Here is a 230686-nt window from a genome sequence, read left to right as displayed (position 1 = left end):
ACTGGTGCGTTAATGCAGTGCAGCGACCAGATACAAAAGAAGAAGCAAGGCTACTTCACTTTATGCATGAAATGGCAGACGGCGAATTCGCTTGGCTCGTGTTGCTTACCAAAGACGATCACTTAGAAGAAGAAACGCTACACGTTCTTGATACCACCAAACATTATCTAAACATTACGTCTCGTTACCAGAACAAAAAAACTGAGCTCACCAGTCGGCAAATAGAATTGAGTTCGGTTAAAAAAGACAGAGACTTTCTAGAAGAAAGGCTGGTTAGTGCAGACAAGATGGCGATGTTGGGGCAACTTGCTGCGGGTATAGCACACGAAATCAATAACCCTATCGGTTATGTTCGAAGCAATACGGTGGTTGCAAAAGAAATTTTTAGCGATTATCAACACGCGTTAGAAGAAATAGGCAAGCTTTGTCGCACTGCTGGTGGAGAGGTAGAGTCGCAGTTCGAGGCGCTGGAAAAACGCTTTTCACTACAAGAAAGTGCGAGCGAAATTACAGAGATGTTCAATGAATCTCACGAGGGCATTGAACGTATTATTGAAATTGTAAAAGCGCTGCGAAGTTTTTCGTATCCTGGTTCAGGAAAGCATACACAAATTAGTGCCATTGACGCCATGAACACGGTGATCAAGCTAACGAACAACCTGCACAGGTACAAAAACAAACTTAATGTAGAAGTACCCGATAAGGATGTCTATTTCCTTGGTAATGCAGGACAGATTCAGCAGGTGTTGGTTAACTTTGTGACCAATGCTATTTATGCAACACCAGAAGGGAAGTCCATAACACTAAAAGTGCAGCAAGATGACGAAAGCGCCATGCTTATCGTAGAAGACGAGGGTATTGGTATGTCGAAAGAAACACTGGATAGAATATTCACGCCCTTTTTTACAACTAAACCACCCGGCGAGGGAACAGGGTTGGGAATGTCTATTTCCATGACTATTGTTGAAGAGCACAACGGAAAGATAAATATCACTAGCGAAGAAGGAAAGGGTACGCGCGTTGCCGTTTTGTTACCTCTAGCCTAAAGTATAAAGTGCTTTCCTAAATAGCTGATAGAATATAGAATTTCTCTAATTTTTTCTTCCTGCTAGACAGAATTTGTTTATGTTCTAGTCTTAGGAGGTAAGCAACATTTCCTACGATTAACGGATGATTGCTTTGCTACATGGAGAAAGCACCCAATGAGAAATAATCAGCCAGTTACCCAGAAAGAGTACAAGTTTCCCGCACATCATCGTCTTATTTCATCTACCGATAAGCGCGGTGTAATCCAGCATTGTAATAGCGCATTTGTAGAAGCAAGTGGCTTCAGTCGTGAAGAACTCATGGGTAAAAATCACAACATTATCCGTCATCCAGATATGCCTGCTCCTGTGTTCAAAGAAATGTGGCGTACTTTGGAATCAGGGCAAAGCTGGATTGGGTTAGTTAAAAACAGAAGAAAAAATGGCGATCACTATTGGGTTTCGGCGTTTGTGACTCCCGTTTATGAAGGTAAATCAGTAGTAGGCTACGAATCTGTTCGAGTGCCGGCGTTAAATGACGAAATAGCACGCGCATCTAGTGTTTACGCCAGAATGCAGGAAGGAAAATCTGCGGTATCACCGATGTCGCGACTGGGGCAAGGGCTAATGCACATGGCGCCAGCAATATTGTTAAGCGCCCTACTTGTTTTAGTACTCGCGTTTACCCATGGTTGGGCAGCGGCAGGTATTGCGCTGCTTGGAGCTATAGTTTTAATGATTGCTCAAGAAGCCAAGACAAGAAAAGACTGGGGCGCGCTGCTTTCTCTTAGCCCAGAAAGCTACGCTAATGAAACGGTGGCACAAACCTACTTCCCAGACCCCCCTCACATAAGCCAAGCCAAACTTGCACTGGGGTGTGAACTTGCCAGAAATCGCACGGCATTAACCCGAATTAAAGATGCGTCAGCGGGGCTCGAATCAATTGCTAACACCACGCATCAACAAGCAGAAAGCACCAGTGCCGCGGTTGTTCAGCAAAATCAAGCTACACAGCAAATTGCGTCTGCGGTAACGCAAATGAGTCAAGCGATTCAAGAAGTTGCCGAACGAGTAGAAAGTAACGCAAAGAGCGCAAGGACAGCGGCATCTAATGTAGAGACAGGCAACCAAAAAGCAGAACAAGCCATGCAGGCGATTGTCGCCTTACGCGAGGCGGTTGAGTCTATCTCTACCACAGTGACAGAGTTGGCTCAGTCAACCAGCGATATTGGCGAAGCGGCCAATATCATCTCGACCATCGCTGAGCAAACTAACCTGTTAGCGCTTAATGCTGCGATCGAAGCTGCAAGGGCTGGCGAACAAGGAAGAGGTTTTGCGGTTGTTGCCGATGAGGTTCGTACTTTAGCTTCGAAAACTCGCGAATCGACCGATAAAATCCACAACATCATTAATGAATTGGCTGAGCGTTCTGATCGAGCTGTAAGGGTATCGACGGAAGGGCTAGCTTCAGCTGAGCACGGCAGCGCTATAGTAGAAGAAACCCGAGGTGCATTGTTTGAAATTAACAATGCAGTGAAAGGTATCGCTGATGCCACGGTAGAGATGTCTTCAGCGGTAGAAGAACAAAGCACGGTGGCAGAGCATATTAACCAGCAGTTAGTAGAAGTCGCTGACGGCGCGTCTGAAACCCAGCGTTCATCTGAAGCATCGCTTGCAGCAAGCCACGATTTGCGCGCAACGGTTAATCAGGTTCACGAGCTAATATTGCGTTTCAGTACAGATAAGCGAGTGGGAGAGTAATACTCTCTCCAGCTCGCTCCATTAAAAGACCTATTGCCTATTGGCGCACAGATGTGGGGCTAAATAGAATACTTAATACCCGAAATAACGCTATAGGCGTGGGTATTTATGAGTTCGCGTTTAGTCCCGCGTGTAGGCCGCGTCTGTAGGCCGCCACAGCGGGGAATAGTGAAACCAAGTATGTGCACCCCAGTATCAGTAAAATGATAATGACACTGCTTTGTCCAAACAGCGGGCTGCTCAAAAACAATCCATAGGTACTGCTTAACCAAGGTTTTAGTGCGCTCATAAGCCCAGCTACCAAGCCTAAACTCAGTGCGGCACTCACAATCGTAAGCAGCATCGCTTCAATCTGTATGAGTAGCAGTAAGGTAAACGGTCCTGCGCCTATAGTTCGTAAAACGGCGATTTCTTGATAACGCTCTCTCATCGTTGCCAGCAGCATAGTCGCAAGCCCAATTAGCGCGCAGATGACGATAAGACCGGAAAGGCCAAGCAATAGCGATTCAACATTTCCCATAATTTGCCAAAGTTCTGCGAGTGCCATGCCCGGTAGAATAGCCATTAGCGGCTCTTTTTTACTTTGATTAATTTGATACTGAAGCTGCAGTGCAGTTACCCGATGTTTAAGCCCCAGCATCACCACGGATACTGACTCAGGCGTAAACGCTTCGCTATTGTAAACTGCATGTTCTTTTGTATGCTCGTCATGCTCATGCTCATGCTCATGCTCATGCTCATGCTCTTGCGCCTTGTCAGCAGATTTACGGCCTAACATTGAGGTGGGGGAATGTTTAGGTCCTGTGTGGGCTTCTTCAAGTCCCTGTAGGGTAACGTATACGGCTTTATCTACGGGCGTACCGGTTTTCTTAACTATGCCTGAGATAGTGAAAGGGTGATCATCATGGTTGTTGAACGATACGCTACCCAGACCATGGGAAATAATAATCTTATCCCCTACCTTGTACCCCAATGATTTGGCGATATCTGCGCCAACAACGGTAGACAGTGGCTGCGTAAATGCCGAGCCTGCTGCCATTTCAAGTGATTGCATATCACCGTATTTAAAGTGGTCGAAAAAGCTGTTGGTCGTACCTACTACTCTAAAACCTCTGTGGGTATCACCCAAAGATAGTGGGATAAGCCACGATACCTGCTTGTTAGATTGAAGCGCCGCAATACTTTTATATTCAATACCTTTGGTGGGAGTGCCTATATTAAACACTGATGACAGGAGTAAATTAAGCTGTCCACTTGGTGCGCCAACAATAAGATCAACACCAGAAACGGTGCGCGTAAAACTGGTTTTAACTTGGGTGCGAATAATGTCCACGCACAAAAGTAAACTAATGCTGATGGTGATGCTTAAAAGTGTGAGGATTGCCGTTGTTTTCCTGCGCTTTAAGCTTTCAATAGCAATGGTACTTAGCATTACGCACGCTCCTGTGCTTTTGGGGCTTCATCGCCTCGCGTTTTTATGTGGTTTGTACTTGGGCTTAATTCACTCATGCTGCAGTGGCGGTCAAAATAACTCTCCATGGCTTTATCGTGACTAACAAAAATCATGGTGCTTTCACCTGCAACGTCTTTTAGCAGCGACATAAAACTATCTCTGGCATCGGTATCTAGGGCAGAGGTAGGTTCATCGACAATTAATAATTGTGGGTCGTTAATCAGTGCTCTGGCAATGGCAACGCGCTGCTGCTGACCAATACTCAATGCGTCAGCTTTCGCATGCAGCACGTGAGAAGGCAGCTGTAGCTTGTCCAGTAAATGACGAAGCTTTGCGTCTGATACTGTCTTGCTGACGTTTGTACTTGCAAAATACACCGCCGCATTAATGTTCTGTGCCACAGAAAGGTAGGGAATAAGATTAAATTGTTGAAAAACAACGCCGATATTGCGTGCTCTAAACTTGTCCCGCTGTCGGTTCGATAATGCGGAGAAAGGCTGCGCTAATAAGGCAATGTCGCCCTGAGTTGGAGTTAATGTTCCGCACAGCAAATTGAGCAATGTGCTCTTTCCGCTACCCGAAGGCCCTGAGAGAAAAACGTGCTCACCTTGCGAAACTTGCCACGCTTTAATGTCAATGATGGGGGGGCTTTCTTTGGTGTACGAAAACTGTAAATTGCTAACTTCAATCGCTGTATTGCGCTCTTTATTCACTGCGTTGTGCCCTTCAGACACTGCGTTGCGCTGGGAGTGAGTGCTATTTTTTTTATTGGTGGTATTCACGCTAAGCCCGACCTGTATTTACGTCTTATGTTCACATTAGCAAAAGCGACACGTCTGTTCACCCAGTTAAAAACCAGAGAAAACACATTGCCGCGTTGAGGTAATGTTATCAAATAACATTTTTGCGTATAGCTATGCTATCAGATCTCATCAGCCTAAAGCGGCAATTGCTCTTATTAATTGCTCATCATAACGACGCAAAAGAGAGGCGCGCCTAAATTATCAGCCGTTAGCTTGTAGCTTTACCACTTCTGCGCTTTCATCTTCTAATACGCTTTCTGCGGTAGCGCCTTTGAAAATCTTACTGATTTTATCTTTGTTTTTAGACAGCATGATGGTGAGCTCTTCCACTACGCTATCGTCTAGCTTGATGCCCTTCGCATGAATGTAGTCAGCAAGGTTATCTGCTGCATCGAGCATTTTGTCATACTGATCGGCTTCTTTTTTGTCGGTAGTTACCAATTTTTCTACCCCTTTGTGCGTAACAACATACTGTGTGGTAATGGCCATGGTAGGTCCCCTGTTTATTAAAGACACAAAAACTGTACAGTATTTTACTGTATAAATAAACAGTATTTTGATTAAATGTCTGAGCGTAGTGTTTGGGGAAAGGGCAAATGATTGTTCTAAAGGTGATTAATGCTTGTGCAATTAGTAACTGCTGCGTATAATGCGCGCCCTTACAGCCATCCCAATTCGTTCCTTGTCTCCATACAGTCGGCTGTACTGTCGAGGCTACAACCGTAAGGAGCTATAATGCGTCATTACGAAATCGTATTTATGGTTCACCCTGATCAGAGTGAACAAGTACCTGGTATGATCGAGCGTTATACCACAATCCTAAAGCAAGACGGTGGTCAGATTCATCGTTTAGAAGATTGGGGCCGTCGTCAACTGGCTTACCCAATTGAAAAGCTGCACAAAGCCCACTACGTACTAATCAATGCTGAAGCGTCTGCAGAAGCTGTTGATGAATTGGAAAATGCTTTCCGTTTCAACGACGTGATCCTACGTAACATGGTTATGCGCACTAAGACTGCTGTGACTGAGCCTTCTCCAATGATGAAAGAAGAGCCTCGTCGTGAGCGTCGTGACGATTCTGCTCCTCGCCAAGATCGCGCGGAAAAGAAAACTGAAACCACTGAAGACAACGCTTAAGGAGATCACCCATGGCTCGTTTTTTCAGACGTCGTAAGTTCTGCCGTTTCACTGCAGAAGGTGTGACTGAGATTGATTACAAAGATATCGCTACTCTTAAGAACTACATCACTGAGAGCGGTAAAATTGTCCCTAGCCGTATTACTGGTACAAGCGCAAAATATCAGCGTCAGCTGTCTTCTGCGATCAAGCGCGCACGTTTCCTTGCGTTGCTTCCGTACACTGATTCACACAAGTAATTTGGCGAATATAAGGGTTAGCTAAGATGAATATCATCCTACTAGATAAAATCGCCAACCTTGGCGGCCTGGGCGACCAAGTGACTGTTAAGTCTGGTTACGCTCGTAACTTCCTTTTCCCACAGGGTAAAGCGGTTCCTGCAACTAAAGACAACGTTGAAAAGTTCGAAGCACGTCGTGCTGAACTTGAAGCGAAAATTGCTGAGCAACTAGCTGCTGCTAACGCACGCGCTGAAAAAGTTGCTGAGCTTGCTGAAGTTACAATCGCAGCTCCTGCTGGTGACGAAGGTAAACTATTTGGCTCTGTTGGTACTCGTGACATCGCTGATGCAATCACTGCAGCTGGCGTTGAAGTACAAAAAGCAGAAGTTAAACTACCTACTGGTACTCTTCGTGAAACTGGTGAGTATGACATCGACTTACAACTTCACTCTGACGTTATCACTTCAATCAAAGTGATCATCATTGCTGAAGCGTAATCGCTGACGTATTTGAAAAAAGCCGCTCCTAGAGCGGCTTTTTTTTTGCTCTAAATTTTTGTTCGATACTTAAAGAACAATACCAATCCGCATAGATGATTGCCCACCCAGAAGGTGCTGGTAAGTTTCCTAGCAAAGCGTGGGAATGTAGGAATGGCCGTTGCTTTTTAAATTCCCATAGTGATGCTTGCCAAACCTTCCCGAAGGGCGAGTTAAAAATATCCCTACCCTCACTCCACGTCGCGACGCCTAATTAACGGTGGGTGTAAGCAAATATGTCCAGCGCCGACAAATGGCGTATTTTTGAGGTCCACTCATCTGCGATAAATAACGTTTTTTAAACGGCATTTAAACAAAATGTTAATAATCGCTGAAATTCTTAGTGTCATGGCTTTAAACTTTTTCTGTCATTCCTGCGACCTATAGTAAACCAAACAATAAAAAGCATAAGTGCCATATTATGGACATCACTAAGCAAGCAATAAAAAACGCGACTGGGGTAGGTATAGGAATAACACTGCTGGTGTTTTTAGGTCTATATAGCCTGTTTAATTTACCGGTACAGCTGTTTCCTGACATTGAACGACCGAATATTAATATCCAGACCTCGTGGCGCGCTGCGTCGCCCCAAGAAATTGAGTCGGAGATCATTGAACCTCAAGAGGAAGTGCTGCAAGGGATCCCTGGCCTTGAGTCGATGAATGCATGGGCAAACCAAGGTAATGCGTGGATTAATCTAGAGTTTGGTTTAGATACGGACATGCAGAAAACGCTCATTGAAGTGATTAGCCGCATGAATCGCGTACCGCCACTACCTCGCGATGCCTTGTCCCCTAATATTATGCTTGCTGGAAGTGGGGGAGACGCCCCCGCTTTGACCTACTTTTTTCTTCAGCGCCTTCCGGGCAATCCAAACGAAATTAATACCTATGTAACCTTCTTTACCGATGTCATTAAACCTCAGCTTGAATCCATCCCGGGCGTTGCAAGGGCGCGAATGGAAAGCGGTGTTGGCGGCGTTGAGGAGTTTCAAATTGTTTTCGATCCGTTTAAAGCGGCGCAGTTAGGCATTGACCTAACGGCAGTTGCCAACGAGTTGGGGCGTGCGAATGATATTTCAGGCGGCTTTGTCGATGTGGGCAGAAGACGCTATACCCTGCGTTTTGAAGGTCGCTACGAGCCTACGCAAATGGGTGAAATGATCCTTGAATGGCGAGACGGCAGCCCTATCACTCTAAATGACATTGCCGAAATTAAAATCACCCGCGCTGACGGTGCAAACTACAGTGTGCAAAACGGCAATCCGGCTATATCTATTCGCGTAGACAGACAAAACAACGCCAATGTTTTAGCTACCTTAGAAGCCGTAAAAGCAAAAGTTGCACAAATAAACGAACAGGACTTGGCCCCTGAACAGTTAGTAATGACGCAAAGCTTCGATGCCTCAGTGTTTATCTATAGAGCGGTGCAGCTAGTTACCAGCAATTTATTTATAGGCGTGCTGCTTGCCATTGCCGTGCTTTGGCTCTTTATGCGTCAGCTGCGGGCAACGCTCATTGTGGCATTGGCCATTCCTATCTCACTACTTAGCACTTTTGTGGTGCTTCAACTTACCGGTCGCTCGCTCAATATCATTTCACTGGCAGGACTCGCCTTTGCGGTAGGTATGGTGCTAGATGCCGCTATTGTCGTGCTGGAAAACATTGTAAGAACGCGCAAGAGCGCCGAAGCCGAAATCGAAAATAGAGACCCAAATTCACAAACGCACATGGAGGATTGTGCCCATCGGGGAACGAAAGAAGTGTTTGGTGCCCTCATGGCGTCAACAGCCACCACCGTTGCTATTTTTATTCCCGTCATGTTTTTGGAAGATGTTGAAGGGCAATTGTTTGCTGACCTCGCTCTTACCATTGCCATTGCAGTGTGTATGTCGCTAGTGGTTGCGGTAACGGTATTGCCTGTTGTTGCCGCTAGATACCTTAATGGCAATATGCCAGCTGATAGCTTACAGCGGGTATGGGCTAAGATAACCCGCGCTATTATGTCGCTATCAAGTACGCCGCTTCGCCGCCTTTTATTAGTCATAACACTCATGGGCGTGCCTATTACAGGTAGTGTTTTGCTTATGCCTTCCATGGATTATTTGCCGCCCGTAAAACGCGATGCTGTTGACGCCTTCTTAAGTTTGCCTGCGGGTGCCAGTGAAAACTTTATTAGTGAAGAAGTGATGCCAATTATCGTTGAGCGACTGCAGCCCTATATGGACGGAGAAAAGCAGCCAGCGCTGAAAAACTACTACATTATCACATGGCCAAATGGCGGCAATTTGGGTGTGCGCGCTAAAGATCAGTCTAAGGTCAAAGAGTTAGAAGCCATTGTTCGCGATGAAATTTTAAAGGATTTGCCGGATACACAGACCTTTTCACAACAAGGCAATTTGTTCGGCGGCTTTGGAAACGGTCGCTCAATCGACATTCATCTTCAAGGTACCGACCAAGCCATGCTCGGCATCGCTGCGCAAGCAGGTTTAGATAAATTGAGAGAAGTTTTCCCTAACGCTAATGCGCGTTCGAATCCTCCTCTAGAGCAAGCCGAACCAGAGCTACGCTTTTACCCTAATGACAGCCGAATGATGGAAGTCGGGTTAAATCGGGGCAGTATGGGGAACCTGGTACGTGCCATGGGTGATGGTATGTATGTGGGGGAGTACTTCGATGGCACCAAACGCATGAATATTATCTTTCGCTCAGCACCCTGGTTTACACCCGAAGACTTAAATAGCACGCCAGTCATGACGCCATCAGGCGAGGTGGTGCAATTAGGCGAACTGGTAGGTATTGAAAGAGCCGTAGGGCCAAGTCGTATTCAGCGCATTGATGGTCGAAGAACCCTTACGCTAAACGTAAATCCGCCAGAGGGTATGAGTTTAGAAGAAGCCATGAAAGTGATTACCTCTGAGGTTGAACCTGCCATTATGGCCATGATGCCTACCGATGGCGCTATTAATTATGGTGGTAGCGCGGATAGCTTAAAAGGCGCTATTGCCTCGATGGCTGATAACTTTCTTTTTGCCATGGTGTTGCTACTGCTGTTAATGGCGGGGTTGTTTAAATCGTTAAAAGACAGCGTGCTGGTAGTACTTTCTATTCCGCTAGCCACGGTGGGCGGGGTGATTGCTATTCGTATCATGAACATCTTTACCTTCCAGCCCATGGACCTGTTAACCATGATTGGCTTCATTATTTTGCTAGGGCTTGTGGTGAACAATGCCATTTTACTCGTGCATCAGACTCGTATAGGAGAGCAAGAAGGGCTGACCCGTGATGACGCGGTAGAACAAGCCATCAAACTACGTTTACGGCCTATCTTTATGAGCACGCTGACTTCAATCTTTGGCATGCTGCCCCTGCTGTTGCTACCAGGTGCAGGCAGCGTTATTTACCGAGGTCTTGCGGCTGTTATTGTGGGAGGAATGACGGTGAGTACCATATTCACCTTGCTATTACTGCCTACCTTGCTGCGTATGACGGCTTCAAAGTCACCTGTAAATATACTCAAACCCCTGGCCGAGTGCATAGAGAGCACTGGCGCTTCGCCGACTACCTCATCCACCGCAAAACAAAATAAATACAACGATCATGTGTAAGGAAAAGACAACCATGAAAGCAACGACTTCTACTCTCGCCCTTAGTTTGTTTACCTTATTTGCAAGCTGTGTATCGTTGAGCGCACAAGCACAGGATAGCAATCAACCACCGCCGGTGCTGGTACAAATAGATGAAGCCAGAGAGCAAGCGATTTCACAACTTACCTGGGTTCCTGGAACGGTACTTAGCGTTATCGATGCGAACCTAGCCTCTGAGGTAGACGGTCGCATTACTTGGATGGCAGATGTAGGTGATGTGGTAAAAGCGGGGGAGCCTTTAGTTAAAGTCGACGATACTCGCTTAAGTATTACCCGCAATCAAAATGCCTCAAATATTGCCAGATGGCAGTCGCAGGTTGAACTGTTTACCAAACGTCTCGCGAGGTACAAAAACCTTCAGGCCAGTCAAAACACGTCCAGAGGTGAGTTAGAGGAAGTGGAAGCTGACTTAGAAAATGCTAAGCAGGAGTTAGCGCAAGCCAAATTGGATTTAGAATTCACCGAGTATCAGATAGCACAAAGCAGTATTCGTGCTCCCTTTACGGCTTTGGTGGTTGAAAGGCTGCAGTCGCCGGGCGAATACACTGGGGTAGGGCAAACCCTGCTTCGCGTGGTAAACCCTGATAGCGTTGAAGTTCAGGTGCGCGCACCGCTCAACGTATTACCCTATATTGCTAACGGCATGAGCGTTAGCGTTCACAATAACGTGAACCAAGTAGAAGAATCTATTCGTGCCATTGTACCGGTAGGCAACAGTACATCGCGCATGATGGAGCTACGAATTGCCATCAACCCCGGTGACTTTCCTATAGGCAGTGCAGTGCGCGTGGCGTTGCCTAGCAGCGATACTCATGATGGTGTCACCATACCCCGCGATGCACTGGTACTAAGAAAGTCGGGAACCTTTATCTATCAGCTCAATGAAAATAATGAAGCGGAGCAGGTTAAGGTGACAACCGGGGTGGGCATGGGCGATAGAATTGAAGTGTTTGGCGATGTGAACCCGAAGCGCTCGGTCGTGGTGAGAGGAGCTGAACGTCTGCGTGCAGGCCAGAAAGTACGTTACAACAATGAGCGTGAGTCTTTGACAGCGAAGAACTGAGAGAATTGTAACAAATGTAAAAGTGCTATCCATTTAGACTAAAGTTAATGAGAATGTTTCTTATTTGTAATTGTTGATTATCAAATGGAGACATCCTTGAAAAAGTTAGTTTTAGCCAGTGCAGTATGCACGCTATCCAGTCCGGTAGTATTTGCGCAATCCCTAGAAAACCAGAATGAAGAAACCAAGTCTATAGAGCGAGTTGCTGTGGTAGGCGCAGCAACTAACTTGAGCATTACTGCCGAGGATATTGAGCAGTTTCAGGCAAACGATTTAGCTGATGTTTTTAGAGAGTCTCCGTCGGTCAGCGTTGGCGGTTCAGTAGGTGTAGCGCAGAAAATCTTTATCCGTGGACTAGAAGATGCCTACCTGAATGTAACCGTAGATGGCGCGCAACAAACCTCAACCCTATTTCACCACATTGGCCGCGTAACGCTAGATCCCGATCTTTTGAAGCAAATCGATGTGCAGGCTGGTGCAGGTGAAGCAACCAGTGGCCCAGGTGCCATTGGTGGTTCAATCCGCTTTAAAACCAAAGATGCGCAAGATTTATTGAGAGGCGACGAACAATTTGGTGGTCGAGTAAAAGCGAGTTATTTCTCAAACGAAGGCACCCGATATAGCGGCAGCCTTTATGGAAAGCTAAGTGATTCATGGGGCTTGCTAGGTTATTACAGCACGGTTGACAGAGATAACTTTGAAGATGGCGACGGCAACGAAGTGCTGGGTACTGCCGCAGATCAAGATCTCATGTTCCTTAAAGCCAGTGGTTACATTGCGGATAATCAATACCTTTCAATAAGTGCAGAGCAGCGCGATGAAGAGGGTCAGTTTTCGGCAAGACCTAACTGGGTAGTACTAGAAGGTGCTCCACTTTATCCTAGTGAAGCAGAGCGTGATACCTACGTAGCGAACTACCGCTTTGACCACAGTGCATTGGTCTTCTTAGAAGCCACGGCATACCAAACTTCATCATCGTTCCGCGGCGGCCGTTTCGATTTCTTGTCTGATATCGATACCTATGGTTTTGATATTAGAAACACCACCGACATTTCAAACCACGTATTCACCTACGGTATCGACTATCGTAAAGATGAGGTAGAAAGTGGTCCTGGCGTAGGTCCTGTGCAGAACGCAGAAGAAGGCAGCGTAATGGGTATTTACGCGCAAGCTCATAGCAATATCACTCCAGAGTTGTTGTTGAGCTACGGTGTTCGTTATGACGACTTTGATTTTCAGCAACAAATCTTGATCGATGACTATTACGGCACACCCGTTACTGATGAGCCATCTGGACTAGACGACAATGAACTTAGCTTTAACGTCGGTCTTGAATATCAGCTTACCGAAGCTTGGACCCTTGGTCTTGGTTACGCAGAAGCGGCGCGCGGTAAGCAAATTGGTGATGGTTTCACGCTTGACGAATACTTATATGATGGTGAGGACGTTCCCGTTGTTGCCAGTGACGTGGTGCCTGAAACTGTCACTAATATTGAAGCGTCAATCGAATACAGCGCGAATAACCTTAATGCACGCCTTAGCGCCTATGAATCTACTATTGATGATGTGCTATTTAGCGGTTATCAAGGAAACTCGGTATTTAATAATATCGGCGACCTAGAATCATCTGGCGTAGAGTTTAACCTTGCGTATCGCTGGGACTCTGTTGACGTGTACTTTGGGTTTTCAAGCGTAGATGTTGAATTGATGCCTCGTGAAGATCTGTACAGCGTACCCTATAACAGCATCGATATTAACGGATACGAGTTTGTTGGCTTAGGTAATAGTCGCGGTGATACGTGGGTACTTGGTGCAGATTACACGGTTACTGCTGACATTAGCGTTGGCTTTAACATCACTATGGTTGACGACATCAACATAGATACACTACATCAGGCCTTGGAAAACGGTTGGACCGACTCGCTTTATTCACTTAACAAAGCAGACTATACCCTAGTGGATATTTATGGCGAGTGGGAAGTCACAAACGACCTTCGCTTAAATCTGGTGGTAACGAACTTGTTTGATGAAGCGTATATCGACCATTCAAGTGTGGGTGACTACAGCGAAGTATTCCCAAGCGTTATTGGTCCGCAAGAAGCTGGACGAGATATTCGTTTGTCTGTGACTTACGATTTCTAAGCAACGCCTTTAGATGAACTTTTCCACGTTTAAAAGGTGGGTCTTTTGGGCCCACCTCTTTGCTGGCTTATTGGCCAGCATTGTCGTTTTCACTATGGCTTTTACCGGTGTATTACTCACTTACGAGCGCCAGTTCAAAGAGCTAAGTGAAATGGCTTATGCACAAACGATTGATATCGAAAAGTCGGTAATCTCGACTGAGCGGGTTGTATCACTACTTCGTGAAAAGCATCCTAACGAAGCGCATATTTTTGTTCGATGGGTCAATAGCGAGGGAGCGGCAATTCCCGCATGGGCCGGCGAACACAGCTATCTTATTCACCCCTATACCGGAGATATATTAAGAGAAGGAGAAGGGGTCGTTGAAGAAGCGTTTCATGTCATAACTGACCTGCATCGATATCTTTTAATGGAAGGGGATTACCAATTAATTGGCAAAACCATAACGGCTTATAGCAATCTTATTTTTATTTTTTTGCTGTTATCGGGAGTCATCATATGGTTGCCCAAACACATATCGAAAAAATCCTTAAAGCAGCAAATGTGGTTACGGCAAAAGTACACTAATAAACAGCACCGTCGCCGACATTGGCATTTTGTTTTTGGTATGTGGTCACTGCCTTTTTTAGTTGTGATTGGACTAACGGCTACCCTGTTTTATTTTGAGTGGGCAAACAAAGCATTGTATGGAATGTACGGTGAACAAGTCCCTACTCGCGAAAAGAAAGCTATGCCTGAGACGCTAGACGCCGACGTTGTCAGTTACGACACGCTATTTACCAAAGCTCAGCAACACGCCAATGAAAATGGCTATCAGGATTGGTATTCCATGTGGATGGATATTGGCAAAAGTGAGGGTGTTGCACGGTTTTATATCGATAAAAGTATAGGGCACCGGCAAGAGTTAGCGTATTCACTGTATTTCGACACGGGAACCGGTGACATCACTAGGACACTGTACAAAACCGATTGGCCCAAAGGGAGTCAGGCTTGGGGTACTTCCCGCTTTTTGCACACGGGAGAATACTTTGGCTTTATAGGGCAGACCATTGCAGGGCTGGTAAGCTTGCTTTGCTGTATCTTAGTTTATACTGGCACACTACTTGGAGTGCAAAGACTTCTCAATTTGCGAAAGCAGCATTAAAAGACTTAGGCAGGGTAATGGTAACGACTAGCCCTGTTTGCTTAGTACTAGCGTCTCTATGTAATGCAGCGTCTTTGATTAGTGCAGCGCGATTTATCGCTGATATGTCGCCGCCCACAGCGGCAACTTGACGTTTCGCCAGTGCAAGCCCAAGACCAAAGCCAGAGCGCTTTGCGGCATGTACGTAGTTTTTGGCTGCCCGTGCCTTGTCTACCCTGAAAAAAGGTTCGAATATGGCGTCTAGCATTGATTCAGGGACGCCGGTGCCTTCGTCTGTAACCGTGATAACATAGTTATTATTATCGCTGGTCAGCGTTAAACTCACTTTGCTTTGCTCAGGGGTATGACGCAAAGCATTACGAATAATATTTTCTAACGCCTGCCCCAAAGCAAGCTGGCTGCTCTTTTCAATATTCGCGCATTCAGGTGTGTCGACATGCAAGGTTCTATCAGGGTATTCAAACCGCGCATCTTCACAAATAACATTGATAAGTTCTACCAAGTCAAAGTCATCGCTGTTCAATTGTGGCGATTCTGTATTTAGCCATGCAAAGGTTAGGGTATCTTCAACAAGCTCTCTCATCGTACTTGCTTCATAACGCAGGCGTGAAAGTGCTTGTTCACGATTAATGTCTTGCTCTACAAAGTCTATTGCCATATCAATGCGGGCAAGAGGCGTGCGAAGCTCGTGAGAGAGATCAGCAAGCAAACTTCTTTGATTATAAATGAGACTGCTGGTTCTTTGGGCCATCTTGTCGAACGTCTGGGCAAGCCCAGTAAGTTCGTCATTTCGCTTGGGCATTGCAGCCATTGCACGGGCTTCTAAATTGCCATTTGCGAAATCTTTTGTGGCATTTTCTAATTGCTTTAGTGGCGTCATTAGGTGTCGATACAGCATAAAACTCAACAGACTTAATATCACTAGAGGTAATGCAATTTGAAGCGTTAAGCGTGTGGCGAGCAATAACGAACCTGGGCGCATACGCTGTGGAAGTTGAATTAAAAAGTGCGTATTGTCATCGACGAAGGGGACTTCCATCACAGGGTTTTCAGAAAAGTATAAATGTATTTTCCATTCGGGGCTGCGGCCTATTTGAAATCGGTCAACAAACTCATCTAACATTTGGGTGTCAGCGAATGTGGTCATTTGGGAGTTAACTACGGCAAGCCATGTGTCCTCTTTTGTCTTCACTTCTTGCAAAAAAGCAGCTAACGCTTGTTCTCCATCCTCCAGGTAGATTTTCTCCGCTTCTTGACCATAGGAATAAAGGGTTTCTTGATGAGCTTTATCGATAAAACTCATGCTGGTCTCGGTATGATTGGTAAGCCACGCGATGGCCCAAAATAACAGAACAGTACCAACGGCAATAAATGCGCACAGTCGCCATAGCAGTTTATTTTTCACGAAAAGCGATATCCTTGGCCGTGGACAGTGGCAAGGCGTTCAGGGGGCATGCCAGTCTCAACGAGCTTTTTGCGTACTCTAGACAAATGCATATCTAAGCTTCGGTCGTACCTCGAAAAGGGTTTGTTAAGCACACTGTGATAAAGAAATGCTTTGCTCAACGTTTCCCCTTTGTTATCTACTAACATCCAAAGAAGCTTAAATTGTATTGGCGTGAATTCGAGTAGTCTTGAGTGGTATTTGGTAACTTGCTGAATGCGATTTAAATAAAGCACATCAACAATGATTTCCGACTTTTGCGTGCCTGAGTCGTTTAGTGTTTTGCTGCGTCGCAACAGTGCGTCGATGCGAAGCATCATTTCAGTAAAATTGAAGGGCTTGGGTAAGTAGTCATCTGCGCCCTTACGGTAGCCTTCAATCCTTTCTTGCTCGGCACCTGACGCGGTGATCATCATCACCGGGGTTTGCTTTATTTGCCTTAATTGGTTTAACAGCGACAAGCCGTTTAAAGAGGGAAGGCGTATGTCGAGTAACACAAGGTCAAAGTTCTCCTCAAGCACAGCTTGTAATCCAGCATTACCGTCACTTTCGTGGCGAGTGTCAAATCCTCGAGACTGCAACAGCTGTGTGATTTGTTCACTTAACGTCGCGTCATCTTCAACAATGAGTATTTGGGTTTTACGCATAATGGCTTCAGGAAAGAATTTTAAACATACTATTAATAATAGTTATCATTTGCAACTAATCGGTTTGTGACGATAAATGCGGCCGCTAACGCGCGCTTTTATATTGTTACAAATTTACTGTGGTGCTGATGGTTTCTCGCTTTACAATAACGGTTAACAGCTATCTTAGTGCTTGCGCTAAACTGCGGTTCTCTTGATGTCTGCACAATTGAGTAAATAAAGCATAGACGCAGCAGTCAACTAAGCGCTTTGCCTGCTAGGTTGGAGCTACAAGGACACGATCTTAAAAATGGTAATGAGTTTAAAGAAGTTAACGACGTTGTTGGCGTCGCTAGTAGTAGCAGGAAGTGTCGTGACTGGTTGCGCCAGCTCTAATCATGTTACTCAGATAGAAGGTGAAAATGCTGTAATCAAGCACACCAATGAGCCTGGGTATGAGGACAGATTCAGCAATATTTACGACGGTTTTAAAGCATACCCCGTCACGTGCACTAATGATTGCTACCCAGCGTCTGCCGATATTGAATGTGAAAGTGACATGCAAAATTGTCAGTTCGTTGGCAACAACCCGACAGTGAACTCGCACACCGGCTTCAATGTCACTTGGTTAGGGCACGCAAGTTTTTTACTTAACACCGCAAGTGGTGAGCAAATACTTATTGACCCTGTGTTTGGGCAGTTTGATTGGCCCGTTAATTGGGCTTTTCGATTGGCGGAGGGGTTCAGCCGCAACGAACCCGCTGAGGTAGGTGAAGACAAACTCGCACAAACCGATGCTGTGGTTTATTCCCATATTCACTATGATCATTTCAATAAAGCCGATATTGCCGAATTAGGCACAAAGCCCGAATATCTTGTTCCGTTAGGTTTCGCAGAGCACTTCCCTAATAGAGGCTACACCATTAAAGAAATGGCGTGGTATACCAGCAAAAACGTAGGCAAAACCTCTATTCACTTCGTGCCTGCCCATCATTTCAGTAACCGAATTTGGGTGCCTTATTTGTACGAGGACGACAATGCGACACTGTGGGGTGGTTGGGTATTTGAGAGTGAAGGCAAAACATTGTTCTTTGCGGGGGATACGGGATATTCACCGCACTTCAAGGATATTAAAGCGCGCTTTGGTGAAATAGATGTTTGCCTGTTACCCATAGCGTCTTATTTCAGCGAAACCTCACCTAAATGGTATCGCAAGGTACATACTACGCCAGAAGATGCCATTGTTGCGGCCCAAGACCTAGGCTGTAAAGCCGTAGTGCCTTGGGGCTATGGAAATGCCAGCTGGATGATGGGTGACAAGACGTCACATTCTGCGCTATTTCGTCTTATGAAAATGAAGAAGCAGATAAACCCTGCAATGCCTTGGATTATTTTGAATGAAGGTGAGCAGGCGTCTTTTTAATTTAAGCTACGGATAAATGGCCTATTTATCCGTAATCTTATCCGCAATTTTTTGGCATTTTCCGCGCCATTCGTCATCAAGCGCCTCAAGTTTCGCTAGCTTTTGGGCCAGGGCTTTGTCTGCTTTGGTATGGGCGCATTGCATTAGGGTGTGAACATTAACGGTATCGTCCTCACGGTGCAGTAGTGTTACTTCGTCGCCAACACTGATGGTTCCTGTTTTAACAACCCGGTAATACCAGCCAGTGATACCTCGTTCTCCGACAAATCTATCTAAATTGGGCACTTCGAAGCGTTGCGAGATTTTATTGCAAGGGGCACGGGGTGCACTTACTTGCAGTTCTACCTCGCCGAACTTCCATATATCGCCGATATAAACGGTAGCATCGTCCATGCCCTCTATACTGATGTTTTCGCCAATGCTGCCCAGCGAAAATTCGCCTTCAGGAAAATGCTTTCTCAATGTCAGATAGTTGGTCGGGTTGAACTGATGCAGCACTTTCTCCGGTCCACCGTGAAGACGTTTGTTGGCCTGTTCGTCTTCATCGGTTCTGTCCCTATGTACCGTTAACGCGTCGACGGGGGCTTTAACAATACTGCTTGGTGCCCCACGAGGGCCTAGCGGCTGAGGTTTTCCAGCAAACAGAGCGTTAACAGAAAATGAGGTAGACATGGCATCTCCAAAAAATATTTTTGTGCATTTAAACCTTTCTACTATAGGGTACGACTAACCTTATAACACTAACAAGTGCTAATGCTAATCGGCACCACAAATAACAAAGAGAAAAGAATGGAACACACACAACAACGTGTTGTACACGCCAATGTGGTGTTTGGTAATAAAAGCGAAAATGAGCTGATATCTAAAGCGAAAAAGGGCGATAAGCAGGCATTTCGGTCCCTTTACGATGAACATATTGGGCGAGTCTACGCGCTTTGTTACCGGCTTACAGGTGAAAAGGGAATGGCAGAAGATGCTTCGCAAGAAGTCTTTATTCAGCTATGGAAAAAATTGGGTAATTTTGATGGGCAAAGCCAATTTTCCACGTGGTTACACAGCGTTACGGCAAACATTACCATCTCTTATATGCGTAAGCAGAAAGGGTGGGTGCAGCGGATGTTTAACTTGGAAAACAGCGGCATTAACGAGATGCCGGCTGAAGAAAACAGCACCGATGTGGATTTAGAAGCATTAGTTATTCGCTTACCCGAGCGAGCCAGAATGGTTTTTGTCCTCCATGCAATTGAAGGTTACAGACACGAAGACATTGCCAGCATGTTGAACATGGCAGTGGGCTCAAGCAAAGCACAATTTTTCCGTGCCAAGCAATTATTGAAAGATTTTATGGGAGTCGATGATGAGTAATTTTGACGACAAGCTTGCTCAGCATATTTCTGGGATATCGAAAGAGAAGCAGCCAGAACGAGATTTGTGGCGAGGTATTGAACTCGGCATAACATCGCAGCAAGGCGACGCTTCACAAGACGACGCTTCATCATCTACGGTTACATCAAAACAGTGGATGGCAATAGCCGCAAGCGTTTGTTTAGTTACTGTATTGTGGTTCGCGGCTCCTTTTGCGTTTAAAGCTGATGAAAGTCGAAGCGATGGCTATGCCCTGATTGACGCAATGAGTATGCAGCAGCAACAACAAGTGAATAGTCTTCTTGCTAGTTATGAAAGTACCACGGCGCTAACTGAAGATTGGCAAGAGCAATTAAAAGAATTGGACGATGCTGCAGATGTTATTAAAGCGGCATTAAAGGACGATCCAGACAACTCAGCATTAATCAAAATGCTGCATCACGTATATCAACAGCAGATTGCCTTAATTGAGCGAGTGCACGCGCCAAAGTGGCAGCAAATTTAATAAGGGTTTAAAGATGAATATAAATACGAAAAGCACATTTTTGCACACGTTCATGGCACCTTTGGGGGCCAAGATATTACTTACTACTGCGCTGCTAAGTATCGCTACTGCGGCGTTTGCAGGAGAAAAAGTAGATAAGACCATCGACACATCGTCTTCGCCGAAAGTGGACATTGAACACATCAACGGAAAAGCAGACATCCGAGTTTGGGATAAGTCTCAGGTTCGTGTCACCGGTGAACTGGGCGATCAAACTGAAGAGTTTATCTTTGAAAGACGTGGAGATGTCGTGGTTATACACGTTGAAGTCGAGCGCCACTCAAAGAGCTGGTTTAATAAAGGTAAAGATGGCGACGACCTTGTTATCTATATACCTTCAGCAAGCGACCTTCACTATACCGCGGTCAATGCTGATCTTATTGCAGAAGGTATAACAAAAGCAGTAGATGTTGAGGTGGTAAACGGCGACGTAACCCTTAAAAACATAGGTGAGCGGGTTGAAGTTGAGTCGGTTAATGGCGATATCGTGCTTGAGAATGTGAGAGGCCGTTTAGAGGCGGAAACAGTGAATGGCGAAATTGAAGCGTCACACTCAGGAAACACGCCAGTGAGCTTTGCGTCAGTTAATGGCAAGCTCGACATCACTTCCGATAGCCCAGACGTATCAGTAGAAACCGTCAACGGTCGAATCGATGTGTCTCTTCAAGCGGTGGACGTACTGCAAATCAATACGGTTAATGGAAGGACTTACGCAAGTTTAGGTCTTAATAAGAACGGTAGCGTAAAAGCGAATTCTGTAGGCGGTGCAATGGAATTTGTCTTTCAAGATGGCGTATCGGCACAATTTGATATTGAGACGCACGCTGGCGGCAACATTGTAAACAATATCAGTGATGAAAAGTCGCAAAAGCCTAAGTATGGCCCAGGTAGCTGGCTACGCTTTATCCACAACGGTGGGGCTGCAAATGTAGACATCTCTACGGTACACGGGCGAATTGAAATAGACCAAAAGTGAATAAGCTATAGGCAACACAATTGAAACTTTAGGTTGAAAAAATGAATTTAGTCCACATTTATTAATCAGACATGTGGTGATTAATGAAAAGCTGCGAGTGATCGCAGCTTTTTTTGTTTGGTCGCTAAAAATGTGTAGCTGAGCGTTTGTAAGTAACAAAAGTGCGTTTTAATGGCTCTTAGTTACAAGTTAGCGGACCTGCACGCTTCACCCACATCATCACATGGTTTGTTATTTTTTGATTGGAGGTTAAATTGAGTATTGTTGGACACGTCAAAAGGTTTTGGCGATTTCATAGTCTAATTATTGGTGCGTTTGGAATATGCGCATTTACGCTAGGCTGTGCTGTTCAGGAACCCGCTTATTACGAAGGTACTTGGGTGGTGACTAAGGCCTATAATGTAGGTGTTTCAGCTCACTCATCAATAGAGTCAGAAAAGTTCTTGGGTCGCTCGGTAACCTATGCTTCAGACTCGGCTAAACTCGATCAGGCATTCTGTGAGTCACCGGTGTATTCAACGAAAAATATCAGTAATCAAGATTTTTATGCTGCTTTTAAAGCCTCTCCATCATCGCTCGGCTTTAGCGACGACAAGATTACTGAAGTAAGTTTGTCGTGCCTTGATAATTCAGCAATCATGGGTTCTACACTCATTTTTCAGGAAGGTGGCAGCGCCTACACCTTGGTTGACGGTACGTTTTTAAAGCTGGAGAAAACGCTTTAAACGATGTTGTCTTTTTGCGCTTTCGCAACAAAATGACGACTTCCTTTGTTGAGTGATGGACGTTAAAAGCGCATAATATCCAACTGACTTTTGTGCATTGGAATAGGTTTCACTCGTGGCGTCTGCGTCTAAAAACGATAAGAATGTTGAAAAATTGAAGGTTCCACCTCATAGCATTGAGGCTGAGCAATCTGTTTTGGGCAGCATGCTTATTGACCCTGAAAGCTGGGACAAAGTCGCGGAGCTTGTTACCGATAACGATTTCTACAATCGCTCACACCAAATTATCTTTCGTGCTATCACTCGACTACTAAACAGTAGCCAGCCAATAGATCTTATAACAGTATCAGAAGAGCTGGAAAAGCATGATGAACTGGAAGATGCTGGTGGTTTTGCCTACTTAGGTGAACTTGCCAAAAACACGCCAAGTTCTGCGAACGTTGTGTCTTATGCGCAAATTATTAGTGAGCGCGCGATAACCCGAGAGCTTATTGGCGTGGCGCATGAAATAGCGGAAGTTGGGTACAACCCCGAAGGCCGTGACAGTGCAGACATTCTTGACCTGGCCGAAAGTAAAGTATTTGAAATTGCCGAACGAAGAACTGGTGAAAACGAAGGTCCTCGCGATGTCGAGTCTATCTTAGGGAAGACCATTGACCGTCTAGAAGAATTGGTGAAAACCAATAAAGATGTTACCGGTGTTACTACCGGCTTTACCGACCTAGACAAAATGACCAGTGGTATGCAGCCCTCTGACCTTATTATCGTGGCGGCTCGTCCATCGATGGGTAAGACCACCTTCGCCATGAACTTGATTGAAAACGCCATGATGGCAGAAGATAAACCTGTACTTGTTTTCAGTCTTGAGATGCCCTCAGAACAAATCATGATGCGTATGTTGGCGTCATTAAGCCGCGTTGACCAAACCAAAATTCGTACTGCACAGCTGGATGATGAAGATTGGGCACGTATCTCCAACACCATGGCTATGCTCAAAGACAAAGATTGTTTGTTTGTTGATGATTCATCAGGCCTTACACCAATGGACGTGCGAAGTCGCGCAAGAAAACTCGCTCGCGAACGCGGTGGAATCAGTCTAATCATGGTGGATTATCTTCAGTTGATGCGCGTACCTTCTCTTAGTGATAACCGAACATTGGAAATTGCAGAGATCTCTCGCTCATTGAAAGCATTGGCTAAAGAGCTTGAAGTGCCGGTAGTTGCCCTTTCACAGCTTAACCGTACGCTAGAACAACGCGCCGATAAACGTCCTGTAAACTCTGACCTTCGTGAGTCTGGCTCAATCGAGCAGGATGCCGACCTTATTATGTTTATTTATCGTGATGAGGTTTATCACGAAAACAGTGAGTATAAGGGCATTGCAGAGATTATTATTGGTAAACAGCGTAACGGCCCAATTGGTACCTGTCGACTTACGTTCCAAGGCCAATTCTCACGATTTGACAACTATGCAGGCCCTGCCATAGCCGACGAATATTAGCCCCTCTTATAGCGACTAAAGGCTTCGACTGCGGCCACGGTCTACATTTTAAGGGTTAACAAGTTAAAGTATTTCAGACACAAAAAAGGCGCCGTAAGGCGCCTTTTTCAATTCATATACAATGAATTACTTTTCTTCAGCTACTTTCACTGTGTCTTTAACTGTCACTGAAATGCGACGGTTAACACGGTGTGCTTCAGCATTCTTACCATTGTCTAGAAGCTGAGTTTCGCCGTAACCGATAGTCTCTAAACGAGAACCTTCGATACCGTACATGTCTACCATTACTTCTTTGAAGTTCGCAGCACGACGCTTAGAAAGGTCCATGTTGTAAGCTTCACTACCTGGTGCAGAAGTGTGACCTTCAATTACCGCAGTTGTTGAAGGATACTGCTTCATGAACTCAGCAAATTCAGAGATTTCTGGATCTTTTGGCATTTTAACTACAGCACTTTCGTTGTCGAATAGAACGCGTAGTGTGATTTCTACTGTCTCTTCGTCAAATACTGTACAACCTTTTGCATCAACTTTTACGCCAGCTGGTGTATCAGGGCACATATCTTTGCTGTCTACAACGCCGTCGTTGTCCGAATCTTTAATTGCACAGCCAGTTGCATCTACTTTAGTGCCAGCTGGAGTGTTAGGACACTGGTCAACGTTGTTTAGAACGCCATCGTTATCATCATCGATGCTACAACCATTTGCGTCAACACGAACACCCGCTGGTGTCATTGGGCACTGGTCTTTGCTGTCTACAACGCCATCGTTGTCGCTGTCTTTAGGCGCGGCAGGAGTGCCTTTACCAAATGGGATCGCGATACCAACTTTAACACTGTAGTCATTGTAATCTTCACCGAAGTCGTGATAAGCGGCGATTTCAGTAACAAGTTTAACATCTTCGTGGATGTCCCAGTGTTTACCGATACCGATGTTACCAAGCGTAGTTGATTCGCCTACTGCTTGACGCTTAACACCACCAAAAACGAACCATGCATCATTTGGCATGAAGTATAGTGCGTCAACACCAACCATTTCACCGCTTTCATCACCGCCGCCTGCATAATCAAGGTCTAGGGCTGTAAATTCAACACGAGCTGCCCAGCTTTGAGTAAAACGGAAACCGTATTCAAAAGCTACGCCACGACCATCGTCGTAAAGGCCGCCGTCAGTTAGATCTAACGGACGTGAGTCGTCAGTGTTGTAATACATGCCAGACAAACCAAACCAGTTTTTGTACTCTGGCTCAGAAGAGTCTTGTGCAAATGCATTAGTCGAAGAAATTACAGCAAGAGATAGCGCTGCCATTTTAAAGTGTTGTTTCATAGTCACATCCTGTTTAACGTTGAGTGATTATCGATTTTTGATAATTTTGTGTTGTGCTTAACGTTTAACGCTAGCACAAATTGTGCCATTTATAATATGGGTTAGGCTGCGATCCCTTGTAATGTGGCAATAATTGTTCGTCTTCCACCATGATCTCGGTGTTCGCCGAGCATGATACCCTGCCACGTGCCAAGTGCAAGCTTGCCTTGTTGGACAGGTATAGTAAGTTGACACCCTAGTATACTCGATTTTAAGTGAGCAGGCATATCATCTTTACCTTCATAAGTATGCCTGAAAAAAGAAAGCTCTTCTTTTACACTATGGTTGAAGAACGCTTCCATATCATGCCTCACTGTAGGGTCGGCATTTTCATTGATTGTCAAACTAGCACTTGTATGCTGAAGCCATAGGTGCAAAAGGCCGACTTCAACATGACGAATACTGGGTATTGCAGATTCCACCTGCTGTGTTATCAGGTGAAATCCTCTCGGGTAGCTGTCGAGTGTAATTTTTTCAGACTGCCAGAAATTATTTGTCAAAACAGATTTCCAAATGCGCTAATCCTTCGTCGCACATGAAAGGAAGAATAATTTTAGCACCATCAACCTGGTGACTAATCGTATGTTGCTTTCCTGATACAACGATGGGTGTTGCCATTCCAAACTCGTAACCCCGCTCAGCAAGGTCTCGTTTTGCGTTACCGCAAATCATGTTGGTAACTTCGCCAACCATGTCGCCTACTTCTGCATCAAGCTTCTCAGGGCGCTCGCCAACCATTCTCTCCATTATGGTCAGGGCCAAAGACTCGTCAAAAGTAATAGACATCGAGCCGCGAACGTCAGGGCCCACCATGCCAATTAGCCCCGATACATCGCCTTTGGCGATATCACTTTGTTTGCGCTTGGGCTTGCCAGGGGTCAATTTAGTTTGAGCCATGGTTTCAAGCACGTTCAAAAGACCAGCAATAAACGGGTTCACAAAATCAGCATTCATGTACACTCTCCTGGGCAGCGTGATCTTCCGTTTGTTGACAATCGGCACATAATCCATGGGCCTCTATAGTTTGTTTCGATACTTTGAATCCGTGTTGCTTTGCTTGGCTATCAAGGGTCTCTTGAAGACCTTCAGATTGAATTTCAGCAACATCACCACAGCTGTCACAAATTAGAAACTGAACAGGGTGGTTACAACCAAAATGATAGCAGGCCACAAACGCATTGGTAGACTCTAAACGGTGAATAAACCCAAAATCGAGAAGAAAATCAAGGGCGCGATAGACTGTCGCAGGTTTGGCACTAGACTCTGTTTCTTTCAGTGAGTCGAGTAGTTCATAAGCACCCATAGGGCCGTGCTTTGAAACAAGAATTTCGTACACCTTTTCTCTAAGCGGTGTGAATCTGGCGCCGCGTTGCTCGCAATAAGCCCGTGCCTTATGAATAAGTGTGGTTTTGTTCATTGATGATAACCGTAAACTCGACTTTCATTGTTATATTAAAGCGTCACTTCTGGATCACGTTTTTTAGTGTGTACATGAGCTATTAACTCATCTTCCAAGGAGAAACGCTCTTCTAATGTCTCACCAAGCTTGGCTAGCGCTGAGTCAAATTCAGCTGCCTGCTCGGGCGTTACTGCTTGTGCAAACGTATCATTAAATGCGAGTGCTGCGTCAGTGGTTTTTGTCAATCTGGGGTAAAGTTTATCTCGTAGTGCAAGGCCTTCATTGTCGTTTTCAACCAACATATCGAAAACCTCAAAGTGTCCTACCGACAAATAATCGAGTAATGCGCTGCAAAAGTTGTCTATTTCATCTGGGTCAGGTAAACACTCGCTTCGCTTGTTAATACCTGCTAGTTCACAGAAAGAAACTAACAGTGCCTGTCTGTCCATTAACCAGCGGTCAATAACCTGGCTTTTCCCGCCCCATTTTGATTTAACGCTTTCTAACTGTTGCAACATTTTGATGTGTTACCCGTTTAGCGACAATAAGTTTCAGTATAACACTGTGCACTAGCGACACAAATTTTGCGCGAAAAAGTTCGTTTCAAAATGTATGGTGGCGATCTATACGCTCAGTATTTAGTGTAGTATGAAGCATTAAAGAACAGGAGTGATGTGCAATGATGATAAAGTTGGATGAGGCGAAACTAGCTGCTCAGCAAGCCCTGTGGGTAGTTTTTAGTCGCGGCAAAATTGTAGTACAAGAATCGTCTGAGTCTATCCCCATTGCTTATCTGAGTGATATTCCATTTTTAGCATCTTATGTCGATGAAATTCATCAACTTCCGCCGCTCAATGAGACGGCGCATAGAGACCTGCCCGTATACGTCGTTGATTTGGGCGCTGAGCATGTTGAGGAACCCGGTTGGGAACGGGTATCGCTTAGACAGCTTCTTTTTGCCGAATACGATATAGCCTTTTCCGTTATTGGGCGAGCCTGGCAATACATCCTTTTCTTGCGTACTCATCAATTTTGCGGGCAATGTGGAGCCAAGACTGAACGCGTAGATTGGGAAATGGCAATGCATTGTCACCGCTGCCAACATCGCAGTTATCCAAGAGTGTCTCCCTGTATCATTGTTTCTATACACGACAGCGAAAAAATACTTTTGGCCAAAGGCGTTCGCCATCGAGAATCTAATATGTATTCAACTCTTGCTGGCTTTGTAGAAAGTGGTGAAAGTCTGGAGCAAGCGGTCCACAGAGAAGTTTTCGAAGAAGTTGGCGTTAAGGTTAAAAACTTGCGCTATTACAATAGTCAGCCATGGCCATTTCCACATTCCTTAATGGTCGGGTTTATTGCCGAGTATGACGAAGGGGAAATTCGTTGTCAGGAGAACGAGATAGATGATGCGCAATGGTTTGATATAGATGCGCTGCCGACTATTCCACCGAAAGTGTCTATTGCGGGACAATTAATTGCTGAAACGGTGTCTCTGATCGGCGACAAATAAAAAACCCTGCCGAGGCAGGGTTTCAATAAGTTTAGCACGGTCCCATGTAGGGCTTCTTTTCTTTAACGGTTATAGTAATAGCAAACACTCACTTTAAGTGCAAGCGTCTTTTTAAAGTAATGTTCAAGTATTGTTTGTCTTTAATAATCGACACTACACCGATTTGTCGTTAAAACATTGATTTTTTAATACAGGTTTTAGCACACCTTAGTTAAGAATACTGGTATACTTTCGCGCTCAAATATCTTCAGTAATTTAGGTGAGTTATATGTCGCAAAATTTCCCCAGTGTTGATAAGCCCGCGTTAAAGAACGATCGTTACTTACGTGCGTTACTTAAGCAGCCGGTTGATGTCACACCTGTATGGATGATGCGACAAGCCGGGCGCTACCTCCCAGAGTACAAAGCGACTCGTGCAGTAGCAGGCGATTTTATGTCGTTGTGCAAGAATGCAGAACTTGCATGTGAGGTGACGCTACAACCTTTACGTCGTTTTCCTCTCGACGCTGCAATTCTCTTTTCGGATATTTTGACCATTCCAGATGCGATGGGCCTCGGTCTTTACTTTGAAACAGGTGAAGGCCCTCGCTTTAAAAATCCAATCACGTGTAAAGCGGATGTGGATAAAATCGGCCTTCCTGATCCAGAAGGTGAACTACAGTACGTAATGAATGCCGTTCGTACTATTCGCCGTGAGCTTAAAGGTGAAGTGCCATTAATTGGTTTTTCTGGAAGCCCTTGGACACTCGCGACTTACATGATTGAAGGTGGTTCAAGTAAAGCCTTTACCAAAATCAAGAAAATGGCATTTGCTGAGCCAGCAACGCTTCATGCGTTACTAGCAAAACTGGCTGATTCTGTTACTGAGTATTTAAATGCTCAAATCGCTGCGGGCGCGCAGTCAGTCATGGTATTTGATACTTGGGGTGGCGTGTTATCTCCTCGTGACTACAAAGAATTCTCGCTTCAGTACATGGAGCGCATTGTAAGTGGGCTGACCCGTGAAAATGAAGGCCGTAAAGTACCTGTTACCTTGTTCACCAAAAACGGTGGCATGTGGCTAGAATCGATTGCGGCGACAGGCTGCGACGCAGTAGGTTTAGACTGGACTATCGACATTAAAGAAGCGCGTGCGCGCATTGGCGATAAAGTTGCACTTCAAGGTAATATGGATCCATCAATGCTGTATGCTCAACCGCAAAGAATTGAGCAAGAAGTGGCGTCCATTCTAGAAGGTTACGGTGAAGGTAGCGGTCACGTATTTAATTTAGGTCACGGTATCCATCTAGACGTACCACCTGAAAATGCAGGTGTGTTCGTTAATGCGGTACATGAACTTAGTAAGCAATATCACAAGTAAGCGACTTCGATAAAGGAAGTAAAATGAAAACGTGGCTTGTGTTGTTGCTGATAGCGTTTGCATTGATAGCAGGGTATAAATTTTCTGGCTATCAACACCAACTCAGTGAATCCAATGCAGATAAAGAGCGACTAACCAATGTGTTAGCGCGCTCTCGTGCCACCGAAACGAGTGAGCTGAAAGTTATTAAGCCCGCCGCCAAGTTGGTTTCAAATGAAACAGGTGCGGTGCTCTTGGATACAAGCGTTACGAAAAACGGCGAGATGAATGTTGCCCCCGTTGCTGAGAATGTCCAAATCATGGCGCCAGAGGTTTTCTACACTAAAACCGAAGGCTCACTCAATACGTTTTTTGCGCTGCCGCCTAACAACGAGCGCTTTGTTTTAGACTCGGTAAAATGTGAGAACGGACATTGCGAAATAACGGGTGAGTATGACGGTTCTGAAACTGAGCTGTCGCGAGTTATTGAAGCATTGGAACAGGAACCGTGGTGGGAATTCGGCTCGCCTATCATAACCACGCAAGTGGCACAGCGAGGCCTCAAACTTAACGTTTCTTTCGCCGCATCCCATTCGCCAAATGCTCGTGTGCGTTATCGGAATAGCACTCAGGCCGATTTAAACAGTCAGCTTGCCTCAGCGGGTTAACCCCAAAACATGTATATCGCCAATTGAATTCGCGGTATGCCTTATTCAAACGTGTACTGGCGTTAGGCGTCTCTTGGTAAACCTTTTTCAATTACGCGAATAAGCCGCGCTTGCTGCCTGTTTTTTGCATCAGACGCTTGTTGCTTCTCTTGCTGCCGCTTAAGAGCCCAATCAATATGTCTGTCCACCAAGTCACTCACGCTCCCTCGTCTTTCTTTCAAAAGCAGAGTGCTTTGTTCATCATACGGAGCGTTTCCTAACGCAACGGCAATATTACGCTGCCACTTCTCAAAGCCAATCCGCCTGATGGGAGAGCCTTCCGTATTGCGCAAGAAGGTTTCTTCAGACCAGCCGAAAAGCGCATTGAGACTTTGGCCGTGTAGCACTTGTCGCGGGTGGAAATCTTCTTCACTGGTAACATCGGCAAAGCGATTCCAAGGGCAAACAAGTTGGCAATCGTCACAGCCATAAATGCGATTGCCCATCATGGGGCGCAAATCTTCGGGAATATCTTTGTCTGATTCAATGGTGAGATAGGAAATACAGCGACGGGCATCTACTTTATAAGGCGCAACAATTGCATTGGTCGGGCAGATGGTTAGACACGCCGTGCAGGTGCCGCAACCCTCTTCAATTGGTGAGTCAGTAGGTAATGGCAAATTGATGAACAGCTCACCTAAGAAGAACCAAGAGCCGGCTTCTTTGTTGAGTGTCAGGCTGTGTTTCCCCGTCCAGCCAATACCCGCTTTTTCAGCAATAGCGTGTTCCAACACGGGGGCTGAGTCTACAAACGGGCGATATTGGGTATGCGCCAAGGATGCGGTGATTTTCTCTCCCAATTGCTTCAGACGTTTGCGCAGCACTTTGTGGTAGTCACGGCCCAATGCATAGCGGCTGATGTATCCTATTTCTGGCTTTTTTAAATGCTTAGCAAACGAGGCGTCAGGAGGTAAGTAGTTCATGCGAACGCTGATAACCCGTAATGTCCCTGGGACCAACTCATCAGGCCGGGCACGCTTCATCCCATGACTCTCCATAAAGGCCATGTCACCGTGATACCCATTGTCTAACCATTCTTGAAGGTGTGCCTCGTGCTGATGTAGATCAATATCGCTGATGCCAACCTGCTGAAAGCCTAGCGCTGTACCCCAAGCCTTGATATTGTTGGTTAATTCAACAAGGTCGATAGAACTAAATTCGGACATGTGCTCATGCTAGATACTCAATTAACGTCAAGTTTATCATACAAATTATTTCGGGCCGATCAGGTTAGGGAAAATGAGGGACAAGCCGCCGCGGATTCGGGCTGCGATATGTTCACATTGATGCAACGAGCTGGCGATGTGGTATTTAAGCAGTGTCTTGAGCTTATGCCAAACTCAGATGTTTACTTAGTGCTGGTGGGCCAAGGTAACAATGCGGGTGACGGCTACATTGCAGCAATAAACGCAAAACTTGCGGGTAAACAAGTGCATTTATGTGCGGTTGAGCCTGAACGTACGCTGGAAGGTGATGCTGGCAAAGCACAGCAGCGCTGGCTCGATTCAGGAGGCAGTATCAATGGGTTTGACGCTGCGCTCCTCGAGAAGTCCGACGTAGTGATTGATGCGCTTCTTGGTACAGGTATTAATAGCTATATTCGCAATGAGTTTGCAGACATCATTGATGCGGTGAATGCGTCATCAACACCGGTAGTAAGCGTTGATGTGCCGTCAGGGCTTGATGCAAATACAGGACAGAGCCTGGGACGATGTGTTCAGGCTGATATCACCGTTACTTTTGTAGGCATTAAGCCGGGGCTTGTTACTGGTGCGGGTAAACAATCGTGCGGTAAGTTAGTGTATGCGGATTTGGGTATCGGCAAAGCGTTCCAAGCATTAGCCAAAGCGAGCGCGACCATGCTAAATATCGACCACTTTAAAGGTATGGGGCCACGGGAGATTAACAGTCATAAAGGGACTTATGGTCGACTGTTGTGCATTGGCGGTAACCGCGGAACAGCAGGTGCCATTCGACTCGCCAGTGAAGCCGCCCTGAGAGGCGGTGCGGGCATGGTACGCGTGTATACCCATGAGTCGTCAGTCGTTCAGGTCAGTGCAGGCAGACCTGAACTCATGGTCACCGACTTTAATTTGGAAGATGCATTAGCTTGGGCAACCTGTGTGGTTATTGGACCGGGTCTTGGGCAAGATGAATGGGCAGAAAGCGCATTTGAAACCACCATGAAGCACTGTCAAAGCCAAAATAAGCCTGTGGTCATTGATGCTGACGCGCTAAATCTGTTGTGTCAGCAGTCAACCGCGTACACCTTGTCTGACAGTATTTTAACCCCTCACGCGGGCGAAGCTGCGCGTTTACTCGGTGTTTCTATTGATGATGTAGAAAGCGACCGTTTTAACTACGCAAGGCAGTGCTCACAGCGATACCATGCGGTCTGTGTACTAAAAGGGGCGGGCACGCTTATCGACAATGAAAAGAAAACCTGGGTTTGCCGTCACGGTAATCCAGGTATGGCTACCGCAGGAAGCGGTGATGTATTAAGCGGAATATTGGGCGCGTTGCTCGCGCAAGGCGTAGAAACAGATATTGCAGCGAAATATGGTGTAGTGCTTCATGCTAAGGCTGGCGATGATATTGCCCAACTGTATGGTCAACGTGGTATGATAGCGAGCGATTTGTTTGACGCAGTACGTGCGCTTATAAACCACTAGTTAGCGTGGTTTTGTCTTGAACGGGCAGGCATCTACTGTGTTATTCGGCTTTCTATTACTGTGGAATATTGTTGATGTCTTACCCGCATACCTCTTTTTTTGCTAATGAAGTAGATGATACTGCGCAGCTTGCCAGAGATTTAGCGCAGGCTGTTTCGAGTCAACTACCTACCGATGCTGTTATTTATTTAAACGGCGACTTAGGTGCAGGGAAAACGACATTTAGCCGATATTTCATTCAATCTTTAGGTCATTCAGGTAGCGTTAAAAGTCCAACCTATACATTGGTTGAACCTTATGAGTTGGATGGCGTCAATATCTATCACTTCGACCTGTATCGCTTAGCCGACCCAGAAGAGTTAGAGTTCATGGGAATTCGCGATTACTTTGGTTCGGGCGCTATCGCGCTTATTGAATGGTCGGAAAAAGGGGGCGAATACTTGGCATCCCCAGACTTAGTGATTAGTATAAATATTACGCCATCGGGTAGGCAGTTTAATTTGGAAGCAAAAAGTGCCCACGGTGCGAAATTGCTTCAGCAATGCAAGCGCGTTTAGCGCAAATGCGAAATGAAAGAAAAACTGAATAAATAGCCGCTCCGGAGTTGACGAGAGCAGCATAACAATAACAGAAAGGCTAATTATGGTGCGCAGTATAGTTTCGGTATTATTATTGTGTTTCGTCGTGCAATTCGCACACGGTGCGCAAAATAACATCGACGGGGTTAGGATATGGCCGTCGCCGGACAATACGCGCGTTGTTTTCGATATGAAATCAGCGCCAGAGTTCACCTATTTTACACTTAAAAATCCGCTTCGGCTTGTCATCGATCTTAACAACACCAGCGACACCGCTAAGCTTTCTGGCATTGAAAACAGCGGTGATTTGATTAAAAAGCTGCGCTACTCCACACCGAAAAACAAATCATCTGCCAGAGTGGTTGTTGAGCTCAATAGAAATACCAAGCCTTCGTTATTTGCAGTAACCCCCGATGGTGCTTACGGACACAGGCTGGTTGTCGATTTACCAGATAGCGCGCCGAAGCCGTCGCCAACGTTATCAGCGTCGGCATCAACTGGCTCTGTCGTTATTGATGATTCTACCAGTGCCCGAGACCGAGACATTATCGTCGCCATCGACGCCGGGCATGGTGGACATGACCCAGGTTCAATCGGTCCGGCTGGTACCTATGAAAAGCACATCACCCTGAGTATCGCCAAAAAACTGGAAGACATGATAAACCGGGAGCGAGGTATGCGCGCCATCATGACTCGTGGCGATGATTATTATGTTTCTCCTAATCGACGTCCTGAAATTGCGCGCGAGAAAAAAGCCGATTTGCTTATTTCCATCCACGCCGATGCGTTTAGTCAGCCTCAACCGCGAGGTGGTTCGGTGTGGGTACTATCCATGCGAAGAGCAGACACTGAATTAGGCCGCTGGCTAGAGAAATCTGAACGTCACTCTGAATTACTCGGTGGTGCAGCTGAAGTGATCAATGATAAATCAAGCGAGCGATATCTTACTGAAACCATACTGGGTTTATCGATGGATCACAGCATGGCGACCAGCCACGATTTAGGTAATAAAGTGGTTGAAGAGCTAAAGCAGGTGACCAGTCTGCATAAAAGAAAACCACAAGCCGCCAGTTTTGCAGTTTTGACCGCGCCTGACATCCCCTCTATTTTGGTCGAAGTCGGTTTCATTTCTAATCCGCAAGAAGAGAAGAATCTGAACTGGTCTAAACATCGCGAACGCTTAGCGAATGCCATGTTTAATGCGACTAAGCGTTACTTCAAGCAAGTTCCCCCTGATGGTACACTGTGGGCACAAGAAAGGGCGAACAACCGAACGCACAAAGTAAGAAGCGGCGAGTCGCTCTCGTTATTAGCACAGCGTTACAATGTAAAAGTAAGCAGCATCAAAGCAGCGAATGATCTTTCAAGTGATGTTGTACGCGTAGGGCAGGTCCTAAATATTCCGAGAACATAAACCAAGGTTTTGTTTCATCGGCTTTTTCAGCACTCATAGCACTTACATATCGTATCGCCACGAATCCATATAGTTAATATCATAGGGTAGTCCTTTGCCTATACAGCTTTTATCTCCCCAACTTGCAAACCAGATTGCCGCTGGTGAAGTGGTTGAGCGCCCCGCGTCTGTGGTTAAAGAATTACTAGAAAACAGCCTTGATGCTGGTGCCACCAAAATAGAAGTCGATATTGAAAAAGGTGGCCACAAACGCATTCGAATAAAAGACAATGGGTCAGGCATTGTCAAAAGTGAACTGCAGCTGGCATTAAGTCGCCATGCAACCAGCAAAATCACCACTCTGGATGACTTAGAACAAATTCTCTCTCTTGGCTTTCGTGGCGAAGCGCTGGCCAGTATTAGCTCGGTAAGCCGGTTAACACTGACATCGCGCACTGAGTCTCAAGGTGAGGCGTGGCAGGCCTATTGTGAGGGTAGGGAAATGGCGGTAAATATCCAGCCAGCGGCCCACCCTGTTGGCACCACAATTGACGTGGCAGATCTGTTTTACAACACGCCAGCAAGACGTAAGTTTTTACGCACCGAAAAAACCGAATTTCAGCATATTGAAGAAGTCATAAAACGCATAGCACTGAGCTATCCCAAGGTTTCATTTGTTTTAAAACACAACGATAAAGTAGCAAAGCGCTTTATCGCCGACAAAGCAGGCAGTTTAGCCACCCGAATTGGCGCTGTGGTTGGACAAAAGTTTGTTCAAAACGCCGTACATATTAGTACTGAGTATGAAGGTCTTCACATTGATGCTTGGCTAGGTAATGAGGCCATGCTTCGCAGCAGTAATGATTGCCAGTTCAGTTTTGTTAACGGCAGAGGCATGCGAGATAAGCTTATTATGCACGCTATTCGCCAAGCGTACGAAAGCGTTTGGGGTGTGGTGGAGCAACCAAGCTTTGTGGTGTACTTAACGGTTAACCCTAAAGATGTGGATGTAAATGTTCATCCCGCCAAGCATGAGGTGAGGTTTCAACAAGGCAGATTGGTACACGACTTTATCTGTAAAACCGTGAGTGATGCGCTGCATGCCATGACCGACGAACAGCCTTTATCAGGAATGGACGCAAGCCGTCCTTCGGGCTCAGATTTCATGTCTTCTCAGGTAGAACACGATTACATTAGGCCTTTACAGAATCAAACGTCGGATAATGCACAGGCGTTCAACGAGTCTTCTCGTTACTCGACGGGGGGAATCTCGCAAGGCGCGCCACAGTCTTATGGGCAATTTACAGGCAGTCCAAGAAATACATCCTCGGGAAGTGCCAGTGGTGGACGAAGTGGTGGCGCTGCACATAAGCAAAGTCGAGGGCCAAGTGCGGCATATCAGTCAAATTACAATGCGTTAATGACGCCAAATAGCGACATTATTAACAACAATGCAGACCCGATGCCCGTTGCAGAGCACGTTAATCTAACTTCCCAGTGTAGAATTTACCCAAAATCAGAAAAAATTTACCTTCTTTGTGCAACTAAAGTTGCAAGTATCTGGTTAAGCGAACTATTTTTAAAAGCGCAGCATGGACAACCGTTGTTAATGCCCGTTGCTGTTTCGCTCAATAATGTCAATGAGCAACTGGTTACACTGCTAAACGACGCGCATTTTGAAGTGAATAAAGTGGCTGGCAAATATCGGCTGCAACAGGTGCCGGCCGGCACCAGGCACTTGCCGTGGCTCAAGTGGTTTGAATACTTCTTATTAGTTGAACTAAATGATGAAGTAAATTCACTTGATGATGCCGTAAAATCATTGGTTTTGCCTGAACATGTTTTAGATGAAGAGACATCAAATGCGCTGTGGTACTGGTTGGATCAGCAGAGCGAAGTGAAACAATGGGAAATTATTGAGCAATTTGCTAAAGTGCGCCCCTTAAATTCAGTGCTAGATGTATGGGGAGAATAAGGTGTCCAATGGCATAAATTCTGCATTGCCAGTAATAGCAATTATGGGCCCCACGGCATCAGGCAAGACAGGCTTGGCGCTTGATATAGCGGCCAAGGTTGAAAGCGAAGTAATTAGTGTTGATTCAGCCCTTGTTTATAAAGGTATGGACATCGGCACTGCGAAGCCAACGCAGGAAGAGCAAGCAGGTGTAGTACATCATCTAATTGATATTATCGACCCTGCACAAAGCTATTCGGTGTCGCAATTTGTAAACGACACTAATGCGCTAATTGGCGATATTTTAGCGCGTGGCAAGGTGCCAATTTTGGCTGGAGGTACAATGATGTACTTTAATGCCTTGATAAATGGAATTTCGCCACTACCTAAGTCAGATGAAAAGATACGGGACGAAATAACACAGCAGGCACAACGCTTGGGTTGGTCTAAATTACACGATGAATTACGTGGTGTAGACCCAATTAGTGGTGAGAGAATTCACCCCAACGACCCACAGCGAATTACCCGTGCGCTGGAAGTGTATAGAAGTACCGGCAAGACGTTGACACATTGGCAACAACAAGAGGGTGAAAAGTGCCCTTATAACATTGCACAATTTGCCATAGCGCCCGCAGACAGGGCAGTGTTGCACGAACGTATAGCGACCCGCTTTGATTTGATGTTGGAGCAAGGGTTTGAGAATGAAGTAGTAAAGCTCTACGAACGCAGTGATCTTCATGAAGATTTGCCTTCTATTCGTTCGGTAGGGTACAGACAGATGTGGCAGTACCTAGACGGCCAATTGAGTTACGCAGAAATGCGTGAAAGAGGCATTATCGCTACAAGGCAGCTCGCCAAGCGTCAGCTCACGTGGTTACGGGGCTGGGAGCAGGTTACATGGCTAGACACATTTGCTAACGATAATTTGACTAAAATTACAGCGAAAGTCACACTTTAAATGTTTGAGTGTGGTATATATTAGACGTGCAGTGATAGTGAAATTCCTATCACGAATAATAAAAACTAAGGATATCAAATGGCTAAAGGGCAATCTTTACAAGACCCATTCTTGAACGCTTTGCGTAAGGAACGTATTCCAGTATCAATTTATCTGGTAAACGGTATTAAACTTCAGGGACAGGTTGAATCTTTCGACCAGTTCGTAATTTTACTGAAGAACACAGTAAGCCAAATGGTGTATAAGCACGCGATTTCTACTGTTGTTCCAGCACGCGCTATCACAATGCCTAGCGCAGGAGATTCTGAAAATACTAAAGGTGAATAATTTAAAAGGTAACGCGCTTGTTTGACCGTTATGAAGCCGGTGAACAGGCTGTACTTGTTCATGTTAATTTTTCCGACGAGAACAGTAAAGAAGACTTAAGTGAGCTTGAATTGCTTGTGTCTTCAGCAGGGGTTAATGCGGTAGAAGTTATTACGACTTCGCGCAGTGCGCCTCATGCTAAGTTTTTTGTTGGTTCAGGTAAGGCAGAGGAAATAGCAGCGGCAGTGAAAGCACACGATGCCAACGTTGTTATTTTCAACCACGCGCTTTCTCCTTCTCAGGAGCGTAATTTAGAAGCGGTGTGTAAATGCCGGGTGTTAGATAGAACGGGGCTAATTCTCGATATTTTTGCGCAGCGCGCAAGAACACATGAGGGTAAGCTTCAGGTCGAACTAGCCCAGTTGAGGCATATCTCAACTCGTCTCATCAGAGGATGGACCCACCTTGAGCGTCAAAAAGGTGGTATTGGTCTTCGCGGTCCAGGTGAGACACAGCTAGAAACTGACCGTCGACTACTTCGTGGTCGTATTAAAGCCATTCTTCGTCGTTTGGAAAAAGTGCAAAAGCAACGCGAGCAGGGTCGCCGCTCGCGCAAACGCGCTGAAATTCCAACGGTATCCTTAGTTGGCTATACGAATGCGGGAAAATCGACGCTGTTTAACACCATTACCGACTCACACGTTTACGCTGCCGATCAGCTGTTTGCAACGCTAGATCCCACGTTACGCAAAATCGATTTAAAAGACGTAGGGCCGGCTATTTTAGCCGACACGGTAGGTTTTATTCGTCATCTTCCCCACGACCTCGTTGCTGCGTTTAAAGCGACACTTCAAGAGACTCAAGAAGCAGATTTACTGCTCCATGTGGTTGATATTGCTGATGCAAAATATCGCGAAACTATGGATGAAGTTAATGATGTACTTGAAGAAATTGAAGCTGGAGAGATTCAACAATTACTAATCTGTAATAAGATTGATAAACTAGACGACGTTCAACCGCGTATAGAAAGAAACGACGAAGGCGTGCCTGTTAGAGTGTGGCTATCTGCACAAACAGGCGAAGGAACGGAATTATTGAGCCAGGCTTTAACCGAATGTTTAGGTAAAAGCATGGTGAATTACACATTAAAGATTCCGCCTGCACAAAGTCGATTGCGCGGCGTGTTGTACGAACTAAACTGTATTGCTAGTGAAGAATACGACAGTCAGGGAGACTGGGTAGTTGATGTGAGAATGCCCGCCGCTGACTGGAACAGACTTGAAAAACGTCTGGAAAACGGAATATCAGAGTATGTTGTGCGACATTAGTCAGTGCTAGTCACTGCATTGAGCATGCGAAATTCAAAAATATAACAGTAATCTATGGAGTATCAGCATGGCTTGGAATGAGCCGGGTGGCAATAATAACGACCCGTGGAAGAATCGCGGTGGGAAAGAGCAAGGTCCCCCAGATTTGGACGATGTTTTTAAGAACTTATTTGGTAAGTTTGGAAAGTCAGGTGGCAACGGTGGCGGCTCAGGCAAAAGCCTAGGTGGTATCGGCGCTGGTATTCTTGTAGGTTTACTTGTCGTAATTTGGTTCATTAGTGGTTTTTACACTATTCGTGAAGCAGAGCGTGGCGTAGTGCTTCGCTTCGGTGAGTATCACGAGCAGGTTGAGCCGGGTCTTCGTTGGGCGCCAACGTTCATTGACTCAGTAATCCCAGTTGATGTTCAGTCAATTCGCGACCAGTCATCTTCAGGCTCTATGCTTACAGAAGACGAAAACGTGGTAAGCGTTCAAATGGAAATGCAATTTCGCGTTGTAGACCCATATCGTTGGACGTTTGCCGTTGAAAGCCCTGAGCAGAGTTTAAGTCAGTCTCTTGATAGCGCTATTCGCTACGTAGTTGGCCACTCTAAAATGGACGACGTACTTACCGACGGCCGTGAAGTAACGCGTCAGCGTGTATGGGAAGAGCTTCAAGCGATCATTGAACCCTACAACATGGGTGTTTCCATTATCGATATGAACTTCCGTGATGCCCGCCCACCAGAGCAAGTTAAAGATGCTTTTGATGATGCGATTGCTGCACAGGAAGATGAACAACGTTTTATTCGTGAAGCTGAAGCTTATGCGAGAGAGATTGAGCCACGTGCACGTGGTCAAGTAAATCGTATGAATGAAGAAGCGCAAGCCTATAAAGAGCGTGTAACGTTGGAAGCGCAGGGTGAAGTGGCACGTTTTGAAGAGCTGCTTCCACAATATGAGCGCGCACCTCAGGTTACTCGCGAACGTATCTATCTTGAAACCATGGAAGAAGTGTTGGGTAACACCAGTAAAATCATGGTTGATAGCAAAGGCGGAAACAACATGATGTACCTGCCTCTGGATAAAATTATGGAGCGTCAGCAGTCGTCGTCTAACGATCGCTCACGCAACACGCTAGAAAGCTTACAAACACCTGTAACTGATACTTCAGGCAGAAGCCGTAATTCGTCGCCAACCTCTGGTTTACGCGGTGACAGCTACAGAGAAGGGAGATAAGCATAATGAAGAATTTATTAATAGCAGCATTCGTTCTTCTTGTTTTGCTTGCATCAGGTTCTCTGTTTGCAGTTAAAGAGGGTGAGCGTGCCATTGTTATTCAATTTGGTAAGGTTCAGCGCGATGACGCGACCGGTGAAACTCGAGTTTTTGAGCCAGGTTTACACTTTAAACTTCCGTTTATTGACTCGGTACGCCATCTAGATGCGCGTATTCAAACGTTGGATGGAACGCCTGATCGCTTTGTAACAAGCGAGAAGAAAGACCTGATTGTTGACTCTTATGTTAAGTGGCGCATAGAAGACTTTGCACGTTACTACCTATCAACGGGTGGCAACAAGCTGCAAGCAGAAGCGCTACTGAAGCAAAAAGTAAACAACGGCCTACGTTCTGAGTTTGGTACTCGTACTATTGCACAAATCGTTTCTGGTGAGCGTTCAGCGCTTATGAACCAAGCAATGGAACAAGCTTCTACATCGTCTGACGAGCTTGGTATTGAAATTGTAGACGTACGCGTTAAGCAGATTAACTTACCTACTGAGGTGAGCAACTCGATCTTCCAGCGTATGCGCGCAGAGCGTGCCGCCGTAGCTCGTGAGCATCGTTCAGAAGGTCAAGAGCAAGCCGAAGTCATTAAGGCAAACATCGATGCTAAGGTAACGGTAATGCTTGCTGATGCTGAGCGTAATGCACGTCAACTTCGCGGTGAAGGTGATGCAATTGCGGCACAAATTTACGCTGACGCTTACTCAAAGAATGCTGATTTTTACAGCTTCCTGCGCAGTATGGACGCGTATAAGCAAAGCTTTAACAGCAAACAAGATGTCATGGTTATTGCACCAGACAGCGACTTCTTCAAGTATATGAACAAGTCAAACGGTAACTAAATAGCCGTAATTTTAAGCTTTAAAAGCCAGTCTTTTTAGACTGGTTTTTTTACGCCTTTTGAAAGGCTAACGGTATGATATAGCGGGTTATATTTAATCTGCGTAGCCGGGCAATTTAGGAAAATGTACACTGACTTAACCCTTCATTTACCCTATCCACTGCCAAAATTTCACTAAATCGGGTAAAATACCGTCTGAATACTATTAAAACACGTCACTATTTATGTACAACGTTGATGCCTTCCCAGCATTAACCTTGGTGTGGTAGACGTCAATAAACGACAGAGGGAAGATTTTGACAACGGAAAATACAAATACAGTGTCTGCCGATGATAGGGGCGGACAAGGTGGGTTATTCTCGCGATTTCTCACCACGGTGGAATGGTTAGGAAACCTGCTCCCACATCCAGTAACGCTGTTCGCTCTGCTTTCACTTTTCATTGTGTTACTTAGTGGGATACTTGGTTACTTTGACATTGCTGTAGCTGACCCTCGCCCAATAGGTGCAAAGGGGCGTGAAGAAGACGGTATGATTGAAGTCATATCGCTGATGAGCGCAGAAGGTTTGCAGCGAATAGTGACAGGCTTGGTTACCAATTTCACAGGCTTTGCGCCACTGGGTACCGTACTTGTTGCGCTTCTTGGTGTATCGGTAGCAGAACATTCTGGCCTGTTATCAGCAGCAATGCGCGCGTTGGTGATGAATGCCTCTAAACGTGCCGTGACCTTTGCTATCGTCTTCGCAGGTATCATTTCAAACACAGCATCAGAGCTTGGCTACGTGGTACTTATTCCACTGGCAGCGATGATTTTCCACTCGTTAGGTCGTCACCCGTTAGCGGGTCTGGCCGCCGCGTTTGCAGGTGTATCGGCTGGCTATAGCGCCAACCTACTGCTTGGAACCGTCGACCCACTGTTGTCGGGTATCACGGAAGCCGCTGCTCACATGATTGACCCCGACTATATGGTAGGCCCAGAAGTAAACTGGTACTTCATGTTCATCAGTACCTTCGTTGTAGCCACAATGGGCGCGTTGGTCACCGAAAAGGTTGTTGAGCCGAGACTCGGTAAATTTGACCCTGCTGATGCTTCCATAGATTTAGGCAAGCAATCAATGGACGCGCCTACGGATTTAGAAAAGAAAGGCCTGCGTTGGGCCGGTATATCGTTTGTTATTGTGTGCGCGATACTAGCGCTAACGGTAGTGCCAGAAAACGGTATATTGCGTCATCCAGAAACAGGTGAAGTAGCGGGCTCTCCGTTCCTTAAAGGTATTGTTGCATTCATATTTATCACCTTTGCTATTCCTGGCTTTGTTTACGGTAAAGTTACCAAGTCGATGAAGAACGACAAAGATGTTATTGATGCCATGTCTAAAAGCATGGGGGCAATGGGTCTTTACATTACGCTAGTATTCTTTGCTGCGCAGTTTGTTGCGTTTTTCAAATGGACAAACCTAGGCACAGTATTAGCCGTTAAAGGTGCTGCGTTGTTACAAGCGGCAGGGTTAGATGGCCCAGCGGTGTTTATTCTGTTTATTTTGATGTGTGGTGTAGTGAACCTGTCGCTAGGGAGTGCATCAGCGCAATGGGCGGTAACAGCACCTATTTTTGTGCCAATGCTCATGCTCATAGGCTACGCGCCTGAAGTGATTCAAGCTGCATACCGTATTGGTGATTCAGTCACAAACGTTATCGCACCTATGATGAGCTATTTCGGACTAATCTTGGCCATGGCTGCAAGGTACAAGAAAGACTTGGGAATGGGCACGCTCATTGCCATGATGCTGCCTTACTCAATGGTGTTTATCGTAGGTTGGACAATTTTGTTCTACATTTGGGTGTTCCTACTCGGTATGCCGGTAGGCCCGGGCGCAGCGACTTACTATCAGCCTTAAATAGATAGCTTTACGAGCTGCCTCACGCATAATGCGGCAGCAAACTAAGAAAGCGGCATGTGTTTTTGAAAAGTATTTTCGAACACCTGTCGCTTTTTTAATGTCCAAAATCTATTAACGCAATCGCACTTTTTTGGCGTTATAGCAGATCATAATCTAAGGTAATTCAGTATAATACGGATATAGCGCAGTACTTCTCGGACTATGAATACATGAAATACAAATCGAACAAAGGTTTTACTCACGGGCAACCAGATAAAATTGGCGTACTGGTAACGAATTTGGGGACACCGGAAGCGCCAACTAAGCAGGCGTTACGCCCTTATTTGAAAGAGTTTCTTTCTGACCCGCGGGTTGTGGAAGTGCCTAAAGCGATTTGGTGGTTTGTATTAAATGGTATTATTCTAAACTTTCGCCCCAAGCGCTCGGCAGAGGCTTATTCCACCGTATGGACGGAAGAAGGCTCTCCACTTATGGCTATTACTAAAGCGCAAGCATCAGCTATTGCTGAACGCTGTAAAGCCCAATATGGCGATGACGTAATTGTTGATTTTGCCATGCGCTACGGCAAGCCCGCCATTGGTGATACCATCGAGTCCATGTTGGAAAAAGGCGTACGCAAACTCGTCGTTTTACCGCTTTACCCTCAATACAGCGCGTCGACAACTGGCTCTACATTTGATGCTATCGCTAAGGATTTCACCTCTCGCCGTTGGCTCCCAGAACTTCGCTTCGTGAATCACTATCACGACCGCGATAATTTCATTACCGCGCTGGCGAACAAAGTAAAAGCGCATTGGGAAACCCATGGAAGGGCGGACAAGCTTATTTTGTCTTACCACGGTATTCCTAAGCGCTATTTAATGAATGGTGACCCCTATCACTGCGAGTGCCACAAAACGTCGCGCTTGCTTGCCGAGAAACTTGGCCTTTCACACGACGAATATATGACAACCTTCCAATCTCGTTTTGGTCGAGAAGAGTGGTTGAAACCGTATACAGATGAAACGTTAAAGTCTTTACCTGAAAAAGGGGTGAAATCCATTCAGGTTATGTGCCCTGGCTTCTCAGCCGATTGCTTGGAAACTATTGAAGAAATTGGTGAAGAGAATCGCGAGTACTTTATGGAAGCTGGTGGTGAGCGCTATGAATACATCGCGGCACTTAACAGTGACAAAGAACATATAGACGTGCTTTTTGACATAGTGCAAGAAAACCTGCATGGGTGGACAGTACAGTCGGACAACGGTTTGCGCGCAGGCTTAGCAAGAGCGTTAGGCGCTGAAAAGTAGCGTTTGAAAAGCTGACAGTAAACGTTTCGAGGAAAACCAATAGGGAAATCACCCTTGGTGGCGCATTTATTATATTGAAAGGGAGATAAGGTCGTGGAAGGCAAAGCACCAAAGGCACTACTTAAAGCGCAAAAACTGGCGAACTTGCTGGATACTGCTGTAAAGCTCCCTTTTATCCCAATAAGAATAGGCTTGGATTCAATCGTGGGCCTTATCCCAGGAGCCGGTGACGCGCTGATGCTCTTCGTTTCACTTCGAATAGTTTGGCTGGGAAAATCATTGGGTATGCCCAAAGCGCTAATAGCTCAAATGGTAAAAAACTCAGCAATCGACTTTGGCTTAGGTTTTATTCCATTTGTTGGCGACATTGTGGATATATTCTATAAAGCCAATCAGAAAAATGTCCGTATTATGGAGCGCTGGTGGATAAGCGAAAATAAACATAAGGTAGATAAAGTAACACAGAAGGCGCTATCCGAATGGAGTGCTGAATAACCTAGGTTTAGTTACCCAAATACCTGCGCTTTTTTCACTTTGCTTATTTACTGTGTAAAGCTACGTAAAGCTTGAGTAAATAAGAGAACCTTGCCCTTTAGCTAAATGTCCTTTTTGCAAAGACAACCAAGGGCAACGTACGATGACATCAAAAAAATTAACGGAAGAGCCGTTAAAGCGACGCCGCTTTATGAAAACAGCGGTGGGACTTACATTGGCTCCTATTGCTATCGGATTGTGGGGGTGTGGAGGTTCCAATTCCGCCTCTGACAGTTCCACAACATCTAACTCCTCATCTTCCAATAACAACACCGATTCAAATGCCGAACCTGAAGAAGATTTTGACGGTTGGGCAAGCGGTGGCACGTCAGCTATGACATCAGATTTTCCAGACGATAGTTTATTTGACACTGCTTCTGTATGCAGTGTGGCTCTCACAGGTTCTCAAACGGAAGGCCCGTGCTATTTTCAAAGTGACTATCTTGACGACATCTCATATGAGCAAACAGGTTTGCCGATGATGTTGTGTCTTCAGTTAATTGATGAAGCGTGTAATCCCCTATCGGGTTATGAAATTGAAGTATGGCATTGCGATGTAGATGGCGTTTATTCAGGAGATACCAGTGATAGTGTCGATGCCAGCGGATTTAATTCGGCATTTTGCACGGGAAATGAAGCGGATGCATTAAGTGCGAAGTGGTTCAGAGGTATTTCGGTGACAGATGCTAGCGGAAGAATAAACCTAAAAAGCTGTTTTCCCGGCTGGTACAGCAGCCGAGCTATCCACATCCATTTTCGTATACGTCGCAACAATACTGATCAATTGGTTTCTCAATTTGGCTTTTCCGATAGCTTTTGCCAAGACATTTGTACCAATCATCCCGACTACAGTCACCGGGGTGAGCCAGACACGTTGCTGGGGCAAGATACAGTGTTTGGCAGTGACTACAATGAATATACATTTAGTGTGTCACAAAACGAAGATGGTTCTTTGCTCGCATACAAGCGCATAATAATCAGTGATTAGACTTCCTTTTTCTCTCCTATACACTATTTTTTAACATGCCCGTTAGCAACGGGCATTTTATTACGCACAGTAAACCCATTCGCAGCATTGTTTCGTAGCACAACTAATAAGAACTTTATTTTCTGCTCAAATTACAAGGAGCGTGCAGCACATGAAAGCGTCCGATTTATTTGTTAAAGCGTTAGAAGCAGAAGGCGTGGAATACGTCTTTGGTATCCCAGGTGAAGAAAACCTCGACTTACTTGAGTCGTTGCGCGAGTCCTCTATTAAACTGGTGCTGACGCGTCACGAGCAAGGCGCTGGTTTTATGGCTGCTACATACGGCAGGCTTACCGGAAAAGTGGGAGTGTGCCTTTCGACCTTAGGACCTGGGGCCACTAATCTAGTTACTCCCGCGGCTTATGCTCAACTTGGTGCTATGCCAATGTTGATGATTACTGGGCAAAAGCCGATCAAAACCAGCAAACAAGGTCGATTTCAAGTTATCGACATCGTTGACATGATGCGGCCGATCACTAAATTCACCAACCAGATTGTGAGTGGCGATAGAATTCCTTCTACTGTGCGAGAGGCATTTCGTCTAGCCCATGAAGAGCGCCCGGGCGCTGTACACATTGAACTGCCAGAAGACATTGCCGCAGAACAAACCAGTGCCCAAATACTAACACCTAGCATGGCCCGTCGACCTATCGCCGAATACAAAGCAATTGCTGCTGCGGTTACTATGATTGAAGAAGCCCAGTCACCTTTGTTATTGATTGGCGCCGGAGCAAACAGAAAGCTAACAGCGAAAATGCTCAGGGAGTTTGTTGATAAAACCTGCATTCCATTTGTTACCACCCAAATGGGCAAAGGGGTACTAAACGAAAGCGACCCGCGCTTTGCAGGGAATACTGCTCTGTCTGACGGTGACTTTGTACACAGGGCAATAGAGCGTGCCGATCTTATTATCAACGTAGGCCACGATGTGGTAGAAAAGCCACCGTTCTTCATGCATCACAACGATAAAAAAGTGATTCATGTCAACTTTGATTCGGCTGCCGTAGACCCTGTTTACTTCCCGCAACTCGAAGTCGTTGGAGATATTGCTAACAGCATCTGGCAAATAAAAGAAGGCATTACTCCCCAAGACAGTTGGAAACTCGACTTCTACAAAGATGTGCATCAAGCCTATGTAGACCACCGTGCTGAAGCAGAAGACGATAATCGATTCCCTATCTTACCAGAACGTCTTGTACGCGATATTCGTAAAGTTATGCCTGATAACGGCATTGTTACGTTAGACAACGGCGTATATAAAATATGGTTTGCCCGAAATTACCCCGCATATCATCCGAATACCCTGCTTTTAGACAACGCATTGGCTTCAATGGGAGCCGGTTTGCCATCAGCTATAGCTGCCAAACTAGTGAAGCCTGATGTCCCTGTGGTAAGCGTATGCGGCGATGGCGGCTTTATGATGAATAGCCAAGAAATTGAGACTGCCGTTAGGCTTAAGCTTGACCTTGTGGTGATCATCTTGCGCGACGATGCGTACGGAATGATCAAGTGGAAACAAGCAAACATGCAGTTCGATGAGTTTGGTTTAGATTATGGCAACCCCAACTTTGTTAAATACGCACAAAGTTACGGCGCACAGGGCTGGAGAGTTGACGATGCGGATGTACTTATTCACTTAGTTGATAAGTGTTTGAACACAAAAGGCGTACATATTATCGATTGTCCAGTTGATTACAGTATGAATGACAAAACACTAAATCATACGATTAAAGAGCTTAGCGCCAAGCTTTAAGCCAAACGTAACAGAAAGGTAAGGAGTAAAAAATGTTGAAGGAAAGCTATCCCTATTATTTAGCGAGTGAGCCACATTATGCCAATACCGACTTGGACGTGACTAATAAATACACCGGAGAGGTAGCAACCAAGGTGGCGATGGCCGATGCGGATACCATCGATAAGGCCATTGCTGCAGCAGAAGAAGCGCAGCCTGCGATGGCCGCCATGGCTCCTTTCGAAAGACAAGCGGTGCTAGAGCACTGTGTGAAGCGCTTTACCGAAAGAGCCGATGAGTTGGCACAAGCGCTTTGTATAGAGGCTGGTAAGCCAATCAAAGACGCTAAGGGCGAAGTCAGCCGCCTTATCGATACCTTCAAAATAGCGGCAGAAGAATCAGTGCGTATTAACGGCGAGGTGGTGAATTTAGAAATCTCGGCGCGTGCCAAAGGTTATCAGGGCATGACCAAGAAGGTCCCTATAGGTCCATGTTCATTTATATCGCCGTTTAATTTTCCTCTGAATTTGGCTGCGCACAAGGTGGCTCCTGCAATCGCAGCAGGCTGTACCTTTGTACTTAAGCCTGCCTCGCGAACCCCTATTGGTGCGCTTATTATTGGTGAGGTATTAGCTGAAACCGACTTACCCAATGGCGCATTTTCTATTCTACCTTGTAGCCGCGACGGCGCTGACTTATTCACTACTGATGAAAGACTAAAGCTGCTTAGCTTCACAGGTTCACCTGATGTGGGCTGGGCGCTTAAAGCAAAAGCAGGAAAGAAGCCGGTGGTATTGGAGCTTGGCGGTAACGCCGCATGCGTAGTTGATGAAGATGCCGATATTGAAGACGCCATCGACCGGGTAATTGTCGGAGCTTATTATCAATCAGGGCAAAGTTGTATAAGTGTTCAGCGCCTTTTAGTGCATAGCAAAATATACGATGAGTTTAAGTCGCGCTATGTGGAAAAAGTGAAAGCGTTAGTGTCTGGCGACCCGTCTAATGAAGACACCTTTATTGGCCCTATGATCTCAGAAGGCGAAGCAGAGCGCCTTCACGGCTGGATTGAAGAAGCAAAAGAGAAAGGTGCCACCATTCTATGCGGCGGAACACGAGACGGCGCCATGCTTGAGGCTACGGTAATGGAAAATGTACCAAAGGATTGTGATGCCAGTGCCGAAGAAGCGTTTGGCCCTCTATCTATTCTGGTGCCATTCGATGACTATGACGAAGCGCTTGAAGAAGTAAATAACAGCCGCTACGGACTTCAAGCAGGTGTGTTTACCCGCGATATATACAAAGCGCACAAAGCATGGGACGTGCTTGACGTTGGTGGTGTGGTCATTGGAGATGTACCTAGCTGGCGGGTGGACAACATGCCCTATGGTGGCGTGAAGGACTCAGGTCTAGGGCGCGAAGGTATTCGCTATGCGATTGAAGATATGTCTGAGACTCGCCTTATGGTAATTCGTACTCCTCAGTAGTAGATTGAACTTCACTGCTCAATCAAGCAATGTTCGCGCAATAGTGCGAATATAAGCATTCGAGGGCGAGGCGGCAGGTTTAGATTAATCTGCCGCGTACTCTTCTAGCAGTGAAAGTGGAATAATATCTAACGCTTTTTCATGTGTGGCTTCCAAGCGTACTTTCGGCGCTACACCTGCCTCATAGGCTTGTAGCCAGCGAGCGGCACACAAACACCATCTGTCGCCTGCTAACAGGCCAGGAAATGTCATACTAGGCCACGGCGTGATGAGGTCGTTGCCTTGTCGTAGCGAAAATTGAAGAAATTCGTCAGTGACAACCGCGCATACGCTGTGATTACCCACATCAGCGTCTGGTACATAGCAAAATCCTTCTCGAGTAAATCCAGTATTTCCACAGCATAGCTGGAGTGGGCGTCCATAAACATTTTTTGCGTTCGCCAAAATCAGAACCCTCTTTTACAACGTATGGTTTAATAGGTATGTCTTATTCAAATCGCCAAGTAGCGAATTTAGGATGAATAGAACCTTATCTATCCACCTTATGACCCTGCTCGACAAGGGTCAACAATAAGCGCTACGGTAACTACGTTTTAAGGTAAAAAATCGTGCTCGATAAAAGCAAAAAAACAGGCGACAGTAACTTTTCTGAACAAGAGATTGCGCGCTTCGATGCGCTGGCTGACTCTTGGTGGGACCCAGAAGGCAAATACAAAACCGCGCTGGATTTTAATCGGGCAAGACTAAACGTTATAAAAGCACAAATAGAAAATCATTTCGGTCAGGGCAACTTGCCTCCCGATTATTCCGCCTTATCGGTGATAGATATTGGCAGTGGCGGTGGGCTAATAAGCGAACCGCTAGCAAAATTAGGCGCTCAAGTTACGGGAATAGATGCCAGTGCGGTGAGCGTAGAAGTGGCAAAGCGCCATGCTCAAAATACAGGAGTAAAGGTAGACTATCAGCATAAACTCTCAAGCGAGGTAGTAGAAGAAGGTCGGCAATATGATGTGGTAATTAACGCCGAAGTTGTTGAGCACGTGCCTGACCAGCAGCAGCTTATGCGCGAGTGCGCAAGTTTGGTTAAGCCGGGTGGCCTGCTGATTTTGGCGACGCTGAACCGCACGCTGAAAAGTTATGTTGTTGCCATAGTGGGAGCGGAATACGTAATGCGCTACTTACCAATAGGAACCCATGACTGGAAGAAATTTGTTAAGCCCGGCGAATTAAAACGCTGGATTGGAAATGAGTTTACCCTTAAGTATCAGGTCGGTATGAGGCTAAACCCACTTAAAGGAGAGTGGCTAACCACTTCGAGCCTGGCCGTAAACTACATTCAAGCATATTCCAAACATAAATAAGCGACTATAAGTGTTATTTATGTCCTGTATGTCTAGTGCAAATGGTATGGGTTAACATACTTCATACCTGACGCTATCTTTCTGAATTAACTGACTAATAGTAACTAACTCCGTCGAAAATTTACCTATACATAGTAAAAGCCTTTATTAAAGATTTCACACAAAGGTTGATCTTTACATAGTGTTTACATAATTATAACAAAGGTCTGACCACAGACCACATATAACCATAATTATGGGACACACTCGATGACACTATATAACCACTTTCGCTCTATAAGAATACGCTCTACAAAAACATGGCTCGGTAAATTCGCCGTGATATTAGCTTTGTTCAGTATGACATTAGGCTTGTCTGGCCAAGCCTACGCTGGCACCTACGCAAAAACCAAGCACCCTATTGTGTTAGTTCACGGTCTGTTTGGGTTCGAAGATATCTTATTTGTTGATTATTTCTATAAGGTACCGCACAAACTTAGCCGAAACGGCGCTGTTGTCTATATCGCAGAGGTCTCACCAGCAAACTCGACCGAAGTCCGCGGTGAACAGTTACTCGATTACATTGATGAAGTTCTGGCGCTATCAGGAGCTGACAAAGTGAATTTAATTGGACACAGTCACGGTGGTCCAACGGCACGTTACGCCGCAAGCGTTGCCCCAGATAAGGTTGCTTCGGTAAGTTCAGTTGCCGGCGTAAACTGGGGAAGCAAAGTGGCAGATGAACTACGAGACGCTTTTTCTGAAGGTTCAGTGGGCGAGGGTGCTGCGGGCGTTGTAGTTAATGCGTTCGCCAATATCATCGAGATTGCCTCTGGGTCAGATCCGCGAGACAAACCTACAGATTCAATCGCTGCGCTTAATTCATTGTCTACGTCTGGCTCTGTTGCTTTCAATCAAAAATATCCAGAAGGGATGCCTACTGCCTACTGCCGCAACGATGGAAAAATGTTGGCTGAAAATGGCGTGTACTATTTCTCGTGGAGCGGAGGCAGAACTTACACCAATGCACTTGATGTAGTTGATCCATTCTTAGCTATTACTGGCACCGCATTCAAAGAGCCAAACGATGGGCTAGTATCGACCTGTAGTTCTCATTTAGGCAAAGTACTTAAAGACAACTATAAAATGAACCACCTTGATGAAGTCAACCAGAGCTTTGGCATAACGCACTGGTTTGAAACCGACCCAGTTGACGTGTTTGTTCGTCAGGCTAACCGACTGAAAGGCTTAGGACTGTAGTGGAGAAGCGTCAATTACGCCGTGTTTTTCCAATACTAGGAGGGCTGCTCGCCCTCTTAGTATTCGGTGCTATTCTTTACAACCAGTTAGCGTCTGAATCCCAAATTTCTAATTCAGAAATTTTCAGTCAACGCTCATCCTTAGGTGAACAAGCGAAAGCCGGAGAATATGAGTTAGAAGGAGGCGGTGCAGTACATCAAGTAACTGATGTAGGTAGTCATCGGGATAGTGACACTGATATTGCAGCTGATCTCATTCCCTTTGAACTCAATTACTCGACCAAAGACGCTTTCGATCGCTTCGTATTTGCACGCACCTCAGAAGTGCCGCAAGCAGTGAAACTTGCCTACACAACCCATGCTCATGAAGTATTCACACTCAGCACGCAAGGTGACGCAATCGACTTATTTGCCCGGTATGTCGATTACAAAGTAGCGCTGTCTTTGGTTGAATTGGACGTCGACCTTGCCAGTCACAGCTTGCAGGATGTGTCGTTTAAGCTAGATGAGCGAGAGGAAATTAGGCGAACTTACTTTAATAATACTGAATACCACTATCTGTTTAGTCAAGAAGCGCAGGTAGATGAGGCGGCGCTAGCACGTTTAAGTGTTGCCCAAGAAAACACCTTGTCCAGAGACGAAAGAAAGGCCCTTATCGTCGAGTCAATTAAAGCGGGAAACTCCGCCGAACGTGAAGCCTTCCAGCCCACGCTTAATATGCATCGAATAAACGAAATAAAAAACAACCACAGCACTATTAACGATCGCTATAACGCAGTGGCGGCTGAATTTGGTAGCGAAGTTGCAGAACGCTTTTCCAAAACATGGGCACAACAAGCTCAGTGGCAAAACAGAATTGCCGAATACAAAACATTCCGCGATAACTTGGTTCAGCAATCTCTTGATTCAAACGCAATAGAAAAAGCACTGCAAGAGTATCAATCTGCCCATTTTACTGACAATGAAATAAAGCGTCTTAAAGTACTCACAGCGCTGTAGCAGCATCTAGATAGAGCTGGTTCAAGACCTGCAACTGGTTAATTATCTGCGAAAAATAGAGAGGTATAACCATAAAGGCGCTGAATAGTATGAGTCATATACAGAGTGATTTGAAAGCGTACTGCACAGTTACTAATCTTGGGTTATTACAATTCCTGACTAATCACCATAAGGCACGTAATCATCATTATGAAAATCTACGAAACGAAGACTGCGCCCAACCCACGTCGAGTACGAATGTTTTTGGCTGAGAAGGGCATTGACGTTGACTACGTTCAGGTCGACATTCAAAAGGGTGAAAATCTAACTGCGGAAATGCGCGCGAAGAACCCGCTGGGAAAGATACCTATTTTAGAGCTTGATGACGGCACCTGTATTGCCGAAACCGATGCCATTTGTACGTATTTTGAAGCACTGCAGCCAGAGCCACCGCTAATGGGAACAACGCCCGTTGAAAAAGCGACTATTTCTATGTGGCAACGACAAGTAGAGTTCGCGTTTATGATGCAAATTGGTATGTGTTTTCAACATACTACAGGCTACTTTAAAGATCGTATGACGCCAGTTCCTGAATTTGGTAAGGAAGCGGGTATCAATGCGTCGAAATATTTGAACATTTTAGAGCGTCGACTTGGTGTTAAAGAGTTTATTGCTGGTGACACCTTTTCTATTGCTGATATAACCGCGTTATGCGCTATGGATTTCGCCCGTGTGGTAAAAATTCGTATGACTGACGAGCATGTCAATCTGGCGCGCTGGTATGAGGCGGTAAGTAACAGAGAGAGTGCAAAAGCCTAATGATAGATTTATACACCGCAGCCACACCGAACGGTTGGAAAGCGTCGGTAGCGCTTGAAGAAATGGGGCTTGAATACACCGCCCATGCCGTAAACCTGATGAAGGGAGAGCAGAAAACTCCTGAATTTTTGGCAATGAACCCCAATGGCCGCATTCCTGTAATTGTGGATAGAGAAGCCGACGGTCACATCGTGTTTGAGTCTGGCGCTATCATGATTTATCTCGCAGAAAAAAGCGGTATGTTTTTACCCTCCGACGCAAAGCGAAAAAGCCAGGTTTTACAGTGGGTCATGTTTCAGATGGGAGGCATAGGCCCAATGATGGGCCAAGCTAATGTGTTCCACCGCTACCTAGAAGAAAAAATTCCAGTGGCGATAGCACGTTATCAGAACGAAGTACGCCGCCTATTTACTGTGCTTGATGGGAGGCTAGAAAATCGAGAGTATTTGGTCGACGACTACAGTATTGCTGACATGGCGAACTGGTGTTGGGTGCGTACCTATGAATGGTCTGGTGTAAGCATAGAAGGGTTAGACAACTTAACCCGTTGGAAAAACAGTATTGAAGCGAGGCCAGCCGCACGGCGTGGAGTGGAAGTCCCTAATAAAATTGACAGAGAAGCACTGATCAAAGGGGCTAAAAATGTTGTTACGAAATAGCGCTTTTAACTGAGTCGACAAACCGGTTGAGCCATCCCGATGCCATGCTAGGTTTGTAAACAAGTTCGAAGTGCTCCGTATGATAAAAGTCATAACCTAATACATCGACGCTAGTAAGGTTATGGCTTTTTGCTATGAAGTCAGGCACGTAGGCCAAGGCCAGTCCTTGTCGAACAATGGATATCAGCGTGCCAAAATCATTACATCGATAGCGAATTGAGCGGGGCACTTTGTCGTCTCTCCATCCATCAGAACCGATGCCGCGTTTTATTCCACAAAAGGGCGAAACATCAGGGCAGGCGAATGCGTAACCGTACAAACTTTGACTTGTTAATGCGCCGTTGTTTGCTTCGGTTACCGCAGCATGGTTTGTCGCTGCTGCGACCACATATATAGACGAACCTAACGATATATGATGAAGAGAAGGGTCTTTCTCTCGTTCTTCCATCGCAAAAGAGGTGGCAATAGCGAGATCGCTTCCCCCTTTTGACACACTATCCAGCGCTTTACCTTCCCAACAAGCATTAACATTTACGTGAAAGTGAGTTTGTACAAAAGAGGGCTTGGAAAGCAACGTAGGTAAGTAGTATTGAAGCAATAGCGATGGGCCAGCAACAGTAACGTTGTATACCGCAGTACTTCCTCTAAACTCACTGAGCGCTTGATCGGCTTCGTGCACAAGATGAGTGGCATAAAGCAGAAATTTGTTACCCCGTTGGTTGAGTCGAATATGTTTACCTACTCGGTCAAATACTTGCACCTCCAATTTATGCTCTATGCGCTTTACTACTTTAGACAACGCGCCCGTGGTCACTGATAAATGCTGGGACGCCTTGTTCAAGTTCTCATATTGCGCAACAACAATAAATTTTCTTAAGTCTTCAATATCCATGAGTGCATCGCTAAATTGCTTCCAATTGGGAATTAATTGAATCTTAATTGTAGCTTAACTGTATGTAAATTGAATGTCAGTATTGCCACAGTAGCCTTTCAAACATACTTGCCGCCTTATGAAATATTTCTATCTCACTGCTTTATATATATTCGCGACTTTCATTAATACACCCGCCTCCAGTGCGAATGTCGTCGGCCGCGAGTTAGCGCCAGTTGCCACGACACACGCTAATCACGATAAAGTTGGATCTCACGGAATGGTAGTGTTTTCCGATGGTACCGATCTCTACGCTAGTCATCTGCCGCTATACTACTCGCCACACGATTATCAACTTATCTACAAGATAGACAGTTCATATAAAGCGCTAGTTCTTGAGTCTTTAGATCTGGATCACGCTGGCGCTTTTTCTCAGAGCAGCATGGTTACATTGTTGCCGGCTATTTTTGATTTAAATAAGCTCATTAATGGAGAGCAATTTTCTATTCCTGCGGAATTCTTTAAGGGGCACTTTGAACGAGGCGGTAATCAGTGGCTAAGTGAATCGAAACTGACATTCGTTGAGTTGCTGTTTAAACGCCGAGTGTCAAAACAGTATAAACGGCAACACGTCGATGTAGATGCCCCTAATGATCCGAGCGCTAATTCATGGTCAATCATTGAGCTTGGCGATAGTCAACTGTACGTTCATAGTATTGGTACACGCCCTTCTTATGATGCGTTAATACTCGTAAAAGGATGTAGCGAACCAGCGATAAAACCAACGGAAACGCATGTGCCTAGTGTGGAACAGCTCAATGCGGCGTTTGCAGTATGCGACTTATACTCATTATTGTATTTCGAAACACAGGACTTTGCGCTGTAAAGTTAGCCACGTCTATTTAGTACTTTTCTTGACCAAAAACGTCGCTAATGGCTTTAATATGTTCAGGGCCGATACCACAGCAGCCCCCGATGATAGTTGCGCCAGCAGCTACCCAAGTCTTAACGTATTCAACATAGCGGGCGGGGGTTATATCGTCACGTATTTCGGAAAGTAGCGCGTTGGCCGCGTGTGTACGTTTTCTCTCAGAAAAGCTATTTGCATAAGCGCCAATATTAATCGAAGTATCTAAACTTCGCGTTATTGAAATAGCGTCTTCCATCTCTTCCGGCTGCGAGCAATTGAAAAGTACGCTTTGTACTTCGCTCAATATTGGCGCTATCTCACTTAGCGGCTCACCAGAGCGCAATGTCACAGGCTCGTTAGATGTTTCTCGATTACTCACGGAGAATGACAGCCATAAAGGCAGTGAAGAGTACTGTTTTATAAGTGATACCACGGCTTCAGCTTCTTCTACCGAACTTGCAGTTTCAATCAACCAAACATCAACATAGGGCTCCTGCGCTTTAATAAGCGGTGTGAGAATGTCGGCTACACGGGTTGCATCAAATAAATCTGGGCGGTAAGAACCAAAAGCCGGAGGAACGCTACCCGCGACAAATCGCTTATTGTCACCATCGCTCTTTAGTGCGTTTACTGCGCCTCGAGCGAGTTCGGCCGCATTCTGAGCGAGAGTAAAAGCCTGCTCCCTAAATGTATTTTCCCCAATATGAAAAGGTACAAGCGCATAGGCGTTAGTGGTAATAACGCAGGCACCAGCTTCAAGAAAACGTTTGTGCACATCACTTACTAATTCAGGTGTTTGCATTAGTGCCAGTGCTGACCACTCTGGCTGCTTAAAGGGCGCACCTGTCTTTTTCAGCTCTCGCCCCATGCCGCCATCTAAAATTAAAATGTCATGCATTCCTTCTTTCATGCTGCCCAAAGCCAAACCTTTTGAGATGTTAGATGATTAGTAATAATTTGCCTGAAGGGCTAGGTTTGCACTTCCAATGGATTGCGCTTTTCTGCCTACAAGACCTTCGCTTATGTGTACCTGAGCAAGGCCACGCATATCAAGCGTCTCCATCGCGCTTTGCGTATGCGCGACCAATGCGTTTTTGACATCATCAGGAATTGCGCCATCTATGATTACGCCGTCTAGGTCTAACAAGCTCATTGCACATTGAGTCGCAAAGGCCAATCCTCTGGCGGTTTCGCTTAACCAGTCTTCTATTGAGCGCGTGTCACAAGACCAGTGGGATGGCGATTCATAAATATGCTGACCGTTGTGCCCAGCGTCGTTTAGCTTTCTTTCCAGTAAATAAAGGGAAGACTGGGTTATTAGCTGGCTTTGTGTACTGCCATTGTAAAAGGGTAAAGAGCCAATGGCCCCAGCGTTGCCTGTTTTTCCATTAACTAACTGGTTATTGAGTACCAGGCCACCGCCTAAGAATGTGCCAACAAAGATGTAAAGAAAACTATTGTAGTTTTGGGAATTACCGAAAGACATCTCTGCGCTGCACGCTGCTCCAGCATCATTTTTTATAAAAACAGGCAGTGATAATAAATCTTCCAACGCCGCCTGTGGATTAAACTCTCTCCACTCTTCCAATTCATTTTTTGGGGCTCCGGCTTCTTCTGCCCAACTCCAAATTTCGAAGGGCATAGCAACGCCTAAACCTCGGATTAGGCGCTGTTGGTCGGTATCCAAATTTTTAATGAGTACATTGAAAGCACGTTTTGCAAAGGTAAGCAGATTGCTTACGGTCGGGTAGGCAAACTTCTCGTGAAGTGTTGCTCTTACATTGCCTTTCAAGTCGAGTAACGTCATATCGAAACTTCGTCGACCTACTTTCAGCCCTATACCAAACGCGCCGTTTTCATTGAGACCAAACGGCACCTTGGGCTGGCCTACTCCGCCTTTGATTGGCTTTAGTCGCCTTACCAGGCCGTCAGCCTCTAGTTTTTTAATGATCACTGTCGCTGATTGTGCAGACAGCCCCGTTAACTGTGCTATTTCAGCTTTAGGCAATGAAGAACGTTGGCGAATTAGGGTAAGGATATCCCGTTCATTCGCTGAGCGGCTATCAAGCAATGTAGGTGCTTTTTGTGATGGCAGGTGAAAGGCCGATTCAGTATTCAATGTATTTACAATCTATCGTTTTAAGAAGCTAGAGTGTAATAACAACCTAGCCGTGTATCAAATTTAAGAAATGGTGTAGGTACTTGTTCAGACATAACTTTATTCGACAGTACTAGGTCAACCCTATCACACCCATTGATTTTTGCGCAAAAGGTTAAATCAATTAGGTTGATTTAATTGATTCTTTCGACAATACTATGCCCCAATTAATTAACGATTCGTTAACCTTGCGCGACCTGTGCGTAGGTAAGCTGCAATTTTTAAATTCTGTTAAGTGAGGCTGGTATGAAGATTTTATGTTTAGGTGAAGTGCTAATTGATATGTTAAGCCAAGGTGCTGCGCCCAAAGATGGCAACATACCAGCAATGAAACCTTTCCAGCCCTACGCGGGTGGTGCACCTGCTAATGTGGCAGTCGCTGTAGCTCAGCTAGGTGGTGAGAGTGCGATGGTCTCGAAGGTAGGTGACGATACTTTTGGCGCGTTTCTTAAAGAAATGCTAGAGCATTACAAAGTAAACACTGACTTCGTGTGGACTACACAAGAAGGTAATACGGCTCTGGCATTTGTAAACTTGGATGCAGACGGCGAACGCTCTTTTGATTTTTATGTTGATAATGCCGCGCATAAACACATTTCAGAGCAAGATTTGTCGACGATAGATTGTGATAAAAATACAGTGCTTCATTTTTGCTCAGGTTCTATTTCAGGCCCTGAACTTATTCCTGGTACCGAGTTTATTCTGAACAAGGCGAAGGAAAACGGCATGATGGTTTGTTTGGATATTAACTATCGCCCAGCGTTTTGGGATGACACAGCGAATGCGCCGTCACGTATAGATGAAGCTGCAAAGAAAGTGTCTGTTTTAAAGGCTAGCCGAGAAGAACTCGCAGAGCTATATGGCGAAGAAAATGCTGATACAAAGGTTCAGCAGTGGTTAGATAGTGGCGTTAAAGTGGTGCTAGTCACCGATGGTGGTGAGCCCATTCACTATATTACCAAGTCCTTCAGCGGCACGTTAGCGTCACCTAAAATGGATGTAAAAGACACGACGGCAGCGGGTGACTCTTTTATTGGTGGCTTCTTATATTTCCTATCTACAAAAGTGAAAAGCGCTGATGACTTCGACGCGTGGGCGGAGAACTTCGAGAATGTAAGCGAAGCTACGGAATTTGCTATCCGCTGTGGTGCTTACACGGTAACGCAGTATGGTGCATTTAGCGCATTACCAACGCAGGCTAATATCGCTAAATAAGTATCGATTATCTTAAGATAAACAAAAGGGTTCAAAATGAACCCTTTTTTCTTCAATCGCTGCGCACCGGCAAAGGTGGCGTCAGCTGATGTATTGGTTGCTTAGTGCTTATCCGCTCTACTTTGGAACTTGCGTTCCTCGGTGTTCACCTTAATCCATTCGCCAGTGCTGATGTATTCAGGCACCTGTACAACCAGTCCGGTTGAAAGCGTTGCAGGCTTGGTTCGAGACGTAGCAGAGGCGCCTTTAATAGATGGGTCTGTCTCAACAACTTCAAGCTCTACGCTCATTGGCAAATCTAACGCTACTGGCACTTCACTTACAATAACCACCTGAATACCGTCGGTGTCTTCATTAATGAATAGCGCCTCATTTTCAATACTTTCTTTGTTCAAGTGATAAGGCGTGTAGTCTTCCTTATCCATGAAAATGTATTCGTCACCATCAACATAAGAAAACATTGCCGGACGACGAATTAAATCAGCCATATCTAATGTGTCTGAGTCTTTAAATGTTTCGTCGTACTTCGCACCTGTGACTACGTCATACATACGCATGCGATAAATGCTGCCACCTGCACGACCTTGGGGTACAGAACGTTCTATGTCTCTAACTATGCAGGTCTTACCGTCAAATACCACGGTGTTATTCTTTTTGATTTCACTAGCCTTAGGCATGGCGATTTCCTATTTTTGTTCTCTTCAGGCAATCCGCCCGAGGTCATCTGTAAAACTTCATTTTCAGCGATTTTTTCTTACTTAGGAAGTATTTTTACGTGGTTAGTTTTCGATTAACGCTTTAACGTTGGTTAGCGTGTCAGCTTCGACGGCGGGTTTATCCCAACGAATACGGTGAATGCGAGGGAAGCGCAGCGCTACCCCCGATTTATGTCTTGAGGAAGGATGAACCGCGTCGAAAGCCACTTCTAACACCAGATCTTTCTTTACCTCCCGCACAGGGCCAAAGCGTCCAACTGCATTGCGCCGTACCCAGTTGTCTAGCTTCTTAAGTTCTTCGTCGGTAAATCCAGAATATGCTTTTCCTATTGGCAGAAGCTGGTCGTCTTCCCATGCACCGAACGTGTAATCGGAATAGAAGCTCGATCGTTTCCCGTGCCCTCGCTGCGCGTACATCATTACCGCATCAACCACCAGCGGGTCGCGCTTCCACTTGAACCATTGCCCTTTGGGACGGCCGGGGATGTACTTGCTATCTAAGCGCTTTATCATCAACCCTTCCACCGCGCGATTTTGACAAACGTGAGCGTGAAGTTCACGAAGGCTTTTAGGAGAGCTCGCAGAAAGGGTTTCCGATAAAAACAAGCGCTCGCTTTTGTTATGGTTAAACCATTCGTGGAGCGCCTGGCGACGTTCCTTCAACGTTTTCTCAGTTAAATCTTTGCCATCTAGCACCAAGGCATCGTAGACAATAAGTCCAACAGGTGAAGACGCTTGCAGTGCTTTACTTGGCTTTTTCTTGTTGAGGCGTTGCTGAAGTGCATTGAATGTGTCGACATTCGGCTGTGAAGCCATAGCGTCATAAGCGTCGCCTTTTACGTTATGAATAACCAGTAGTTCGCCGTCTAACACCATATTTCCTTTTACCGTTTCAAGTAGGTCGGGAAAAGAATGGCTAATGTCATCTCCTGTGCGTGAGAAAAGCGCCTTATCCGGCGTCTCTTCATCTATTGTTTGCCCTTTTTTGTTATCGTTCTGGTCTTTTCTTGTGGCGCATTTACTGGCAATAGGCTCCGATTTAACAGCAAGCTGAACGCGAATACCGTCGTACTTGTTTTCAATTTGCCACGTGTTTTCCGTAAAAGCATCAATATCGCTGTCCTCAATAGGGTGGGAGAGCATCACGGGGTGGAAAGTAACTGCATTTTCAATGTCAGGTTTGTCAGCTTTGCCTTCTAGCCAAGCAAGCATGTCGGTGTAGGGTGGTGTAACCGCGTGCCACAGCGTTTCAATTTCTTTGATATCTTTATTGCCATAATCGGCCAGTATTTGTTTAATGGAGCGAGCCGACACGCCTATGCGCAATCCGCGGGTGCCAAGTTTCAATAAAGCCCAGCGCTGTGCAGGGGTCATTATCGTCAGGTAGTTGGCTAGCGTTTCCGACACCTTCTGTTTACTCACAGACGCAAAGGTTTCTACGACTTCAGTAAGACTTGGAAGATTATCCGTAGGTTCACTGTAAGGCCATAAATGCGCCACGGTTTCGCTAACCTCTCCCACATAATCGTAGCTCATTGCAAAAAGCGCAGAGTCAGTGTGTTCGGTAATGAGCTTTTTCACAGTGTTACGTTTAAAAAAATCGAATCGCAACGTACCGGCCATAGCGGCTATAGCCCAGCCACGATCAGGGTCAGGTGTGTTGGCAATGTAATCAGCAATGAGTTGCGCTTTGGCTTTGTTTCCCGACGTGTAATAAAGTTGCTCAAGCAAATTACTAAATGCTTTCATTAGTCGCCTCCTTGCTCTTCTTCATCGTAGCCGACAAGCGATAATGCCCTAGCTTTGAACCCCATTTTTTCAGCTTGATACATTAACGCGTCCTCTCTACCGTGGGTCACCCATACTTCTTTGGGATTCACTTCTTCAATGGTTTGTAATAATTCTGGCCAATCGCAGTGATCGGAAATAATAAGCGGTAGTTCGGCATTTCTTTGCTTCGCACGGGCGCGAATTTGCATCCAGCCAGACGCCATAACAGGGCGCACATTGGGTAAGCTTCTCGACCACCTGTCGGCCAATGCCGAGGGGGGCGCTAATACAATCTCACCTGCCAGTGCTTTTTTATCTGCGACGTCGGATACAGGAATTAAAGCGCCTAGACTTATTCCAAGCTGTTCATATAAATCGCATAGCTTTAGCTGCGCACCATGTAAGTAGATGGGCTTTTCGTACCCCGCTTCACGTAGCGCTAAAATAACCCTCTGGCATTTCCCTAGGGCATACGCACCAACAAGGTGGCATCGTTCGGGAAAAACACGTAATGAGTGAAGGAGCTTATCTATTTCGTGCTCTATAGGTGGATGTTTAAATACAGGAAGGCCAAAAGTGGCCTCGGTAATCAATACATCGCAAGGGACAACTTCAAACGGCGGGCAGGTAGGATCGTGGCGACGTTTGTAGTCGCCGGAAACTACAACGCGATAACCTGCATATTCGATAAGAATTTGAGTAGAGCCTAAGATGTGTCCGGCGGGGAAAAAGGTTACCTTAACATCATTAAATGTTACTGACTCACCCAGCGTAACAGCGTGGTGTTGTGAGGCCATATCATCGCCATAGCGGGTTTTCATAATAGCTAGCGTCTCTGCGCTGGCATAGACACTGTGGTGGCCGGCGCGCGCATGGTCGGCGTGGCCGTGAGTAACAAGTGCGGTTGACACTTCATTCATAGGGTCGATATAAAACTGGCCTGGCTCGCAATACAGGCCAGTGTCGTCAGCTTTTAGCCACGTTGATGGATGCACTACGCATAATTTCCACGAAATAAACAATGCTCTTACTACGTAGTGAGTACCTAAAATCGACCATTTGATATTCGTTCGTTGAGGATTTTTGCGAACTGTAAAGCGCTTAAGCACTTTGTTTGTCTCAGTAGATATGGACTTGGATACAGCTTCAGAAGAGGCACTTTAAAAGTCTCTCACTTTACATGTGCGGTTGAATCAATGGAGTACTTTCCTTGATGAGAAGTAACACTGATAAGGATGCTGTAGTCTTATAACGTGCTATTCGAGCTACCTATTGTACAACCTCAAGTTGTTGGGCTTCTGATGCTGTTGCCTTTAGCGTCGCTTCGGAGAGGTGTGGATTATTAAGTTTAATTACGGTTCTCTCTGAAAGCTTCAGCGCTTTTTCAATATCTTTAAAACTAATGTATTTTTCAAATAACGCGGCGAAGCTTCCGTCTTGTCGAGCAATATTTAATCCCCGTTCTATGCGCTGCGCTAATTCAGGTTTCGATTGTGAAACGAAGAAGAACATGTAAGACGGGTAATACAATAAAACTGAAGGCTCTATGATAATGTCTGGGTCGTTTAGTGATTTCGCCTCTACCACCGCCTCATGAGCCGCACGTGGAAAGTAATCAATTCTACCAGCCTTTAAAAGCTCAATGATAATGTCGTAATTACTGGTTCCTAACGTAGTAAATCCGTTGTGCTCTAGAATCTGAAAATCGGGCCAGTCGTGACCTTGACCTGCAACAAACCGCTTTAGGTCAGGCGCGCTACGAACATTGTTAAACTCACGTAAAGTATTTTGGCGGATCAAAGAGACGCGATAGCCCATGATTCCGTTCAATAGAGGAACCCGCACCGGAATGGCTTGCTGTTCACGTAGTTTTGACGTCACTGTCCAAAAAACGTCAATTCCCCCTTCTTGGTTTAGTTGGCGCAGAACGCGTTCTTGAACCAAGTTACCGCTACTCTCTACGAGATATGTTGGTTTAATAGGATTTTCTGTTTTGCTGAGCGCTAATTTAAGCAATGCAGAGTAATAGGCATGAGAGGCATAGTCGAGCTCACTACTTTCGACTATCTTAACTTCGTAACTGCTAGGGGCGAGCTGTGATGTTTGCGCACTGTCCAACACACTTCCAAAAGCTTGTTGACAGAAAAGGTGCCAAATTATCATCACCGCTACTATTGAAAATAGTCCTACTCGACGTCGATTTTGTATCATGCCTATTTACCTCAATGGCTAAGGAAAAGCCATTGGGCCTGCTAACCTTTAACATTGAGTAAAGCTTAGCAGGCCTACTTATTTAGGTTACGTTTACCGTTCAGTATAGACACAATTTTCAAGATGCAAGCGATATGGCGTTAGGTGAGCTGCTCTATTTCGTCCTGTTTCAATTTTTGCTTTTTGTGAAAACTGCGCAAATACATTTTTCGCCATAGGGCTTCAAAGGGACCTTGGTTGAAGTGTTTAGTAATGCCGTTCGCCAAAATAACTTGTACTGCGGTGAAGGCGATGGTGACAAGAAGCAAATCAAGCAACGTTACGCTGTAAATAAAGTTTGGAAAATAAGCGGGCATGACGATGCGAAATAGCACAGCGAGTGCTATTGATTGGGTTAAGTAGAGGGTGAACGCAACTTTGCCGCAGTTTATAAGCGACTGATACCACCACGCCGCAGTATGTCTTATATTTATCAATAGGTGAGCGTATACCAAAGCACAGAAAATGGCTGGAATGCTAGTGAACATGGGAATCACATCTAATGTTACCTGTTCGAATAAAAATTGCGGAAGTGCAGTAATGATGGATGTGACGATAGCAACCAATACTAACTTCTTAAATAGTAGTGACGAGAAGCCGTGATTGAAAAAGCCTGCTCTATACAAATAAGCGCCAAACATCATAAGCCCCATAGACTGCCACAGCATAGTGAATGGCGCGACAATAACCGTAGACAGCATAAACGATGCTTGAATACCAAGTTGCGTTAAGTAGCCGCTTTGCCACAAGGCCACTTCTTCGTTAAATGTTTCATTGGGTCGCGTTGGCAGTTCAGCCCCCATGTCGAACACAAACGCCATGACGAGCCCACCAACTAACATAATTGCGCTTCCCACAATAAGGTAATGAATACTTTTCTTTTTGAGTTCATCTTGAGGGAGCGTGAAGTGTTTTAAAATAAAAAATGCGCACAGGCTGTAATAAAGCAAGATGTCGCCGCTGAAAATAAATACGCCATGCAGTAGCCCAAATACAAACAGCCACTTGAGTCTGGCTTGTGAGAAATCTAAAAAATGGTGTCCGCGCTTTTCACAGGCCTCAAATTGAATTGCCAGACCTGCACCAAACAACAAGCAGAACAGAGAGCGAAATCGTCCATCCAAAAACAGCGTGTTAAAAAGTGAAATAACCGTGTCTGATAATAGCGGCTCTTCAAAAAATGCATAGTTAGCGTAACCGTTTTGGTGAAACGTAATGTTCATGAATAAGATGCCAAGAATGGCTAAACCTCTAACGGCGTCTATTGAATGAATTCGCATGTACGGTCCTTGTAAGAAAATCGCTAATTCGTGAAGCTTAAGAAGGTCAAAAACTCTGCGCTGAAGTTTACGCTAAGAAAATGCATAAGGTCGAAGTGAAAAGTGTATCTAAACATTAAACGCGCTGAGGATGATTACATTGTGCATCTATCGTAAGGCGTGACAAGTAAACCTAACCAAGGTTTTGCCGTATAAGTGCTAAAAGTATTAACAAGAACCATCAATGACTCCACTTCCTTCAGTCTTTGCCCATTGGTTTGAACAAAAAGGCTGGCAACTACGCGATTATCAACACACCATGCTTGTGGAGAAAGACCAGCATGACTGTACATTATTGATTGCGCCAACCGGCGCTGGCAAAACCCTGTCGGGCTTTTTGCCTAGCCTAGTCGAACTTGCAGAGACATTTGGTATGAGCGAGCTTGCTGAGGCATTCGGTACGAGTGAACTTGCAGAGATGTCGGAAAATGGGGAGCTTGTTAAGAAGACCGGAACCAGTGAACAAGCCGAAACAAAAGCAATAAACAAACAGGCAACAAAAGGAAAAGAAAAGGATGGGTTCAACGGCCTACATACCCTTTACATATCGCCGCTGAAAGCCCTCACGCAAGATATTCATCGTAATTTGTTACAGCCCATTGAAGAGATGGCGCTGCCTATAACGGCAGAAACACGCACAGGCGATACGCCCTCACACAAGCGCCAGCGTCAACGTAAAAAGCCGCCAAACATCCTGCTTACCACACCAGAATCGCTCATGCTGATGTTGAGCTACGCCGATGCCGACAAGCTTTTTGGCAAGCTTAAACGCGTGATCATCGACGAAACGCACAGTTTAATGGCCAACAAGCGCGGAGACTTTCTTTCACTCGCCCTCGCGCGGTTAAGCGTTCTATCACCGCATTGTAAGCGTATTGGCTTATCAGCCACCGTCGCTTTTCCCGAAACGCTAGGTGCGTGGCTGGCTGGCAGTGACGGTGTAGCTAATATTGTAAAAGTGAAAGCGGGTGAAAAACCTAAGGTGGAAATGCTGCACTCTAAAGCGCGCATGCCTTTTGGCGGCTTTATGGCTCGCTACGCCATCGATGATATTTATCAGGCTATTGAAAACGCCAAAACCACGCTGGTTTTTGTGAATACGCGAGCTCAGTCAGAGCTGTTGTTTCAAATGTTGTGGGAGGCAAACAAGGCTGCGCTGCCCATTGCGCTTTATCACGGCAGCTTAAGCAAAGAACAGCGTCGTAAGACCGAAGCCATGATGGCAAGCGGCATGCTGCGGGCAATTGTATGTACGTCGGCCTTGGAGTTAGGTATTGACTGGGGGGACGTGGATAAGGTTATTCAAGTTGGCGCACCAAAAGGCGTGAGCCGATTACTGCAGCGCATAGGGCGGGCAAACCACAGGCTCGACGAGCCAAGTGAAGCGTTGCTCGTACCGGCAAACCGCTTTGAGGCGCTGGAATGCCAGGCGGCGATCACCGCTATTGAAAAAGGGGAGCTAGACGGGGAAAGTCCACAGCCAGGGGCACTGGACATTATCCCGCAATTCATACTGAACTGCTTGTGTAGTAGGGCCGATAGCTCAGATACCTTGTATCAAGAGATACTTACCGCCACGCCATACCAAGGGCTCGATAGAGATGATTTCGCAAAACTGTGGCAGTTTACTCAAGACGGCGGCAGTGCGCTTAATGCGTATGAGAGATATCAGCGTCTGACGAAAAACGGCGATGGCACTTACTCGCCAGCGAATCGGCGTGTTATTCAACGGCACAGACAAAATATCGGCACTATCGTTGAAGCGGGGCGGCTTAAAGTAAAGCGTATTCGAAGAGGAAATCAGGGCAAGATAATTGGTGAAGTAGAAGAGTATTTCGCTCAGCAGTTAACGCCCGGAGACACCTTCTATTTTGCAGGAGAAGTATTGCGTTTTGAGGCTATTCGCGACATGCAGCTACACGCTAAGCCTGCAAAAGCAAAAGAGCCGAAAATACCAAGCTACGCGGGTGGTCAAATGCCGCTATCTACTTACTTGGCGGAAGGGGTACGGGCAATTTTGGCTACTCAGAAATCATGGAGAGCACTGCCTGCACAGGTACAAGAGTGGCTTAAACTTCAACAGGCGTTTTCTCAATTGCCTAGTCCTGACAACGTGCTTGTAGAACAATTTCCGTTTAGACATGCGCACTATACCTTGTACTACACCTTCGACGGACGCAAAGCGAACCAAACCTTAGGTATGTTGCTAACGCGACGAATGGAAAAAATGGGCATTAAGCCTTTAAGCTTCAGCGTGACCGATTACGGATTATCGGTAGCATCAGTAAACGCCATCACACAAGGGCAGCTGCAGCACCTATTTCAGCCGGATATTTTAGGGGACGAGTTAGAAAACTGGATGTTACAGGCACCTATGCTTAAGCGCTCGTTCAGGCAAGTGGCGGTGGTGAGTGGGCTCACTGAACAGCGCTATCACGCCAGCCAAAAAACCATGAAGCAGGTCACGTTCTCCACGGACCTTATTTACGATACGTTGCGTGAACACGACCGCGACCATATCTTACTTAAAGTAGCTAGGGCCGATGCAGAACGTGAGCTACTTGATTTACGGCGACTCGCTAATTTACTTATTCGCTATGTAGATTCAGCGATATTAGTGAATCTTGAAAAGCCGTCGCCCATGGCCATTCCAATAGTGCTGGATGTGCGTAGTGAACAAGTGAAAGGCGCTGGCGCACAGGCGATCATCGAGCAAGCTAATTTATATGCAGAAGCTGAAACCATGTTAGATGAAGTTCGTGCATTGTTATCGGGCTCATCTGTTGAATAATATTAGATAAAAGCAAAGACGAAAAGAATAAGAGGGCAATTTGGCAATAACTGACGCGTGGCTAACCGAAAAAGTAAGCCAGCGCCACATCACTATCACAAAATATGCAGACTATTTGTGGCTGCTAGATGCGCGCGGTGTGGCGTATTTACCCGCATGCGATTGGCTTATAGTGTCTGATCTGCACTTAGAAAAAGGCAGTTATTTACGCAGTTATGCGAACCCATTGCCGAGTTTAGATTCCACTGCCACGTTAACGCGGTTAGAAAGTATCATCGAAGATTACAAGCCACTGCGAGTAATCAGCTTAGGTGACAGCTTTCACGACAAACACAGCATGTCGCGCATGACCACTGAGGACCGTCAGCACTTATGTAGGCTTGTTGACAATGTGAACGAGTGGATGTGGGTAGAAGGTAATCATGACCCAGATTTACCCGACGGCATACCGGGTACGCCGTGTTTTGAAATAGTGCTAGATAATATGGTATTTAGACACGAAGTAGAAACGAGTGAAAATCGTGCTCAGGTTATTGGCCATTATCATCCCAAAAAGCGCACAACCATTACCCGCCGCCGATACTCAGGCAAATGCTTTACTAACAACGAAAATGTATTTGTGATGCCAGCCTTTGGTCAGTTCACTGGTGGGCTGGATATAGATGAAGAGGTAATGCTAACGCTTCTGCCTAAACGCTCACGACAGGTATTCATGCTCTACGACAAGGTTATATTTAAAGTATGAACCACCGAAATGGGGTCAGAGTACATTTCCACCGCGGCAGAATTAAAAAAGGGGTCAGAGTACATTTTGTGACATAGATTTGTCTTGGAAAATGTACTCTGACCCCATTGTTTCAAATAATGTACTCTGACCCCATTATTTAACCCCATTATTTGGGTTAGTCGCGCCAGCGCTTGGTTAGCTCGTCGTAGGCGTCTATGCGGCGATCGCGGAAGTAAGGCCAAATGCGCTTCACTTTCTCGGTGCGTTCCATATCAAGCTCTACGGTTAGCGTGGTTTCACCTTCAGCTTCGGCTTTGGCCAAAATCTCACCTTGCGGGCCTGCTACAAAGCTTTGTCCCCAGAACTGAATACCTGGATCACCTTCAACAGGTGACGCTTCAAATCCAGTGCGGTTTGCCACTATAACCGGTACTGAGTTTGCCACAGCGTGAGAGCGCTGAATGGTTTCCCATGCACCATGCTGACGGGTACGTTCTTCTTCTGTGTCAGTTAAATCCCAGCCGATTGCGGTAGGGTAGAACAACAAGTCCGCACCTGCCATCGCCATCAGGCGCGCCGCTTCTGGATACCACTGGTCCCAACACACCAATACGCCAAGTTTACCTACGCTGGTTTCAATAGGCGTGAAGCCCATATCGCCCGGTGTGAAGTAAAACTTCTCGTAAAAGCCTGGGTCATCAGGAATATGCATTTTACGATATTTGCCCGCAATTTCTTTACTGCGGTCGAACACGACTGCGGTGTTGTGATACAAACCTGAACCGCGCTTTTCAAATAAAGATGTCACCAACACGATATTGTGTTTTTCGGCTAGTTCACCAAAAAATTCTGTCGCAGGTCCAGGAATTGGTTCAGCCAAATCAAAGGCGTCAGTATCTTCTTGCTGGCAAAAATACAGGGTGCTGTGTAGTTCTTGAAGCAAAATACACTCGCATCCTTCAGCGGCTAATTTGGCAATTTGCTCGGCACTTTTATTCCAGTTCGTTGCTTTATCGTTATCGGCAACGGCCTGTTGTACCAGACCCACTTTTAGCTTAGCTGGGCGCATGTAATGACACTCCTTTCTTTAAGGTGGTGATAATCGAATCTTTTAATGTATTTGTGGGAACCTGCATGGAAATGCAATGCAAGCTGCCGTATTGTCTTACGAGTACACTGCAATCGATTGGTTCAACAATATGATTGGGATGTGCTCTTTGTACAGTCTCAATGGCTTCTGCGTCTTCCTCTTCACCGTAAACAGGCAATAATATTGCGTTGTTACAAATTAAGTAATTTGCGTACGATGCCGGCAGGCGATCCCCTTCGTCATTTACAATATTAGGCAGCGGCAGATGAAACTGTTCATGCTCAGGCAGCTCAAGGGCGCACTCGTCGCACAACGCTTTCAACCCTTCAAAGTGACTGTCATTAGGACGGTTGTTACACGCCTGGATAACTAGGCCTTTGTTCGGTGTGAAACGCACTAATGTGTCGATGTGACCGTCAGTATCATCGCCTTCTAAATGACCATGCTGCAAAATAGTAACTTTGCTGCAGCCTAGCATATCTTTAAATGCATCTTCGTAAGCGCTTAGCGACATATCACCATTACGCTCAGGGTTAAGTAAACACTGGGCAGTACTTAATAGGTGTCCGTCTTCATCAATTTCCAGCGCGCCACCTTCTGCCACAATTGGGCTGCTGCGAAGTACAGATTTACACATACTGGCAAGATAACGCTGATTCGCCAGATTATCTTCAGCGGCGTTAAACTTATTGCCCCAACCGTTAAAGCGAAATTCTACCGGCGAGCCATTGCCTTCACTGTCTTTACAAGTGATGAAGCCGTAGTCGCGCATCCATGTGTCGTTAAATGAGGCCGGAATAATAAGCACTCGAGCGTTCTCTGGTAAACGAGAATTAAGATCGTCTACGTCACTCGGCGCACATAATAAAATCACACCCGCATCGTTGCGGTTTACTGCAGCAATCACGTTCAGATACGTCGCTCTCGCGTCTTCTAACCATGGAGCCCAGTCGGTTTGCGCATGAGGCCACGCTAACATAACAGCATCAATGTTATGCCATTCAGGCGCCATAGTACGGTTGCCTTGCATAGTAAAATTCCAAATAGCTACGAAATAGGGTTCGGATTATAGCCATGCCTCAGCATGAGACCAAGGCAAATGGCGATGAAATTAATTGGCGGTGACGATTACTTTAAGCCATAAGGAAAACTGAAATGACAGAAAAAAGGGGCAGTCTTTATCTTAAATGCCGCCCACCGTTAAGATGAAGGGTTTGCCCTGTCACGTAGTCACTATCAAATAAATAGTTCACGGCTTTCACGGCCTCTTGCGCCCCCGGTACTATCTCTAACAGTGATTTTCCTATCGCTTTTTGCTTATAAGCTTCGTCATCACCCTCATTGAACATAAGCAAAGCTGGGGCAATGCTATTTACTTTTACCTTTGGTGCTAGCTTCTTAGCAAATGATAGGGTCAGGTTGTGCAGGGCTGCCTTACTTGCCGCATAAGCCATGTGTTTCTCGCTGCCTGTTTCTTGAACGTAGTCAGTCATATGAATAATGTCAGACTGAACGTCGCAATCACAAAGAGCCTTTTCAAGTTCCAAGTTTATGCGGTAAGGGGCAACAGCATGGACCAACATCATTCGTTCAATCAAGCTATGCTTGTCATGGTTATCTTTTTCTTGCGCCCAATCTGACGCGTTGTGGATCACCGCTCGATAGGTTTTACTGATTGCCTTAATCTCATCAATTGCTCGATCAATAGCCGCCTCAGTGCTAAAATCCGCCTGTAAGACTGTAGCACCTTTATCCTCAAGCATTGAAATACTTGGACGAAGTGTTCGATAAGTCACGACAACGTGGTGGCCCTGGTCAAGTAAACTATTGGCCATAGCTAAGCCTAATCGTTGACTTGCGCCTGTAATTAACACAGGTGAATTCAAGATGATGTCCTTCTTTCGTAAAAGGTAACGGTTTTATTATTCTGTGCCAAATGCACAGTCGGTAGCAATGACATTAAATAAAAGTCATGTTGCCAAGTAATCGATCTGTAACGAACTCATGCTCGTACAAGATCAAAAAAGAAGTAACTACGGATAAAGTAATGTTAGCAAAAGAAGCGGTAATTGTGCGCGACGCACTAGACCCCTCTATTTCAGAGCCAGCACAACGTGTACGAGAAGCATTAGAAGCCAAAGGTTTAGAAACACCTATGGTGGCTAATGGTCTTACTGACGAGCAAAAGCGCAAACGAATTGAAAGTGCTATGCGTGACGTAATGGACACGCTTGGCCTTGATCTAACTGACGACAGTTTGTGTGATACGCCCACGCGAATCGCTAAAATGTATGTTAATGAAATCTTCGGTGGATTGGACTACCGCAAATTTCCTAAGATTACTGCCATTGAAAACAAGATGCAGATTGACCAGCCTGTACAGGTATCTGATATAAGCCTGACCAGCACCTGCGAACACCACTTTGTTACTATTGATGGCACGGCAACCGTTTCTTATATTCCAAAAGATACAGTAATCGGCCTTTCAAAGATTAACCGTCTTGTGGGTTTCTTTGCTCAACGTCCACAGGTACAAGAGCGTTTAACTCAACAAGTGTTAGTTGCGTTGCAGACGTTGACCAATACTGAAGACGTAGCGGTGAGCATTAACGCCACGCACTATTGCGTTAAGGCGAGAGGGATCCGTGATACTAATTCATATACGAAAACGTCTGCGCTCGGCGGCCGTTTCCTTACTGATAATGAATTGAAACGAGAGTTCTTTCGGTAGTTAATGGTTGTTTGTTTCGCAACTTTACTTAAGAACTTTAAAAGCCGCTCATGAAGCGGCTTTTTGTTTGCTAACATTTTGCTACGCTTTCCAATGCGCTTTATTTGATAACAAGCTCTGCATCCAGTGAATCGACAATCAAATTGATACGGCCACCAATACCATCGGCCGCCGTTAAACTGAGTACTTTATTGCAGCACCCACAAGATTCATGCTGTTCGTGATACATGTCGCGAACTGTTTCTAACTGGAAGTCATTTATTGCGCCGCAATACGGGCACATGTATTCCAAAGCACTATCACTTTGCATCGTTTTATCCGTTACCATGTTAAACATATCCATATGACATAAGTCGAATCCCGCTGTGTAATACTTCTGCGTGAAGCAAGAAACAAACCACACACAACAAGAAGAGTGCTACTTCCGCGTCAATCAGTTTGAGACCCAGTCAAACACAGGCCAAGCTACCAAAGTTATGCGGAAGCTACGTGAACTATCTATTCACTATAAAAAGTATAGTGGGTATTTATTGGTGTGCCTGTGAAAAAATGACTTATTCGATAAGTCACTGGCAGTAAAGATAATTAATTTGGCGACTAAGCCGCGGATAACTTGCTAACCACTTTTCAAACAGCAATTAGCAAGATATGGCGAAAGCTCGAACTTTAATCAGCAAGAAGCCACATTTGTTGAAAAGGCTCAAGCAATAGTGGTGAAGCATTCATTTCGACAGTTTCATCAGTTAGCAAATCTCGGCTTGATGCGCCCTTTAGTGTTGCCAAAAGGCTACGCTGAATGGTCTGAGGGTGCTCACTGAAGTTACATATCACAAGCAGCTTGTGACCCTGTGTATTTTCCCGAAGAAAAGCAAAGCAATGATGGTTATCGGCATCTAAAATTTGGGTGCTAGACTGCCCGAAAATCGCATTCTGCTTTCTAATTGCTATCATTTTGCGCAATCCGTTAAACACGCGAAGGCTCGCAGTCTCTGTAGGGTTGGCTGGCGACGTGTTTCCTAGCGCCAATTCCGTATCTGCGCGGGTAACGGCAATTCGGTTTACCCATCTGTCGTCGTGCTTTTTGGTGTCATCAAATCGATAGCTGTAGTCATTAAGCTTGCCTACTTCATCACTTGAGTAAAGTAACGGAATACCTCCAATGCTAAAGGTGATACCGTAAAGCAGCATCATTCGCTTCACAGCGTCATCAATGCCTTTTGAATCGTTGGATTTAAGCGCGCCTTCTAGCCCACATAAAGAGGCCAGTGAACCACACACACGACAATCGCCGTTAGAAGGGTTTTCAGCAAAAGGCACGCCGTTGGCAAAACTTCCTTCAAAACGACCGGTATAAAATTGGTTAAGAAAATGGCGGTGATCGAATGCGTTAATACCCAGTTCGTTGGCTACCGCGTCGTCGAAGGTCCATCCGATATCGTCGTGGCATCGCACGTAGTTCACCCATGTGCAGTTCTCAGAAATAGAGAAGCTCTTTTTCATTGAGCGCGTAAGCAAACGGGTTTTACGCGTGGCTAACGAATTCCATAGCAGTGCCATTAGCAAAGGGTTGTAGGATAGCTGACACTCATCTTTGTCGATGTACTTAAGTACTTCGTCAGGGTGCACGATGGCTTCTGACTTAAAGACCACGGCAGGCGCTACAATTTGTAAGCAACAGTTGAACGCTTGTATAAGAACATGGGCCTTTTCCTGATTTTCGCAGTTAGTACCAAGCTCTTTCCAAATAAAGGCCAACGCATCTAAACGCAGTGCAGCGCTACCTATATTGGCCAGAAACAACATTTCAGACGTGATAGCGTTAAACACCTCAGGATTACTGTAGTTTAAATCCCATTGAAAGCTGTTAAATGTCGTCCATACCCATTTTTCTATCTGTTCATTAAAGGTAAAGCTACCTCTTCTTACCTGGGGAAATATTTCTCTTAAAGTATGTTCGTACTGATCGGGAATGGTTCTGTCATCGAAAAGGTAGTAGTAGTCTTGAAACTGCTTCTCACCTGCCAGTGCAGCTTTCGCCCAAGCGTGCTCGTCAGAGGTATGATTGAACACAAAGTCGAGAACAAGATTTATTCCCTCTTTCTGAAGTGCTGAAGCAAGCTTTTCTAGGTCTTTAACTGTGCCTAGCGTTGGATTAACCTTGCGATAATCCGACACAGCATATCCTCCATCGCTATCCCCTTTGGGCGCATCGTATAAAGGCATTAAGTGCACATAGGTAACGCCTAAAGACTTAAAGTAGGGAATTTTGTCATGCAAGTCATTCAAAGTGGGGCCCATCAGGTCAACATAGCAGGCCATGCCGACTTGCTGTTCATCGCGATACCAAAGCGGGTTTTTTAACCTTTCATTATCAAGCTTTTTGAGGGCTGGTTTACGGTTTTTTAAACCGTCTCTTAATATTTCAACCAGTTTTTGTAAATGAAAGTAGCAGTCATACAGGTGCCCATAAACGTAGGTATATTTGTCAAAAAGACGAGGAAAATGTTCCTTCAAGCGACGCGTAAAAGTTGTTGCATCTTTCTTACTTAGGCCAGATAAATCGGTTGATGCCAAGATTCGGTCTAAACATACACCACTGTCAGCAGCATAGCTCATAGAAAACTCCAAAGTGCGACGCTTAGGTGCGTCATACAACCTATCCTAATTAACGGGTTTACAGGCTTTTTAAATTCTGTTAACTTTTATCTTAAACGATTAAGCTCATTTATCAAGTTTATTACATCGTTATTTTTGACCTACTGAATGCGTGCAATGATCAACGTGTTTTTGTGAAGTTTAGAAGGGCTGAACAAGGCCTTTCATACCGTGCTTGTGAGACAGACTATGCCCAATCATGATCCTAGTAGCAGAATTATCAGATGGCTAACCTACCTAATGTTTATGATGTTTGCGATGACGTCAGACTCGGTAGGCGAGATAATCAAAGAAGTGAAAGTGGCGTTCTCTGTCACCAATGCTCAAGCAAGCTTAATGCATTCACTCCCCATGTTAGGTATTGCCTTATCGGGTCTTTTCCTAGGTTTTTTGGCTGATAAGTTAGGCCGCAAGCCTACCATTATCATTGGTTTAGCGTTGTTTGGCCTTGCATGCTACAGCTTTTTAATTGCTAACGACTTTGTGTTGATTGTTAGTTTAATGAGCTTATCTGGCGTTGCCGTGGGCATCTTTAAAACAGGTGCGCTGGCGCTCATCGGTGATATTTCAACATCGACCAAACAGCACACAGCTACTATGAATGGGGCAGAAGCCTTCTTTGGCGTTGGCGCAATTATCGGGCCTCTTATTGTCGCTTATCTCATTCATCAAGGCGTTGCATGGCAGTGGCTTTATGTAATCGCCGGTGGTGTTTGTACGCTACTTATAATCGGTGCTTTGCTGGTGAAATACCCCGCTTACACTCGCGATACAGCCTCAGGTGAAAAGGAAGTATCGATAGCGCAGAGCTTAAGTTTAGTGAAAAACCCCTATGCTTTAGGATTTTCAGTAGGCGCGTTTTTATATGTCGCCGCAGAAAGCGCCATTTATGTGTGGATGCCGAGTTATTTAGTGTGCGACGCGACTACGCTTAAAGCGACCTATGATTGTTATACTGAAGGCTTCTCTCAGACCCTTGCAATATACTCGGTAACGGCATTCTTTATCCTTCGTGCTGCAGGGCGTTTCGTAGGCATCTGGATGATGTCTCACTTCAACTGGGCATTGGTTCTCATGGTGTTCACTGGTGCTATTGTACTGTGTTTCGGTCTTGGTCTGTGGGGCGGAAAACAGCTTGCGTTGTTTCTATTCCCGCTAACGGGCACTTTTATGTCAGTAATTTATCCTACCTTTAACTCAAAAGGCATAAGCTGTTTCCCAAAACATCAACACGGAAGCGTAGCCGGAGTAATCTTGTTCTTCACCGCAGCAGGTGCGGCTGCAGGGCCTTTCATCATGGGCCTGGTGAGCGACGCCAACGGTGGCGACGCCAAGTATGGCTTTATGGTAGCCACGGGTTTTGCTGCCGTGCTCTTTGTTGGCTTGGTGTATAACTACATTAAGAACCCTACCAAAGAACGTTTAGCGGAAATTGAGGCAAGCGAATACGCCAACTAAATGCAATGCTCGCTCTTTATTCCTTAAAACCGTAACGTGCCGGGCTTGCTCTCGGCACTGGTTTTTCCTCACGTTGTTGTTTAAGCTTCGGTTATTCCTATCAGTTTCTAGTCTAATCACGTTCCATGGATGAGTTAAAACAAGCGCAAGCCCTTTACGACACTCTTGTAGAATTTGCAGTGACCTACAGTTTCCAAATTGTAGGCGCCATCATTATTTTTCTGCTTGGCTGGTGGGTGGCCAATAAAATAGGCCACATGGTTGAAAACCTGATGGTCAGCAGAAATATCGATATTACGCTGAGCCGCTTTACCGGCGGTGCCAGCAAGCTAGTGGTATTGGGTATCGTAATGATTATAGCATTAGGTAATGTGGGCATTAGCGTAACCCCACTTATAGCCGCCGTAGGTGCTGTAGGTTTAGGTGCAGGTTTAGCTATTCAAGGTATGTTGGCCAATTATGCCGCTGGCTTTACCATAATTATTACCCGTCCTTTCGTTGTTGGCGACACTATCCGCGTGCGTGGTGTTGCAGGGGTGGTCGATCAAGTCATGTTGCCCTATACCATTCTTATTGACGAAGACAATGTTCACATCCAAATACCCAACAAACTGATAGTCGGTGAAATCTTGCATAATTCTGCAGAGAACATGTTGATTGAACTTGAAATTGGCGTTGCCTATTCCAGTAAGGTCGATGAGGTAATCGATGTGATTCGCAAGGCTGTTGAAACGGTAGATGGAGTCAGCGAAGAAAAGTCACCCGCCATTGGTGTAGATAATTTTGGCGACAGCAGTATTAACTTTGGTATTCGGGTTTGGGCGCCAGCTGTAAGGCATTTCGAAGTGCGCTATGCACTAAACCAAGCCATTTTCAATGCCCTTCAGCAGCATGATATTGAAATACCATTCCCGCAGCGGGAAGTCAGGATGCTCGACCAATAAAAGTTTGTATCGCTATTGATAAAAATGCCGACTTAGAGACCCCTTATTCGGCATTTTTCTATTACGGCTTCGCGATTTTTAGATTTCGTATAGCTCTAGGGGTAAACCGTCAGGATCTTGGAAAAATGTAAAGCGTTTGCCGGTGTATTCATCGGTTCTCACTGGCTCGCATTCAACTCGCTTATTCGTTAGGTGGTTGATCATTTCATCAAGGTTGTCCACCTTGAACGCTAAGTGCCTAAGTCCTTGCGCTTCTGGGCGCGACGGTCTTTGCGGTGCCCCCGGAAACGAAAAAAGCTCAATCTGACTGCCATCAGGTAACGCGAGGTCACATTTGTAAGAGTCTCTGGCTTCACGGTAGTTTTCATCAATAATCGAGAAGCCCAACACGTCCGTGTAAAACGTCTTTGAGCGAGGGTAGTCACTACAAATGATAGCAACGTGGTGAAAGCCTTTCAGCATCTTAATTTCCTTAATATTTATGCTTACGGCATCTCTTGACCGCGAGCAGCCTCAAATAACTTGTACCAGTGCTCTCGACTTAAATGAACATCTTCAGCCTTTTGGCTTGCTTTAATTCTGTCAATATTGGTACTGCCCAAAACGGGCGCAATGTTGGCAGGATGTCGCATCAACCAGGCCAAAACAATCGCTTCAGGCGTAGTTTGATATTCACCTGCAAGTTGAGCCACTAAGTCTGCTGTTGCACGGTCATTACTATTTTCAACTTTTGCACCTGTGTATCTACCTTGTGCCAAGCTTCCCCATGCCTGAAGTTGCACGTTGTTCATCATGCAGTATTCAAGTGTGCCGGGCGCATAACCTGTATCGCGATTAGCAGCACTGTTGGTAGTAATGCCGTCTTCTAACCAGTCTCTAAAGCCAAGGCTCATTTCAAGTTGGTTGGCAACAATAGGTGTGGAAAGTGCAGACTGCAGGTAATTAATTTGGTAACCATGCATGTTTGAAACGCCAACATGCTTTATTTTACCTTGCTGCTGAAGCAGCTTCAGTGTACCGGCGACTTCGTCTAGCTCCATAAGTGGATCTGGACGATGCAGCAGCAGTATATCAAGCTGTTCTATTCCTAATCTAGAGAGAATGCCTTCAACCGACGTGTGAATGTGATTTGCTGAAAAGTCGTAACGCTTTGGTCCTAAATCATCCTCAAATCGTATTGCACATTTAGATTGGATAATCATTTTGTCTTTTAATTCGGGCGCTTGCTTGAGCGCTTCACCAAAAACCGTTTCGGCTTTGCCGAACGTATAAATATCAGCATGATCAAACACATTAATATCTAAACTCAGTACAGTATCGATGATGCTTCTTGCTTGGCTTATATCGGCTTTGGTTGCCGGTTTGTCGTTCCAACCGCCACCTAAGCCCATGCATCCATATATTAAGCGGCTTGCGTGTGGAAAGTGTGCATTCATGTCATTTTCTCCCTGTTTGAGAATATCGAGTGGGCAGGGCCTGTATTAGCTCAAGGCTTGTTTTAAAAGCACTGTAATATGGTCCAAGCGATAAGAAAAGTCTGATTAGGCGAGCGTATTTTTACTGTCGACCGTTAGCCTAGCTTGAAGGTTTATGGTGTTGCAGCACCGATAAAGATCATTTTTGCGATGTAGGCGTGTATTTAAATTAATCAGTGGGCTTTTTAAAAGCTGAGTTCAAGGAAAAGAGGGCATATGTTTAAGCAGTTAGTTTCAATGATTATGGCGGGTATGGTGTGTGTGGGCTTGTCTGGCTGTACTGGCGTACCTGACAAGGTAGTGCCGGTTGAAGGCTTTGAGCTTCCTCGTTATTTAGGGAAGTGGTATGAAATAGCGCGCTTTGACCATAGCTTCGAAGAAGGATTAAGCGAAGTTACGGCAACCTATAGCATGCGCGATGACGGAGGGGTTAAGGTAATTAATCGCGGTTTTTCAGTAGAAGAAAATGCATGGGATGAAGCCGAGGGCAAAGCGTATTTTGTAGAGTCTGAAACGACAGGGCATCTGAAAGTATCGTTCTTTGGCCCATTTTACGCTAGCTATGTAATTATGGAGCTAGATAAAGAAGGTTATCAATATGCTTTGATAACAGGCCCAGATAAAGACTACCTTTGGATTTTAGCGCGAACACCTTCTATTTCAGATGAAGTCCGCACCCGTTTACTAGAAAAAGCGACATCGGCTGGGTACGACGTTAGCAAGCTTATTTGGGTAGAGCACGGCGAAGAGAATTCATAGCCACTTTCGAGCGAGTTGTTCTGCGCGCAAAATGGGAATTGTGCTATTATTGCGCGCATCTTCCCCTCTGTTTGAATAAGTACTAAGAGAGACAAGGCATGCAAACGCTCACCATTACTACGCCAGACGATTGGCACCTTCACTTTCGCGATAACGAAATGCTAGCTGAAACAGTGCCTGCTACCGCACGTTGTTTCCAGCGCGCTATTGTTATGCCAAACCTTGTACCACCGGTGGTTAATGCTGAAATGGCCATGGCGTACAAAGGGCGAATTGAAGCTGCGCGACCTAAAGGTAGTAGCTTTGAGCCATTAATGACCTTATTCCTTACTAATCAAACTACACCTCAAGACATTATCGATGCAAAACAAGCGGGCGTAACTGCGTGTAAGCTATATCCTGCAGGGGCCACTACTAATTCAGACGCCGCAGTAAAAGGCATTCAGGCTTTATACCCCGTATTCCAAGCCATGCAAGAGCAAGGCTTATTGTTGCTAATTCATGGTGAAGTGACCGAACATCACATTGATATTTTTGACCGTGAAAAAGTGTTCATTGATACCCATTTAGGGCCTATCGTTGACGCATTCCCTAAGCTGAAAGTGGTGTTTGAGCATATTACAACAGCAGATGCCGCAAGCTTCGTAGCGGGCGCCAGCGAATTTGTTGGAGCCACCATTACCCCTCAGCACTTATTGTTAAACCGCAACGATTTACTGGTTGGCGGCGTACGCCCTCATAACTATTGCTTGCCAGTACTAAAACGTAACACGCATCAAAAAGCGTTGCGCGATATGGTGGCAAGCGGCAACAAAAAATTCTTCCTAGGTACCGACTCGGCACCTCATGCAAAACATAAAAAAGAAAATGCTTGCGGCTGCGCGGGTTGTTATAGCGCATGGTCTGCAATTGAGCTTTATGCCGAAGTGTTCGAGCAGCTAGGCGCAATAGATAAGCTCGAAGGATTTGCTAGCCATTACGGTGCAGATTTTTATGGTTTACCACGAAATACGACTACAATGACATTAGTGAAAGAGTCGTGGACGGTGCCAGAACAAGTAACCCTAGCTGATGGCACCGATATGGTTCCATTTTATGCGGGGCAAACGTTGCAGTGGAAATTAGAAAAGGCATTTCAAGCGTAGTTTTTGTTGTTATTGTCTGTTTATGTGCCCTGTGGAGTTCATCCACTTGGGCACAAGCATTCTCTTACTCTCACGCCCCCGATTTACCAAGTACCCTTTCTCCCTCTGAGAAGCAGAGTATTCAATCTTACTCACTCACAGTGTTTAAAAATGCCTTATCAAAAAATGGCATTGATTTAACGCCTGCTACTAACACTTTATCGAATAGTGCCGACGTCCTTATCAATTTGATCAGAGATGAAAATAACGAAGATAGTTATTATTGGATCACGCCGCTATTTGCCTTTGAATGTGGAAATAATGTTCGTTGTACGCCTAATGCGGGCAGTCAGGCAACGACAATAGCAGTGAGCTATATCGCACTGAGCAAAAGTGAAGGTTCTGCCGATATTGCAGAGCGGATGAGCGAGCTGATTGCTCAATACAAAGGTTCAGACAACTTCACATTGCTTGCTAGCGCTATACGGGATGAACTGAAAGCATCTTTCCCGGCCACAATACTTACTTTTGGAACACTAAGCTTAGCAGGTGAGCTGCATGCTAATACCGACAATCTTTGGGTCATCGCCGACATTGTGCCACTTTTTTCAGAGGTGGGAGAGCGAGGAAAGCTTAAAGGTATTGCTGCAGACTTGGTCAGAGACATATTAGATGAGATGACGCTAAAGCAGAATATCCTTTCCGCGCCATGGGAACGTATTGCAAAGGAAGCAATGACCAAGTCTAACGTATTGGTATTCTCAGTAATTCGCACGAGTGAAAGAGAAAGCGTGTTTCACTGGGTAACGCCGGTATCAAGAAACCTTCATGGACTGTACGGCATCGATAAGCCCTATTTTGAATCCTTTGCCAACGTACCAAAGAACTTTAGGGTTGGTACCTTATTGGAAGACTATCGCTATAACGTTGCAATAGAGCATGGCTTCAAAGTAAAAGCCTATGATTCGTGGCAGGCATTAGTGGATGCACTGATCAACAACGAAATTGATACTATTTTCGGTTCTCAGGGGGCAATTGACTTTGGATGTAACCCAAAACAATTTAAATGTGAGACAATAACCCTATCGAGTAAGTACGACATTTCAACGGCCTACCTAGCACTGTCAAAGAAAGACACCTGTGTTTTGGTTTTAGAGAAGCTCAAGTTAGCGGCGGCCGGTGTGAAAATGAGTGACAAGTTTAATGAGCAGCTTTCTTCCTGGAGTGACATGGTGTCCCAAGAATACGGCATAGCTCATCATACCGAACATGGTGTAGTGCACCTTTGGAACCCAAATTAATGACAGTTGAAACAGTTAAGCATTTAGATATAAACCCTGCCATCACCAAGGCGCTAGACTCACAAGGCATTTACCAACTTTCCCCTATACAGGCACAATCGCTCCCTGAGGCGTTGCAGGGGAAAGATGTGATAGGCCAAGCGCAGACGGGCAGCGGCAAGACTCTGTGCTTTGTAATTCCTGCCTTGCAGCACGTAGAAGTGAATGATTTTACCACGCAGGCTATCATACTTTGTCCTACCCGAGAGCTTGCTGATCAAGTGGCTCAGCAGTGCCGTTCGGCGGCTAAGAACATCGGTAATATTAAAGTGACCACGTTATGTGGTGGCCAGCCTATGGGGCCGCAGATTCAGTCACTGAAACATAGCCCTCACATCATTGTGGGCACGCCGGGTCGCGTAATGGACCATGTGGAAAAGCGTCGAATTGACCTAAGTAACGTAAAGTTGCGTGTCCTCGATGAAGCCGATCGCATGTTAGATATGGGCTTTGAAGACGATTTACGCATTATTTTCGGTCAAACGCCAAAACAAGTGCAAACCCTATTGTTTTCTGCAACCTTTACGGAACAAATTGAGCGTGTAGCCAAGCAGTACCTGCACAACCCGGTAACCTGTAAAGTTGAGTCTCAAGACAGTAAACCCGCTATCACCCAATTGGGCTACAACGTGCTCCCGCACACACGCACTCAGGCGCTTAAAGCGGTACTTACCCACTACCAACCTAAAAATGCCATTGTATTTTGTAACCGCAAGGTTCAGGTAAATGAAGTGGTTGAGGAGCTTATCGAAGATGGCTTTAGCGCAGCTGGACTTCAGGGGGACTTGGAACAGCATCAACGCACATCGGTGCTAATGCAGTTCGCCAGCGATGCGCTACAAGTACTTGTTGCCACCGATGTAGCTGCGCGAGGGCTGGATATTGATGATGTTGCCTGCGTAATTAATTATACGGTAAGTGAAGAGCCGGAAACCCATATTCACCGCATTGGTCGCACGGCGCGAGCAGGCGCACAGGGCATGGCGGTAACGCTAGTCAGCGATGACGAAGAGCACTTCTTGCGAAAAATAGAAGTATTGCAAGAAAGCGATATTCCACTTAAAGGCGCACAAAGCCTGCGTTTTCATAAAAATAAAATTACTCAGCCTGAATTTACCTGTATTTCACTAAGCGCGGGTAAAAAAGAAAAGCTTCGCCCAGGTGATCTGGTGGGTGCACTTACCAAAGATGCGGGCATTCCTGGCGATGACTTGGGCAAAATTAAAGTGCAAAACAGCATGAGTTTTGTCGCAGTGAAAACGCGAAGCGTGAAAAAAGCCATGGCGCACTTTAGAGAAGGTAAGATCAAAGGAAAGCGTATTAGAGCCCGAAAACTTTAATAAGAGCTTCAATAAATAAGTATTGACGTTATACAAAGGAAGGTTGAGTGTGGTCGCTGAAACTGACTTGGGCGTGTTACTGAAAAATCTGAATCCTGTGGCGAGTCGTGAAAATTACGTTTTTACTACCTTGCCTGCTGACAGATTAACTAGTGCGTTAATTTCAGTAGCTAAGGGGATGTTTCAAGAACGCGAGGGCACCACCCTTATTCTTCCGGTTGCCGCAGCCGAGAAAGCTAATCTGCAATTTGAAGGTTATTACCGCTGTATAACCTGTGAAGTGCATTCTAGTTTGGAAGCGGTAGGCATGACTGCAGCTATGTCCACCGCGCTGGGTAAGGCAGGAATTAGCGCCAACGTGGTGGCCGCTTATTATCACGACCATATTTTCGTGCCAGCTGAAAAAGCCGACTTGGCGATAGACGTTTTAACGTCGTTGTCTAACTAGGTCTGACCAATCTCTTCCTGCCTATTCTCTTTTCTCAAAAAACCATCAACCAGCCCCATGGTTAAGCAATATTGGGCACCATAGTAAGTTGTCATTACCCAAATGGTAGACAGTGGAAGCGGGGTTTTGAAAACCGACTGGGCGAGAATGGCATCTGATATCACAAAAAATAACGCACCGGTTACGATCAGCTTAGTTTGAGCCAACCACACTGCGGTTAAACCCATCAGTGTGATTACGCTAATATAGGCGACTACAGGGTAAAATAAGGCTTTCGACGCTGGCAGAATGTGCACTGCCATCATTACGGCAAAGCTAATCATAATAATACTAATGAACCACTTTGGTTTGCGTGAAATGATATGGTCGCCGGGCGTTTCTTGTAGGCGGCGATGCAGCAACGCAAAACACATAGCATACGTTAAATGGGCAACAAAAAAGCACGCCAAGCCGGTAATAAAACTATCAGCAAAGGGCAAGGCCAGACTAACATCTCCGGCAAGACTAAAAAGTAACGCCGCCAACACCATGTATCGCGGCATGGCGCTAAGTTTTGTATAGGCGAAAACTGCCAGTACCACAATAGGTAGGGCTTTGGGTAAGAATTGCGCCACGTAGGGGGTAAGCGGCAGCGTCGCCAGGTAAATCAACGCTAAGCTGCTAAAGACAATAGTTGTTCTTACATTCATATTTAGCCTTTTTGAAACTGCTCGGTCATACACTTCAACACGACAAAAAAAGCCCCAGTTTGGTGAAGCAAACATGGGGCTTTAGCTATCGAATTTTATATGCGCTATTCAATGTGCGCGAATTACCAAATTTTTACGCGTTCTTCTGGTGGTAAATACAACGCATCTTCTTCGGTCACGTTAAACGCTTCGTAGAATTCAGGTACGTTGCGAACAGCACCGTTAGTGCGGAACTTCGTAGGTGAATGGGTATCGGTTTGTACTTGGCTGCGCAACGCCTCTTCGCGATATTTGCTTGCCCAAACCTGGCCGTAACCAATGAATACACGCTGATCGCCAGTGAAACCGTCTAGTTCAGGGGCTTCTTCACCATCAAGAGACAGGTGGTAAGCTTTAAGTGCGATGCTGATGCCGCCAAGGTCGCCGATGTTTTCACCTAGGGTATATTCACCGTTCACGTGCAAGTCAGGCAGAACCTCAAACTGGTTATACTGTTCAATCAAGTTTGCAGTGCGTGCTTCAAACTCGCCGCGATCTTCGTCAGTCCACCAGTTTCGCAGAACGCCGTCACCGTCAAAGGTTGACCCTGAATCATCAAAACCATGGCCAATTTCATGACCAATTACCGCGCCAATGCCACCGTAGTTAACCGCATCTTCGGCGTTCATGTCAAAGAACGGAGGTTGAAGGATAGCCGCAGGGAATACAATTTCGTTTAGCGGAGGGTTGTAGTAAGCATTAACAGTTTGTGGTGTCATGCCCCATTCATGGGTCCACACTGGGCCGCCTTGTTTCTTAAGCATTTCTTCGTACAGCACGTCCGAAGAACGCTTTAGGTTTCCAAACAGGTCACTGGCATTAACTGTCAGCGCTGAATAGTCTCTCCACTGGTCTGGGTAACCAATTTTCACGGTAAACTTAGATAGCTTGTCTAGTGCTTGTGCACGGGTTTCATCTGTCATCCAATCAAGATTTTCGATACTTTCTTTGTAAGCTAACAACAGGTTATTAACCATTTCCATCATGCGATCTTTCGCTTCAGGCGGGAAGTGCTGTTTTACATAAACCTTACCGATTAGCTCGCCTACATGAGCATTTGAAAGGCTTACTGCACGACGCCATTGTGGCTGTTGCTCTTCAACACCGCGAAGCACTTTGCTGTAGAAATTGAAGTTTGCTTCATCAAGCTCAGCATTTAAGCGACTGGCTGAAGCATTTAGCAAGCCCCACTTAAGGAACGTTTTCCAATCTTCCAGTGAAGTATCTGCAATAACGCCATCAATGTTTTGCATGTAGTCTTTTTGCAGGATGCCTAGCGAAGGAATGTCGCTAATGTCTGCTTCAGTAAGATAAGCGTCCCAGTCGAACTTAGGCATTAACGCTTTAAGTTCTTCAATTGTCAGTTTGTTATAGTTGGCAGCAAAGTTACGGGCCTGCTCTTTTTTCATATGTAGCTGAGCAATTTTAGTCTCAAGTGCGAACAGCATATCCGCACTTTCTTTAGGCGCGTCGAAACCCGCCAGCTCAAACATGGTTTGAATATGTTTAACGTAGGCATCGCGAATGGTTTGTGATGTTTCGTCGTCCTTGAAGTAGTACTCGCGCTCAGGAAGGCCTAAGCCCGACTGCCACGTGTACATCAAATATTCTTTTGGCGACTTAAGGTCAGGGTATTGAGTTAGGCTGAACGGCGCACCGTAGCCATAGCGAGCTGCATAAGCGAAATACTCAGCAAGGTCGGTGTAGTCTTCAATGGCATCAATCTTAGTTAACTCAGGCTTTAGCGGCGTCGTACCAAGTTCGTTGCGGGTTTCCATGTCCATATAGGCACGGTAAAAATCACCGACTTTTTGCTCGTCGCTGCCCGCTTTAAAGTCGCCTTCGGCAGACGATTTTATAATATCCATAACGTGATCTTGTGCTTCATCGCGAAGGATCACGAAAGAACCGTAGCTCGATTTATCTGCCGGTATTTCAAAATTATCAAACCACTTGCCGTTTACGTAGCGGAAAAAGTCATCACCTGGGTCAACAGACAGATCCATATTTTCTTTAATGACACCTGAAGAAAGCTGTTGCTGAGCTTCTTCGGTAGCCGCGCTCTGTGTCTGTTGTTCTGTGGATGAATTTTGTGGGCTACAAGCCGTGAGGGCCAGTGCCACGCTTAAGCTTAAAACGCTACGTAACATGTCGAGTTTTCCTTTTCATTTTATTGGGCGACATTTGGGCTTGTCGCTTATTGTTTTTAGTGCGTTGCGAAACCTGTGCATCCCTTCGAAAGAATGGTGTGGCGTATTGCGTGCACGCTTTTTACTAATTTTTAGCATGGTGGGGGGGATAGAAAAAGTGTTTATAGTGAAAATACACAGCTTGTAACAACTTGTAGGGCTAATTTCGCTATAGTGTTTTTTTTCACACACTACAACATTCAAGGAACGGCGATGGACTTACACAATACCCCTTTCGATAGCGTATCACCTTGTGAGTACGCCGATGCGCTGCCAAGAGAGCAGTTCATGCACTATGCGATAAAACCATTGTGGGAAGGCATGCCACGCATTGCGGGTCCAGCATTTACCGTTAAGTGTGAGCCGGGAGACCATCTTATGCTGCATGCGGCTATATATCGCGCAAGCCCCGGTGACATTATTGTTGTGGAAGCCGATGATGAATTCGCTGTCGCGGGCGGTAACGTCTGCGCGATAGCCCAGTCGCGCGGCATAAAAGGTTTCGTGATTGATGGTGTTATACGAGATCTTGCAGAAACCCGTGACAACAAGTTTCCGGTATTTGCCAGAGGCGTTATACCCAAGCCAGGCGCCAAAAAGTGCATATCGCCGCTAAATGAGCCGATTACCTGTGCAGGTGTAACTGTTCACGCCGGAGACATTATTGTTGCAGACGAAGAGGGGATTGCAGTAATCCCAAAAGATGAGGCGTTAGCAGCCTATGATATTGCTCAAAAACGTGCCCGGAAAGACGGCTCTATGTCACTTGGGCAGTGGCAGGCTGAACACGCTGAAAAAGTAGAAAGCATACTGGCTAAACTGGGCTTTGCAGAGTGAAAGCTGACAGAAAACTCGCTTATAGTTGGGTTGTTTTATGTTAGCTCTTCTCCAAATAATAATTTTCGCCAAGTATCAGTCTGTGCCAAATATTAACTAATGTTAAACGAGCTTTGCGGTAAAAAAGCACCGCAAAGTTCAACACACTTTCAGTTATCGTGTAGAATTGTGACCCAGCATTTTGGGGCATACGTAAACGTGCTCTGTCACTGAATAACTAACGAGTTCTACATGTTTTCATTTTTTGAAAAGCTGACCCAGCCTTTCCCTGACACGCCGCCTACCCAACCGCCAACAGGTATCGTTGCATTTTGTAAGTACTATACAAAAGGCATGTGGGGCGTAATCCTTACTGTTTCCGTGTTAAGTGCCATTGTTGCCATGTTAGAAGTGGCGCTGTTCGGCTTTTTAGGGCAGTTAGTTGACTGGTTCTCTGATCAAAACCGCGACACGTTTTTAGCAGACCAAAAATTTACCCTTATCGGCATGGGACTAACTGTTCTCGTGTTTATTCCGCTGTTTATTTTGTTGCGCTCGTTGTTTTCACGCCAGTCCCTGATGGGGAACTACCCTATGCGCATTAGATGGCAAGCGCACCGCTACTTGCTTGGTCAGAGCTTAACTTTTTTTCACGATGAGTTTGCCGGCCGTGTCGCTACCAAGGTGATGCAGACTGCGCTATCGGTAAGAGAGACCGTAACCAAGGTTCTCGATTTATTGGTGTACATCAGCGTTTATTTCATCTCTATGGTCGTGCTTATTTTCAGTACAGACTGGCGCTTAGCCATGCCGCTTATCGTGTGGTTCTTTGTATACATTGGCATTTTGAAAGTGCTGGTGCCTAAACTAAAAGAAGTTTCGCAAAAGCAAGCCGACGCGCGCTCATTAATGACCGGACGTATTGTTGATAGCTATACCAATATCACCACTGTGAAGTTGTTTTCACACAGTCGCCGCGAAGCGGATTACGCTAAAGAAAGCATGGATGGTTTTCTTAAAACGGTTTACCCGCAAATGCGTTTGGTCACCGTGTTGGAATTCTGTGTGGAAATGGCTAACGCCATTCTTATTTTCACCATTGGTGCGCTATCTGTGTATTTGTGGATGGAAAACATTGCGAGCCCTGGCGATATCGCCATAGCTATTAGTCTGTGTTTGCGACTAAACGGTATGTCGCACTGGGTTATGTGGGAAGTATCAGGTTTGTTCGAAAACTTAGGCACGGTGCAGGACGGCATGAATACACTAGCGCAGCCTATTGCAGTAAAAGACAAGCCAAAAGCCGATGCGTTAAAGGTAAATGGCGGCGGGATTAATTTCGATAACGTGCATTTTTCCTATTCAGGTGCAGACAACAAACCTATTGATGTGTTCACTAACTTGGATTTAGCCATTAAGCCTGGAGAAAAAGTGGGCTTAGTGGGGCGCTCTGGTGCGGGTAAATCGACGCTGGTCAATTTGCTCATGCGTTTCTACGATACCCAGAGTGGTCGTATTGTTATTGACGGCCAAGATATTACTGAAGTAGGCCAAGAGACGCTTCGTGCTAAAATCAGCATGGTGACTCAAGATACCTCTCTGATGCATCGCTCGGTACGCGATAACATTCTTTACGGACGCACGGATGCGACAGAAGAAGATATGATCCGTGCAGCCAAACAGGCCGAAGCGCACGACTTTATTCTTACGCTTACCGATAGTCACGGTAGAACAGGGTACGACGCGCATGTAGGAGAGCGAGGCGTTAAGCTTTCAGGCGGTCAGCGCCAGCGAATTGCCATAGCTCGCGTATTGTTAAAAGACGCGCCTGTATTAGTGCTGGACGAAGCCACATCAGCGCTAGATTCAGAAGTTGAAGCGGCAATTCAAGCCTGTCTGGATAAAGTGATGGAAGGCAAAACCGTGCTGGCTATTGCGCATCGACTGTCGACCATTGCGCAAATGGACAGGTTACTTGTTCTGGATAAGGGCAACATTGTAGAGCAGGGAACCCATACCGAGCTTATTGCGCACAATGGCATATATGCCAAGCTTTGGGCGCACCAAACGGGCGGATTTATAGGCGTTGAATAGGCAAGGCGCGAATTAGCGTTCAATCGCAGATGGGATGGATAAACCGCTTGTATCTTGAAAGTGGTTAAGTATAATACGCGTCCCTCCCTTGCGATACCGCACTTTCCTTAGAAAAGACGCACAACTCACAAGGGCAGTGTAAGTAAATTTTGTCTTATCGACACCACAGGGGTGTAGTTCGAATTGGTAGAACAGCGGTCTCCAAAACCGATGGTTGGGGGTTCGAGTCCCTCCACCCCTGCCAAATTTACTTAAACTAAGAATTTTTAAGTTGCGCATTTTTTAGATGCGTAAAACAACGACGCTGTAGTGCTAGGATCGTAACATGAGCGAAAAGACGGAAAATCAGTCCAATGCATTGGACATGTTTAAATGGGTAGTGGTTTTTGCACTACTTGCCGGTTTAGTAACCGCTAATACAATGTACGGTGAGATCTCGGTACTATACCGTGCCATCGCAATTGTTGTAGTTGTTGGTATAGCTGGTTTCATCGCGGCAACTACCGAAAAAGGTAGCACCTTCTTGAGCTTTGCTAAAGAGTCTCGCACAGAAGTTCGCAAGGTTGTGTGGCCAACTCGCCAAGAGGCGAACCAAACTACACTTATCGTGCTTGCAGCGACGTTAATTATGGCACTAATTTTATGGGGACTAGACGGCATCATCGTTCGTGTAGTTGGCTTTATTACAGGAATAGGAGCATAACCGTATGTCTGAAGAAGAAGCAGTAAAGAAAAGATGGTACGTAGTTCAAGCCTATTCACAATACGAGTCTCGCGTTAAGAAGACCCTGCTTGAATACATCAAAATGCACAATATGGAAGACTACTTCGGTCAGGTACTAGTACCAACAGAAGAAGTAGTAGAAATGCGTGCGGGTCAAAAGCGTAAATCTGAGCGTAAGTTCTACCCTGGTTACGTATTGGTAGAAATGGCGATGACAGAAGAGTCATGGCACTTAGTGAAAAGCGTACCTCGCGTACTTGGTTTCATCGGCGGCACATCTGACCGTCCTATGCCAATCACGCAGAAAGAAGCTGACGCTATCTTAAATCGTCTTGAAGAAAACGTTGATAAGCCAAGACCAAAGACGCTGTTCGAGCCAGGCGAAGTTATTCGCGTTATCGATGGCCCATTTGCAGACTTCAACGGTGTGGTAGAAGAAGTAGACTACGAAAAGAGCCGCGTAAAAGTATCGGTGCTTATCTTCGGGCGTTCTACTCCAGTAGATCTAGAATTTGGTCAGGTAGAAAAAGGCTAAGCCTATTCAAGCTACCGTATAGTATTTTTAAAAAGCCCCGTTTGACGGGGCTTTTTTGTATAAGGTCTCCGGTTAAACGGCGAGAGCGTAAAAATACTGACCTTTCGATGGTTTTTTATTCTAAATAGCCCTTGCATAGTAATTAATCACCTTATATAATGCGCGCCCTTTTAAACGGAAACGGGAAGCCGATTGAGCAAATAATCTCTGTATTTGCGAGGCGTTAGACCCAAACAAGAGAGCATGTAAAATGGCTAAAAAAGTAAGCGGTATTATCAAGCTTCAGGTTGCAGCAGGCGCTGCTAACCCAAGTCCACCAGTTGGTCCTGCACTAGGTCAACACGGTGTAAACATCATGGAATTCTGTAAGGCTTTCAACGCGAAAACAGAAAGCCTTGAGAAAGGCGCTCCAGTACCAGTAGAAATTACTGTATACGAAGATCGCTCTTTCACATTCGAAACTAAGACTCCTCCTGCGTCTTACCTGCTTAAGAAAGCAGCGGGCATCAAGAGTGGTTCTGGCCGTCCTAACACTGAAAAAGTGGGTAAAGTTACTCGCGCTCAGTTGGAAGAGATTGCTAAAACTAAAGAGCCAGACCTTACTGCAGCTGATCTAGATGCAGCGGTACGCACTATCGCGGGTTCTGCTCGCTCAATGGGCTTGAACGTAGAGGACTAATCGAATGGCTAAATTAACTAAACGCGCTCGCCTAATCCGCGACAAAGTTGACTCTACTAAAGAGTACGAAATCAACGAAGCAGTAGCGCTTCTTAAAGAACTAGCAACAGCTAAGTTCGCAGAAAGCGTAGACGTATCTGTTAACCTTGGTATCGATGCGAAGAAATCTGACCAAAACGTTCGTGGTGCAACTGTACTACCTAACGGTACTGGTAAAGACGTTCGCGTTGCAGTATTCACTCAAGGTGCAAATGCTGAAGCAGCTAAAGAAGCTGGTGCAGACATCGTTGGTATGGATGACCTAGCTGAGCAAGTTAAGAAAGGCGAAATGAACTTTGACGTAGTAGTTGCTAGCCCAGACGCAATGCGTGTTGTTGGTCAACTAGGTCAAATCTTAGGTCCACGTGGCCTTATGCCTAACCCAAAAACTGGCACTGTAACGCCTGACGTTGCAACGGCAGTTAAGAACGCTAAAGCTGGTCAGGTACGCTACCGTAACGATAAGAACGGTATCATCCACGCTAGCATCGGTAAGATCGCGTTCGAAGCGAACCAAATTCAAGAAAACCTTGAAGCGCTACTTGAAGCACTTAAGAAAGCTAAGCCTTCTTCTGCTAAAGGTACATACATCAAGAAGATCAGCTTAAGCACTACAATGGGTGCTGGTGTTGCTCTTGATAAGGCTTCTGTAGGTCTTTAATTTCGCTGAGCTTAGGCTTATCGAAATCTCTTAAAGGTTATGGGTTGGAGCTGTGACAATTAGCAGTGCTAATAAGCAGCTCCCGTCCTAGACCGCAGGTGCGGTGTGGTGAAAGAGGTAAGAGAACTTTCACAGTCAACACACTGCTTAATACAACAACCTGCGCAGACGGTGGTTTGACTCAGACTCTCTGGGGTAACAAACACCGTAGAGCGGTATCAACCATGAGGGTTGGTATCAATCTGTGAACCCTGACGGCGTAAGCGGGTAACCGCAAACAAAGTCAGATACAAAGAGGTGAACTCAGTGGCACTAGGTTTAGCAGCAAAAAAAGAGATCGTAGCAGAAGTTTCTGAAGTTGCGTCTCGCGCTCTATCCGTAGCCGTTGCTGAATACCGTGGGATGGAAGTTGCAGAACTGACTGACCTACGTGTTAAAGCTCGTGAGCAAGGCGTATACCTAAAGGTTGTACGTAATACTCTTGCAAAGCGTGCTCTAGCAGACAGTCAATTTGCAGACTTAGACAGCGCCTTAACTGGTCCGCTTATCTATGGTTTCTCTATCGACGCACCAGGCGGTGCGGCACGTCTTTTCAAAGACTTCGGTAAGACTAACGATAAGCTAAAAGTTACAGCACTATCTATTGGTAGCGGTCTTCTTGGTCCAGAGAAATTGGACGCAGTTGCAGCACTACCTACCCGCGACGAAGCGCTTGCGAAACTACTTGCAACCTTCAAAGCACCAGTTGGGAAATTCGTTCAAACAATCAACGAAGTTCCTGGCAAGTTTGTGCGCGTATTGGCGGCGGTCAAAGACACCAAGTAATTGGCGTTTTTGGCATATTGATTTTTTTAACATTTTATACCCAGGAGTTTAGAGAACATGGCTCTAACTAAAGAAGATATCTTAAACGCAATCGCTGAAATGCCAGTAATGGAACTGGTTGAACTAATCGAAGCGGCTGAAGAAAAATTCAACGTATCTGCTGCAGCTGCTGTTGCTGTTGCTGGTCCAGCTGCTGGCGGTGACGCTGCTGCTGCAGAAGAAAAGACTGAATTCGACGTTGTAATGACTTCATTCGGTGGCAACAAAGTTGCAGTTATCAAAGCAGTTCGCGGCGCGACTGGCCTAGGTCTTAAAGAAGCTAAAGAAGTAGTTGAGTCTGCTCCTAAAGCTATCAAAGAAGGCGTAAGCAAAGATGAAGCTGAAGCACTTAAGAAAGAGCTTGAAGAAGCTGGTGCAGAAGTAGAAATCAAGTAATCTGACATAGTCAGATTATTGCCTGAGACGGCAAGGCTGGTGGTTTTTTAAACCACCAGCCTTTTTGCGCTGTATAGTGTGTAGAATCTAACCCTTGGTTACACTACTTAAAGCGCCATTCGGAAATACCCATAAAAAGCATAAAAATCCAACAAGTTAACTAATAATTGGTTAAATTTTGTTGTATGCTGGTGTATCTGCCCGAAAAAGGGTTGTGGAAGTTTGTTGCTTAGTGCGCCATTTGAAACGTAGCTTTTAGCCCATAGCACGCGTTTTAAAGCATTTTGCAGCAGGTTGGGTCATAAATCAGCAGGCTGAGGAACCCATGGTTTACTCTTATAGCGAAAAGAAACGTATCCGTAAGGATTTTGGCAAACGCCCACAGGTATTGGAAATTCCATACCTTCTTTCAATTCAGCTTGATTCTTTCAAAAAGTTTATTGAGATCGATGCAGATGCTCAATACGGTTTGGAAGCAGCATTTCGTTCCGTTTTTCCAATTAAAAGCTACTCAGGTAGTTCAGAGCTTCAGTATGTAAGCTACCGCCTGGGAGAGCCCGTTTTCGACGTTAAAGAATGTCAAATTCGCGGCGTAACTTTCTCTGCTCCGTTAAGAGTAAAACTACGGTTAGTGTTGTTCGATAAAGACGCTGCGCCAGGTACCGTAAAAGATATTAAAGAACAAGAAGTGTACATGGGCGAGATCCCGTTGATGACTGAGAACGGTACGTTCGTTATCAATGGTACAGAGCGTGTTATCGTGTCACAGCTACACCGTTCACCTGGTGTATTCTTTGATCACGACAAAGGTAAAACCCACTCGTCAGGTAAAGTGCTTTATAACGCACGTGTAATTCCTTACCGTGGTTCGTGGTTAGACTTCGAGTTTGACCCGAAAGATAACCTATTCGTACGTATCGACCGTCGTCGTAAGTTGCCTGCAACGATTATCTTACGCGCACTTGAAATGACGTCTGAAGAAATCCTAGATACTTTCTTCGACAAAGTAAGCGTACGTATCGACAAAGACAAACTAATGATGGAAGTGGTTCCAGATCGCCTACGTGGTGAGACGGCTGCTTTTGACATCATTGACGGTGAAGGCAACGTTGTTGTTGAAACGGGTCGTCGTATTTCTGCGCGCCACACGCGTGCACTAGAAAAAGCCGGTCTTACAGAACTTGAAGTTCCAGCCGATTACCTAATTGGCCGTGTTTACGCAGCTACTTATGTAAACGAAGACACAGGCGAAGTGATTGTAAGCGCGAACGACGAACTAACCCTTGAAAACCTAGCGGCACTTAGCCAAGCGGGCATCAAAGAGTTCGAAACGCTTTACATCAACGAGCTAGATCACGGTTCATACATTTCAGATACGCTACGTATCGATTCTTCAACTAACCGCCTTGAAGCACTAGTTGAAATTTACCGTATGATGCGTCCTGGTGAGCCACCAACAAAAGATGCAGCTGAAACCTTGTTCGATAACCTGTTCTTCTCTGATGAACGTTACGACTTGTCTTCTGTTGGCCGCATGAAGTTCAACCGCCGTCTTGGCCGTGAAGAACTTATTGGTGCTGGTACACTAGATAAAGAAGACATTATTTCTGTAATGAAGCAGCTAATAATGATTCGTGACGGTAAAGACGAAGTAGATGACATCGATCACCTAGGTAACCGTCGTATCCGTTCTGTAGGTGAAATGGCAGAGAACCAATTCCGCGTTGGTCTTGTACGTGTTGAGCGTGCAGTTAAAGAGCGTCTAAGCTTAGGCGACCTAGACAACGTGATGCCACAAGATCTTATTAACGCTAAGCCTATCTCGGCTGCGGTTAAAGAGTTCTTCGGTTCATCTCAGCTTTCTCAGTTCATGGACCAAAACAATCCGCTATCAGAAGTAACGCATAAGCGTCGTATTTCTGCATTAGGCCCGGGTGGTCTTACACGTGAACGTGCAGGCTTCGAAGTTCGAGACGTACACCCGACTCACTACGGTCGTCTATGTCCAATCGAAACGCCGGAAGGCCTGAACTTCGGTCTAATTAACTCATTGGCAAGCTTCGCGCGTACCAATGACTTCGGTTTCCTAGAAACGCCGTTCCGTCGCATTGTAGACGGTGTGGTAACAGACGAAATCGATTACTTATCTGCAATTGAAGAAGGTCAATTCGCAATCGCTCAGGCAAACATCGCGTTGACTGAAGCAGGCGAGTTGGTTGACGACCTAATTCCATGTCGTCACCGTGGTGAAACTACCTTGATGCCGAAAGAAGACATCAAGTACATGGACGTTTCACCTCAGCAAATCGTTTCAATTGCTGCAAGCATTATCCCATTCCTAGAGCACGATGATGCGAACCGTGCACTTATGGGTGCGAACATGCAACGTCAGGCAGTACCTACACTACGCGCTGATAAGCCGCTAGTTGGTACCGGTATGGAAAGAACTATCGCGGTTGACTCAGGTGTTACTGTAGTTGCTAAGCGCGGTGGTGTGGTTGATTACGTAGATGCCAGCCGTATCGTTATTAAAGTAGACGAAGATGAAATGCTTCCAGGTGAAGCAGGTATCGATATCTACAACCTGACTAAGTACACTCGTTCTAACCAAAACACGTGTATCAATCAGAAGCCTACTTGTAGTGTTGGTGACCCGATTGTTGCAGGCGACGTGCTAGCTGATGGTCCTTCAACAGACCTAGGTGACCTTGCACTTGGTCAGAACATGCGTATCGCGTTCATGCCGTGGAATGGTTACAACTTTGAGGATTCAATCCTTATTTCTGAGCGTGTAGCGCAGGAAGACCGTTTTACTACTATCCACATTCAAGAGCTTAGCTGTATCGCTCGTGATACTAAGCTTGGGCCAGAAGAAATTTCTTCTGATATCCCGAACGTGGGTGAATCTGCACTAAGCAAGCTTGATGAATCAGGTGTTGTTTACATTGGTGCGGAAGTGAAAGGCGGTGACATCCTTGTAGGTAAAGTAACGCCTAAAGGTGAAACGCAGCTTACGCCAGAAGAAAAACTACTACGTGCAATCTTCGGTGAGAAAGCGTCTGACGTTAAAGATACGTCTCTACGTGTACCTAACTCTGTTCACGGTACGGTAATCGACGTTCAAGTATTTACCCGTGACGGTGTAGAAAAAGACAAGCGTGCGCTAGAAATTGAAGATATGCAGCTACGTCAGGTTAAGAAAGACCTTACTGACGAGTTCGAAATTCTTGCAGACGGTATCTTTGCACGTGCACAAACTGCACTTCTACGTGCTGGTGTTGACCAAGCTAAGCTTGACAGCCTGCCGCGTGAAAAGTGGTTTGAAATCGCACTTAACAGTGAAGATGCACAGCTAGAGCTAGACCAAATCGCTGATCAGCATGCTGAAATCAAACTTGATTTCGATAAGAAGTTTGAAGGTAAGCGTCGCAAGATTACTCAAGGCGATGACCTAGCACCTGGCGTGCTTAAGATCGTTAAGGTTTACCTTGCGGTTAAACGTCACATCCAACCGGGTGATAAAATGGCCGGTCGTCACGGTAACAAAGGTGTTATCTCGACTATCCAGCCTGTAGAAGACATGCCATACGATGCTAACGGTACGCCGGTAGATATCGTTCTTAACCCACTAGGTGTACCGTCTCGTATGAACATCGGTCAGATCCTAGAAACGCACTTGGGTATGGCTGCACACGGTCTTGGTGTGAAGATTGATCGTATGATTAAAGAGCAGCGCGAGCTGGCTGAACTACGTGACTTCTTGAAGAAGGTGTACGAGCTTGGTGAGAATCACCAAGAAGTAGACATCGATAGCTTCACAGACCACGAAGTTCGTCGTCTAGCGGAAAACCTTCGTAAGGGTGTTCCAGTAGCAACACCTGTATTCGACGGTGCTCGTGAATCTGAAATCAAAGAAATGCTGAAGCTTGCTGATATTCCAGAAAGCGGTCAGATTGCTTTGTTTGACGGTCGTACCGGTCGCGAATTTGAGCGTCCAGTTACGGTTGGTTACATGTACATGCTGAAACTGAACCACTTAGTAGACGACAAAATGCACGCGCGTTCTACTGGTTCTTACAGCCTTGTTACACAGCAGCCTCTTGGTGGTAAAGCACAGTTCGGTGGTCAGCGCTTCGGTGAGATGGAAGTGTGGGCACTTGAAGCATACGGTGCAGCATATACCCTTCAAGAAATGCTTACCGTTAAGTCGGATGACGTTAACGGCCGTACCAAGATGTACAAGAACATCGTCGATGGCGACCATAGAATGGAACCTGGCATGCCAGAGTCATTCAACGTACTACTTAAAGAAATTCGCTCGTTGGGTATCAACATCGAGCTTGAAGAAAAGTAATACGGCGTTAGCCACGTAATGTTATGAGATGGCCCGGCGCTTGCGCCGGGCTCTAGAGACTGACTCCGCTGGGAGAGTAATGTGAAAGACTTATTAAAGTTTCTAAAGCAACAAAACAAGACTGAAGAATTCGATAATATTCGAATCGGTCTGTCTTCACCTGACATGATCCGTTCATGGTCATTCGGTGAAGTTAAAAAGCCTGAAACAATTAACTACCGTACGTTCAAGCCTGAGCGTGACGGTCTGTTCTGTGCGCGTATCTTTGGTCCGGTTAAAGACTACGAGTGTCTTTGCGGTAAGTACAAGCGCCTTAAGCACCGTGGTGTTATCTGTGAGAAGTGTGGCGTTGAAGTTACACTGACTAAAGTACGTCGTGAGCGTATGGGTCACATCGAGCTAGCTAGCCCGGTAGCACACATCTGGTTCCTGAAATCACTTCCGTCTCGTATCGGCCTAATGCTAGATATGACACTTCGTGATATTGAACGTGTACTTTACTTTGAATCATACGTGGTTACAGAGCCAGGTATGACTACGCTTGAGCGCAGCCAACTTCTTAACGAAGAAGAATACTTGGATGCACTTGAAGAGCACGGTGATGAGTTTGAAGCGAAGATGGGTGCTGAAGCAGTATTCGATCTTCTTACAGCACTAGACGTAGACGCAGACGTTGCGGCTATGCGTGAAGAGCTGCCTTCAATCAACTCTGAAACTAAGCGTAAGAAAATTACTAAGCGTCTTAAGTTGCTTGAGTCATTCCAACAGTCTGGTAACAAGCCAGAGTGGATGATCATGACGGTTCTTCCGGTACTTCCACCAGATTTACGTCCTCTAGTACCACTAGATGGCGGCCGTTTTGCAACGTCTGACCTTAACGACCTATACCGTCGTGTTATTAACCGTAACAACCGTCTTAAGCGTCTTCTAGACCTAGCTGCTCCAGACATCATCGTACGCAACGAAAAGCGTATGCTTCAAGAGTCTGTAGATGCGCTTCTAGATAACGGACGTCGTGGTCGTGCGATTACCGGTTCTAACAAGCGTCCACTTAAGTCGCTTGCAGACATGATCAAAGGTAAGCAAGGTCGTTTCCGTCAAAACCTTCTTGGTAAGCGTGTTGACTACTCAGGCCGTTCTGTAATTACCGTTGGTCCTACGCTACGTCTTCACCAGTGTGGTCTTCCTAAGAAGATGGCACTTGAGCTATTTAAGCCGTTTATCTACGGTAAGCTTGAAGGTCGTGGTCTTGCGACAACAATTAAAGCAGCTAAGAAGCTTGTAGAGCGCGAAGCACCAGAGGTTTGGGACGTACTAGACGACGTTATCCGCGAACACCCGGTACTACTTAACCGTGCACCTACACTTCACCGTTTGGGTATCCAAGCATTCGAACCAACACTAATCGAAGGTAAAGCGATTCAGCTTCACCCGCTAGTGTGTGCGGCGTACAACGCCGACTTCGATGGTGACCAAATGGCGGTACACGTTCCGTTGACAATCGAAGCACAGCTAGAAGCACGTGCACTTATGATGTCAACGAACAACATTCTGTCACCTGCGAATGGTGAGCCAATCATCGTACCTTCACAGGACGTTGTATTGGGTCTTTATTACCTAACGCGTGACAAAGTAAACGGCTTAGGCGAAGGCATGGTATTCACCAGCCCGAATGAAGCAGAAAAAGCATACCGTACAGGTAATGCTGAGCTTCACTCTCGCGTTAAAGTACGTATTACTGAATATGACATCGATGAAGATGGCAACAAAACTGAGAAAGTAACGCTAACTGACACTACGGTTGGTCGTGCGATTTTCTCACTGATCCTTCCAAAGGGTCTGCCGTTTGAAATCATCAACCAAGCGATGGGCAAGAAGCAAATTTCAAGACTATTGAATGCTTGTTACCGTACGCTAGGTCTGAAAGATACAGTAATTGCTGCTGACCAAATCATGTATACCGGGTTCCACTACGCGATGATCGCGGGTGCGTCTGTTGGTATCGACGATATGGTTATCCCTGCTGCTAAGAAAGACATCATCGACGCAGCAGAAGCAGAAGTTATCGAAATTCAGGAACAGTTCCAAAACGGTCTTGTTACCGCGGGTGAGCGTTACAACAAAGTTATCGATATCTGGTCAAATGCCAACGAAAAAGTTGCTAAGGCCATGATGGATAACCTTAAGACTGACATCGTAATTAACCGCGATGGCGAAGAAGAAGAGCAATCATCATTTAACTCTGTTTACATGATGGCCGACTCGGGTGCTCGTGGTAGTGCCGCTCAGATTCGTCAGCTAGCTGGTATGCGTGGTCTGATGGCTAAGCCAGATGGCTCAATCATCGAAACCCCAATTACGGCGAACTTCCGTGAAGGTCTGAACGTACTACAGTACTTCATCTCAACTCACGGTGCTCGTAAAGGTCTTGGGGATACCGCACTTAAGACAGCGAACTCGGGTTACCTAACGCGTCGTCTAGTAGACGTTGCACAAGACTTGGTAATCACTAACGACGACTGTGGCACATTCGAAGGTGTTCAAATGACACCACTAATCGAAGGTGGTGACGTTGTTGAGCCACTACGCGAGCGTGTACTAGGCCGTGTGGTAGCAGAAGATGTACTTAAGCCAGGTACTAACGAAGTACTAGTTGAGCGGAACGTTCTTCTAGACGAAGCGTTAGTAGACATGCTTGAAGCTAACTCAGTTGACCAAATCATGGTTCGCTCGGTAATCACTTGTGACAACGACTTCGGTGTTTGTGCTAAGTGTTACGGTCGTGACCTTGCACGTGGTCACATGGTGGGTAGCGGTGAATCGGTTGGTGTTATTGCAGCACAGTCAATCGGTGAGCCAGGTACACAGCTTACCATGCGTACGTTCCACATCGGTGGTGCGGCATCAAGAGCATCTGCTGAGAACAGCGTACAAGTTAAGACTGCGGGTAGCCTTAAGCTACACAACGCGAAGTTCGTACGTAACTCTGACGGCAAAGTGGTTATCGTTTCTCGTTCAACAGAACTTACTGTTATCGACGAGCAAGGCCGTGAGAAAGAGCGCTATAAAGTACCTTACGGTGCTGTACTTAGCGTGGATGACGGTGCAACTATTGCAGCTGGCGACGTTGTTGCTAACTGGGATCCGCATAGTCACCCAATCATCACTGAACGTGCAGCTAAGATTAGCTTCGCTGACATTGATGACTCTAACACCGAAATGCAGCAAGACGAGCTTACTGGTCTAACCCGTATCGTTGTTAAAGACCTTGCGAAAGTAAACTCTAAAGAGCCTAAGCTAATTCTTGAAAGCGACGAGTTCGGTCTTCAAGAAATTCGTCTTCCAAGCTTCACAACCATCGAAGCGAAAGAAGGCAAAGTGGCTAACGAAGGTGACGTGCTAGCACGTATTCCTCAGGAAAGCTCGAAGACTCGTGATATCACGGGTGGTCTACCGCGCGTTGCGGACCTATTTGAAGCACGTAAGCCTAAAGAGCCTGCTATCCTTGCAGAAATCTCAGGTACTATCGGCTTCGGTAAAGAGACCAAAGGTAAGAAGCGTCTTGTAATTACACCTGCTGAGGGTGACGCGTACGAAGAGATGATTCCTAAGTGGCGTCAGCTTAACGTGTTCGAAGGTGAGAAAGTGGAAAAAGGCGAAGTTATCGCTGATGGTCCAGAGTCTCCACACGATATCCTACGTCTACGTGGTATCTCAGCTGTAGCAAACTACATCGTGAACGAAGTTCAGGAAGTTTACCGCCTACAGGGTGTTAAGATTAACGATAAGCACATTGAAGTAGTTATCCGTCAGATGCTACGCAAGTGCATTATCACTAATCCAGGCGATACGCAGTTCCTTGAAGGCGAACAGGTTGAAGTATCGAACGTTAAAGTGGCTAACCGTGAAATTGAAAAACACGGCAAGATCCCAGCGCAGTACGAAACACAGCTGCTTGGTATCACTAAAGCGTCACTGTCTACTGAGTCATTTATCTCAGCGGCATCGTTCCAAGAAACAACACGTGTTCTAACTGAAGCTGCGGTTCAAGGTAAAGAAGATGACCTACGCGGTCTGAAAGAAAACGTAATCGTTGGTCGACTAATTCCAGCGGGTACAGGTTTCGCTTACCACGAACGCCGTGCACAACGTCGCAAAGAGCAAATCGAAGAAATGTCAGTTTCTGCTGCTGAAGCAGAACAGGCACTAACCGAAGCGCTTAATGCTGGTGCAGACGAAGATACTGCCGAATAAGGCAAGATCATAGGAGTACGTTAACGTACTCCTAACAATTTGGCAGTCATGTTGTACAGATTGCAGATAAATTAACTGCTTAACCTTTGTACACCTTGACAGTCAGAGCGATGATCTTTAATATTCCGCGACCCGATTTTGGATAGCCAATAAGTGGCTCGATAAACGGTCGCGGTTTTTTGTATCAGAGCTCAGTGAATGTTGACGAGCACAATGTTCACAAACAAGAGCGATTAAGCAATTAATCGTATTAATATGGACCCAATCACAGTGATTGGGTTTTCGTAGTTTTTAATCAGGAGCTAGTTAATGGCAACAGTTAACCAGTTAGTGCGCAAGCCGCGTAGAAAGCCCGTTGAAAAAAGCAACGTAGCTGCTCTACAAGCTTGTCCACAAAGACGTGGTGTATGTACTCGTGTATATACTACTACGCCTAAGAAACCAAACTCTGCACTACGTAAAGTATGTCGTGTACGTCTAACTAACGGTTTTGAAGTTTCTTCATACATCGGTGGTGAAGGTCACAACCTACAAGAGCACAGTGTAGTACTTATCCGTGGTGGTCGTGTTAAAGATCTACCAGGTGTTCGTTATCACACAGTTCGCGGTACTCTTGACTGCGCAGGTGTAAACGATCGTAAACAAGCCCGTTCTAAGTACGGCGCGAAGAAGCCTAAGTCATAACGGTTCTCCGTTAGTAAGGCCAAACTGAAGTTTAAGAGTTTTGGGTTTTCCCTGAATTCATACGGAGAATAGAAAATGCCAAGAAGAAGAGTCGTAGGTCAACGTAAAATCCTACCAGAGCCAAAATTTGGTTCACAACTGCTTGCGAAATTCATGAATGTCGTAATGCTCGACGGCAAAAAGTCAGTCGCTGAAAAAATCGTTTACGGTGCGCTTGATATTGTTGCTGAAAAAACCGGCAAAGCACACCTAGATATCTTCGAGGAAGCGCTTGATAACATCCGCCCAACAGTAGAGGTTAAGTCTCGTCGTGTTGGTGGTTCAACTTATCAGGTTCCAGTTGAAGTACGTCCAGTTCGTCGTAACGCGCTAGGTATGCGTTGGATGGTTGAAGCTGCACGTAAACGTGGCGAAAAGTCTATGGCACAACGCCTAGCGGCTGAAATGCTAGACGCAGCAGATAATAAAGGTTCAGCGGTTAAGAAACGTGAAGACGTTCACCGTATGGCCGAAGCAAACAAAGCGTTTGCTCACTACCGTTGGTAATCAACGTTATTTAACTGAGAGAGATTTATGCCTCGTAAGACCTCGATTGAGCGTTATCGCAATATTGGTATTGTGGCTCACGTGGACGCGGGTAAAACCACGACCACAGAGCGTGTTCTGTTTTATACAGGACTGTCTCACAAAATCGGTGAAGTGCACGATGGTGCTGCTACCATGGACTGGATGGAGCAAGAGCAGGAGCGTGGTATTACTATCACGTCTGCTGCAACGACTTGTTTCTGGTCTGGTATGGAGCAACAGTTCGATCAACACAGGATCAACATCATCGACACCCCTGGACACGTTGACTTTACTATCGAAGTAGAGCGTTCATTGCGTGTACTAGACGGTGCAGTTGTTGTTTTCTGTGGGTCTTCTGGGGTAGAACCTCAATCAGAGACAGTCTGGCGACAGGCTGACAAATATCAAGTGCCACGCCTTGTGTTCGTTAATAAGATGGACCGGGCTGGCGCTGATTTTGAACGTGTTGTGGGTCAAATCCGCAAGCGTTTAGGCGCAAACTGTGTTCCGATTCAAATCAACATGGGCGCTGAAGAGAATTTCCATGGCGTCATCGACCTTGTGAAGATGAAAGCCATCAACTGGAATGAAGAAGACATGGGTATGACATTTACCTATGAAGACATTCCGGCTGAATATTTAGATACCGCTGAGCAGTACCGTACCGAAATGATCGAAGCGGCTGCAGAAGCATCTGATGAGCTAATGAATAAATACTTGGAAGGTGAAGAGCTTTCTGAGGAAGAAATTCGTTCAGGCCTTCGTCAGCGTACGCTGAACAACGAAATTGTTCTTGCCACCTGTGGCAGTGCCTTCAAAAACAAAGGTGTTCAGGCAGTACTAGACTCTGTTATTCATTATCTTCCGTCTCCAACAGAAGTTAAGGCCATCACTGGTGTACTTGACGACAAAGACGAGACAGAAGCAGAGCGTCATTCAAGTGACGATGAGCCGTTCTCAGCGCTAGCATTTAAAATAGCGACCGACCCATTTGTGGGTACGCTAACCTTCTTCCGTTGTTACTCTGGTGTAGTAAACACGGGTGATACGGTTTACAACCCTGTTAAGGGCAAGCGTGAGCGCTTTGGTCGTATTGTGCAAATGCACGCGAAAGACCGTGAAGAAATTAAAGAAGTACGCGCAGGTGACATCGCTGCGGCCATTGGCCTTAAAGATGTAACAACCGGTGATACGCTTTGTGACCCTAACCATGTTATTACGCTAGAGCGTATGGAGTTCCCAGAGCCGGTAATTTCAATTGCGGTTGAGCCTAAGTCGCAAGCTGACCAAGAGAAAATGGGCATAGCCCTAAGCAAGCTTGCAGCTGAAGATCCGTCATTCAAAGTGAAAACTGACGACGAGACAGGCCAGACGATTATCTCAGGTATGGGTGAACTTCACCTTGATATCATTGTCGACCGCATGAAGCGCGAATTTAAAGTTGAATGTAACGTAGGTAACCCTCAGGTTGCTTATCGTGAAACCCTTCGTAAATCTGTTGAAGTTGAAGGGAAGTTCGTTCGTCAGTCAGGCGGCCGCGGCCAATTTGGTCATGTATGGCTGCGCATTGAGCCTCAAGAAGAAGGTTCAGGCTACGAATTTGTGAACGAAATCGTCGGTGGTGTGGTACCAAAAGAGTTCATTCCAGCGGTCGATAAAGGAATTCAGGAGCAGATGCGAAGTGGTGTTCTTGCAGGGTATCCAGTACTTGATGTAAAGGTTACGCTGTTTGACGGTTCATACCACGATGTTGACTCTTCTGAAATGGCGTTTAAGATCGCCGGCTCTATGGGTTTCAAAAAAGGCGCCGCAGAAGCAAATCCGGTGTTACTTGAACCCACAATGAAAGTTGAAGTGACTACTCCAGAAGACTGGATGGGTGATGTAGTTGGTGACATTAATCGTCGCCGCGGCATGATCGAAGGTATGGAAGATGGCGTCGCAGGTGTTAAAATAATACGTGCTAAAGTGCCGCTTTCAGAAATGTTTGGCTACGCAACTGACTTGCGTTCACAAACACAAGGTCGTGCTTCATACTCAATGGAGTTCTTCAATTATTCTGAGGCGCCGAACAATGTGGCGCAGGCTATTATTGAATCTAGAATTTAATCTAAATGAAGGTTCGGTCCGGTCTATTGGTGGGTCGGACTTTTAACTTAGGAAACGAGAAAAATGGCAAAAGAAAAGTTTGAACGTACGAAACCCCACGTAAACGTGGGTACAATCGGCCACGTTGACCACGGTAAAACTACGCTAACTGCAGCAATCACTACAGTTCTTTCAAAGACTTACGGTGGTAACGCACAGGCTTTCGATCAAATCGATAACGCGCCTGAAGAAAAAGCACGTGGTATCACCATCTCTACTTCACACGTAGAATACGATACCTGCGATTTAGTTCGTGATTGTTGTGCCCTCTGAAACACGCCGTAAAGCCATCCTTGCTTTTATGTAAGAGCTCCGACACCGCATCCCTGCGGTGTCAGGTTGAGAGAGCGATTTCCCGCTGTAATAGACATAAAAAAGCTAGGACTATGCCTAGCTTTGATATTTAGGTCGGTAGCAACAAGGGGGTTACATTTGCTCGACTTTGTAGCCTTTCGCTTTTAATAAGGCGATAACACTGTCATCGCCAACTAGGTGGCCAGCACCGACTAAGACAAATTCTTGGTCATCATCGCCAAACATGGCTTCGATTTGAGGTAGCCAGTTTTGGTTGCGCTTAGTAAAAACATCGTCGTACGAAGCGGGAGATTCACGTTTGAATGTGTCTACCACCAGTTCATCGATTTTCTGAGTATTCCCTTCTCTCCATGCTTTTATGGTGCTTTTAAGCATGTCTTTTAGCTCTGGTAGCGTTTCCAAAGTTTCAGAAATGAGGCGGTCTTCTTCACCGGCTCCCATATTGGCAAGCATACTGATTTGAAAATCTAACGATTCCAGATATTCACTGGCTTTTCCGTCGCGAGCAGCTAACTGCATGAAGTAGGCATCTACACCTTGTCCAGCTAACTGAGAGCGTTGTGCTTCCATAGCTACCAGCATTGATGCAACCATGCCTGGCTTAAACTGCGCTAACTGATCGGCTGTTGCGCCAAAGTTGGCTAAATAAACATTGAGAGCCTGATAGGTCTCTTCTGATACATCATCTTTAAGCGACTTACCGTCTTTGTAAGCAAGCCCAGCCATCATTTTTTGCTGACCTTCAATATCCGTTGGGGCAGGCATTTTTACTTCAAAAACTAAAGTGTCACTTTTTTCATAGGTTTCAGTGAAAGTAGCGGGCAATGGAAATTCAGAGATTGGCAGAATATGTATTGTACCACCTACATAAACCGCAACATCGCCTTTCGACACTTTCCAAACCGAGGTCTGGTCGTGCTCTACATTTCCTGCAAAGGCTGTTGCCGAAATAGCGAAACTTGCCGCCATTGCCCATTTACGAAGGGGTATTCTTTTCATTGTATATATCCTTATTAACTATTCTACCAAGATGTCTTAGAGTGTATTGGCTACATGCAGCTTAATTCTTCCTGTCTGCCCCCAAAACACACTGCGCTCGACTAGTATTTCCAATCATATCAGATGCTCAACCAAGTAAGGACTGATCTTCAATACAGATTTTATTACTCTTTGTTGTGTCACTTTGATGTCGAACCACTATACCTGCGGTAACACGCCGCGGTCGCGAACATTTCAACTCTCGCTGAGTGAGTAATTATCTCTGCGGACTGGTATAAACTATATGTTAAAGCTTCGGGCGAGTTAATACGTTACGCTATGCACTCCATATTCGGTGTAGGCTGGTAGGATTCATACATTCTTGGCACCAACTCGCTGTTTATTAACTTTAACACTTCAAAAATAATGTCAAAACCTAACGAACCAAAAACACAGACCGTTAGTGATGCTCTTAAGCATGCTATCGAAAAATTTCCGACGACACCTATCGCAGAGGTTAAGGCAACGGTACCTCAAGATGCTGCTAGTTGGCGGGAACTCGTGCAGCAACGAAATGCGCAGCAAAAGAAAAAAGTAAAGAACATGCGCAAGCAATTAGATGTCAGTGTGGAATTACTGGAAATAGCAGGCGTAACAGTTCGTAAGCTCACGCCGAAAGAGGTGTCACCGCATTTTGAAAACCATGTTTATATAGACGTGCATGGGGGCGCCTATGTATTTTTTGGCGGCTTGCCGAGTATTGAAGAAGGGTTATTGATTGCATCACGGTTAGGAATAACCGTATTGAGTGTAGATTACGCTATGCCGCCAAATGCCCCAGCACCTGCCGCGCTTTGTGATTTAAAAGCTGTATACCTAGCGCTTTTAGATAGCGTTGAGAGTCGTCGCATCCTCGTTGGAGGGACATCTGCAGGCGCAGGGCTGGTTCTTGCGCTTATACAATCACTGGCCGCCGAGAGTATAAGCCTTCCTTGCGCTATCTATACAGGCACACCATGGGTAGATTTAACGCAGGCAGGGGATAGTCGACAAGTTAATGAAGGTGCTGATCGTGTGCTGGTTACCTACGAAGGACTACTACAATCTGCGGCAGCGCTTTACGCTGGAACTATCGACTTATCACACCCTAGTGTTTCGCCTATTTATGGTGACTTTACTTCGTTTCCGCCTGTTTTCATCGTGGCAGGAACACGCGATCTATTTTTAAGCGATGCAGTCCGTCTGCATAGAAAAATTCGCGATTTCAACGGTACGAGTCAACTTGAGATTGTGGAGGGACTGTCTCATGCGGAATACCTCATTGCCCATGAAACTCCAGAGTCTTATATGACTTATGATGAACTAAGGGCATTTTTCTTACAGAATCTCTAGCTCAATTCTACAAAACCATACTGTTACAAAACACCTTTAGCCAATGAAAAAGAAAGCCATATAAGCTTGTGCTTATTCTTAATCAACCCGCGTTTTATCAGTTCTGACTGTCAGTTCAGTGTAAATTTGTAAAAGCATATGCAAATAATAATAATTTGCATTTAGTTTAATCTCTCTGTATTTTACTCGGTGCCAAAATTCAACTCGGTACATTTAGGCATTTAATCACACACTTAAAAGCACTAAAGGGACTTCTTTTTCATGAAGAAAATGAATACAAAAAAAAGCGCACTAGCGCTGACAGTCACCGCAGCAATACCATTTGGAACCGCACTCGCTCAACAAGAGAATACCGCAGTTCAAGAGTTAGAAACCACTAAGGTTCAAGCTACCGAAGAAGCGGGTTATAAAGTTGACGAAACCTCTTCAGTAAAGCTAACGCAACCCATCGCGAATACCCCTCGTTCGATCAACGTGATTTCAGAACGCCTTCTTGAAGATCAGGGGATTACCAACTTAAACGATGCGCTTCGAAACGTTGCAGGCGTATCAACGTTTGGTGGTGGTGAAGGTGGTGGCGGTGTCGTGTCTGCCAGCGACAAGGTCACCATTCGTGGTTTTGATGCACGCTCAAATATCTATGTAGACGGTATTCGCGATATAGCTGGTTACAGCCGCGATACTTTCAACTACGAAGCTGTAGAAGTTATCAAGGGCGGAAGCGGCTCGTTAGACGGTCGCTCTACCGGTGGTGGTAGCGTTAACCTGGCAACTAAACGTGCGCGACTTGAAGATTTTGGTGCAGTGTCAGGTCGCTATGACTCTTTCGAAAACGCACGTGTAACACTGGATTACAATAAGAAGCTTTCTGAGAATGTTGCGGGCCGTTTAAACCTGTTATACAGCGATGGCGGTGACTTCTTTGACAATGGCGTTGAGGAATACCAAACCACTGGTGTGGCGGGCTCATTACTTTATAAAGTGAATGAAGCAACAGACATAAACCTTGATGTATTTGTGATGGAGCAGGATAACGTTCCGGTGCTTGGTCTTCCCTTCCTAACTTCAGCGGCTGCAGAAGCTACAGGTCAGCCCGAAGGACCGATAGATTCGGGTTTATGGGACGAATATTACAGTGTGCCGGGCCGCGACTTCGAAGAAGTGTCGACACAAATGTACACCTTAGTTATCAATCACAAAGTAAACGACGTGGTAACGCTTCGTAGCCAAACCCGTTTTGGTAGCAACGAAAAAGAGTCAGTAATTGGTCGTCCGTGGTGGAATTCAGGTGAAGAAGCTAACCTATTGAATGCTGAGCGCTTGCAAGCATTGGACGAAGAGACTGATTTATTTGTATCACAACTAGACGCAATTCTTTCGCTTGAATCTGGGGCTTTGAAGCATCGAGTTGTGCTGGGTGCAGAAGTAGCAGAAGAAGAGCGTACCAGTTTTGGTGTGACAGCAAATTACACCTATGTCGATGGGCAAGGCAATGTGTTGGAAGCTCCCACCATTAACCCTTTCGACTTGCAAAACAACGTGTTTGTAACAGGTGGTACAACGCATAGCGGCAATGACACTTCGGGTGATGCGAGCACGGTAGCCTTATATCTTCTAGATACCATCAAAGTCGGTGAGCACCTTCAAGTAGACATAAACGCGCGTTATGACGATTTTGATATCTCCGGTTCTGCGTGTGGTCGACGTAGCGGTTGTTTCGATGGGCTCGACGCTCAAGACAGCTACTTTAGCTACGGTGCAGCGGTGAGCTATATGCCTACAGAGAACGGTAATATTTACCTAAGTCACAGTAATTCTAAGCAGCCGCCCGGCGTAGCGTTAGCGCTATCAACCAACGCCGCGCAAAATGCGGTAAGGCCTGAAAATGCAGTAACCACTGAACTTGGTGTGAAATGGCAGTTCTTTAACGACCAGCTACTTGTTAGCGGTGCTGTGTTTGAAACTACGAAAGACGTGGTCGATTCACAAAATATTGAGGACGGTGTCACAGTGTATTCGCTAGCGGGTGAGCAAGAGTCTATAGGCTATGAAGTCAGCGTTACAGGTATGCTTACTGATTCACTGTCAATCTCTGCAAACTATGCGAGTTTAGATACTGAAGTTACCCAGGACACGACAGCGGATTCTATCGGTAACGGTCTACAAGCGTCGCCAGATGATACGGCTAACATTTGGGTTAACTATGCTGCAATGGATAACAAACTGAATGTGGGCGGTGGTATCTATTACAACTCTGGTGAAACCTACTGGCGCAGAAATACGGCTTATTTCACGGTTGATTCTTACACTACGCTTTTCCTAATGGCATCTTATCAAGTGACAGAGGATCTAAAGCTTCAGTTAAACGTTGATAACTTAACAGATGAAGAGTACGTGGTAGATTACAGCGCTAAAGGGCACTTCCGTCCAGGGAACCCTCGAAGTGTAGCTGTCTTTGCTAACTATACTTTCTAATTGAGTATTCGTTATTATAAAACCAGCCTTAGGTAAAAAGACCTCTGGCTGGTTTTTTATATTTTACTCGCTTTGCCACAATGGGAACATCATGCTGGTTAGAATTGAGAACTTCCTTACCAAACAAGAAGTCACCGATGCGGTGTCGCTTCTTGAGAAAGCCGATTGGGTTGATGGCGCTGTAACAGCGGGGCATTTAGCGTTACATGCCAAGAAAAACCTGCAGTTGCCTGAAGATTCTCCCACGGCACGCCAGCTAGGGGATTTCATTTTGAGCTTAATGGGTCAGTCGCAGCACATATTAGCGGCAGGGCTACCTAATAAAATATACCCTCCCATGTTCAACTGCTATCAGAGCGAAGGAGAATTTGGCGATCATATCGATAATACCATTAGGCGGGTGGCAGGAACTGCTGTAAAGGTTCGTACGGATATCTCAATGACGGTTTTTCTCAGTGAGCCCGAAGAATACGAAGGGGGAGAGCTCGTGATCCAAGATACTTATGGAGAGCAGCGTGTGAAATTCGCGGCGGGCGATATGGTAATGTACCCATCAACCAGTTTACATAGAGTGACACCTGTTACAAAGGGCCGTCGACTCGCATCGTTTTTTTGGATGCAAAGTTTAGTGAGAAGTGCTGAACAACGCCGTATTCTGTACGACTTAGATATGAGTATTCAGGCACTTAGCGCCGAGACGCCTAATAACGCTGAAATTGTAAGGCTTTCGGGTGTGTATCACAATCTGTTAAGACAGTGGAGTGAAACCTAAGCTTAAAGACCTGCAAGTAATGCGTGTTTGCGCGGTGAAATTTTCTAAGAAATTGACTAAGCTGTGGGCCATAAACAGTGCTTATTTATTTCTTCTATGGAGCCTACGCCGCAAAGCGCCATTGTCATTTCAAGCTCGTCTCTCAACAATCGAATAGTGTGAGCAACACCTAATGCCCCCGCCGTGGCTAATCCGTACATCAGAGGCCGACCAATAAGCACGGCGTTAGCACCCAGTGCCATGAGCTTTACCACATCAGCGCCTCTGCGCACACCGCTGTCGGCCAGTACCATCATTTCATCACCAACCGTTTGGCGAATAATAGGAAGCATTTCTACCGGTGAAGGCACGCTGTCCAAAGCACGGCCGCCGTGATTCGACACTACAATACCCGCTACGCCAAGTTCCGCTGCTTTTTGAGCGTCCAGTGGATTAAGAATACCTTTCAACACAATGGGCAATGACGTGTGTTGCTGGATAAAAGCAATATCGTCCCATGTAGGAGCCTGTGCCATAAGCCCTTGAAATACCACGCTCTTGCCTTCTCCAGGGGGTGCTAAGGGAGGAGGCGTATCTATATTGACCGCGCGCACATTTGGAGGGAGCGAAAATTCAGCTCTCTGCTCACGGTTTCGCAAGCCGTTAATTGGCGCATCGATGGTGATTACCAATGCTGAAAACTGAAAGTGCTCTGCTTTTTGTATGAGTTCTAGAGTTTGTGAACGGGTAGGTTGAACATAGAGTTGAAACCAGCGGGGGCTTTCCACCTGATTAGATATATCTTCAAAGGAGCGACTGGCTAACGTGCTCATTACCCACAAGCCGCCTTGAGCTTGTGTTGCCATCGCCGTCGCAATCTCACCATCGGGATGCGCTAACGCTTGATAAGCAACAGGCCCTGAAATTATAGGGTGTTCAAACTGCTGCCCTAACAAGGTGGTTTTAGTTCCCCCCAGTTTGACATCTTTCAAAGCGCGGGGAAGTAAACACAGGTCGTCTAGTTTTTCTCGATTTCTTCGCATCGACAATTCATCTGCAGAGCCACCGGCAATATACGCCCACGATTGTGGAGTTAGTCGCTCCCGAGCCAGGTTCTCGTAATCAGACAGTGCTGCAAGGGTTTTAGGAATTGTATTTAGCGGTGTTTTAAGCATATTCGTCAGTTTTATGTAAAGAAAGTAAAAAGCCTTTCAATATTAATTAAATTGCAAATGATAATAATTGTCATTAAGATGCAGTGCGATTTGAGCACGATTAGCCACTTCTTGCAAATAAGAAGAGAAATAAAGCGATGAAAATTCCCTATGACAGACAGGGGATGCAAGTTTCTACGGATAGTCTCACTTTTGGGCATTCTTTCTTGGAATAACAATAATCACACCAATTGCCCTAACTCAAATAGTTAGTGCTTTGCTCATGTTTGGCGTTAGAGCCATTTATGAAGTTAAGCCGCGCGTAACAAGACACAACATTTTGAAATGGCGAGCCACTGGCTGGCCAACACTCAACACATTAAGGATTATCAAATGCCTGTAAATGGTAAGCGCATTATTTTGTTAGGAACCCTGTTTCCCATGTTGTCAGCGGGTGTGCTGGCGCAAAGCGAAGAGATAGAAACGCTCGACACCACCGTTGTGCAATCTGCGTCTGAAGAGCTGAAGCAAGCCCAAGGCGTGTCTATCATTACGGAAGAAGATTTCAAACGTCGTCCTGTCACTAACGATATCGCTGAAATTGTAAGAACCATGCCGGGTATCAACCTTACAGGTAACTCAAGCTCAGGACAGTATGGCAACAAACGTCAAATCGACATTCGCGGAATGGGTCCAGAAAATACGCTTATTTTAATTGACGGCAAGCCAGTGTTGTCGCGTAACTCTGTAAAAATGGGCCGTTCAGGCGAGCGAAACACACAGGGCGACAGCAACTGGGTTCCAGCTGAAGCGATTGAGAGCATTGAAGTTATTCGTGGTCCAGCAGCGGCTCGCTATGGCTCTGGCGCATCAGGTGGTGTTATCAATATTATCACTAAGTCTCCTGATGAAGCTTCTACCTCTATCACCGCTCAGACCGAGCTTTCTTCAAATAAATACGAAGGCGACAACCGTCGTTTTAACCTAGTAACAAGTGCGCCTTTATCTGAGCGCTTCTCTCACCGCACTATTGTTAACTACAACGAACAGGACGCTGACGACCCACGCGTAAATTTAGACGCAACAGACGTAACAACGGGCCGCGGCGGTACAGCAAAAGCGGTAGGTGCAGGACGTGAAGGTGTTGAAAACATCGACGTGCGTACTCTTGTTCGCTTCGACCAAGATGATATTAATCGCTGGGACTTTGAAGCAGCCTATAGCCGCCAAGGCAACCGCTATGCCGGTGACAATGCATTTCAAGGCGTAAGCTACCCCGTTGATGAAAATGGCAACGTCATCATACCTGAACCTGAAGACCTGGCAGAAACCGATCCTCAGAGCTTAATTGGTGAAGAAACACTAGTAATGCACCGTCGTACGTTCGGCGTAACACACAATGGTGAGTATGACTTCGGCGATTCATTTAGCTATATCCAATACGAAAGCACGTCTAACAGCCGTTTAGGTGAAGGCTCTGCAGGTGGTGGTGAAGGTCGCATTAATAGCCTTGAGATGACCACCATCAAATTAGAGAACATTACGGCAAAGACCGAGTGGAATGTGCCTTTAACGTTAGGCGGCTTCAATCAAACCGCAACGTTTGGTGCGGAATACCGCAAAGAGACCCTAGACGATTCAGTTAGCAATCAGCTTTCTCTGAATGTGGTTGATGACGGCACTATTCCTGGTGTAGAGACTGACCCAGAAAATCGTCCATCTGAAACCGACGCCACGCTTGTAGGTGTGTATGTTGAAGACAACATCATGCTAACTGATTCAATCACGCTTACGCCTGGACTGCGTTTTGATGATCACAGCAAAGCGGGTACAAACCTTAGCCCGAGCTTGAATGCATCATGGCAGGCATCGCCTAATATTGTGGTTCAAGGTGGTATTAGCCGTGCTTTTAAAGCTCCAAATCTCTACCAATTAAACCCTAACTACGTGTACTACACCCGAGGTAATGGTTGCCCAGTTGACTTCTCTAACCTAGGTGGCGGGTGTCACATTCTAGGAAACCCTGACCTAGAGCACGAAACCTCAGTAAACAAAGAAATTGGTGTTAACTACACCAACGAAGAGGGTTTGAACGCGGGTATTACTTACTTCCACAACGACTATAAAGACAAAATTGGCACCGGTAATGTACCGCCAGAGTATGTGTTACCTGGCGAAGAAGGTGGCGAGGCAAACGTTCAGGTATTCCAGTGGTTTAACGTTCCTGAAGCGGTTATTTCTGGCCTTGAAGGTAACTTGTTGTTCCCTGTAACCAGCACTATTGAGTGGTCGACCAACTTTACCGTGATGCTTGAGTCAGAAGATAAATCTACTGGCCAGCCATTATCTATCGTTCCTGACTACACAGTGAACTCGCTAATAAGCTGGCAAGCAACCGATGCACTTGAGCTTGTGCTTAGCGCTCAACACTACGGTGAGACAGAAAGCCCTACGGCCAGCGTTAATTCGGGCGCCGTTATCGAAGCTGATGATCGCGAAGCCTATACCATCACCAACATTAACGCCATTTACGCGTTCGACGAAAACTTAAGCTTCAACGTGTCGGTTAAGAACTTGTTTAACGAAAGCGTTAAGCGTGAAGGTACACAAGCATCTAACGCAGGGGCGAATACTTTCAATGAACCAGAAAGAAGCTTCTTGTTGTCTGCTACTTACCAGTTCTAATACTTAGCAAGCAGTGACAAGACATTAAAAATGCCGGCCTCGATAGCGATATCGACGTGCCGGCAATCTCATTAATTCAGCCAAGAGATGTAAGGGATTTGAATGAAAGTTAAAAGAAGTGCAGCGCTTTCTTTTGTACTGGTATCACTTGCCGTGGCCTCATCAGGTATTGTGATGGCAGCAACAAAAGCCAGCGATATCGACGGGCTCACTGAAAAGTGGATTAGCATTGAGCGCCAGACGCAAAAGCTAGAAAACGAGTGGCGTGAATCAGAGCCTGCATTGCGTCAGCGTATTCAACTGCTTAAAGCTGAACGTACTCAGCTGCAGAGTATGATTGACGAAAGTAAGGCTGCAACCACCGACGTAGAAGCCCAGCGAGAAGCACTGCTTTCTGAGCAAAGTGAGCTTGAAGCACAACAGGGTGGGGTAGAGCGTGCATTGACTGGAGTAATAGGTCAAGTAGACAGCCTTTACTCGTCGCTGCCTGAAATTATTCGCCAGACGTGGGATAAAGAGCAAGCCGAATTAGCGGCTGACGCCGACACGTCAAATAAGCTTCAGGTCACCCTTGCAAAACTTTCATCCCTTGCGCAATTCAATAGCAAACTTCTGGTTAACGAAACCGTAATGCGTGCTCCCGATGACAAAGATGTATTAGTTAAGCAGTTCTTTGTTGGCAGCAGCTATGCGTGGTTTACCAACGCCGATGGTCAATATCAGGGGGCCGGTCACGTTAAAAATGGCGAGTGGCAGTGGCAATTTAGTGACAATGTCGATAGCGAATCGGTAGCGCTTGCCGTCGCTATTTTTGAGAAAAAGCATGAACCTGATTTTGTTTCTTTACCACTTACGCTGGCTAAAGGAGAAAGCGAATGAAATGCTTATCTCACGTTCTCACAGCATTTAATCCAATGTTGAGATCCTCTCTCATCGCAGCATGTGTTGCTTTGTGTGCTGCTGTGGTTTGTGTACCGGCAGTGGCAGCGCCTGAAGATAGCATGCTGGCCAATATTAAAGAGGCGAAAGCGCGTCTGGATCGCACCGAAAGCAAAATTAGTAAAGAGCGGGTAGCGCTGGCTAATGAATTGCGTGCGCTTGAACAGCAGGTAATGAAACTACGCAATGAAACCACGATAGCCCGCCGTAAAATGGACGAAAGAACCCTTAGTCTTTCACAGTTAGAAAATCGCCTATCGAGCTGGAGCGAGCAACAAGAGTTCCAACAAAATTTGTTGAGCCGTTTCCTGCTTCAAACTGGTGTAGACAGTCTGTCATTAAGCGAAATGAGCTTGTCTGACAAAGTCCAGAAAGTGGGTGAAAAAGCGAAAGAGTTTGCCAATCAACAAACCCCTAATTTCAGTGCAGGAAAGGTTGTACTGGCGAATGGCGAAGTGACCCAAGCAAAAGTGCTTACTCTTGGCCCGGTGACGTGGTATCTGGCGCAAGCACAAAACGTTGCGGGTACGGCAGAGCGTAAGCAAGACCTGTTTACCTCTACGTCCACTTTTTCAGATACGGATACCAAGAGCCTTGCAAGCTTGGCAAGCAGCGGCAATGGCAGCATTAAAATAGATCCTACCCTTGGCCGCGCAGCAACGCGCGAGCAAGCGTCAGAAGGGGTAATTGAACATGTTGTGAAAGGCGGAGTGTGGGTGATCCCTATCGTTTTGTTTGCCCTTCTCGCTACGCTTATCGCACTGTTTAAAGTTATTCAGCTATGGCGCTTGCCGAAGGTTAAGCAAGTAGCATCAGGCAAAGCTCTGGTGAACATGGTGGGCAGTTCAGGTGTGGGCTTCTTTGATGGCATGCAGCGCGAGCTGTATGACATAACTAAGCGTGCAAGCACGCCAACTGAACGCGACGACGAACTGTTTTCTGCACTCCAGCAAGACAAAATCAAGCTAGAAAAATACAACGGCACCATTGCTGTAACTGCTGCCGTTGCACCCTTGCTAGGTCTTCTAGGTACGGTAAGCGGCATGATTGAAACCTTTAGAATGATGACGGCATTTGGCTCAAGCGACCCCGAAGTTATTTCTGGCGGGATCGCTAAAGCCTTGGTTACGACAGAGTTAGGCTTAGTTGTGGCCATACCGGCATTAATTCTAAATGCCGTACTCTCTCGCAAAGCGCGACATTACTACGAAGAGCTCGAAAGTTTCGCGCTTGTACTTAGCAATGACGAGCCTGACGTTGCTGAGAAAAGCGACCAAAAGAGTGATGGTCAAAAGCAAGCGAGCGCAAGCTAATGATTGAACAGCTAGCGGGGAATGCATTGTGTTGGTTAATGCTGCTGGTGGCATGGTTTGCTTACCAGCAAATCTTTGTGTTGTTTACTACACGCAAAGAGATAGCCCAAGTGCGTGATGGAGAGAAAGAGCTAACAAAGCGAGAAATGGTACCTGCCGTACTGGTTAGTGCCCTTCCCTTGATGGGCCTGCTAGGAACAATTGCAGGCCTACAAGTGAGTTTCACCGGAATGATGTCGTTAGGTGTCGATAGTCAAGTCGTCACTGGTGGCATTGCCGATGCACTTTTTACCACTCAGCTTGGCTTAACCTTGGCTATTCCTGGCTGGCTTTTGTTGATGTTTGTTAATGGTGCGGTAAAGCGCGCCGTAGCAAGGGAGGCGTAAACATGGCAAGTCGATTACAGCGACGCCTTGAAAACCAGCAAGCGCAAGGCATTGATATGTCTCCGCTACTAGACGTGGTTTTTATACTTTTAATTTTCTTTATCGTTTCAACAGTGTTTGTAAAAGAGACTGGGGTAGAGGTAGATAAACCACAGGCAATATCAGCACAAAAGCTCGATCAAATGGCCATTATGCTGGCAATTACCCGAACCGGTGAAGTGGTGTATGACAGTGCCAATATCGGTGTGAGCGGTGTGCGTTCTACCGTTGAGCAATTGTTGATGAAAGAACAACGCCCAGTAGTCATTCAGGTAGATAAAGCCGTTCGCTCTGAATTACTGGTAGAAGTCATAGATGAAGCCAAACTGGCGGGTGCCGACACGGTAAACATCGCCACTTTGAAGCCATAGCGAACGAGGCAAAATTCAATGAAATACAATCTTCAACCTTCTCTACTTAGCGGTGCGGTGCTCGTTAGTGCGCTTGGCGTTATGTGGCTAGGGCACTTTTTGTCTAATCTGCAGCCCGACACTATGGTTGTGCGCAAGTTAGACATTGCGGTAACACCTCCACCGCCGCCGCCCCCTAAAACGCAAAATGTAGTGGAAGAGACTGAACTTGTTATGCAGGTAGAGGGCAGTGGCGCAGCCATGACCATGGCGGATTTAAGTGTTGAGCCAGATATTCAAGTGCCAAAGCCCGACATGCCAAATGTCAAAGTGATTCAAACCCAATGGGATATGCCTGATATTGAATTGGACGCCTTTGGGCTAAGCGAACTGGATTCAAAGCCTACCTTGCTGACTCCGGTCAAAATACGTTTCCCCAAGCGACTTAAAAAGCAAGGTATCAAGCGGGTGATTGTAAAGCTCGACGTCATTATTGACGAACACGGCAACGTAAAGCTGATGGATATTGTCGAGAACCCGCATCACGAGCTCAATAAAGAAATAATGCGTTTTGTTAAAGCCAGCAAATTTACATCGCCCTACAAAGAGGATGAAGCGGTGAAGGCGCGTTTTATTTGGCCCGTAGTTATAGAGGCCTAATAGAAGCCTATTAAAGGCCTAGTTTAGCGCAATAAAGCGAAATAGAAGCTAAAGAATTTAGAGGTTGATTGAGACAATGTTAAACAAGATTACAGCCGTAACTGTCCTCAGCTGTGTAGTGAGCGCGCTGGCTTTTGTTAAGCCAGTAAGTGCGAAAATAACGGTGGAATTGGAAGAACCCGATTGGCAGTTTGTCATGCGTCAGCATCATAGAGATGATCATCGTGAACGTATATCCCGTGAAGAAGGTGAGTTTATCGGGCGCATTCAGGCCGACTTGCAAGCAGGCAATTATTCAAACGTTGCCAGCGCATTTGCAACCCAGGATATTTCTCAGTTTAGTCCACGCTTGCGTGAGCTTTACGGACAAGTGCTATTGAATGAGAAAAACTACTCACTTGCCGAAAAAGTGCTGTTAGACGTTATCGATGCTATGCCAAACCTTCCATCGGCGCACAGAAGTTTGAGCATGGCGTATTTAATGACAGATAAATTGGCCAAAGCACGCACTCATTTAACGAAAAGCGTAGAGCTAGGTATTCAAGATGCCCAACTTTTCGGGCAGCTAGCCTATACCAATGTTCAGCTTGGCAAACCTGTCACCGCTATTGGTGCTTATCAAAATGCGTTAATGCTCGAACCTGAAAACAAGCAATGGTATCAAGGCTTATTGTTCGCGCTTATTGAAAGTAATGCACTTGCACAGGCGGAAAGCTTGCTAAGCGAAATGTTGGTAGATGATGAAAGTAATCAGCAGCTTTGGCTCCAACGGGGACAAATAGCGTTAAAGCAGGGTGACATGGTAAAGGCGCTGAGCAGCTTAGAGACTGCCCTTTCTTTAGGTGACCGCTCGCTGTCGAACTTGATTTCAGTGGCTAAATTGCACGTTTCTGACGGCAGTCCGCGGCGCGCAGCAGACATACTGGCTACCCATGCGAAGACTTTCATTACCGACAAAGATGGGGAAGGCTTTGACGCTTACTCCAAAATAGCGGCTTACTTAGCGGCTAATGAGCAGTGGTCTGATTTAGGTAAATTAACGCAAGCTGCCGACAACAATGTGAAAAAGCTCACGACCTCTCAAGCAGCTACGCTTAATGTACTTAAAGCTCAGTTGGCTATGGGCAAAGGGCAGAGCAAAACGGCAATTTCCCTTTTAACCAAAGCCATTGCTGACGCCCCTGACAATGGTGAGGCGCTGTTGTCTCTTGCTTCACTTTATCGTCAACAGAACAACGTCGAACGTGCCAAAATGACCTATCTACGAGCTGAGTCACTCGCCGACGTTAAACAGCGCGCCATGCTCGGGCGTGCGCAAATTGCCATAGATCAGCGTCAGTACCAAGATGCACTTACGCTTTTACGACAAGTCTATAAATCGTACCCATCCCGTTCTGATTTACTTGGCAATATCCAGTCACTAGAAAACCTGGTGAAGAACACAATATGAAAAGCCAAACGGTAAACCGCGTCGCCATAAATCGTGAACGATTGGATGTCGCACTTAGAACGCTGATTGCTGTGGCACTGGGCTACGCTTTTTCAGCGTGGCTAAGCAGTGCTATCGCCAATTTTATAGGGGCTGACGGACGAGAGCACGAAGTGCTGGTAAGAATGCTGTTCTTTTGTGTTTACTGCACCTTCATCCTTTTTACGTTCATCTTTGATACGACGAAAAAGGCGTCCATCGTAATGACAGCGCTCTCTGCGTTAGCCTTATGTCTTTATTCAATCAGTACAGGGCTTTAGCATGAAAGGGAATGTTAGAAAGTCTATGACGTGGCTTCATACTTGGAGCTCGATACTTGTTGGTTGGTTACTCTTTACGATTTTTTTTACCGGTACGCTGTCGTTTTTTAGAACCGAAATAACCTATTGGATGCAGCCAGAACAACACGCCGCAGTACCCAGCGAAAAGGCGCTAGAGCACGGTTTACGTTATCTTGCGATCAATGCGCCCAATGCAAGTGAATGGCAACTCTCACTACCAGATGCGCGCTCGAATACACTCGACTTGTCGTGGCGCGACGCTAATGCAGGTAACGAGCGTCGTCGAGGTCCACGGGTCATGTTGAACCCGTCCACGGGTGAAGAGATAAAAGTAAGGGAAACGGCCGGTGGCAACTTCCTTTATCGTTTTCATTTCGAGTTATACGGCATAGACAGAACCGTTGGACGCTGGATAGTAGGCGTAGTCAGTATGATGATGTTTGTTGCTATTATCAGCGGCGTCATCATGCACAGAAAAATCTTTGCCGATTTCTTTATGTTCAGGCCAAAGAAGAAGCTGCTGAGCTGGATAGATGGGCACGCCATAAGTGCGGTATTAGCACTACCATTTCATATCATGATCACCTTTTCTGGTTTGATTCTATTAGGCGCCACGCTATTGCCTTTTAACAGCGAGGAGCGCGTGCGGCACCGTCCTCAAGGTACAGAAGTACGCCAGAATGCGCAGCAGCAAAATCTAGCTTCACCAGACATTAATGCCTTATTGGCCTTACCCATCTCTTCGATGATTGCTCACGCTGAGCGCACATGGCAGGTGCCGGTTGAAAGCCTATCTATTACTCACCCGGGTAAAGCTAACGCTCAGTTTACGCTAAGTGGGAACAACAGAACGCAGTTAAGTGCGGGGCGTGGAGGAAGTAGTGCGCTGGTATTTAACGCACAAGGCGAAGTCATTAACGAGCGCCCAGCCTCAGTAGCCGCTAACGCCAGCCAGGCGACGTATAACTATTTGGATATGCTACATCAAGCGCGCTTCGCCGATACCCTTACTCGCTGGTTACTATTTTTTGCCGGTATTCTGGGTACCATTATGGTGGGAACGGGCTCTGTTTTGTGGGTAGTGAAACGGGCAAAGCAGCAGCTTGGAGAGTTTGGTTTTGAATTGGTCAGAGGCAGTAATATAGGCAGCATTGCAGGATTAATGTGTGCGACCGGTGGCTACTTTTGGGTAAATAGACTACTTCCTGCTGATCTAACGTCTCGAAGCTTATGGGAAATTAAGGTGTTTTTCGCAATATGGCTGGTATGTGTGGTTGCAGGGTTTATTTGGCGAGACAAAAAAGGGTGGGTAGTTCAACTTGGCTTTGCAGCAGTGTTGTTTGCGCTTGTCCCTTTGCTTGACCACCTCACCTCAGCAACAGGCTTAGATTTCGCGGTTGCAAATGGTGATAGCCTGAGAGTGGGTTTTGACCTTATGTGCATAACACTTGCGGCAGTACTTGGCTATGCTGCTTACCACGTCACAAAAGCCAAAGCCGTGAAAGCAAAACGGGTAAACAGCGCACCTTCACCAAAGCGAAAAGACACAGCTCGCCAAAATAAGCCGCAAGGTGACAACAGCGAGGCATTAATATGAGTATCATTCTGGATGTGGTGTTCGCATTTGTGCTTACTTATTTGAGTTTCTTACTACTCTCGCTTGGCAACAAGAAGCATGCCGGTATCACTCGACTAACCAGCACACCTTCACCACTACTTTTAATTGTACTTCATAGTTTAGCGTATTTGCTTATGGCAATAAGCCTCATGAACTGCATAGACGTGTGGAAGACCGAAATTGGCGTGGTGGTATGGATAGGGCTTTTACAGCTTGCAAGCGTGATGGTTTCAGCAACGTTTACCTATTTACCTACCCTTTACACCGTGGTGTGTAATTACCTATTGCTTGTCGCTTTTTGGGGGCCTCGTTTACGCGAAAAGTGAAGCAATACTTAAAGGTTGTTGAGCAAAAAATACAATAATGAGAATAAATCTCATTTACATTGAAAAGGGTGGAAATATCTGTATTATCTAGCCCGTTGAATTAATCAATATCACCGAGTAGTACAGAGAGTTAGCAACGAAATTATGAGTTTTTCTTTAGGCGGCATCCGCCAATGGCACTGGATTAGTGGCGCAGTCTGTCTGGTCGGGATGATGTTATTTGCCCTAACGGGGATTACGCTAAATCACGCTGCAGACATTCCAGCGAACAGAACTGTAACGTCAGCTGAATCAAGCCTACCACCGTTGGTTGTCGAACAATTGGTTTCTCTGGACACCGGTGACATAGCCATTCCAAGCGAACTCGTCGCGTTTATGCAGTCGCAAGAGGGTATTTCACTACCTTCATCGGTGACGGGAGAGTGGGATGGTATTGAATTTTATGCCGCTTGGCCTGGACCCGGTGCTGACAGTTGGATAGCAGTAGATGCTGAACTTGGCACAGTAACTTATGAAAACGTTGATAGAGGATGGATATCTTATTTCAATGACCTGCATAAAGGGCGGAACACGGGAAATGCCTGGCGCTGGTTTATCGATATCTTCGCTGTTGCCTGCATTATTTTTAGCGTAACTGGGCTGCAACTATTAATGCGTCACTCGAAACACGCGCGTCTACTTGGCCCATTACTACGCTCGGTGTGCTCATCCCGTTTGTCATTATTTTACTGTTTGTGCACTAGCGCGACGCTAGTGGCACTTACCTACACAATTTTAAGGAGTGTTTACATGAAAATGCGAAAAGGCGCAGTTATCGCATCGACTTTATTAAGTATGACATTTGCCTCTGGCGCTATTCACGCTGCAAGCCAAGCCAAACTTGACGTGGCCTTACCGCAACTTGATGTGGCTGAATATCACAAACCTTATCTTGCCGTGTGGATTGAAGACAGTAAACGCAAGGCTACTCAAGTCGCCGTATGGTACGACGTTGAAATGCGTGAAGACAAAGGGAAAGAGTGGCTTAAAGACTTGCGCCAATGGTGGCGTCGTGGTGGGCGAAGCCTTGATTTGCCTTATGACGGACTTACCAGTGCAACAAAAGGCCCAGGCGATTACAGTCTTGATTCGCAGCTAAATAAAGCGTTAGCAGAACTGCCAGAGGGCGATTACACGCTTCGCGTTGAGGCATCACGAGAAGTAGGCGGAAGAGAAGTACTGTCTCTGCCATTTTCATTACCGCTATCTGCTGCGTCACTACCGGTAGAGGTGAAAGGAAATTCAGAACTTGGGCGTGTAGTACTGCGTCTGGAAGACTAATCTGCTGAGGCGCTAATTCAACGCTCACTCAGTAGAGATCCAATAAGAGGACATTATGAAAAAACTATCAGTAAAAGCTTCAGCCATTGCGCTAGCAGCAACACTTGCCGTGTCATTTTCAGCCAGTGCGCATCGCGCGTGGTTACTTCCTAGCTCTACCGTACTATCAGGTGAAGAAGCTTACGTGACGTTTGATGCTGCTATTTCAAATACTATTTTTCACCCTGACCACTTTGCAATGAACGCCAGTAACTTAGTGGTTCAATCGCCAGAAGGTGAAGCCGTAGACGTAGAAAATATGGCACGCGGTAAGTACCGAACCACGTTTGATTTGAAATTAAACAAAGAAGGTACATACAAACTGACGTCTGCCAGCAATGGTATTCGCGCATTTTGGCGAGATGAAGAAGGCAAGCGCAAGATGTGGCCCGGCCGTGGTGAAGAATATAAGCCGGAAGAGTTCGCAACAGCCGTGCCTAAGAAAGCAAAAGATCTTCGCGTAATGCAAAGCTCTCGCCGCGTAGAAACGTTTGTTACTCTTGGTGCGCCATCGAACAAGGTGTTCACGCCTGATAACGTGGGTTTGGAGCTAGTGCCAGTGACTCACCCTAATGATTTATTCGCCACCGAAACGGCAACGTTCAAGTTACTTATTGACGGTGAGCCTGCGGTTGGCGCCGAGGTGGAAGTTGTGCGCGGTGGTATGCGCTACAGAAATGATCAGGAAACGATTAAAGTCACGTCTGACAAAAATGGTCAGATTGAAATTACATGGCCGCAAGCCGGTATGTACTTTGTAGAAATTGGCTATGAAGACGATAAAGCGCAAAAGCCTGCAACGTCTCGTAACGGTAGCTACTCAGGCACATTTGAAGTACTTCCGCTGTAATAACCGTACGTTATTGCGCAGCTAGGGGCTGTAAACGTTCTTTGAATACTCACAGAGCAACAGCCTCTTATGTCTCTAGCCATTTCAATACAACGGTATAAAAGTTAAGCACATGACAGAAACACACCGTCTACTCATAGCAATAGTAAGCATTGGCCTGTATATGCTGTGGGTAGCGGTGTTATTTTTTAAACATCGAAAGAAAAACAACTATGCAGTATCAGGCGAGGAGACCCTTGTCGTATACGCAAGCCAAACCGGTACGGCCGAAAAAATTGCCCGCGCAAAGGCCGCGGCGCTATCACAGCAAGAGCAAACGTCGGTAGTGTCCATGGCATCTTTGAAACTCAACACGTTAAGTAGTGTGTCGAAAGTCATTTTTGTTGTGAGTACCTACGGTGAAGGCGAACCCCCTGATGCGGGTAGAACCTTTAGTAAAGCGCTAAAAAAAGCGTCGTCGAATCAATCTGATTACCTGTCCCACCTGTCTTTTGAAGTGGTGGGGTTAGGCGATAAGCAATACGCCGCGTTTTGCCAATTCGCAGTCACGTTGTTTGATAATATCAGTGCACTAGGCGCACGTGCGCTTTCTCCGCTAACGACATTAGATTCAGGGAAAGGTGAGCATTTGTCTTTGCTTGGTTCGTTGCCACAGGATGAACAGCACCCCACCCATGCTTTCACACTGAAAAATCGGGTTCAATTAAATGAAATAAGTCTAGCTTCTGGCGAGGCTTCAAAGGAACCCTCTGACCACTCTGAGGGCAAACCTTCAAACCCAGCGTCGCCAGGCCTGTTCGGCTTGTCTTTGAACGTTGACCATTCTAATCATACACAAGAGTTACATGAACAATGGGAAGCGGGAGACGTGTTGGAAGTCCTTATTCCTCAGCAAGGGCAGTCACCGATTGTAAGCCGAAGCTACACCATTGCGTCGGTACCACAAGAACACGACGTAAAGCTTGTAGTTCGACAGCTGGTTAAAGACAATGGACAACTTGGGCTAGGTTCTGGATTACTTACCCGTTCTTTACCTGTATCTCAGTCAGTACAGGCCTACATTCGGAAAAATACCAGCGCTATTATTACTAATACTCAGTGCCCATTGTTATTAATTGCTGCGGGTAGCGGCATTGCGGGGGTACGAGCTCAGCTTGCAAAACGCGCATTGCTTGAGAACGCTGGGCCAGTTTGGATATTTTTTGGCGAACGTCATCCCATGCAAGATGATGTGCTTGATAAAACGCTATCGCCTTTCCAGAATAGTGACTGCATTTTTAAAAAGTCAGTGATTTTCTCCCGACAAAAAGGTGGTGGCTATGTTCAACAGCGTCTTGTTGAGCAGCGAGATGAGGTTAAATCCTTCTTAGGCGATACCGGACAAGTATACGTATGTGGGCATTTTGAGGGAATGGGCCAAGGCGTTGACATGGCTTTGCAGTCCATACTTGAAGCGCAAGCCTACAATGCGTTAGCTGACGAAGGACGTTATCACCGCGACCTATACTAATGTGGAGAACAGCAGGCAATAAATGTCTGTTTTGCGCTTTCCTGTTTCACCGCTGAATCATCGCTAATAAACCTCAAAAGCCTTACAGCTAAATCCCAAACTTTAAGTTAGACTTTAGTCTAATGTGTCAGGCCCTTGCCTTGTCGCATGTTTAAATATGCGCAACAGTACGTTGGGCATACCTTAAATAGGTGTTTTCTTATTCAGGTATGACCTTTCGCCACCGATAATTGGTGTAATGTTTGAACTGAAAATAAGAAAATCAACAGGCTAGAGGCTGCTGACCTTTGTTGTACGTTTAAACCAAAATTCGTACACCAAAGAACAATAGGCCCTAGGGCCTGTCGATAAAACAAATTAGGACGACAGTATGCAGTCTATTGCCATTGTTATACTGGGCATCATCGGAATGTTGCTCGGCTGGTTCGTATATTCGAAGTTTATTGCGAGCCGTATATTTAAGTTGGATGATAGTTTTGTAACACCAGCCCATACAATGAAAGATGGGGTGGACTATGTTCCCACCAATAAAGTTGTATTGTGGGGGCACCATTTCACTTCCGTGGCGGGGGCAGCACCCATCGTAGGTCCAGCGATTGCTGTCTACTGGGGATGGGTTCCTGCGGTACTTTGGGTTGTGTTCGGTACGATATTGTTTGCCGGTGTGCACGATATGGGCGCCTTATGGGCCAGCGCTCGCCACAAAGGCAAATCAATGGGCGCGCTGTCTGAGACCGTCATCGGAAAACGCTCTCGTTCACTATTTATGATAGTGATCTTCCTAGTACTCTTAATGGTTAACGCGGTATTTGGCGTGGTTATCGCGAACTCTTTTGTCTCCCAACCCAATGCGGTATTCCCAGCTTGGATGGCAATCGCAGTTGCATTAGTCATAGGTCAATTGCTTAAACGTAATTTCAGCCTCATACCCTTGTGTATTGTGGGGATTATTGTGCTTTACGCATCGGTGTATGCGGGCAGCTATATCCCACTAAGTCTGCCGGAAACCATGTTTGGTTTAGCAGATAAAGCAAACTGGATCATTATCTTATTTATTTACGCCGCTATTGCATCGCTGTTACCAGTTTGGATGCTGTTACAGCCTCGTGATTTCATTAACGGTATGCAGTTACTTGTTGGCTTGTTCCTGCTTTATGGTGCTGTGTTCTTTGCTATGCCGGATATCACGGCGCCAGCGTTTAACGCTCAAACCGCTGTCGATTCTCCAAGTCTTATCCCGCTGTTGTTCGTTACTATAGCGTGTGGCGCTGTTTCTGGTTTTCACGGTATTGTGTCTTCAGGTACCAGCTCTAAGCAGCTAGACAAAGAGACCGATGCACGCTTTGTTGGTTACCTAGGCGCGGTCGGTGAAGGTTCACTGGCACTTATTACCATTGTTGCTGTGAGCGGCGTTGCGTTTGCAGCTTCTCCCGAAGAATGGCACGAAGTATACAGCCACTTGGGTGCGGGTAGCGTGGGTGCATTTATCACTGGTGGTGCGAACCTAATTCAGCAGGGTTGGGGGTTGCCGGTAGATTTCTCGTCAACGATCCTTGCGGTAATGGTTGTTCTATTTGCTGGCACCACCATGGATTCGGGCGTGCGTCTGCAGCGCTACATAATCCAAGAATGGGGCGATATCTATTCAATTGGTGCACTTAAGAACGGCGTGGTTGCAACGCTCGTAGCTGTTGGATGTTGTTTATTGCTGGCCTTCGGTGCAGGTGGTGCGTCAGGCAGTGGCGGTATGATTATTTGGCCGTTATTCGGTTCTACTAACCAGATACTAGCCAGTTTAACCCTGTTAGTAATCTCGGTTATGCTGATTAAATTAGGTCGACCAGCGAAATATACGCTGATTCCAATGGTGTTTGTACTGATTATGGCCTTCTTTGCTGGGCTTATTAAACTTAAAGAATACTACGTTGAAGGTAACTATCTATTGGTATTCTTAGACGCAGTAGTACTTATTGTGTCTGTGCTTGTTATGCTTGAAGCTTTTTCTGTGGTGTCAAAACTCAAAAAGGAATCGAAGCTTAAAAAAGAGCAAGCCAACGGATAAGTCACTAGCGACAAAAACTTTCATGGTTGACCTCGTGGTTTAAAATTACACTTTCGAGACAGTCAACATTCGGCCAGTGCATTTGTACTGGCCATTTTTCTTTCCTTTAAAAGCAAAACGCACTCGCATAAATCAGGTTAATCAGTTTTGCTGATTTTCTGTCATACAGCATATCTGTTATTATACTTACCGTTCTAAAACACCGTTATTTTTGTTGTCAAAAGCCGCGTTCTTCAACGTGACCTTTCAACAAAATAACCTGTGAGGCTTTGTGTCAGATATCATTTTACTTGGACAAAATTTCCTAGCACTTTTCGTTGAATCCGCGCCTTGGTTACTTCTCGGTTTGCTGGTGGCGGGTATCATGCACGAATTGGTACCCGTTTCGTTTTTGGAAAAGCACATGGGAAGCTCATCGTTTGGCTCAATTACAAAGGCCGCGGTTATTGGTGCGCCTTTACCTCTGTGCTCTTGCGGCGTTATCCCAGCGGCACTTGGGCTTAGGCGTAGCGGTGCATCTAAATCTTCCACTATCTCGTTTTTAGTGTCTACGCCCGAGACTGGCGTAGACAGTGTTTCTGTGTCCTACGCATTGCTTGGACCGTTGTATGCCATTGTTAGACCCATCGCGGCCATTACAAGCGCTATTTATGCTGGATTGATGGTGCGTTTTTTCGCAGAAGCAGAAGAGGCTCAACAACGACAATCTGACGTGACGCAGTCATCGTGCTGTGGTTCAAAGCAAGCACCTAAATCAGAGCCGCAAATACAGGCCAGCACGTCCTGTTGTGCAAGCGAAAAAACACATGCTCATAACCACGAAAGCACAGACAAGCCCAAACACGAGTCTTCGCCTTCGAAAATCACAAGCGTGCTTTCATATGCCAGTGGCAAGTTACTTGAAGACATTGTGATATGGTTATTAATTGGATTAGCACTTGCCGCGGCAATTAAAACGTGGGTACCCACCGACTTTTTAACGCAATGGGGTGATGGCGTGGTCGCCATGCTAGTGATGGCGCTAATCGGCATTCCTATGTACATATGTGCTACAGCATCAACGCCACTCGCGGTTGGGTTTCTTGCGGCGGGGCTATCGCCCGGTGCTGTTTTAGTGTTTTTAATGGCGGGACCCGCCACTAACGTATCAACGATGGGAATGATCAAACAAGAAATGGGTACGCGAACGTTAGTGCTTTACCTTTTCAGTGTTATCTCTGCGAGTATTGGTTTTGGTTACGCACTGAACTACCTAGTATCTTCGCTTTCGTTAGACTCCATGATCAAAACCCAAAGCCGTGTTCATGAGCACGGTGCAGACGTTCAGGTGATTTATGGGCTATGCGCGATTTTATTGGCGGGGTTGATGTTAAGGCTGGGTCTGAAAAAGCTGCAGCAACACCGTCATAACCAAGAGCAACATTCGGCGTGCTGCGGCTAACAGTAGCCCAGCGGATGCCTTTCATAATAAAGCGCTCAAATGATATTCATAGAGCGCTTGTATATCCCGCTCTATTATCCATAATAGTCGTTCAACTTATTAAAATTAAAACGCGTTTAAACCTACAAGGACGCTTGGAATAACTACATGCTTTTACTTATTGTGTACGTCTTCATTGCACTGGGCTTTTCTTTTTTGTGCTCCATTGCAGAGGCTGTGATTCTGAGTGTTTCGTCCGCTTATATCTCTGTGTTAGAGAAAGAGGGCAAAGCCAGTGGTGCGCTACTACGTAAGCAAACCGATAATATAAATACGCCTTTATCAGCAATATTAACGCTGAACACTATTGCTCATACAATGGGGGCTGCCGGGGCAGGTGCGCAAGCGGCAGCAGTATTTGGTGACGCCTATCTAGGCGTTATTTCAGCAGTCCTTACACTCCTTATTCTTATTTTTTCTGAGATTATCCCTAAAACACTTGGTGCAACCTATTGGCGAACACTAGCGCCAGTAACCGCATATTTTCTTAAATACCTTTCAATTGTACTTATGCCGTTCGTTAAAATGTCTGAGCTAATGACGAAAGGCTTTAAAGAAGACAGCCCACTTCGCGGGTTAAGCCGCAGTGAGCTACACGCCATGGCAGAGTTGTCGGGGCAAGAAGGTCAGCTAGCGAATCACGAAGCGGCGTTTCTGCAAAGCTTGTTAAGTTTGCACGAGCTGAAAGTGAAAGATGCGATTACCCACCGCACGGCGCTATTTAAAGTGTCGGAGTCGATGACGGTAGAAGGCTTTTTCCACAAGCACGCCAATATAGAATTTTCTCGTATCCCTGTGTTTGAAGACAGCGACTCAGAAAACATTACCGGCTTTGTGATGCGTTCTGATTTATTGGTGGCACAAGCCAGAGGTAACACTGATAAGCCGCTTTCTGAATACGCAAAAGATATGGTTACCGTGTTAAACACTATGCCGCTGTCAGTCACCTTCGAGCACTTCATCAATAAGCACGTGCATATGTTGCTGGTGGTTGACGAGTACGGCGGTTTAGAAGGGGTGCTTACGCTAGAAGACCTGCTCGAACGCTTGTTAGGTGTCGATATCGTAGATGAAAAAGACACCACGGTGAGCATGCGTAGGCTTGCCAAGATGATGATGAAACGCAAAGAACAAATGATGATCAAAAACGTACCCGATGCGTCGCTTGAGAGTTCGTCTAAAAAGTAGAATTAGCGCTAATTCGCTCGTAATGTTTAGCCATTATTAAGGATGATGAATATGAAACAGGATTTATGGAAAAAGCAGTAAGAACAGAATATTCAGCCCAGGAAGGCATTGTTAAGCGAATCCAACCGTCGCTCGTTTTAGCGGCTTTGCTCGCTACAGGTTTCACGGCAAGTGCAGCTGCACAGGAACTGAGTATCCCATGTGATGATCTTGAAGAAAAAGCGCTCGCTGAATCGAAAGCTGATGAAGTAGAGCGCATAAGCGCATTTACACCAGCGACGCCTTTGAAACGTGTCGATCCTAGATACCCATCTCAAGCCATTAGAAAAGGCCGAGAAGGTTGGGTTAGGCTAAGCTACGTTATCGACGAAGAAGGCAGAGTGAAAGACCCTGTTGTAGAAGACTTCTTTGGAAGCCCTTCGTTCAAACGCAGTGCACTGTCAGCGGTTAAGAAATGGCAGTATAACCCCGCGATCAAAGATGGCGAACCTACCCAGCAGTGTCATCAAGCAGTCCAAATGGATTTCGCTATAAGCGGAAAAAGCGGTGCCACACGCAAATTTATTAAAGCTTATAAAGACGCAGAAGAGCGCTTTAATGCGGGTGATGTTGACGCGGCTGATGAAGCACTTAAAGAGCTTCTAGGCTGGGATACGCTAAACCGCTATGAAAATACGTGGTTGCTAAACTTGGAGTCTCATATAGCGAGCAAACAAGGCGACGTAGAGAGGGAAGCGCAAAGCCTAACGCGATTACTTGCCAGCAACGGTAGTAAGCGCTTCAATAACATGGTGTTTAATGAAGATTATGTGGCATACGCCCTTCAGAGAAAAATCATACTCGATGCTCAGCGTGGGTATTATGCAGAAGCATTAAAATCCTACACCACACTTCAAGACATGGAAGCGCAAGAAACGCGTATTGGCGAGATCGCGCCGCTAATTAGTCAGATTGAAGAATCTATTGCATCTGAGCAAAACTTAACCGTGCCCGTAACGATAGGAAGTGATGGGAATTGGTTCCACACTCTTGTGCGAAGTAAGTTTGCTTTTGGCAACATCCTAGGCGAACTTGATACCGTTGAAGTCCGTTGTGATACTCATCGAGAAAAATTCACGGTTGCCGAAGCGCATGTTTGGCAAATTCCAAGCTCTTGGGGACAGTGTCAGGTGATGGTGAAAGGTGACAGCGAAACAAAATTTGATTTAATTGAAGTGGCGAAAGGGTAGGACTGAACAACAGTCGCGTCGCTACAGAGTTACAGTGAATGCCAGTTGAAATAGTTGCTCTCTATAGTCCTCGTCGGATTGGAAAAAACGCAAATTCTCCTGATGCCCTGAATTTAATTGCCATTCTGTGCTAACGGATAAATAAGAGGTAATGTCGTACCTTACGCTAACGGTAAAGGCGTTACCTCTGCTTCCATTCGGGTCATACATAACATCATCGTTATCTACCACCTGATACCAGTCCCCACGCATGGCTAAAGTTAAATCTTCCCAGCCCAATTGCTTTAGGTTGTATGCCGCACCGATATACGCACTGGAAAAATCGTTGTCTACGATATGCTCCCCCATCAAAGTGTCACCTAGTAGCACTTGAGAAAACACCGTTAACTCAGGTCGTGGTAAGTATCGGAGTGTTAATGAATGAAAGCGCGTATGCCAGGCATAAATACGGTCAGGGTCAACAATGTTCGGGTCTGCATTATTGTCGTAATAGTAATAACGCAACTCGGCCTTTCTAGCATAGGCTAAGTGAACTCCTACGTAGTACCCAAACCGATTGTCAATTTCCCTGAAGGGTTCAGTCCATGCCGGTGCGTTTAACTTATCTTCATCGACGACGCCGGGAATGGGGAGGAAGTTTACGCGATCATTATAAACGGACTGCCTGTCGTGAAGGGCAAACCCTCGCCAAGAAAGCAGAGTGCCGGTGGAATCATTACCTTTGAACACGCTGCCTAATACTTTCCATGACCAGTGGCTTCTTATTTGCCTGCCATTTTGTCGTAGACTTACTTCGATACCGCCCGTTCTTAGTTCTTCACCCACCCAACTATTAATTGCTGAGTTACTCAGAAAATGAGGCGATAACCAACCCGCGTCGGTATTTTCCGCTGAGAGTGCGGGAAAAAATGCCCCTATTTTTACTTCAGGCTTTATGCTGGATGCGACTAACGGGCGATATTTTAGATAAAGTTCGGAAAATCCAACCTTTTGTTCCCCATCGCTATAACCATTGATGACGCCAACTGCCGACCAACTATCCGCTAACATAAAGTCAGCTATTACTACAGCATGAGAGAGCTGTATACCGTTACTTTCATAACGCTGATGGCCGGCTCCCATTTGCTGAAAGCTCCGCGAATCATCTTTTGCCACAAAGCTTGTTCTTACTAGGGCCTTGGTTTCTCCGTGAACCTGAAGTGGCAAACTCGTGCAAAGCAAACAGACGGTTAAGGCAAAGACATTACGCATTAATAATCGCCAAATCCTTCGTCGAAGTCATCGTCACTGAAAACTGCATCAAGAACAAATTTGTATTCTTGTGAGTTGGTGATATGCAATGTTGCGCTGTTAAATAGTTTCACATCAGGTTGCTGCGGGTGCCAGGTCATAACACTGTACTCGCCCACCGGAAGTGAAACATTCATTACGCCTTCTTCATCGGTTTTTGCGAAAAATGGACTGTCGGTTACCACAATATAGCCCAGCATCCAGTCGTGAATATTGCAGCCAATATCTACAATACCAGCTTGCTCAAAGCGAAGCGGTTCAGCGGTAAACTCTTTATAGAGTTTTAGCTCAAACTGTTTTGTAGGCGAAAAAGAATACACGTGATGAAAAAGATTATCTGCGTTTGGAAACGAAATATCTGTGCCTGATTGAACAACAAGCACGTGAGGCGCAAATTGTTTATCGATTTGATTCATTATGGCGGGCTCTTCTTCACGCTGTGGTGTTGATGCAAGCGTAAAGTTAGGCGTTAGGGTTAACACCATATCTTTCACAGGCTCCCCATTGGCGTCGCTAACGTATATCGAAATGCTTGGCGTTGCTGATAAGGATGTATCAGCGGCATGTGCCCATGAAAGGGTAACGCCGGCTAGTAAGAGAGCGCTCGATGTGAATGTACCTGTGATAAAACTGGTTATGTTGAACGTGCTCGCCCTTCGATGAGAAGTAAAGAAAATAGAAAGCGCAAATGACATGGATTTAATCAATAACGTGTTGTTTTTTTGCATTGTAATTCATTCTTTATAATGGCTTTAGCCTTAGACAGAAAGGCAAAGCGCTATGCGTCCTTTGTTGACGCGAAAGCATATGACTACGTATAGCCTATTCAATACCAATCCGTTTAGATAATAACCTATGCGGACTGGTATGAAGTATGTGCTCGGCTTTCGCTATCTATGTAGCAAAGTTTGTTAGACTTTAACTATAGACCGAGTTGGACGTTTTTTTCATTCATTTACATCAAAGGAAAGCGCGCGCTGACGACTACACCTGTACTATCCTTCCGATTGAATAAAGATAACTGACCTCTGTGGAAGGTCATTATGATGTTGGCAATGTAAAGCCCTAGCCCCAAGTGCGGTGAAGAGGCATTTTGCACATCGTTTTCTTTTCTCACCGACACCATAGACTGAAGCAACTGAGACCTCATTCCTTCAGGAAGAAGCGGCCCGGTATTACTAATGGTTAGCTCAGCTTGCTTGTCCTTAACCGTGATACTGACTTGGATTTCACTTTCTTTTTCACTGAAATCTACGGCGTTAGCGATAATTTTATCGAACATTTGAGCCGTAAGTTCAGGGGAACCAAGTATGCGCGCAGTATCAGTATTGTGGGTAAAACTAAAGCGTCGATGGCTATAGGCATGTTCGTAACCAGCAATACACCCAGATATCACCTTAACTAAGTCGAATGGTTCTAAATCTTCTTGTTGAATGGCCTGCTCTAATCGGGTGGCTTCACTCATACTGTTTAATATTGTGCTTAGGCGGTTCACCCCTGATTGCGCCCTTTCAACAAAAACGGCTTGTTGGTCGGCGTCATTAACCTGAGTCAGCATATCCAGCGACGATTTTACCACGGCAATGGGCGTTCTAAGTTCGTGAGACAAGCGGGACGCCATGTTTTCTAAATAGGAGTTGTACTGCTGTAACCGCGAAAGCACATCCGCAAATGAACGGGATAAGTCACCAATTTCATCACGCTGATTTGAAACCGGAAGGGTGCCAATGATTTTGCCATTATCATCTATCACCGCTTCGGTGTTATCGCGAAGGGAGCGAATGCGGTTTGAAATTCGCGTAGCGAACAGCAGTAACCCTAAAGTACCCATGGTCATCACTGCTAAAATCACGTGAAAGAGCTGTTCCAACGCCCGGTTCCGCAACGTACGAATACCATTGGTGGTTTGCTCTACAATAACCGCCCCCATTACGTTGCCTTCAATAAAAATAGGGTAGGCAGCGGAAAGTACTATGGCTTTGTTATCGGGTGACAAACGCCATAGTGAATCGGGTTGGCCATTCAGCGCAGTGCCTAAATCCTGCCCTACCAATGCATAAGCATCGTCTAGCTCGTCAATAAAGTCGGCCGGTGGCCGTGTAAGAATTTGATAATAAAGTGGAAGTAACCACTCACTTTCAACCCAGTGCCAAATTGCATTTGAAGAGGTTTCTTTTTCATCTACTTCAATACCAGTGGCCGATTGAATGTCACCAGCGCGGGCGAGTACCCGCTTGTGCTTATCTACAACCCAAACCCGTGAATCGGCATATTTTAAACCTGCCAGAATGCGCTCAATTTCAGGGGAAGGAGTGATAACAGTACCTAATTCAGCGAGCTCTTTTGTATTCGCCGTACCTAACGCGTACTGCTTCAATCGACTTGCCCTGTCGTCCACATCGACAATTGAAAATGCTAAGCCGCCTGTGGTCATTGATAGCGGAAAGCGCAGTTCAATGTTGTAGCCCGTGGCAGTCTCTTGCCATCGGCCTTGAATAGAGAGCGCGTTCTCTACCGCCCGAGTTGTCGTTGTGTTATCTGCGAGCTTGTACGCATTTACCCAGCCACTTTCATAAGGGGCGACAACATACCTTGCTAATTCTCCCTGTGGAGTTTCCATGCCCACAAGTAAGTGGTCGCCAGTCTCCACGCTTAAACTATTGGGTTGTCGCCACAGCAGCACGTCATCACTGACTTCAAACATGGCATACAGAAATTGACCGTAGCGCCCCACCATATGCTTAAACGATAAGCTAGTGGGTTCTCCCGCGTAGCCATTGTAGTACTCAATAACTTCGCCACTGCCATACTCACTCATTAACTCGCTGACTTGCTGCCAGTCGTTAAGTTCGCCATCCAGTCGAATGGGGGACGGGATAGGTGGCGCGTAAAGATCTGTTCCGGGGCGCACGTCTTGAAGATACGCTGATTGGCTATCAAATAAAGCGGGACGCTCGTGAAGGGCAGTGGCAACAGCTCGTGCCGTGCCAATCATGGTTTGTTCTTGACCGTTTCGCAGATACTGCTCAAGCTCCCACACATAGTTATAACCTAAGTAGGGTATGGTGAATAAGAACAGCGACAGCACCATAAGCTGAAGGCGTATTGAAAAGCGAAATCCCATGTTTTTAGTCGGTTGCCCTTATCTTTTAATCAGACGAAACGCAGTTTTAGTCGAAAGCCCGCTACAGCTGCCAGCGATATCCCATGCCGTACACGGTGTCGATATGATCGAAGTTAGGGTCAAGCTGCACAAACTTTTTACGCATACGTTTGATATGCGAAGTAATGGTGGTGTCGTCTACCACCATTCTGGACTCATCCATTAGCTGTTGGCGGCTTTTCACATGACCAGGGCGCTTAATGAGCGCATGCAGCATCCAAAACTCTGTTACCGTTAACAAAACGGGCTGGTTCTGCCAGCTTACCGTCATTCTGGACACGTCTACTTTTAAGTCGCCCACTTTTAGCTCATCTTTTTGCTCTGTTGGAGCGGCAAGTAAATCTGTACGCCTGAACAAGGCTGCAATTCGCGCAAGCAGGTGAGCCATGCTGATATCTTTAGTCAGGTAATCGTCCGCGCCCATTCTAAGGCCGCTGATAGTATCTACATCGTTATCTCGTGCAGTAAAAAAGATGATAGGTAGGGTTTGTGATAGGCCTCGCAGTTGCTGACACAGCATAAAGCCCCCTTCAATTTCATCTTTCAAACCAATATCGATAATGGCTAAGTCGGGTAAGGTGTGGTTAAACGCTTCAGCAGCAGAAGGCCTGTCCTCATAGGCATTCACGCTATAGCCCTGCGCTTTAAGCGCCATAATGTAATTTTCGCGAATGGCCGCGTCATCTTCCACTAATGCAATTGTCTTTGGCATACATTAACCCGCAAATATAATTCTGATAGAGCGCACACTATACCTATGAATGACAGCTATTGCCTAAGTTCGGCATAAAATCCTCAAGCCTGCCTCATTTACGCCATATTTGAGGGGCTTAGCGTGAACTTTATCTTTGGCGGCAGCCCCACACAAGCGTCCCCAAGCGCGGATTAATAAAACGCTTGGCGTGCAGCTTCACGTGCTAAATCTATAGGTAAGCTAAATCACCACCACATTTCCACAATTACGCGCTTTTTTTGCCATTAATAACGGGTTTAATAGTATTTGTCCGTCGAGTTTAGCGCACTACTTTTTTTAAGTGCCAGGCAAGCGAGGCGGATTGCACTGTAGAAGCCTCTTCAAAGACTAGGAGAGGGGAAAACAGTGCCGTGGAAGCGGTAAGGCTGAACTTCTACGTAAAAGTCTCAATTATCTATTCAGACTGGTATTAAGCTACCCTTTGCGCTGCGTACTACCCCAACGGTACGCGGCGCTTTTTTATTGGGGTTGAAAAAAGGCGTTTTCGCTCTCATTTAGAAGACGAAAGCTTAAACTGTTTAAAGCAACCACTAAACGCGAGTGTATTCATTTACTAGCATGAACTAGGTTACACTTCGTTGGTTGTAAGTTGTTAGCGACAGATAACTGCATCTCACTAAAGTTAATTAGGGCGTGCTGACCTTTGGTTTGCATCAAAGGTCAATACGTCTTAGTGATCACACTCTCACTACGGGCAAATCATGAAAGCGTTGGACATTAAAGGGTTAACCAAAACCTACAAAGGTGGCGTACAGGCACTAAAAGGCGTCGACCTTACAGTACAAGAAGGAGACTTCTTTGCATTACTTGGCCCAAATGGGGCGGGTAAATCTACCACTATTGGTATTATCAGTTCACTTGTAAACCAAACCAATGGCAGTGTGTCGGTGTTTGGTTATGACCTCACAACGCAAAAAGAGCAAGCCAAAGCCTGCATTGGTCTGGTGCCACAAGAGTTCAATTTCAACCAATTTGAAACTGTACTGCAAATTGTATTGAATCAGGCAGGTTACTACGGCGTACCGCGCAGTATTGCGAAAGAGCGTGCTAAAAAATACCTTGCTCAGCTCGACCTGTGGGAAAAACGCGATGCCCGCGCGCGTGAGCTATCGGGTGGTATGAAGCGAAGACTGATGATTGCTCGAGCACTCATGCATGAGCCGAAATTGCTTATTTTAGATGAGCCAACCGCGGGCGTAGATATTGAAATTCGCCGCTCTATGTGGGGTTTCTTAGAAGAGATTAACCGTCAGGGGATCACGATTATCCTCACTACCCACTATCTTGAAGAAGCAGAAATGCTGTGTCGCAATATCGCCATTATTAACAAGGGCACCATTGTCGAGAACACCAGCATGAAAGCTTTATTGTCTAAACTAAGCCTAGAAACCTTTGTGTTGGATATCAAAATTCCAGATGGCATGACGACGACAGATGACCTACTAACGGGCTTTGAACACCGTTTGATTGACGACCATACCCTTGAAGTTGATGTTGAGAAAACGGAAGGATTGAACCCGGTTTTCACCCAGCTAAGTGAAAAGGGTATTCAAGTAATGAGCATGCGCAATAAATCAAATCGCCTTGAAGAGCTATTTGTGCGTTTAGTTGAATCAGCGAAGCAAGCTGGCTAAACCCACAGCAGGTAAAGGTGAAAAACATGAAAACTGAAAGTACACAAATGAACACAGAAGAAAACGTGGGTTGGTTTAAGCAAAACTATGTGGCGCTAACCACTATTTGGATAAAAGAATGTACGCGCTTTTTGCGCATATGGGTACAAACCCTTGTGCCGCCAGCTATTACAATGAGTTTGTACTTCGTGATATTCGGTAGCCTCATCGGCAACCGTATTGGCGAAATGGGCGGCTTTACTTACATGGAGTTTATTGTGCCCGGCCTTATTATGATGTCGGTGATCACAAACTCCTACGCCAACGTGTCCTCTTCATTTTTTAGTGCTAAATTTCAGCGCAATATTGAAGAGCTGTTGGTGTCACCAGTACCCACTTCGGTCATCATTCTTGGGTATGTGGGCGGCGGCGTGGCCCGCGCCATACTGATAGGTATTATCGTTACCTTAGTGTCGCTGTTTTTCGTTGATGTTCAAATACACAATTTGGGCATTATTGCGCTCACGTTGTTACTCACTTCTACCTTGTTTGCGACTGCGGGTTTAATTAATGCGGTATTTGCGAAGACCTTTGATGATATTAGCGTGGTTCCAACGTTTGTATTAACACCGTTAACTTACTTAGGTGGTGTGTTTTATTCACTTACCCTATTGCCTGAATTCTGGCAGTGGGTGAGTAAGGCGAACCCTGTTGTGTATATGGTCAACGGGTTTCGTTATGGATTCTTAGGGGTCTCTGACGTAAATGTAACCTTGTCGCTTGCCTTGTTAGTGGGCTTTAATGCACTGCTATTTGGTGTGGCGTACTACCTACTTAAAACGGGTAAAGGTATTCGTAGCTAATGGCCAGCGGTAATTCTAGAGAAATCACAACATCGCAGGTAGGTATTCACGATAAGTTAGACGACTTAGTGAAAAAGTACCAAGCGAGTGAAAATAAGCGACCGATTAGCGACCATACACAAGCTGCGTTTGATGATGTCAGCGCGTGGCTTGATGGCTTTAGCGGCGAGATCATTTTAGATTCATGCTGCGGCGTTGGCGAAAGTACGGCGAATATTGCAAGAGCAAACCCCGATGCGCGTGTTATCGGTATCGATAAGTCGGCGCTGCGGGTGGATAAACATGAACATTACAGCGCACAGCAAGACAACTATCGGGTTATTCGTGCCGATGTGAACGACTTTTGGCGCTTAGTAAAGCAGTCTAATTGGAACGTGACTCAGCACTTTCTGCTGTATCCCAACCCCTATCCTAAAAAGACACAAGTTCAAAAGCGCTGGCACGGTAGTGCGGCCATGGTGGACCTGATGGCGATCACTCCAAATATTGAAGTGCGTAGCAACTGGCTTATTTATCTAATGGAATTTGCGCAAGCGGCTAAACATTACGGCATGGTATCTGATTTATCTGAAGTTACTGGCGATGATCACATGACGCCGTTTGAGCGAAAGTACCGAGGGAGCGGTCAATCGTGCTGGCAGCTTAACTGCCGTAGCGAAGAAGGCTGAGTCTGCTATAGCAGCAAGAAATACTGAAAGCTGATAAAAGTGGGGTGAGATGAAAATCTCGCCCCGTTTGTTATTCAAATTCGTATAATTCGCTTGTTAATGGCGCGCAGTGGCACTTCGCACATTCGCCATAGGCGGACTAAACACATATCCCTGTGCATAACGAATGGGCAGGCGTTTTACGCGTTCTAGATGCGCCTCATCTTCTACGTGCTCGGCAATAGTGCTTACTCCATGGCGTTCACATAGCGACAGCAGATAGTCTACATATTCCCTCACTGCCTCTTGTTCGTCATAGTGTTTAATTAGCCCGCCAGCGAGCTTAATCCCCCGAACCGGCAAGTTCATAAGCGCTCGTATGTTACCTGGGCATGATCCAACGTTGTCGATGAAAACGCCCAGCCCCACATGCATGCTTTTTTCGATAAATGCGGTAAGGCTTTTCGGATTGGATAGGGCAGTAGAAGCACTCACTTCTATACTTACACGCTCCGGGGTGGGATAGCTTGCTAAATGGGTGATGAGGGTATTAGTAAGCTCTACATTGTGAAGGTCATTGGCAGTTATATTGATGTTCCAAGGGATATTAACGTCGTGAAAATAGCTGGCACATTGCACAAACATGCTCGCTGCAAGCGTATTTACGTGTTGTTCGCGCTCTATAAGGTAGAGAAATTCGCTAGGTAAAAAAGTCTTATCACCTCGGGTTATCAAGCGTGCCAGGCACTCGTAGCGCCATACTCCTTGGCTTTGTAAGTCAACGATGGGTTGAAAATAAGGCACGATATCATCGATAGAGAAATCCTCGGAAATTTCACGAATGGGCATAAACAGACCCCCTTGCTTTGAAGCAGTACTTTATCGCAGCGATGAATGCTTGAATGTGAGTTCAATGGCTACTTAGGCTCGCAATTAGAAGATGGAAAACCAATACGAGAGACTCGTGTTGGTACTATTCATAAATTAAATATAGTAGAGACTGATAAAATTTGCGGTACAAAATTCGGGGGAATTCGTTTAAATACGTGTGCAGAGTTAACCGCTTCATAAATATTTTGCATGTAATAAAACGTTAATAGTCGCTTAAATGCCGTGCGCTAACCCTTGGCGAGCATTGCAATCTGATGTAAAGTGCGACACCCTGAAAGTATTGTGATAAGTTTTCAGGTTTGGCAACGAATGGACCGCGTCAACGCGCATTAGCCCAGCCGATGTACCGTTAAGGGATATGTTGGATAAATAGCTGCACCAGTCGCAAAGTAATTGTGTCGAATGCTATTTGGCTAAAAGGAAAAGTAAGTGTCAGGCCGGTGTCCTACAAAACCGCCTGTTGATTTCGCCCAATAAATGTAAGCGAAATGTGTGATTGTTTTAAGTATGAGGTGTGTTGAGTGGGTGAAGCGCAAGTTAGTTTAGAGCACCTGTTTAGGGTCTTTACCAAGCCTGAACACAAAGACTCAAAGCTGGCTCAAATAGAGCAGCATTTATCTGACAATATCTTAGATTTTTTGTCGCAGCACGTAGTGACAAAAAAGACGTCGTTAGAAGAAATTGAAAAAGACTTTTCAGACTCCAAGGTGCCTGAGTCACCCGAGTTTGTGTCTACTCATGCTGAAAGCTTGTTAGATAAGCTTGTTGCGCATTCAGTTAATACTTACTCGCCTACCTTTATTGGTCACATGACCTCAGCGTTGCCCTATTTTCACCTGCCGCTTTCTAAGTTAATGGTCGGGCTTAACCAGAACTTGGTTAAAATAGAAACGTCTAAAGCTTTCACGCCGCTAGAACGTCAAGTATTGGGTATGATGCACAACCTTGTGTACGATCAGCCTCAAAGCTTTTACGACAACCATCTACACAGTGCGGCCCATTCTTTGGGGGCATTTTGTTCTGGCGGAACCATTGCCAACATCACTGCCTTATGGGTGGCTCGCAACAAACTACTAGGCCCACAAAAAGGGTTTTCTGGCGTGGCAAAAGCAGGTCTTGCCGCTGCCTATCGTCACTACAACATTAACAATTTAGGCGTGATGTGCAGTAAACGTGGGCATTACTCGCTGTCAAAGGCAGTGGATGTATTGGGGTTAGGCCGCGAACAATTATTAACTGTGCCCGCGCCAAAGCAAACCCTAGATCCAGCAAAAGCCCTTCGCATTGGTAAACGTTATCAAGAGGAAGGCAATAAGCTTCTTGCTATCGTTGGGGTAGGCGGCACCACCGAAACAGGGCACGTAGACCCGCTAGACGAGCTAGCTGACGTAGCCAAAGAGTTAGGCTGCTGGTTCCATGTAGACGCAGCCTGGGGCGGCGCTACGCTATTCTCGGCGCGCTATCGCGACAGACTAAAAGGTATTGAACGCGCAGACTCTGTCACTATTGATGCACATAAGCAAATGTACGTGCCCATGGGCGCAGGAATGGCGCTTTTCAAAGACCCACAAAACGCCAATGCGGTAAGACATCACGCCCAATATATTTTGCGTGCAGGCTCTAAAGACTTAGGTGCTACCACGCTGGAAGGCTCCCGAAACGGTATGGCCATGATGGTGTACTCGGCGCTGCATATATTCGGTCGCAAAGGGTACGAGCTACTTATTGATCGCAGCATTGATAAAGCCAAAGACTTTGCGCAGATGATTGATAAAGCCCAAGACTTTGAATTGACGACCACACCTATTCTATCACTGTTGACCTATCGCGTTTGTCCCGCTGAAGTGCAGGAAAAGCTGAAGCATGTGAATGCTAAAACCCGCAACGCTATTAATGAGAAGGTTGACGCCCTTGTTGTTGCGGTACAAAAGCAGCAGCGTGAAGCAGGTAAGTCTTTTGTGTCTCGTACTCGCCTGGAAGCGCCTGATTACCCTTCCCAGTGTATTACCGTGTTTCGCGTAGTGTTAGCGAATCCGCTTACTAGCCATAACGACCTGGCAGCAATTTTGGCTGAGCAACACTTAATTGCGAAAGAGACACAGGCTTGGAAAGAGCTAATGGATTTTGTTCGCGAAACAGAAACCGTTGCGTCTTAACAGCGGACTCTAATAGCTGACGTTAACAGCAACATACAAAAAACGCCCGATACAGGCTCTGTTTAGGAGTCATGCATCGGGCGCTTTCTTTTGTAGTTCGAGATTATCCGCGAGGATTGGTATTACGCTTAATCTCGCGTAATTTGCATATTATCAATTAAGCGCGTCTTGCCCATAAACATAGCAACAAGCAGAACTAATTCTTTGTCGCTATTGCTAGCTGGTTCAAAGGTGGCGGCGTTAACTACCTGACAGTAGTCTTTCTTAAAGCCTTTTGCTTCAAGGTTACTGACCATGGCATTTTCAAGCTGAACAAAGTCGGTGTTACCACTTTCTATGCCCGCTTTTAAGCGCTGCATTTCTGCAAAAATAGCACTCGCCGTCGCTTTTTCAGTGTCTGTTAGGTAACCATTTCTAGAGCTCATTGCTAGGCCTGACGTCTCGCGCTCAGTAGGCACCCCGTGAACCTTCACTGCCATTGATAAATCGCGAGCTAACGCGCGAATAACTTGTAGCTGTTGGAAGTCTTTTTCACCAAAAAACGCATCGTCTGGCTGTACCATGTTGAAAAGCTTGGTCACCACGGTAGCTACGCCGCGAAAGTGGCCTGGGCGACTCGCGCCACAATGAGAGCCTGAAATGCCGGGTACTTCAACAAAAGTTTGCGCGTCCAGTCCCGCCGGATACATTTCCGCAACGCTAGGTAAAAACACCGCGTCTGCACCCACTGAAGTCAGCTTGGCTTTATCTTCTTCGATAGTGCGTGGATAGGCGTCTAAATCTTCGTTCGCGCCAAACTGCATGGGGTTAACAAAAATGCTAACTACCACTTTGTCGTTATGCGCTTTCGCCTTTTTAACTAGTTTGAGATGACCATCGTGCAGGTTGCCCATAGTGGGTACAAAACCTACGGTTTCACCATTACGTCGCCATGCGTTCACCGTGCTGCGTAATGCTGAAATACTATCAACCACCTTCATAATTTACCTCGTTACTCGAAGCTGTGTTCAGCCGATGGGAACGCACCGCTTTGCACATCTTCAATATATTTTGATACGGCTTTGCGCATATCGCCGGTTTCTACAAGGTAGTTCTTTGAGAACTTCGGCATATAGTTTGCGCTGATGCCAAACATGTCGTGCATCACCAGAATTTGACCGTCGGTATCTTTGCCTGCGCCTATACCGATTACCGGTATGGTTAGGGCTTCGCTAACCGCTTTGCCTAGCGATGAAGGCACGCACTCAAGCACTAATAACTGAATACCGGCTTCTTCCAACGCTTTCGCTTCGCTAAGCAGTTTTTCAGCTTGGCTCGCTTCGCGGCCTTGTACTTTAAAACCACCGAATACGTGCACTGACTGAGGCGTTAAGCCTAAATGGCCACACACAGGGACGCCGCGCAGGTTTAAGCCTTTGATGGTGTCGCACAACCAGCTTCCACCTTCCATCTTAACCATACTTGCACCTGCAGCCATAAGCTTTGCTGCGTTGGCGTAGGTTTGCTCAGAAGTGGCGTAAGACATAAACGGCATATCGGCTAATACGAAGGCGCGTTCAGTACCGCGACGCACACTTTTCGTGTGGTAGGCTATGTCATCGATGGTTACCGGTAGGGTGTCGTCTTCACCTTGAAGAACCATGCCTAAAGAGTCGCCAATAAGAAGGGCGTCAACGCCTTGTTCGTCGAACATTTTGGCGAAGCTGGCGTCGTAAGCGGTTAAAGAGGTGATCTTTTCCCCGGCCTGCTTTTTCTTAAGCAAGCCCGATACAGTTACTTTCTTCATGACATGTCTCAGATTGATATTGTTGGTATCGTGTGGCGAACTATACGGATTTTGCCGCTAATTGGAAGAGCGCAGGCGACGAAGTCCATCCAGCGAGCAGTTAGCGACCCATGCCGAGATGGGTTTGCCATCGTGCATAACCATATTGGGCGCAATTTCAAACAGCGGCACCATAACGAACTCGCGTTCTGCCATGCCGTAATGGGGAATGATTAAGTCTGCGGTGTCGATAGTTTCGCTGCCGTACAACAAAATATCCAAATCCAACGTGCGTGGTCCCCAGCGCTCACCTTTGCGCTCACGGCCTTCTTCCAGCTCTATGCGTTGCAGCTGCTTCAATAAGCCGTGGGGCTTTAACGAGGTCTCAATTAAGCACACCGCGTTAATATAGTCAGGTTGGTCTTGCGGCCCCATCGGTTTACTGGAATAAAGTGAAGAGGTTTTAAGTACGCGGGTGTCTTCTATTTGACCTATCGCATCAAACGCGCGCTGGGCTTTTCCCTGGCTATCGCCGAGGTTGCTACCTACACCAATGTAAACGTGCTCTTTATGCATCAGGACCTCGCTTCGCTGGTTTACGCTTGCGCTTACGCGGGGCACCTTTTGCGCCGCCTTCGCTTTTGCGAAGGGCGTTAAGCATGCCTTTCTGCTTACCGTTGTCAGCGTGCTGGAAGTGCGTCCACCACTGAGCTAGCTCTAATAGATCGCCACCTTCAATTTGGCCGCGGGCAAGTAAAAAGTCATAGCCAGCTCTAAATTTAGGGTGCGTGAGCAATTGGAAAGCGCGACGGCCAAAGCGCTTAGGTAGGCGTTGCTGTAAAATCCAGATGTCCCGAACCACGGTAGAGAAGCGTTTAGGGATCATAATACGTTGTGTTTGACGTGCGATAACCTCGCCTGACGCAATATTAAATGCGTCGTGAGCATTTAAGCCAGACTCGCTTTGTAAGCGTTGTGACTCTTCCTCAACTGGATACCAGAGTAGTGCGGCGTAAAGGAACGCTGGCGTAACTCGCTGGTCGCTATTAATACGTTCGTCGGTATTGGCAAGTACGCGACGTACAAACTGCATTTCACGGCTGTTTTCATCTTTCAAAAACGGCGTTAGCTGAGGGAACAAAGGCTCGATTAAGCCGTATTCGTGCAGCATTAAGAAAGTTTCTTCTCCCTTACCCGATAAAAACAGTTTAAGGGTTTCTTCAAACAAGCGCGCAGGTGGAATGTTCTGTAAAAGGTTGGCCAGAGATTTAATCGGTGCAGCAGTTTTTGCTTCAATGCGCATGCCAAGCTTAACGGCAAAGCGCACCGCACGTAACATGCGTACCGGATCTTCACGGTAGCGTGTTTCCGGGTCGCCAATAAGCTCAACTTCTCGTTTTTCTATGGCGGCTAAGCCATTAGCGAAGTCTTTTACCGTAAAGTCTGCCACGCTGTAATACATGGCGTTAAAGGTAAAGTCACGGCGTTCAGCATCTTCTTCAATGGTGCCAAATACGTTATCGCGTACTAATTGACCGTGAGCGTCGCGCTTTGCGACAGCCTTGCCTTTGGGAAGGTTTTCGTCTTCGTCCGTCTCTTGGTGATGCCCGCGGAACGTGGCTACTTCAATGATTTCACGGCCAAACACAATGTGGGCCAAACGAAAGCGCCTGCCGATAAGGCGGCAATTTCTGAACAAGCCTTTAATTTGTTCAGGTGTGGCGTTCGTCACCACGTCGAAATCTTTTGGTTCGTGACCCATCAAAATGTCGCGTACACAGCCTCCTACCAAATAGGATTCGAAGCCAGCTCCATTAAGGCGATACATTACTTTTAATGCATTTGCGCTTACGTCTTCGCGAGATATACCGTGTTCTCCACGGGTCATAGTCCTTGGCTTTAAAGCGTTAGGAGACGAACTCTCTTTTGAAAAAGCGCGCTTAACAGATTTAAAAACACGATGAATGATGATGGTATCTCCGCAGACTATAAAGGTTCGCTATAATAAGTGGATTCATGCTGTGGAACAATAATTTCGGATGTTTTCACTACTTTTTTCCTATTCCACATTGAAATAGCCGTCTTAAGCGCCGAATCAATATCACCAAATTCTGAGGCATTTGGAAAGGAAAAGCCTAAAAAGTGCATCACACGCACGAGATTATCTAAAGCTGTTTCGTTTTTAACTGGCGCTGCACGGTTTTGTTTACTTAGTTTTCTGCCTGGTGCCACGGCAGCGACCGGCACGTGACCGTATTCAGGAGTAGAATAGCCCAGCGTGTGATATACGGCGCGCTGTAAAGGCGTGACATCAATTAAATCACACCCTCTAATGACATGGTTAACTTGCTGAAATACGTCATCTAAAATCACGACAAGGTTATACGAAAATAAGCCGTCTCGACGTTTCAGTACTACGTCTTCGGCTATTAAATCGGAGCTTGAATTAGAGGGCATAACTTTGCCCATAAGCACGTCATCAAAGGCTTCAAGTTGAGTATCTACTTTTAAACGAACTGCACAATCCTGTGTGTTGGAGTGCACTGGCTCAGTTCGACAGTGGCCGTTATAAACACCGCCCATGGCTTTAATTTGCTTACGTGTGCAGGTACAAAAATAGGCTTTTTGTTGTGTAAGTAAGTCATCGAGAACCGCTTGATAACGGGCATGTTGTTGGCTTTGATAGATGACGTCGCCGTCCCAATACAGGCCGTGGGCTTCTAGGGTAGTGAGTATGTCTTTATCTACACCTTCAATACAGCGCGGCTCGTCTATATCTTCCATGCGTAGCAGCCATTTTCCGTTATGGCTTTTGGCATCTAGGTAGCTGGCAACAGCGGTAACTAACGAACCGAAGTGAAGTTGGCCGGATGGAGAGGGAGCAAAGCGCCCTACATAGTGGTTATGCATAATAAAGGCTTAACAAAAAGCCCCATCTTTTCGGGATGAGGCTTTCTATATCAACGTAATCGAGGCTAGTAACTTAACCTTGAAGTTGTTTTTCTTTAATTTCAGCCATGGTCTTACAGTCGATACATAAATCTGCTGTAGGACGAGCTTCTAAGCGACGAATACCAATTTCGATACCACACTGGTCACAGAAGCCGAAATCGTCTTCTTCAATTCGCTTAAGCGTTTTTTCAATTTTCTTTATTAGCTTACGCTCACGGTCACGTGTACGTAACTCAAGGCTGAACTCTTCTTCTTGAGCTGCACGGTCTACAGGATCAGGGAAGTTTGCTGCTTCATCCTTCATGTGCGTTACTGTACGGTCAACTTCTTCACGAAGTTGGTTGCGCCATGCTTTAAGCAATAGACGGAAGTGCTCCATTTGGGGCTCGCCCATGTACTCTTCGTCAGCTTTTGGCTCGTACGGCTGTAAACCTGCCAGCGCTAATAGTCCTAGGGATTTTGTTTCTTTTCCTGTTGGCATCTGCCACATCTCCTACACTACGACATCCATCTTGTCCTGATTGGACCGATATCTATATCAGACTCGACAACTTCAGGCAATCAATCGTGTCTATGTAATTATTATGCTGGTGTATTGCATTCATAAATTAGCCAGGTGTTTTTTCATTTAGCCCGCTGGCTACCAGCAAACGCATTAGTGCGTTCTCCCACTAAAACAAGGCGCAAATATGAAGGCGAAATGAAAAAAATCAACCTATTTTTTATAAAATCAAAGGGAGTATTTGATTTAATAGGATTTTTTGTTCGTCTATTATACAGCTTGCCGCCAAAACCGTTACGCCAGCGTTTGCGGCAATCTTTACGCTTTCTGCATAAGTTGGATCAATATGCTCGGCCACTTGTACACTTTCGATGGCGGTGTGTTGTACGCAGAATAATAGATTGGTTTTTATACCACTGTCAGATAAACGAGCAAGTTCTAAACAGTGCTTCGCGCCGCGTTGAGTGACTGCGTCGGGGAAGAACCCTTTGTTTTCATCTGCTAAGGTGACGGATTTAACTTCCATATACTCAGTAACACTCTGATGTTCGGCATTTTTTCGGGTTAATGCAAAGTCGAACCGGCTATTGGCGGTTGGTGGTGTTACTTCTGCTTTCCAATCTGTGATGTCTGAAAATTCGCTTAGCACCTTGTTATCTAGCGCTTCCGCCACCAGTTTATTAGCATTGTGCGTATTAATGCCGATGAAGTGACCATCAAATGTTTGGGCTAGCTCCCATGTATACTTGAGTTTTCGATTTGGGTTGGTGGACTCACTTAAAAAGACAGTGTATCCAGGAACAGCACAGCCAGTCATAGCGCCAGTATTTGGGCAATGTGCAGTTACAATAGTGCCGTCGTCTAACTCAACATCGGCAAGAAATCGCTTGTACCTTTTTATAAGGGTGCCGCGTAATAAGGAAGGTGAAAACTTCATGTGTCGCCTTTTTTAGAATGTAGGTGAAAACACGTTAGTGTGTTTCGCTAATTGATATGTGTGCTTTTGAACGAGCACGTATAGCGTATGCGCTTAGCGAACAAAGCGTATGTGGTTAGCGAACAACAAGCGCAGTAAACAAGGCGCCAAAGAGTAACAAACATTTGTGCAAGCGCAAAAAGTGCTTTGCAATAATATAACGATGTAATAAGGAATAAAACGCGATGGCAGAATTTACCGTTAGCCTTTCTAGAAACAGTGCTGAAGCAGTGTGGGGCGAGAGTGCTAAGCTTTCTTTCACTGAATCAGGTGCAGTTATTCACCTGCCTGACGACAAGATTAATGAGCGTTTAATTCAGCAAGCGTCGAGAAAGCTAGATGGCTTAAGCCTGCCAGCAGTTACGCTAAGCGGTGATTGGCACAAAGAGCAGCAGTGGGCTTTTGCACTTAGCTTCACGCGTGCGCGCAAACCAGCGTTAATAAAATGGGCCGAAACGGCTGACAAAGAAGCGCTAGAGCAAGAATATGCTGCGTTACTATTTACCCGTCAGCTGGTAAACGAAACACCTGAAGATCTAAGCCCTGAAACCTTAGCAACCCGAGCAGCACAGTGGCTTAAGTCACTCGGTGGTGACAAGGTAACCTACTCAATGACGGTAGGTGAAGATCTTAAAGAGCAGGGCTGGATTGGCATTTATAATGTGGGCCGCGGTAGTGAACGTCCGCCTGCAATGCTGGTACTTGATTACAACCCAACAGGTAATACGGATGCGCCAGTTGATGCCGTGCTAGTTGGAAAAGGCATCACCTTCGACAGCGGTGGCTACAGCATTAAATCAAGCGAAGGCATGTTAGATATGAAATGTGACATGGGCGGCGCAGCGACGGTAACAGGGGCATTAGGGCTATCTATTTCTCAAGGCAGTGAAAAGCGTATTCAGCTTATTTTGTGCTGTGCAGAAAACCTTATTAGCGGTCACGCTTATAAGTTAGGTGATGTGCTTACCTATAAAAATGGGGTAACCGTTGAAGTGGTTAATACCGATGCTGAAGGACGTTTAGTGTTGGCTGATGGCCTTATGGCGGCAACAGAGACGGGCGCACCGCTAATTATTGATGCAGCAACGCTAACCGGTGCTGCAGTGGTTGCACTGGGTTCTGACTACCATGGCGTATTCTCGTTAGATGATAATGCCCGCGAGCAAATGCTTAAAGCAGCAAAGGCAGAAAACGAACGTTTTTGGCCGCTACCACTTGAAGATTTCCACGCAGAGCGCTGTCCATCGGCGTTCGCAGATACAGCAAACAGTCGCCCAATGAAAGGTGGCGGTGGTGGCGGTGCATCAAACGCTGCGGGCTTCTTATCACGCTTTGTTAAGCCAGAAGGCTGGGTACATTTGGATTTAGCCGCTGCTTACCATGGCGGGGCAACATCTGAAATGCCGGTAGGGGCAACAGCGAAAGGTATTCGCTCAATTGCGAGAATGCTGAAAGACTTCAGTGCATAAATAAAATAGCGTTCGACGCCTCCAATGGCTGTCGAACGCTACTCTACTCTATTTTTAAACGTCGCACGTTGTGCCACGTGGATGAGTAGAGGCAAAGCGAATAGCGTTACTTGAACTAACGTCGCTTCGCGCAAAAAAATAAAAAGGTCGTGACTTTGCAAAAAATCACGCCCTTTTTCTGTAAATTAGATCCCGCCTAAACGCTCGGCTAGCGTTTTATAGCGTTCAACGTCGCCACTGTCGAAAAGTGGGTTACCGTCGGTGTCTTTATCTTTCGAAACCAAAAGGCTTTCACGCTCAAGGCGCTCTACGCGCACTTCTTGTACGCCAAGAAAAGCAGCCACTTCTTTAACAGTCATCAAACTCATTGCAATATTTCCTATTTTTGGTTGTTCTTATTGAGGATTAACAGGTTCCAACGCCGAACAAAGCGCAGAACATAACGTTAAACAAAATGATGTTACCCACTATTACATCAAAAGCTCTGGAGATAAGACATTATCCAAAAGGTGTAGAAAAAGCCAATTGGGCTGTTTGAATTCTGACCGTGAATAAGGCGAAAACACCGCTTAGAAATGACAAACACTTCTCCCTACGCTTTAGTAAAGCGCACTTTCGTTATTTTTCGAGTATTTTTTGCAGGCTCTAGATAAATGAAAAACAATCATGCCTTAAAAGGTGTTTTTAACTAAGTCAGCTTGGTTTACCATTGCGCGCCATCACAGCCAATCTTGGGTTATACTCGTTGGCCTATGCAATCAAACGCTTACACCGGAGATAGTTAAAAATGGATACCTGGTCTGCTGCCATCATGCTCTTTTTGATCATGGACCCGCTCGGTAACTTGCCTGTATTCATGTCGGTGCTTAAATCGATTGAGCCAAAGCGACGCCAATTTATTCTTATTCGCGAGTTACTGTTTGCCCTAGGTATCTTATTTCTATTTTTATTCAGCGGGCAATCTGTGCTTAATTTTTTGAACGTTGAGCAGGAAACCGTCAGCATAGCAGGCGGTATTATTTTGTTTCTTATCGCACTTAAAATGATATTTCCTTCAACCGGTAACCCCAGCGGATTGGCGGTAGGTGAAGAGCCGTTTCTGGTACCTCTCGCTATTCCTATGATTGCTGGGCCGTCCACATTAGCGGCGCTGATTCTGCTTGCGAATCAGGCACCAGATAGAATGGTTGATTGGTCGATAGCGCTTGCCGCTTCGTGGTCGATAAGCGCTGTTATCCTTTTATTTTCAAATGTATTTCATAAAATTTTAGGGGAGCGAGGTCTAGTTGCTATGGAGCGATTAATGGGTATGATCCTTGTTATGATCGCTATTCAAATGCTGCTTGATGGCGTTACTTCATATTTCATGCATGCCACTGGAGCACTGTAAATGGCAAAGCAAAAACTAAACACATTTGGGCGAGTACGCGCCCTGGAAGGCTGGAAAGCCGTTGCATTTGGTGCTGCATTGCTTGAGCGAATGCTGCCTAACTACACCCTTTTTTGTGACTTAACCGAAAGTGGTGATGCAAGTGCGCTGCGCAATTGCTTAAATTTAGTTTGGGAGACCCTGAAGTCGCCTAAAAGTAAATCCAATATCGCAGTGCAGCTTGAGAAGGTAGAGGTGGCAACACCAGATACCAGTGAATTTGATAATTATGGCGTGTATCCAGCCATCGACGCTGCAATTGGGTTAGCTGGGTTACTCAACTTGATGGCGGGGGATGATCCTCAAGGTGCCGTCGTAATTAGTAAGTTGTCTCAGGGTAGTGTAGAGGCCTACTTACTTGCCACAGAAGAAGCCGACGACGAGAGCGTTAAAGTTCACCCGCTCATGGAATTTGAAGTCGAGGTGCAAAACGAATTGCTCGATTACGTAGAGCAAGCCAAGTATCCAGCGAAAGCGGCAGATGAAATGAAAGCGCTGGCGCTTGAGGCGGGCATTTCTAATATCGGCCTAGAACTTTAATTCGAGGGATGTAGGCAAGCCCCACCCTTTACAAGAAAGCGTTGAGTTTCACCTTAATTACGCCGCGTAACAGATAAACGGTTGCGGCCTAATTCACTTCTATAAGCATATAGCGTAGCGCGCTGGTTTGCTTATCTTTAATAATGTTCCAGTGGGCGGGCAGCAATGGGGTAACGAGAGCGCTTTCGTGCTCTAGGTAAATAACACTGCCGCTTTGTACTAGGTTATTATCGACGATAGCTGCTAGCGTGGGAGCGACTAATCCTTTTGCGAAGGGCGGATCTACAAAGATAATATCGTAAGGCGCGTCACTGATACCCTTTAATATATTCAAAGCATCACCTTGATGCACCCCTGTTGCCGCGGTATTACTGGCATTAACTAAGGTGAGATTACTTTTCAATTGAGTAGCGGCCTGCTTATCGAGTTCGATAAAGTCGCAGTGTGAAGCATAGCGCGATAGTGCCTCTAAGCCTAAACCGCCAGAACCAGCAAAAACATCAAGGCAACGGGCGTTATTTACGTACGGCATCAACCAGTTAAACAGCGTCTCTTTATTTCTGTCGGTTGTGGGCCTTAAACCTTCTGCATTAAGCACAGGTAGCTTTCTACCTCGCCATTGTCCACCAATAATTCGGATTTGCCCGCTGCTATTTGCACTGTGGGCTCTGGCATTTTTAGAAGAATGACGTTTTTTTGCAGAAGATGTTGCCCGAGTAGGGCGAGAAACTCGCTTCATAGTGGCTGACAATGGTATCATGCGTTCATACAATAGGCGGCAAGTGTAGCCGAATTTGCAAAGAATTTATAAGGATTTGTCCTAACTATGTCGAAACTTTTTGGCTGGTTCAGTAAGAACAAAAAAGCAGAGAAACAAAAAGCGCAAGCCGAAGAAGAGGCGCGCTTAAAAGCTGAAGCCGAAGCAAAGGCTAAAGCCCAAGAAGAAGCAGAGGCTCGCGCTAAGGCCGAGGCTGAAGCGCAGGCGAAAGCGCAAGCGGAAGAAGAAGCTCGCTTAAAAGCAGAGGCTGAAGCACAGGCGAAAGCGCAAGCGCAAGCGGAAGAAGAAGCTCGCTTAAAGGCAGAGGCTGAAGCACAGGCGAAAGCGCAAGCAGAAGAAGAGGCTCGCTTAAAGGCAGAGGCAGACGCCCAGGCGAAAGCGCAAGCGGAAGAAGAAGCTCGCTTAAAGGCAGAGGCTGAAGCGCAGGCGAAAGCGCAAGCGGAAGAAGAAGCTCGCTTAAAAGCAGAGGCTGAAGCACAGGCGAAAGCCCAAGCGGAAGAAGAGGCTCGCGCTAAGGCAGAGGCTGAAGCACAGGCGAAAGCCCAAGCGGAAGAAGAAGCTCGCTTAAAGGCAGAGGCTGAAGCACAGGCGAAAGCGCAAGCAGAAGAAGAGGCTCGCTTAAAAGCTGAAGCCGAAGCCAAGGCTAAAGCCGAAGAAGAAGCGGAAGCTCGCGCTAAGGCCGAGGCAGACGCCCAGACTCAAGTCCAAGACAAACCTAAAGAGAAGAAATCGCTTTTTGCACGGTTAAGAGAAAGCTTATCGCGTACTAAGGAAAATTTAGGTAGCGGCATAGTAAGTCTTTTCAAGGGCAAGGCTATCGATGATGAGCTTTACGAAGACCTAGAAACTCAGCTTTTAGTTGCAGATGTGGGGATGGATACTACGCAGAAGATCATTACTCATCTTACCGACAGCGCGTCGCGCAAAGATCTTAAAGACGCTGAAGCGCTGCTTGAAATTTTAAAGCAACGAATGTCTGGAATGCTGTCGGAAGTTAACCAGCCATTGTCTGATGTTATGCAGGCGCATGACGCAAGCGAGGGGCCGTTTGTTATCTTAATGGTGGGCGTCAATGGCGTAGGTAAAACTACGACTATTGGTAAGCTGGCTAAGCAGTTTCAGCAGCAGGGCAAAAAAGTGATGCTTGCTGCAGGTGATACGTTCAGAGCCGCAGCTGTAGAGCAGCTTCAGGTATGGGGAGAACGCAACGATATTCCGGTTATCGCGCAGCATACGGGGGCAGATAGTGCGTCGGTACTTTACGATGCACTAGAAGCAGCGAAGTCGCGCGGCACAGATATCCTTATTGCCGACACGGCAGGGCGCTTGCAAAATAAGAACAACTTGATGGAAGAGCTTAAGAAAGTGGTTCGCGTAATGAAGAAAATTAATCCGAATGCGCCTCACGAAGTTATGCTTACATTGGATGCAGGTACAGGGCAAAACGCCATTAGCCAAGCCAAGTTGTTTAATGAAGCCGTGGGCTTAACAGGCATCACGCTTACCAAGTTAGACGGCACAGCAAAAGGCGGCGTTATATTCTCTATTGCCGATAAGTTTAAAATTCCTATAAGGTATATAGGTGTTGGCGAAAGCATTGATGATTTACGCCAGTTTGACGGACAAGAATTTATTGATGCGTTGTTTAGCGAAATGGACACACCTGAAAGCTAAAACCAGCAAAGCGGTAGGGAAAAATAATGATAAAGTTTGAGCAGGTAAGCAAAACCTATCCGGGCGGACAACGTGCGCTAAGCAAGGTGAATTTTCATATTGCGCCGGGTGAAATGGCCTTTTTGACAGGGCATTCTGGCGCAGGAAAAAGCACGCTACTTAAACTTATCAGCCTAATGGAGCGCCCAACAGTAGGGCGCGTTCTTATTAATGGCCATGACCTTAACGCCATTACCCGTCGAGATATTGCCTATATACGCCGCGATATCGGCATGATCTTCCAAAGTCACCAGCTGCTAATGGACAAGTCGGTTTTTGACAACGTGGCGTTACCGCTAGTCATTGAGGGTTACACCCACAAAGAAATTCGCAAGCGCGTAGAAGCTGCGCTTGAAATGGTAGGGCTAAGAGATAAAGCGCGTTGCCTGCCTATTACGTTGTCTGGTGGTGAGCAGCAGCGAGTGGGGATCGCGCGAGCAGTAGTAAATAAACCCCCGTTACTGCTGGCAGACGAACCGACCGGTAACCTCGACCCCAAGCTTTCTATGGAAATTATTCGTCTTTTCGAAGACTTCAATCAAGCGGGCGTGTCAGTACTTATTGCAACCCATGATTTAGGGCTGATTGCTCGCATGCGTTATCGCACGCTGACCCTCAAAAATGGTCAAATGATCACCGATGGCCTTACTGATGATCTTGATGGCACAAGTTCAGCCAGCAGTGAAGGAGCCTGGTCATGAGTATTTTGTTTAAAGGGCGTGCAAAAGGGGCGTCTTCTGCCAAAGTGGGCTTTATTCAATCTATTGTGATGTTCTTTGTCAGCCATGTACGCCAAGCGCTGGCGAGTCTTGGAGAGCTGTGGCGTCAGCCGCTGGCATCTTTAATGACTATTGGGGTACTAGGCCTGAGTATTACGCTACCTAGTACGCTTTATATCATGGTGAAAAATACTGAGAAAATTACAGCAGGCTGGGATCAGGCTTCAGAAATATCTCTGTTTTTAAAGCCAGATATCAACGCGGCAAGTTCGCAACAGCTGGTGGCACGATTAAATAGCTGGTCTGAAATAGACAGCGTTGTTTATATTCCAGCGGATGATGCGCTTAAAGAATTTCAGCACTTGTCAGGATTGGGCGATGCCATCGCCTATCTAGAGAAAAACCCACTGCCTGATGTAGTGCTAGTAACGCCAAACGAAAAACACGCGTCGCCGACGGCAGCGAAAGCACTGCTAGATAAACTGCGACAGCAGCGTGAAGTTGATATAGGTAAACTGGATATCGAATGGTTAGAGCGTTTATATGCCGTTATCGATATTGCTAGAGACTTGGTTACGCTAATAGGATTACTACTTTTCATCGCCGTTGTACTAATTATTGGTAACACCATTCGTCTGAATATTTTGAACAAGTATGACGAAATCGTAGTGATGAAGCTGGTTGGCGCAACCGATGCGTTTATCCATCGCCCGTTTTTATATACAGGCTTCTGGTATGGCCTATTGGGCGGACTAATGGCGTGGTTTGCCGTTATTATCATACTATGGTGGATGGATAGCAGCATCACTACGTTTGCCGCTATGTATCAGAAGGATTTCAACATTACCGGATTAACCGGTTCTGCATTGCTGACTATGCTGGGACTATCGGTGCTGCTCGGTTTACTGGGCTCACTTATCTCTGTGCAGCGTCATGTAAGGGAAATAGAGCCCAAGTAGTCGTAGACGTGAGTATACTTACACGCCTACAGTGCAAAATATATAAGTCACTGTATGACGTTATTGGTGGTAAGTAGGCGTGTTCTTAGTTTTGTACTTAAGCTATCGCACGGGGGTAGTGTGAGGAGATAGCGCTGCGCACTCCATTGCCCCAAATGATGGCTTGGTTATACAGCATATGCAGCTGCTTCTGGTCAATATTGAGCACTTTAGCTTGTTTTATAACATTCATCCAAAGGGCGCTTTCAAAGGCGCGAACCAAAGTCATATAGCTGTTCATTTCTAAGTTCTTGCCAAGTAGTGCATCGTTAACCTCATCGGAAAGCGGCAGCTGCTTTACAATGTCTGTCATAGACTGATCAAGTAACCCTTCAAGAAGCGAAAATAAACCAACCAAAAAGGAGATGGGCGGATTATTTCTAAGACCTCTACGCTCAGCAAGTAAGTCGAAAAACTTAGCGCGAACTAACGACATATGAATGATTTCAAGGGGCTTTTCATCGCCTAAGTTAGTTAAACTTAACAAAGCGATGAATTTCTTAATCTCTACTTCACCCATGTAATTAAGCGCGTGCTTTAGTGATGTAATTTTGTAACGCTTATTAATAGTGGGGTTATTGATAAACTTCAGCAATAAGAAGCTTAAGGTGGCGTCTCGCTCTATAATTTGGCTGATACGGTCTATGTCAAAGTCGCTGCTAGAGCTTTCGCCCATCAAATCAACAATGTTCATTTTAGACGCAGGAAGCTGTCGTAGAATACGTGCTTCCGGTTGCGAGAAAAAATAACCCTGGAAGAAGTCGAAACCCAAATCTACGCACGTTGAAAAATTATCTTGCGTATCAACCTGTTCCGCCACTAATTGCACGTTCGCATCGTGATAGCGCGGAATGTGCTTTTCAATGGTCTCAAAGCGGGTTTTTGTCACATCGACTTTCACAATATCGATAAGAGGAAATATGTCGTGTTTTGAACCCACCATCATGGGATCATCGATAGCTAGCTTAAAGCCAAGTTGCTTTATGTGCTGGCATGCTTCGAATAGTCCGCTGGTGTTGTCGGTTGGATCAGCCAGTTCAACCACTACCGACTCAGGGTTAAGCGATGTAGGAAAGCGCGAAATAATTGTATCTGACGAGAACGTGATAAAAGACGTTTTTTCGCCGCTGATATCATCAAGCCCAAGTGGATGGAAGTGCTCAGAAATGTACTTAGCTTTCTCTTCGTTATGTTCCGGATAAGCACCAGACTTCCCATCTCTGAACAGAAGCTCATAGGCGAAAACACTTTTGCTTTTATCTAAAATAGGCTGGCGAGCTATAAACGCGAACATAATCTATTCCTGATACAACACGGTTAAGGTTATTTTTATTGTTATATTTAGAGGCTTAGCTAGCGCTACGTCACACGCTAAGGTTAGGTGTTCTTTAATGTGTCATCCAAAAGAACTGACCCTAGTCTATGATATGTAAGCGCAATCTAACAACTATTCAACGATTAATTTCACATCAACTGGCGTAATCGTAGGCTTAGTTGTCGTTCAAAGCGGCCTTATGAATGTGTTTAGCCCACTTTATCGCTTCGTTGTAATAACTATGCAGAAGACTCTGTTTAACACCATACTTTGTTGCGAATTGCTGAATGCCCGTCCATTTAGCTCTTTCAAAAAATTGTGACAGCGTCAGACAGTTGCGAAGCACACCAGGGCTTCCGCACAGGGCATCTTTAACGTCGTCACTAATTGGAACCTTGCTGACCAAATCGTCAATTCGCTGTTCCATCATGGCATCAAGCAAAGAAAGCAGGCCAGTAAGAAAACCTTTTAACGGGTCATCGGCACCTTTAAGCTGGGTGTAGACCAGTTCACAGAACTTTGCGCGAACAAGCGCCATTTGCATTAGCTCAGTAGGCTGACCATCGCTTAGGTTTGCAAGAGCCAGCAATGATATGAACTTCTTCACTTCTACTTCGCCCATAAAGGTTAACGCGTGTTTAAGTGACGTTATTTTATGTCGCTTGTTGACCAGAGGATTGTTGATAAACCGCAGCAGTAAGTAGGTAAGCGAGGGATCTCGTTCAATGATTTTGTTTACTTCATCGAAATTAAGTTTTGCTTGGCTACTTAGCGTAAGTAACTCCATCATAGTTAGGCTGCTGGGCCCTAACTTTCTGTGCCTTACAATTTCGGGTTTAGCTAGAAAGTATCCTTGGAAGTAGTCGAAACCCATATCTTTGAATTTATTGAATTCTTCATAGGTCTCAATTTTTTCTGCAACCAACTGTATTTTGTTCGACTTGAAGCGTTCGACAAGGGCGGGAATTTTTTCGTGGGGGATCTCTGTAATGTCAATTTTGACTATGCTGGTAAATGGAATGAATGCTTCCCACTTCCCTTTCATGTCATAGTCGTCAAGAGCAATAGGATAGCCAAGACCTCGAATATGTTTGCAAGCGGCTACCAGCGCATCATCAACGTCAACGGTTTCTACAATCTCAATGACCACTTTGCTTGCATCCAGAGAGGTCGGAAAACGAAACATAAGTGTGTCGCGGTGAAAGTTGATGAAGGCTTTCTTATCTCCGGTTATCTCCTCAATACCTAAGCTTAAATGGGTAGAGGTAAGAATTTTCGAGGTAGCCTCGTCAGGAGGTATATCGGGAAAGCAGTTATCTTCTCCAACACGAAAAAGTAGTTCGTAGGCGTAAACTTCTCTGTTTACATTAAATATGGGCTGTCTAGCGACGTAAGCAAACATCAAGATCCTCTTTGCTTCACTTGCCTTACTCCTTTCCTTAAGTATTTCCCTTCCAGTCTTTTATAATTGTTGTCTGGAAAATGCTGTACAGCGGTTGTAGTGCAAAATCGATTAATTCAATCTATTATTTTCAGTTTCCACCCAGAAAAGCAAGGTATAAGATGACATATACAAGGTTTATATACTGTATTGACGCGTAGGCACCTTGCTGACTTATCTTAGAGATAGTGGAAATCTTATGTTTCGGGTAACTAGCGTGTAATAAATAAGCGTTGGATTTCATACCAGTGAGATTAGCCTTCACTTTGGTATGTGTAATTAAAGTATAATGATGTAGTGGTTAAATGACCGACCCAAAGGCACGACGCCAGAAAGTGCAGCGTGTCATTCGATGTGAAGTCGATAGTCTAGGCTTAGTGTTTGCGGTGAATGCATTCGTAAATGGACCGCAAGCTTTAAAGTTGAACTTTTTTTCTTAATTTAGGTCTTGATATTGTAGAAATAGTCACTATACCTACATATCGGTTAGACTTCATATCTTAATTAGGTCTCGCGCAGCTTCGGTTACTTTGCTAATATGAAGCGGCAATAAATGAGGTGAACAATGAGCAACAATTTGCAATCTATGGCCCTGTCAGTGCCACACAGCGGTAGCATTGAAGGCTACATCCAAGCTGTAAGCAGCATTGATATGCTTAGCGCTGAGGAAGAGCGCGAGTTGGCAGTGCGCCTTCGCGAAGACGAAGACTTACAAGCCGCTCGTAAGCTAGTAATGTCACATCTTCGTTTTGTTGTGCACATTGCAAAATCTTACTCAGGTTATGGCTTACCACAAGCCGACTTAATTCAAGAAGGTAACATCGGTCTGATGAAAGCCGTTAAGCGTTTCGACCCAACAGTGGGCGTACGTTTGGTTTCTTTCGCGGTACATTGGATCAAAGCAGAAATTCATGAGTTTGTACTTAAAAACTGGCGAATAGTGAAAGTTGCGACAACCAAAGCGCAGCGCAAACTGTTCTTTAACCTTCGTAAGGCGAAGAAGCGTCTTGGTTGGTTTACTCATGACGAAGTGCAAACAGTAGCGAACGAATTAGGCGTGAGTACAAAAGAAGTGCTTCAAATGGAAGCGCGTATGAGTTCTCAAGACCAAGCGTTCGATTTAACTGCGGACGAAGATGAAACAGGCAATTTTGCGCCAGTTCAGTATTTAGAAGACAAATCTTCAGATGTTGAAACTGACGTAATCAACAACGACTGGGATACAGCGGCGAGCAAGCGCTTGTACTCAGCGATTAAAACGCTAGACGAGCGTAGCCAAGATATCATCGAAACTCGTTGGTTAGCAGACAACAAGATTACTCTGCAAGACTTAGCTGATAAATATCAGGTTTCTGCAGAGCGTGTTCGTCAAATTGAAAAGAACGCGATGAAAAAGCTTCAAGCAGCTATGGTCGCGTAGTACACGCAGTGCATAGCTTACACATAGCTTAACGACGTAAAAAGCGCCTTAACGGCGCTTTTTTTATGAGTGGATTTTTGTTCTTAGTGACGGCTCGTACGAATTAGTGATGATCGCTAATCCGTAACGCTACTCTTCTTCATTTTTAGAGGGAGGAAGTACGTAGAATACCCCTTCAAATTCCGCCACAGGGGTGTCGCCATCTAAAATTGCCACACTCAGCTCAAACCTTGCCTTGTTGTCGTTCTCTAGCGGCTTGAATTTTCCAGACAAGGTTTCAATATTACAGATTGCCCTTGGTTTCATCGTGATGGGTTTGTGGTAATGGATATCACCATCGCCCAATACAATGTCACCGTCTAATCCACGCTCTTTAAGCTGCAAGTAAATCATGCCCCAGCCAGTTAGTGTAGCTAGAGAAAAAATACTGCCAGCAAACATAGTGCCGTGAATATTGATGTTTTTGTTTAATGATGCACGGGTTTCAAGCGTGCGGCCTGTGTACTGGTAAAGCTTAATTCCCATGTGCTCGGTAATGGGAATGGTCTCAGACCATGTCTCTTGCAGTGATTTACACCACTTAGGGTGAAGTACTAATGTGTTGTTTTCAGTGAACTTCTTGACCATTTGTTGACGTTTAAGCATGCCTAGTTCGTTAGGCGCTTCACGCTCAACTTCAAAGCCACATGCGCTAAAAAAGTCGATAGATATTTCGCGGCTGTTCGTTACAGCGCGCTCGGCGCCCAAGTCTTTCGCAACGTTTTCTAGTGCGGCCATGATCATTTGGCCTAAGCCCTTGCGTTGATGGCCTGGGTGAACCGCAATGTGACGAATTTGTGCCTCTTCGGCTGTGTTCAAATGAACACGGCCGCAAGCTACAATTTCGCCATTTCGGTTAGTAATAATACGGTGCTCTGCGACTTGCTCATATTCGTCTTTTTCAGAGCCTGGAGGGAAATTCCATGGCTGGCGTAAGTGTTCCCACCGAAAATGAAAATAGGCTTCAAACTCGGCATCGCTTTTTGGTGTGACTACCTTGTACACAATAAACCGGCCTTCTTAAATGAATGAACGAGTATTTAAACGTAAGAATACATGAGGTACAAGCTTAATTATGTAAGCAAGTTTGGGATGCTGACGAAGCGTACGATTTTACCCGTTATACGCCAAATTGAAAGGTGACGGGGCCGTCATTAATTAGGCCTACCTGCATATCAGCACCGAACTCGCCGGTGGCCACCACCATACCTTTATCTTTTAAAGACTGAACGAACTTTTCATAAATGGCTTGGCCGTGTTCTGGCGATGCACCGCGTGAAAAACCAGGGCGATTACCTTTCTGCGTATCGGCTACGAGTGTGAACTGAGAGACCACCAGTATTTCGCCTCCCACTTGCTCAACATTTAGATTCATTTTTCCGTCTTCGTCACTGAACATGCGATATCGACAGAGCTTATTTGCTAGTTTCTCTATTTCCGCGTCACCGTCTTCTTTCTCAACACCCAAGAGCACCAACATGCCTTTACCAATTTCGCCGATAACATTACCGGCAACGGTGACATTGGCTTCCGATACGCGTTGAATTAGTCCTATCACTTCGACGACTCCTGAATAAAGCGAGACATGTCGCGGGTAGCACGGCAGAGCGCGTAACCTATACTAGGCTCGGAAGTACTGTGCCCCGCGTCGGGGATAATTTGTAGCTGACTTTGAGGCCACGCTTTGTGAAGTGCCTCCGCCGCTTCTGTTTTGCAGATCATGTCGTAACGACCATGTACAATTGTTCCAGGAATATGACTTATTTTGCTAATGTTTTCAAGAATATAGTTTTCATCTAGGAAACATTGATTAGATAGGAAATGGCATTCCAATGTGGCTAAACAGGTGACTAGCTGCATAGGGTAATTAGTTGTCGAATCACCCACACCAGGTGGTAGAGTTATACGAGAAAGTCTCTCTTCCCATTGGTACCATCTTTTAAGCGCTGAATGTCTTAGTACATCATTGCTAGAACGCACCATTGCGCTATAGAAATCACACACTGAATTAGAGGTCACAGGCTTAGGCACATCTTTTGTAAATTTCCGGTAATACTCGGGAAATAACTGAGCTGCACAGCCATTTGGCGATAAAAACCAATCCCTGTCTTCCTGTCGAGCTAAAAATACGCCACGTAGAATGAGTCCTGTCACTCGCGGTGTGTACTTTAACGCGTAGAGCAGGGCGAGTGTCGAACCCCACGAACCGCCAAACAAGAGAAATTTTGGAATTGAAAGGTGTGTACGTAATGCTTCGATATCTTCAACATTCGACCAGGTGTCGTTATTTAGCGTGTCAGCTATAGGCGTAGAGCGGCCGCAACCACGTTGCTCATAGCCGACAATGCGATACTTATTGCTGTCAAAAAAGCATTTGTAATTAGGGGGTAAGCCTGCACCTGGGCCTCCGTGAATAAAGAGCACGGGGATGCCGTTTGGATTACCACTTTGCTCGAAGTAAAGCGAATGCCCACTTCCCACTTCGATAAATCCATTTTCATAGTAGGTAACATCGGGGTAAAGTCGTTTCATTTTGTTTCTGCGCGTTGTGTGAGTGCCTGTTTTAGTTTAGTTTATTGTTATACAAACGGTTGCGTGCTGACTGCTTCAACGCTGTTTATGCTTGTAAAATAAGCGATAAACCTCAAGTGTATACTATAGAACAAGTGTCATTACGTGCTAGCTAATCATATTATAGTCATAAATGCGAGGATGTTTATATGGCAGGTCAAGGATCGGGCGGTAATGTAATCGCCGCAATTTGTAACTTCTTTATTCCTGGTTTAGGTCATTTGGTTCAAGGCAGAATACTGGGCGCGCTGTTCTATTTCATTACCGTAGGCGTGTGCTATGCCCTGGCTGCGACCGTCGTTCTTGCTATCGTATTCTGGCCATTAGGTGCCATTTTGCATCTAATCAGTATTATAAGCGCAGCGCGCTTTAGAGGTGGAGTAACCGCATGAAGCTACTTGCATCAGCATTTGTTGCTATGCTTGCCCTTAGTGGGTGTCAGTCTGCATATTACGCAGCATGGGAAAAGGTGGGCGTTGAAAAGCGTGATATCTTAGTAGACCGCGTTGAAAACGCGAAAGAATCACAAGAAGACGCTCAAGAGCAGTTTAATTCGGCGCTGGAGGCATTCAGCGCGGCCGTTGCATTTGATGGCGGTGAACTTGAAGATGTTTACAATCGATTAAACGGTCAGTACGAAGATAGTGTTGCCGCCTCGGAAGAAGTGAGTTCAAGAATAGACAAGGTGGAAAGTGTAGCTGAGGCTTTATTCGATGAATGGTCTGAAGAGCTAGAGAAGTATGAGAACGCATCGCTGAAGCGAGATAGTGCGGCGAAGCTTCGCGAAACTAAACGTCGTTACGCTTCACTAATGACCGCTATGCGCAAAGCGGAAAGTAAAATGCCGCCGGTATTAAGCGCGCTTCAAGATAATGTGCTGTACTTGAAGCACAATTTAAATGCCAGCGCGATAGGCGCGCTGCAGGGCGAGCTCTCTACTATCGAGAACAACGTCGCTCAGCTTATCAGACAAATGAATTCTGCTATTGCAGAGTCTGATGCGTTTATTTCTTCAATGAAAAACTAGCTTTTAAACAGTAATAGATAGAGAGGGAGCGAGAAGCTCCCTTTTTTATTTTAAACCTGAAGGGCTGGTTATTCTTGAGGTACCTTGCGGGGTTCGTTCTCTGCTTTTCGGTTTTCAAACGCTTCACCCAAGCTGCAGGTAAATTCAGCACCAAACAGTACAATTATCCACGACAAATACACCCATAAAAACAGAATGGGTACCACCGCAAGCGCGCCGTAAATAAGTTCGTACGAAGGAAAGTTCGTAACATATAGCGCAAAGCCTGACTTGGTAATTTCAAAAGCGATAGTAGCCACGATAGCGCCCACCAGTGCGTGACGAGCAAAGACTCTTCTATTAGGAACCACCATGTATAAAATGGTGAAAGCAAGCATGGCTGCGCCGCTTGGTACAAGGCTGAGTAAGAAAGTACCAAGACCTGGTGTGTATTCTTCGGTGAATGCCGCTAATCCCGTCAAATAAGAACTGACCACCACACTAGAGCCGATTAACATAGGACCAAGAGTGATCACCATCCAGTAAATAGCAAAGGTATACACAATCGGTCTGTCACTTTGCGTACGCCAAATTCTATTCAGGGTTTTATCTACGTTTGATATAAGCATTAACGCAACGACCAGCAGCGACAAAATACCAATAGCACTCATTTGTGAGGCATTGCCTACAAAATCGGTCATGTATTTATGCACCACATCACTGGCGGTAGGAACAAAGTTGCTAAAAACAAAATGTTCGAGTTTGCTTCTCACAGATGCGAAGGCAGGAAAAGCCGACATAATGGTAAAGGTCACCATGATAAATGGTACTAAAGATAACAACGTTACATAGGCTAAATGCCCAGCAGAGATAGTAATATTGTCCTCTCTACAGCGCTTTATAAAGATGCTAAAGAGATCTCTAACCTGAGGAGTAACATTGTCATATAAGGCTTTAACCTTGTCTAAATCCACTCAATTTCTCCTGACGATACCGTGTAAATGGTAAACAGCGCGGTCTTATCTATGCGGACTGTTATAAAGCATCGATAGTTCATTACATGTTATATCAGATGGTAACTGCGGGTGGCCTTGGTGGCAAAGTTTAATGCAGGCTTTATACAACAAAGGCGCATTGACTGCGCCTTTTGTGGAGTGCTTCGTTAAAAAACGCAAGCACGGTCCTGATTGTCGTATGTATTAAGCGCCTGAACGCACGCCGAGCATGTGGCAGATGGCGTAGCTTAATTCACTACGGTTCAACGTATAGAAATGGAAGTGTTTTACCCCTTCTTTAGCGAGTACTTTAACTTGGTCCATAGCAATGTTAGCGCCTATAAGATTACGGGTAGCTTGGTCGTCGGCATCAAGGCCGTCGAACATTTTGTGTAACCATCCCGGCACATGAACATTTGTGAACCCCGCAAATTTCACCAGTGTTTGGTAGTTGGTTACCGGCAAAATACCCGGAACGATATCTAAGTCGACACCCGCTGCGGCTGCACGGTCTCTAAATCGAAGGTACACACTCGTATCGAAAAAGAACTGGGTTATCGCTTCTGTGGCACCTGCTTCTGCTTTGCGCTTAAGGTTTAGTAAATCAAACTGCGCATTTGGTGCTTCAGGGTGCTTCTCTGGATAGGCAGCAACAGAAATATCAAAATCGGCAACGTCTTTTAGCAAGGCAACAAGATCAGAGGCATACATCTCTGTCTTTTCTACTCCTGGCGGTAAATCGCCACGAAGCGCAACAATACGGCGAATACCTGAGTCCCAGTAGTCTTTTGCAATTTGCTTAAGCTCATCACGGCTAGCATCAACACAGGTCAAGTGAGGAACCGCCGCGACACCGGTTTGCTGCTGAATGCGTTTTACAACGTCGTGGGTTCTGTCACGCTCACCGCTATTCGCGCCGTAGGTTACCGACATGTAGCTTGGCTTTAGTGGCGCTAGACGTTCAACTGACTTCCACAGGGTCTGTTCCATGGCTTCCGTTTTAGGCGGAAAGAATTCAAAAGATACATCAATATCACGCAGTTCCGACAGGGACTGGTTTAATGCATCGATACCTTGTGCGTAAGAAACCATGGCTTTTTCTCTCAAAAATGTATTCTTATAGACGTTTAGACGTCTAAATTAAAGAATATATGTCTAGACGTCAAGAGGTTTACACTGCTCAATTGACCTTTTCGTGAACTTGTTTAGAATTTCTCTTCATAACATAAAAAAGAGTAGACCGAGTTAGTACAATGGCAGAATGGAACGGTAAATATATTCACCCCTACGCAGAGCATGGCAAGAAGAGCGAACAGGTAAAGAAAGTCACTGTCTCTATACCTATTAATGTGCTTAAGGCGCTTACTGATGAGCGTACTCGCCGCCAAATCAATAATTTGCGTCACGCCACTAATTCAGAACTGTTGTGTGAAGCATTTTTGCATGCGTTTACCGGTCAACCATTGCCTAACGATGATGACCTGCGCAAAGACAATCCTAATCGCGTACCGGCTGAAGCAAGACGCATTATGGAAGAAATGGGCATTGATCCAAGCTTCGAAAACGATGTGTCGGAAGACGACTGATATTTGGTATTAAAGAGAAACGGCGCTTTGTTATAAGTTATTGCTAGTTGATAACCTACAACACGGCGCCGTTTTTTATGTACTTGTATTCTCGAAGCGCACTTTTTAGCAAATAAAGGTTGAGCACTAGCCCCTCCATTTTTTTTGCCTTATGCGCCAGAATTTTATTCTTCTGGGCTTTCAGGCACGCGTGCAACGCCAGATTCAATCGCAGCCTTAGATACGGCGGTAGCAATACGCTCGCATAAACGCGGATCCATAGGTTTAGGAATAATGTATTCCTTACCAAATGTCAGACTAGTACTCTTACTGGCAGCTAGTACTTCTTCTGGTACAGGCTCTTTCGTAATAGCACGAAGGGCTTCTACTGCTGCTACTTTCATTTCATCGTTGATGGCCGTTGCACGAACATCTAGCGCGCCACGGAAAATAAACGGGAAGCACAGTACGTTATTTACTTGGTTAGGGTAGTCCGAACGTCCAGTGGCCATAATAAGATCTTTACGTACTTCGTGAGCAAGTTCAGGCTTTATCTCAGGGTCTGGGTTAGAACATGCAAATACAATTGGGTTTTCAGCCATCAAGGCCAGTGTTTCTGGTGGTAAAACATCCGGTCCAGACACACCAACAAAAATATCCGCACCTTCCATTACATCTTCAAGCGTACGCTTGTCAGTATTGTTAGCAAATAGCTTTTTATGCTCAGTTAAGTCTTCGCGACGAGTATGGATAACGCCTTTTCTGTCTAGCATATAAATACGTTCGCGCTGGGCACCACACTTAATAAGCAGTTCCATACAAGCGACCGCTGCTGCACCGGCACCCATACACACAATTTTAGCGCTCTCTATGCTTTTACCCTGAATTTCCAGAGCATTAAGCATGCCCGCTGCAGTTACAATAGCGGTACCGTGCTGATCATCATGGAATACCGGAATTTTACAGCGCTTAATTAGCTCTTGTTCAATCTCAAAGCATTCAGGCGCTTTAATGTCTTCTAAGTTAATGCCGCCAAATGTGTCAGCGATATTCGCTACCGTATTAATGAACTCTTCGGTTGTACGATGCTTCACCTCAATGTCAATGGCATCCAGGCCAGCAAAGCGTTTAAACAGAAGGGCTTTACCTTCCATAACAGGTTTCGATGCCAGTGGGCCTAGGTTACCCAGCCCTAAAATCGCGGTTCCGTTACTGATAACGGCAACCAGGTTTCCTTTACCCGTGTACTTATAGGCGTTATCTGCATCTTCGGCAATTTCTCTGACCGGCTCGGCAACGCCTGGGCTATAGGCAAGAGCAAGGTCATCGACGCTGTCGGCTGGTTTAGATAACTCTACGCGGATTTTTCCAGGTGTGGGTTTGGCGTGATAGTCGAGTGCGCGTTGTCTAAAATCTGACATGTAAAAAGGTATCCTTAGATGTAGGGTTCATCGGTGTTTTCGTTCACGCTCTGTAGCTATTTTATTGTCGTTATAGTTATAGGTAGATAAACGTAAGCGCGTTACAACCAAGTAATGACAAAGTGATTATAAATAGTTGTTAGCACTAGGGCTTGTTGATCTTTGTTTTACAGCAATCATCAATAGGCCCCAAGGTGGCATGTGGAAAAGCAGACTAGGCGTTAACCTTTACTGATTTTGCTCACATACCTTAATGGATACAAGCCTCTGGTTTATGTACCCAAAAGCGCCACAAGTCTTGAAAGTCATGCATTATTCACAGAATTAATGCTCAGTATCAAAGTGCCGATCACAACTCTAACACAGCCAATCACTGTGTACATATCTGATCAGAATTCTCATATACCAATGTAGGTTAGGCATACTAATTAGACCAGTAAAATGGGGCTATAATTGCCATTCATGCTATTTATTTTGACTTGTTATAACATTCTGTAGGTCTATTGTGTGGAGGGGGAAAATAAAGCTATCAAAGGGATCTACGTTCTCATAAATGCATTGGACAGAAACCCAAATCAGGAAAATAGAACGCAGGGAGACACCTCGTTAATTCTCCATCCAATATTTCTGATAAAATCCTGTGAAAGCCCACTCAAAATTCGCGCTGAAGGCGAGGATATGACAGAAAGAAAACTAATAACCGTGCTAACCGATGTGTGTGAAAGCGTAAAATCTACCAATAATGGATTTGTTTGGCTAACTCACGTAGGACATTGGAGAGCGCCGCAAGTGATTGCCGTGTTTAATACTGAGCAGGAGAAGCAGCGGGCGTTAACTAATGGTTGGGATATAGACTTCATAAACCAAGTGAATATTGCTTTGGCGTCAATTAAGTCAGCACCCGTTGGTATTTATTTTGATAGCGAAGAAGAGTGTAAGAAAGTGAGTGGCGGCAATTGGGATAGGCATTTATCTAATGTTAAAAACCTTCACTGAGTTCAGGTTACGCTGGATGTTGTAAATTAAGCTAAAAACGTTTTCAGAAAGGCGAGTTGCAGGGCTTGTTACACTGGCTAGGTACAGGCCTGACGTAGGATAACGGCGGTAAAGCGCTGTTTGGCACACCTTGTTTGTGTGAAGCGTGAATTTTAAGCAATAAAAAAGCGCCATAAAGGCGCTTTTTTTGAACTCGATATCAGGCTTACTTTTTGCCCAATGCACCGAAACGCTTCTTGAAGCGATCAACACGACCACCAGTGTCAACGTTACGTTGCTTACCAGTGTAGAATGGGTGACATGAAGAACATACGTCTAGGTTGATGTCTTTACCAAGCGTAGAACGAATGTTCATTACGTTACCACATGAGCAAGTTGCTGTGATTTCTTCGTATTTTGGGTGGATATCTTGTTTCATTGGGTTACCTCACATAATAAGGCCGTATCGCTATACAACCCGAAGTCGCACACCATACGTTACTTAATTCAAATGATAAGTCGTTCAAAGAACAGCCTATCGCAAAAGAGCGGCGCATAATAAAGGATGGCAGGGCCTTGATCAAGCGGTTTTTGGCCAAATGCTAAACAAGAGAGCTAGACAAGGTAGCCGTATAAAAAGATAGCCTTATAAAAAGGCCAAACAAAAAACATTCCTTTTATGCTTACCTGTAAAGTATGTTTAAATATTTGTCTTTCAAGGCTGGGCCAGATGCTCTAGTGGCAAAATGTGTAGCTAGCTGTTAGCAGCTCAACTTGCTGTAACGTATAGGTCTGCAAGAAGCCTCAGTATAATTAGTTTCAACATAAGAAGCTTAGTAAGCGCATTACGCGCTGTAACAATCGTCAAATAAGGTAGATCCTTCGCAATGGCCTTTATCCAAGTTGCCGTGCCAGTGCCACTGCGCCAACTTTTCACGTATACCCACGATAACGCACTAAGTGCGGGTGTAAGAGTGGTTGTGCCTTTCGGTCCGCGCAAACTTGTGGGCGTAGTTGTTGAAACCCTACACAAACCTGAAAGCGACATTGAAAACTCCAACAAGCTAAAAGCTATTGAGTCGGTACTGGACGATAGCCCTATTATAGATGGGGTGTTGTTGAAAATGGCCCAATGGCTGTGGCAGTACTATCATCATGCGCCGGGTGAAGTGTTGCACGCCATGCTGCCTGTATTATTGCGCAAAGGCGAGTCAGCAGCGCCAACACCTCAAGACATGTTAATGCTTACCGAAGAAGGTAAGCAAACGACTGCAGACACGTTATCGCGGGCGCCTAAACAACAAGCCTGTTTTACTGCAATGGCTGGTGGTGCATTATTAGCGTCCCAAGCGCGCAAGCAGTATGGCGCACCTGCGGTCAAAGCGCTCGTCGAAAAGTCATTGATAAGCATTGAAGAAGTCGCGCCTGAATTTAAGTCAGGCAGTTGGCTTGCCTCGTTATCGGTGTCTGAAAAGCCAATTCCAGATACTGAGCAGTCGGTTGCCATTGCCGCGCTAAACCGTCAGCAGGGCAATTTCGCTGTAAGTTTGCTTGAAGGGGTTACCGGTAGCGGTAAAACGGAAGTGTACCTTCAAGCCATCGAACCCTTACTGCGCGACGGAAAACAAGTGCTTATACTTGTGCCAGAAATTGGGCTTACGCCGCAAACGGTGTCACGCTTTGAAAAGCGCTTTGGTATTGCAGTGGGCGTTTTACACTCTCAGCTTTCTGATAAAGAACGGCTACAGGTGTGGCAGCGAGCAAAAGCAGGTGAACTCGGGATAATCATCGGTACCCGTTCAGCTATTTTCACTCCGCTGCACAACCCCGGCATGCTGATTGTGGATGAAGAGCACGACGAGTCTTTTAAACAACAAGATGGACTTCGCTATCACGCCCGTGACCTAGCAGCTATGCGGGCTAAGCAGCACAATATTCCTCTTTTATTAGGCAGCGCCACGCCCGCACTCGAAACACTTAATAATGCGCTAAGCGGTCGCTATGCCCATTTGCAGTTAACTAAGCGAGCGGGAGGTGCGAAAAGCACGCATCAGCATGTGTTGGACGCGCGTGACCAACCCATTCACTACGGTATTTCGCAAGGCTTGCTAACAATAATGCGCCAGCATATCAACGCGGGAAATCAGGTATTGGTGTTTGTGAATCGCAGAGGCTATGCGCCAGCGCTGCTTTGCCATCACTGCGGCGAAACCGTCATGTGTAAGCGTTGTGACCGTCCTTATACTGTGCATAAAGCGCAGAACCGTTTACAGTGTCATCACTGCGGCGGTATGCGCTCAATGCCATCAAACTGCGAAGCGTGCCATCACAATGAATTAGTTACGGCGGGTACGGGAACAGAGCAAGTTGAGCAAGGGCTTGCAAGTTTATTTCCCGGTGTTAAACAGGTACGAATAGACAGTGATACCGTGCGGGGCAAAGATAAACTGCACCAAACACTGGATGCAATAAACCGCCAAGAGTACCAGCTTCTGGTAGGTACCCAAATACTATCAAAAGGTCACCATTTTCCGCATGTAACCTTGGTGGCGGTGCTAGATTGTGATGGTGCACTTTTTAGTGCCGATTTTAGAGCACCAGAAAAGCTCGCTCAGCTTGTAACTCAGCTTGCTGGAAGAGCAGGGCGCGCCAGTAAACCTGGTGAGATGTGGCTTCAAACACACAACCCTCATCACCCTTTGCTACAAGATTTAGTGCACAATGGCTATGGGCATTTCGCCAGACACGCTTTAATGGAGCGAAAAGCGGCAGGGCTTCCCCCATTTATTAGCCAGTTTGTCATTCGCGCAGAAGCGACCGACAGCAGTTTGGCCTATCGCTTTTTACAAGACAGTAAGCAAGTATTTCTCCAGCAGCATGCCATTGAGCTAAATGGCCCGTTTCCTTGTTTGATTGAAAAGCGGCAAGGCAGGTTTCGGTTTATGCTGGTATGCAGCCATGAAAAGCGTGCGCCGCTTCACAATGCGCTGCGTTTGGCGCTGCCATTTTTACAGGCGTTGCCACAGGCAATGAAGGTAAGGTGGTCGATAGATATTGATCCTACCGATTTCAGTTAGCTTGTTGGGTAGCAATACGTTAAAATTTCTGCAGGATTGAAGTGCAGGAAAGCTGCTTCTTCATAAAGATTTGGTATATGACGTTTTCTTACGCATACAAACAACGATAACAAGTAGGAATATTGCCGACTATGGCTCAACGCGATTATGTCTCTCGTGGACGCTCTCCTCAAAAAAAGAAGCCTGCTGGTAAAGGTAGAAAACCGGCCAGAAGCGCTCAATCAAATGCGCAATCTAACGCCCCGGTTTCTGGAAAACTTCCTATTGTGCGCCTTGTTGGCGTATTCGCATTGGTGATTGGCTTTGGTGCATTTTTGTGGTCAATAAAAGACAATGTAGAAGACGACGTGGATACACAAGCTTCACGACCTGTGGCTCCTACAGAAGAGACGTTACCTGAGCTTCCTGAAGAAGAATGGGAGTACATTAAGACCCTTCCAGGATATGAAGTAGAAGTTGAGGTCAAAGAGCAAGAAAAATCTGACAAACGCTATTTAATGCAGTGCGCCTCGTTTAGAACCCGCGCGCAGGCTGAAGAGATGAAAGCCAAAATTGCATTCCAAGGTTTAGAGGCGCTTATCAGACACAGCACTGGCAGCAACGGCGATTGGTTCCGCGTTATTCTGGGCCCTTACGATTCTAAGCGTGATGCAGAAAAAGCCAAGCACAGTCTGCGTAAAGTGAACATTGCGACATGCCAAATTTGGTACTGGAATTTATAGCAGTTTATTGTAGGTAACACTTAATGCGGTGCATACGGCGCTGAAATAGCGCGTAGAGAAAGGATGCGTTTACAAGGAAGTATCAATGAGTATTGCCATCACCGAACAACCAAATTACGCCGCTTATAGCATAGAAGAGCTTGAGGACGTTCTGGAAAATATTGATAAGCAGGCCTTTCCAGAACGCTATCAGGCAGCAAAGAATGAGCTCGCTGATAAGCGGGCAACGCTGCCACCTGAGAATGATATGGATGGCGCCCATCAAGATAAGCATTTTACTCGACCTAAATGGTCTGAGCTTCATCCAATAACACGTATCAATAACGGCGCTTTTTTAGTACTCATTGGCGCTTTGATTGTATCGGCACTCACCAACTTTATCGTGATTAACGCATGGCTAAATAATTCAACATGGGCCATTGTTTTATTTACTTTTGTTTATTGTGCCTTTTATTACCTGTCTATTTCCATCGATAAACGACAAGCGCAATTTGCGATGAAAGATTGGCGTGGAAAAGTAACAATTTTCACCATGCCGTTTTTGGGGCTTATTTTTACTTGGAATTTTATTGATAGGGCATTGCCCTACACGCTTCACTTAGCGTCCGGAAAACAAGAAACGGAACTAAAATTTGCTTATGAAAAAGGCAGCGGCTCTAAACACTGTCGACACTCACTGTTGTTAAAAGAGAGCGGTACCTTGTCAGATGGACGATTATGCTTAAATCAAAGTGAGCACCAACGCTTACCAAATAAAGGATGGGTGTATGTTAAGGGCTACGAAAGTGGTTTTGGTTTTGACATTGAAGGGTATCGATTTCGCTAAATTTCCATCTTAAATGCTTGCGTATTAATCACTTCAAATGCGATTAGTCCAAGCAAAAAAAGGTTAACTACTACCGTTACCCAATAAACCTTCATGAATGACGATTTACTACGCTTGTGCTCATACCAGTCCGCATAGATAATTACCCACTCAGCGTTTTTGATGCTAGAACCTTGTCTTTAAGCCATCTACGCGGTTGTAGAGTAGGCTATTAGCAATAGTCTAGAAAAAGCGTGTATAAACCAGCATGGCGTTAAGCGCGGTATCATCGTCTGTCAGCGGGCTATCGCTGATGCTATCGTCAAAGAAGGTGGCGCCAACTTCTAAACGAGTCATGCCGCCCAGAAACTGTCGGGTTGAGATGGCAACGCGTACTTCCGTATTGAGCGCGCTATCGCCGTTATATGCACTTCGAAATGCTGTGGCTTCTTCAGGGCGTACGCCGTAGTAATAGTCGACGTAATTGCTGTCTTGGTAGTTTACGCCTATAGACGGCTCGATCATGAAGTTATTTATTCTAAACCTTTTCCCGATACGGGCGGACGCTTGGTAGCCATCAAACTTACCAAGAATATCGGCATTGGTTGACAATGAATAAACCCAGCTACCCGTGTTGTAGTTAAGCCCAACTCCGGCCGCGTAGCTAAAATCTCTGTCGTCCATACCTGTAAATACGGCACTGTCATCTTCTTCATAACCTGCAAATATCGGGACAAGCTGAGCGTCAAGAGTAAAGCCACTTTCGCGAAAAAGTTCATAGCCAATAAATGGTCCGTAAACGCGTAACTTTTCACCGGTGTAGCCGATAATAGGAATAGGAACAACGCGATTATCAAAGTCGGTATATACATCTTGCGATGCTGCGACGCCAAAACCCCACATCCAACCCTGAGGCTGTTGAGCGCCAGCTTGTTGTGCAAAAGCAGGAGTAGAACTAACACCTACACAAGCTAGAGTTATTGCGCCAATAACGGTTTTTAAATTCATAGGTAAATTTCCTTTTTAATCAAGATACTGCTCTGCTGTGTTCTTCGATCATATTCGCTTGTGCCTATTGAGCTAAGCTGTACGTTTTTACAGCGGCTTCTGAGTGGGCAATTATCTATGCGGATTGGTATTTAACATTTGTTGGGCTAGCAATGCACCAGGCCAACCTCCCAATAAGCTTAATATATGCAGTTTTGCCTCTGAAACTCGCCGTTTTTCCTTTTTTGCAGCCGATTTGTCTATGCCGTAAAGCAACATGGTAAGCATACTTAACGCGCCATAAAAGATCGGTACTGTAGAGGGTAACTGACCTGACAATGTAAATAACGCAAGTGCACCGGAGAAAATACTCAGTACGATAACATTACGTTTTCTTTGCGAGGTTGGCTTATTGGCGCGTAAACGTTTTGCTTTGTGATCCTTGAGTAAGCTGATGTTGCAGGCGCGGTGATTACCATTTCTATCCTGCTCAACTTCATAAACAATAATGTCGCCATTAACAGGGCGCCTAGAGCGTTGTTTAAACGCTTTGATATGAGTAAACGCGCGCGTGCCTCCACCGTTAGGCTCTACAAAACCATAACCTTTAGCATCATCCCACTGTTGAATTCTTCCCTGATACTTCACTACCACTCCTTTAAAACCATAATGTAGCGTCTTCAGTGTTGCCACTTTATCTGCATTTCATTACCTAGGCATCATTTCAACTGACCATAGGCTCCATTGGCGAGAGTATGCACTCGATAAATGGCGTATTCAATAAGCACCGTATGCGCTAAGCCCATATAGTAGGCAGCTCTGAGCGCACATTCTTTTGTCTTACCCTTGAAATTAAAAAGCCTTCCCCCACTTATTTGTTATTGAATTTGAACGCTGCTGCCTTTGCTAGACGAAAAACGCAGCGGCGCCCAGCTAAACGGGGAATTAACGTGACAACGATTGTATCTGTACGACGTGGGAATCAAGTGGTAATGGCCGGTGACGGACAGGTATCACTGGGCAATACCGTAATGAAAGGTAATGCGCGCAAAGTGCGCCGTTTATACCACGACAAGATTTTAGCGGGCTTTGCTGGTGGCACGGCCGACGCATTTACGCTGTTTGAGCGCTTTGAAGCAAAGCTTGAAGCGCACCAAGGCCATTTGACCAAAGCGGCAGTAGAGCTTGCTAAAGATTGGCGGACTGACAGGGCGCTTCGCAAACTAGAGGCACTGCTTGCCGTAGCAGACGAAACCGCATCGTTTATTATTACCGGTAACGGTGATGTGGTGCAGCCAGAACAAGATCTTATCGCGATTGGCTCTGGTGGTAACTACGCTCAAGCCGCAGCTACTGCACTACTTGAAAATACAGAGCTAAGCGCAAAAGAAATTGCAGAAAAAGCGTTGACCATAGCGGGTGATATTTGCGTATTCACTAACCATAGCCAAACGGTTGATGTACTAGATTACTAAGTAATAGCTGAGTGCTGTTATCGGCTTGCTGTCGCTCGTATGAATTCGAGTACAGCAAGCGCTGTTAGAAAAGGGTTTATTCATGTCTGAAATGACACCAAGAGAAATTGTTCACGAGTTAGACCGACATATTATTGGTCAACAAGATGCTAAGCGCGCTGTATCTATTGCACTTCGAAATCGCTGGCGTCGTATGCAGCTTGAACCTGAGCTGCGCCAAGAAGTTACGCCAAAAAATATTTTGATGATTGGCCCTACGGGTGTGGGTAAAACTGAAATAGCCCGCCGTTTAGCAAAACTTGCTAACGCGCCATTCATTAAAGTTGAAGCGACTAAGTTCACCGAAGTGGGCTATGTAGGTAAAGAAGTTGAGACCATCATTCGTGATCTTGCTGATATTGCGGTGAAGATGACGAAAGAAAATGAAATGAAAAAGGTGAAATTCCGCGCAGAAGAAGCTGCGGAAGAGCGCATTTTAGACGTTTTGCTGCCTCCACCAGAAGATGCATGGGGTAATAAGGAAAACGTTGAAGATCGCGGCACGCGCCAAGCATTTCGCAAAAAGCTTCGTCAAGGCGACCTAGACGACAAAGAAATTGAAATTGACGTAGCACTTCCGCAGGTTGGCGTAGAAATTATGGCGCCTCCAGGTATGGAAGAAATGACCAATCAGCTTCAAGGCATGTTCCAGAACTTGTCGGGTTCGCAAAAGAAAAAGAAGAAGCTGAAAATTAAAGAAGCGTTCAAACTACTAATTGAAGAAGAGGCTGCACGCCTTGTGAATCAAGAAGATTTGAAAGAAAAAGCCATTGAGTCGGTAGAACAGCACGGTATTGTGTTTATCGACGAAATTGACAAAATTTGTAAGCGCGAGGGTAACTCGTCGGCTGATGTATCTCGCGAAGGTGTTCAGCGTGACTTGCTTCCACTTGTGGAAGGTTCAACGGTATCGACAAAACACGGCATGGTTAAAACTGACCATATCTTGTTTATCGCTTCGGGCGCATTCCAAATGAGCAAGCCGTCGGACCTTATTCCAGAGCTTCAGGGTCGTCTTCCAATTCGCGTTGAGCTATCTGCGCTTAAAGTCGGTGACTTCAAGCGCATTCTTACCGAGCCGAATGCGTCATTAACGCACCAGTACATTGCGCTAATGAAGACAGAAGGCGTGGATATTAGTTTCGACGATTCTGGTATACAGCGTATAGCCGAAGCGGCATGGCAGGTGAATGAGCGCACTGAAAACATTGGTGCCCGCCGTTTGCACACCGTGCTAGAGCGCCTTATGGAAGATATCTCGTTTGACGCCTCTGAAAAGAGCGGTGAGTCGTTCGTGATTGATGCAGACTACGTTAACAGCCACTTAGAAACCTTGGTAGATAACGAAGATCTGTCGCGCTTTATCTTGTAATTTAGCGCTAAGTAGAAGTTTCCCCGTTAGTTGATATGTTCAACTAACCCTTCTACATGAACAAGAGTTAAAAAGCCGACGTTAAGTCGGCTTTTTTACCATTCTACTTTTTCCCAATGGTCTTCGACTTCTTCAAGACGAATTATTTTTGCAGCTTCTTCCGCTTGGGTATTTGCTAGTAAATCAAGAAAGTAACTTACGGGATTATTCTTCTCTTGGCTTTCCATGTATAAGGCTCTTAAGGCAGCATCTGTTGTCCGTGGAATTTTTGTTTGACCTTTCTCATAACGCGCAATGGTCTGTTCATCAACACCAAAACGATTCGCCAGCATTTTTTGAGAAACATTTAATTCTACACGTAAGAATTTAAACTCATCATGAGCAAGAGGTTTGTTGGTATTAACAATTGTCTGTGCTATCGCACTATGAAGACCGTTCATATCGTCAATGCTTGTATATTCTTCACCGTCTACAACTTCAACGGTAACACCGTTTTTCAGGTATACATTTGATAACCCGCTTTCAGTGTAATGGTACATTTTACCCTCTCAACTTATCCATACAGTAATTAGAAATGACATTGGACTATCATGATGATTTTTAAGTGCAACAGTGAGTTCGATAACTTTGCCCGCAGCTAAACCTTTCAAACTAAATTTCCAGTCTCCAGAAATATCAAGATATGGCCCCTCTCTAAATACTGAGTGCTTACTTTTTAATAAAGTGATCACCTGACCTGTAGTGATTCCTCGCTCATGCATGCGCTGTTTAACATGTTTAGTCCACCGAATCCGGTGAGTATAGTTTTCTGCGAGGTCATTCATTATTTTTCTGGCAGTTTCCTCTGTAAGAGGGAATTCATTAATTCCTTGGGGATTGTGATTAGCCATGAATGCCTTTTGAAATTCATCCTATCATATTGATAGGTTGTTGGGGTGTTGTCAATGATTGCGTAAAGGCTTCTAAACAATCGCAAATTTGTATTGGAAACCCAATTAGCCTCTAAACGTCCTGCTTGCTACTACGAAGTCTTCACCAGCAGCGCTACCAATTTTTCTGTTATATCTAGACCGGTATCGTTCTCTACTTTTAGGAAGTAAGGGCTGGGGTTTGCCTCTAGAAAAAAGTATTTTCCCTTCGCACTTTTACGCCAGTCGATAGCACACCAGTGCATACCTAATGCTTTGCATATTTTGATAGCTAACTGCTTAACGTCGCCGGGGACTAGGGTCACCGATACGCTCGCATTGTCGTCATTCCTGTAATCTAATTCACTTGAGTCGATTTGTACGCTGAGTACGTCATTGCCAAGCACATAGCTTCGTACATTCACGCCTGCAATATATTTTTGAAAGGTAACAGGGCGTTCACCTAAAAGCGCATTGAGTAACGGGCGCATGTTTGGTTGTTTATTCACAAACTGCGCAGTTCGACCGCCGCGTACAGGCTTGTAAATAACGTCTCGCATATTGTTACAAAACTGCGAAGCAACCTCGGGTGCATTGCCAACAAAGGTGTAGGGAATATGTGCTCCTAGTTTGCCAGCAATACGCGATTGATAAGGTTTACACTGGTGGCTTCGAACAGCGTCGATAGAGTTCACCCATTTAATGTCGCTATAGCTGAACCAGCAAAGTAGCGTACTTGCTCGCTCTTGCTCAACCCACCCTGCGTTTTCTAGCAAAGTAGATTCACCATCATGAGGTCTATCACCTTGTGTTTGAGCATCTGCACTGGCATCGTTTTTAGCATTATCACGAGGGGCTTTTAGCGGTATGCCAGGTAGGTACTCATGCCAATAAGCGGCCTGGGTATTCGAGAACGTAACTCTAGGTTGGTCGCAAAGTGAAGGCGAATTGAAATGAATTAGCCCGTCATCGAAGTCAGGGTCATAGCTGATCTTCCAAGTAGAACCAAAATGTTGCGTATTGGCGAAATAAAAGGGCGTGTTATTTTGGTGAAGTGCTTTGGCTATATGTTGAATTTGTGGGTCTTGCTCACTGCCTAGTAGTGCGACGTGCATTTGCGTTCCTTGCTAGCGTTGTAAGTGTTCAAAGAATCTAGTAGCCCTTAAAGCAACACATGGGATACTGCCTAAACCGTATCCATGTGTTGACTTTGATAGGCGGTAAGTTACGACAAAATATCAGGTAGTTTGCCGCCGCCTTCACCAATAGCCATGGTTATGTAAACGGGCTCTTTAGGTGTTGGACCGACTACCGGCACACTTTCACTTAGGCGAGCTCGTAGTCCGCCGGATACCTCAAATAGCTGAGATTCAGCAACGGTAGCAAGCTTAGAATTTGCTGGTTGGTTCTGAGTTAATGGATGGTTTTTCATAATGTACGCTCCTTGTAGTGGCGTGGTGAGTAATGAAGTGGACACGCTTACAGCGAAGCCACTTCTTGGTAAAGGGTTCTAAAACAGCAGGCAATAAGCACAGAACGGTTGCTAATGTTGAGCTTTTTGTAAATGTTGGCGCAGTGAAATTTGACGGTCCTTTCACTGATGAATAGCTCTGAGGCAATAACCTTATTTGAGCGTCCTTCCATTATTTTGTGTGCAACTTGTAGTTCGCGTTTTGATAAACAGTCAATGGGGATAACGCTGTTCCGAGCGGTAATGCCGTTCGCATCTATTTGCATGCGTTCAGCTGCTGTCATCAATACTGCGGGTTCTCTGATTTCATGTGTTTTCATAGTGTTTCTCCTTGTTTACCTGATGTTGCGCTTCCTGTTACTTCAGTGGGAGGGCATAGATGTAAGTTGCCGTTTTCCAGACGATAAACCTTGTCTGCCATGGCAATTGATTGAGGGCGATGTGCCACAATAATTCGCGTCATATTTAGAGACTTAAGGTGATGATTTATCTGAGCCTCGTTTTCCATATCTAGGTGACTGCTTGCTTCGTCTAAAAATAAAATGTCTGGCTCTTGGTAAAGCGCTCTTGCAAGAAGCAGACGCTGTTTTTGACCACCACTTAAGCTGCTACCCATATCACCGACCAAGGAGTGGTATTGCATAGGCATTTGCATGATGTCTTCATGGATACAGGCAAGCTGAGCGACGTAAACCATTTTCTTGAGGTCGGGAGCTTCTTCAAAACAACAGATATTTTGCGCGATGGTGCCGCTTAAACAGGTATCCTCCTGAAGCACTGACGCGATGACTGGGTTTGTAGAGCTTGGGTGTTCGATATTGCCTTCTGAAACAGGGTACAGTCCCATCAGGCACTTAAGCATTGTGCTTTTTCCACAGCCGCTATCGCCTGTGATTGCGACGATCTCTCCGCTATGTACCGAGAACATTAGATTTTTAAACACCCACGCATTGGTCTCACTGTAGCGATAACTGAGCGCCGTCGCTTTAAGCGCTACAGGGCGAGTTTTGGCATCAAGAAGCGAGGGCGTACTTGCGCCATCAGGCGTTAAAACGTTAGGTGCAAGTGAGTTGGACGTGGATGAGTTGGGGACGTCTGCATTGCTAAAATGAACGTTTTGTTTTTCAAATGTATCGTCCTTAGCTTTTAACGACAGAGGCTTATGCTGTGATGGTGTAAGTAAAATGTCGCTTAAGCGGTTGAAGTGAACACCCAACATACTAAGCTCAATCAGCTTGTTAACCACGCCATCTAATGCGCTGACAAAGCGAGCTTTGTACGCCATAAATGCCAGCAGCATCCCTATCGAAAGGGTTCCTTCCATAACCAGGCTGGCACCAATATACACAACGACCAAATTTTCAGCGCCAAACAATAGCTGATTGGTCAGTGCGCTGCCTATGTTGATTTTTCCAAGAGTGATGTCTTTGTTTAGCGTGGCGACAAGCTTGTTTTGCCACTGCCCGTGGCGCTGTACTTCTTGGCTGTATACGCGAATAGGTAGGATAGCGCGTACGCTTTCCATAAAGTGACTTTGTTCTAATGCTGCAAGCGCAATGCGTTCAGTGGTAAGACGTTTAATAAACGGCAGCAGTCCAAGACGAACGGCGAGGTAGGCAAGCATGATCGCCACTACAACCAGCGTGAGTTTGGGCGAATATAAAATCATTACTGCTAGTGTGATCACTGCCATGAGGCCGTCTAACAGCGCAGTAACCAGGCCGGTGGTTAGGAACTCACGAATACTCGCCAGTGAGCCAAAGCGGGATACCACATCGCCAATATGTCGCTTGTCGAAGTAGTCCAACGGAAGCGATAATAAGTGCTTAAATACCGACGCCGACATTTGAAGCTGAAGGCGAGACGACACCGACAGAATAACGAACTTTCTTATCCCGCTAGTAAAAGTTTCTATTATTAGTAGCAGGGCAAACCCTATTGCCAGCGCTTTCAGTAATGCATCGTTGTTGTAAATCAATACATCATCTACGACTGTTTGCATGTAATAGGGTGAAGCAAGTGCAAATAACTGCAACACAATCGATAACGCAAAAAGGGTTAGAAGATTGCGCTTAAACCCTGTTGTTCTAGTGAAAAATTGACTAAGACCCAAACGTGGCGCGGACTTCTTGGGACTAAATGTGTCGCTAGGCGTGACTTCAAGTGCAATACCGGTAATGTACTTCGACGCCTCAGAATAAGTGAGTTTTCTTTCTCCAAGCGCGGGGTCGTGAATGGTAAGGGTTTTTCCCTTCACTTTAGTTAACACAACAAAGTGATTCATGTTCCAATGTAGAATTGCAGGGCAAGATAATTGCGCCAAGTGCTCCATTTCTATCTTGATGGCGCGGGTTTGGAACCCCAAATCACTGGCAATGCGCATTACGTCTTTTAACGTAGTTCCTCGTAGCGACACCGACACAGTCTGACGTAGAGCATTTAGATCACGTTTATCAGAATAGTACTGCGCAATCATAGTCATACAAGCAAGTCCACACTCAGCTGCTTCGCTTTGCAGTACAACGGGCACACGCTTTGTTGTATAAAGGATTTGCGTTGAAAGTGGGTGTGTAATGTTCATCATGATTACAGCTTCCCAGTAATGCTATACAGTGGTTCCATTAACCACTCCATCAACGTACGTTGACTTAAATCTACGTCTGCAGAAAATGTCATCCCAGCTTTCAGTGAAATATTGTTTCCATAAGCCAAGATTTCTTTTGTATTTAGCGTTGCAGTAACAAGATAAGCGGGTTCACTAATCGAAATAGGGATGTCGGTAAGCTCACCAGGCAGCACCAACGAAGGTGAAATGTTCACTATCTCGCCTGACTGCACACCAAATTTTTGATAAGGAAATGCGTCGTATCGAATATGCAGGGCTTGGCCTTTGCGTAAAAATCCAGCAGACCGCACGGGAACTGCAATACGCGCTTGAATGTCGGCATTTTTAGGCAGTAAGGTAAGAAGCGGGCGAGAGCTATCGATGGTATATCCCGCCTTTACTTGAAGGCCGGATATCACGCCATTGTGAGGCGCATAAATCGTTTCTTCTGCGTTACTCTTGTGACTTACTATTTGCTGCGTGAGATCGCTCAAGGTGTTCTCCACGTTTGCCATTTCATTGGCCTGCTGTTGAGGCAAAGTGGCAAGTTCATGGTGGAGAGCAGCGATATTCGCCTTTTCGTCATTTTGGTCTTTTTTGGCCAACGTAAGCTGTTGTTCGGCGGTCAATCTTTGTAGCGTATGGTTTTCATAGTCTGCTTGGCTAATGTGCCCTTGATTAAGTAAGGTTTGCGCTTTCTCCCACTGCTTTAGTGCTAGTGCCCACTGGGTTTGCGACAATTCAACGATGGCGTCTAAAGCCGTTAATGCCCGTTTGGCTTGGCTCAGTTGTTCTTCTAAGCCTTGTCGCTGCGCTCTATGCAACACATCAAGACGTTGAATACTTTGACGTGTTCGATGCTGCTTTGCTTCAAGCTCAGCGAGCAACTGCGTGCTAACTTTATTACCTGATGCATCATCGCTACTGTAGTTGATCTTAATTAGCGGCGCGCCCTTACTCACTAATTGACCTTCACTGACCAATACATCAAGTACTTTGCCGCGCCTTGCATCGGCATAGAGCTTAAAAACGCCATGACTGGGTTCCAGCCATCCACTCACTGATGCCTTTCGTGCGTAGCTTCCCGTATTTAGATAAATAATCACTGCCAAAACCCAGACCACAAGCAGGCCAGCTATTGCAGAATAAACAGGTTTTGGGGTCATTAAAAAACGTCCATCAACAGCATTTGATTGCTCATCAATGACTTCCTTTCTAAACAGTCCTGTTCTCATCTCCATTCCTTTTTTGTTTATGCATTTGCGTTGCAGTGCTTATCTAACTTTGTTTGGGTCACGTTAAAGGTATCTGGCCGCCACTTCCGTTTAGGCTTTTTCTCCTTGGCATCACAGTCCTTGACGCCTCCGTTTTGTTACTACCAGATACCTTGTGGTCAACATTACTGCGGTGACGGTGTTCACTTTAGGTGGGTTTGGAACTTGATGAATTACTGCTAAGGTCTATATTTCAGTAGCACACGGTTTCACTGGTGTTGGCGCATTTTTGAAAGCGGCTGGCTCAAATTTAAAAGTGGTTCAGACATAAATAATTGCCAGTAAAATACAAAGAAGTCATAGAACTGTATAAAGAATGTGCTATAAAAAACAAAGGAATATGAAAATAACACGGTAAGAACACACAAAAGGAAGCCTCATGTTTGTGCCCAGCATACTTTTAAAGCAACTCTATACACGCGCGAGTCTTACTAAGACAGATAAAGGCTTATCTTTTTCTCTGAAAAACAGATTGAAAGACGCAACCATTAAAGAAGTAAAGTGGATATCTCTTGATGGCGAAAAAATTCCAGAGCATAAAATTTCACTCCAGTTAACTCCCGACTCCAGTATTTCCGTAGAAGCATTAAATAAATCAGACGGAGAGCCCTTTGGCTTACGTCAAACCATTACCGTGCATTTAGATATTGATGAAGCGCCGTGCCCAGAAAAGCGAAAACTGGGTATTTGCTTTTCTGCTTCGCCTTTTGGAAAGCTTAAATTTGAAGTGGAAGACAATATTACTGCGCCAGGACAACGCAGCGCTTTTATTCCTCGTGACGACATGGATGACTACGGCGAAAGTATTATAAAAACACGCCAAGAATATTTCGAAAGCGCCACCGGAAAGAAAATTGATCACGTAGGTAAGTACTCAATCGATCCGCAAGCACTTAAGGGGAATATTGAGCATTTTATTGGCGTGGCGCAGGTTCCTATCGGTATTGCAGGGCCGTTGAAGATAAACGGAGAGCATGCACAAGGGGAGTTTGTCGTGCCGTTAGCGACAACCGAAGGTACGCTGGTGGCATCGTATAACCGAGGCATGAAGCTGCTTAACATGAGCGGTGGCGTAACGGCAACGGTCGTCGACGATGCTATGCAGCGAGCCCCTGTATTTATTTTTGAAAATGCACGGGGTGCCAGAGATTTCGTTAAATGGATTAAAGCAAACTTTGAGAAGATTAAAGAAGAAGCAGAAGCGACCTCAAGTGTTGCTAAGCTGACGTATATCGACCATTTCCTATCGAACAAATTTGCGTTTTTGCGTTTTAACTTTAAGACCGGTGACGCAGCGGGTCAAAACATGGTTGGACGTGCTACCTTCGCAGCATGCGGGTGGATACTCGATCATTATGAGGGGATAGAGAATTTCTACCTTGAGTCTAACTTTGCCACAGACAAAAAGGCCTCTCAAATAAATATTATGCGTACCCGTGGTAAACGGGTGACAGCTGAAGCCACTATTAAACGCGAACATTTATTAGAAGTAATGCGCGTAGACCCCAAACAGATAGATTATCACGGCCGTGTAGCTGGCGTAGGATCTTTCTTGTCTGGTGTGAATAACACGGGTCTGCATTCACCAAACGGTATTACTGCTATGTTTATCGCCACAGGGCAGGATGTTGCAAACGTATCTGAATCGTCGGCGGCAATGATGTATTCAGAATTAACAGACGACGGTGACCTGTACGTGTCTATTACCATTCCATCGCTCATCGTAGCGACGTATGGCGGTGGTACAGGAATAGGTACACAGCGCGAGTGCTTAGAGTTGCTGGATTGCTACGGGCGAGATCGCGTGTATAAATTTGCAGAAATTGTGGCGTCTGTGGTATTAGCCGGAGAGATATCACTAGCATCAGCCATTAGTTCGTCAGACTGGGTGTCGTCACACGAACAGTATGGCCGAAACAGATAAAACCTTGGCCAACGAGGCGATTCATCGGCCAATAGAGACTAAAAATATTGGCCGATGAAAGCGCCGCGGTTTCGCTTCGCTACCGCCTGCATAAATGCACTAAAGCGCTGTGCGTTTCCATTACTTCGGCTAAAGCCTACGCCGTGTATACGAATAACAGGCTGTCCATTAGCACCTTGGTTAGCTTGGGTAATCTGACTTACAATCTGATCTAAATTCGGCCTTTGATAATCATCACCAAACACATAAAGACTCACGCGCCCTTTGGTGTTTTTATACAGTTTGATGGCTTTAAGGATCCCCGCTTCAGGCTGGCTTGCCCCTCCTTTAAAGCTCTTCATTTGGCTCATTGCGGTATCTCTCATTGTTTGTCTGTCATCTAGCCATTGCCCAGCTCTACTGGAAAACATAAAGCTTCCGTCAGCAGACATAATCTGAAAACCTTTCATTTTAGGATGGTTTTTCAAAATGTCGTTTACGACGGTGATCACGCGATTCCAACCACTGCCAGAGGACATGGAACCCGAGTTATCGATAGCAAAAATAACGTACTCAGCATCGGTGGGAATTCCACCAACATCGTCGTCAGGCGTATCTGTCGGATTCGGCGTATTTAACATAGCGGTTGCCTGGCGTATTTCGTTACGCAGCGACGAAGCTTTGTCTTTCAGTTGATTAATGGTTTGTTGTGCGCGTGGTATCGATGAGTCTAAATTGTCTTTCTGTTCCGTGACGGAAGCAGTTTTGCTTTGTGCTGCTTTCAGTTCTTGTAGCTTATCTGACAGTGCGCCTTTGAGCGTTTCCACATCAACTTGAGCCTGTAATACCTGGTCAATAAGAACGCTTACGTTACTAGGGCCGCGCTCGGTGTCTTCAGTACCGTTTTTGGCCAGAAGCACCAGCATGACTACGGCGCCGAAAGCACAGGAAATTATGTCAAGAAAGGCAATGTTGAATACCTCAACGGGGGCTCGTTGAATTTTGCGCATTAAGGCCACTCCGGAGCAGGTGATAGGAAAGTGCCGCTCGTTGCGCGGGTCCATTCCCAGTACATAGGTGAAGCAAAAGGATCGCCCTCAATGGGCAGCAAAATCACATTGTAATGCACGCCTTTCTTAGCGCGCTTAACGGTTTCAACAAATAAGGTCTTACGGCAATCTGATGAAATTGACTTTTTACTACTAATGAAGCTTTTGCAGCTCATAGGTAGTCCGTCACCCAAGGTAGGAAGGCCATCGGTGACAATATACACATCGGTGATGTTTGGGTTAGCCTTGAATAAAATGCTTAAACCTTCTTGAAGGTTTGTTCCTCCATTGGGGACGACGGCACCGAGGTCTTTAACTATGGCGTTCATCGAGCCGCTGACTTTGGCACTATTTACATCACGAAGGCCTAGTGTGGTAGCGGTGTCTGAAAAAGTCACTACGGTGACTCTTGATTCTAAAGGGACTCGCGCGAGCATCCATTGGGCTACCCGTTTGGTGCGTATCCACTTCGGCGTAGAGACCTTCTGGCTATCACTCAACGCTAACTTGCCTAAAATATCCACCAAGTTGTCGCCCATCATTGACGCACTTTTGTCAATTAGCAGACCTATTTCCGGGCCCTCTATTTTCATGCCAGTGATGTAGTTCTGTTCGCCGGTACCTTGCATTTGAATGTTGGCTGACTTTTCTACTTCTTTAGACAATGCGGCTAGCTGGTTTTCAAGATCAGCCACTACTGCCATTTCAGTAGACATATCTTGCAGTAGTTTTGACTGGTCTTGCGTTGTATCTGCTTGCGCTTGCTGAGCATCGTCTTGCTTCGCTGACTCAAGGGCAATTTTATCGTTTAATTCGTCAATCGACTTTTTGAGTTTTTGTTGTTCTTGCTCTGCGGCGGCGAGTTCCTGCTCTAATTTTTCTTTCTCTTCAGTTGGTGTAGGTGTAAACGCTTTAAAGTCGACCAGAATGAAAATAAGAATAACCGCGCCAAGGCCACAGGCCATAACGTCTAAAAACGCCAGGTTAAATCCGTCTTCGGCTTTACGCACTTTAGGCATTACTGTCTCGCCTAATTAGTTGTGAAGGTGTGACAGAAGGTGGTGTTCACAAGACTCTTGTGTGCGAATTACCATAGTGTCTTGGCGACCATTTAACAGGTGCATTAACAACATTAATATAAGCGATATAAAAAGCGCCACGAGAGTAGAGTTGAACGCAACGCCCAGCGAAGCCGTCATTCCCGCTATATCACCATCCAGGGCTGCGTCTGCTTGCGCAAGGGCTGCGCCAATACCGCGAACAGTGCCAACGAAACCAATCGAAGGGATAGCCCAAATAATGTAGCGAATCACGTTATTACCACTTTCAAGCTGGGCAGCAATATTTTCTACCGAAGCGTGGATTGCATCGGCAGCATGCTGCACGTTCTGTGTGTTTTTAAAGCGTCTAATGCAGTTTATCCACGTGCTGTATGCGGGGGTGTCGCTATAAGATGAAGACGAAAGCTCATCTAACGCTTTATCTACATTTAGTGGCGTATCTTTGTTGTGCTCAGGCAGTAAGTCTCGTGAGTAAATCTCTTCTTCATCCAGCAGCTTCCAAAGTTTGTAAACCATTAGGAAAATGCAAAACAGCATCAGTGAGATACAAACCTGTTGCTCGATATCTTTAAGAATAACCCAGAAAGAGGATAGGGACGCTGTGCCAGCCGTTGCCATGACTTTTTCGGCTGCGGGGCGAATAAAACCGGCAAATAGAAAATGTACCAAGGCAAATATAAATAGAAAGACCCCGCCACTTACAAGAAAGCTGGGGTTCATTGACAACGTATTCTCTTTATTCATCATCATTCCTTGATAGTTAAATGTTAGTTGGAAAGTCTTGCGGCGAATCTAACGATACAAAGTACGCACTTGCGGTGCCCGCAATGGCCAACAATACTGCAGCAATGATCAGTTTCTTTTTCATATTAATTCTCGTATCTCGCTATGCGAAAGCCTATATCGTCAGCAGGTTCAGTCTCACCGCTGCGCACGCTTGCGCGAATATTTTTAAGCCGACCCGTTTGAAACGACGCGCCTTTTACTACGTGTTTACCTTGTCCAACAGGGCCTAGGTAGTCGGCAAAAGTACCAGACTGGTTTGATGGTGAATTCTGGTAAACATCGTGGACCCACTCACGCACATTGCCATCTAAATCGTAGAATCCACCGCGTTCAGCTTTGAACGAACCAACAGGAGCTTTGTCGGCAAATCCGTCATCGTAGTCTTTTAAAATAAAGGTCTGTTTCCCACTTAGCGACGCATCAGCGAAGTTGCCTTGCTTATCGCGAAGCCTAAACTGATTACCCCAAACAAAGATTGTTGGTGATGCTCGGCGATTCATTTTTGCAACGAATTCCCACTCGGCTTCCGTAGGTAAACGATAGCCTTTCGAGGTTTTATCAATACCGGTTACTCTGCCATTTTGAACAACATAAAACGGTGTTAAACCTTCCTTCTCGCTTAGCCAATTTGTAAACGCAACCGCATCACTCCACGAAACATTCGTGATCGGTAGCTTGCTGCTAGGCCCTTTCCCTGCGAACGCGGCGAACTGCGCCTGAGTAACCTCGTGATTAGACATCCAGAATTTACGCGAAAAAGATACGTCTCTTTGCGTTTCATTGCGCTGGCGATCCTTTTCGTTTGCAGGAGAGCCCATAGTGAAGGCTTTGGGTGTAACAAGCGAAAGTTGAATACCCAGTGTATTTGCAAAAAGCGGCTTACCTTCACGCCGTCTTGCTTCAAACTCTGTAAGCATATCAGCGTGTACTTTCACCGGCTTGTTTGCACTAGGTGTAATAGTCTTGGTAACACTGCGATATCCTTCACGTTCGAATGTTACTGTGTGCGGTAAAGCTTGAAGCGTTAAATTAAGCGGCGTTTGACCTTTAGGTGAACCGTCGATGAAAACTTTTGCACTTAACGACGCGCTTATATTCACTTGTCCTCGCTCTTCTTGAAGGTTGAAGGTAAGCGCTTTGTTCTCGCCGGGAGCTAGCGTGATCCGCTGGCTTTGTGAAATGAATCCGGTTTTTTCATACTTGACGATATGTGGCGTATTCGCATCCACACGAGATCTTGTATCAGTCGGTTTATTATTTACTGTAAGTACGCCGCCTTGAGGGTCTGTCGAAACTGTTATCTGTGCTTGAAGGGGTTGAAGGTTATAGTTTCTTGTCGGGTTAGGGCGTTGGCTAGTGACTTCAATGGTGTCTTCCAATGGCTCTAGCCCTGACTTCGTCACGACAATTTCGTACTTACCGCCATTCATATTAATAGAAAGTGGCGTGACACCCATATCTTTACCGTCAAGGGAGACATTGGCACCAGAAGGGCTTGAGTTTATGCTAATTGCGCCCTTAACTGGAGAAAGTGAAATAACTTGTTCAATTTCCTGCGCGATATCTGCATCAAATTGGATCTCACCCGTTTCATAATGCGGATGACTGGCGCTCGCTCTGTAGCTGCCCTTTTTTAATTCCGTTACGTAGGTTCTCGATACCGCTACTTTCTCAGCGTTTAAATGCCAGGTTATTTCACTCAATGAAGGGGAGGTTGATAGGGTGACTTTTGCCGGTAAAGGAACGAGCGTAACATTAATAGTGCTTGGCGAATTGTCGTTAATAACAACCGTGGCATCTTGATATTTTGGGGCCGAAACCTGGACTTCAGCATGGCTACCAAACACGTAAAGCTTGTCACTAATGAACATCGCACTACCACTTAAAACAGCAAATTGCGGATTTTGTGCTGCACGTTCTGGAGAAACTGCAAAGGCATAACCTTTGGTAAGAAACAGCCAGCCAAAATAAACAACGAGAACGGCGGCCAGTCCTATTAATGAAGCTATAGCAACGCCCTTTCTTCGCTTCTTTCCTTTGGCAATGGCGTCATCAATACTGCTCACTGGATAGGTCCTTATACTTTTTCAGTACATACAATATGTACTGATAGGTTGGTGTCTGACGGTGAAACTACAATCTCTTGAATGGTTGAGCGATAACCCTCGCGGCTCCCTTCAATGCGATATGTACCAGGTTTCAGCTGAATGGTTTTTGTTTTTACTTCCCCCACGAGGCCTACTCCAAGTACCTTAATATAGGTATCGTTATCCGACGTTATTGTTACGGATCGGGGCTGATTGATATTGTCGATCACTTGCTCAAGTGAAAATATTTGGGCACGCAGTTTTGCGCTTTTTTCTGCATGTGAACCTGCTCGCGCAATGTCTTTAAGGGCTAGATTTCTGACGTTGTTATCCGATAAACGTTCTGGCCGCCTTTGGTAAGCGCTCAAGCTTTTTTCTGCATCGAGTATGGCTTCGGCATTTTGCTTTGCCTCAAGTAAAGCAGGGCTGACTGGAAAGCTAGCGAGGCCTTTATTTGCTAGCAGCTTTACGGTTTGCCATTCATCTGCGCTGACAAACAAGGCGACTTGATTTTCAATTTTCTGCTGCTCTTGTGAAGCAACTAAAGACGCGAGCTTTTTACTAATGGTGGCAAGCTCACTGCTTGAAGCTTTTAGACTTTTGGCGTCATTGAGGAATTCTGCGGCAGCAGGGTAGTCACCTTGCTCGATAGCTCGATTTGCCTGAGCTAGCAGCGTATCAAATCGGCTGTCTTGCAATTGCCGGTTAATAGCATCAAGTGCTTGCTGTGCGTCCTTACGGGCAGGATCTAACTGTACTATTTTTGCGTACGCTTCGCGCTGTTTGCTGATGTTGTTTTCGACCTTACCAATGCGTGCCTGCTCGTAGGCGTCTTGCACCTCATCAAATACATCAATGCGTTGCTGCAAAATGTTAGCTTTTTCGAAATCAGGGTTTATCGTTAACGACGTTTTATTTAGGTTAAACGCGCTTGAAACATTCCCATTATTGAAGGCAAGGAGGGCGTCTTCATAAGGTTGAGTGTAGGCGTTTTCGTAGTCAGTATTTATTGTGTCAACTGAGCTCTTTATATCATCCAGTGCATTTATAACTGCGCCGTAGTTGGATGCGCCATACTCATTAAACGCAGTATTCAACTTGCGCTCAACTTCACTCGCTTTTTCTAGGAACATCTGGGAGTGTGAAACGCGACTAACCAAGTCGTTTACACTTTGTTTTGACTCGCTAAGCGCCATTTGAAGGGCTTTTCGTTCTTCTTCATTAACTTCCACAGTGGGTGTAGCTTTTGCGGTTTGGGGTACTGCTGTTGTGTCATCCGTGGCGTCCGTAACGTTCGATGTGACAGTAGGCATATATGAGATAAGGAGTACGCCTGCAACGCCTATCAACATGACCAGTGAAAAACCGAGCAGTGACTTTTTTATGAGTGCCTTTTTCTTTGCTCTGCTTTGCTCTATTTGTTGCTCAACGCTTGGCATGCGTAACCCTTTACTCTCTAACTTAACAATAGAATAGATATCTTATTTAATGGTTTTGATAACACCAACGACTGGGCTTATAGCGCAGTCATTGGTGTGGATTCCATGTCATAGATATCTTTAAGGCGAGCGCGAAGCTGGTAGTATTGTTCGCTTGCTGTGCCTTGAAGCTCAATTCGTTGATTGTCTATTTCAACAATTTGATCGGCTACCTGAATATCAAGGTTTTGCCCCATTTCATCGAATAGATCCCGTTGGGCGTGAAGCTCTTTGTTAGTTTTGATTGCTTCACTCAGTGTGCCAATTGCGGCAATACCAGCACCTGCCGCGGCTACTTGACCAGCCGTTGAGCTAGAGTTAGAGCCTAAAAGCACTGAGGCGACTGCGAATAACCCTGCCGTGACTTGTTGTGTGGTGCGTTCTGCTTCAAGTTCTCTGATTTTCTTGGCTTCAGGAAGTGTCTCTTTCTGGTACTTACGGTATGGCTCTTCAGTGGTTACCCAAAAAGAATCATAGGTTTCTTGAAGGCTATCTATAAATTGTTCATCTTTCGCCTGTATGGCGCGCACGCGACGAAGCATTGGATCGCTATCTGAAGGCGCACTTACTAGCTCAATCTCACCTCTTCTGCCTTGAGTAAGGTATTGGCTAAACGACTCAGGGCTATACATTTGTGCGTAGCGCAGGTCTGACACCATTTGCACTTCTTGCTTGTAGGCATCGGATTTCTTTATAAGCAAATCATAAACGAATTTTGCAATTTGCTCGAAAACTGGGCCGTTAGGGTTTTCGCCGCGAGACATGGCATCGCGATACCAGCCTTCACTTACGCGGTATTCAAATTCTTCTTCACCCCATACTGTGTTTTTAGCGTCCATCACTTTCACGCCAATTTCTACAGTTTCAGTATCTGAGTAATTAATTTTGCCCAGCACGTAAACATCGGCAAGTGCAGAAGCATCTGGCGTTACGTTAATGCTGCCGAAAGATTTGGTTTCACCTAGGGCTTCTTTGGTTGCGATTGCAAAGCGGTTAGCTTCTAAGCGACGCACTTGAGGCCAAATCCCTTCCTCTTCTATTTCATCGTAATCGATAGTGCCATCACGTTCTGTTGGAAAGCCCGGGTCAAATACAGGTATGGCAACATCCATATAAATTTCGGAGTTGTAGTTGTAGGTATTTTTTTGCGCGCCTAACGCCTGACCGCCCCCTGGGCCTACCATAGATGGTCCTACACTGGTGACATTAGTCTGCGTTGAGCCACATCCGCTCAAGAGTATAAACGATGCTGTTGCGACCACGGTAAACAGGGCCTTGGGTTTAAATGAAGACATATCCTTTCCTTCCTCTGATTTTTTATTTACAACCGTATTGCTCTTTTAATGCTTGGAAATGCGCCTTTTCAGACTCAGTTGTTGCTCCTTGCAAGCCGGCAATTACGGCGTCACATACCGCTGAACTTCCACCTTTCGCTTGCCCTCCAATAGACTGTTTTGAAGGATCTGAACTTGAAGTGGTTGTTTGTGTATTCGTCGATGATTCTTGAGACTCAGTGCTGCTTTGTGAGCTAGACTGCCCAGCGCCTGCCCCCGAAGATGATGTGCTCGAGGTATTACCCGCACCAGCGCCTTGCCCGGCACCTTGACCCGCCGCGCTAGCTACGCTTTGTGCGCTCGATTGTGCCGCTGCGTTCATGCATTCTTCGCTTTGGTTTAGTGCGCCAAATAAGGAGTCGTCTAACGCTTGTATTTTTTCCGCTTCTGTCATCGTAGATAGATCTTGTTCGCCAAAATCGAGAACGGCGCAATCTTGATAATAGGTAGGGGCTTCGCTCGTTTGAGCGCCAGCTGAAGCAAAAATGAGTGCGTTAAGCAGTAATGCTAGTGGCAAATAATACTGCATGGCGAATAAGTCCTTTTAATCTGATTTGGGGTGGTTCATATATTACCCTCCATCCTTAAAGCAGTTATACCACTCTTTTACTTAAGACTAAACTCAGTTTTAAACATGCACAGGTAAGTTTTCATATTCAGAAAATAAAAAGCCGACGAAACAGGAAGCTTTCGTCGGCTTTAGCGTTGGGTTAATTAAGGCCTACTAGTTTATGTTATTTATTACTACAGGACTTTGGACGCAGAATTAATGCTCCCAATGATAGTGGTGCGCTTTCGCTTCCACATCATCTGCCGTTTGTTGCGGCATAAAGGTGGCATTGTCTTGTTCAAAGAAAAACGGTTTGCGTTTTTTCTTACTGCCCACTTCGTTCATGGTGGCCGACTCGTATACGCGTCCATTTAGTACAGTGTATTCTACGAATTCACTCTTTCTAATGTCGCTTAATACGTCGCCATCAATCACCACTAGGTCAGCAAGTTTACCTTTTTCGATACTGCCAAGATCTTTGCCCATACCTAGGTGTTTCGCGCCATCAATAGTACCGCCGCGTAGCGCTTCCCAAGGCGTGAAGCCGCCTTGTTCCATGATCCACAGCTCCCAGTGAGCAGCTAAGCCTTCACGCTGTCCGTGAGCACCAATATGTACACTGACCCCATTATCTCGGAGCTCTTTGGCGTAGCTTGCTACGTTTTGGTGGTTGTACTGATTTTCTGGCGCAGTAGGTCTGCGGATCGCACGGCTATCTAGAATCGTCGACGGCGTATAACGAAGAAGACGCGGGTTCTTCCACACTTCAGTTTTGTCGTACCAGTACTCTTCACCCATCATGCCGCCGTACGACACAACAAAGGTCGGCGTATAGCCAAACTCAGTGGCTTTCCACAGTTGAGTGACGTCGCTGTAGCCTTTTTCCACAGGAATGCTGTGCTCAAGACCCGTATGGCCATCTACCAACATAGTCAGATTCTGCTGAAGCTTACCGCCTCCTTCAGGCACTACCATCATCTCTTGATTTTTTGCTGCCCACAGCACTTGCTGGCGCTGATCGCGACGGGGCTGGTTGTAGCTTTTCACTGAAATAGCACCGGCTTCTTTCAAGCGCTCTACGTGGAAATAGGCATCTTCATAATTATTGATAATCGCTTTGTAACCTAGTCCTTCTGCACCGTATAAAATCGTGCCGGTGGAGTAGATACGTGGCGCAACAATATCGCCTTTACGCTGTAATTCTGCCGCAGCAAAAATTTCTGTCGTGTCGTTTGAAGGATCATGAATGGTTGTTACGCCGAACGACACATTCGAGTATTGACTCCAGTTTTGCTGAGGGATAATCTCATTGCGGCCCTGCGAGCCGTGAGCGTGCGCATCAACAAGCCCTGGGATAATGGTTTTTCCCGTGGTGTCTATTTGCATTGCATCATCAGGAATGGTCACATCACCACGTTTACCCACTGCTTCAATGCGGTTGTCTTTAATCAGCACAACGCCATCTTCAATCACCTCTTGGGTGTTGTCGGCATCGCGCATGGTTACCACTTTACCGCCAACCAAAGCTTTGTAACCAGATGGCTTGTCAGCTTTAGTGGTAAACGACAAATCCATACCTTCAGCTACCGGCTCAGGCAGCGTTTCCGCTGCGCCATCAACAAAGGCAAAGGCTTCATCAAGTGAACGGCTAAATAGCGTAGGGCCGTTAAACCAGCTAAGGGTTTTGTTGTCAGGCGACCACGTTAAGTATTCACCTGCACGGCTTGAGAGCTGCGTTACCGGCAGTGAGGTCATGTTCGGGCCTATGGTGATGCGCTTGCCATTTTCGACAAACGGCGCCACGTACGTTTTGAACTGGTAAACAAACGCAACCCATTTCTTATCGTGTGAAAGTTTGTACTCACTTACTTTATCTGCACCGTAAAGGTGAGTTCGCTTGTCGTTACCCTTAAGGTTAACGCTTGAAAGCTGGGTTTCGTAGTAAGCTTCGCCGCCCGCTGATTCGGTGAAATACACTCGGTCGTTGTTACCCGCGAAATGCGCGTTGTAGCCGCCATCAGAGACTTTTTCTACGGTGTCTTTTTCAAGATCTGCTACGTAAATTCCCGGCTCAACCGAGTATTTGGGGTCTAGTAAGTAGCCGCCCGTAAACTTGCGGAAGACGACTTTCTCGCCATCGGCAGAGAACGATGGCTCAATGTAATGACCTGGCTGCTGGGTAACAACCTTTCCTTTCCCGCCACGAGCAGAAACCACGCGAACGGTGCCTAGGTCTTGGTCATTCCATGTCGTATAAACAATCGACTTTCCGTCGTTAGAGAAGCGCGGATAGTATTCGTCATGGTCGTTTTGTTTCGTTAAACGCTTAATTTTGCCAGATTTAACGTCGCGCACATAAAGTTTACCTAACGCTTGGAAGAGTACGGATTTACCGTTGGGCGACATTTGAGACCAGCGGATCATGCGAACGTCAAATTCATCAGGTGCGACATCTACGTCAAAGCGTAACGCATCGGCAAATTTCACCGTGCCTTCAACGGTCACGTCCATGGTACTGGTGGTTTTATCTTTCACGTTGATAGTGTGGAACTTACCGCCTGTCCAATATACGATTTCGCTGCTGTCTGGCATCCAGTCGAAGTAGGCAAAGTAACCTTCCGAACCAAAGCCTTCCTGCATATCTCGCTCTAGTTCTAACGTCAGTGGTGTTTCTACACCTGTCTTGATGTCTTTAATGAAAAGCGCGGTTCTATCTTTAACGCGACGCACAAAAGCGATGTATTTACCATCAGGTGAAGGCGTAGGAACCACAGCGCCGCCCGTACCGCTAATATAGCGGCTCTCTTCGCCGGTTTCGCGGTCGTAGCGAGTGATAGCAAAAATGCCTTCTAACGGGTCGCGGTTATATTCAAAGCGGGCGCCCGGAACCGTATTTTCGGTAAAGTAAATATACTTGCCGTCATGAGAGAATACAGGGTCAGCAATGTTTTGTTGGTCGCGCTTTCCGCTGTTACGAGCTTTAATTTGTAGGCCGTCACCACCTGATTTGTGGTACATCCAAATCTCGCCCGCAGGAATACTACGGCTAGACATGATGCCTTTGGTTACCACTAGGTATTCGCCGTCTGGGCTCCATTTAGGAGAGTGGATAAGATTGCTTTTCTCTTTGGTTACCTGACGAAGATTACTACCGTCAATGTCCATAACCCATACGTTACTTAACCCATCTTTATCCGAGATAAATGCGATCTGTTTACCGTCTGGAGAAATTGAAGGGTGAATATTCCATGCGAAGTCTTGGGTCAGCGGGGTCGCATCGCCACCACTCATGCTCACTTTGTACAAGTCACCCAGCATGTCAAAAACCATAAACTCGCCGTTTGGTGCAACGTCTAAGCTAGACCACGTGGTTTCGTTTGTTTTGATAGTGACTTCGTTTAATGCATAAGGTGGGTTGCTGACTTCCCACGTTTCAAGCTCGGATTCTGTTTTTTCTTCACTGTCGTTTTGGGCGTATAAAGTAGGTGCGACGCCCAAGCCCAGGGCGCTTACTAGCGTGATGGCCAGTAAACTTTTCTTTGTCGTTATCATAATTGTGTTTCCAACCGCTTGTTATTTATTTTCTGTCTACATCAGAGTACATGACTTAACATGAAGATACGTACTCTTGAATTGTAAAACTAAGGTTAATCTTACTGCAAAGTAGGATAGATTCATTTAGCTTATGCGATTGTAAGCACGATTTTAGCGTTTAACTTTCATTGACCAATTTTCGAGAATCGTTACTATTCGCGTTTATTTCGCAATTTGTGAGCGCTGTTTTGAAACTTTGGGTACGACGACTGCACCTTCTATTAGCGCTGGTATGTGGGTTATTTATTATTTGCCTTAGCATCACCGGTGCATTGCTAATTTATGCAAAAGATATCCAAACCTTTGTCCAACCAGAGAAGTGGACCATAGAATCTCACGAATCGCCCTTACCCCTTTCTTACATAGTGAATGCGCTGGAAGACGAGACGGGTCAGAAAGTCGAGCTTTTAATGCCCGAGTCAGACCCTGAGCTCGCTTGGCAAGGGAAGCTCAACAATGGCGAATACGTAAGCGTAAACCCCAACTCTGCCGAAATACTTCATAGATACGATTATTACAGCACGTTTTATGGGTTCACCATGGCTATCCATCGATGGCTGTTGTATCAAGATGGTGACAACGAAAGGCCACTTAGAAATTGGGTGTCTGTTAGTGCCTTAGTTCTACTTCTTGAAGTAATTGTGGGTTTTTACCTTTGGGTAAAGCCAAAAAATAGAATAAAACGCCTTGCGATTAAACGCCGCGCCAAGTTTCGAATTCTCATGTATCAACTTCATACAGTGCTGGGCGTTTATTTGGCTATACCACTAATACTCATCGCTTTTAGTGGCATGGCGTTTAATTGGAAAAGCGCTACGCAGCAGGTGGTGGAAACCGTTACTTTTTCAAAAGTTGAGAAAAGGCCAGTACCTGAACCGTTATCCCACGATGCTAGTAGTGCTTCAGTGGCTATCGATACATCTTATCAAAACGCCATAGCGGTGTTTCCCAATGCGTCACTATTTCGCATTTACTTCCCAAAAAATTCAGGCGAACACATAGGTTTCAGAATGCAAAACCCCGGCGAGTCCCACGCCTACAGCTGGGTTTGGACAAACCCTCAAAATGGAGAAATAACGGGTTATTACGATGCATCAAAAGCGAACGTAGCGACGCAGGTTTGGAACTTCAAATACAAGTTTCACATTGGTGATTTCGCGGGCCCATTGCTTGAATTTATCTGGTTATTAATCGCATTACTCCCTGCGTTTTTTACGATAACAGGGTTTTACTTTTGGTGTAAACGCCACTTTAGATAATGAGAATAATTTTCATTATCTTTACATTGTTCTTCTACACCTTTAGTATAACGCGCCTTTCGTAACCTTATTTTCTTAAAAGAGTTTTCATGTTTAGACCATCGCTTACGCTCATTGCCTTAGCCGTTAGTGCGCCTTCTTTTGCTAATGATGCCCTAAAGGATATGGAACGTATTATCGTTTCTGGAAGCCGTGTTATTGAAAGTATTGATGAAGTACCAGCGTCAATCACCGTTATTTCAAGAAAGCAGATTGAAGATCACCTGAAGGTAAATCCCGAGTTACAGAGCTTGTTAGCGCAGATGGTGCCGGGCTTAGCTCCAGATACAGGTAGTTCGAGCAATACTGGCCAGTCTTTGCGCGGACGAGCTCCGCTTGTGATGATTGACGGTGTGCCTCAGTCCACGCCGCTTAGAAATGGCTCGTTAGGTGTGAAAACGATTGACCCTAGCGCGCTTGCTAGAATTGAAGTAATTAAGGGCGCTACGTCTGTTTATGGCAATGGAGCGTCAGGCGGTATTATCAACTACATTACAAAACAAGCAACAGCGCAAGACACGCATGAGGGCCAAGTGAGTTTGTCTTCACGTTTTAGCGCAGTGAAACTTGAAGAGTCAGCCGGTGCGCGTATTTCAGCTGCGATTAACGGCAAGGTGGAGAATTTCGATTACCTTGTTACCGCCAGTTACGAGGAAAACGGCGTTCAGCGCGATGCAGAAGGCGACATCTTAGGTTTGCAGTACGGCCTGTCAGACGCTGAAACACAGAATTACTTTACCAAATTAGGTTACGATTTCGATCAAGAGAAACGCCTTCAATTTAGCTACAACTACTTTAGCTCTCAACAAAAAACTGATTTGGGAGATGTTCCCGGAGACATCAACGAAGGCGTGAAAACCTACGCTATTCACGTACCTGAAGCGTTGCAAAAACGCGGGAAACCTCAGGGGCCTGATGGAAATGAGAACATCACCCTGAAATACACAGACAGTAATATCTTTGCAAACAGTGAAATGACGCTTGATGTGTACTCGCAAGATATTGAGAACGTATTCTTCTTTTCGCCTAACTTAGCGAACCCCGATGAAGGCTACGACGGCGGCCAGTCTATTATTCGCTCTGAAAAGCGCGGCGCTCGCGCGACGTTTAATACTGCCATTGATTTCGATGGCGTAGAAGCCACGTTTATCTATGGTATCGACGCGCTAAAAGACACTACCTCACAGCCGCTGGTTGATGGGCGCGTGTGGGTTCCTGAAATGGAAATGGACAGCTTAGCTGGCTTTTTACAAACAAAGTGGGTAATTCAAGACGACGTTATTGTAAAGGCAGGTGTGAGAAGGGAAAGTATCGATTTATCGGTTGATGACTACGAAACACTGAAGCTGTGTCGCTCTGAAACTCAATGCTCTGTTCCTCTTCAAGTTAAGGGGGACACCATAGATTACGACGCAACCACTTATAACATTGCGATAAAGTATAACTGGAGCGACAGCTTTAGCCCGTTCTTCAATTATTCGCAAGGTTCAGATATCGCTGACATTGGCCGCCTACTGCGCGCTGCAACGGTAGATGATATTGGTCTTATTCAAACGGAAGCTTCTATCATCGATAACTACGAAGTGGGCTTCACCTCTCTTTTCGACCAGGTACGCCTTGAAGTTGCGGCTTACAGAAGTACATCTGAACTCGGTACGACCAATAGTTTCAACGAGGTGACTGGTGTGTATGAGCCTGTTCGCGCACCGCAGGAAATTTGGGGTTATGAAGGCTTAGTAGACTATCGAATCTCTGAAACGCTCAATGTGATAGCCACATATAGTTACGTTGAAGGGAAAAATACCGAAGCTGATGTGTACCTTGGCTCTCGCCAAATTAGTCCACCCAAAGCAACGGCAAACGTAAACTGGAAGCCATCAGACACTTTATCGTTAACAGTTAGCTATCTGTATGTGGGTGATCGTAAACGCTTCTCGCCAAATGCTGACGGCGACTATGTGGGCGATCAAGGACCTATATCGAGCTATAATATTGTTAACCTAAGTGGACAGTACCAGTTCGCTGAAAACTGGAACGCGTTTATGGGTGTCGAAAACCTGTTTAACAGCGACTACTATCCTGCGCGCGCTCAGTCATACACCTACGGTGGCTACAATATTAAAGGATTAGGCACCACAGCAACCCTTGGTGTGACTTACTCTTTCTAACCAATAGCACCTCGTCTAATTGTGGCGAGGTGCCTTCTCTCTACCATCACTTTCAGTGATGCTTGTCTATTACAGCAATAATCGCTAATTTCGTAACAACTCATTAACAATGAATTGTGTAGGAATTACCGTGAGCAACGCTGAACAACAATTGCATTATTCTACTTGTACGCTTTGTGAAGCAATGTGTGGTATTGAGGTAGCGACGAAAGGCCGTCAAATACTGTCAATAAAAGGGGATAAAGAAAACCCATTTAGCCAAGGTCATATCTGCCCGAAAGCGAGTGCGTTAAAAGACTTGTACGACGATCCTGACCGCTTGAAGCGCCCGGTAAAAAGGGTACGAATTGACGACGAGGCGAGTGCATCGGAAGACAGTGCCTGGGAAGAGATTACGTGGGATGAAGCCTTTGATTTGGTCGCAAGCAAGTTACACCACATCCAGCAGGCACACGGCAATAATGCGGTAGGTGTGTATTTAGGAAATCCTAATGCGCACAATATGGGCTCAATATTATTCGGACCGTATTTCTATCGTGCCCTCAAGTCGCACAACCGCTATTCCGCTACCTCAGTTGACCAGTTGCCCCATCATATTGTTAGTCGACGACTTTTTGGTCATATCTCCCAAATTCCCATTCCTGACATTGATCACACGCAGCACTTTATGATCATCGGCGGGAATCCGCTGGCCTCTAATGGCAGCATTATGACCGTGCCAAACGTGAAAAAGCGTTTAAAGGGCATTCAAAAACGTGGAGGGAAGGTCGTCGTTATCGACCCTAAACGCAGCGAAACTGCCGATATCAGCTGTGAACATCACTTTATTCGTCCAGGCAGTGACGCGCTGTTACTGCTAGCTATGCTGCATGTATTGTTTGAAAAGCAGTTATACAAGGCGGATGAAATTTTACCTTATGCCGAGGATATAAAAGCGGTCGAAAAATACGTTCGCGATTATTCACCACAAAAGGTGAGCGAGCTTACCGGTATTACAGCTTCACAAATCACTCAGCTTGTTTTGGACTTCTGCAATGCTGAGTCTGCAGTTTGTTATGGAAGGATGGGGGCTAGCGTACAAGCGTTTGGTACGCTCACTCAGTATCTAATCATGCTGTTTAATATGCTCACCGGAAACCTTGATAAGCGGGGTGGCATGATGTTTACTCAGCCAGCCGCTGACGTATTACCTGTATCAGGCAAGGGCAGCATGGGCGGATTTTCTTCTCGCGTAAGAGGGCTTCCGGCGTTTGCTGGTGAATATCCGGTAGCGTGTTTAGCCGAGGAAATCTTAACCCCGGGAGAAGAACAAATTAAGGCCATGGTAATTGGTGCAGGTAATCCAGTGGTCACTACGCCAAATGCAGAACAGCTTGATAAAGCATTTTCTCAACTCGATTTTATGGTTGCGGTGGATTTTTACGTTACCGAAACCTCCCGACATGCAGATGTGATCCTTCCTCCGGTAACCGCGCTAGAACGCGACCACTACGACATTGTTTTTCACAACTTTGCCGTGCGAAATTTCGCTAAGTATTCGGAAGCGGTGGTGGACATTGACGAAGACCAGCTTAGCGACTGGCAAATATATCTTTCGTTAGCCGAAAGGCTCGATGCGCTAAATGGAAAAAGCACCGCACACTATGCTGCGCTTTGGGACAAGCAGCCTAAAGGTGTGGTCGACGATTTGTTGCAAGCAGGTCTTTATGGTCGAGCAGCAAGTAAAAAAGAATGCACTGACGCTAACTTAAGCGAAACTCTAACCGCTATTCCGGAAGGCGGGTTGTCGATTGATACGCTTAAAGCACACCCACACGGTATCGACTTGGGGCCGCTACAGCCGTCTTTGCCTCATGCCTTGTTCCATGAAGATAAGAAGATTCACTTAGATTTTGATTACTTCATGGCTGATTTAGACAGGGTTAACACGCATTTTTTTGGAAAAGCGAACCATGGTACGCCGCAAAATCAGCCCGTTGTTTTGATAGGGCGCCGACATATTAAAACTAATAATTCGTGGCTGCATAACAGCCCTCGTATGGTGAAAGGTAATAACCGCTGTACGCTGCAGCTTCACCCTGATGACGGGGCTAAATATGGCATTACAGATGGCGATGAGGTAAGTGTGAAATCGCGGGTTGGCCGGCTAACCATAGAGGCTGAAATCACAGATGCAATTATGCCCGGCGTGGTATCTATTCCCCATGGATGGGGGCACAACAAAAAAGGCATAAAGTTGTCTGTGGCAAGTCAGCACCCTGGGGTAAACACCAATATTCTTACTGACGATTTACAGGTAGACGAATTATCGGGAAATGCGGTGCTAAATGGCGTGCCCGTGGAGCTAGAAAAAGTAAGTTAAACACATAAAAAAGCCGGCATTAACTAGTAAGCTAATGCCGGCTTTTGTGAGAAAGCGCTCAATTGAGCGCGTCTACCTAGGTCATCGTAACAAACTCTTCTGCACTGGTAGGGTGAATAGCTACACACGCATCAAAGTCAGCTTTAGTCGCGCCCATTTTTATGGCAACGGCGAAGCCTTGAAGAATTTCGTCCATGCCATGACCAATACCGTGAAGGCCTACCACTTTTTCGTCTTTACCCGCGCATACCAGCTTCATCTTTGTCATTTGACGGTGGCGGGTTACCGCGGTGTACATAGACGCAAAACTAGAGGTGTACACTTTAACGTTGTCTTCACCGTATTCTTCAATAGCTTCTGGCTCTGTTAGGCCAATAGTGCCAATGGGTGGATGACTAAACACAACGGTTGGAATAAGCGAGTAATCCATGTGAGCGTCTTTTTGGCCGTTGAATAAGCGTTCGCTTAGCAAGCGACCCGCTTTAACTGCCACCGGAGTAAGCTCTGCTTCACCGGTAATATCACCAACCGCGTAGATATTCTTCGCCGTGGTGTTTTGATATTTGTCTACCTTAACCGTGCCGTTGTCGTTCAGTTCAACGTCGGTATTTTCAATATCAATTTTGTCGGTAGAGGGTTTACGGCCAATCGCCCAAATCAAGTAGTCAGCTTTTAACACTTCGCCATTGGTTAAGTGTACTGATAGCTCGCCATCTTCAGCTTTTTCCACTTTCTCTACGCTAGCATGGTCGTGCAATTTGCAACCTTCAGCGTGGATCATATCCACTAAGGTTTCGTGAATAATAGGGTCGAAATTTCTAAGCGGAGCGTGTTTGCGAACTACCAGATGCGATTCTGTGCCAAGGGCGTGAAGAACGCCGGCCAGTTCAACTCCAATGTAGCCTGCGCCAACCACGACAGCACGCTTCGGCTGCTCTTTCAAGGCAAAGAAACCATCAGAATCAATACCGTACTCAGCACCTTCAATATCTGGGATGATTGGGCGGCCGCCTACAGCAATCGTAATATGGTCAGCCGTGTACTTTTCGCCGTTGACTTCTACCGTGTTGTTATCGATAAACTTCGCGAAACCGCGAATTAAGGTAACGTCATTTGCGGTAAGAGCGCGGTCGTAAGAAGCATGAATACGCTCAATATAAGCCTGGCGGCTGGCAATTAGGCTGTCCCAGCTAAAGTGATTTACCGACAAATCGAACCCGTATTCAGGTGCATAGCGATGTATGGCTTCAGCCACCTGTGCTCCGTACCACATGGCTTTTTTAGGCACGCAGCCAACGTTCACGCAAGTACCGCCAATATCTTTCGCTTCAATGATGGCGGCCTTCTTTCCGTGTTTAGCTGCACGGTTTGCAGATGCGATACCACCGCTGCCACCGCCAATACATATATAATCAAAATGTGTCATTCAAAAAGCCTTCTTTGTCGGTTAGGCGAACGTAAACGATAAGCATAAATGCCTTCGGAAGGTTCGCACAGCAAATCATTCTCTATCGGTCTTGTCATAAAGAGTAATCAAAAGACCGAGATTTGCTTTAGGGAATTTCATTTAGTTTATCAATGGGGACAGTGCAGCCTAATTAAAAGGCTAAGACAAAGCGAAGCATATTCATGCATCGCTCATCCTGCTTTCAGCACGTAATCTTTAAAGCTTATTCACTTATAGTAGCAGAAAGCTCTTCTGGTTCTATTTGAATACTAAACGCTTTTCCACGTTCTTCTTCAAAGTGTACGAGTTTTTGAATGGTGGCATCACTAAACACATGTCCCTCGGGAAGGATAAGGATGTGACTATCGTTATACAAATTTTGGGCGAGGACCATGCCCGGCTTAAGCTGCGAGGCTTTCAATGATGTAGAAAGCAGTTTAGATGTCGTTACATCTTCTGCTTCGAGCAACAGATCCAAAAATTCACCGTCATAGCGGGTGTTTCTGTGCTTTTTCATTTCTAGTTTGGCATCGCGAGGGCTCATTTCGATACCGCTCATTCTGCCGGTTACTAAGCGCCAGTAATCTCGGGCTATGGCCAAGATACGCGCGCCAGCAGGAATTTCTTTTGCAACTTTGTTATACAAGCCTGAGCCATTATAGTGCTCGAACTGAAATTCAATAATGTCAGAAACCTGATGTAGTTCGTGAGCCGGAGCAAGTATTAACGCAGCCTGCTTGGTTTGCGATAGATAGTTTTGCTGCTGTTGATATTTAAGCTTTGAAAATGGCGCCTTAAAATCTTCGCTTTCAAGCCCTAGTAACCCAAGCTCGCAGATAAGGCCCGCATAACGCACCTGTTTGATTTCTTCTTTCTCTAACCGAGCAATACGCGCCAGTTTTGATGCCAACTCGCTAACCTCAATGGCAAACTTACCATTAATGTCAGGGTTAATGCTTATCACGTTGAACAGCACCTGCTCCATTGCAAGGTTGTGTTTTTCGATTTTATTTAGCGCCGCTTTTATTTGGCGCGTGCGCTTTTGAACCACTTGTTCTAGTGAGGCATTTACGTCGCGTAGCTTTTTATTTTGCAGTCGTGTTAGTTTTTGTAGACGAAGGTTTTCCGCCTTTAACTTAACGCGTTCTAAGCCTTCTTCTACAACAGCGATAAGCTCTTGGTTGTCCCATGGCTTTTGCAGGTAACGGTGTATCTTGCCTTGGTTTACAGCTTTAATTGTTGACTCAATGTCGGCATAGCCAGTAAGCACAACTCTAAAAGTCTCGGGATAATTGATAGCGACCTGTTCGAGTAATTCCGCACCTGACATCTGCGGCATTTTCATGTCAGAAATAACTACGTGAACATCGTGTTTACTCATTAAATCTAACGCTTTGGCACCACTATCAGCAAGCAGTAAGGTGATGTCCATAGTGAACAGCGCACGCTTGATAGCGCGAAGGATATTCGGCTCGTCGTCGACAAATAGAACCGTGTAGGTCGTGGCTTGTTCTGTAGTAGGCTCTGTCATAAATTATTATCCTTATAAGCGACGTTACAACTATTACACGCAATGCTGCTTGATAACACTATTAGTTGATTCATCCTTCGCTCTCTAATGTTTTATCTGAGTGTGAAACAAGGGGGAGCGCTAATGTAAATATGCTTCCTTCTCCCTCTTTACTGGTGGCTGAGAGCGTGCCGCCATGCTCCTGCGCAATGCCAAACGAAATTGAAAGACCTAAGCCAGTGCCTTGCCCTTCAGGTTTAGTTGTAAAAAATGGATTGAAGAGTTTGTCTAAATGACTTGATGGAATACCGCAGCCAGTGTCTTCTACACGAAGCTCGACAAACTTGCCCGCAGTACAGGTGGTAATAGTTATCTTACCGTTCTTACCCGTGCTCTCTATCGCTTGTCCCGCGTTAATGAGTAAGTTGGTAACAACTTGAGAAACCTTGCCTACATTCATGGCAACGTCAGGGACTTTGCCTAAATGCGTTTCAACAGTGCAAATATACTTTAATTGGTTGTTCACCATGGCAAGGGTAGTGCGTACACAATCATTAATGTTGTGCTGCTGCATGTGGTCACTGTCTACACGAGAGAATAGCTTTAACCCTTTTACAATTTCAGCAACCCGACTTAAACCGTCTCTCGAATCGCTGAGAAGGTCGGTGATATCTTCATTGATAAACGCCATATCCTGATTAGCTAACATTTTTTCTAGTTCTGATAAGGCAGAAGCACGCTTACCCTCGTCTTGCTCATTAAGTACCGCGTTAATTTGTGAGAATATCATTTGGTAGGTAGCAACGTACTCGCTTAAGGTGGATATGTTGCTGCTGACAAAACCGACAGGATTGTTAATTTCATGGGCGACCCCCGCTGCTAGCTGGCCAACTGACGCCATTTTCTCAGCTTGAAGTAGCTGTACCTGGGTCTCTTTTAGATCTTTATTGGCCTCTTGGAGTTGATAGTTTTTCTGATGCAGCAATGCGGTTCTATCCTGAACCTTTTCTTCAAGTAGCGTGTTAAGCTCTTTAAGCTCATCTTGCGCGTATTGACGCTGCGCATGTTCTTCTTTTAAACGTTCAACCAGTTGATTAAATGCCTCTGCCAGTTCGCTTAACTCATCAGTGCCGCGCACGGGAACAAAAACATCTTGATAGCTGTTGTTTTTTACTGCATCACCCAAACGTTTAGCGCCTTCGTGTAATTGATGAAGTTGCGACATCAGGTAAGAACCAAGTAAGTAAGAGCACAATCCAACCAAAATAAATTCTAGAAAAGCCAGTGTAACTGTCCAGTTTCTCACCCTCGATACTGATTCAGTTACTGAAGCAATGTTAAGCCCAATCTCTACATAGCCGTACAAAGTCCTGTTTACCATGATGGGGGCTCGGGTGTCGTAAATACCATCATCAGCGTCTGAAACACTTGTGTCGGCAGTAAAAGGCCGATTTAGTGCGTTGGTGTTACCCTTTTCTACGAAAACTCTACCTAATTTGTCTTTAACTTTGACGTAAGCAATATTGGGGTTGGTAAGAATTTCTGAGACGTCGGCATCTAGAGCTGCAAGGTCGTAGCTTAAAAAGGCATTTTTTGTCGTCGAAACAAAAAGGGCAACCGTGGTGTCGGCTGACTTCTTTATGTTACTGTCGACAAGGTCATTAAGTAGCTGAAACACCGTCACAATGAGCACTAGCAGCAAAAGCGCTGCTATTGATGCGATGCCTGTTATTGTTTTTATACGCAACGACAGTTTCATACGAGTCTACTCATAAATGCGGCCTCGATAGCGACGCTATTCCCAATGCTCTCACGTCGTCCCAATCACTGTCGTTTGACGCTATAAAGCCGTTAAATCCAATACCTTTTAAAATCCAAGACTTACTTGTGTCATTCGACAGAGCAAGTAATGCATTAAGAATAGCTTGTCTGTCAGCGAGTGCCATATTTGGATGGGTTGCGATAGCATGAGGCGTATAGCCTTTGCTCTTCCAAAGGACACGTAAATCTTGTTTAACGTCGTCAGGTGAACTGTTGAGCGTACGGACAATGCCACCCCCAGCATTGAAAAAGCCCCGTTGTACAGCGAGGTACACAGAGTCATGAGAATTGACGTAGCGCGGAACAAAAGCAATGCTTTTCATCCGCAAGTGAGCGCTTGTGATAATTGTGGCAGCAAACGCAGCTGGCGCTGGGAAGGCTACTTCAGTACCGCTTAAATCATCCAGAGAGCGTATGGGGCTGTCCTTATGTACAACAAGTAAGCCGCGAATTTCTTTGTCTCGTTGGCGCGCAAGCGCGCGGTAGTTTGCAGATTCATTAAAGACCACAAAGTGGTAGGGGTTCATATAGGCAATATCATATTTGCCGTCGGCGAGATTCGCCTCAAAAGTGGGAATGTCTTTTGCAGTTTTAAAATCAATCTCAAAACCGGTGTAATTGCTCACATAGTCGATTAAGGGTTGCCATGTTTCAGCCATTTTCTTGGCAGACTGCTGCGGTACAACAGCAAAAGTAAGGGGTTTAGCATTTGTCGGTAATGCGCAAACACCTACAAGCAAACTTAAAAGAGCGAATCGCGATAACCAAGCCATAATGTCACTCCCTTTAAATCGATTTACATCGACATAAACTGCTCAAGGACCATTGTTAAGTCATGATTTGAGAACGGCTTTTGTAAGGTGGCATCAGCCCCTATCTCAAGCGCGCGCTCCAAGCTAATTTCATCGAGTGCCGATATGACCACAATTTTGAGATCTTTATATTTACTCTTATCTCGCGTGAATTCGATAACGCTGTAACCGTCCATGCCTGGCATACTTAAATCGAGGGTCATTACTTTGGGCTCGTATTGGCTTAGCATAATCCCCGCTTGGAAGCCGCCTGTAGCGATATACGACTCATAACCCGCCCGTCTGGCCACGCGCTGAATAGACTTGGCAACTGGCATTTCATCGTCAACAATTAATATTGAGGGCGTGGCAATGCCTTTCAATGAATCGGGAATTGGCATGTCGTGTCGTTCAAGAAAGGCGACAAAATCTTCTACTAATACTCTGTTGTTTCCACGCCCAGGAAGTTTGAAGCCTTTCAGCTTACCGCTTTCGATCCATCGAATTACGGTGCGCAGATTTACATCGCAATACGAGGCTATTTCGCCTGAGGTCAACGTTTTCATATCTATGCCTTGTAGATTTATTAATCGAAATTATAGACGCTGAACAGCGAAGGGACAAAGTAGACAAAAGGATGAAATGTGACATTTGTGACAGCGCTTGGCGGAGGCGGCTGTGTTGTTCAGTTTTTATGAGGGGCATTAAGAAAAACGGTGCAGCGGCATTCATTGAATTCGTAAATATAGGCAATAATCATGATCCATGCACGTTAACGGCTAGTAAGTTCAAAATAGGTCAACAGTGGCTAAAACAATAGCTTGCTTTTAATCAGCGAAGCCCCATCATTATTCTATCAAAGTGTTAAGAGTGAAAAAGATTATGACAACCCCTGCAATTGAAATGGTAGATGGTCTACCAATTTTTTCTGCTATTGAACCTGCCTCTATTAAGCCTGCAATTGAAAAAGCCATTGCGGCGTGCAAAAGCGAAATAGATGAGGTCGTGGCGTCGAAAGATTACTCTTACAAAAATCTAGTGCTGCGCCTTGAAGAGGTCGATGATCGTTTAAGCAAAATGTTCTCGCCGGTTTCTCATATGAATAGCGTGGTGAGCAGCGATGAATTGCGTGAAGCTCACGATGCGTGTTTGCCATTACTATCTGAGTATGGGACTTGGGTAGGCCAGCACGAAGGCCTTTACAATGCTTATGCTTCCCTCAAAGCGTCTGACGAATTTGCGACCTTAAGCGAAGAGCAGCAGAAAGTGATAGAAAACGCCGTTCGCGATTTCACATTGTCAGGTGTAGCGCTTCCCGCAGAGCAAAAGAAGCGTTTTGCAGAGATTCAGGCAAAGCTTAGCGAGCTATCGTCAACCTTTTCCAACAATGTGATGGACGCCACTATGGGCTGGACTAAACACATTACCGATGAAGCTGAACTTGCCGGTATGCCAGAGTCAGCCCTTGAAGCAGCGGCGCAAGCTGCGCACCAAAAAGACTTACAAGGCTGGTTGTTTACGTTAGACATTCCGTCTTATTTGCCAGTCATGCTTTACGCCGATAATCGCGAACTTCGCGAAGAAATGTATCGCGCCTATGCAACAAAAGCGTCTGATCAAGGCCCTAATGCGGGTAAGTGGGATAACACCGATATAATCAAAGAAACCTTAACGCTGCGTACTGAACTGGCTGAATTGTTAGGTTTTTCAAGTTATGCAGAGCGTTCACTAGCGACTAAAATGGCAGACTCTACCGATCAGGTCATCGGTTTCTTACGTGATTTGGCGGCTAAGTCTAAGCCTCAGGCAGAGAAAGAGCTTGAAGAAGTACGAGCGTACGCGAAAGACAAGCATGGTGTCAGCGAGCTAGCGGCATGGGATTTACCGTATTACAGCGAGAAACTGAAACAGGAAAAGTACACGATTTCTGATGAAATGCTTCGGCCTTATTTCCCTGAAGATAAAGTGCTGTCTGGTTTATTCGAAGTTGTACATCGCCTGTACGGCTTAAAAATTATTGAGCAGCCTGGCATCGATACGTGGCATAGCGATGTACGTTACTTCACCATTACTGACGATGCCGATGTGATGCGCGGCAGCTTTTACCTAGACTTGTACGCACGAGCTAAAAAGCGTGGCGGCGCGTGGATGGATGAATGTCGCGTACGTCGTGAAAAAATGAATGGCGAATTGCAGCTACCCGTTGCGTACCTTACCTGTAATTTCAACGCACCTGTAGGGGATAAGCCTGCGCTATTTACCCATGATGAAGTGGTGACCATGTTTCATGAGTTTGGTCATGGGATCCATCACATGCTTACTAAAATGCGCGTAGCCGGTGTATCTGGTATTAACGGTGTGCCATGGGATGCGGTTGAACTGCCAAGTCAGTTTTTAGAAAACTGGTGCTGGGAAGAAGACGCACTTAATTTTATCTCTGGTCACTATGAAACTGGCGAACCGCTTCCTGCTGATTTACTGGAGCGTATGCTTGCTGCACGGGATTACCAGTCAGCGATGCAGATGGTACGCCAGCTTGAATTCAGTCTTTTCGATTTCTTACTGCATAGCGAAAAGGGCAGTGAGGTAGACGTACAGGGCACATTGGATAAAGTGCGTGAAGAGGTGGCCGTGGTCATCCCTCCATCGTTTAACCGTTTCCAAAACGGCTTTGGTCACATATTTGCTGGTGGATACGCAGCGGGCTATTACAGCTATAAGTGGGCAGAGGTGCTTTCTGCCGACGCGTACAGCAAGTTTGAAGAGGATGGCATCTTTAACCGCGATACGGGCAAAGCGTTCTTAGAAAACATTTTAGAAATGGGCGGTAGTAAGCCTCCTATGGACTTGTTTGTTGCTTTTAGAGGGCGCGAGCCCCAAGTTGACGCTTTGCTTCGTCACAGCGGTATTAAAGGCTAGGCACACATGAAAGAGTCTAAGTTAGAGTCTTTTCAATCTATCTACCGCCGAGCGTGCGAGCGCAAAGGCGGTGAAAGGGTGCTTGAAGCCATGCTCCAAGCGCCACTTTCTAAAGCGCAAATTGAAGCAATTCCTGACGACCGCTTTTTAGCGGCGATGACCAAAAAAGTGTTCCAGTCGGGCTTCGTGTGGCGAGTTATTGAGCAAAAGTGGCCCGACTTTGAAACCGTATTTTTCGGGTTCGACATTGATAAAGTGTTGTTGATGCCTGATGAAATGCTAGAGCAAAAAGCGTCAGATAAGCGCATTGTTCGCAACTATAAAAAAGTGATGACAGTGCGTGACAATGCCATGATGATCAAAGACGTAGCCCTGGAGCACGGTAGCTTTGGTAAGTTCGTAGCAGGCTTTGAAAAAGACAATATCACTGAGCTTTGGGCGTTTTTGAAAAAACGCGGTGCGCGATTAGGCGGTAACACCGGCCCCTACATGCTTCGTGCACTAGGCATAGACACGTTTTTATTCTCACGTGACGTGGAAGATTACTCGCGAAAGAATGAAATTATCGACGGTGGCTTAACCTCGAAAAAGTCGCTGTCGGCGGCCAATGCGGCATTTGCGCAATGGCATGAGGAAAGCGGCCGTTCTTTGCAAGAGATCAGTGCCATTGTTGCCTATAGTTGGGGCACAAACAATCAGGTAGCGTAGAGCAAGCTGCTTTAGTCTTCTAAACAAGCGAGCTTGTGCCTTGCAGGCTCCGCTTTTGTAAAGGTCAAAGGCTTGATTTACATCAGGAGACAGTCAGGCATAAAGCTTTTGCTTGAGCACACAATCCTATACACTTCGGCATTAATAAAAATATTCAAATTACAGGACTGTCATGAGCGACAATCAAACTCCCGCTACGCAAGCAGACTCTGCAATCGACAATGCTACTGAGCATACAACGCACTTTGGTTTCAAACAGGTGGATAAAGGGCAAAAAGCCTCTTTAGTTGCTAATGTTTTTGACTCTGTTGCAGCAAAGTACGACGTAATGAACGATCTTATGTCGATGGGAGTGCATCGTTTATGGAAGCGTTTCACAATAGACTGCAGCGGTGTTCGCGCTGGCAATAAAGTATTGGATATTGCCGGTGGTACTGGCGATCTAACCGCTAAGTTCTCTCGCTTGGTAGGTCCTACAGGGCGCGTAACCCTTGCCGATATCAACTTGTCTATGCTGAAAGTAGGCCGTGATAAGCTTCGCGATCGCGGCTTGGTAAGCAACATCGATTATGTGCAAGCTGACGCGGAAGCACTGCCTTTCCCCGACAACCATTTTGATGTGGTGACCATGGCATTCGGCCTCAGAAACGTAACGGAAAAGCAAAACGCGCTTAATTCTATTTTTCGCGTGTTAAAACCAGGCGGCCGTTTACTGGTATTAGAATTTTCTAAGCCTACGTCAGAGCAGCTCAGCAAACTTTACGATATGTACTCGTTTCACATTTTGCCAAAAATGGGTCAGCTAGTGGCGAACGATGCAGAAAGTTACCAATACCTTGCGGAAAGCATACGTATGCACCCAGATCAAGAAACCTTGAAGGGGATGTTCGAGCAGGCTGGCTTTGAGCAATGTGATTACCAAAACCTGACTGGCGGTATTGTAGCGCTACATAGAGGTTATAAGTTTTAATGCCTACTTCTGCGCTGGTTACCGCAACGGCTGAATCGGTTTTAAACAAGTTGCTGTCTTTAGACGAAGACAGCGAAGCAAGGCTAAAAGCGCTTGCTGGCGCCAGGCTTACCGCGTTCATTTCGCCGTTTCCTTATGGTATTACGCTGTCGTTTTCTGACCGTATTGACGTACTCAGCGAACAAGGCTCGTTTGAAGACGCCGTCGCGTCCCTTGGGCCGAAAGACTGTTGTATTAAAACGTCGCTACAAACCTTGCCAGAGTTAAAAGAAACCAGCCAGTTGACTCGTCTTATTCAGCAAAAGGCCCTCTTTTTGGAAGGAGAGCTCAATGTTGCTCAGCAGGTCAGTGCCTTGTTTCAGCAGCTCGATATCGACATTGAAGAGTTGCTGGCACAAAAGACTAACGATGTTATTGCCCATCAGACCGTGAAAACGGTGAAATCCGTGCATGAGAAGTCGATGTCAGCGCTAGCGTCCATGGCGAAGGTATTCGGCAACGCCGTAGTAGAAGAAAAGCAGCTTGCTGCACACAAGCTGGCGGTTATGCACTTTAGTGACGAAGTTAATGCGCTTCGCGATCGAGCAGAAAGTGCCGATGCGAGACTGCGCCGCCTAGAAGAAAAATTTAAGTAAGATTGAGAGAAACAGGCTCATAAATGCGTATTGTTAGGTTATACCGAATTAACAAGGTATTGTTGGAACACGGCTTAGACGAACTTATTCCAGCAAAGTGGTTACCCTGGTACGCGCGGGCTATGCGTCATACCATTTTTTGGGTGCGAAACAAGCACAAGGGCAAGTCAGCCGGCGAGCGTATTACCCTTGCACTACAAAACCTTGGGCCTGTTTTTATTAAATTCGGCCAGATGCTCTCTACCCGCCGAGACTTGCTTCCTCCTGCCATTGCTAACGAACTTGCTCGTTTGCAAGACAAAGTTCCGCCGTTTTCATCTGACGCTGCACAAGACATTATCAAGCAAGCGCTAGGGCTTTCTGATTTAAGCGAATTATTCAGTGAATTTGAAAAAGCGCCGCTGGCGTCTGCCTCTATAGCCCAAGTTCACGCGGCAAAGTTGAAGCATAACAACGAAGACGTCGTGGTAAAGGTATTGCGCCCAGATATTCGCGATACCATCGTGGCGGACATGGAGCTTTTATTTAGCTTGGCTAACGTGCTTCAACGCTGGCTTCCTGATGGCAAACGGCTGCGTCCTGTCGAAGTGGTTGTAGAATACCGCAAGACCATTGTTGATGAACTTGATTTACTGCGTGAATCTGCAAACGGTATTCAGTTAGGGCGTAATTTTGAAGGTTCAGACGCGCTTTATGTACCTAAAATTTACAGTGACTATTGCCGCAGTAATGTGTTGGTTATGGAGCGTATTTACGGTCTTCCAATCTCAAATATAGACGCATTACTTACCCAAAATACCAATATGAAAAAATTGGCCGAGCGCGGTGTGGAAGTATTCTTCACTCAGGTATTTCGCGACAGTTTTTTCCATGCAGACATGCACCCGGGCAATATCTTTGTATCTACCGAACACCCTGAAAACCCCAAATATATCGCCATCGATTTTGGCATTGTGGGTACGCTCAACCGTGAAGACAAGCGCTATTTGGCTGAGAACTTTATTGCCTTCTTCAACCGCGACTATCGCAAAGTCGCGCAGCTTCACGCCGACTCAGGCTGGGTACCGCAGGATACCAATATCGATGAGTTCGAGATGGCCATCCGCACGGTATGTGAACCTATATTCCAAAAGCCACTAGCTGAAATATCCTTTGGTAACGTGCTGCTGCAGCTATTTAATACGGCACGACGTTTCAATATGGTTGTGCAGCCACAGCTTGTGCTACTGCAAAAAACATTGCTGTATATAGAAGGCTTAGGCCGTCAGCTCTATCCTCAGCTTGATTTATGGAAAACCGCCAAGCCGTTTCTTGAAAACTGGATGAAAGAGCAGATTGGCTTTACCGCCATGATGGGGAAGGTGAAAGACAACTTACCTTTCTGGTCTGAAAAACTACCTGAAATGCCAGACCTGCTGTACGACAGTTTACAGCAAATGAAGCGCTTGCCATTGCAACAACAAAGGGCACATTTGGCACTGCTTCAAGAGCAAAAGAAAACAACTCAGACCACTCATTTAAGCGTAGTGGGCGCCACCTTTGTGTTAATGACAGCAATACTGCCAATGTACGATTTATCTTGGTATTTCCCTGCAAGTACAGGCGTAATTGGCGCAATTTGCTGGTATTTAGCCTGGCGGAAAGGGCATTAATTTTTGTTACGCTGCGGTGAAATATTTATGAAATCCGTAGTTTATCAATTAATTTGTATATTAATCGTCCCGAAGAGTGTTATAGTGGCTTTGGCTTTAAGCCAAAGTCTTTAAAGAGACGCGATTTTGTATTATTTGCTATATGTTAAACCACTCGAGTTACCCGGTAATTTGTTGTAAGTTGTTTGTCCATTCGTAAGTAAGACCCAATACTCCGCCAATTTAAAGACTCTAAAGAACTTAGTTACACGCGCTTATGCGCAATTTAATACGATATTTGAGGTCTATACGACATGTCTAAAGTTACAGGCACAGTTAAGTGGTTCAACGCTGATAAAGGTTACGGTTTTCTAACTCAAGATAACGGCGGTAAGGACGTATTCGTTCATTTCCGTGCGATCATCTCTGACGGTTACAAAACGCTTCCAGAAGGTCAGCGAGTAGAATTTGAAGTTGAAGAAGGTCAAAAAGGTCTTCAAGCTGCTAACGTGCAAGCTATCTAAGAATTCAAAAACGGCGGTCATTTGACCGCCGTTTTTCTTTCTAATGTCTGTATTTCCACACCCACGCTAAACGCGCGACAAAGCTTTTAGTCCATACCGCTTTTGGTATATATCATTTCTAACGAATAACGCTTTTCATCAATAGCTAGTCTACCGCGTCGCTATCGCCATCCTTTTTCGGCTACACCACATAAGCACTCGTTCACCCCAATAAATTTGAAGCTCGCAGCATATTCCTAATATCAGTACGCCACGGTATTGCGTAGTCATAGCGTTTAATGCTTTACTCATTACAACGCCCATTTGGGTAATACCAGTCCGCACAGTTAATTACCCACTCAGCGAGACTCAAAGTGTTCGTAATCGCGGCGATAAATACGTCTACAGGGAGTGCTTAATGCGCATGACATCAACTATTCGATCTTCATTGGCCACCGCGCTACTTATTCTAATTTCAAACCTTGCTTATGCTGCTCAGGCAAATGGACAAGTCGATGATCAGGATGTTTTAGCAATGGTGCTTAATACCGAAATCCGTATGGCAGACGTCGTGCCTAGTGAAGAAGAACGTAAAAACTTGAAGCAGCAAGCGAAAGACAATTACGCAGGTATGCTTGATTATGTGGTCCGTGTAAATGCGTCTAACAGAATTTATGAGCTTGTTTTAGAGGACTATGCAAAACAAAAAGGCATAACGGTTAATCAAACACTGGTAAGCAGGTTTATCGAGAAGTTTGAAGGTCAGGTTTCAAGTGAAACGGCAACGAAACCCATTAAAGAGATAGCGGCCAAGCAGGTTCTACAGTTTCAAACAGAAAAAGCGATGTATGAAGAGTTTGGAGGGCGTGTTATCTTTCGCCAGTCTAACCCGCAAATGCCGATTGACGCTTACAATACACTGTTATCTCGCTATCGCGATGCAGGTAAACTTAGCATAATAGATGTGGACTTGCGGGATGCATTTTGGGATGTATTTACGCCTCCCTTTCAATACGAAATTGCACCAGAAAATGTCGACTTTAGTCAGCCTTGGTGGCTGTAAATAGCCTCTATAAAAGTAAAGCGCCTGACGTAATTCGCTGAAAAACTGAGAACATGGAAATAAAGGGCAACATCTCACTATGCGTAGTGAAAAAACAAGCGGTATAGACACAATAGATAAAGCCATTTTGGCCATGCTACAGAATAACGCTGACACGCCTGTCGCAGAAATCGCTGAGCAAGTTGGGCTTACGGTAACGCCCTGCTGGCGGCGTATTCAAAAGCTAGAAGAGAAGGGCATAATCTCTAGGCGAGTAGCGCTGTTGCAAGCAAAACACCTGGGGCTGGCCATGACCGTTTTCGTTCAAGTAAAAGCGGGCAGACATGATGGAAAGTGGCTGGCAAGTTTCGCTAAACACGCCGCATCATTTGATGAAGTTGTTGAATGCTATCGTATGTCTGGCGAATACGATTACCTGCTAAAAGTCCTCGTTACCGATATGGATTGCTTTGATCATTTTTATAAGCGATTGGTTAACGGTATAGAGTTTTCCGACGTCACTTCAAGCTTTGCAATGGAGCAGATTAAGTACACAACCTCGGTACCGCTTAACCATATTTAACCCCTCATAATTAGCATTGGTTTTCTCAATACCTTCGGTGATAGATGAGGCAATTTGCAGTTGAAGACTCTAACTTACATAAATTCGATAACTTCCCGATTAAAAATCTGAAAGAAAAAAGCAACCGTAGCGGTCTATTTTTGTTCAATTGTAGGAGAAGTAAATTTTGTCCTACTACGAATAGAAAAGGGTGCAGAGACGTGCGACAAGTATAGGCGTGCCCCTAAATAATATGGGGGTTATATGTTTAAAACCATCAAGCAAAGAATATTGCTCGGTTATCTTCTCGTTGTAATTGTGTCGCTCATCGCGGCAATTGTATTGACAAAGAACAACGCCAATGTCGAAAACTTAGTAGAAGCCTACGTGGCTGAAACATTACCCTCGTTAAGCGCTATCGATGATATACAAACTCAAAGTAAAGAGCTGGTGCTTATCGCGTATTCCTTATACGGAACCACAATAAGTAGTCGCGAATATAACGGGCAGAAAGACCGGCTCGTCGACGAGACCAACGCCAAATTTTCCCAATTCAGCTATATGGGAAGCGATGCCGCTCAAGAAAAATTTGATGTACTGGTTGCGTCAGCTGCGTCTTTACAGCAAACGATGTCAGCAACATCTATAGATTGGGATATTGCACGGGAAAATCTTCAAGTCATTACCCAAGCAGCATCTGAACTAAATGCACTTTTGACTGGGGTACGCTCGGGTGTTGAGCGTGCTGCGAACTCTCGAACCATGGCTATTTCTGCTGAACTCAGTGTGAGCCAGTTCACTATCTACAGCCTAATCATATTGCTACTGGCTGTATCCATAATGGGCTACATACTTGCTAAGCGGAATATTGCAAATCCTATCGAAGAGATGGCTAAGAGGCTTGACGATATTGCAAAAACACGCAATTTACAGTCACGTCTACCTACTCAAAATTTACAAGAACTCCACGCGATAACGCATAGCGTTCAAGGTCTACTAGCCGTATTTCACAAGGGAATGACTGACCTTCAACATGCAGTGAATGACCTGAACCACTCATCACAAACACTTAACAGTGCAACATCACACTCTTCAACCGCTATCTTAAGCTTTCAAGGAGACATTAAGCAGCTAGTGTCAGTCATGGATAATCTGTCTGATGAAATGGAACAAAGCCTTACTCTATCTATAAAAGCTGCGGAACAAGCGAAAGGTAGTGCCCACCAGATAGCGCAAGGTAAGGTGGATGTGGAAACCACAGCGCGCGCCATCTCTGATTTAACCCTTAACATTGATAAAACTGCTACTACGTTAGATAAGCTGCAAAGCGATGGAAAAAACGTATCGAGTGTGGTGAAAACCATTGCTGAGATTGCTGATCAAACTAACTTATTGGCACTTAATGCTGCAATAGAAGCGGCAAGAGCAGGAGAGTCGGGTAGAGGTTTCGCGGTGGTGGCGGATGAAGTGCGTACGCTAGCATCAAGAACTCATCAATCGACAGTTGAAATTAATGCCATGTTAGAAAAAATAGTGCAGTCAATTCGTGATTCTGTACAAACTATGACTTCGAATAAAGACAAGGCACACAACGCATTGGGGCTTGCCAATGAGCTGGTGATTACGTTGGAAGACGGACGCAAAAGCGTTTTATCGTTAGTTGAGGTGAGCAATGAGGCTTCGGCTCTTGTACAACACGCTAAAGATCAGGTGCAAGTTGCACGCGAAGGGGCACTAGATTTTCAAATGCTGGGCGATCAAGTAAAAGCCGCGAATACCAATGTGAATAGTGAAGCGAAAAGCTTATTCAGCCTGGCTGAGAACCTTCAGGAAAACGTTAATAGATTTAAATTGAGCTAAAAAAATGGGGCCGGTTTGACGGGCCCCATATAAATTAATGATTTTGGTCTTCAACGTGCTGGTCGGCGAATATCTTGGATTTCTTTTTGATTTTACATCCTAAGATACGCTGCGCATTTTTACGGCCGATATAGTGAGCGACTGTGTAGGGGTGCGCGCGCTTGAAGAACCGTGAGAACGAATGGAATACATTTTCCATGGTATTGGCTCCTTCTATTAAAAATTGCCCCAAATAAAATATAGTAATATTACAGTTTGATGTCAACAAAATATTTAACGGTAAGTAACGTTTAAATTTTGATCACACCTTAAGGGTAGACTAGCTAACGCTAAACATCCTCTAGTCATTGGTATACATTGTTCGAGGGAAAGGATCATATTTTGATCGCAGGTTTTCAGATCGAGTTCGTGGATTGGGGATACTGGTCGCCGCAAATGCCCCAAGCACAGGAAAGGCGTCGGGAACCGCAAGAAACTCGCAATGTACAGCGTTTAGTATAGCGCTGAATAGAAAGTGAACACCATTGAATTTCAATGATGTTCACTATTGTTTCAAGTAATTGGGATCTGCTGCGATCCCATTAACAAAGGCTAGTAGTAAGAAAGCTTCTCTGATTTACCGGAGAATATCTTATATACCATGGCCGTATAAGCCAAAATAATAGGTACTACAATAACTACGCCAACAAGCAAGAAGCGCAGAGAGCTTGCATCACTAAGCGCATCCATCACCGTCATCTGTCCAGGGATGATAAACGGATAGTAGCTTATGCCAAATGCGGTGAAACAAAGTAAAAATACTAGAAGGGCAATAAAGAACGGAAGCCATTCGCCTTTCCCTTGTGCATCAGGCAGTTTTTTAAGCAACACACCACATAGTGCTAGAAGCGCAAAACACGCTACTGGAATAGCGAAAAGCACATAGCCCCAAGGAGCAGACAACCATAAGTCTCGTACGTCATCGTGTAAGGTTAGATTCGCGATACTTACCGCGACAATTCCTACCGCCAGTACCCCTAAACCTCTTCTGGCCCAGTAATACGCCTTTTGTTGAAGCTCACCTTCGCCTTTAAGTATTAACCAGCACGAGCCAATAAACGCATAGGCAGCCGTAACACCAAATGCAGCGAGAAGTGCAAAGCCTTGCGCCCAAATATCTGTGCGAAGACCCGTCACGTATATACCTAACATATACCCTTGAGCTAATGTGGTTAAAAGCGAACCGTATTTGAATACCATGTCCCACTTACGCTTTTTCACCTGCACAACCTTGGCGCGAAAATCGAACGCTACGCCGCGCAAAATAAGCCCTAATAACATGAAGGTTGCAGGCAAGTACAAGGTTTGTAAAAACTCACTATGGGCTTCAGGGAAAGCAATAAGCAGTAGTCCTATGGCGAGCACAAGCCACGTCTCATTGGCATCCCAGTAAGGCCCTATAGAGGCTATCATGTCATCGCGAAACGCTTCTGTTCTTGGCGGGATAAGTACACCCACACCCAAGTCGTAGCCATCTAAAATGGCGTACAGCAATACAGATAGACCAAGTAAACCCACATAAATATTTCCGAGCATTTCTGCTGATACATTTTCAAACATGTTTGCTCTCCTTAAACCGTGCTTGGGTCTGGGTCAGTAGGTTGCATTTTTGCCTTGGCAACTTCGCGCTCTTCCGTCGTTATCTCTTCAATTTCAACGGCTCTTCTGCACATCAACATAAGTGTTCCCATGTATGCGATTAGAAGCACCGTATAGATAACAAGATAGAGCGTGAACGACAGAGCAATATTCGCCGGTGGTAACTGGGTAACGGCATCAGCGGTTCTTAATACACCACTTACCAAATAGGGCTGACGGCCTATTTCCGTTACATACCAGCCTGCTAACGTAGCAATCCAGCCGCTAAACGCCATGCCTGCAAACGTGCGTTTAAGCCAAATTGGGAAGTCTTTGTTACGCATAAGATAAAGACTGCCAAGCCATGACACAGCGAGCATCAACATGCCCATACCCACCATAACCCTAAAACCGAAGAAAACAGGAGCAACGGGCGGATGCTCTCCTTCAAACTCATTTAACCCCTTAATCTCGCCCTTAAATTCGTGAGTAAGAATTAAACTTGCACCATAGGGAATGGGAATTTCAAAATGATTCTCTTTGCTTTCTTCGTCAGGAATTGCAAAAAGTAACAAAGGTGCACCTTCAGTGGTCTCCCAAAGTCCTTCCATCGCCGCTACTTTCTGAGGCTGATGCTCAAGCGTATTTAAACCATGCATGTCGCCAGCAAAAATTTGTAGCGGGATTAACACTGCCGCCGTATAGGTGGCGGTTTTAAGCGCGAGCTTAGGCGCAAGCTTGTCGTCGCCTTTAAGCATGCGGTAGGCCGAAAGCCCAGCTATCAGGAAGCTGGCCGTCAGTCCAGACGCTAACATCATATGTACAAAGCGGTAAGGGAAAGATGGGTTAAAGATAATTTCTTTCCAGTTTGTGGCATACACTACACCGTCGACCACTTCAAAACCCTGCGGTGTTTGCATCCAGCTATTTAAGGCTAATATCCAGAACGCAGAAGTAGTGGTGCCAAGTGCAACAATAAGGGTTGAAGCCGTATGCAGCCAGTTCGGAACACGGCGTATGCCAAACAGCATGATGCCTAAAAACGTGGCTTCTAAGAAAAAGGCGGTAAGTACCTCATAACCGAGTAGTGGCCCCGCCACATTACCTACTTTCTCCATAAATCCAGGCCAGTTAGTACCAAACTGAAATGACATGGTGACGCCGCTTACTACACCCAAGGCGAAACTTAGGGCAAAGACACGTACCCAAAAGCGATACATACGCATCCACACAGGGTGACCTGAAATATTAGAGCGCAGCTTGAAGTAAAATAGAAACCAGCCCATCGCCATGGTGATGGTTGGAAACAAAATATGAAAACTAATATTTAACGCAAATTGTAAACGAGACAGCAAGAATGCATCCACAGAAGGCCCCCTTAGTTAACGCTGTTTTTCCCCGGAAGTAGCTTGTCCTTAAGCTCAAGCATACGGCCCACGCCAGAACCCAACTTCATCAACGTGTTTAACTTTTCAGGCCCAAGATTTTGAAGCTCTTCAGACCATGCCGTAATTGATTCGAGTAAATCGTGAATTTCGTTCAGTTTATGTTGTGCATTTGCCTCTTTTTCATTGGCAGGTGCGTCAAGCAACAAATCACGCAGTAGACTCATGGTTGGGTCTATCTCGCGCTTTCTTCGTTCTTCAAATACTCTATTGGCCAATGTCCAAATATCGCCAGCCGGAATAAAGAACTCTTTTCTCTCACCAGGAACAAGATGCTGTTTAACTAAGCGCCATGACTGAAGCTCTTTTAAACCCATGCTGGTATTGCCTCTGGATATGTTGAGCGCATCTGCAATTTCCTGCGCCGAAATGGGCTCTTCGTTTAAAACAATAAGCGCAAGAATTTGCCCAACTGTTCTGTTGAAACCCCAACGACTTCCCATTTCGCCAAAGTGCATAACCGCAGATGTAATTAAAGGCGTCATTTTCATTTTTACCTTCCAGAAGTTTCAGAAATTACTGAAAGTTTATTGCGTAGGATCAAGAAACACAAGTTTTATTCGTGATATCACGTACGAATTTTTGAAAATTCAATGTTCTCAGCTAATGATCTAGACGTCGATATAACATGCTTTCTCAGCCATAAGTTGTTATCGTGTGGGTTACTCTACGGAACACACGACGAAAGTTCGCTTTCTTGATACTTGGCGCAAAGTAATGCAAACAATTGACAATACCCCTACAACGCTTCAAAACTGTGAAGATGAAGCTATCCACTTGATTGAAAGCGTACAAAGTTTTGGGTATGTCATAGCCATTAACCCTAGTACCAAAAAAATTCAGGTGGTGAGCGAGAACATTAATGACATGTTCAACGTAGACGTCGTTCCCGGTGAAACACTTATCACTGAACTGATTGACATTCCCTCTCCTGAAGCGCGCACATTCCAGACTATTCACGATGCTGTAAAAGGCGGAAATGTACGCCACGCCTACCAGTGGAAGTTTGCTGAAAATGCGCTCCATCTTAAAGATTGGGAGAAAGAGGGCAGTGGTGTTGCCTTCGATTCTAATGGCCTGTTGGTTATAGAGCTTGAGCCAACCCCTCAACTAAGCTTTGAGGCGGCGCAGCAATGGGTGCCAATGGATGTAGATATTCGCGCATTGTTACCCAATGTTGATAACCGCGACTCCATAGGGGATGTTGCCGATGCTATCGCTCAGGTATTTAAGCAATACATAGGTTTCGACTCGGTCATGGTTTATCAGTTTGACAAAACCTACTGTGGTGAAGTGATTGGTGAAGCCGCAAGTGCAGATTCTCGCTCATTCAAAGGGTTGAAGTTTCCCGCTTCGGATATCCCTAGTCAGGCCCGTGAACTGTATCTAAAAAATCGAGTGCGCTGTGTCTACGATGTAGAAGAGCAAGTTATAGGCCTTAAGCCTTCGGTTAAAGAGGCTGAACGTCCGCCATTGGATTTATCAATGTCAATGGTTCGCTCTGTTTCGCCTATGCACATTGCCTACCTTAAAAATATGGGGATCCGCTCTTCATTTTCAGTTTCGCTTGTTTTTGAGGGTAAGCTGTGGGGATTGTTAGCATGCCACAACAGTGAACCGGCTTACATCGACCAGAAGAAACGTTTAGTTTGCGAATCATTAGGTCACCTTTATGCCTGGCAGCTTCACACGAAAGCACTGCATAAAAAGAAAGAGCAATTTCAAATTCGCCAACGCAAGCTGAACCATATTGTTCACCAGCTTACTTCATACACGAACCCGCTTGAGGCCATCACGCAGAAAGAAGGAGACTTACTGGATGTTGCTGATTCGTGCGGTATGGCTGTGGTTACCCCTACGGGCAACTATCTGGTTGGTAAGACTCCCACAGAGAAAACCTTGGCAAAATTACTCGAAAAATTTGCCATTAGCGGCTCTGAGCAGTCCATTGCTATAAACCGATTAACAAACGAAATTTTAGATAGCGGCGACCTAAACGGCATTCGAGGCATGTATATTTCCTGCGTGTCTTCAAAACTGGGCTACTACACGGTTTGGTTTAGGGAGCAGAAAGACAAGACCATTCGTTGGGCGGGTCGCGATGCAGCCAGAAAAGATATTGGAAAGTCTCTTACTCCTCGTAATTCGTTTGATATGTATTTGCAAAGTGTCGCTGATGAATCGGTAGAGTGGACCGAAGATGACCAACTAATCATTGAAGGTTTTGATCATCTGTTTATACCTTACGCGCTAAGCTTAAAAGCGTCGCTCGATAAGCAAATTAGTAAATTAGAAGAGCTGGATAAAGCGAAAGATCAGTTTCTTGCCAGCATTTCTCACGAGCTACGTTCACCACTTAACTCTATTGTGGGGTGGACCGATTTAGCGCTGATGGATGTTGGCAATGTGGACAGAATGACTGATGCCCTTGGGGTGATAAAGCGCGCGGCATCAACTCAGGCAGCACTGATCAACGACATTCTCGATTTATCCCGTATTATTTCAGGTACGATGAAGCTCAGTACCCATTCGCTTAATATCGCTGGGTCAATATCTGAAGTTGCCAAATCTTTCGAGGCTGGGTTTGCGAGCAAGAATATTCAGCTATCGATAAATTGCGAAGACGATCACACGCAAATTCTGGGTGACAATCTCCGAATAAAACAGGTTATCAATAACCTGTTGAGCAATGCGCTTAAGTTCACCTCGAAAGGCGGTACTGTGCATGTAAGAGGTAGAAGAGAGCATTCGAACTACCTTTTCCGCGTTAAAGACAATGGCAAAGGTATGACGCGCGAGCAGCTATCTCATGTTTTCGAACGTTTTTATCAAGGCAAAAACGAGCACAACAAACATGGGTTGGGCTTAGGCCTGTCTATTGTGAAAAGTTTAGTAGAGATGCACGGTGGTGAAATTTATGCTGAAAGCGACGGACCTAATACAGGAACAACGTTTTACGTAACGCTGCCTATTGCGCCGCTTAATTTGCACGACGACATTATTGAAACTAAGAACTCTGAAATTAGCGACCTGACTGAGTCTTTGCGTTTGAACGGCTTACGGATTTTAGTCGCAGAAGATGAGCAAGACGCCCGTGATTTTATAAAGCTGTTTCTAGAATCTAACGGCGCGCGAGTTAATGTTGTGAAGAACGGCCTGTTAGCATGGAAAGAAATTAACGATATGCCAGAAGCCTTCGATCTTCTGCTATCGGATATTGGTATGCCGGAAATGGACGGGCTGGGTTTAGTTTTAAAAATAAGAGCCAGTGAAATACCAGAAATTGCAAAGCTTAATGCCGTAGCACTGACCGCTTATGCCTATACATCTGATCGCGTTAAAGCACTTAAAGCTGGCTTTAACAACTATGTGTCAAAGCCAGTCGATGGCGAAGAATTGCTGACAATTCTGGAAATGTACTTACCAGAAACGTCACACTAACGCTGACGACTCCCCGTCTTCCTTGCAACCTTTGATCAGCAGTATTGCGAAGATAGAGCGCGAAGATAGATCGTTAACAAGGCTCACACATATCTTTGAATAGGCTGTTTAGTTTAAGCAATGACAGGTATGCTTTTTAGTGTAGAAGTCGCGTAGTCGACTTCGTGCTTCTCTACCTAATTTAATGCCTTTCAACGCTCATTGCTTTCAAAGTTCACCGAAGTCAAAATTCATCTACCAGCGGCGGAGTAATAGCTGGTAGGTGGTTTTATCTAACAGCGACTCGCGGGGCGACGAACTTTCTGCATCGGGAAGGGCAGCACGCGCTTCCTCAAGCGATGCATATCTATCCCCGTCAATATAAAACGCGCTGGCTTCAGATGTAGGTTTACCGTCAAGGGAATAGGCGGTGTTTAACAAGTCTGACGTGGTAGTTATGTTGCTGTGCCCGATAAAGTCGGCAACGCCATCGCCATTCACATCTTTGGTGAGCCAAGCTAAATCAAGTGGCTGATTCAATTCCCCCGAATTCTGCATTGTCGACACAGCTTGATTGAATTGCGCAACAATCCTTTCAGCGTTAGCAACATTTTTGCTGATAGCTATTTGAAATCCGGTTTTTGCTAGAGGTTTTGCTGAAAAGTGGAGGGTTTCTTCATTATCGTTAGCCAGCAGTATGTTTAGCTCTCGCGCAAGCAGCTGGGTGGTAATTAAGTAAGGCGCTCTATCGTCGGCAAGTTGGCGAAATGCATCAAACGTAGTGGGGTTGCGTGACCACTTTATATCTTTCAGCAGTCTGAATGAGGGCGTATTCGCAAAGCGATTTTCAATAGCGACCCGGTTGTCTTTTAAATGAGGAAAAAGCTTTATTGCCTCAACGTCCGCCTCTTTGCTTACCGCGTAAAGGTAAATGGGTAAGTAGATATCGGATAGAACATAGTTGCTGCTATCCTCGCCCAAATTAACGTAGGCAAATTCACCGTCTAGCTTACCTGTCAGTACAGAACTGCCCAAAAAAGCTTGTCGCATAACCTGAAGTTGGATATCCAACTCCGCCTTCTGAAACACCTTTTCGAGCAGTGTGTTAACTCGAGCAGGCTCCCCATCGTCGCTTATGTAGGTCTCGAAGGAAGCTGCACCTAATTTGGTAGGGGCGGCATGTAATTGCGAAACATTTAAACAACAAAGGGCTAGGCTTATGCCTAATAAAGAAAGACGTTGAGTGAAAATAGAGAGCGAGAACGCGCTGAATCTTACCAAAGGTGAACTCCGAACTGCCGTCATACATTTACTACACTGTAATGCAGTTAGTTGCTTAATTCCAATAAACACGTACTGGCTTAAATTAACAAAATGTAAGCGACATCAATATATTGAGTGTAGTGTCCACGTTTATATTAGCTTTTATTAAGTAAAGTCATTCGCGACGATAAGCCGGTTTCACTACCAGCTTAACGTCACGAACTTGATTGCATGCGTAATTGGGGGGCGCAATTGGATGCGTATAAGCGCGCTCAATATAGGCGCTCAACATAAACGCTTATTCTCCAAAGCTTCCCGCAGGACCTGGATAAACGACAACGCTTTCAACACCGTCCTTGTTTACGCTGGCTACGCCAAAGAAGTAGTTGTCGATAACAACGTTCTCAAGCATGGCTTCGGTGACGTTACCCACATATTTACTGTATTCCCATTGCGGAGCATCAGTATGACGCCAGTATACTTTGTACCCTTTAAGTTGAGGGTTCTCTTCAGCGTCTAGGGCATCCCACTTTAAAAATGTTGAAGGTTGAACTGCACCGGCAATTTCTACATTTGCAGGTGGATTCGGTGCCCACGCCATTGCAGCAAGAGAAACAGCATTAAGGCCAGTAAGTTTGGCTGCGTAATCAAAGTCGACGCCATCCAAGGTGTCACCATAAGCAACACCGTCTTCTACGCGAAGGTCTTGATGCTGGCGGGTGTAGTTTTCGTTAGTTTCCATAATACGAATACCCGGGTAGCCCAAGTCGTTGAACGGGCGGTGATGGCCGCCACGACCAAAACGGTCCAAGCGATAAATCACCATTGTGTCTAAGTTCTCAATATACTGATCGGCAATTTTATCGATGTAACGGGCAAGGTTACGGCTTGGTGAGTCAACTTCACCCCCGGTGAAACGTCGCATGCGTGCTTCTTTATCCGTTTCGGTTACGCGTGTACCTTCAGCAAACAAGCGAGCGGTGGTGTTGTTAATCACACCGTTAACCCCTTCGATATTGCCTATCATGTCATTATTGAGCACGGCTTTAATTCGCCAGCCGTCTTTCTTAGCTTGGTTTGCCATAATACGCCCGCCGAAAAGCCCTTGCTCTTCGCCAGATAAAGCAGCATACACGATACTGCCGTTAAACTTGTAATTGGATAGTACTCGCGCAGCTTCAAGGGTACCGGCAACACCAGAGGCGTTGTCGTTTGCCCCTGGTGAGTCAGAGGTGAAGTCCATTACATCAGACACCCGTGAATCGATGTCGCCTGACATGATGACGTAACGGTCTGGATCGGTGGTACCGCGTTGTATCGCGATAACGCTAACCACTTCTACTGGGTC

The 230686-nt window shown here is 45.7% G+C and carries 199 protein-coding genes, 1 tRNA gene and 1 pseudogene (2 of these 201 cut by a window edge); 119 read left to right on the top strand and 82 right to left on the bottom strand.

Features of this window, described 5'->3' with window-relative positions; translation table 11 throughout:
* Together MASE_RS17975 and MASE_RS17970 are read left to right on the top strand one after the other, a co-directional pair.
* Window positions 1-1046, top strand: partial view of a sensor histidine kinase gene (locus MASE_RS17975; RefSeq protein ID WP_014951125.1) — the 3' portion only. It extends 460 nt beyond the left edge of the window; only the last 1046 of its 1506 coding nucleotides appear in the window; its start codon lies beyond the left edge, outside the window; it ends in the stop codon at window positions 1044-1046.
* 156 nt (window positions 1047-1202) lie between these two features.
* Window positions 1203-2786: a methyl-accepting chemotaxis protein gene (locus MASE_RS17970; protein WP_014951124.1), complete on the top strand. Its 1584-nt coding sequence runs from the start codon at window positions 1203-1205 to the stop codon at window positions 2784-2786.
* Window positions 2787-2892: 106 nt separating this feature from the next.
* On the opposite strand, the gene MASE_RS17965 is transcribed toward MASE_RS17970, so the two are convergent.
* The 3 genes from MASE_RS17965 to MASE_RS17955 all read right to left on the bottom strand — a co-directional run bounded on the left by MASE_RS17965 (window position 2893) and on the right by MASE_RS17955 (window position 5531).
* A complete protein-coding gene (locus MASE_RS17965) occupies window positions 2893-4218 on the bottom strand; it encodes an ABC transporter permease (RefSeq protein WP_014951123.1) in 1326 nt (441 codons plus the stop codon).
* Complete coding sequence (locus tag MASE_RS17960) at window positions 4218-5021, bottom strand: ABC transporter ATP-binding protein (protein WP_014951122.1); 804 nt, start codon at window positions 5019-5021, stop codon at window positions 4218-4220. Before MASE_RS17960 ends, MASE_RS17965 begins: the two co-directional genes overlap by 1 nt.
* Before the next feature lie 222 nt (window positions 5022-5243).
* On the bottom strand, window positions 5244-5531 hold the full coding sequence (locus MASE_RS17955; RefSeq protein ID WP_014951121.1) for a YebG family protein: 288 nt from the start codon (window positions 5529-5531) through the stop codon (window positions 5244-5246).
* A 246-nt stretch (window positions 5532-5777) separates the two neighbouring features.
* On the opposite strand from MASE_RS17955, the gene rpsF reads away from it, so the two are divergent.
* The 7 genes from rpsF to MASE_RS17920 all read left to right on the top strand — a co-directional run bounded on the left by rpsF (window position 5778) and on the right by MASE_RS17920 (window position 14931).
* Complete coding sequence (rpsF, locus tag MASE_RS17950; protein WP_014951120.1) at window positions 5778-6179, top strand: 30S ribosomal protein S6; 402 nt, start codon at window positions 5778-5780, stop codon at window positions 6177-6179.
* An 11-nt stretch (window positions 6180-6190) separates the two neighbouring features.
* The gene (gene rpsR, locus MASE_RS17945) at window positions 6191-6418 is read left to right on the top strand and encodes a 30S ribosomal protein S18 (protein WP_012519954.1); all 228 of its coding nucleotides are present in this window, start codon (window positions 6191-6193) and stop codon (window positions 6416-6418) included.
* Between the two features lie 26 nt (window positions 6419-6444).
* Complete coding sequence (gene rplI, locus MASE_RS17940; RefSeq protein WP_012519953.1) at window positions 6445-6897, top strand: 50S ribosomal protein L9; 453 nt, start codon at window positions 6445-6447, stop codon at window positions 6895-6897.
* Between the two features lie 460 nt (window positions 6898-7357).
* Window positions 7358-10543 carry an efflux RND transporter permease subunit gene (locus tag MASE_RS17935; protein WP_014951119.1) on the top strand — a complete coding sequence of 1062 codons (3186 nt, stop codon included), beginning with the start codon at window positions 7358-7360 and terminating at the stop codon, window positions 10541-10543.
* A gap of 13 nt (window positions 10544-10556) precedes the next feature.
* Entirely contained in the window at window positions 10557-11645 is a 1089-nt protein-coding gene (locus MASE_RS17930; protein ID WP_014951118.1) for an efflux RND transporter periplasmic adaptor subunit, read from the top strand.
* Between the two features lie 96 nt (window positions 11646-11741).
* On the top strand, window positions 11742-13787 hold the full coding sequence (locus MASE_RS17925; protein WP_014951117.1) for a TonB-dependent receptor: 2046 nt from the start codon (window positions 11742-11744) through the stop codon (window positions 13785-13787).
* Window positions 13788-13800: 13 nt separating this feature from the next.
* The gene (locus tag MASE_RS17920; protein WP_014951116.1) at window positions 13801-14931 is read left to right on the top strand and encodes a PepSY-associated TM helix domain-containing protein; all 1131 of its coding nucleotides are present in this window, start codon (window positions 13801-13803) and stop codon (window positions 14929-14931) included.
* Here MASE_RS17920 and MASE_RS17915 read toward each other — a convergent pair.
* Both MASE_RS17915 and MASE_RS17910 read right to left on the bottom strand, forming a co-directional pair.
* On the bottom strand, window positions 14909-16336 hold the full coding sequence (locus MASE_RS17915) for a sensor histidine kinase (protein ID WP_014951115.1): 1428 nt from the start codon (window positions 16334-16336) through the stop codon (window positions 14909-14911). The two genes, MASE_RS17920 and MASE_RS17915, sit on opposite strands and share 23 nt — an antisense overlap.
* Window positions 16333-17022, bottom strand: coding sequence for a response regulator transcription factor (locus MASE_RS17910; RefSeq protein ID WP_014951114.1), 690 nt, complete (start codon window positions 17020-17022; stop codon window positions 16333-16335). The genes MASE_RS17915 and MASE_RS17910 overlap by 4 nt, the downstream gene beginning before the upstream one ends.
* Window positions 17023-17311: 289 nt before the next feature.
* On the opposite strand from MASE_RS17910, the gene MASE_RS17905 reads away from it, so the two are divergent.
* Window positions 17312-18424, top strand: a complete 1113-nt coding sequence (locus tag MASE_RS17905) for an MBL fold metallo-hydrolase (protein ID WP_014951113.1) — start codon at window positions 17312-17314, stop codon at window positions 18422-18424.
* Window positions 18425-18445: 21 nt separating this feature from the next.
* Here MASE_RS17905 and MASE_RS17900 read toward each other — a convergent pair whose 3' ends face one another.
* Window positions 18446-19096, bottom strand: a complete 651-nt coding sequence (locus MASE_RS17900; protein WP_014951112.1) for an MOSC domain-containing protein — start codon at window positions 19094-19096, stop codon at window positions 18446-18448.
* A gap of 117 nt (window positions 19097-19213) precedes the next feature.
* Here MASE_RS17900 and MASE_RS17895 point away from each other — a divergent pair, with 117 nt between their 5' ends.
* The 5 genes from MASE_RS17895 (at window position 19214) to dnaB (ending at window position 23535) form a co-directional block, all read left to right on the top strand.
* A complete protein-coding gene (locus MASE_RS17895) occupies window positions 19214-19789 on the top strand; it encodes an RNA polymerase sigma factor (RefSeq protein ID WP_014951111.1) in 576 nt (191 codons plus the stop codon).
* On the top strand, window positions 19782-20294 hold the full coding sequence (locus tag MASE_RS17890; protein WP_014951110.1) for a hypothetical protein: 513 nt from the start codon (window positions 19782-19784) through the stop codon (window positions 20292-20294). Before MASE_RS17895 ends, MASE_RS17890 begins: the two co-directional genes overlap by 8 nt.
* Before the next feature lie 13 nt (window positions 20295-20307).
* Window positions 20308-21309 carry a DUF4097 family beta strand repeat-containing protein gene (locus MASE_RS17885; RefSeq protein ID WP_014951109.1) on the top strand — a complete coding sequence of 334 codons (1002 nt, stop codon included), beginning with the start codon at window positions 20308-20310 and terminating at the stop codon, window positions 21307-21309.
* A 254-nt stretch (window positions 21310-21563) separates the two neighbouring features.
* The gene (locus tag MASE_RS17880) at window positions 21564-22034 is read left to right on the top strand and encodes a hypothetical protein (RefSeq protein WP_014951108.1); all 471 of its coding nucleotides are present in this window, start codon (window positions 21564-21566) and stop codon (window positions 22032-22034) included.
* 115 nt (window positions 22035-22149) lie between these two features.
* Entirely contained in the window at window positions 22150-23535 is a 1386-nt protein-coding gene (dnaB, locus tag MASE_RS17875) for a replicative DNA helicase (protein WP_014951107.1), read from the top strand.
* Between the two features lie 126 nt (window positions 23536-23661).
* Here the strand turns inward: dnaB and MASE_RS17870 are convergent, their stop codons facing one another.
* The 5 genes from MASE_RS17870 to MASE_RS17850 all read right to left on the bottom strand — a co-directional run bounded on the left by MASE_RS17870 (window position 23662) and on the right by MASE_RS17850 (window position 26814).
* Entirely contained in the window at window positions 23662-24858 is a 1197-nt protein-coding gene (locus MASE_RS17870) for an OmpA family protein (protein WP_014951106.1), read from the bottom strand.
* Between the two features lie 101 nt (window positions 24859-24959).
* Window positions 24960-25397, bottom strand: coding sequence for a secondary thiamine-phosphate synthase enzyme YjbQ (locus MASE_RS17865; protein WP_014951105.1), 438 nt, complete (start codon window positions 25395-25397; stop codon window positions 24960-24962).
* Window positions 25387-25851: a chemotaxis protein CheX gene (locus tag MASE_RS17860; protein WP_014951104.1), complete on the bottom strand. Its 465-nt coding sequence runs from the start codon at window positions 25849-25851 to the stop codon at window positions 25387-25389. The genes MASE_RS17865 and MASE_RS17860 overlap by 11 nt, the downstream gene beginning before the upstream one ends.
* Window positions 25841-26314, bottom strand: coding sequence for a transcriptional repressor (locus MASE_RS17855; protein ID WP_014951103.1), 474 nt, complete (start codon window positions 26312-26314; stop codon window positions 25841-25843). The genes MASE_RS17860 and MASE_RS17855 overlap by 11 nt, the downstream gene beginning before the upstream one ends.
* Window positions 26315-26349: 35 nt before the next feature.
* Window positions 26350-26814 carry an Rsd/AlgQ family anti-sigma factor gene (locus tag MASE_RS17850; RefSeq protein ID WP_014951102.1) on the bottom strand — a complete coding sequence of 155 codons (465 nt, stop codon included), beginning with the start codon at window positions 26812-26814 and terminating at the stop codon, window positions 26350-26352.
* 161 nt (window positions 26815-26975) lie between these two features.
* On the opposite strand from MASE_RS17850, the gene nudC reads away from it, so the two are divergent.
* The 3 genes from nudC (at window position 26976) to MASE_RS17835 (ending at window position 29816) form a co-directional block, all read left to right on the top strand.
* Window positions 26976-27809 (top strand): NAD(+) diphosphatase, encoded by an 834-nt coding sequence (gene nudC / locus MASE_RS17845; RefSeq protein WP_014951101.1) that lies wholly within the window; start codon window positions 26976-26978, stop codon window positions 27807-27809.
* A 268-nt stretch (window positions 27810-28077) separates the two neighbouring features.
* A complete protein-coding gene (gene hemE, locus MASE_RS17840) occupies window positions 28078-29169 on the top strand; it encodes a uroporphyrinogen decarboxylase (RefSeq protein ID WP_014951100.1) in 1092 nt (363 codons plus the stop codon).
* 23 nt (window positions 29170-29192) lie between these two features.
* Entirely contained in the window at window positions 29193-29816 is a 624-nt protein-coding gene (locus tag MASE_RS17835) for a hypothetical protein (protein ID WP_014951099.1), read from the top strand.
* Window positions 29817-29878: 62 nt separating this feature from the next.
* Here MASE_RS17835 and queG read toward each other — a convergent pair whose 3' ends face one another.
* Window positions 29879-31021: a tRNA epoxyqueuosine(34) reductase QueG gene (queG, locus tag MASE_RS17830; RefSeq protein WP_014951098.1), complete on the bottom strand. Its 1143-nt coding sequence runs from the start codon at window positions 31019-31021 to the stop codon at window positions 29879-29881.
* A gap of 6 nt (window positions 31022-31027) precedes the next feature.
* On the opposite strand from queG, the gene MASE_RS17825 reads away from it, so the two are divergent.
* The 15 genes from MASE_RS17825 to MASE_RS17755 all read left to right on the top strand — a co-directional run bounded on the left by MASE_RS17825 (window position 31028) and on the right by MASE_RS17755 (window position 49116).
* Complete coding sequence (locus MASE_RS17825) at window positions 31028-32527, top strand: bifunctional ADP-dependent NAD(P)H-hydrate dehydratase/NAD(P)H-hydrate epimerase (RefSeq protein ID WP_014951097.1); 1500 nt, start codon at window positions 31028-31030, stop codon at window positions 32525-32527.
* 74 nt (window positions 32528-32601) lie between these two features.
* On the top strand, window positions 32602-33084 hold the full coding sequence (gene tsaE, locus MASE_RS17820; RefSeq protein WP_014951096.1) for a tRNA (adenosine(37)-N6)-threonylcarbamoyltransferase complex ATPase subunit type 1 TsaE: 483 nt from the start codon (window positions 32602-32604) through the stop codon (window positions 33082-33084).
* 85 nt (window positions 33085-33169) lie between these two features.
* Window positions 33170-34519, top strand: coding sequence for an N-acetylmuramoyl-L-alanine amidase (locus tag MASE_RS17815; protein WP_014951095.1), 1350 nt, complete (start codon window positions 33170-33172; stop codon window positions 34517-34519).
* Window positions 34520-34613: 94 nt separating this feature from the next.
* Window positions 34614-36473, top strand: coding sequence for a DNA mismatch repair endonuclease MutL (mutL, locus tag MASE_RS17810; protein ID WP_014951094.1), 1860 nt, complete (start codon window positions 34614-34616; stop codon window positions 36471-36473).
* 43 nt (window positions 36474-36516) lie between these two features.
* A complete protein-coding gene (gene miaA, locus MASE_RS17805; RefSeq protein WP_051129072.1) occupies window positions 36517-37410 on the top strand; it encodes a tRNA (adenosine(37)-N6)-dimethylallyltransferase MiaA in 894 nt (297 codons plus the stop codon).
* A 78-nt stretch (window positions 37411-37488) separates the two neighbouring features.
* Entirely contained in the window at window positions 37489-37737 is a 249-nt protein-coding gene (gene hfq, locus MASE_RS17800; RefSeq protein WP_014951092.1) for an RNA chaperone Hfq, read from the top strand.
* 17 nt (window positions 37738-37754) lie between these two features.
* Entirely contained in the window at window positions 37755-39044 is a 1290-nt protein-coding gene (hflX, locus tag MASE_RS17795) for a ribosome rescue GTPase HflX (RefSeq protein ID WP_014951091.1), read from the top strand.
* A 67-nt stretch (window positions 39045-39111) separates the two neighbouring features.
* The gene (gene hflK, locus MASE_RS17790; RefSeq protein WP_014951090.1) at window positions 39112-40263 is read left to right on the top strand and encodes an FtsH protease activity modulator HflK; all 1152 of its coding nucleotides are present in this window, start codon (window positions 39112-39114) and stop codon (window positions 40261-40263) included.
* Between the two features lie 5 nt (window positions 40264-40268).
* Window positions 40269-41150: a protease modulator HflC gene (gene hflC / locus MASE_RS17785; RefSeq protein ID WP_014951089.1), complete on the top strand. Its 882-nt coding sequence runs from the start codon at window positions 40269-40271 to the stop codon at window positions 41148-41150.
* A 295-nt stretch (window positions 41151-41445) separates the two neighbouring features.
* Entirely contained in the window at window positions 41446-43047 is a 1602-nt protein-coding gene (locus MASE_RS17780; RefSeq protein WP_207198752.1) for an AbgT family transporter, read from the top strand.
* 212 nt (window positions 43048-43259) lie between these two features.
* Entirely contained in the window at window positions 43260-44339 is a 1080-nt protein-coding gene (gene hemH, locus MASE_RS17775) for a ferrochelatase (protein WP_014951087.1), read from the top strand.
* 93 nt (window positions 44340-44432) lie between these two features.
* The gene (locus MASE_RS17770) at window positions 44433-44834 is read left to right on the top strand and encodes a DUF4112 domain-containing protein (protein ID WP_014951086.1); all 402 of its coding nucleotides are present in this window, start codon (window positions 44433-44435) and stop codon (window positions 44832-44834) included.
* Window positions 44835-44976: 142 nt separating this feature from the next.
* Window positions 44977-45861, top strand: coding sequence for a dioxygenase family protein (locus tag MASE_RS17765; RefSeq protein ID WP_014951085.1), 885 nt, complete (start codon window positions 44977-44979; stop codon window positions 45859-45861).
* Between the two features lie 151 nt (window positions 45862-46012).
* A complete protein-coding gene (locus MASE_RS17760) occupies window positions 46013-47653 on the top strand; it encodes an acetolactate synthase large subunit (RefSeq protein WP_014951084.1) in 1641 nt (546 codons plus the stop codon).
* A gap of 32 nt (window positions 47654-47685) precedes the next feature.
* Window positions 47686-49116 (top strand): aldehyde dehydrogenase family protein, encoded by a 1431-nt coding sequence (locus MASE_RS17755; RefSeq protein ID WP_014951083.1) that lies wholly within the window; start codon window positions 47686-47688, stop codon window positions 49114-49116.
* An 84-nt stretch (window positions 49117-49200) separates the two neighbouring features.
* Here the strand turns inward: MASE_RS17755 and MASE_RS17750 are convergent, their stop codons facing one another.
* Window positions 49201-49560, bottom strand: a complete 360-nt coding sequence (locus MASE_RS17750; RefSeq protein ID WP_014951082.1) for a DUF2237 family protein — start codon at window positions 49558-49560, stop codon at window positions 49201-49203.
* Between the two features lie 164 nt (window positions 49561-49724).
* Here MASE_RS17750 and ubiG point away from each other — a divergent pair, with 164 nt between their 5' ends.
* The 5 genes from ubiG to MASE_RS17725 all read left to right on the top strand — a co-directional run bounded on the left by ubiG (window position 49725) and on the right by MASE_RS17725 (window position 54171).
* Window positions 49725-50477 carry a bifunctional 2-polyprenyl-6-hydroxyphenol methylase/3-demethylubiquinol 3-O-methyltransferase UbiG gene (gene ubiG, locus MASE_RS17745; RefSeq protein WP_014951081.1) on the top strand — a complete coding sequence of 251 codons (753 nt, stop codon included), beginning with the start codon at window positions 49725-49727 and terminating at the stop codon, window positions 50475-50477.
* A gap of 249 nt (window positions 50478-50726) precedes the next feature.
* The gene (locus tag MASE_RS17740) at window positions 50727-51716 is read left to right on the top strand and encodes an esterase/lipase family protein (protein ID WP_014951080.1); all 990 of its coding nucleotides are present in this window, start codon (window positions 50727-50729) and stop codon (window positions 51714-51716) included.
* On the top strand, window positions 51716-52714 hold the full coding sequence (locus MASE_RS17735) for a lipase secretion chaperone (protein ID WP_014951079.1): 999 nt from the start codon (window positions 51716-51718) through the stop codon (window positions 52712-52714). The genes MASE_RS17740 and MASE_RS17735 overlap by 1 nt, the downstream gene beginning before the upstream one ends.
* A gap of 189 nt (window positions 52715-52903) precedes the next feature.
* The gene (locus tag MASE_RS17730; protein WP_014951078.1) at window positions 52904-53512 is read left to right on the top strand and encodes a glutathione S-transferase family protein; all 609 of its coding nucleotides are present in this window, start codon (window positions 52904-52906) and stop codon (window positions 53510-53512) included.
* The gene (locus MASE_RS17725) at window positions 53512-54171 is read left to right on the top strand and encodes a glutathione S-transferase family protein (RefSeq protein ID WP_014951077.1); all 660 of its coding nucleotides are present in this window, start codon (window positions 53512-53514) and stop codon (window positions 54169-54171) included. The genes MASE_RS17730 and MASE_RS17725 overlap by 1 nt, the downstream gene beginning before the upstream one ends.
* On the opposite strand, the gene MASE_RS17720 is transcribed toward MASE_RS17725, so the two are convergent.
* Complete coding sequence (locus MASE_RS17720; RefSeq protein WP_014951076.1) at window positions 54161-55063, bottom strand: LysR family transcriptional regulator; 903 nt, start codon at window positions 55061-55063, stop codon at window positions 54161-54163. The genes MASE_RS17725 and MASE_RS17720 overlap by 11 nt on opposite strands.
* 259 nt (window positions 55064-55322) lie before the next feature.
* On the opposite strand from MASE_RS17720, the gene MASE_RS17715 reads away from it, so the two are divergent.
* Window positions 55323-55928 carry a hypothetical protein gene (locus MASE_RS17715; RefSeq protein ID WP_014951075.1) on the top strand — a complete coding sequence of 202 codons (606 nt, stop codon included), beginning with the start codon at window positions 55323-55325 and terminating at the stop codon, window positions 55926-55928.
* Window positions 55929-55944: 16 nt separating this feature from the next.
* Here the strand turns inward: MASE_RS17715 and MASE_RS17710 are convergent, their stop codons facing one another.
* Together MASE_RS17710 and MASE_RS17705 are read right to left on the bottom strand one after the other, a co-directional pair.
* A complete protein-coding gene (locus tag MASE_RS17710) occupies window positions 55945-56850 on the bottom strand; it encodes a homocysteine S-methyltransferase family protein (RefSeq protein WP_232362781.1) in 906 nt (301 codons plus the stop codon).
* Between the two features lie 48 nt (window positions 56851-56898).
* On the bottom strand, window positions 56899-58071 hold the full coding sequence (locus MASE_RS17705; RefSeq protein WP_014951073.1) for an ROK family transcriptional regulator: 1173 nt from the start codon (window positions 58069-58071) through the stop codon (window positions 56899-56901).
* Between the two features lie 285 nt (window positions 58072-58356).
* Here MASE_RS17705 and MASE_RS17700 point away from each other — a divergent pair, with 285 nt between their 5' ends.
* Complete coding sequence (locus MASE_RS17700; protein ID WP_014951072.1) at window positions 58357-59325, top strand: carbohydrate kinase family protein; 969 nt, start codon at window positions 58357-58359, stop codon at window positions 59323-59325.
* Window positions 59326-59426: 101 nt separating this feature from the next.
* On the opposite strand, the gene efpL is transcribed toward MASE_RS17700, so the two are convergent.
* The 5 genes from efpL to MASE_RS17675 all read right to left on the bottom strand — a co-directional run bounded on the left by efpL (window position 59427) and on the right by MASE_RS17675 (window position 65341).
* Window positions 59427-60002 (bottom strand): elongation factor P-like protein EfpL, encoded by a 576-nt coding sequence (gene efpL, locus MASE_RS17695; protein ID WP_014951071.1) that lies wholly within the window; start codon window positions 60000-60002, stop codon window positions 59427-59429.
* A gap of 102 nt (window positions 60003-60104) precedes the next feature.
* Window positions 60105-61790: a cisplatin damage response ATP-dependent DNA ligase gene (locus MASE_RS17690; RefSeq protein ID WP_014951070.1), complete on the bottom strand. Its 1686-nt coding sequence runs from the start codon at window positions 61788-61790 to the stop codon at window positions 60105-60107.
* Entirely contained in the window at window positions 61790-62806 is a 1017-nt protein-coding gene (locus tag MASE_RS17685) for a ligase-associated DNA damage response exonuclease (protein WP_041693872.1), read from the bottom strand. Before MASE_RS17685 ends, MASE_RS17690 begins: the two co-directional genes overlap by 1 nt.
* A 274-nt stretch (window positions 62807-63080) precedes the next feature.
* Window positions 63081-64022 (bottom strand): transporter substrate-binding domain-containing protein, encoded by a 942-nt coding sequence (locus MASE_RS17680; protein ID WP_232300891.1) that lies wholly within the window; start codon window positions 64020-64022, stop codon window positions 63081-63083.
* 140 nt (window positions 64023-64162) lie between these two features.
* Entirely contained in the window at window positions 64163-65341 is a 1179-nt protein-coding gene (locus MASE_RS17675) for a DUF418 domain-containing protein (protein ID WP_014951067.1), read from the bottom strand.
* Between the two features lie 223 nt (window positions 65342-65564).
* On the opposite strand from MASE_RS17675, the gene MASE_RS17670 reads away from it, so the two are divergent.
* Entirely contained in the window at window positions 65565-68171 is a 2607-nt protein-coding gene (locus tag MASE_RS17670; protein WP_014951066.1) for a ligase-associated DNA damage response DEXH box helicase, read from the top strand.
* Window positions 68172-68211: 40 nt separating this feature from the next.
* Complete coding sequence (pdeM, locus tag MASE_RS17665) at window positions 68212-68916, top strand: ligase-associated DNA damage response endonuclease PdeM (RefSeq protein ID WP_014951065.1); 705 nt, start codon at window positions 68212-68214, stop codon at window positions 68914-68916.
* Between the two features lie 157 nt (window positions 68917-69073).
* Here the strand turns inward: pdeM and MASE_RS17660 are convergent, their stop codons facing one another.
* The 3 genes from MASE_RS17660 to folM form a co-directional block, all read right to left on the bottom strand.
* Window positions 69074-69967 (bottom strand): carbon-nitrogen hydrolase, encoded by an 894-nt coding sequence (locus MASE_RS17660; protein ID WP_014951064.1) that lies wholly within the window; start codon window positions 69965-69967, stop codon window positions 69074-69076.
* The gene (locus MASE_RS17655) at window positions 69954-71018 is read right to left on the bottom strand and encodes an agmatine deiminase family protein (RefSeq protein ID WP_014951063.1); all 1065 of its coding nucleotides are present in this window, start codon (window positions 71016-71018) and stop codon (window positions 69954-69956) included. Before MASE_RS17655 ends, MASE_RS17660 begins: the two co-directional genes overlap by 14 nt.
* A gap of 148 nt (window positions 71019-71166) precedes the next feature.
* Entirely contained in the window at window positions 71167-71874 is a 708-nt protein-coding gene (gene folM, locus MASE_RS17650) for a dihydromonapterin reductase (RefSeq protein ID WP_014951062.1), read from the bottom strand.
* Window positions 71875-72035: 161 nt separating this feature from the next.
* On the opposite strand from folM, the gene folE reads away from it, so the two are divergent.
* Window positions 72036-72719 carry a GTP cyclohydrolase I FolE gene (gene folE, locus MASE_RS17645; protein WP_014951061.1) on the top strand — a complete coding sequence of 228 codons (684 nt, stop codon included), beginning with the start codon at window positions 72036-72038 and terminating at the stop codon, window positions 72717-72719.
* 100 nt (window positions 72720-72819) lie between these two features.
* Here folE and MASE_RS17640 read toward each other — a convergent pair whose 3' ends face one another.
* Entirely contained in the window at window positions 72820-73062 is a 243-nt protein-coding gene (locus MASE_RS17640; protein WP_014951060.1) for a hypothetical protein, read from the bottom strand.
* 323 nt (window positions 73063-73385) lie between these two features.
* The gene (locus MASE_RS17635; protein ID WP_014951059.1) at window positions 73386-75335 is read right to left on the bottom strand and encodes an amylosucrase; all 1950 of its coding nucleotides are present in this window, start codon (window positions 75333-75335) and stop codon (window positions 73386-73388) included.
* Between the two features lie 279 nt (window positions 75336-75614).
* On the opposite strand from MASE_RS17635, the gene MASE_RS17630 reads away from it, so the two are divergent.
* On the top strand, window positions 75615-76832 hold the full coding sequence (locus MASE_RS17630) for an MFS transporter (RefSeq protein WP_014951058.1): 1218 nt from the start codon (window positions 75615-75617) through the stop codon (window positions 76830-76832).
* A 125-nt stretch (window positions 76833-76957) separates the two neighbouring features.
* Complete coding sequence (locus MASE_RS17625; RefSeq protein WP_014951057.1) at window positions 76958-77776, top strand: mechanosensitive ion channel family protein; 819 nt, start codon at window positions 76958-76960, stop codon at window positions 77774-77776.
* A gap of 78 nt (window positions 77777-77854) precedes the next feature.
* Here the strand turns inward: MASE_RS17625 and gloA2 are convergent, their stop codons facing one another.
* On the bottom strand, window positions 77855-78238 hold the full coding sequence (gene gloA2, locus MASE_RS17620) for an SMU1112c/YaeR family gloxylase I-like metalloprotein (RefSeq protein WP_014951056.1): 384 nt from the start codon (window positions 78236-78238) through the stop codon (window positions 77855-77857).
* 23 nt (window positions 78239-78261) lie between these two features.
* Window positions 78262-79212: an aldo/keto reductase gene (locus MASE_RS17615; RefSeq protein WP_014951055.1), complete on the bottom strand. Its 951-nt coding sequence runs from the start codon at window positions 79210-79212 to the stop codon at window positions 78262-78264.
* A 255-nt stretch (window positions 79213-79467) separates the two neighbouring features.
* Here MASE_RS17615 and MASE_RS17610 point away from each other — a divergent pair, with 255 nt between their 5' ends.
* From MASE_RS17610 to MASE_RS17590, 5 genes are all read left to right on the top strand, one after another.
* The gene (locus tag MASE_RS17610) at window positions 79468-80010 is read left to right on the top strand and encodes a lipocalin family protein (protein ID WP_014951054.1); all 543 of its coding nucleotides are present in this window, start codon (window positions 79468-79470) and stop codon (window positions 80008-80010) included.
* A gap of 98 nt (window positions 80011-80108) precedes the next feature.
* Window positions 80109-81155, top strand: a complete 1047-nt coding sequence (pyrC, locus tag MASE_RS17605; RefSeq protein WP_014951053.1) for a dihydroorotase — start codon at window positions 80109-80111, stop codon at window positions 81153-81155.
* Complete coding sequence (locus tag MASE_RS17600) at window positions 81125-82435, top strand: substrate-binding periplasmic protein (RefSeq protein ID WP_014951052.1); 1311 nt, start codon at window positions 81125-81127, stop codon at window positions 82433-82435. Before pyrC ends, MASE_RS17600 begins: the two co-directional genes overlap by 31 nt.
* Window positions 82435-83814 carry an ATP-dependent RNA helicase DbpA gene (gene dbpA, locus MASE_RS17595; protein ID WP_014951051.1) on the top strand — a complete coding sequence of 460 codons (1380 nt, stop codon included), beginning with the start codon at window positions 82435-82437 and terminating at the stop codon, window positions 83812-83814. The genes MASE_RS17600 and dbpA overlap by 1 nt, the downstream gene beginning before the upstream one ends.
* Window positions 83815-83863: 49 nt before the next feature.
* The gene (locus MASE_RS17590) at window positions 83864-84262 is read left to right on the top strand and encodes an ACT domain-containing protein (RefSeq protein WP_014951050.1); all 399 of its coding nucleotides are present in this window, start codon (window positions 83864-83866) and stop codon (window positions 84260-84262) included.
* On the opposite strand, the gene MASE_RS17585 is transcribed toward MASE_RS17590, so the two are convergent.
* Both MASE_RS17585 and MASE_RS17580 read right to left on the bottom strand, forming a co-directional pair.
* Window positions 84259-84951 (bottom strand): lysoplasmalogenase, encoded by a 693-nt coding sequence (locus MASE_RS17585; protein ID WP_039229366.1) that lies wholly within the window; start codon window positions 84949-84951, stop codon window positions 84259-84261. The two genes, MASE_RS17590 and MASE_RS17585, sit on opposite strands and share 4 nt — an antisense overlap.
* A gap of 122 nt (window positions 84952-85073) precedes the next feature.
* Window positions 85074-87140 (bottom strand): M13 family metallopeptidase, encoded by a 2067-nt coding sequence (locus tag MASE_RS17580; RefSeq protein WP_014951048.1) that lies wholly within the window; start codon window positions 87138-87140, stop codon window positions 85074-85076.
* A 252-nt stretch (window positions 87141-87392) separates the two neighbouring features.
* Here MASE_RS17580 and MASE_RS17570 point away from each other — a divergent pair, with 252 nt between their 5' ends.
* The 15 genes and pseudogenes from MASE_RS17570 to MASE_RS17500 all read left to right on the top strand — a co-directional run.
* Window positions 87393-88016: an RraA family protein gene (locus MASE_RS17570; RefSeq protein ID WP_014951047.1), complete on the top strand. Its 624-nt coding sequence runs from the start codon at window positions 87393-87395 to the stop codon at window positions 88014-88016.
* Between the two features lie 231 nt (window positions 88017-88247).
* On the top strand, window positions 88248-90089 hold the full coding sequence (locus MASE_RS17565; protein ID WP_014951046.1) for an ABC transporter ATP-binding protein: 1842 nt from the start codon (window positions 88248-88250) through the stop codon (window positions 90087-90089).
* 167 nt (window positions 90090-90256) lie between these two features.
* Window positions 90257-90333 (top strand) — tRNA-Trp (locus MASE_RS17560).
* 81 nt (window positions 90334-90414) lie between these two features.
* Entirely contained in the window at window positions 90415-90792 is a 378-nt protein-coding gene (gene secE, locus MASE_RS17555; protein ID WP_014951045.1) for a preprotein translocase subunit SecE, read from the top strand.
* A gap of 4 nt (window positions 90793-90796) precedes the next feature.
* Window positions 90797-91348, top strand: a complete 552-nt coding sequence (gene nusG / locus MASE_RS17550; RefSeq protein WP_014951044.1) for a transcription termination/antitermination protein NusG — start codon at window positions 90797-90799, stop codon at window positions 91346-91348.
* Window positions 91349-91598: 250 nt separating this feature from the next.
* Window positions 91599-92027 (top strand): 50S ribosomal protein L11, encoded by a 429-nt coding sequence (gene rplK, locus MASE_RS17545; protein WP_014951043.1) that lies wholly within the window; start codon window positions 91599-91601, stop codon window positions 92025-92027.
* Window positions 92028-92031: 4 nt separating this feature from the next.
* Window positions 92032-92727: a 50S ribosomal protein L1 gene (rplA, locus tag MASE_RS17540; RefSeq protein ID WP_014951042.1), complete on the top strand. Its 696-nt coding sequence runs from the start codon at window positions 92032-92034 to the stop codon at window positions 92725-92727.
* Between the two features lie 306 nt (window positions 92728-93033).
* A complete protein-coding gene (gene rplJ, locus MASE_RS17535) occupies window positions 93034-93552 on the top strand; it encodes a 50S ribosomal protein L10 (protein ID WP_014951041.1) in 519 nt (172 codons plus the stop codon).
* Window positions 93553-93609: 57 nt separating this feature from the next.
* Window positions 93610-93987, top strand: coding sequence for a 50S ribosomal protein L7/L12 (gene rplL, locus MASE_RS17530; protein WP_015068303.1), 378 nt, complete (start codon window positions 93610-93612; stop codon window positions 93985-93987).
* 325 nt (window positions 93988-94312) lie between these two features.
* Entirely contained in the window at window positions 94313-98341 is a 4029-nt protein-coding gene (gene rpoB / locus MASE_RS17525; RefSeq protein ID WP_014951039.1) for a DNA-directed RNA polymerase subunit beta, read from the top strand.
* 81 nt (window positions 98342-98422) lie between these two features.
* Window positions 98423-102595: a DNA-directed RNA polymerase subunit beta' gene (gene rpoC, locus MASE_RS17520; RefSeq protein ID WP_014951038.1), complete on the top strand. Its 4173-nt coding sequence runs from the start codon at window positions 98423-98425 to the stop codon at window positions 102593-102595.
* Between the two features lie 309 nt (window positions 102596-102904).
* Entirely contained in the window at window positions 102905-103279 is a 375-nt protein-coding gene (rpsL, locus tag MASE_RS17515; RefSeq protein ID WP_014951037.1) for a 30S ribosomal protein S12, read from the top strand.
* A 75-nt stretch (window positions 103280-103354) separates the two neighbouring features.
* Window positions 103355-103825, top strand: coding sequence for a 30S ribosomal protein S7 (rpsG, locus tag MASE_RS17510; RefSeq protein WP_014951036.1), 471 nt, complete (start codon window positions 103355-103357; stop codon window positions 103823-103825).
* 27 nt (window positions 103826-103852) lie between these two features.
* A complete protein-coding gene (fusA, locus tag MASE_RS17505; protein WP_014951035.1) occupies window positions 103853-105955 on the top strand; it encodes an elongation factor G in 2103 nt (700 codons plus the stop codon).
* Between the two features lie 63 nt (window positions 105956-106018).
* A pseudogene (locus tag MASE_RS17500) lies at window positions 106019-106234 on the top strand (GTP-binding protein); the annotation flags it as partial.
* Window positions 106235-106420: 186 nt separating this feature from the next.
* Here the strand turns inward: MASE_RS17500 and MASE_RS17495 are convergent.
* Window positions 106421-107308: a TraB/GumN family protein gene (locus MASE_RS17495; RefSeq protein WP_014951033.1), complete on the bottom strand. Its 888-nt coding sequence runs from the start codon at window positions 107306-107308 to the stop codon at window positions 106421-106423.
* 405 nt (window positions 107309-107713) lie between these two features.
* On the opposite strand from MASE_RS17495, the gene MASE_RS17490 reads away from it, so the two are divergent.
* The 3 genes from MASE_RS17490 (at window position 107714) to MASE_RS17480 (ending at window position 111926) form a co-directional block, all read left to right on the top strand.
* A complete protein-coding gene (locus tag MASE_RS17490; protein ID WP_014951032.1) occupies window positions 107714-108679 on the top strand; it encodes an alpha/beta hydrolase fold domain-containing protein in 966 nt (321 codons plus the stop codon).
* Between the two features lie 261 nt (window positions 108680-108940).
* Entirely contained in the window at window positions 108941-111154 is a 2214-nt protein-coding gene (locus MASE_RS17485; RefSeq protein WP_014951031.1) for a TonB-dependent receptor, read from the top strand.
* A 91-nt stretch (window positions 111155-111245) separates the two neighbouring features.
* Window positions 111246-111926 (top strand): Fe2+-dependent dioxygenase, encoded by a 681-nt coding sequence (locus MASE_RS17480; protein ID WP_014951030.1) that lies wholly within the window; start codon window positions 111246-111248, stop codon window positions 111924-111926.
* A 56-nt stretch (window positions 111927-111982) separates the two neighbouring features.
* On the opposite strand, the gene MASE_RS17475 is transcribed toward MASE_RS17480, so the two are convergent.
* Window positions 111983-113080, bottom strand: a complete 1098-nt coding sequence (locus tag MASE_RS17475; RefSeq protein WP_014951029.1) for an alpha-hydroxy acid oxidase — start codon at window positions 113078-113080, stop codon at window positions 111983-111985.
* A 372-nt stretch (window positions 113081-113452) separates the two neighbouring features.
* Between MASE_RS17475 and MASE_RS17470 the strand changes: the two genes are divergently transcribed.
* From MASE_RS17470 to MASE_RS17385, 17 genes are all read left to right on the top strand, one after another.
* Window positions 113453-115744, top strand: a complete 2292-nt coding sequence (locus tag MASE_RS17470) for a FepA family TonB-dependent siderophore receptor (protein ID WP_014951028.1) — start codon at window positions 113453-113455, stop codon at window positions 115742-115744.
* Window positions 115745-115846: 102 nt separating this feature from the next.
* The gene (locus MASE_RS17465) at window positions 115847-116623 is read left to right on the top strand and encodes a DUF3450 family protein (protein ID WP_014951027.1); all 777 of its coding nucleotides are present in this window, start codon (window positions 115847-115849) and stop codon (window positions 116621-116623) included.
* Window positions 116620-117996, top strand: coding sequence for a MotA/TolQ/ExbB proton channel family protein (locus tag MASE_RS17460; protein WP_014951026.1), 1377 nt, complete (start codon window positions 116620-116622; stop codon window positions 117994-117996). The genes MASE_RS17465 and MASE_RS17460 overlap by 4 nt, the downstream gene beginning before the upstream one ends.
* Window positions 117996-118382 carry a MotA/TolQ/ExbB proton channel family protein gene (locus tag MASE_RS17455; protein ID WP_014951025.1) on the top strand — a complete coding sequence of 129 codons (387 nt, stop codon included), beginning with the start codon at window positions 117996-117998 and terminating at the stop codon, window positions 118380-118382. The genes MASE_RS17460 and MASE_RS17455 overlap by 1 nt, the downstream gene beginning before the upstream one ends.
* Before the next feature lie 2 nt (window positions 118383-118384).
* Window positions 118385-118792 carry an ExbD/TolR family protein gene (locus MASE_RS17450; protein WP_014951024.1) on the top strand — a complete coding sequence of 136 codons (408 nt, stop codon included), beginning with the start codon at window positions 118385-118387 and terminating at the stop codon, window positions 118790-118792.
* Window positions 118793-118810: 18 nt separating this feature from the next.
* Complete coding sequence (locus MASE_RS17445; protein ID WP_014951023.1) at window positions 118811-119431, top strand: energy transducer TonB; 621 nt, start codon at window positions 118811-118813, stop codon at window positions 119429-119431.
* Window positions 119432-119507: 76 nt separating this feature from the next.
* Window positions 119508-120881: a tetratricopeptide repeat protein gene (locus tag MASE_RS17440; RefSeq protein ID WP_014951022.1), complete on the top strand. Its 1374-nt coding sequence runs from the start codon at window positions 119508-119510 to the stop codon at window positions 120879-120881.
* Window positions 120878-121180 (top strand): hypothetical protein, encoded by a 303-nt coding sequence (locus MASE_RS17435; protein ID WP_014951021.1) that lies wholly within the window; start codon window positions 120878-120880, stop codon window positions 121178-121180. The genes MASE_RS17440 and MASE_RS17435 overlap by 4 nt, the downstream gene beginning before the upstream one ends.
* Window position 121181: 1 nt before the next feature.
* Window positions 121182-122798: a PepSY-associated TM helix domain-containing protein gene (locus tag MASE_RS17430; RefSeq protein WP_041693593.1), complete on the top strand. Its 1617-nt coding sequence runs from the start codon at window positions 121182-121184 to the stop codon at window positions 122796-122798.
* Window positions 122795-123145, top strand: coding sequence for a DUF3325 domain-containing protein (locus MASE_RS17425; protein ID WP_014951019.1), 351 nt, complete (start codon window positions 122795-122797; stop codon window positions 123143-123145). Before MASE_RS17430 ends, MASE_RS17425 begins: the two co-directional genes overlap by 4 nt.
* A gap of 144 nt (window positions 123146-123289) precedes the next feature.
* Complete coding sequence (locus MASE_RS20335; protein WP_014951018.1) at window positions 123290-124465, top strand: PepSY-associated TM helix domain-containing protein; 1176 nt, start codon at window positions 123290-123292, stop codon at window positions 124463-124465.
* Window positions 124466-124520: 55 nt separating this feature from the next.
* Window positions 124521-125354 (top strand): DUF4198 domain-containing protein, encoded by an 834-nt coding sequence (locus tag MASE_RS17410; protein WP_014951017.1) that lies wholly within the window; start codon window positions 124521-124523, stop codon window positions 125352-125354.
* 112 nt (window positions 125355-125466) lie between these two features.
* Entirely contained in the window at window positions 125467-126864 is a 1398-nt protein-coding gene (locus MASE_RS17405; protein WP_014951016.1) for a flavodoxin domain-containing protein, read from the top strand.
* Between the two features lie 370 nt (window positions 126865-127234).
* Entirely contained in the window at window positions 127235-128926 is a 1692-nt protein-coding gene (locus tag MASE_RS17400; protein WP_014951015.1) for a carbon starvation CstA family protein, read from the top strand.
* Window positions 128927-129197: 271 nt separating this feature from the next.
* Window positions 129198-130367, top strand: a complete 1170-nt coding sequence (locus MASE_RS17395) for an SO_0444 family Cu/Zn efflux transporter (protein ID WP_014951014.1) — start codon at window positions 129198-129200, stop codon at window positions 130365-130367.
* A gap of 147 nt (window positions 130368-130514) precedes the next feature.
* A complete protein-coding gene (locus MASE_RS17390; protein WP_014951013.1) occupies window positions 130515-131594 on the top strand; it encodes a CNNM domain-containing protein in 1080 nt (359 codons plus the stop codon).
* Window positions 131595-131659: 65 nt separating this feature from the next.
* The gene (locus MASE_RS17385) at window positions 131660-132823 is read left to right on the top strand and encodes an energy transducer TonB (protein ID WP_014951012.1); all 1164 of its coding nucleotides are present in this window, start codon (window positions 131660-131662) and stop codon (window positions 132821-132823) included.
* Window positions 132824-132844: 21 nt separating this feature from the next.
* Here MASE_RS17385 and MASE_RS17380 read toward each other — a convergent pair whose 3' ends face one another.
* From MASE_RS17380 to pdsR, 4 genes are all read right to left on the bottom strand, one after another.
* Window positions 132845-133978: an outer membrane beta-barrel protein gene (locus MASE_RS17380; RefSeq protein WP_232362780.1), complete on the bottom strand. Its 1134-nt coding sequence runs from the start codon at window positions 133976-133978 to the stop codon at window positions 132845-132847.
* A 95-nt stretch (window positions 133979-134073) separates the two neighbouring features.
* Window positions 134074-134841, bottom strand: a complete 768-nt coding sequence (locus MASE_RS17375) for a methylamine utilization protein (RefSeq protein WP_014951010.1) — start codon at window positions 134839-134841, stop codon at window positions 134074-134076.
* 227 nt (window positions 134842-135068) lie between these two features.
* Entirely contained in the window at window positions 135069-137237 is a 2169-nt protein-coding gene (gene pdsS / locus MASE_RS17370; RefSeq protein WP_014951009.1) for a proteobacterial dedicated sortase system histidine kinase, read from the bottom strand.
* Window positions 137238-137298: 61 nt separating this feature from the next.
* Window positions 137299-137988 (bottom strand): proteobacterial dedicated sortase system response regulator, encoded by a 690-nt coding sequence (gene pdsR / locus MASE_RS17365; protein WP_014951008.1) that lies wholly within the window; start codon window positions 137986-137988, stop codon window positions 137299-137301.
* A 743-nt stretch (window positions 137989-138731) separates the two neighbouring features.
* Between pdsR and MASE_RS17360 the strand changes: the two genes are divergently transcribed.
* From MASE_RS17360 to trmB, 3 genes are read left to right on the top strand one after another with little or no spacing between them, the layout of a single operon-like run.
* The gene (locus MASE_RS17360; protein ID WP_014951007.1) at window positions 138732-139664 is read left to right on the top strand and encodes an ABC transporter ATP-binding protein; all 933 of its coding nucleotides are present in this window, start codon (window positions 138732-138734) and stop codon (window positions 139662-139664) included.
* 26 nt (window positions 139665-139690) lie between these two features.
* The gene (locus tag MASE_RS17355) at window positions 139691-140506 is read left to right on the top strand and encodes an ABC transporter permease (protein WP_014951006.1); all 816 of its coding nucleotides are present in this window, start codon (window positions 139691-139693) and stop codon (window positions 140504-140506) included.
* Complete coding sequence (gene trmB / locus MASE_RS17350; protein WP_014951005.1) at window positions 140506-141174, top strand: tRNA (guanine(46)-N(7))-methyltransferase TrmB; 669 nt, start codon at window positions 140506-140508, stop codon at window positions 141172-141174. The genes MASE_RS17355 and trmB overlap by 1 nt, the downstream gene beginning before the upstream one ends.
* A gap of 96 nt (window positions 141175-141270) precedes the next feature.
* On the opposite strand, the gene MASE_RS17345 is transcribed toward trmB, so the two are convergent.
* Window positions 141271-142002, bottom strand: coding sequence for an EAL domain-containing protein (locus MASE_RS17345; RefSeq protein WP_014951004.1), 732 nt, complete (start codon window positions 142000-142002; stop codon window positions 141271-141273).
* A 563-nt stretch (window positions 142003-142565) separates the two neighbouring features.
* Here MASE_RS17345 and panP point away from each other — a divergent pair.
* The gene (panP, locus tag MASE_RS17340) at window positions 142566-144200 is read left to right on the top strand and encodes a pyridoxal-dependent aspartate 1-decarboxylase PanP (protein ID WP_014951003.1); all 1635 of its coding nucleotides are present in this window, start codon (window positions 142566-142568) and stop codon (window positions 144198-144200) included.
* 128 nt (window positions 144201-144328) lie between these two features.
* On the opposite strand, the gene panC is transcribed toward panP, so the two are convergent.
* The 7 genes from panC to sfsA all read right to left on the bottom strand — a co-directional run bounded on the left by panC (window position 144329) and on the right by sfsA (window position 150356).
* A complete protein-coding gene (panC, locus tag MASE_RS17335) occupies window positions 144329-145180 on the bottom strand; it encodes a pantoate--beta-alanine ligase (RefSeq protein ID WP_014951002.1) in 852 nt (283 codons plus the stop codon).
* 11 nt (window positions 145181-145191) lie between these two features.
* Window positions 145192-145986, bottom strand: a complete 795-nt coding sequence (panB, locus tag MASE_RS17330; protein ID WP_014951001.1) for a 3-methyl-2-oxobutanoate hydroxymethyltransferase — start codon at window positions 145984-145986, stop codon at window positions 145192-145194.
* 57 nt (window positions 145987-146043) lie between these two features.
* A complete protein-coding gene (folK, locus tag MASE_RS17325; protein ID WP_014951000.1) occupies window positions 146044-146541 on the bottom strand; it encodes a 2-amino-4-hydroxy-6-hydroxymethyldihydropteridine diphosphokinase in 498 nt (165 codons plus the stop codon).
* Entirely contained in the window at window positions 146534-147853 is a 1320-nt protein-coding gene (gene pcnB, locus MASE_RS17320) for a polynucleotide adenylyltransferase PcnB (protein ID WP_014950999.1), read from the bottom strand. Before pcnB ends, folK begins: the two co-directional genes overlap by 8 nt.
* Window positions 147854-147951: 98 nt before the next feature.
* Window positions 147952-148875, bottom strand: a complete 924-nt coding sequence (gene gluQRS, locus MASE_RS17315) for a tRNA glutamyl-Q(34) synthetase GluQRS (protein ID WP_014950998.1) — start codon at window positions 148873-148875, stop codon at window positions 147952-147954.
* 73 nt (window positions 148876-148948) lie between these two features.
* The gene (gene dksA / locus MASE_RS17310; RefSeq protein ID WP_014950997.1) at window positions 148949-149398 is read right to left on the bottom strand and encodes an RNA polymerase-binding protein DksA; all 450 of its coding nucleotides are present in this window, start codon (window positions 149396-149398) and stop codon (window positions 148949-148951) included.
* Window positions 149399-149639: 241 nt separating this feature from the next.
* Entirely contained in the window at window positions 149640-150356 is a 717-nt protein-coding gene (sfsA, locus tag MASE_RS17305; RefSeq protein ID WP_014950996.1) for a DNA/RNA nuclease SfsA, read from the bottom strand.
* Between the two features lie 224 nt (window positions 150357-150580).
* On the opposite strand from sfsA, the gene pepB reads away from it, so the two are divergent.
* Entirely contained in the window at window positions 150581-151864 is a 1284-nt protein-coding gene (gene pepB, locus MASE_RS17300) for an aminopeptidase PepB (protein ID WP_014950995.1), read from the top strand.
* A gap of 185 nt (window positions 151865-152049) precedes the next feature.
* Here pepB and MASE_RS17295 read toward each other — a convergent pair whose 3' ends face one another.
* Window positions 152050-152232, bottom strand: a complete 183-nt coding sequence (locus MASE_RS17295; RefSeq protein ID WP_014950994.1) for a hypothetical protein — start codon at window positions 152230-152232, stop codon at window positions 152050-152052.
* A gap of 419 nt (window positions 152233-152651) precedes the next feature.
* Between MASE_RS17295 and MASE_RS17290 the strand changes: the two genes are divergently transcribed.
* A complete protein-coding gene (locus MASE_RS17290) occupies window positions 152652-153254 on the top strand; it encodes a YhgN family NAAT transporter (RefSeq protein ID WP_012519853.1) in 603 nt (200 codons plus the stop codon).
* Window positions 153255-153833 carry a YjaG family protein gene (locus tag MASE_RS17285; protein WP_012519854.1) on the top strand — a complete coding sequence of 193 codons (579 nt, stop codon included), beginning with the start codon at window positions 153255-153257 and terminating at the stop codon, window positions 153831-153833. It begins immediately after the preceding gene.
* Window positions 153834-153921: 88 nt separating this feature from the next.
* On the opposite strand, the gene rsmD is transcribed toward MASE_RS17285, so the two are convergent.
* Window positions 153922-154593, bottom strand: a complete 672-nt coding sequence (rsmD, locus tag MASE_RS17280) for a 16S rRNA (guanine(966)-N(2))-methyltransferase RsmD (RefSeq protein WP_023559942.1) — start codon at window positions 154591-154593, stop codon at window positions 153922-153924.
* Between the two features lie 66 nt (window positions 154594-154659).
* On the opposite strand from rsmD, the gene ftsY reads away from it, so the two are divergent.
* From ftsY to ftsX, 3 genes are read left to right on the top strand one after another with little or no spacing between them, the layout of a single operon-like run.
* On the top strand, window positions 154660-156285 hold the full coding sequence (gene ftsY, locus MASE_RS17275) for a signal recognition particle-docking protein FtsY (protein ID WP_014950992.1): 1626 nt from the start codon (window positions 154660-154662) through the stop codon (window positions 156283-156285).
* Window positions 156286-156311: 26 nt separating this feature from the next.
* Window positions 156312-157025 (top strand): cell division ATP-binding protein FtsE, encoded by a 714-nt coding sequence (gene ftsE / locus MASE_RS17270; protein WP_014950991.1) that lies wholly within the window; start codon window positions 156312-156314, stop codon window positions 157023-157025.
* Complete coding sequence (ftsX, locus tag MASE_RS17265) at window positions 157022-158002, top strand: permease-like cell division protein FtsX (protein WP_014950990.1); 981 nt, start codon at window positions 157022-157024, stop codon at window positions 158000-158002. Before ftsE ends, ftsX begins: the two co-directional genes overlap by 4 nt.
* Before the next feature lie 97 nt (window positions 158003-158099).
* Here ftsX and MASE_RS17260 read toward each other — a convergent pair whose 3' ends face one another.
* Together MASE_RS17260 and MASE_RS17255 are read right to left on the bottom strand one after the other, a co-directional pair.
* Window positions 158100-159335, bottom strand: coding sequence for an EAL and HDOD domain-containing protein (locus MASE_RS17260; RefSeq protein WP_014950989.1), 1236 nt, complete (start codon window positions 159333-159335; stop codon window positions 158100-158102).
* Between the two features lie 196 nt (window positions 159336-159531).
* Window positions 159532-160758 (bottom strand): EAL and HDOD domain-containing protein, encoded by a 1227-nt coding sequence (locus MASE_RS17255; protein ID WP_014950988.1) that lies wholly within the window; start codon window positions 160756-160758, stop codon window positions 159532-159534.
* A 604-nt stretch (window positions 160759-161362) separates the two neighbouring features.
* On the opposite strand from MASE_RS17255, the gene rpoH reads away from it, so the two are divergent.
* The gene (gene rpoH / locus MASE_RS17250; RefSeq protein WP_014950987.1) at window positions 161363-162217 is read left to right on the top strand and encodes an RNA polymerase sigma factor RpoH; all 855 of its coding nucleotides are present in this window, start codon (window positions 161363-161365) and stop codon (window positions 162215-162217) included.
* A gap of 129 nt (window positions 162218-162346) precedes the next feature.
* Here the strand turns inward: rpoH and MASE_RS17245 are convergent, their stop codons facing one another.
* The 3 genes from MASE_RS17245 to pip all read right to left on the bottom strand — a co-directional run bounded on the left by MASE_RS17245 (window position 162347) and on the right by pip (window position 164788).
* The gene (locus MASE_RS17245; RefSeq protein WP_014950986.1) at window positions 162347-163261 is read right to left on the bottom strand and encodes a bifunctional GNAT family N-acetyltransferase/hotdog fold thioesterase; all 915 of its coding nucleotides are present in this window, start codon (window positions 163259-163261) and stop codon (window positions 162347-162349) included.
* 115 nt (window positions 163262-163376) lie between these two features.
* Window positions 163377-163814: a D-aminoacyl-tRNA deacylase gene (dtd, locus tag MASE_RS17240; protein ID WP_014950985.1), complete on the bottom strand. Its 438-nt coding sequence runs from the start codon at window positions 163812-163814 to the stop codon at window positions 163377-163379.
* Window positions 163811-164788 carry a prolyl aminopeptidase gene (gene pip, locus MASE_RS17235; protein WP_014950984.1) on the bottom strand — a complete coding sequence of 326 codons (978 nt, stop codon included), beginning with the start codon at window positions 164786-164788 and terminating at the stop codon, window positions 163811-163813. Before pip ends, dtd begins: the two co-directional genes overlap by 4 nt.
* A gap of 188 nt (window positions 164789-164976) precedes the next feature.
* Between pip and MASE_RS17230 the strand changes: the two genes are divergently transcribed.
* Together MASE_RS17230 and MASE_RS17225 are read left to right on the top strand one after the other, a co-directional pair.
* Window positions 164977-165219 (top strand): hypothetical protein, encoded by a 243-nt coding sequence (locus MASE_RS17230; RefSeq protein ID WP_014950983.1) that lies wholly within the window; start codon window positions 164977-164979, stop codon window positions 165217-165219.
* Window positions 165216-165854: a DUF2959 domain-containing protein gene (locus MASE_RS17225; protein WP_014950982.1), complete on the top strand. Its 639-nt coding sequence runs from the start codon at window positions 165216-165218 to the stop codon at window positions 165852-165854. Before MASE_RS17230 ends, MASE_RS17225 begins: the two co-directional genes overlap by 4 nt.
* A gap of 68 nt (window positions 165855-165922) precedes the next feature.
* On the opposite strand, the gene MASE_RS17220 is transcribed toward MASE_RS17225, so the two are convergent.
* Window positions 165923-166807 carry a virulence factor BrkB family protein gene (locus MASE_RS17220; protein ID WP_014950981.1) on the bottom strand — a complete coding sequence of 295 codons (885 nt, stop codon included), beginning with the start codon at window positions 166805-166807 and terminating at the stop codon, window positions 165923-165925.
* A gap of 225 nt (window positions 166808-167032) precedes the next feature.
* Window positions 167033-167920 (bottom strand): methylenetetrahydrofolate reductase, encoded by an 888-nt coding sequence (metF, locus tag MASE_RS17215; RefSeq protein WP_014950980.1) that lies wholly within the window; start codon window positions 167918-167920, stop codon window positions 167033-167035.
* 161 nt (window positions 167921-168081) lie between these two features.
* Between metF and metJ the strand changes: the two genes are divergently transcribed.
* A complete protein-coding gene (gene metJ / locus MASE_RS17210; protein WP_014950979.1) occupies window positions 168082-168414 on the top strand; it encodes a met regulon transcriptional regulator MetJ in 333 nt (110 codons plus the stop codon).
* Between the two features lie 164 nt (window positions 168415-168578).
* On the opposite strand, the gene MASE_RS17205 is transcribed toward metJ, so the two are convergent.
* Window positions 168579-169814, bottom strand: coding sequence for a malic enzyme-like NAD(P)-binding protein (locus MASE_RS17205; RefSeq protein ID WP_014950978.1), 1236 nt, complete (start codon window positions 169812-169814; stop codon window positions 168579-168581).
* A 678-nt stretch (window positions 169815-170492) separates the two neighbouring features.
* On the opposite strand from MASE_RS17205, the gene MASE_RS17200 reads away from it, so the two are divergent.
* Window positions 170493-170810, top strand: coding sequence for a hypothetical protein (locus MASE_RS17200; RefSeq protein ID WP_039226843.1), 318 nt, complete (start codon window positions 170493-170495; stop codon window positions 170808-170810).
* 205 nt (window positions 170811-171015) lie between these two features.
* On the opposite strand, the gene rpmE is transcribed toward MASE_RS17200, so the two are convergent.
* The gene (gene rpmE / locus MASE_RS17190) at window positions 171016-171228 is read right to left on the bottom strand and encodes a 50S ribosomal protein L31 (protein ID WP_014950975.1); all 213 of its coding nucleotides are present in this window, start codon (window positions 171226-171228) and stop codon (window positions 171016-171018) included.
* A 448-nt stretch (window positions 171229-171676) separates the two neighbouring features.
* Here rpmE and priA point away from each other — a divergent pair, with 448 nt between their 5' ends.
* The 3 genes from priA to MASE_RS17175 all read left to right on the top strand — a co-directional run bounded on the left by priA (window position 171677) and on the right by MASE_RS17175 (window position 175414).
* Window positions 171677-173866, top strand: a complete 2190-nt coding sequence (priA, locus tag MASE_RS17185) for a primosomal protein N' (RefSeq protein WP_014950974.1) — start codon at window positions 171677-171679, stop codon at window positions 173864-173866.
* Between the two features lie 131 nt (window positions 173867-173997).
* Window positions 173998-174588: a cbb3-type cytochrome oxidase assembly protein gene (locus tag MASE_RS17180; RefSeq protein ID WP_014950973.1), complete on the top strand. Its 591-nt coding sequence runs from the start codon at window positions 173998-174000 to the stop codon at window positions 174586-174588.
* A gap of 85 nt (window positions 174589-174673) precedes the next feature.
* Window positions 174674-175414 carry a hypothetical protein gene (locus tag MASE_RS17175; protein WP_014950972.1) on the top strand — a complete coding sequence of 247 codons (741 nt, stop codon included), beginning with the start codon at window positions 174674-174676 and terminating at the stop codon, window positions 175412-175414.
* 222 nt (window positions 175415-175636) lie between these two features.
* On the opposite strand, the gene MASE_RS17170 is transcribed toward MASE_RS17175, so the two are convergent.
* Both MASE_RS17170 and MASE_RS17165 read right to left on the bottom strand, forming a co-directional pair.
* On the bottom strand, window positions 175637-176401 hold the full coding sequence (locus MASE_RS17170; RefSeq protein WP_014950971.1) for a MipA/OmpV family protein: 765 nt from the start codon (window positions 176399-176401) through the stop codon (window positions 175637-175639).
* 111 nt (window positions 176402-176512) lie between these two features.
* Window positions 176513-177028: a DUF1294 domain-containing protein gene (locus MASE_RS17165; protein WP_014950970.1), complete on the bottom strand. Its 516-nt coding sequence runs from the start codon at window positions 177026-177028 to the stop codon at window positions 176513-176515.
* 302 nt (window positions 177029-177330) lie between these two features.
* On the opposite strand from MASE_RS17165, the gene hslV reads away from it, so the two are divergent.
* Window positions 177331-177855: an ATP-dependent protease subunit HslV gene (hslV, locus tag MASE_RS17160; RefSeq protein WP_014950969.1), complete on the top strand. Its 525-nt coding sequence runs from the start codon at window positions 177331-177333 to the stop codon at window positions 177853-177855.
* Between the two features lie 82 nt (window positions 177856-177937).
* Window positions 177938-179266 (top strand): HslU--HslV peptidase ATPase subunit, encoded by a 1329-nt coding sequence (hslU, locus tag MASE_RS17155; protein ID WP_014950968.1) that lies wholly within the window; start codon window positions 177938-177940, stop codon window positions 179264-179266.
* A gap of 95 nt (window positions 179267-179361) precedes the next feature.
* Here the strand turns inward: hslU and MASE_RS17150 are convergent, their stop codons facing one another.
* From MASE_RS17150 to MASE_RS17120, 7 genes are all read right to left on the bottom strand, one after another.
* A complete protein-coding gene (locus tag MASE_RS17150) occupies window positions 179362-179805 on the bottom strand; it encodes a helix-turn-helix domain-containing protein (protein WP_014950967.1) in 444 nt (147 codons plus the stop codon).
* Between the two features lie 9 nt (window positions 179806-179814).
* Window positions 179815-180156, bottom strand: coding sequence for a DUF4258 domain-containing protein (locus MASE_RS17145; protein ID WP_014950966.1), 342 nt, complete (start codon window positions 180154-180156; stop codon window positions 179815-179817).
* Between the two features lie 131 nt (window positions 180157-180287).
* Window positions 180288-181289, bottom strand: coding sequence for an ATP-grasp domain-containing protein (locus MASE_RS17140; RefSeq protein WP_014950965.1), 1002 nt, complete (start codon window positions 181287-181289; stop codon window positions 180288-180290).
* Between the two features lie 110 nt (window positions 181290-181399).
* Window positions 181400-181606: a hypothetical protein gene (locus MASE_RS17135; protein WP_014950964.1), complete on the bottom strand. Its 207-nt coding sequence runs from the start codon at window positions 181604-181606 to the stop codon at window positions 181400-181402.
* Window positions 181607-181653: 47 nt separating this feature from the next.
* Window positions 181654-181965 (bottom strand): helix-turn-helix domain-containing protein, encoded by a 312-nt coding sequence (locus tag MASE_RS17130; protein ID WP_014950963.1) that lies wholly within the window; start codon window positions 181963-181965, stop codon window positions 181654-181656.
* Complete coding sequence (locus MASE_RS17125; protein ID WP_014950962.1) at window positions 181962-184229, bottom strand: peptidase domain-containing ABC transporter; 2268 nt, start codon at window positions 184227-184229, stop codon at window positions 181962-181964. The genes MASE_RS17130 and MASE_RS17125 overlap by 4 nt, the downstream gene beginning before the upstream one ends.
* A 2-nt stretch (window positions 184230-184231) precedes the next feature.
* Window positions 184232-185485, bottom strand: a complete 1254-nt coding sequence (locus MASE_RS17120) for an HlyD family secretion protein (RefSeq protein WP_014950961.1) — start codon at window positions 185483-185485, stop codon at window positions 184232-184234.
* 418 nt (window positions 185486-185903) lie between these two features.
* Here MASE_RS17120 and MASE_RS17115 point away from each other — a divergent pair, with 418 nt between their 5' ends.
* The gene (locus tag MASE_RS17115; protein ID WP_014950960.1) at window positions 185904-187448 is read left to right on the top strand and encodes a hydroxymethylglutaryl-CoA reductase; all 1545 of its coding nucleotides are present in this window, start codon (window positions 185904-185906) and stop codon (window positions 187446-187448) included.
* A 38-nt stretch (window positions 187449-187486) separates the two neighbouring features.
* Here the strand turns inward: MASE_RS17115 and MASE_RS17110 are convergent, their stop codons facing one another.
* From MASE_RS17110 to MASE_RS17075, 8 genes are all read right to left on the bottom strand, one after another.
* The gene (locus MASE_RS17110; RefSeq protein ID WP_014950959.1) at window positions 187487-188437 is read right to left on the bottom strand and encodes a VWA domain-containing protein; all 951 of its coding nucleotides are present in this window, start codon (window positions 188435-188437) and stop codon (window positions 187487-187489) included.
* On the bottom strand, window positions 188437-189495 hold the full coding sequence (locus MASE_RS17105) for a VWA domain-containing protein (RefSeq protein WP_014950958.1): 1059 nt from the start codon (window positions 189493-189495) through the stop codon (window positions 188437-188439). Before MASE_RS17105 ends, MASE_RS17110 begins: the two co-directional genes overlap by 1 nt.
* Window positions 189496-189510: 15 nt before the next feature.
* Window positions 189511-190281: a MotA/TolQ/ExbB proton channel family protein gene (locus MASE_RS17100; RefSeq protein ID WP_014950957.1), complete on the bottom strand. Its 771-nt coding sequence runs from the start codon at window positions 190279-190281 to the stop codon at window positions 189511-189513.
* 125 nt (window positions 190282-190406) lie between these two features.
* Window positions 190407-192389 (bottom strand): SUMF1/EgtB/PvdO family nonheme iron enzyme, encoded by a 1983-nt coding sequence (locus MASE_RS17095; protein WP_014950956.1) that lies wholly within the window; start codon window positions 192387-192389, stop codon window positions 190407-190409.
* 11 nt (window positions 192390-192400) lie between these two features.
* Window positions 192401-193849 (bottom strand): tetratricopeptide repeat protein, encoded by a 1449-nt coding sequence (locus tag MASE_RS17090; RefSeq protein ID WP_014950955.1) that lies wholly within the window; start codon window positions 193847-193849, stop codon window positions 192401-192403.
* A 77-nt stretch (window positions 193850-193926) separates the two neighbouring features.
* Window positions 193927-195183: a hypothetical protein gene (locus MASE_RS17085; protein WP_014950954.1), complete on the bottom strand. Its 1257-nt coding sequence runs from the start codon at window positions 195181-195183 to the stop codon at window positions 193927-193929.
* 22 nt (window positions 195184-195205) lie between these two features.
* Window positions 195206-195751 (bottom strand): hypothetical protein, encoded by a 546-nt coding sequence (locus MASE_RS17080; RefSeq protein ID WP_014950953.1) that lies wholly within the window; start codon window positions 195749-195751, stop codon window positions 195206-195208.
* Window positions 195752-195988: 237 nt separating this feature from the next.
* Entirely contained in the window at window positions 195989-199324 is a 3336-nt protein-coding gene (locus tag MASE_RS17075; protein ID WP_014950952.1) for an amidohydrolase family protein, read from the bottom strand.
* Between the two features lie 170 nt (window positions 199325-199494).
* Between MASE_RS17075 and MASE_RS17070 the strand changes: the two genes are divergently transcribed.
* The 3 genes from MASE_RS17070 (at window position 199495) to MASE_RS17060 (ending at window position 205194) form a co-directional block, all read left to right on the top strand.
* Window positions 199495-200625, top strand: a complete 1131-nt coding sequence (locus MASE_RS17070; protein WP_014950951.1) for a PepSY-associated TM helix domain-containing protein — start codon at window positions 199495-199497, stop codon at window positions 200623-200625.
* An 89-nt stretch (window positions 200626-200714) separates the two neighbouring features.
* Window positions 200715-202832 carry a TonB-dependent receptor gene (locus tag MASE_RS17065; RefSeq protein WP_014950950.1) on the top strand — a complete coding sequence of 706 codons (2118 nt, stop codon included), beginning with the start codon at window positions 200715-200717 and terminating at the stop codon, window positions 202830-202832.
* Between the two features lie 130 nt (window positions 202833-202962).
* A complete protein-coding gene (locus tag MASE_RS17060) occupies window positions 202963-205194 on the top strand; it encodes a molybdopterin oxidoreductase family protein (RefSeq protein WP_014950949.1) in 2232 nt (743 codons plus the stop codon).
* 76 nt (window positions 205195-205270) lie between these two features.
* Here MASE_RS17060 and gorA read toward each other — a convergent pair whose 3' ends face one another.
* From gorA to MASE_RS17035, 5 genes are all read right to left on the bottom strand, one after another.
* Window positions 205271-206620, bottom strand: a complete 1350-nt coding sequence (gene gorA / locus MASE_RS17055; protein WP_014950948.1) for a glutathione-disulfide reductase — start codon at window positions 206618-206620, stop codon at window positions 205271-205273.
* A 244-nt stretch (window positions 206621-206864) separates the two neighbouring features.
* Complete coding sequence (gene nosR, locus MASE_RS17050; protein WP_014950947.1) at window positions 206865-208172, bottom strand: response regulator c-di-GMP phosphodiesterase, NosR family; 1308 nt, start codon at window positions 208170-208172, stop codon at window positions 206865-206867.
* Window positions 208173-208242: 70 nt separating this feature from the next.
* Complete coding sequence (locus tag MASE_RS17045; RefSeq protein WP_014950946.1) at window positions 208243-209910, bottom strand: HAMP domain-containing sensor histidine kinase; 1668 nt, start codon at window positions 209908-209910, stop codon at window positions 208243-208245.
* 10 nt (window positions 209911-209920) lie between these two features.
* Window positions 209921-210745 carry a phosphate/phosphite/phosphonate ABC transporter substrate-binding protein gene (locus tag MASE_RS17040; protein WP_014950945.1) on the bottom strand — a complete coding sequence of 275 codons (825 nt, stop codon included), beginning with the start codon at window positions 210743-210745 and terminating at the stop codon, window positions 209921-209923.
* Between the two features lie 23 nt (window positions 210746-210768).
* Window positions 210769-211329 (bottom strand): response regulator, encoded by a 561-nt coding sequence (locus MASE_RS17035; protein WP_014950944.1) that lies wholly within the window; start codon window positions 211327-211329, stop codon window positions 210769-210771.
* A gap of 316 nt (window positions 211330-211645) precedes the next feature.
* Between MASE_RS17035 and prlC the strand changes: the two genes are divergently transcribed.
* From prlC to MASE_RS16990, 9 genes are all read left to right on the top strand, one after another.
* Window positions 211646-213682, top strand: coding sequence for an oligopeptidase A (prlC, locus tag MASE_RS17030; protein WP_014950943.1), 2037 nt, complete (start codon window positions 211646-211648; stop codon window positions 213680-213682).
* Window positions 213683-213688: 6 nt separating this feature from the next.
* Window positions 213689-214390 (top strand): DNA-3-methyladenine glycosylase I, encoded by a 702-nt coding sequence (locus MASE_RS17025; protein WP_014950942.1) that lies wholly within the window; start codon window positions 213689-213691, stop codon window positions 214388-214390.
* Window positions 214391-214562: 172 nt separating this feature from the next.
* A complete protein-coding gene (gene ubiE, locus MASE_RS17020; protein WP_014950941.1) occupies window positions 214563-215360 on the top strand; it encodes a bifunctional demethylmenaquinone methyltransferase/2-methoxy-6-polyprenyl-1,4-benzoquinol methylase UbiE in 798 nt (265 codons plus the stop codon).
* The gene (locus tag MASE_RS17015; RefSeq protein ID WP_014950940.1) at window positions 215360-215995 is read left to right on the top strand and encodes a ubiquinone biosynthesis accessory factor UbiJ; all 636 of its coding nucleotides are present in this window, start codon (window positions 215360-215362) and stop codon (window positions 215993-215995) included. The genes ubiE and MASE_RS17015 overlap by 1 nt, the downstream gene beginning before the upstream one ends.
* 23 nt (window positions 215996-216018) lie before the next feature.
* Entirely contained in the window at window positions 216019-217647 is a 1629-nt protein-coding gene (ubiB, locus tag MASE_RS17010) for a ubiquinone biosynthesis regulatory protein kinase UbiB (protein WP_014950939.1), read from the top strand.
* Between the two features lie 293 nt (window positions 217648-217940).
* Entirely contained in the window at window positions 217941-218150 is a 210-nt protein-coding gene (cspE, locus tag MASE_RS17005) for a transcription antiterminator/RNA stability regulator CspE (protein ID WP_012519905.1), read from the top strand.
* Window positions 218151-218547: 397 nt separating this feature from the next.
* Entirely contained in the window at window positions 218548-219192 is a 645-nt protein-coding gene (locus MASE_RS17000) for a hypothetical protein (protein ID WP_014950938.1), read from the top strand.
* 79 nt (window positions 219193-219271) lie between these two features.
* Window positions 219272-219754 (top strand): Lrp/AsnC family transcriptional regulator, encoded by a 483-nt coding sequence (locus MASE_RS16995; protein ID WP_014950937.1) that lies wholly within the window; start codon window positions 219272-219274, stop codon window positions 219752-219754.
* A 243-nt stretch (window positions 219755-219997) separates the two neighbouring features.
* Window positions 219998-221593: a methyl-accepting chemotaxis protein gene (locus MASE_RS16990; RefSeq protein WP_014950936.1), complete on the top strand. Its 1596-nt coding sequence runs from the start codon at window positions 219998-220000 to the stop codon at window positions 221591-221593.
* A 591-nt stretch (window positions 221594-222184) separates the two neighbouring features.
* Here the strand turns inward: MASE_RS16990 and MASE_RS16985 are convergent.
* Genes MASE_RS16985 through MASE_RS16975 form a run of 3 tightly spaced genes read right to left on the bottom strand, consistent with a single transcriptional unit; the run spans window position 222185 to window position 225146 of the window.
* Window positions 222185-223192, bottom strand: coding sequence for a cytochrome d ubiquinol oxidase subunit II (locus tag MASE_RS16985; RefSeq protein WP_014950934.1), 1008 nt, complete (start codon window positions 223190-223192; stop codon window positions 222185-222187).
* 11 nt (window positions 223193-223203) lie between these two features.
* The gene (locus tag MASE_RS16980; protein ID WP_014950933.1) at window positions 223204-224577 is read right to left on the bottom strand and encodes a cytochrome ubiquinol oxidase subunit I; all 1374 of its coding nucleotides are present in this window, start codon (window positions 224575-224577) and stop codon (window positions 223204-223206) included.
* A gap of 11 nt (window positions 224578-224588) precedes the next feature.
* Complete coding sequence (locus MASE_RS16975; protein WP_014999724.1) at window positions 224589-225146, bottom strand: GbsR/MarR family transcriptional regulator; 558 nt, start codon at window positions 225144-225146, stop codon at window positions 224589-224591.
* Between the two features lie 226 nt (window positions 225147-225372).
* Here MASE_RS16975 and MASE_RS16970 point away from each other — a divergent pair, with 226 nt between their 5' ends.
* Window positions 225373-228096, top strand: coding sequence for an ATP-binding protein (locus MASE_RS16970; protein WP_041693869.1), 2724 nt, complete (start codon window positions 225373-225375; stop codon window positions 228094-228096).
* Window positions 228097-228330: 234 nt separating this feature from the next.
* Here MASE_RS16970 and MASE_RS16965 read toward each other — a convergent pair whose 3' ends face one another.
* Together MASE_RS16965 and MASE_RS16960 are read right to left on the bottom strand one after the other, a co-directional pair.
* Entirely contained in the window at window positions 228331-229356 is a 1026-nt protein-coding gene (locus MASE_RS16965; RefSeq protein WP_014950930.1) for a substrate-binding periplasmic protein, read from the bottom strand.
* A gap of 280 nt (window positions 229357-229636) precedes the next feature.
* On the bottom strand, window positions 229637-230686 hold the 3' portion of the coding sequence (locus tag MASE_RS16960; protein WP_014950929.1) for a M28 family metallopeptidase. It continues 345 nt past the right edge of the window; only the last 1050 of its 1395 coding nucleotides appear in the window; the start codon falls outside the window, past its right edge — the gene reads right to left on this strand; its stop codon occupies window positions 229637-229639.

It is taken from the genome of Alteromonas macleodii ATCC 27126, assembly GCF_000172635.2.
GTDB classification, from domain to species: Bacteria; Pseudomonadota; Gammaproteobacteria; order Enterobacterales; family Alteromonadaceae; genus Alteromonas; species Alteromonas macleodii.
This window is presented reverse-complemented; position numbering and strand designations above follow the sequence as displayed.

Bases quoted from the DNA above. Each gene is read 5' to 3' on its own strand.
- MASE_RS17970 (WP_014951124.1), top strand. From the start codon at position 1,203: ATGAGAAATAATCAGCCAGTTACCCAGAAAGAGTACAAGTTTCCCGCA.
- MASE_RS17965 (WP_014951123.1), bottom strand. From the start codon at position 4,218: ATGCTAAGTACCATTGCTATTGAAAGCTTAAAGCGCAGGAAAACAACG.
- MASE_RS17955 (WP_014951121.1), bottom strand. From the start codon at position 5,531: ATGGCCATTACCACACAGTATGTTGTTACGCACAAAGGGGTAGAAAAA.
- rpsF (WP_014951120.1), top strand. From the start codon at position 5,778: ATGCGTCATTACGAAATCGTATTTATGGTTCACCCTGATCAGAGTGAA.
- rpsR (WP_012519954.1), top strand. From the start codon at position 6,191: ATGGCTCGTTTTTTCAGACGTCGTAAGTTCTGCCGTTTCACTGCAGAA.
- rplI (WP_012519953.1), top strand. From the start codon at position 6,445: ATGAATATCATCCTACTAGATAAAATCGCCAACCTTGGCGGCCTGGGC.
- MASE_RS17935 (WP_014951119.1), top strand. From the start codon at position 7,358: ATGGACATCACTAAGCAAGCAATAAAAAACGCGACTGGGGTAGGTATA.
- MASE_RS17930 (WP_014951118.1), top strand. From the start codon at position 10,557: ATGAAAGCAACGACTTCTACTCTCGCCCTTAGTTTGTTTACCTTATTT.
- MASE_RS17920 (WP_014951116.1), top strand. From the start codon at position 13,801: ATGAACTTTTCCACGTTTAAAAGGTGGGTCTTTTGGGCCCACCTCTTT.
- MASE_RS17910 (WP_014951114.1), bottom strand. From the start codon at position 17,022: ATGCGTAAAACCCAAATACTCATTGTTGAAGATGACGCGACGTTAAGT.
- MASE_RS17905 (WP_014951113.1), top strand. From the start codon at position 17,312: ATGGTAATGAGTTTAAAGAAGTTAACGACGTTGTTGGCGTCGCTAGTA.
- MASE_RS17900 (WP_014951112.1), bottom strand. From the start codon at position 19,096: ATGTCTACCTCATTTTCTGTTAACGCTCTGTTTGCTGGAAAACCTCAG.
- MASE_RS17895 (WP_014951111.1), top strand. From the start codon at position 19,214: ATGGAACACACACAACAACGTGTTGTACACGCCAATGTGGTGTTTGGT.
- MASE_RS17890 (WP_014951110.1), top strand. From the start codon at position 19,782: ATGAGTAATTTTGACGACAAGCTTGCTCAGCATATTTCTGGGATATCG.
- MASE_RS17885 (WP_014951109.1), top strand. From the start codon at position 20,308: ATGAATATAAATACGAAAAGCACATTTTTGCACACGTTCATGGCACCT.
- MASE_RS17870 (WP_014951106.1), bottom strand. From the start codon at position 24,858: ATGAAACAACACTTTAAAATGGCAGCGCTATCTCTTGCTGTAATTTCT.
- MASE_RS17860 (WP_014951104.1), bottom strand. From the start codon at position 25,851: ATGAATGCTGATTTTGTGAACCCGTTTATTGCTGGTCTTTTGAACGTG.
- MASE_RS17855 (WP_014951103.1), bottom strand. From the start codon at position 26,314: ATGAACAAAACCACACTTATTCATAAGGCACGGGCTTATTGCGAGCAA.
- MASE_RS17850 (WP_014951102.1), bottom strand. From the start codon at position 26,814: ATGTTGCAACAGTTAGAAAGCGTTAAATCAAAATGGGGCGGGAAAAGC.
- nudC (WP_014951101.1), top strand. From the start codon at position 26,976: ATGATGATAAAGTTGGATGAGGCGAAACTAGCTGCTCAGCAAGCCCTG.
- hemE (WP_014951100.1), top strand. From the start codon at position 28,078: ATGTCGCAAAATTTCCCCAGTGTTGATAAGCCCGCGTTAAAGAACGAT.
- MASE_RS17835 (WP_014951099.1), top strand. From the start codon at position 29,193: ATGAAAACGTGGCTTGTGTTGTTGCTGATAGCGTTTGCATTGATAGCA.
- queG (WP_014951098.1), bottom strand. From the start codon at position 31,021: ATGTCCGAATTTAGTTCTATCGACCTTGTTGAATTAACCAACAATATC.
- MASE_RS17825 (WP_014951097.1), top strand. From the start codon at position 31,028: ATGCTAGATACTCAATTAACGTCAAGTTTATCATACAAATTATTTCGG.
- tsaE (WP_014951096.1), top strand. From the start codon at position 32,602: ATGTCTTACCCGCATACCTCTTTTTTTGCTAATGAAGTAGATGATACT.
- MASE_RS17815 (WP_014951095.1), top strand. From the start codon at position 33,170: ATGGTGCGCAGTATAGTTTCGGTATTATTATTGTGTTTCGTCGTGCAA.
- miaA (WP_051129072.1), top strand. From the start codon at position 36,517: ATGGGCCCCACGGCATCAGGCAAGACAGGCTTGGCGCTTGATATAGCG.
- hfq (WP_014951092.1), top strand. From the start codon at position 37,489: ATGGCTAAAGGGCAATCTTTACAAGACCCATTCTTGAACGCTTTGCGT.
- hflK (WP_014951090.1), top strand. From the start codon at position 39,112: ATGGCTTGGAATGAGCCGGGTGGCAATAATAACGACCCGTGGAAGAAT.
- hflC (WP_014951089.1), top strand. From the start codon at position 40,269: ATGAAGAATTTATTAATAGCAGCATTCGTTCTTCTTGTTTTGCTTGCA.
- hemH (WP_014951087.1), top strand. From the start codon at position 43,260: ATGAAATACAAATCGAACAAAGGTTTTACTCACGGGCAACCAGATAAA.
- MASE_RS17765 (WP_014951085.1), top strand. From the start codon at position 44,977: ATGACATCAAAAAAATTAACGGAAGAGCCGTTAAAGCGACGCCGCTTT.
- MASE_RS17760 (WP_014951084.1), top strand. From the start codon at position 46,013: ATGAAAGCGTCCGATTTATTTGTTAAAGCGTTAGAAGCAGAAGGCGTG.
- MASE_RS17755 (WP_014951083.1), top strand. From the start codon at position 47,686: ATGTTGAAGGAAAGCTATCCCTATTATTTAGCGAGTGAGCCACATTAT.
- MASE_RS17740 (WP_014951080.1), top strand. From the start codon at position 50,727: ATGACACTATATAACCACTTTCGCTCTATAAGAATACGCTCTACAAAA.
- MASE_RS17730 (WP_014951078.1), top strand. From the start codon at position 52,904: ATGAAAATCTACGAAACGAAGACTGCGCCCAACCCACGTCGAGTACGA.
- MASE_RS17725 (WP_014951077.1), top strand. From the start codon at position 53,512: ATGATAGATTTATACACCGCAGCCACACCGAACGGTTGGAAAGCGTCG.
- MASE_RS17720 (WP_014951076.1), bottom strand. From the start codon at position 55,063: ATGGATATTGAAGACTTAAGAAAATTTATTGTTGTTGCGCAATATGAG.
- MASE_RS17715 (WP_014951075.1), top strand. From the start codon at position 55,323: ATGGTAGTGTTTTCCGATGGTACCGATCTCTACGCTAGTCATCTGCCG.
- MASE_RS17710 (WP_232362781.1), bottom strand. From the start codon at position 56,850: ATGCATGACATTTTAATTTTAGATGGCGGCATGGGGCGAGAGCTGAAA.
- MASE_RS17700 (WP_014951072.1), top strand. From the start codon at position 58,357: ATGAAGATTTTATGTTTAGGTGAAGTGCTAATTGATATGTTAAGCCAA.
- efpL (WP_014951071.1), bottom strand. From the start codon at position 60,002: ATGCCTAAGGCTAGTGAAATCAAAAAGAATAACACCGTGGTATTTGAC.
- MASE_RS17690 (WP_014951070.1), bottom strand. From the start codon at position 61,790: ATGAAAGCATTTAGTAATTTGCTTGAGCAACTTTATTACACGTCGGGA.
- MASE_RS17680 (WP_232300891.1), bottom strand. From the start codon at position 64,022: ATGATACAAAATCGACGTCGAGTAGGACTATTTTCAATAGTAGCGGTG.
- MASE_RS17675 (WP_014951067.1), bottom strand. From the start codon at position 65,341: ATGCGAATTCATTCAATAGACGCCGTTAGAGGTTTAGCCATTCTTGGC.
- MASE_RS17670 (WP_014951066.1), top strand. From the start codon at position 65,565: ATGACTCCACTTCCTTCAGTCTTTGCCCATTGGTTTGAACAAAAAGGC.
- MASE_RS17660 (WP_014951064.1), bottom strand. From the start codon at position 69,967: ATGCGCCCAGCTAAGCTAAAAGTGGGTCTGGTACAACAGGCCGTTGCC.
- MASE_RS17655 (WP_014951063.1), bottom strand. From the start codon at position 71,018: ATGCAAGGCAACCGTACTATGGCGCCTGAATGGCATAACATTGATGCT.
- folE (WP_014951061.1), top strand. From the start codon at position 72,036: ATGTTAGCAAAAGAAGCGGTAATTGTGCGCGACGCACTAGACCCCTCT.
- MASE_RS17640 (WP_014951060.1), bottom strand. From the start codon at position 73,062: ATGGATATGTTTAACATGGTAACGGATAAAACGATGCAAAGTGATAGT.
- MASE_RS17635 (WP_014951059.1), bottom strand. From the start codon at position 75,335: ATGAGCTATGCTGCTGACAGTGGTGTATGTTTAGACCGAATCTTGGCA.
- MASE_RS17630 (WP_014951058.1), top strand. From the start codon at position 75,615: ATGTTTATGATGTTTGCGATGACGTCAGACTCGGTAGGCGAGATAATC.
- MASE_RS17625 (WP_014951057.1), top strand. From the start codon at position 76,958: ATGGATGAGTTAAAACAAGCGCAAGCCCTTTACGACACTCTTGTAGAA.
- gloA2 (WP_014951056.1), bottom strand. From the start codon at position 78,238: ATGCTGAAAGGCTTTCACCACGTTGCTATCATTTGTAGTGACTACCCT.
- MASE_RS17615 (WP_014951055.1), bottom strand. From the start codon at position 79,212: ATGAATGCACACTTTCCACACGCAAGCCGCTTAATATATGGATGCATG.
- MASE_RS17610 (WP_014951054.1), top strand. From the start codon at position 79,468: ATGTTTAAGCAGTTAGTTTCAATGATTATGGCGGGTATGGTGTGTGTG.
- pyrC (WP_014951053.1), top strand. From the start codon at position 80,109: ATGCAAACGCTCACCATTACTACGCCAGACGATTGGCACCTTCACTTT.
- dbpA (WP_014951051.1), top strand. From the start codon at position 82,435: ATGACAGTTGAAACAGTTAAGCATTTAGATATAAACCCTGCCATCACC.
- MASE_RS17585 (WP_039229366.1), bottom strand. From the start codon at position 84,951: ATGAATGTAAGAACAACTATTGTCTTTAGCAGCTTAGCGTTGATTTAC.
- MASE_RS17580 (WP_014951048.1), bottom strand. From the start codon at position 87,140: ATGTTACGTAGCGTTTTAAGCTTAAGCGTGGCACTGGCCCTCACGGCT.
- MASE_RS17570 (WP_014951047.1), top strand. From the start codon at position 87,393: ATGGACTTACACAATACCCCTTTCGATAGCGTATCACCTTGTGAGTAC.
- MASE_RS17565 (WP_014951046.1), top strand. From the start codon at position 88,248: ATGTTTTCATTTTTTGAAAAGCTGACCCAGCCTTTCCCTGACACGCCG.
- secE (WP_014951045.1), top strand. From the start codon at position 90,415: ATGAGCGAAAAGACGGAAAATCAGTCCAATGCATTGGACATGTTTAAA.
- nusG (WP_014951044.1), top strand. From the start codon at position 90,797: ATGTCTGAAGAAGAAGCAGTAAAGAAAAGATGGTACGTAGTTCAAGCC.
- rplK (WP_014951043.1), top strand. From the start codon at position 91,599: ATGGCTAAAAAAGTAAGCGGTATTATCAAGCTTCAGGTTGCAGCAGGC.
- rplA (WP_014951042.1), top strand. From the start codon at position 92,032: ATGGCTAAATTAACTAAACGCGCTCGCCTAATCCGCGACAAAGTTGAC.
- rplL (WP_015068303.1), top strand. From the start codon at position 93,610: ATGGCTCTAACTAAAGAAGATATCTTAAACGCAATCGCTGAAATGCCA.
- rpoB (WP_014951039.1), top strand. From the start codon at position 94,313: ATGGTTTACTCTTATAGCGAAAAGAAACGTATCCGTAAGGATTTTGGC.
- rpsL (WP_014951037.1), top strand. From the start codon at position 102,905: ATGGCAACAGTTAACCAGTTAGTGCGCAAGCCGCGTAGAAAGCCCGTT.
- rpsG (WP_014951036.1), top strand. From the start codon at position 103,355: ATGCCAAGAAGAAGAGTCGTAGGTCAACGTAAAATCCTACCAGAGCCA.
- fusA (WP_014951035.1), top strand. From the start codon at position 103,853: ATGCCTCGTAAGACCTCGATTGAGCGTTATCGCAATATTGGTATTGTG.
- MASE_RS17495 (WP_014951033.1), bottom strand. From the start codon at position 107,308: ATGAAAAGAATACCCCTTCGTAAATGGGCAATGGCGGCAAGTTTCGCT.
- MASE_RS17490 (WP_014951032.1), top strand. From the start codon at position 107,714: ATGTCAAAACCTAACGAACCAAAAACACAGACCGTTAGTGATGCTCTT.
- MASE_RS17485 (WP_014951031.1), top strand. From the start codon at position 108,941: ATGAAGAAAATGAATACAAAAAAAAGCGCACTAGCGCTGACAGTCACC.
- MASE_RS17480 (WP_014951030.1), top strand. From the start codon at position 111,246: ATGCTGGTTAGAATTGAGAACTTCCTTACCAAACAAGAAGTCACCGAT.
- MASE_RS17475 (WP_014951029.1), bottom strand. From the start codon at position 113,080: ATGCTTAAAACACCGCTAAATACAATTCCTAAAACCCTTGCAGCACTG.
- MASE_RS17470 (WP_014951028.1), top strand. From the start codon at position 113,453: ATGCCTGTAAATGGTAAGCGCATTATTTTGTTAGGAACCCTGTTTCCC.
- MASE_RS17465 (WP_014951027.1), top strand. From the start codon at position 115,847: ATGAAAGTTAAAAGAAGTGCAGCGCTTTCTTTTGTACTGGTATCACTT.
- MASE_RS17460 (WP_014951026.1), top strand. From the start codon at position 116,620: ATGAAATGCTTATCTCACGTTCTCACAGCATTTAATCCAATGTTGAGA.
- MASE_RS17455 (WP_014951025.1), top strand. From the start codon at position 117,996: ATGATTGAACAGCTAGCGGGGAATGCATTGTGTTGGTTAATGCTGCTG.
- MASE_RS17450 (WP_014951024.1), top strand. From the start codon at position 118,385: ATGGCAAGTCGATTACAGCGACGCCTTGAAAACCAGCAAGCGCAAGGC.
- MASE_RS17445 (WP_014951023.1), top strand. From the start codon at position 118,811: ATGAAATACAATCTTCAACCTTCTCTACTTAGCGGTGCGGTGCTCGTT.
- MASE_RS17440 (WP_014951022.1), top strand. From the start codon at position 119,508: ATGTTAAACAAGATTACAGCCGTAACTGTCCTCAGCTGTGTAGTGAGC.
- MASE_RS17435 (WP_014951021.1), top strand. From the start codon at position 120,878: ATGAAAAGCCAAACGGTAAACCGCGTCGCCATAAATCGTGAACGATTG.
- MASE_RS17430 (WP_041693593.1), top strand. From the start codon at position 121,182: ATGAAAGGGAATGTTAGAAAGTCTATGACGTGGCTTCATACTTGGAGC.
- MASE_RS17425 (WP_014951019.1), top strand. From the start codon at position 122,795: ATGAGTATCATTCTGGATGTGGTGTTCGCATTTGTGCTTACTTATTTG.
- MASE_RS20335 (WP_014951018.1), top strand. From the start codon at position 123,290: ATGAGTTTTTCTTTAGGCGGCATCCGCCAATGGCACTGGATTAGTGGC.
- MASE_RS17410 (WP_014951017.1), top strand. From the start codon at position 124,521: ATGAAAAAACTATCAGTAAAAGCTTCAGCCATTGCGCTAGCAGCAACA.
- MASE_RS17405 (WP_014951016.1), top strand. From the start codon at position 125,467: ATGACAGAAACACACCGTCTACTCATAGCAATAGTAAGCATTGGCCTG.
- MASE_RS17400 (WP_014951015.1), top strand. From the start codon at position 127,235: ATGCAGTCTATTGCCATTGTTATACTGGGCATCATCGGAATGTTGCTC.
- MASE_RS17390 (WP_014951013.1), top strand. From the start codon at position 130,515: ATGCTTTTACTTATTGTGTACGTCTTCATTGCACTGGGCTTTTCTTTT.
- MASE_RS17385 (WP_014951012.1), top strand. From the start codon at position 131,660: ATGGAAAAAGCAGTAAGAACAGAATATTCAGCCCAGGAAGGCATTGTT.
- MASE_RS17375 (WP_014951010.1), bottom strand. From the start codon at position 134,841: ATGCAAAAAAACAACACGTTATTGATTAAATCCATGTCATTTGCGCTT.
- pdsS (WP_014951009.1), bottom strand. From the start codon at position 137,237: ATGGGATTTCGCTTTTCAATACGCCTTCAGCTTATGGTGCTGTCGCTG.
- pdsR (WP_014951008.1), bottom strand. From the start codon at position 137,988: ATGCCAAAGACAATTGCATTAGTGGAAGATGACGCGGCCATTCGCGAA.
- MASE_RS17360 (WP_014951007.1), top strand. From the start codon at position 138,732: ATGAAAGCGTTGGACATTAAAGGGTTAACCAAAACCTACAAAGGTGGC.
- MASE_RS17355 (WP_014951006.1), top strand. From the start codon at position 139,691: ATGAAAACTGAAAGTACACAAATGAACACAGAAGAAAACGTGGGTTGG.
- trmB (WP_014951005.1), top strand. From the start codon at position 140,506: ATGGCCAGCGGTAATTCTAGAGAAATCACAACATCGCAGGTAGGTATT.
- MASE_RS17345 (WP_014951004.1), bottom strand. From the start codon at position 142,002: ATGCCCATTCGTGAAATTTCCGAGGATTTCTCTATCGATGATATCGTG.
- panC (WP_014951002.1), bottom strand. From the start codon at position 145,180: ATGAAGGTGGTTGATAGTATTTCAGCATTACGCAGCACGGTGAACGCA.
- panB (WP_014951001.1), bottom strand. From the start codon at position 145,986: ATGAAGAAAGTAACTGTATCGGGCTTGCTTAAGAAAAAGCAGGCCGGG.
- folK (WP_014951000.1), bottom strand. From the start codon at position 146,541: ATGCATAAAGAGCACGTTTACATTGGTGTAGGTAGCAACCTCGGCGAT.
- pcnB (WP_014950999.1), bottom strand. From the start codon at position 147,853: ATGACCCGTGGAGAACACGGTATATCTCGCGAAGACGTAAGCGCAAAT.
- gluQRS (WP_014950998.1), bottom strand. From the start codon at position 148,875: ATGCATAACCACTATGTAGGGCGCTTTGCTCCCTCTCCATCCGGCCAA.
- dksA (WP_014950997.1), bottom strand. From the start codon at position 149,398: ATGCCAACAGGAAAAGAAACAAAATCCCTAGGACTATTAGCGCTGGCA.
- sfsA (WP_014950996.1), bottom strand. From the start codon at position 150,356: ATGAAGTTTTCACCTTCCTTATTACGCGGCACCCTTATAAAAAGGTAC.
- pepB (WP_014950995.1), top strand. From the start codon at position 150,581: ATGGCAGAATTTACCGTTAGCCTTTCTAGAAACAGTGCTGAAGCAGTG.
- MASE_RS17295 (WP_014950994.1), bottom strand. From the start codon at position 152,232: ATGAGTTTGATGACTGTTAAAGAAGTGGCTGCTTTTCTTGGCGTACAA.
- MASE_RS17290 (WP_012519853.1), top strand. From the start codon at position 152,652: ATGGATACCTGGTCTGCTGCCATCATGCTCTTTTTGATCATGGACCCG.
- MASE_RS17285 (WP_012519854.1), top strand. From the start codon at position 153,255: ATGGCAAAGCAAAAACTAAACACATTTGGGCGAGTACGCGCCCTGGAA.
- rsmD (WP_023559942.1), bottom strand. From the start codon at position 154,593: ATGATACCATTGTCAGCCACTATGAAGCGAGTTTCTCGCCCTACTCGG.
- ftsY (WP_014950992.1), top strand. From the start codon at position 154,660: ATGTCGAAACTTTTTGGCTGGTTCAGTAAGAACAAAAAAGCAGAGAAA.
- ftsE (WP_014950991.1), top strand. From the start codon at position 156,312: ATGATAAAGTTTGAGCAGGTAAGCAAAACCTATCCGGGCGGACAACGT.
- ftsX (WP_014950990.1), top strand. From the start codon at position 157,022: ATGAGTATTTTGTTTAAAGGGCGTGCAAAAGGGGCGTCTTCTGCCAAA.
- MASE_RS17260 (WP_014950989.1), bottom strand. From the start codon at position 159,335: ATGTTCGCGTTTATAGCTCGCCAGCCTATTTTAGATAAAAGCAAAAGT.
- MASE_RS17255 (WP_014950988.1), bottom strand. From the start codon at position 160,758: ATGTTTGCTTACGTCGCTAGACAGCCCATATTTAATGTAAACAGAGAA.
- rpoH (WP_014950987.1), top strand. From the start codon at position 161,363: ATGAGCAACAATTTGCAATCTATGGCCCTGTCAGTGCCACACAGCGGT.
- pip (WP_014950984.1), bottom strand. From the start codon at position 164,788: ATGAAACGACTTTACCCCGATGTTACCTACTATGAAAATGGATTTATC.
- MASE_RS17230 (WP_014950983.1), top strand. From the start codon at position 164,977: ATGGCAGGTCAAGGATCGGGCGGTAATGTAATCGCCGCAATTTGTAAC.
- MASE_RS17225 (WP_014950982.1), top strand. From the start codon at position 165,216: ATGAAGCTACTTGCATCAGCATTTGTTGCTATGCTTGCCCTTAGTGGG.
- metF (WP_014950980.1), bottom strand. From the start codon at position 167,920: ATGGTTTCTTACGCACAAGGTATCGATGCATTAAACCAGTCCCTGTCG.
- metJ (WP_014950979.1), top strand. From the start codon at position 168,082: ATGGCAGAATGGAACGGTAAATATATTCACCCCTACGCAGAGCATGGC.
- MASE_RS17205 (WP_014950978.1), bottom strand. From the start codon at position 169,814: ATGTCAGATTTTAGACAACGCGCACTCGACTATCACGCCAAACCCACA.
- MASE_RS17200 (WP_039226843.1), top strand. From the start codon at position 170,493: ATGACAGAAAGAAAACTAATAACCGTGCTAACCGATGTGTGTGAAAGC.
- rpmE (WP_014950975.1), bottom strand. From the start codon at position 171,228: ATGAAACAAGATATCCACCCAAAATACGAAGAAATCACAGCAACTTGC.
- priA (WP_014950974.1), top strand. From the start codon at position 171,677: ATGGCCTTTATCCAAGTTGCCGTGCCAGTGCCACTGCGCCAACTTTTC.
- MASE_RS17180 (WP_014950973.1), top strand. From the start codon at position 173,998: ATGGCTCAACGCGATTATGTCTCTCGTGGACGCTCTCCTCAAAAAAAG.
- MASE_RS17175 (WP_014950972.1), top strand. From the start codon at position 174,674: ATGAGTATTGCCATCACCGAACAACCAAATTACGCCGCTTATAGCATA.
- MASE_RS17170 (WP_014950971.1), bottom strand. From the start codon at position 176,401: ATGAATTTAAAAACCGTTATTGGCGCAATAACTCTAGCTTGTGTAGGT.
- hslU (WP_014950968.1), top strand. From the start codon at position 177,938: ATGTCTGAAATGACACCAAGAGAAATTGTTCACGAGTTAGACCGACAT.
- MASE_RS17150 (WP_014950967.1), bottom strand. From the start codon at position 179,805: ATGTACCATTACACTGAAAGCGGGTTATCAAATGTATACCTGAAAAAC.
- MASE_RS17145 (WP_014950966.1), bottom strand. From the start codon at position 180,156: ATGGCTAATCACAATCCCCAAGGAATTAATGAATTCCCTCTTACAGAG.
- MASE_RS17140 (WP_014950965.1), bottom strand. From the start codon at position 181,289: ATGCACGTCGCACTACTAGGCAGTGAGCAAGACCCACAAATTCAACAT.
- MASE_RS17135 (WP_014950964.1), bottom strand. From the start codon at position 181,606: ATGAAAAACCATCCATTAACTCAGAACCAACCAGCAAATTCTAAGCTT.
- MASE_RS17130 (WP_014950963.1), bottom strand. From the start codon at position 181,965: ATGAAAACACATGAAATCAGAGAACCCGCAGTATTGATGACAGCAGCT.
- MASE_RS17125 (WP_014950962.1), bottom strand. From the start codon at position 184,229: ATGATGAACATTACACACCCACTTTCAACGCAAATCCTTTATACAACA.
- MASE_RS17120 (WP_014950961.1), bottom strand. From the start codon at position 185,485: ATGAGAACAGGACTGTTTAGAAAGGAAGTCATTGATGAGCAATCAAAT.
- MASE_RS17115 (WP_014950960.1), top strand. From the start codon at position 185,904: ATGTTTGTGCCCAGCATACTTTTAAAGCAACTCTATACACGCGCGAGT.
- MASE_RS17110 (WP_014950959.1), bottom strand. From the start codon at position 188,437: ATGCGCAAAATTCAACGAGCCCCCGTTGAGGTATTCAACATTGCCTTT.
- MASE_RS17105 (WP_014950958.1), bottom strand. From the start codon at position 189,495: ATGCCTAAAGTGCGTAAAGCCGAAGACGGATTTAACCTGGCGTTTTTA.
- MASE_RS17100 (WP_014950957.1), bottom strand. From the start codon at position 190,281: ATGAATAAAGAGAATACGTTGTCAATGAACCCCAGCTTTCTTGTAAGT.
- MASE_RS17090 (WP_014950955.1), bottom strand. From the start codon at position 193,849: ATGCCAAGCGTTGAGCAACAAATAGAGCAAAGCAGAGCAAAGAAAAAG.
- MASE_RS17085 (WP_014950954.1), bottom strand. From the start codon at position 195,183: ATGTCTTCATTTAAACCCAAGGCCCTGTTTACCGTGGTCGCAACAGCA.
- MASE_RS17080 (WP_014950953.1), bottom strand. From the start codon at position 195,751: ATGCAGTATTATTTGCCACTAGCATTACTGCTTAACGCACTCATTTTT.
- MASE_RS17075 (WP_014950952.1), bottom strand. From the start codon at position 199,324: ATGATAACGACAAAGAAAAGTTTACTGGCCATCACGCTAGTAAGCGCC.
- MASE_RS17065 (WP_014950950.1), top strand. From the start codon at position 200,715: ATGTTTAGACCATCGCTTACGCTCATTGCCTTAGCCGTTAGTGCGCCT.
- gorA (WP_014950948.1), bottom strand. From the start codon at position 206,620: ATGACACATTTTGATTATATATGTATTGGCGGTGGCAGCGGTGGTATC.
- nosR (WP_014950947.1), bottom strand. From the start codon at position 208,172: ATGACAGAGCCTACTACAGAACAAGCCACGACCTACACGGTTCTATTT.
- MASE_RS17045 (WP_014950946.1), bottom strand. From the start codon at position 209,910: ATGAAACTGTCGTTGCGTATAAAAACAATAACAGGCATCGCATCAATA.
- MASE_RS17040 (WP_014950945.1), bottom strand. From the start codon at position 210,745: ATGGCTTGGTTATCGCGATTCGCTCTTTTAAGTTTGCTTGTAGGTGTT.
- MASE_RS17035 (WP_014950944.1), bottom strand. From the start codon at position 211,329: ATGAAAACGTTGACCTCAGGCGAAATAGCCTCGTATTGCGATGTAAAT.
- prlC (WP_014950943.1), top strand. From the start codon at position 211,646: ATGACAACCCCTGCAATTGAAATGGTAGATGGTCTACCAATTTTTTCT.
- MASE_RS17025 (WP_014950942.1), top strand. From the start codon at position 213,689: ATGAAAGAGTCTAAGTTAGAGTCTTTTCAATCTATCTACCGCCGAGCG.
- ubiE (WP_014950941.1), top strand. From the start codon at position 214,563: ATGAGCGACAATCAAACTCCCGCTACGCAAGCAGACTCTGCAATCGAC.
- MASE_RS17015 (WP_014950940.1), top strand. From the start codon at position 215,360: ATGCCTACTTCTGCGCTGGTTACCGCAACGGCTGAATCGGTTTTAAAC.
- ubiB (WP_014950939.1), top strand. From the start codon at position 216,019: ATGCGTATTGTTAGGTTATACCGAATTAACAAGGTATTGTTGGAACAC.
- cspE (WP_012519905.1), top strand. From the start codon at position 217,941: ATGTCTAAAGTTACAGGCACAGTTAAGTGGTTCAACGCTGATAAAGGT.
- MASE_RS17000 (WP_014950938.1), top strand. From the start codon at position 218,548: ATGCGCATGACATCAACTATTCGATCTTCATTGGCCACCGCGCTACTT.
- MASE_RS16995 (WP_014950937.1), top strand. From the start codon at position 219,272: ATGCGTAGTGAAAAAACAAGCGGTATAGACACAATAGATAAAGCCATT.
- MASE_RS16990 (WP_014950936.1), top strand. From the start codon at position 219,998: ATGTTTAAAACCATCAAGCAAAGAATATTGCTCGGTTATCTTCTCGTT.
- MASE_RS16985 (WP_014950934.1), bottom strand. From the start codon at position 223,192: ATGTTTGAAAATGTATCAGCAGAAATGCTCGGAAATATTTATGTGGGT.
- MASE_RS16975 (WP_014999724.1), bottom strand. From the start codon at position 225,146: ATGAAAATGACGCCTTTAATTACATCTGCGGTTATGCACTTTGGCGAA.
- MASE_RS16970 (WP_041693869.1), top strand. From the start codon at position 225,373: ATGCAAACAATTGACAATACCCCTACAACGCTTCAAAACTGTGAAGAT.